The organism is Martelella mediterranea, assembly GCF_004342225.1.
Lineage (GTDB): Bacteria > Pseudomonadota > Alphaproteobacteria > Rhizobiales > Rhizobiaceae > Martelella > Martelella mediterranea_B.
This window is the reverse complement of sequence record NZ_SMAR01000002.1, coordinates 109,528-280,360: the sequence shown is the minus strand read 5'-3', so window position 1 is coordinate 280,360 and position 170,833 is coordinate 109,528. Positions and strand designations below refer to the sequence as shown.

Below are 170,833 nucleotides of genomic sequence, written 5' to 3'. Positions count from 1 at the left end.
TCTCTTTTCCAGCGAACCCGAAAGTCCACCAAAAGACAAAGCCGCTCGCCACGTTTCTCTTTCTTCAATATGCAATTGTCCAAATAACCGACACTCTTTAAAAGCGTCACAAATTCACCTTCGGCCAATCTGTTTTTAACCAGCCTACCCAAGCATTCCAGCCTGTCGGAGATTTTGTCTGAACCGTAGGCCGCTGAAGCGCCGCCCCGTCGTTCGGTGAGGCGGCTTATAGACCCCATTTCCGCAAACCGTCAACAACCAATTCCAAAAAAAATGACATTTTTGTTAAGTATCTGATTTTAAACATTTATTTCCAATACGCCGCCAAACCCAAATCATTAACACACATTAACCAATCAATCAGCCCAACAAAACAGCAATACAATGAAATGAATGAAAAATGGGCAGGGGTTTATTGGAGTCCCGTGATCTGTGGCAGAAAGGTTTTGAGGCCTGCCCTGTTGCGCTCAGCTGATGACCTTTATATCGCAAGTCAGAAAGTATGCTATTTGTCGAAACGAATGAGGCAGGCCATTATTGCAGCACCATGGATCTGACGTGACCACAAACACGAACCAAACGCCTCTCCCTGTTTCCGCCGTCCTGAACGCACTCACTCAAGCGCTGCAAACAGAAGGGCGTGCAGTGTTGTCCGCGCCGCCTGGGGCAGGCAAGACGACACTGGTTCCGCTTCATCTGCTTAGAGAAGACATCCGAGACGATCAGAAGATTATTGTTCTCGAACCTCGTCGGCTTGCCGCGCGTGCTGCTGCATTCAGGATGGCCTCACTTCTGGGAGAAGAGCCTGGCCAGACGGTTGGTTACCGGATGCGGCTCGACAGCAAGGTCTCAGCGGCAACCCGAATTGAGGTCGTCACCGAGGGTGTTTTCGCGCGAATGGCGCTGGACGACCCGGAACTGAATGGCGTTGGAACCATCATTTTCGACGAATTCCACGAACGCTCGCTTGATGCCGATTTCGGACTCGCGCTCGCACTTGATATCCGCGAAGGCTTTCGTGAGGACCTGCAGATCATCGTGATGTCGGCAACGCTGGACGTGAAGGGCATCAGCGCGCTTATGCAGAATGCCCCGGTCATCGAAAGTGAGGGGCGCGCATTTCCAGTCGACATCCGATATCAGAGCCGCAAACCACAAAGCCGGATTGAAGACAGCGTGGCAGATGCGGTTTCCTCAATGCTTAAAACGGAGGAAGGCTCGATTCTCGCCTTCCTGCCCGGACAGGCAGAAATCCGCCGCACCGTCCAGCAGCTTGAAGGGCGGATCGGTCAGCACGTCATACTGGCCCCGCTATACGGGAACCTTTCGCGCTCAGAACAGGACGCGGCGATCCGCCCTGCCCCTTCCGGTATGCGCAAGGTGGTGCTGGCGACCTCCATCGCGGAAACCTCGATCACGATCGACGGCGTCAACATCGTCATCGACAGCGGCCTCCAGCGTGTTCCGGTCTTTGAACCGGCAACCGGAATAACCCGGCTTGATACGATAAAGGTTTCCCCTGCTGCAGCCGATCAGCGCGCCGGACGCGCTGGCAGAACGGCGCCGGGTGTCGCGCTCAGACTGTGGCATGAGGGACAGACTGCCGCCCTGCCCGCTTTCCAGACACCTGAAATTCTGAACACTGATCTGACCGGTCTGGTGCTTGATCTGGCACATTGGGGGGTAACAGACCCTCGACAGATGACATTTGCAGACCCGCCGCCAACAGCGGCATATTCTGAGGCAAGGAAGCTCCTCACATCCCTCGGTGCGTTGGGAAATGATGGCCGGTTAACTGAGGAAGGTGCACGTATGCGCGCACTGCCTCTGCCGCCCCGGCTGGCAGCCATGGTGATCCGCTCCGCCACGAACGGGCACGCAGAAGATGCCGCACGAATGGCTGTTCTGCTGACGGAACAGGGGCTTGGCGGAACAGGCACGGACATCTCCGCCCGGCTGCGCAACTTCGGGGACGACCGGTCCAAGCGTGCCGGTGATGCACGCGGACTTGCAAAGCGTATTGCCCGGCTGGCAGGCGTAAATGCTGTAAAAGACGGGTTCTTTGATCCGGGTTCCGCCCTGCTTCATGCATTTCCGGATCGGATCGCCTTGCGCCGGGGCGGCGATGGACGATACCTGATGGCCAATGGCAGGGGCGCAGCGCTTCCCGACAGTGACGAGCTGATGCAGCACGAATTTCTGGTGATTGCCGATCTCACCGGTTCTGCTGCGCGCGGTCGCATTCTGGCGGCCTGCCCTGTCTCACGTGAAACAATTGAAACCGAATGCGCCGGTCTGATAAACGAAGACAATGAGTGTGTTTTCGATCGCAACAGCAAAAGCGTTCGTGCACGCACCGCACGCCGCCTCGGCGCTTTGGTGCTCCACGAAAGACCTCTGAAAAAGCCGGGCGGCGATGAAGCCGCTGCAGCCCTGAGCGAAGGCGTTCGGGAATTCGGTCTTGATCTGCTGACCTTCTCCAAAGACGGCGCGCATTTACGCGAACGAATGGGCTTTTTGCATCGTAAACTCGGAACACCCTGGCCGGATGTGAGCGATGAAGCCCTGATTGCAACGCTGGAGACATGGTTCACCCCGTTTCAAAACGGCGTTACAGCGATCAGTGGCATAACATCGGGCAGCCTCACTGAAGGACTGAAATCACTTATTCCCTATGCCCAGCTTGCAGATATGGACCGGCTGGCGCCAACACATTTCAAGGCTCCGACCGGAGACCGGGTGCCAATACGCTATGACAGCGATGAACCCGTGCTTTCCATCCGTGTACAGATGTTATACGGCCTGAAATCCCATCCGGTCATTGCCGGTCACGTGCCATTGACGCTGGAGCTGACGTCTCCGGCCGGTCGGCCGATCCAGACGACACGGGACCTTATGGGCTTTTGGACCGGTTCATGGAAAGATGTGCGTGCCGATATGCGGGGGCGCTACCCGAAGCACCTCTGGCCCGAAGATCCGGCCAACGCAGAGCCAACCCGGCGAGCCAAGCCGCGCGGCACCTGAAGGCAGCCCTTCAAGAGAGGACAGATGAAGCCGACCATACCCAATACGATGATGTCGGAAAGCCGGAGAAACTGGCGACTGCAGACACTGGTGCGACTGCGCTGGGTCGCTGTCGCGGGACAAACAGCCACGATATTTTATGTCGCCTTCGGTCTCGGCTTTCCGATGCCACTTTATCCGGTATTCGCGCTGATCGCAGCCCTCGCGCTCGGAAACCTGCTTCTCGTCCTGCGCTACCCGCCAACGCAAAGGATCAGTCCGTCCATTGCCGTTACCCTGATCGGCTTCGATATTCTGCAGCTTTCAGCGCTTCTGTTTCTCACCGGCGGCCTTGCCAATCCCTTTGCGCCGCTGATTTGTGTCCCTGTGATTATTTCGTTTACGGCGCTACCGCTTAAATATGCCTCGGCATTGATGGCTCTGGCGATCCTTGCCGTTTCAGCACTGGCACTGACGCCTTTTCCCCTGCCCTGGCACCCCGGGATTGTTCTGGCAATCGAGCCGGTGCTTAAACTCGGTATCTGGATTGCAATCATCTCCATGTTGAGCTTTGCGGCCTTTTACGCCCACCGGGTTTCTCTGGAAGCACAGCAGATCACAGATGCGTTGGCCGCAACCGAACTTGTGCTGCAGCGCGAACAACACCTTTCTCAGCTAGACGGGCTGGCAGCAGCGGCAGCCCATGAACTGGGCACACCCCTGGCAACGATTTCGGTGGTCGCCAAGGAAATGGCACAAACGCTGAGCGAAGATCCTGCCTATGGAGAAGATGTTCAGCTGCTTTTGAGCCAGAGCCAGCGCTGCCGTGATATTCTCGGTCGGCTGACCTCGCTTTCGAAACAGGATGAGGCGCATATGCGCCGCCTGCCTCTGTCTTCCCTGGTGGAAGAAGTGGTTGCTCCGCATCGACCCTTCATCAACGATCTGTCCATCAGCTTTGACGCAAGAAGCGAAACCGAACCGGTTGGCACCCGTAACCCGGCCATCCTTTATGGCCTTGGCAATCTGATCGAAAATGCCGTTGAGCATGCTGAAACACGAGTTTCGGTCACTGTGCGCTATGGCGAAAACCTTGTCGAAATCATCATTGAGGATGATGGCGAGGGCTATGCACCGGAAATCCTGCCGCGTATCGGCGAGCCCTTCGTTTCAGATCGCAACCGCGATCAGATGCGTGAACGTGCCGGCGGGCTGGGCCTCGGTCTGTTTATCGCCAAAACCCTGCTGGAACGCTCCGGTGCTTTCGTACGGTTTGAAAATACGGGTGGCGCGCGCATTACGGTGTCGTGGCCACGCTGGCGCATGGAAACACCTTTTGAAGCCGGTTCGCGCCCTTCCTGAGGCTTTACAGCATCGTGCTTTCCGGGAACAGCTGCAAGTGTAGCAGTTTCAGAAAACAGAATCCTCGCACCAAAAGACGCGCCCCTCTCCTGACTTTAAGAACTGACGACCACTCCTGAAGTGGCTGCAGTTTTGATCATTTCCAATTCATGTCATATCTTTAGCATCATGATCCATTATCGAAGTGGTCCTGTTATCGAAATGGCCCTTGCCCATCCCATGGATCAGGCAACCCAACAGATAAGAACGCTAAGCGCCCATGAAGACAGCACTTCGGAAAATTAATGATTTCATGGAGCAGGGAGAAATCTTCCTCGCAGTGTATGACGAAAATGACCGTCTGGCCTATGCCAACCAGAAATACCGGCAGGCGTTTTTTCTGGAGCCGGATGCATATCCCACCTGGGCTGAACTCATGCGCAGCAACTATCATGCCCGTCGTGGGACCGTAATCAATAGTCCAGACTTTGAGCTTTGGTTGAAAAGCACGCTCTCACGCCGTGGCAAGATACCATACAGGGCGTTTGAAACAGATATTCATGATGGTCGCTGGCTATTCATGACAGAAACGGTCGATGAAGACGGTTGGATGTTCTGTCTGGCGACCGACATAACCGACTTGCGCGCCTGACCGCGATCTCCGACTGGAGCGTGACATCGCTTTAAGGTCATCGCTGACAGACGAGTTGACCGGGATCGCCAATCGCCGTTTTGTCATAGCAAGGCTGGCTGCGATGATGCAGATGCCGCCTGCACCATCGCAGCCGAGCACGGGTTGTTTTGCGATTTTTGATGTCGACAATTTCAAACAGATCAACGACAGTTTTGGTCATCAAAGCGGCGACCAGTTGCTGGTGAGCTTTGCGCAGGAAATATCGAGGCTGGTGCGCCGTATTGACTGCTTCGGCAGGCTGGGCGGCGAGGAATTCGGGTTGGTCCTGCCTGGTGCAAACCCGGATGAAGCCAAGACCGTTGTCGAGCGTATGATGTCTCAGGTTCGTATGCTCTCACCGCTTCGGTCTCACCCCGCTCTACACATCACTTTTTCCGCCGGAATTTCTGCAGCGAAGCCGTATGAAACCTATGATGCACTTTATGGCCGCGCGGATGCTGCGCTTTATCAGGCGAAACGGCGCGGGAAAGACAGGCTTTGCCTTGCAGCATAAGCCATAACCATATGCACTCCATCCCAGGGACAAATATCCTGCTTTCGGCAGGAAAAAGGGCGGGTTTCGGGCCATATCTCCTCGCCAGCAGAAGGCGAAACCGACATTTAAGGGTTTACCCGCTATTGTCAGGGAGTCATAAGCGGCCCTAAATAGAGCAGAACAATACAACGAAAAACGGTTCAATTCCGTCGATAATGAGTTCGAGCATGACAATGAAGGGTGATGACGAAGCGCGGCAGGACATGCGCGCGGATGGGTCTGAAGCAGGGTCGGCTGCCGAACTCGGCCATGATCGATCGCTTCTGCTGGTCGATGACGATTCCGCTTTCCTCAAGCGCCTTGCCCGCGCAATGGAGGCGCGCGGCTTTCAGACTGAAACCGCTGAAAGCGTCGCTGAAGGTATTGCATGCGTTGAAACCCACGCCCCCAAATACGCCGTCGTTGACCTTCGCCTTGAAGATGGCAACGGCCTTGATGTGATTGACGCCATCCGCAATCTGCGCACCGATACACGCATCGTCGTGCTCACGGGTTACGGCAACATCGCCACGGCCGTCACGGCTGTCAAACTGGGTGCGCTGGATTATCTGGCCAAGCCAGCCGATGCCGATGATATTCTCCACGCGCTGACACAAAAGCCCGGCGAAAAGGTCGAACCGCCGGAAAACCCGATGTCGGCAGACCGTGTGCGTTGGGAACATATCCAGCGCGTTTATGAGATGTGCGATCGCAACGTCTCTGAAACCGCAAGGCGACTGAACATGCATCGCCGCACATTGCAGCGTATTCTCGCCAAACGGGCCCCGCGCTGAGACAAATATATCCACGTTGGCGGTTCAACTGCCTCTTGAGAAGACTGGCCCGCCCCGGAAACGCAAATCCGGCCCGTTCGCCTGTGCTCCTGCATTTTCGCGAATGTCAGAATATTTCACCTGAGCGAAAGACCCTCAGCGACTTTCTGCATCGTATTTTTCGAGCGCCAGTTCCGCTGCCGTCAAGCGCTTTGCTGCCGCCCGTGCAAACTGCAGGGTCAGGGCTTTGCGCCTTGCCGGTGGCAGGCGATGCTCCGGCGCTTCACGGATCAGCTCCGCGGAATAGCGGTCCGCCAGAAGCAGACCGCAGTCTTCCGGAAAGATATCCAGCGGCACTGCCGAATGCGTTGCAAAGAAAAGTCTGTCGCAAAAATTCCGATAGTCCGGCCATTTCTGATCGACGCGAAAATCCTCAATCGACGACTTGATTTCGATGATCCAGATTTCGCCCTTTTCGGAAACACTGAGAAGATCAGCACGTCGCCCATTTGCCAGCGACAGCTCTGCTACGGCGGCATGCCGCATGTGCTTCAAAAGGTGCTGAACACCGCGCCGGACAAGCAATGCATTTTCCGACTGCCGACCATCCAGCGTCGGGTTTTTCCCATGAAGGTCGATGATCGCCATAACCATATCCCTTATTCGATGTATTTTGACAACAATGCGGCAGCCATGTGTTCCTATGGTGGCAGGAAGACCGGCGCCGCACTTGCCTATCAGCAATTTGTTAACCATAAGGCGTTAACCAATGTTGTTATCACCTTTCATCGGAAACGTTGCGCCACGGGACGGCCTATGCACATTAAACACGCTCTTTTGGGACTTTCACTTGTTGGTCTTCTGGCCGCTGCCGGCTGCACCACGACAGATGGTATGTCATCAGGCCGTATGGCACCGGTTTCCGCCTATGCTGCCGTTAAAGACGAAGGCGTGGACCTGCCGCGCGTTCCGATCAATGAGGTTGATGATAAATATCGTCGACAGATCGTTGATTACAAGACCGACGAAAAACCTGGCACTATTGTTGTCGATACAAAAGAACGCCTGCTTTATTATGTGCTGGAAGATGGCAAAGCCGTTCGCTACGGTGTTGGCGTCGGGCGCGATGGCTTCCGCTGGTCCGGTACCGCCTATATTGGCCGCCGCGCCGAATGGCCGACCTGGTACCCGCCGGCGGCAATGGTCAAGCGTCAGCCCGAGCTGAAGGAATTTGCCGGTGGTATGGATGCGGGTATCATGAACCCGCTCGGTGCGCGCGCGCTCTATCTTTACCGAAACGGTAACGACACGCTCTACCGTATTCACGGTAACCCGAACTGGACCTCCATCGGCCAGTCTGTTTCCTCCGGCTGCATCCGGATGATCAACCAGGACATTATCGACCTTTATGCCCGCGTTGATCCGGACAAACGCACCAAGGTTGTCGTACTGCCGGGCTGATTTTCACCCTGCTTGTGTTTTTATAGGCGGTGCCTTCCGGGACCGCCTTTTTGCTTTGCTCACATTGTTTTCAGCCAGCCCGCGCTTGATTTTGACAAATCCTCAGATAGATAAACCGCAAACGGTCGCTTAGCGCCGAGACTTGCCTGAAAACCGAGAAGGGCCCGGCACATGCAAACCCCCTACTACCTGATCGACAAGAAGCGCCTGAGAGCGAATATGGAAAAGATCGCATGGCTCTGCGCCCATTCCGGCGCAAAGTCACTGCTCGCCCTGAAGTGCTTCGCCACCTGGTCGGTTTTCGATCTGATGAGCGAATATATGGACGGCACCACGTCGTCATCGCTTTACGAAGTGAAACTGGGGCACGAAAAGTTTCCCGGTGAAACGCATGCCTACTCTGTTGCTTATGCGGATCATGAAATCGAAGACGTTATCGCAAGCTGCGATAAAATCATCTTCAATTCTGTCAGTCAGCTCAAACGGTTTGAACAACAGTCTGCAGATACAATCCGAGGATTGCGCGTCAATCCGCAGGTATCGTCATCCGATTTTGATCTGGCCGATCCCGCACGCCCTTTCTCGCGGCTGGGCGAGCATGATCCGGCGACGATTGAGCCTGTGATGGACAAGGTTTCCGGTTTCATGTTCCACAATAACTGTGAGAACGATGATTTCGAAAAGTTCGATGAAATGCTGGGCGTGATCGAAGAGCGTTTCGGTCATCTGATCACCCGCTGCGACTGGATTTCTCTGGGTGGTGGCATTCATTTTACCGGCGACGACTATCCGCTTGAAAAGCTTGCCGGGCGGTTGAAAAAACTTTCTGAGACCTACGGCGTTCAGGTCTACCTGGAGCCGGGTGAAGCGGCCATCACCAAAACCACCACGCTGGAAGTGACCGTTCTCGACACGATGAACAACGGCAAGGATCTGGCCATCGTCGATTCATCGATCGAGGCGCATATGCTGGACCTGTTGATCTATCGCGAAAGTGCCAGACTTATACCGAATACCGGACCGCACAAGGTGATGATCTGTGGTAAATCCTGCCTCGCGGGCGACATTTTCGGAGAATTCTCTTTCGAAGAGCCGGTCAAGGTGGGCGACCGGCTGTCCGTTCAGGATGCGGCCGGTTACACAATGGTCAAGAAAAACTGGTTTAACGGCGTTAAGATGCCGTCAATTGCCATCAAAGAGGAAAATGGCGAGATCCGACCTGTTCGCCACTTTGACTACGAAGACTATAAAGCCAGTCTTTCATAGGCTTTTGACATCTCGCGGAGCGGTGCGCCGCTCCAACCCTTGATTTTGAGGCAGCAAAACCTGTCTAAAACCGGAGGCGTTGTTCCGATGAAGAAAAATGTGCTGATTATCGGCGCGGGCGGTGTAGCCCAGGTGGTTGCGCATAAATGCGCCCAGAACAATGATGTGCTGGGCGATATTCATATTGCCTCACGCACCAAGGCGAAATGCGATGCGATCATCGAAAGCGTTCTGGAAAAGAAGGCGATGAAGCAGGACGGCGTTCTGCTTGCCCATCAGCTTGATGCGCTCGACATTGCGTCAACCGTTGCGCTGATCAAACAGACAGGCATTGAAATCGTCATCAATGTCGGTACGGCATTTTTGAACATGTCGGTTCTGGAAGCCTGCCTTGAAACAGGCGCGGCCTATATCGACACAGCGATCCATGAAGAGCCGGACAAAATCTGCGAAACGCCGCCATGGTATGCCAACTACGAATGGAAGCGCAAAGACCGCTGCGCGGAAAAGGGTGTCACCGCTGTTCTGGGCGCCGGCTTTGATCCGGGCGTCGTCAACGCCTATGCCCGTCTTGCCAAGGACGATTATGTCGATGACATAACCGATATCGACATTGTCGATATCAATGCCGGAAATCATGGCAAGTATTTCGCCACGAACTTCGATCCGGAAATCAATTTCCGGGAATTCACCGGCACGGTCTATGCCTGGCAGAACAATGAGTGGACCGAGAACAAGATGTTCGAGATCGGCCACGAGTTCGACCTGCCCGTCGTCGGCAAACAGCAGGCTTACATGTCCGGCCATGACGAAATCCATTCGCTATCGAAAAACATGGGGTCGCCGAATGTCCGTTTCTGGATGGGTTTCGGTGAGCGTTACATCAATGTTTTCACGGTTCTGAAGAACCTCGGACTGCTTTCCGAACAGCCGGTTACAACGGCAGAGGGGCAGGAAGTGGTGCCGTTGAAGGTGGTGAAGGCCGTTCTGCCCGACCCGTCCTCTCTGGCACCGAACTACACCGGCAAGACCTGCATCGGTGATTTCGTCAAGGGCATGAAGGATGGCAAGCCAGCCGAAGTCTTCATCTATAATGTCTCGGATCACAAAGAGGCCTATAATGAAGTCGGTTCGCAGGGCATCTCGTTTACCGCCGGTGTGCCGCCAGTCGCGGCTGCCATGCTGGTTGCGTCCGGCGAATGGGATGTGAAGACAATGGCCAATGTCGAGGAACTGCCGCCCAAGCCGTTCCTGCATATTCTAAATCATATCGGCCTGCCGACGCGGATCAGGGATGAAAACGGCGACCGCGCCCTCGATTTTTCGAAATCGGTTTAGCGTTTCGAAACGCGAAAAGGGCCGGTGCGGGGCGTCTTAAACCGCCGCTCCGGCTTCAGCGTGCAAGGCCGAACTGGATTTCGATCTTGTGATAGCCGGCTTTGGCACCGTTCCATTTGTGATAGATTTCTCGGCTTTCGCCCGAAAAATCGTGGCGCGAAAACCGGATTTCCTCCACCAGCGGCGCATAGCCTTGCGTGAACAGACCCCGCATCGTGCCCTGATAGGTCCGTGTTGCCGCCATGATCGGTTCGAAGCGGACCAGCTCGAAACGGCCTGCATGGTTATAGCCCTCGGGCTTTTGGACCGGATAGCAAATCGTCCAGTCAAAACGCGTCTTGCCGTCCTGCGGCAGGTTTCGCGCGGTGAAAACCCAGGGCCCCGCCATGGCAAGCCCGCATTCCGCCGCCTCGCTTTCTATCTCCGGGGATAACACCGCAGCCGCCGCCTTCACATCACGGATGGCGAGCAATCGCTTTTCGGTCAGCGCCCAGAACGCATCAGTCTCAACGATCTTCATCACAACCGGCCTCTTTTGACATGCATGCTGGAACGCACTAACTGGTCAATCATCGGGAGCCAACGCTTTTTGTAGAATGCACTTGTTAAATTCGTCGGGAAAATAGCATTCTTTAGAAAAGTATTTCGCGCAATACGTTCCGGATCCTGTTCCTTCCGGATATTCATGATAATGATGTCGGCAAAACGCTGAAAAGAACGAAGCTCATGGCGCTAAAAGACAAACGCATTCTCCTGATCATCGCCGGTGGTATTGCCGCCTACAAAAGCCTCGATCTGGTCCGCAGGCTGAAGGAGCGCGGTGCGCAGGTCACACCTTTGATGACGAAAGCAGCGCAGGAATTCATCACACCGCTTTCCGTCGGTGCTCTTTCCGGTGGCCATGTTTTTACTGATCTTTTTTCCCGCACTGAAGAACAGGATGTCGGCCATATCCGGCTGGCGCGTGAAAACGATCTGATCGTGGTTGCACCGGCAACCGCCAATCTGATGGCCAAGGCGGCCAATGGCATCGCTGATGATCTGGCGAGCGCCGTGCTTCTGGCGCGCGACTGTCCGCTTCTGCTGGCCCCGGCGATGAACCCGAAGATGTGGTCGGCCGCCCCCACGCAACGCAATCTTGCAACACTTATGGCTGACGGTGTTAAGACCGTCGGACCGATGGCCGGCGAGATGGCGGAAAGCGGCGAAGCGGGTACAGGTCGCATGGCCGAACCGCTTGAAATTGTTGCTGCCATTGAAGGCGTCTTCGATGATCAGCCGAAGCCGCTTGCCGGAAGGCGCGCCATCGTCACCTCTGGTCCCACGCATGAGCCAATTGATCCGGTGCGTTACATTGCCAACCGCTCCTCCGGGCGCCAGGGTCATGCGATTGCCAGGGCCCTGGCAAAACTGGGAGCTGAGGTCACACTGGTTTCCGGGCCAGTGACGATTGCTGACCCCGACGGCGTAAAAACAGTGCATGTGGAAAGCGCACGCGAGATGCTGGCCGCCGTTGAGGCGGCCCTGCCAGCCGATATTGCCGTCATGGTGGCAGCTGTTGCCGACTGGCGGGTAGCCCAAAGCGCACCGCAGAAGATGAAGAAAAAGCCAGGCGAAGCACCGCCACCGCTGCCGCTTGAGGAAAATCCGGATATTCTGAAGACCATCGGCCATCATGCAAACCGGCCTCATCTGGTGATCGGCTTTGCCGCCGAAACACATGATGTGGTTGCTTATGCAAGCGACAAGCTGGCCCGCAAAGGAGCCGACCTGATTGTCGCGAACGATGTCTCGAAGGAAGGCGTCATGGGCGGAACGCGCAATCAGGTAACGCTGGTGACACGCGAGGGCACGGAAAGCTGGCCGGATATGGACAAGGATGCCGTGGCTAACCGGATTTCTGACTGGATTGCCGCCCAGTCCGGCAAAAAATAGCGATCAAAGCTGTTTCAGATCAGCGTCCGGTTTGTTCAAACTGCTGCAGCCGCGCCAGAACGGCATCGCAGACCGCCTCACCTTCCGCATTCAGCGCAGCGTCGATCGCCCGGGCGCGTTTACGCAATGAGCCAACCTCATCCAGAAGCCCGAGAATGACAGGCACCGCTTCCTCATTCACCGCCATATCCTCTGTCAGCTCGACAATCAGATTCAGCCGTGCAACATCCGTCTCATCAAAGACTGGCCCGGCCTCCCCGCGATAGGGCCGAACCCACGCCTGACGCACGCAAACCTCCAACCGATCCGCACTCAGGCGCTCAATCCTTGTCAGCACCTCGGTTTTGGTCATCATCATCAGCGGTTGCCTCCCTTCCAGTCAGCGCGCGGATCATAGGAATAACGGCTTCGCCAATCGCGAATGGCGTCTTCCAATGCCTTATCCGGTGTTTCCGGCATGACAATTTTCAGCCGCACAAGAAGATCACCGGCACCATGACCTCCGGATTTTGGTGCGCCCTTGCCTTTCAGCCGCATCACCCGGCCGGAACTGGAATTCTGCGGAACTTTCAGGTTCACACGGCCATCAATCGTTGGCACCGAAACCGTTGCGCCCAGTACCGCTTCATCAATGGACACCGGCAGATCCATCTTGATGTCATCGCCATCGCGCTCAAAAACGGGATCGGGCGTAATGTCGACGCGCACATAAGCGTCCCCAGCAGGCCCGCCATTGCGCCCGGCTTCCCCCTTGCCGGAAAGCCGCAGAGATTTGCCATCCTCAATGCCCGCGGGAATGGAAATCGAAATTCGCCCACCCTCCGGCAGGCCGACGGTTTTCTTTGCGCCTTTCAGCGCTTCCATCAAACTGACCTGTAAATGAAAATGCCGGTCCTTGCCGCGCACCTTCATCTGCGCACCGCCGCGACCAAAGCCCCCGGCCCGACCGCCGAAAGCCTGTGAAAAGAAACTTCCAAGGTCATCAAAATCACCGTCAAATGCATAACGGCCTGACGGATCTGCATCCGCATAAGACCGGTAATACTGCCGTTCCGGCGTTTCCTGCTGGTTGGCATCAATCTCACCTGCATCAAAACGACGGCGCTTTTCGGGGTCTCCCAAAAGATCATAAGCCGCTGTAACTGCGCTGAATTGCTCTGCCTTGGCCTTGTCGCCGGGGTTTAGATCCGGATGGAGTTTCTTGGCAAGTTGCCGATATGCTTTCTTGATATCGGCCTCAGAGGCATTCTTTGCCACGCCAAGCACCGCATAGGGATCCTTGATATCGCTTTGCGCCATTGTTCACCTTATCCTGAAAGCCGGGCGAAATACCCTGTCTGAAGAAGATATGGGCGCACCGCGCCATGCTGTCCAGATGATACCGGCAGAGACCTCTGAAATTCTCTTGCAAATATTCTATAATATCGTATATACAAACATACGTATATTAAAGTGAGGAGTTTCCAATGTCTCTGGATCGTATGGTTTTAGCCTTTGCGGGCATCATGGTGCTGATTTCGGTTCTGCTGACCGCTTTTGTCAGTATCTACTGGCTATGGCTGACAGCATTTATCGGCGCCAATCTTCTGCAGTCAGCGTTTACCGGTTTCTGCCCTGCAGCCATCATCTTCAAAAAGCTCGGCATCAAACCCGGCAACGCATTTTAAGCACCAAGGGGCCTGATATGTCGATCTCTTCCATCTGGCGCGGTGCGACCGCGCTCGGTCTGTTGCTGGCAGCGACAGCCGCTTCAGCCGACACACTGAAAATCGAACCCGTTACCGTGCCTGAATGGAAAGCCGTTTACGGCGAGGTCGAAGCCCGCAACACCGTTCCGGCCCGTGCACGCATCGGCGGAACACTGGAAAGCCTGACGGTTACAGAAGGCGATACAGTGCATGAAGGTGATGTGATAGCCACCGTCGAAGACGATAAGTTGAACTATCAGATCAGTGCCTATGAAGCGCAGCTGAAAGGGCTTGAGGCTTCGCTGAAGAATGCGCAGTCCGAGCTTGACCGCGGCGAACAGCTGAACCGCAAGGGCGCTCTCAGCAATCAGCAGCTTGAAACGCTGAAAACCCAGGTCGATGTCGTGACCAATAATATCGCATCGACCAAGGCCAGTATGGCGGTGGTCAGGCAGCAGCTGCAGGAAGGCGATGTCATTGCCCCTGCTTCGGGTCGTGTTCTGACGGTTCCCGTTGTTGCAGGCTCGGTCATTCAGCCCGGCGAAACCGTGGCAACAATTGGTTCCGGCGGGTTTTACCTGCGTCTGGCTGTGCCAGAACGCCATGCCGATATGCTCAGACAGGGCGCGACCATTGAGATCAGCCGTCCGACAGATGCGGCAACGACAACGGGCAGGCTGGTCAAGCTCTATCCACAGCTGGAAAACAATCGCGTGATTGCCGACGTCGAAGTTGACGGTTTGAAAACCGGTTATGTCAATCAGCGTTTTCTGGTTCGCGTTCCGATTGGAGAACGTCAGGCTCTGATGGTTCCCGAAACTGCTGTGTCCACCCGTCACGGACTTGATTTTGTCAGCATAGCGCTTGGCAATGGAGAAATGCGCGAAAAAACCGTGATCACCGGCAAACGCGAGACCCTTGACGGCAAGCCGATGGTTGAGGTCCTGACGGGACTGAACCCCGGCGATGAGGTGATAACCCCATGAAAAAGCATCCTCTGGGCATTGCCGGCGGGCTGACGAAAACCTTCATCGCATCGCCGCTGACACCGCTTTTCCTGCTCGCCGCTCTGGCACTTGGCATCGTCGCACTCTTCACTTTGCCACGTGAGGAAGAGCCGCAAATTTCCGTGCCCATGGTCGATATCATCGTTCAGGCCCCTGGTCTGAAAGCAGAGGATGCGGTCAAGCTTGTCTCCGAACCACTGGAAACGATCATCAAGGGCATCAACGATGTCGAGCATGTCTATTCCCAGACTTCCGACAATCAGGCCATGGTCACCGCCCGCTTCAAGGTTGGTACGCCCTCGGATTCAGCGGTTTTGCGTGTTCATGACAAGGTCATGGCCAACATGTCGGCGATCCCCGTCGGCATACCGGAACCATTGATCATTGGCCGTACAATTGACGATGTCGCGATTGTCGCCCTGACGCTGACGCCAAGCCCGGACAAGGGTGCTGGTGTTACCGCAAATGATCTCACCCGCGTTGCCCGGGAGCTGCAGACAGATCTCACCAAGATCGATGATGTTGGCCTCACCTACCTTGTCGGGGAAACCGGTGAGGCAATTCGCGTTGAGCCTGACCCGGAAAAACTCGCCCTTTATGGTGTCACACTGAAACAACTGACCGGCAAAGTAACCGCAGCAAACCGGGCTTTTTCCACCGGCACCGTGCGCAATGGTGGCATGCAGGTCGATGTGATGGCCGGGGAAACGCTGTCCACACCTGGCGAGATCGGCAACCTGCTTTTGACCACGGCAGATGGTCGCCCGGTTTATGTCCGCGATGTCGCCAGCACCAACTTCATCACAAACGATTCCGATGCCATCACATCTTCGGTCACACTGGCCGAAGATGGTTCGATGAACCGCGTTCCTGCGGTCACGCTTGCCATAGCCAAGCGTTCCGGTGCCAATGCGGTTGATGTTGCGCATCACATTCTCGGTCGGGTTGACCAGTTAAAAGGCACGATGATCCCGGATTCGATGACCATTTCGGTGACGCGCGATTATGGCGAAACCGCCAACGAAAAAGCCAATGAACTTCTGTTCCATCTGGCATTGGCAACGGTTTCGATCATCATTCTTGTCTGGCTGGCAATCGGTCTCAGGGAAGCCCTTGTCGTTGCCATCGTCATTCCGGTGACGATCCTGATGACGCTGTTTGCTGCCAATATTATGGGTTATACGCTGAACCGCGTTTCGCTGTTCGCGCTGATTTTCTCCATCGGCATTCTGGTGGACGATGCCATCGTCGTGATCGAGAATATCGCCCGTCACTGGGCCATGCCGGGAGATCGCTCGCGCGTTCAGGCGGCCATCGAAGCTGTGGCCGAGGTCGGCAACCCGACGATTGTCGCAACGCTGACCGTGGTGGCTGCACTTTTGCCGATGATGTTCGTGTCCGGCATGATGGGCCCCTATATGAGTCCGATCCCGGCGGTCGCTTCAGCGGCAATGATCTTTTCTTTCTTCGTTGCTGTCATGATAACGCCATGGCTGATGGTGAAGATCGCCGGAAATGCCAGGCTACATTCAGAAGATGCTCACGGCGGCGGCAGGCTTGGCCGCGCCTATGCAGCTATTGCCCGGCCGATTTTGAAAACCAAGCCACGTGCCTGGACTTTTATCGCCATCGTTCTGGTCGCGACCTTCGGTTCGCTCAGTCTGTTTTACACCGAGCATGTTACGGTCAAACTTCTGCCCTTCGACAACAAGTCGGAGCTGATGGTGACCATCGACCTGCCAGAAGGCAGTTCGGTTGAGCAGACGGATGCGGTTGCCCAGTCTGTGGCCGCCGTCGTGCTTCAGACACCGGAGGTCACATCGGTTCAGACCCATGCGGGCACTGCGGCACCGTTCAATTTCAACGGTCTGGTCCGCCATTACTATATGCGGGATTATCCGCAGATGGGCGACCTTCAGATCAATCTGACGCCGAAGGCTACGCGCGACCGTTCCAGCCACGACATTGCGCTGGATCTGAGACAGAAAATCCTTGCCCGGGTCGATGTTCCTGACGGAACCTCGCTCAAAGTGGTTGAGCCACCGCCAGGGCCGCCGGTCATGGCCACACTTCTGGCTGAAATTTACGGCCCCGATGCACAAACCCGGCGTGCGGTGGCCGGCAAGGTTCGTGAGGCATTTAATGCGGTTCCCTTCATCGTCGATGTGGATGACAGTTACGGCCAGCAGACAAAGCGACTGCGCGTGACCATCTCAGGCGACGATCTGGAATATTACGGTGTTTCGGAAGCGGACGTCTTCGATACATTGCAGGCGCTGAATGCCACGAAAACGGTTGGATATTCCCATCGCGGCGGGGGACGCCCGCCGATTGCAATCGAAATCGGCCGACAAAAGGGAGAAAAGGTTCTCGACGAAACATTTCTTTCTACCCCGGTTGCCTCGTCCGGTGCGGGAGATACGGCCTCGGTTGTCGAACTTGGCGACGTCGTGCATGTCTCGGAAGAAGACACATCTTACACGATCTTCCGCCACAACGGTCATTATGCCGATATGGTCACCGGTGAGCTGGCGGGAGACTTCGAGGCCCCGCTTTATGGCATGCTTGCGGTCAAAGACCAGATTGATGCAATGGACTGGGGCGACCTGCCAAAGCCAGAGATCAAACTCCACGGTCAGCCGGATGATGAATCCTCACCGGTGCTTTTGTGGGATGGCGAGTGGGAAGTGACCTGGGTAACCTTCCGCGATATGGGAGCTGCCTTCATGGTCGCACTGCTGGGTATCTATATTCTCGTCGTTGCCCAATTTGGCTCCTTCAAACTGCCACTGGTGATCCTGACACCGGTACCGTTGACCTTCATCGGGATCATGCTGGGGCACTGGGCTTTTCACGCACCGTTTACGGCCACATCAATGATCGGCTTCATCGCACTGGCCGGTATCATTGTGCGCAACTCGATCCTGCTGGTGGATTTCATCCGTCACATCCGCTCAGACGATGTACCGCTGACAGAGACGCTGATTGAAGCCGGTGCGATCCGCTTCAAGCCAATCCTTTTAACCGCGCTGGCTGCGATCATCGGCGCAGCCGTGATCCTTGCGGATCCGATCTTTCAGGGGCTGGCGATCTCGCTCCTGTTCGGACTGATCTCGTCAACACTGCTGACGGTTCTGATTATTCCGGCGATCTATCGTGTACTCAGGAGCTGACAGCGGGGACAATCAGCGTTCAGGGCTTTTCATACAAGACAGTAAAATGCGACTGTTGATAAAACCACTGTGATCGAAAAGCGAACTCAGGACCGGACATATGAAAATATTTCAGGCTGATACACCTTCGAAAAGCGACCGCCACGCCCGCATTTATGCTCTCTACGAACTTGCCTACACCCTGATCGACTTGCTGGCCGCAGTCTTCTTCATATTGGGATCGCTTTTCTTCTTTTTCGACAGCCTGATGTATGCCGGAACATGGCTGTTCTTCATCGGCTCCATCTTCTTTGCTGTGAAACCCGGACTCAGATTTGTCAGGGAGTATCACTATATGCTCATCGGCGATTATCAGGATATCATTGGCAAAAACCGGTGGGACAAAAAGAGTTCATAAAGCGCGCAAAGGTTGATAAAATTCAATCCACTACTCTATATAAGAAGCATTTGAATCATAGCCGGCACGCTCGAATAGTGTCTGCCGGCTTTGCCAGACCGGCCGACAGCGCGGTATCCTGATGATCTGGCGTGAATGAAACTGAATGGTGGTGGTTTGAAAAAGATAGACAGAATTCTGGAGTTTCTTGTCGTTGCCTACGAATATGGGGATGTGGTCAGCATTCAGTCTGCCTTTGAGCGTGTCATCGATGACTATGGAATCCCATATTACGGTCTGTTTGAATATTACGCCTTCAAAACAAAAGCTGAAGAGCGCTACCGGGTCGTTCTGAGCCGTTTTCCAGACAACTTTGTCGATCGTATCACGCAGGATTATGTGAAAATCGTCGACGGCGCATGGCCCTCAATGGCAATCAGCAGAGGCGCATTCTTCTGGGGCCGTCACCTGTACGAGTTCGTTGATAAATCCAGCGAACTTTACAAGGCTTTCGTAAGCCTTAATGCTGAAATGGACCGGTATAACATGCCGAATGGCATGACCCTCCCGGTCTTTGACCGGCGTGGCATGATTGGTGACCTCAAGCTCGCAAGCAGCAAAGAAATCGAGATAACCCCGCTCGAGACAACGCTGCTGGCAGCACTTGCCGATACTTTTTTGAAACGCATCCTGGAGATTTCTCAGAAAACGCCACCCTATGCTGCGATGCCGGAATACATGCCCCCCGTTTCAACGCGCGAGCGTGCGATTATGCAGGGGCTTGCCGATGGCAAAACCTCTGTTGAGATTGCGAAAGAGCTTGGTTTATCCAACCATACAGTGAACTGGTACGTAACCGGTTTGCAGGGAAAGTTTAACGCTCGAAATCGCCAGAATCTGATTACAGTTGCCATGCGGTTGGGACTAATTTCCTAGACCCAAAAATACCGTATCGGCGCAAGGCGGGTTTGCGCTTACCCCTGACTTTAGCTATGAATTTCCTAAAGCACTTTTTTGCTTATTCTCATGAGGGGGTCTTCCTTGTCCATTTCGAAAATTCTTGTCGCAAACCGTTCCGAAATCGCCATCCGCGTCTTTCGCGCTGCAAACGAACTCGACATCAAAACGGTCGCCATATGGGCGGAAGAGGACAAGCTTGCGCTTCATCGCTTCAAAGCCGATGAGAGCTACCAGGTCGGTCGCGGACCGCATCTCGACCACGATATGGGACCGATCGAAAGCTATCTTTCCATTGAGGAAGTGATCCGCGTCGCCAAGCTCTCCGGCGCCGATGCGATCCATCCCGGTTACGGGCTCCTGTCTGAAAGCCCTGAATTTGTGGACGCCTGCGAAGAAGCTGGCATCACTTTCATCGGCCCGAAGGCTGAAACCATGCGCCGCCTTGGCAACAAGGTTGCAGCGCGAAATCTTGCCATCGAAGTCGGTGTTCCGGTTGTGCCAGCCACAGACCCACTGCCCGATGACATGGCAGAGGTTGAAAGGATGGCCGACGAGATCGGATATCCGGTGATGCTGAAGGCATCCTGGGGCGGCGGCGGTCGCGGCATGCGCGCCATTCGCTCCAAGGACGACCTCGCACGCGAAGTGACAGAAGCCAAGCGCGAAGCCAAGGCGGCCTTCGGCAAGGACGAAGTCTACCTTGAAAAGCTGGTCGAACGCGCCCGCCACGTCGAAAGTCAGATCCTCGGTGATACGCATGGCAATGTCGTACATCTTTTTGAACGCGACTGTTCAATCCAGCGTCGGAACCAGAAAGTGGTCGAACGCGCGCCTGCGCCGTATCTGAACGAAGAGCAGCGCGCCGAGCTGGCCGAATACTCCCTGAAGATCGGCCGCGCCACCAATTACATCGGCGCCGGTACCGTTGAATATCTGATGGATGCCGATACCGGGAAGTTTTACTTCATCGAAGTCAACCCGCGCATTCAGGTTGAGCATACGGTGACTGAAACCGTCACCGGCATCGATATTGTCAAGGCGCAGATCCATATCCTCGACGGTTATAAAATCGGAACGGAAGAATCCGGCGTTCCCCCTCAGGAAGAAATCTACCTGCGCGGCCATGCCCTGCAGTGCCGCATCACCACAGAAGATCCGGAACACAATTTCATTCCCGATTATGGCCGCATCACCGCTTATCGCGGCGCAACCGGCTTCGGCATCCGTCTGGATGGCGGCACCGCTTTTTCTGGCGCTGTGATCACCCGTTTCTACGACCCGCTTCTGGAAAAGGTCACCGCCTGGGCGCCTTCACCGCAGGAAGCCGCACGCCGCATGGACCGTGCACTGCGCGAATTCCGTATTCGCGGTGTGGCCACCAACCTGACCTTCCTTGAAGCGATCATCACCCATCCGAAATTCATCGATTACAGCTACACAACGCGCTTCATCGATGAGACCCCGGAACTGTTTGATCAGGTCAAACGCCAGGACCGGGCAACACGCCTCCTCACCTATCTGGCCGATGTCACCGTCAACGGCCATCCGGAGGCCAAAGGCCGTCCGAAACCGTCCAATGAAATCGCACCGCCGGTTGTTCCGTACACTGAAGGCGACCCCAAGCCGGGCACCAAACAGCTGCTGGACGAAATGGGACCGGAGAAGTTCTCCAAGTGGATGCGCAATGAAACGCGCGTTCTGATGACGGACACGACCATGCGTGACGGCCATCAGTCACTGTTGGCAACCCGCATGCGCACGCACGATATTTCAACGATCGCCGGAACCTATGCCCGCGCTCTGCCGGAACTGTTCTCACTGGAGTGCTGGGGCGGTGCCACGTTCGACGTATCCATGCGCTTCCTCACCGAAGATCCGTGGGAACGGCTGGCAAAGGTGCGTGAGAATGCGCCGAACCTGCTGCTGCAGATGCTCTTCCGCGGTGCCAATGGCGTTGGCTACAAGAACTATCCGGACAATGTGGTGAAATACTTTGTCCGGCAGGCCGCTGCTGGTGGTATCGACCTCTTCCGCGTGTTCGACTGCCTGAACTGGGTGGAAAACATGCGCGTCTCGATGGACGCTGTATTGGAAGAAAACAAGCTCTGCGAAGCTACGATCTGCTATACCGGCGACATCATGAATGCCAAACGGCCTCAGTATGACCTGAAATATTATGTCGGTCTCGCCAAGGAGCTGGAAGCCGCAGGCGCTCACATCATCGCGGTAAAGGACATGGCCGGGCTGCTGAAGCCGGGCGCAGCACGGGTTCTGTTCAAGGCGCTGCGTGAGGAAACCAGCCTGCCGATCCACTTCCACACGCATGATACATCGGGCATTGCTGCTGCAACCGTTCTGGCTGCTGTTGATGCCGGTGTTGATGCCGTGGATGCGGCGATGGATGCGTTTTCCGGCAACACGTCTCAGCCCTGCCTTGGTTCGATTGTCGAAGCCCTGAAGGGCCACGAACGTGACCCCGGCCTCGACACCAACTTCATTCGCCGCATCTCATTCTACTGGGAGGCCGTGCGTCACCAGTACACGGCGTTTGAAAGCGACCTTAAGGGCCCGGCGTCGGAAGTTTATCTGCATGAAATGCCGGGCGGCCAGTTTACCAACCTCAAGGAGCAGGCCCGTTCTCTTGGTCTGGAAACCCGCTGGCATGAAGTCGCGCAGGCCTATGCCGACGCCAACCAGATGTTCGGCGATATCGTCAAGGTCACCCCGTCCTCAAAGGTGGTCGGCGATATGGCGCTGATGATGGTCAGCCAGGATCTTTCGGTCGCCGATGTAGAAAGCCCGGCCAAGGACATCTCCTTCCCGGATTCCGTCATCTCGATGCTGAAGGGTGATCTCGGACAGCCACCGGCTGGCTGGCCGGAGAAGCTGCAGAAGAAGGTGCTGAAAGGCGATGATGCCTATACGGTACGCCCCGGCTCGCTGCTCGACGATGCGGATCTGGAAGCCGAACGCAAGGAAGCCGCCGAGAAGATCGGCCGTGACCTCAATGACTTCGAACTGGCTTCCTATCTGATGTATCCGAAGGTCTTCGTCGATTATGTTATGGCGACCGACACTTATGGCCCGGTCTCGGTTCTGCCGACACCTTCCTATTTCTACGGCATTACCGAAGGCGAAGAGATCCACGCCGATATCGAGCGCGGCAAGACCCTTGTTATCCAGAATCAGGGCATTACCGGCGCTGACGAAAAGGGCATGGTCACCATCTTCTTCGAACTGAATGGCGCACCACGTTCGATCAAGGTGCCGGACCGCGCACATGGTGCTGCAGGTGGTGCAAACCCCAAGGTGGACCCGGCCAACCAGAACCATGTTGGTGCACCAATGCCGGGCGTCATCTCCACGGTTGCCGTCTCCAGCGGTCAGCAGGTTTCACAGGGCGATGTGCTGGTATCCATCGAAGCAATGAAGATGGAAACCGCGCTTCACGCTGACCGTGAAGGCGTGATCAAGGAAGTCCACGTCAAGGCTGGTGATCAGATCGATGCCAAGGATCTGCTGATCGTCTACGAAGACTGACAAGATCAGAGTTTACAAAAAATCTGGAAAACCCCGGTCATTCGGCCGGGGTTTTTATCTGGGCTTCGGGCGCTTGAATGAATTTGGGTGAAGGTCTGCTGGCACGCTGTCCAACCCACAGACTTGCGAGAACCAGAACCGCACCACCAATCTGAACCGGTGTCAAAGCCTCACCAAGAATGCCCCACCCTAGAAGAACGGCACTCAGTGGACTTAAAAAACCGAGAAGTGCTGCACGCGCGGGACCGATTCTGGCGATACCACGAAACCAGAGATAGTAGGTCAGCGCTGCACCGATAAGTCCCAGCCAGACAAGACCAGCGAACGCCTTCATATCCGGTAGTGGAAAACCCGGCTCCAGAACCAGCGCAAAAGGTGCAAGCACTATACCGCCTGCCGTCAGTTGCCAGGCTGTCAGTGTCAACGGTGAGACAGGCCATTGCCATTTTCTGGTCAGCACGGTGCCACATGCCATCGACAAAGCACCGCCGAGCGCCGCCGCAACGCCCAGCGGGTCGAGTGCGATCGCCGAAGAAATCAACAGCAGACCGACACCGGCCAGACCGCCAAGGGCTGCGGCCACACCGAGTGGGCGAACCGGCGTGCCGATAACAGCCCGCGCCAGAAACAGAACGATTAAAGGCTGTGTGGCGCCCAGAGTTGCCGCGACGCCGCCCGGGAGACGATAGGCAGCGACAAAAAGCAAAGCCCAGAACAAAGTGAAATTCAGCAGCGCGAGCAGAAACAGTTTCGGCAACCAGCGAACCTCCGGAAACCGGCGCAGAACAAGAATCAGAATGATGCCAGCCGGAAGCGCCCGCAAAAGGCTGATGGTGAGAGGATAGCCGTCTGGCAGCCATTGGGTGGTGACAATATAGGTGCTGCCCCAGATTGCAGGCGCAATTCCGGTTAACAGCAAATCGGGTGATTTTATCATAGGACTATCCTTTTATCTTGATATCAAGATATTTTTATAAATCTTGACGTCAAGGTATTTTCTGATAGCTTCAGGTGATGGATCATGTTGACAGAATTCTCGCCCAATGGCAGGCAGCGCGCCCGGACCTGGATGTCAGCCCCATGGGCATAATGGGCCGCCTCAAGCGCTTGCAGGTACATCTTGCCCGGCAGCTTGAGACAGTCTTTTCCCAACATGAGCTAAATGCGGCGAGCTTTGACGTTCTTGCAACCTTGAGGCGGTCGGGGCCGCCCTACGCGCTTTCCCCATCAGACCTGATGGACTGGACGATGGTTTCTTCCGGAACCATGACAAACCGGATCGACCGGCTGGCTCAGGCCGGGTTTGTGTCGCGCGAACGCAATCCCGAAGACCGGCGCGGTTTCGTTGTTGCATTAACGGACAAGGGTTTCGAGCTGATCAATAGAGCCGTCAGTGCCCATGTGGATAACCAGCACAAGCTGATCTCCGGCCTGAGTGATGAAGAGCGGGCGCAGCTCGATCACCTGCTTTCCCGCTGGCTTTCAGACTTCGAATAACCCCCTTCCCGACGCACAACTTCTGTGGCTGGCCAGTGGCGTGGTTTGAGCCATGAGAACCGGCGTTTTCGGTTGCATGCATATTTAAATTTGTTTATGCACGTTCTTGCACGATTTGGATTTTCAACATGAATGAACTTCTGGCGAGCGAGCGCCAAACTCAGATTCTGCAGCGTCTTAAAGCATCGGGCAAAGTCCTTGCTGCCGATCTCGCCGTGACATTTTCTGTTTCAGAAGACACCATTCGCAGAGATCTGCGAACACTGGCTGGGCGCGGTCTTTGTGAGCGGGTGTATGGTGGTGCATTAACCCTCTCTCCGTCGAGCGGAAATCTGGCGACCCGCCAGCAACAGAGTGCCCTTGAGAAGCAAAGGCTCGGACAACGCATCGCTGCGGAAATCAAAAGCGGCATGACGGTGTTTCTGGATGCTTCGAGTACGAATCTCGCCGCGGCAAAGGCTTTGCCGGATCTGCCCTGCACAATCATTACCAACGCACCGGCGATTGCGGCAGCCCTTGACGGACAGCCCTCTGTAACGGTCATCATGATTGGCGGGATCATTGACCGCACTGTCGGCGGTGCCATCGGTTCGCAGGCGGTTGAGGAGGTCGGTCGCTACCGGCCGGATCTCTGTATCCTCGGCGCCTGTGGTATTGATCCGGATGCCGGGCTCACATGTTTCAGCCAGGAAGACGCCATTCTCAAGCGCGCTGCGTCGGCAAATGCGAAGCGCAGAATCACGTCTTCAACGGTCGAAAAACTTCGCACTCGCGCTCCTTTCCTGATTGTTCCGCTTTCCGGACTTTCAGGGCTTGTGATCTCAGGAGAACCGGACACTGAATTCGAAACTGCACTGGCCCGAAATCGGGTAAGCCTTTTGAAGGCAGAGGAACGGAGGATACGCGATTGAACAAAACGCACATTGCCCATGTGGCACTCTGGACCCGTGACATTGAAAAACTCTGTGACTTTTACAAACGTTTCTTCAATGCCAGCGTCAGTGAACGCTATGAAAGCCACAGAAGACCCGGCTTCATATCCCGGTTTATGTATTTTTCGGGTGAAACGACAATCGAAGTCATGCAGGCCCCGTGGCTGGAAGCGGGCGAGAACGGGAAAGAGATAACCGGCTATGCCCATATCGCAATCGCTGTTGGCGAACGTAGCGCCGTTGATGCGTTGGCGAAAAAGGCAGAAGCCGGCGATTTTTTAAAGAGCCAGCCGCGACAAACCGGCGACGGTTTTTATGAAGCCATCATTGCCGACCCGGACGGCAACCTTATCGAAATTACTGTTTAGCGAAGCATTCATGACCCAAACAAACACAAGCCATCGCAGGCGCTACATGTCGAGGAACCGGCTGGCGATATCATTGCTGTTCATGATGAACGGCTTTTTTACAGGCTCATGGGCACCGAAAATTCCCGAATTTGCCGAACGGCTGAACCTGTCAGAAGGCGAGCTGGGGCTGATGATCCTCGTTTTCGGTCTCGGCTCCATCATCGCCATGCCGGCAACCGGCATTTTTCTCGCCCGTTTCGGCGCTGCCCGCGTGGTCAAAACCGCAGCCATGCTGTTTTTGCCGATGCTACTGGTCATCTCCGTCGTGCCGAACATTCCGCTGGCTGTGGTGGCTCTCTTCTGCTTTGGCGGATTGATGGCTGCCATGGACGTTTCAATGAATGGCAACACGGTTTCAGTCGAGAAATCAGAGCGCCGCGCGATCATGTCCTCCTGCCACGCCTTCTGGAGCCTTGGTGGCCTGTTTGGCGCCGGCATCGGCGGCTTTCTGATCGCCGAACTTGGCATTCTGGGCCATGCATTCACAGTCACCGTCATTGCCGCTGTCATGCTGGCGGTCTCATTTCCAAAACTTCTGCAGGACCCGCCTTCAGACGAAGCAGCAGCGCAGAAAATCCGTCTGCCGATGACGCCGCTTCCCTGGCTGATCGGCATTATGGCACTGTTTTCCATGATCCCTGAAGGTGCGGTGATGGATTGGAGCGCACTTTATCTCACCGGAGAACGCGGGGTTGATATCGCCTGGGCCGGTTTTGGCTTCGCTGCTTTTCAGCTGACGATGACGACAATGCGTTTTGCCGGAGACCATGTGCGGGACCGGTTTGGCGCTGTAAAAACACTGCGCTTCTGTGCCGCCATGTCAGTGACCGGCCTGCTGCTGGCAGGTCTTGCGCCGTCAACGGTTCTCATCATCATCGGTTTTGCGATCACCGGCATTGGGATTTCCAACATGATCCCCGTCGCATTTTCTGCCGCTGGCAATCTGCCCGGCATTGCGCCGGGCATCAGCCTTTCGGTCACGACCACACTTGGGTATTCCGGCATTCTGGTTGCCCCGTCGGCAATCGGGTTTCTTGCAGAACATACAGGTTTTTCGCCGATCTTTGCCGGTCTGGCCGGGCTTCACATCATTGTGTTTCTGATGGCACCACTTGCGCATTATGCCGATCAGGACCATGCCGGCTGACAGTTGACAAGCCAGCCTGTTTGATCCACCTGAAATAAAGATCAAAAATCTCTCTGGAGAGAAACATGTCTGCCCCCCGAAACTTCGATCCCCTGCCCCGCCGTGCCTCCGTTGCCGTGGATGTCGGTGGTGTGATCGTCGGCGGCGGCGCGCCGGTGGTGGTGCAGTCGATGACAAACACTGACACGGCTGATATTGACGCGACCGTTGCTCAGGTGGCAGCGCTTTCCAAAGCTGGCTCCGAGCTCGTACGCATCACCGTTGACCGTGATGAAGCCGCGGCAGCCGTGCCGAAAATCCGCGAGCGCCTGTTGCGCCTTGGCATGGATGTTCCACTGGTCGGCGACTTTCATTATATCGGCCACAAGCTTCTGGCCGACCACCCGGCCTGTGCCGAGGTGCTGGCGAAATACCGCATTAATCCCGGCAATGTCGGCTTCAAGGACAAGAAAGACAAGCAGTTCGCCGAAATCATTGAAATGGCGATCCGCTACGACAAACCTGTTCGCATCGGCGTAAACTGGGGGTCTCTGGATCAGGATCTTCTGACGAAACTGATGGATGAAAACGCGGAAAACGGCTCGCCGCTTTCTGCCCGTGATGTCACGCGTGAAGCCATTGTCCAATCAGCGTTGTTATCTGCAGAACTGGCAGAAGAAATCGGCCTGCCGCGCAACCGCATCATTCTTTCAGCCAAGGTATCTCAGGTTCAGGACCTGATTGCTGTTTATTCGATGCTGGCAGAGCGCTCCGACCATGCACTCCATCTGGGGCTGACGGAAGCAGGTATGGGCACCAAGGGTATCGTCGCCTCATCAGCCTCCATGGGGTATGTTCTCCAGCATGGCATCGGCGACACGATCCGTGTTTCGCTGACACCGGAACCGGGCGGCGATCGCACCCGTGAAGTGCAGGTAGCCCAGGAACTGCTTCAGGTGATGGGCTTTCGCCAGTTTGTGCCGGTTGTCGCGGCATGTCCGGGATGCGGCCGCACAACATCGACGGTGTTTCAGGAACTGGCCTCGAAAATTCAATCGGACATCCGCAAGAACATGCCGGTCTGGCGCGACAAATATCCGGGCGTTGAGGCGTTGAATGTTGCCGTGATGGGCTGCATCGTCAATGGTCCCGGTGAAAGCAAGCACGCGGATATCGGCATATCCCTGCCGGGGACAGGCGAAACACCGGCAGCCCCGGTTTTTATCGACGGCAAGAAAGCGAAGACACTGCGCGGCCCCAATATCGCCGCGGACTTTGAAAAAATGGTTGCCGATTATATCGAGCAGCGTTTTGGGTCGGGGCAGCTGGCGGCTGAATAACCGGCGCTACAGCATCGTGCTTTGTGCATCCGAATGGATGCACGGCGCTCTAGTTTTTCCGGTAAATACGTCCGCCGTTTTTCTTGCGTCCGGTATCCTCGACGCCGGGAAACGCTCCGGCGCGTACGGCGTTCAAGAATTCGCGACCGATTTTCACCTTGTCGCCGATATAAAGCCGGTTCCAGTCCTCTCCGTAAAGCTGAGGGAAGTGGAATTCGCCCGGCTCCATGCCCAGAAGCCGTTTTCCGATTTCGTCTTCATCAAGCATGTCAGAGCCGTGTCGTCAGGAGTTTGAAGCCTGCAAGGGTGAAGAGAACCGCCATCGTGCCTTCGATAGCGCGGCGTCCCTTGCGATAGGCCCGCACCGCGGCCCCGGCGGAGAACACGAGTGCGAGCGTGTTGAAAGTCAGAAAACCGATAATACCGGCGGCGCCGATGAACAGGGCGATCGTGCCCTGTCCCGCATCCTTCGGCAGGCCGATGGAGGCAAGCGAAACCCAGGCGAAGATCGCCTTCGGATTGGTCAGGTGGATCAGAAGACCGCGGCGGTAGAATGCGCCGAGGTTTGGCGTGCCGGTGAGTGCCGGTGCCATCTCGGGCGCGTCGCGCCGCATGGCCGCACGGAAACTCTTTACCGCAAGATAAAGCAGGTAGCACCCGCCGACGATTTTCAGCGCAACGAGGCCATAGGCAAGTTTCGTCACCACGGCGGCCATGCCGGTTCCCGCCAGCACCGCCCAGATCAGCGACCCGGTCAGCACGCCGTTTGCAAGCGCCAGCGCCTGCCGCCTGCCATGGCCCATGGCCGTGCCGGAGATCGCAAGCGTGGCCGGACCGGGACTGACCACGGCGATGAAATAGGCGCTCCAAGCGAGCACCAGCGATGCGAAAAGCGGCGACGCATCCATCATTTATATCCCGTTATTTCGTTGGCCGCTTGGCATTCTCGAACCGGTCCCAGATGCCGTCAAGCGCTTTTGCAAGCGCATCATAAACGCCTTCATCCTTCAGGTGTTTCAAAACCTGTTCATTGGTACCGCCCCTGGTGGCAGCTTCATGCGTCAGGCCTTCAAAGGAAAGCTCAGGCTTGGTTTTGGCCGTGGCGGCGAGTGCATAAAAGACTGCGCCAGAGAATTTGCGGGCCTGAGCGTCAGGCACATTCTTCGCCTTCAGAAACGCCTGGATCGTACCGTAATAATTGAAGGCACCGGCAAGCGTTGCCGTCGCCACGCAAAGCGCCTGATATTCTTCCGGCGTTTCAACGGCAACCGCCGTTCCCAACCGGTCGAAAAGCGCGACCAGCGCGTCATCCGGCGGGTAAATCGGCGTCGGGCCACCATGAAAAGCGACGGCGGGAAGCGGCGTTACCAGCGTGATTTTTTCGGCCGGCGCGACAAGCGGCTGAAGCCTCTCAACACCAAAGGTCGGCATGAAGCTCACAACGTGATGCGCTGTTCCAAAGGATAAGTCAGCCATAATGCCTTCTGCATCCAGCGGACGAAGGGCAAGGCAAACCGTATCCGCACCGTCGATCACCGCCTGATTGCTGCTGGCAATCTCGACATTGTCGAATTTCTCCGCCAGCTCGGCGGCTATCGCCTCATTGCGCGGCGAAACCAGAATATCGGGCTTGTCCGTTTCCAGCGTGCTCAGGCCCGTTACCACCGCCTTGGTAATCTCTCCCGTGCCGATAAAACCGATCATCATTGCCTCATCCTTTCATTTCAAAACTGATCCCAGCATAGAAAGGCAAAGACCGTTTGAAAATGCCGCAATGAAAGAAACTCCGGAAACAGACCGATACCATCAGCTGGCTTCACGCGCGCTTTTCAGCGCCTTGGTCCACCACAGGAGATCATCGAGCGTCGCCTTTGCAGCGTCATTCAGATAATCGTAATCAGAAAGCTGCTTTTCGCCTTTTCCGACGGCCATCATTTCCGGCATCGTGATTGCAACGCCACCGGAAAGCGGCGCCATTTGCAGCTGACTGGTGACCATGCGAACCTGCTCAACAGCGCGGGCTCCACCGACACCACCATATCCCAGAAAGGCAACCGGCTTACGGCTCCAAGCCTGATAGGCATAGTCGAGGGCGTTTTTCAAAACTGCGGTCATGCCGTGGTTATATTCAGCGACCGAGAACACAAAGCCATCGAATTCAGCCAGTTTTGCTTCCCATTTCTTTGCCACTTCATGTTCCGGCGGCTTGGCTGCCACAGGCGCTGTCTCATCGAAGAATGGCAGAGGATAGTCTCTGAGATCGACCACCTCGAACGCGGCTTCATCATAGGTTGCGGCAATGCCATGGAACCATTCAACTGCGGTATCAGCAAAACGCTCCGGTCTGGTGCTGCCCACAATGATCGCGATTTTAGGTGTCGACATATCTGCTCTCCTTTTGCTGAAGATTGCGCCGAAAGGTCAACTGACCGATGCGCGCAAGCGTTTCTTTAAAACGCATACAGCCGCAAAAGAGTTCCGGGCTCACAGGAATGCGTTTTCAGGTTGCGGGTAGGCAGGAGGCCACCGCCAGCTGGTGCTGCCGATGGCTCCTATCTATTTCACGTGAAACAGCACGAAACGGCGTCAGGCCGCTTCACGCCTGTTCTGGCGGTTTGCAATCAGGTCATCCACGACGCCGGGATCTGCGAGCGTCGATGTGTCACCCAGATTGTCAAAATCATCCTCCGCGATCTTCCGCAGAATACGTCGCATGATCTTACCGGAGCGGGTTTTCGGCAGGCCCGGCGCAAACTGGATTTTGTCCGGCGTTGCGATCGGCCCGATTTCCGCACGCACCCATTTGATAAGGTCCTGCCTCAAAGCCTCATCCGGATCATGCTCACTCATCAGTGTCACATAGCAATAAATGCCTTGCCCTTTCAGCGTATGCGGATATCCGACGACGGCAGCTTCAGAAACAAAGTGATGCGACACAAGCGCTGATTCGACTTCCGCTGTACCGAGACGATGACCGGAAACATTCAGCACGTCGTCGACACGGCCGGTAATCCAGTAGTAACCGTCCTCATCGCGCTTGCAACCATCCCCTGTGAAATATTTGCCCTTATAGGCGGAGAAATAGGTCTGCACGAAGCGCTGATGATCGCCGTAAACGGAACGCGCCTGCCCCGGCCAGCTGTCGGTAATCACCAGATTGCCGTCTGTTGCGCCGTCCAGCTGATTGCCGTCACTATCGAGAAGTTCGGGCTTGATACCGAAAAAGGGTCTGGTTGCCGAACCGGGTTTCAGATCAGTCGCACCGGGCAGAGGTGTAATCATCATGCCGCCGGTTTCGGTCTGCCACCAGGTGTCGACGATCGGGCAACGGGCCTCTCCGACAACATGATAGTACCATTCCCATGCTTCAGGATTGATCGGCTCACCCACCGAACCGAGAAGGCGAAGCGATTCCCGCGACGATTTCTGTACCAGTTCATCACCGGCCCCCATGAGAGCGCGGATCGCAGTCGGCGCGGTATAGAGAATATTGACCTTGTGCTTGTCAACGATTTCCCAAAAGCGGCCATAGTCCGGAAAGTTCGGTGTGCCTTCGAACATGACGGTTGTCGCACAATTGGCGAGCGGACCATAGACGATATAGGAGTGACCGGTCACCCAGCCGACATCGGCTGCACACCAGTAAACCTCTCCCTGCCGATAGTCGAAAACATATTCGTGGGTCATAGACGCCCAGACGAGGTAGCCCCCGGTCGTGTGCAGAACACCCTTGGGTTTGCCTGTCGAGCCGGAGGTATAGAGAATGAAAAGCGGATCCTCTGCCTTCATCTTCACCGGCGGGCAATCGCCTTTCACCGTGCGGATTTCCTCATGGTACCAGACATCACGGCCCGGCGCCCAGCCAACATGGCCACCGGTTCTGCGAACACATAAAACGTGGTTGACCAGAACATACTGCTTCGCGGCGATATCAATCGCCAGATCGACATTTTCCTTCAACTGGATTGGCTTGCCGCCGCGCACGCCCTGATCGCAGGTGATCACGAACGTACTTTCGCAATCGACAATGCGACCGGCCAGTGCTTCCGGCGAAAAACCCGCAAAGACAACGGAGTGAATAGCACCGATCCGCGCGCAGGCAAGCATCGCATAGGCCGCCTCCGGAACCATCGGCATATAGATCGTGACCCGGTCACCTTTCTTGACGCCGTACTTCTTCAGCACGTTCGCCATACGGCAAACCTGATCGTAAAGCTGGTTATAGGTGATCTTTTTATCGATGTAGGGGTTATCGCCTTCCCAGATGATGGCGGTTTCTTCCCCGTGGGTTTTCAGATGCCGGTCAATGCAGTTGTAGGATACATTGGTCTGGCCGTCTTCAAACCACTTGATCGAGACACGGCCCTTGAAAGAGGTGTTTTTGACCTTGGTGTAGGGCTTGAACCAGTCAATGCGGCGACCGTGCTTGTCCCAGAACAATTCCGGCTCATTGATGCTTTCCTGATACCACTGGTCATACTTGGCCTGATCAATCAATGCGCGGGCTTTAGCCGGCTTCAAAACCGGATATATTTTTGCTGACATGACCTCCTCCTGAGTTTATTCAGCTTCTCCTCCGTGCGACAATCTGTTTATCGTCAACAAGAATGCCTGTTATGGTCGAACCATAACAAGCTTAAACGCGTCTTCAATAAGACATTCGTCAATTCTCCTGCTTTGAATTGCATTTACGTCTCTTTCATTTTATATGGAGGCAATGTTTTCCCGGAAATAGTGGCAAAAAGACCCACGGACCGCGACACCGGCGCGGACGACGGAAGGAATTTACCCATGGCACAGAAGCTGCTAATGCCCAAAGCGACGGCCGTCTGGCTCGTAGACAACACAGCGCTGTCGTTCGATCAGATCGCCGAATTTTGCAAACTGCACCCGCTGGAAGTCAAAGCCATCGCCGATGGTGAATCCGCGCAGGGTATCAAAGGGCTGGACCCCATCTCAACCGGACAGCTCTCCCGCGAAGAAATTGCGCGCGGCGAAGGCAATCCGAACCACAAGCTGAAGATTTCCGAACCGAAAGTGCGGGTTCCTGAATCGAAACGCAAAGGGCCGCGTTATACCCCGGTTTCCAAGCGTCAGGATCGACCGAACGCGATTTTGTGGCTGGTGCGCAACCATCCGGAACTGAAAGATGCCCAGATTTCGCGCCTCGTTGGCACAACAAAATCCACCATCGAGCAGATCCGTGACCGCACACACTGGAATTCGGCCAATCTGACGCCAATGGACCCGGTCACGCTCGGCCTTTGCAGCCAGATCGACCTTGATCTTGAAGTGGAAAAATCTGCCAAGGATCGTCCGCTGCCGTCCGCTGAAGAAATGGATAATGCAACGCTGGCTTCCGCCCACGATATGGAAAGCCTCGGCAACTCTGTTTCGGAGAACTCGGAAGACAAGCAGATGTCTGCCGACGAAGTGTTCTCACGCTTTGCCTCGCTGAAGAGCGATGGTGACGAAAACAGCGACGAAGAGGATGACAGCAAGTCCTGATCGCTGTCGCAGTTCAACTTATTTACAGCATCGTGCTTTGTGCATCCGAATGGATGCACGGCGCTCCAAGGGGCCTTCAACGGCCCCTTTTATTTTGCCGCAATGCGAGCGTCACTGCGCTCATCAAAGCGCTCTCGGGCTGCACGGATGGTTTCCTTATTGTCCTGCGTCCACGCATAAAGCCTGCAATAGAAGGTTTTCAGCGACGCTCCGAGCTCTGTCAGGGAATATTCCACACCCACAGGCGCTGTATCGAGAATGCGCCGCTCGATCAGGCCGTTGCGCTCCAGTCGCCTGAGAGTATCTGTCAGGGCTTTTTGAGTGATGCCTTCAAGACGCCTTCGAATATCATTAAACCGCATCGGGCCATAAGACAGCGCAGACAGCGTCATAACCGACCATTTGCCGGAAATCTGATCAAGAATTTCGCGGCTCAGGCAACTGGATTGAAATTGCGGGCATGTTTTCGCGCGCGACACTGACTGATCCATAGGTATCCTCCAATATACCTAGTCTAGCACGATTGCCTTATTGACACTAGGTTTATATTTTATACCTATACATTCATCTTTAACCGGGAAAGGGAAATTTCAATGGCAGATCTTGTCACCGATACGCTTTTCAGACCCTTCAAATTTAAAAATCTCGAATTAAAAAACCGCATCGTCATGGCACCGATGACGCGCACATTTTCACCGAATGGCATTCCCGGCGATAATGTTGCGTCATATTATCGCCGCCGTGCCGAAAATCATGTTGGTCTGATCCTGTCTGAGGGCACTGTTGTTGACCGCCCGACCTCGAAAAACCATCCCTCCATCCCGGATTTTTATGGTGAAAAGGCTCTCGCCGGATGGAAAAGCGTCATCGACAATGTCCACGCTGTCGGTGGAAAGATGGGCCCGCAGATCTGGCACGTCGCCAACACGATTGCACATCCGGAATGGCCAAAGGGTGAAGACACCGAAAGCCCGTCCGGCTTTGTATCGGCTGGTGAGCCGCGCGGACGCGCCATGAGCGAAGAAGATATTGCCGATACAATTGCCGCTTTCGGCAAGGCCGCAGCCGATGCTGAACGTCTCGGATTTGATGTTGTCGAAATCCACGGTGCGCACGGATACCTGATCGACCAGTTTTTCTGGTCAGAGCTTAATAAACGCGGTGACAAATGGGGCGGTCCGGCGATTTCGGATCGCGTACGCTTTGCCGTCGAAGTCATCAAGTCCGTTCGCGCCTCTGTGAGCGACGACATGCCGGTTCTCATTCGCCTCAGCCAGTGGAAACAACAGGATTACACGGCAAAGATTGCCAATACGCCCGATGAAATGGCTGAATGGCTTGAACCACTTGTCGATGCCGGTGCGGATATTCTCCATTGTTCGCAGCGCCGCTTCTGGGAACCGGAATTTGCCAGTGTTGATGGTGAGGATGGTCTGAATTTTGCCGGCTGGGCCAAGAAGATCACCGGTGTCCCGACGGTTTCGGTCGGTTCTGTCGGCCTTGATGGCGCCGACTTCCTGGGCTCCTTCGGCGGCGCGGAAACCTCTGCTTCTGCGTCCGGCCTTCAGAAACTGATTTCACGCATGGAGAAGGACGAGTTCGATCTGATCGCTGTCGGACGTGCTCTCATCAAGGATCCGGAATGGGTGAAAAAGGTCGAAAACGGCCAGACCGACAAGCTCGAAGCGTTTTCGCGCGAAGCCTTGGCTGAGCTTTACTGAGCTACAGCATCGGCCCGAAAATTGGAATCGATTTTCGGAAAGCACGATGCGTAGATTCAATAGGTTAGAGCGCCAGAAACCAAAAGATGCGCGGCCAGAGCTGCGCATCTTTTGCCGTGATCGGACGGAATGAAGCTGATGTTCATGCGGGATAATCGCGGGCGCCGAAAATCGCAGACCCCACACGAACACTCGTTGCGCCGAAGGCGACGGCGATCTCATAATCGCCCGACATGCCCATTGAGAGCTTGGGAACGTTGTTTTCCTTTGCCAGATCAAACAACAGCGAGAAATGCGGCCCCGGATTTTCACCGACCGGTGGAATACACATGAGCCCCTCAATCTCAAGGCCCAGCTCCTCGCGGCATAATCTCAGAAATTCGGATGTTTCACGTGGATCAATACCCGCCTTTTGTGGCTCATTACCGGTATTGACCTGAACATAAAGCCGCGGTGCCCTGCCCTGCTTCTCAACTTCCTTTGCGAGAGCACGCGCAATCTTTTCACGGTCAATGGTTTCGATCACATCGAAAAGCCTGACCGCCTCTTCTGCCTTGTTGGACTGCAACGGGCCAATCAGTCTCAGTTCTATATCGGATGTTTCTGCCTTGAGCCCTGGCCATTTCTTCTGCGCTTCCTGAACCCGGTTTTCACCGAAAACCCGCTGGCCAGCATCAATTGCGGGACGGATGTGGTCAGCATCGAAGGTTTTTGAAACAGCAACGAGAGTCACTGTGTTCTCCGGGCGCCCGGCCTCATGCGCCGCAGAAGCGATATTTTCCAGAACATCTTTCAGATTATCGACAACACCCACCGCTCAGCACCTTCCAAATCGTCAAAAAAACGCGTTGCAATCAAACATCAAATCCTGAAGCATTCAATGGCGAAACCGGGACGCGCCATCCTAATTCTCTCTGAATATACCCGTTTGACCCCTGTTCGCCTTGACGCCCCGGCGCTTTCATGATGAAGCTCAGCCCCAAAAAAGAGCGATAATCAAGAGTACATCCGACATGGCCACAGAACGATACAATCCGCGTAAAGTCGAACCGCAATGGCAAAAGCAATGGGCTGAAAACGATGTCTTTCTGACCCGTAATGACGATCCGCGTGAAACCTATTATGTGCTGGAGATGTTCCCTTATCCATCAGGGCGCATTCACATCGGGCATGTCCGAAATTATGCGATGGGCGATGTCGTGGCGCGTTACAAACGGGCGTGCGGATATAACGTTCTGCATCCCATGGGCTGGGATGCCTTCGGCATGCCTGCTGAAAATGCCGCCATGCAGAATAAGGTCCACCCCAAGGACTGGACATATGACAATATCGCGACCATGCGGAACCAGCTGAAATCCATGGGTCTTTCGCTGGACTGGTCGCGGGAATTTGCCACCTGCGATGTTGAATATTATCACCGCCAGCAGCACCTGTTCCTCGATATGCTGGAAAAGGGGCTGGTTTACCGCAAGCAATCGAAGGTGAACTGGGACCCGGTCGACATGACGGTTCTGGCCAATGAGCAGGTGATTGACGGCCGTGGCTGGCGCTCCGGCGCTCTGGTGGAGAGCCGCGAGCTGACCCAGTGGTTCTTCAGGATTACCGATTTCGCACAGGATCTTCTGGACGCTCTCGACACGCTCGACAACTGGCCGGAAAAAGTGCGCCTGATGCAGAAAAACTGGATCGGCCGTTCCGAAGGCATGATGGTACGCTGGGACATCGCGAATGGTGCCGGAAAGGCTGGCAACCATGACGAGTTGACGGTTTATACAACGCGTCCCGACACGATTTTCGGCGCTTCGTTCATGGCGATTTCTGCAGACCACCCGCTGGCTAAGGAAGCCTCGAAACACGATGACAGGGTTGCCGCATTCTGCGAGGAAACCCGCCATGCCGGCACCTCACTGGCGGCCCTCGAAACCGCGGAAAAGAAGGGTGTCGACACCGGCATCACCGTACGTCATCCGTTTGATCCCGACTGGGAGCTGCCGGTTTATGTCGCAAACTTTGTCCTGATGGATTACGGCACGGGCGCCATCTTCGGCTGTCCTTCCGGCGATCAGCGCGACCTCGACTTTGCCCGCAAATATGGCTTGCCGGTTACGCCGGTTGTAATGCCGAAAGATGGCGATGCGACCACTTTCGAAATCGGTGACGAAGCCTTTACCGATGACGGCGTGATGATCAATTCACGCTTTCTCAATGGCATGAGCACTGATGAAGCCTTTGAAACCATTGCGAAAAAACTTGAAGCCGATCTGGCCGGCGATGCGCCACGGGGCGAACGTAAGGTCAATTTCCGCCTGCGGGACTGGGGTATTTCACGCCAGCGCTACTGGGGCTGCCCGATCCCGGTTATCCATTGCGATGACTGCGGTGTTGTCCCGGTTCCAAAGGAAGACCTGCCGGTTAAACTGCCCGACGATATTGATTTCGAAAAACCGGGTAATCCGCTGGACCGTCACAATGCCTGGCGGCAGGTGCCCTGCCCCTGCTGCGGCAAGGCAGCACGGCGCGAAACCGATACGATGGACACCTTCGTCGATTCCAGCTGGTACTACACGCGCTTCACCGCACCATGGGAAGATAATCCCACAGATCCGGCCGTCGCTGACCGCTGGCTGCCGGTCGATCAGTATATCGGCGGAATTGAACATGCCATTCTGCACTTGCTTTATTCGCGTTTCTTCACCCGTGCGATGAAAGAAACAGGACATGTCAGCCATGACGAGCCATTCAAGGGCCTGTTTACGCAGGGCATGGTGGTTCATGAAACCTATCGTCTGGGCGAAGGCACAAAGGTCCGCTGGGTTTCGCCGAGTGAAATCGACATTATCGAGGATGAGAACGGACGGCGGGCAACACTGATTGAAACCGGTGAACCGGTGGCCATCGGTTCGATCGAGAAAATGTCGAAGTCGAAGAAGAACGTCATCGACCCCGATGATATTCTGTCGACCTACGGCGCCGACACAGCACGCTTCTTTGTCCTGTCGGATTCCCCGCCGGATCGCGATGTTGTCTGGACCGAATCCGGTGTTCAGGGCACGTTCCGCTTCGTTCAGCGGATCTGGCGCCTGATTTCCGAGGCAGCGCCCGCGCTTGCAAATGTCGCGGCGGCCAAGGGCAAGGAAGGCAAGGCACTGGAGGTTTCCCGTGCTGCCCATAAAACACTCAAAGCCATCGGCGAAGATCTGGATGGGCTGGCATTCAACAAGGCGATTGCCCGCATCTATGAACTGGTCAATGTTCTGGCTGCGCCGCTGAGCGATATCGCTGCAGGCAAGGCTGATGATGAGCTTTGCGCCGCCACCAAGGAAGCAAGCCTGTTTCTCACCCATTGCTTTGCACCCATGATGCCGCATCTGGCAGAAGAATGCTGGAAGGTTCTGGGTCAGGACGGTATGATCTCCATGGCTGGCTGGCCCGCCTTTGATGATGGCCTGACAGCTGATAACGAGGTCATGCTTCCGGTTCAGATCAATGGCAAGAAGCGGGCTGAGCTGACCGTTGCCCGTGATGCCGATCAGGACAGCATTAAATCTGCCGTTCTGGCGCTCGATGCAGTGCAAAAGGCTCTGGATGGCAAGGAACCGAAGAAAATAATCGTTGTGCCGCAAAGGATCGTGAACGTTGTTGTCTGACCGTCTGCTTCGCGCCGCCGCGTTCTCACTGATGGCACTTGCCGCAACAGTGACGCTGTCTTCCTGCCAGGTTCGCCCGCTCTATGGCGGAGTGGAAGGCCAGGCCCTGAATGCGAAAATGCATCAGCTTGCCTTTAACACCCCAACCACGACAGCTGCACAGAACGTGCTCAATGAGCTGATTTTTCTGACCGGCGGCGGACAGGGTGAAAGCCTTGATCCGAAATACGATGTTTCGATCACAGCTGTCGCGTCCACTTCGGAATTTTTCCAGGACGATACCTCCAATACATCCAGTTCGGCGAAAACGGTTGTGAGGGCGGATTACTCGATGCGCCGGCGTTCTGATAGCAAGCTTCTGGCCAGCGGGCGTCAGCGCGGCACAGCACAGCTCGATTTTCCACGACAGGAATTCGCCAAGATGCGCGCCATTCGCGATGCTGAACAGCGCGCTGCACGGCAAGCCGCCGAGCAAATCTACAATCAGCTGGCAATTGCTCTTAACGATGAACCACCGGAAAAGCTTCCGGCCGCACCTGTTGAATCAGCAAAGTAGACACACATCGCTGGACGTAAATAAGCCGTTGAAACCCGAACCCGCAGCGTGGCCTGCGGGTTTCGTTTTTTATGCCAGTGCACTAGTTTATGCAGCAGATGCAGCTGATGGGATGACGCGCAAACAGGGCTTTCAAGCACGAAGGCACGTTTTAAAGCGATTATGATCCAGGTGCAGTTTTGTTTGACAATGTCCGGTTAAGGTACCGCCTGAATGACGGAAGTTAAATCGCATCAGTTCGACGAGTTTCTCCGCCGCGATGCCAAACGGCTTCGGGTTTTTCTGGTCTACGGACCAGATCGCGGCCTCGTCAGCGAGCGGGCGACGGCGCTGGCTAGGCAGACGGGTATCGACCTCTCCGACCCTTTCTCCATCATGAAACTTGACTCAGCGGATCTGGAAGGCGGTGCAGGACGTATTCTCGATGAAGTGAATGCAATCGGCCTGTTTGGCGGCGAGCGGCTTGTGTGGGTGCGTGCAAGCGGCAATGACAAGGCGCTGACAGACACTTTGAAGGCTTTGTCAGCATCTCCGCCGCAAAATGCATTTCTGATCATTGAGGCTGGCGAACTGCGCAAGGGCACGGCCATGCGTAAAGCCGCCGAAGGCTCCCGCGACATTGCAGCCATCCCCTGTTACGCCGATGATGCACGGGCACTGAATGCCCTGATTGATGAAGCTCTTTCAAAGGCAGAGCTGCGCATGACGCCACCTGCCCGCCAGCTGCTGCTATCTCTTCTGGGTGGAGACCGGCTGGCAACCCGCAATGAAATCGACAAGCTTGTTCTTTTCGGACGCGGCATGGATATCATCGACGAAGATCATGTTGCGGCTATTATTGGTGACGCCAGCGCAACCTCTGCTGATGATGCAGTCGATGCTGTCTTGAAGGGCGATATTGCGGCTCTCAGACGGGCCATGGCGAAAGTCGCACAATCCAAGACGCCAATTTTCCTGATCCTCAATGGCTGTCTGAGACAATTTCAGCTGATTGATCTGATGCGGGCGCAGATGGAAAGTGAACGGCAGTCCGTCAGCCAGGTGATGCAAACCTATGGGCGACAGATTTTCTTTCGTCGCAAGCCTGTGTTTGAAAAGGCGCTTAATTCCTGGACCGGATCGGCCTGCGAGCAAGCACTACGCTCACTGCAATCCGCTTTGCTGAAATCCAGACAGAACCCGGCTCTGGAAGAGAGTATCGCAACCCAGACGCTTCTTTCTCTGACAGTGCGCTCGGCACGCGGAAACCGAAGATAAACTTGGCCGGAAATAAATGTCGGCACATCTTTCATGTGACGCCTCACTGAAAACCCGGCCTCGCTCTTCCTGCCTATTGAGATACCTCACCCACGTCAGATGTCTTGATCCGGCTGATGAATATTCTGCGTGCAATGCACGTGCTCCCTGAATGAACGACCTTTTCAGCGGGATTTTTTTGTTTGTCGAAGGCCACTTCGTTATATCTGTGGAAAGCCTTTGCCACTTCCTAAAAGCGCTTAAAACAGAACACAGCGTCAGCTACTCTTTACCTGATGCCACACTGAGAAAGGCCGGATCGGCGTCATAAATTGCTGTCAATTAGTAATAAAATTGTATCATATTAATTCGACATGATACAATTTTTTCATTTGAAACAGGCTCACACGCTACGATCAAGCCGCCTGCAGACGTCATCCAGTTGATCGAGCGATGAGTAGGCAATTCTGATCTGCCCGCCATTGGCTTTATGATCAATCGTCACCGACAGACCAAGCCGATCGGACAGCGATTTCTCAAGCGCCAGCGTATCAGCATCCTTCTGGTTGGCAGTTGAACGCCCGCGTTTTGCGGCTCCACCCTCCATCGCCTTCTGAGCCAGCTTTTCTGCATCGCGAACGGAGAGTCCCTTGTCGACAATAATCTGAGCAAGTGAATCAGGATCCGGCGTAGAAATCAGTGCGCGCGCGTGGCCCGCCGAAAGCGCACCTTCCGCAAGCATCCGCCTTGCACCATCAGGAAGCTTAAGGAGGCGCAAACTATTCGCCACATGACTGCGGCTTTTACCGATAATCTCACCAAGATCATTTTGCGTATAGCCGTGTTCAGCCATGAGCAGCTCATAGCCGTTTGCCTCCTCAAGCGGATTGAGGTCGGCCCGCTGAACATTCTCGACAATGGCGATCTCGAGAGCGGTTCGGTCATCCACATCACGGATCAGAACCGGTATTTCGGCAAGTCCTGCAAGCTGTGCGGCCCGCCACCGCCGTTCACCGGCAATAATCTCAAATCTTTTTTCAGCTGTCGTGCGCACAACAACAGGCTGGACGATGCCATGCTGACGGACAGAAGCAGCAAGATCTCTCAGATCTTCCTCTTCAAAATGCCGGCGCGGATTTCGAGGATTTCGAACCACAAACTCAATCGGAACAGTTCGGTCAGGACTGACAGATACAGTTTCAACATCGACAGGATCGACTTTATCGATATCGCCGATCAAAGCAGCAAGACCACGTCCGAGACGACGCTTAGAAGAATCTTCACTCATTGTTTTCACCCTGAAATCCGGAAAAGCGGCCTGTTCCAAACAGGTTTTTATATCAAGAAAGCCGTCTGCTAAGCAGCGATTGCCGCCCGCTCACGCTGTATGAGCTCAGATGCAAGCTGGATATAGGCCTGACTGCCATGGCACTTAAGATCATAAAGAATAACAGGCTTCCCGAAGGACGGAGCCTCGGAAACACGAACATTACGGGGGATCAGTGTTTTATAGACCTTATCCCCCATGTATTCGCGAACATCGCTGACAACCTGCTGGGCTAGGTTGTTACGCGAGTCATACATAGTCAGCACGACACCCTGAATTTCAAGCTTCGGGTTAACACTCGAGCGAACTTCTGCGACCGTATCCAGCAACTGGCTCAGTCCTTCCAGAGCGAAAAACTCGCACTGAAGCGGAACGAGAACAGCCTGCGCAGCCGACATGGCATTCATCGTGAGAAGATTGAAAGACGGGGGGCAATCGCAGAAGACATAGCGATATTTACGCACATCGGGATGCGAAAGCGCATCACGGAGCTTGAACACGCGGCGGGGATCTGACGCAATCTCCAGTTCGAAACCAAGCAGATCCAGCGTCGAGGGAACCAGATCAAGGTTCGGAACTGCTGTCGGCACAGCCGCCTCCGAAGCACTTTTTTCGCCAACGAGCAAATCATAGGTCGATGTACGCCGCTGATCTCGGTCGACACCCAAGCCAGTTGAAGCATTGCCCTGCGGATCAAGATCTATAATCAGAACTTTTTCACCAATCGCAGCCAGCGCGGTCGCGAGATTGATGGCCGTCGTCGTCTTGCCGACACCACCCTTTTGATTGGCGATTGTTATGACACGCGTATGATCCATGCTTAAATCCGCCCTATTGGCGCATCTTCGGCCAGTTTTCTTAGCACTCAAGCCGATGCGCAAAAAGCAACCATCGATAATCTTCTGGCCGGGAACGGGAAGTGTTTCTGATCGTTCAACCGGCTGAAACACGCGCAAGGTGGGCAATTTCAAGCATTACAGCGCCCTGCTCCACCTTGCTTGCGTGTTTTACCAGATCAAATTGCCACTGACCACGCGCTTCGTCGATTTCACGCTGGTAATCCCGGCCTTTGTGGAAATATGCACGGAAATTGCTATCTTTGGCGAACCAGGGCTCTGCAAACCCAAGCAGGAGATCGAGACTGGCAAGAGCGCGGGCCGACATAGCGTCAGCTTGCGCAATAACCTCAGGAGCGGTTTCAGCGCGGATTGCATGGACTGAGGCACGCGCACCGGTTTCACGAATAGCCGAACGCAGGAACGAAGCTTTCTTGTTATTGCTTTCCACAAGATGCACCCAACCGCTGTCTGTTTCAGCGAGAAAAATCGCGGTAATCACGCCGGGGAATCCACCGCCACTTCCGATATCAATCCAGGTTTTGGGTTCCGGTGCCATCTGAAACAGCTGTGCGCTGTCAGCGATATGGCGGTCCCAGAGTTTCTGACGTGTCGAGGGAGCCACAAGATTAATGGACCGGGCCCACTTGTCGAAGTGGTCGGCAAATCGCTCAAGACGGTCCTGTGTTTCACGTGAAACGTTCTGCCCGTTAATTTTCATGTGCTGCCCTACTGGTTATTGCCAATCCACGAAAGCCTGTCAGGCTGCCATTCCAGCCATTTTGAGGCGGACAAGCAGCAATGAAATTGCTGCAGGTGTCATACCATCAACGCGACTGGCCTGAGCAATTGTGGCTGGTCGTGCCTTTTCAAGCTTACCCTTAAGCTCATTCGATAATCCAGCGAGCGACGCATAATCAAAATTGTCAGGGATCAGGCGGCTCTCGTCTTTCTGCATCTGTGCAATATCGGAAGCCTGACGGTCAAGATAAACGGCATAAGCAGCTTCGATCTCAACGGCCTTTATGACTTGAGGGTCATGATCCCAAAGTTCCGGCCAGATTGCCGACATCGTCTCCACGGATTGATCCGGATAGGAAAGCAGGTCATAGGCCGTCCGGCGCTGACCGTCCTGATTCAATTTCAATCCGAACTTCGCAGCCTCGTTTGGCGTCAGAGACTTTTCTTTCAGTTCTTGTCGGGCGATATCCAGGGCATCAGAAAAAGCTTCAAACCTCTGACGCCGCTCAGCAGAAGCAACGCCCAGAGCGATAGCCATTGGCGTCAGACGCTGGTCCGCATTATCGGCGCGCAATGTCAGACGATATTCCGCGCGAGACGTGAACATGCGATATGGCTCGGCAACACCACGGGTCGTCAGGTCATCAATCATTACGCCAATGTAGGAATCCGTGCGTGAAAAAATTACAGGTTCTGAGTTTCCTGCCAGTCGCGCGGCATTCAGGCCGGCAACAAGTCCCTGCGCCCCTGCTTCTTCATAGCCGGTGGTGCCATTGATCTGCCCTGCCATAAAAAGCCCGGAAAGCTTCTTCACTTCCAGCCCACCGGTTAATTCTCGCGGATCGATATGATCATATTCGATTGCATAACCTGGCTGAAGAATACGAACTTTCTCAAGCCCGGGGATAGCATGAATGAAGGCTTTCTGAACTTCCTCCGGCAAAGACGTCGAAATCCCGTTCGGGTAGACGGTATTGTCGTCGAGACCTTCAGGTTCGAGAAAAATCTGATGCCCGTCACGATCGCCGAAACGCATGATCTTATCTTCAATCGAAGGACAATAGCGAGGCCCTACTCCCTCAATCTGTCCCGAATACATTGCAGATAAACCAATATTATCGCGAATGATCTGATGAGCTTCCGGTGTGGTTCGGGTAATACCACAGTCAATCTGAGGATTGACGATCCTGTCTGTCATAAAAGAAAATGGTACAGGATCGGCATCGGCAGATTGCCGGTCGAGGGAAGCCCAGTCGATGGTTGAAGAATCGAGGCGCGCGGGTGTGCCTGTCTTGAGCCGTCCAAGAGCGAGACCAAGGCGGTCAAGCGAGCCGGATAAGCCGACTGATGGTTCTTCGCCCACCCGGCCAGCTGGTATCTTTCGGTTTCCGATATGAATAAGCCCGCGCAAGAAAGTCCCGGTCGTCAATACAGCGGCACCACAGGAAAACCTGCGCCCATCTTTGGTCACAACAGCTGATACGCATCCCTGGTCTGTTTCCAGGTCAAAAACATCACCTTCGATGATATCGAGATTTTCTGTCTCTCGAAGGGCAATCTGCATCGCTTGTCGATAGAGCTTGCGGTCTGCCTGGCTGCGTGGCCCCCGGACAGCCGGACCTTTGCGCCGGTTCAGCATCCGATACTGGATGGCCGCGGCATCAGCAACGCGACCCATCAGGCCGTCCAGGGCATCAATCTCGCGCACAAGATGCCCCTTCCCCAGACCACCAATGGCGGGATTGCATGACATAACGCCAATTTTATCTGCGCTGTGCGTGATAAGCGCTGTTCTGGCGCCGGCACGGGCCGCCATACTTGCTGCTTCACAACCGGCATGGCCACCGCCAATGACGATGACATCATACTGATAAGACATGAAATTGCTCCGGTTCTCAGGCTCTACGGGCAACCGCCTGGAGCCATCTGTCCTGTTGGCTCTGGTTTTGCCGTCTTGTCAGGGTGAAGTCAAGTTTGTTTCACGTGAAACACTGTTGAGGCTTATTTGAATTACTTACCGACGCAGAATGCCGAAAAGATGACATCCAGCAAATCCTCGACATCAACATGTCCTGTAATCCGCCCCAAAGCCTGAGCCGCGTTTCGCAACGCTTCCGCCGGGATTTCCGGGGAAACATCTTTCATGGCAAGTGCTTCCTCGAGCGATCGCAACGCTTCACGCAGATAATTCACCTGCCGTTCGCGCGTTGGAAGTGACATTGAAGCCGCTGAAAAACGGGAGGACAGACGTTCGCCAATCGCATTGATGAGGGTTTCAATCCCCTCCCCTGTTGTCGCTGAAATCAGAAGATCATAGCTATGCTCATGATCCTCACTACGGATAACACGATCAAGCTTCGTCCCGATCCTAAGACAATCGACACCATCTGGAAGACGTTCTTCTTCACTGGAGCCAGCATCAATATCGGAAAGCAATAGAATGAGATCAGCATTCTCGAACAGTGCTCGGGCGCGCCGGACGCCCTCCCGTTCCACCGCATCCAGCGTCTCGCGCAAACCAGCAGTATCATAAAGCCGGACGGCAAAACCATTCACATCGAGATTGACTTCAATAACATCGCGGGTCGTACCGGCGATCTCCGTGACAATGGCAATATCACGGCGCGCCAAAGCATTCATAAGACTGGATTTTCCGGCATTTGGCGGACCGGCGATAACAATCCGGTAACCATCACGAATGATTTCTCCCATGCGACTGCCTTCAAGGTGTTGTCGCAGCTCAGAAGCGGTTTTCTCAACACTTTGCCAGATCGTTCGCGAAACGGAGCCTGGTATGTCGTCCTCATCGGAAAAATCGAGTTCTGCCTCAATCATCGCGCGCGCATGGGTCAAAGTTTCAGACCAGCCTTCATAAAGGCTGGAGAGATGGCCTGAGGCTTGTTCAATCGCCAGCCGTCTCTGCATCTCCGTCTCGGCTGAGATTATATCAGAAAGGCCCTCAGCCTCGACAAGATCAAGCTTACCGTTCTCGAAAGCGCGCCGAGTAAACTCACCAGCCTCGGCATGGCGGGTGTTTTTAAACTTTGAAAGGCAATCCAGCATGGCCTGAACGGTTGCCCGGCCACCATGAAGATGAAATTCAATACAATCCTCTCCGGTAAAAGATGCCGGTGCGGCAAAAAACAGAACAAGCGATTGATCTATTTCGCCACCTTCCGCCGCGCGAAGGGTCATCAGTTTTGTCTGCCGCGGCGTTGGCACGCTACCGGCGACTGCCTCACAGATTGAGCGTGCCTGATCGCCCGATATCCTGACAACTGCAACACCGGATGGCAGCGCGCCGCTTGAAAGTGCATAGATTGTATCGCTGTCCTGCATAGATTTTATGCCTTTTTCAGTTGCCGGTCCCAGAGAGGAACACACAACCGCGTTTTATCGAAACCTGCATAAAAGAAAAGCGGCGGGCGTTTTCCGCCACACCGCTTTTCTCTTCGCATAAAAACTCAGACATCAATGATGATCAGGTATTCATCGTTTCGAAGAACTCACCATTTGTCTTTGTCTGTTTCAGCTTGTCGATAAGGAATTCAATACCGTCCGTCGTGCCCATCGGTGCCAGAATACGGCGCAGAACGAAGATCTTCTGCAGATCCTGACGCGGCACAAGAAGATCTTCCTTACGGGTTCCGGATTTCAGAATATCCATTGCCGGGAAGATACGCTTGTCAGCGACCTTGCGGTCAAGAACGATCTCGGAGTTACCCGTGCCCTTGAACTCTTCAAAGATCACTTCGTCCATGCGGCTGCCGGTATCGATCAGTGCAGTTGCAATGATTGTCAGCGAACCGCCCTCTTCAATGTTACGGGCAGCACCAAAGAACCGCTTCGGTCGCTGCAACGCATTGGCATCGACACCACCTGTCAGAACCTTACCGGAAGACGGAACAACGGTATTGTAGGCGCGACCAAGGCGGGTAATCGAGTCAAGAAGAATAACAACATCGCGGCCGTGTTCGACCAGCCGTTTTGCCTTCTCAATCACCATTTCAGCAACCTGAACATGGCGCGCTGCTGGTTCGTCAAAGGTGGAGGAAACCACTTCACCCTTCACTGAGCGCTGCATATCGGTCACTTCTTCCGGGCGTTCGTCAATCAGAAGAACGATGAGGAAACATTCCGGATGATTGGCAGTGATCGAATGCGCGATATTCTGCAGCAGAACCGTTTTACCGGTACGTGGCGGCGCAACAATCAAACCGCGCTGGCCTTTACCAAGCGGTGCAACGAGATCGATCACACGCGATGACAGATCTTTTGTTGTCGGATTTTCCAGCTCCATGTTGAAGCGTTCATCCGGATAAAGCGGCGTAAGATTATCAAAGTGAACCTTATGCCGGATTTTTTCCGGGTCGTCGGAATTGATCGTATTGACCTTCAGAAGTGCGAAATAGCGTTCGCCTTCCTTGGGGCCACGGATCGGGCCTTCAACCGTATCACCGGTTTTCAGAGCAAACCGGCGTATCTGTGAGGGCGAGATATAAATATCATCGGGTCCAGGCAGATAATTGGCATTGGCAGAACGCAGGAAGCCGAAACCGTCCTGCAGAACCTCAACAACGCCCTCTCCGATAATCTCCACGTCTTGTGTCGCAAGAACCTTGAGGATGGCGAACATCAGCTCCTGCTTGCGCAGCGTGCTAGCACCTTCCACTTCGAGCGACTCCGCAAATGCGAGAAGATCGGTTGGCGTTTTGTTTTTCAGTTCCTGAAGCTTCATTTGAGACATGAAGGAAAAAACCGTCATTTTGATAAAGGTGGGATCGAGGCAGCTTGCGGGGATAGAGCAGGGCCAGATCGAATGGCTCAGGGGTATGCTACGCAATGCCTTTTTGGATGAGTTGGTGCAACGATACTGATTTGCTGCGCGCAATACAAGAGCAAACCGCACATTTACGTCAAGAAAAGAAGATCACAAGCCTTTTCTTTAGTCATCAAAATGGCTTCAGGATCACCATAATCACCGCGATAATCATTAAAACCGTCGGGATTTCATTCACGATGCGCCAGTGCCGGGCTGTGGTTTTACGACCATCCCGGGCGAAATCCTTGATGGCCTTGCTGTAGTAACCATGCACGCCAGACATCAGCACTATGGCCAGAAGTTTCACGTGCAACCAACCATCTGCAAGCCAGCCACCGTCAAAGACAAGATAGAGGCCGAAAATCCAGGTCAGGATCATGGCCGGGTTCATGATCACCTTCATCAACCGCGTTTCCATAACCTTGAATGTTTCCGATTTTTCAGATCCCGGTTCACTGTCAGCATGATAAACAAACAGGCGCGGCATATAAAACATGCCGGCCATCCAGGCGATAACAGCCATCACATGGATCGCCTTGGCCCAGAGATAAAAGTTCGGTCTGTCAAAAGCGAAAAGCCCGAGACAGATAAACAGGAAGATCAGAAGCGCCGTTAAAGCGCGGCTTGATGACTTCTTGCCCGCATTCTCTGATATCTCATTGTTTTTATTCACGCATTCCTCCCGTTACCCCCCACGAACGGTGTTAACCAGATCCGTTACATGTTCGGGGTCAGCCTCTGGTGTAATTCCATGGCCCAGATTGAAAATCAACGGCCCGTTTCCTAACACATCAAGGATTGCCTGCGCACGGTCGCGCATTGCCGTACCACCGGCCACAACAGATAAAGGATCCAGATTGCCCTGCACTGCCCCATCTTTCTGAAGCTCTGAAGCAAATTCAAGCGGAACGGTCCAGTCGAGGCCAATGGCATCAGCTTTGGTAATCTGACGATAGGTTTTAAGCTGCAACCCGGCACCTTTGGCAAAGGCAATCACTTTCGCATCAGGCCGCACCGTACGAACCCTTTCAATGATCCGTGCAACAGGTTTTGCAGCAAAATCGTAAAAGTCCTGTTCGCCCAGGATGCCAGCCCAGCTGTCAAAGATCTGAACCGTGTCGGCGCCAGCTTCGAGCTGCCTGATCAGATATTCAGCGGAAAGGTCAGCAAGGATATCAAGAAGAATTAGGAATTCTTTCCTGTAGCGATAGGCAAAAAGGCGAGCTGGTGCCTGATCCGGCGTTCCGCGGCCAGCAATCATATAGGTGGCAACCGTCCACGGAGCGCCGCAGAAGCCGATCAGTGTCGTTTCACGGGGCAGAGCTTCACGGATGCGCTGGATCGCCTCCAGCACCGGTTTTAGCGTCTCAGTGACAGGTTTATCAGCAAGAGCCTCAATTTCTGAGGCTGATATAGGCTCCATTCGTGGCCCTTCGCCTTTTTCAAAGCGAACACCACGTTTCAGCGCATCCGGAAGGATGAGAATATCGGAAAACAGGATGGCTGCATCAAAGCGATAACGGCGTATCGGTTGCAGCGTCACTTCTGTTGCAAGATCCGGTGTATAGCAGAGATTTAGAAATCCCCCTGCCTTTTCCCGGACAGCGCGATATTCGGGCAGATATCGCCCGGCCTGACGCATCAGCCAGATCGGTGGCGGAGATACGGTCTCACCTTCGAGAACCCGCATGAGCTTTCGTTTTTGCATATCCCCAGCCTTCCCAAATAATGAATCTGTTGATTGTTGGATTCCTTTTATTTCTTAGAGTCTGTGAGGATCAAGGATTAAAGGCTCTTCCATGTTTGTGAGTCTTTTCCCCGTTTTCGACTCCTGAATGCAGTCTTGGATCTGAACCGGATTGCTGGTTTTATGGAAAAGTGGGAAAAGCAGTTTTGATTCAGATAATTGCCATCGCAGACGCGGCTGTTCAAGCTGTGGAAAACCCTCTCACAAGGTCTGAAACGGTAGTACTTATCCCCACTGTCCACAAATCTTGTTCATGCGCTTCCACGAAAATGGGATTGTGGATAAACCGGTGACCTATACACAGGCTCATTGGATGGTCTCGTTTTGCCGCCCGGCTATCCAGCTTTATGCACAGGAGGCAAAGAATATCGTGGGAAACCGCAAAAACTTCTTTCACCTGCATATGATCTCTGATTCGACGGGGGAAACACTGATTTCTGCCGGACGTGCAGCGGCGGCGCAGTTTGGCGGTTATGAGCCGATTGAGCACGTCTATCCGCTGATCCGGAACCGCAAACAGCTGCTTTCAGTGTTGCGCGCGATCGACGAGGCACCAGGTATCGTGCTTTACACCGTCGTGAACGAAGAGCTTGGTGCGCTCATTGATGAGATGTGCCGCGACATGGATGTACCGTGCGTGAATGTACTGGAGCCGGTGGTTGGACTTTTCCAGACCTATCTTGGCACGACGTCGCGCCGGCGGGTTGGTGCGCAGCACAGCCTGGATGAAGACTATTTCGCGCGTATTGAAGCTCTGAATTTCACCATGGAACATGATGACGGCCAGATGCCGGAGAGCTACGATGAGGCCGATGTTGTTATCATTGGCATCAGCCGCACATCCAAAAGCCCCACCAGCGTTTACCTTGCCAATCGTGGGATCAAAACCGCCAATATTCCAATTGTGCCGGGAACGCCTTTACCGGAAAGTTTATACCGTTCGGAGAAGCCGTTGATCGTCTGCCTGATCGCCTCACCTGCCAGAATTTCTCAGGTTCGCGCGTTTCGCGAGTTTGGCAGCGGTGCGGATGAGGGGAAGAATGAGTATATCGACCGCGCCTCAATAGCCGAGGAACTGAAATATGCCCGCGCGCTGGCAGTACAGAATGACTGGCCGGTGATTGATGTCACGCGGCGTTCGATTGAGGAAACCGCCGCCGCGATCCTTGCCCTTAAATATCACGTCAAGTAATCAGGTGACTTGAAACCCCGCCGCATCAAGGAGGATGGGATGCAGGATAATGTCAGAGCGCCGGCCCAGCTTATTCTGGCATCGACCAGCCCGTCACGGCGTGCACTGTTGAACAATGCCAGGCTCGATTTTTCCAGCATTCGACCGCATGTCGATGAGCGGGCGGTTGAAACGCCTTATGTGAAAACCGGCGCTTCACCGGAATTTCTGGCCGGGCTTTTGTCGAGAGCGAAGGCGCTGGATGTAGCAAACCGTATTCCCGGTGTTTATGTCATCGGCGGTGATCAGGTCATGGCATTTGAAGGGGCCGCCTATTCAAAGCCGGAAAGCCGGCACGAAGCCAAAGCGCATCTTTCACGTTTGTCCGGCAAGACCCATTATCTCCACAGCGCTTTTGCCATCGCCCGCGATGATGTGGTGCTTTTTGAAGATTGCCAGACCGCAAAGCTGACCATGCGGACACTCAGTGAGCCGGAGATTGAGGCTTATCTCTCCCGCATTTCTGATGAAGCACTTTTTTCATCCGGTGTTTATCAGCTCGAAGGTTTAGGGGTTCAGCTGTTCTCGAAAATCGAAGGTGACTATTTCACCATACTGGGCATGCCGATGCTTTCGCTTCTGTCAGCGCTCAGAACTTTGGGAGTGAGACCATGAATGTTCCACGTGAAACGAACAAACGCCGCGCCTGCATTATCGGCCATCCGGTTTCCCATTCCCGCTCTCCGATGGTCCATTGCTATTGGCTGAAGGCCTATGGTTTGTCTGGCGAATATGTGCGCAAGGATGTTGCTCCTGAAGACATGCCGGCCTTTATGGACGATCTTCGCTCCGGTGCGGCAGGCTTTATCGGTGGAAATGTCACCATGCCGAACAAGGCAGCCGCGTTTGAACTGGCAGACCGGCCCGATGAGCTTGCCAAAGCGCTGGGCGCTGCCAACACACTGTGGGTTGAAGACGGGCTGATTTATGCCAGCAATACAGACGGGATTGGCTTCACCGGCAATCTCGATGCCTCACATCCCGGCTGGGACAAGGTGGAAAAAGCAGTAGTTCTGGGCGCCGGTGGTGGTGCTCGTTCGATTGTTCTGGCGCTTAAAAATCGTGGGATCGCGGAGATTTGCATTCTCAATCGCACGATCGGGAAAGCTGAAGAACTGGCCAGCTGGTTTGGCGAAGGTGTTTCGGCGCACAAAATGGACGGGCTTGCCGGGGGGCTTGAAGGGGCTGGGCTTTTCGTCAACACAACCTCGCTGGGCATGAAAGGATCGCCGGTGCCTGAATTTGATTTCAGCGCGATGAAGACCGGCAGTCTGGTGGCGGATATTGTCTATGTTCCGCTTGAAACATCGATCCTCAAACAGGCGAAGGAACAGGGTTTCAAAACGGCAGAAGGCCTCGGTATGCTGTTGCATCAGGCCGTGCCCGGCTTTGAAAAATGGTTTGGAAAAAAGCCCGTGGTGGATGACGCCCTCAGGGCAGAAATCATCGCGGACCTGGAGGCAAACGGTTGATTGTCATCGGTTTGACAGGGTCCATCGGCATGGGCAAGTCGACGACGGCGCAGTTTTTTTCAGAACATGGTGTGCCTGTTCACAATGCCGATCAGGCCGTTCACGCTCTTTATCGGGGCAAGGCTGTCGATCCCGTCGAAGCGGCTTTTCCCGGCGTGTCGCGCGATGGGGTGATTGACCGGATGCGTCTTGGCAAAGCGTTGGCGGGAAAACCTGAGAACTTCCAAAAGCTTGAGGCGATTGTTCATCCCTTGGTTTTTGAAGCTCGTCAGGCGTTTTTGAAGAAGGCCGAGGCCGATGGGGCCGAGATGGCACTTCTTGATATTCCACTGTTGTTTGAGACCGGTGGGGATCGCGATGTCGATTGTGTCGTCGTTGCCAGCTGCGATGCGGCGACGCAGCGTCAGCGTGTGCTGGAGCGCCGTGGCATGACAGTGGAAAAGTTCGAAAACATCCTCAAAAGGCAAATGCCTGATAGCGAAAAGCGGGCACGGGCTGATTATACTGTCGATACGGGTCAAGGCTTTGATGGTGCGCGGCGGGCTGTTGATGCGATCATTGCCGACATCAGAACCAAAGGAAAAAAGCAGCGATGAAGGGTATTCGCGATATCATCTTCGATACCGAAACCACAGGTATGGACAATAAGGAAGACCGCATTATCGAGATCGGGGCGGTTGAGCTCATCGATCATTTCCCGACGGGGAAAACCTTCCATGTATATATCAATGCCGACGGTCAGCCGGTTCATCCCGAAGCACTGAGGGTGCATGGTATCAGCGATGAATTTCTGGCGGATAAGCCGAAATTTTCTGCAATCGCCGATGAAATGCTGGCCTTCTTCGAGGGCGCCCGCTGGATCGCGCATAACGCGACCTTCGATATGGGGTTCATCAATGCCGAGCTGGCGCGGCTTGGAAAACCTTCAATTTCTGATGATATTGTTGTCGACACACTGGCACTGGCACGGCGCAAGCATCCGATGGGGCCGAATAATCTGGATGCGCTGTGTAAGCGCTATGCCATTGATAATGCACACCGCACCAAACACGGGGCGCTTCTCGATGCCGAGCTTCTTGCGGAAGTCTACATCGAGATGTCCGGTGGCCGGCAGGCGGCCTTAAGGCTGGTGAACAAGGGTGATGATGATGGCTATGATGCGGATGGCAATATTCGCAAGCTGGCACCGCTTGTCCGCCCGCGCCCGCTCGCTTCGCGCATTCATCCTGAAGAGGTGGAGGCACACCAGAAGATGCTGGAAGAAATCGGCGAAAAGGCTTTATGGCACAAGGTGTCAGGCCAATAATCCTGGAGTGCCGAGCATCCATTCGGATGCACAAAGCACGATGCTGTAGCAGGGCTTTCTTGTACTTGGCGACACAAAAAACCCGGCTTTAAGGCCGGGTTTTGCATGTGAATAAACCGCTGGCAGCAAGGCTGATCAGTTGGTTGTCTGCTGAACCTTGGAGCGGGCCTGTTCTTCGGCCATACGCTTCTGGAACATCTGAGCAAAGTCGATCGGGTCAACCAAAAGCGGCGGGAAGCCACCATTGCGGGTCGCATCTGCAACAATCTGGCGTGCGAACGGGAAGAGCAGACGCGGGCATTCGATGAACAGCATCGGCAGCATGTGCTCTTTCGGGAAGTTGGCAACGCGGAAGACACCGCCGTAAACCAGTTCGCACAGGAACAGCGATTTCTCGCCGGATTTACCTTCGGCTTTCAGCGACAGGGTAACGTCGTAAGTGTCTTCGCCGATCGGGTTGGCGTTCACATTGACATTGATGCTGATTTCCGGCTGGCCGTCACGCTTCTGAAGCGATGCCGGTGCGCCCGGATTTTCAAAGGAAAGATCCTTTATGTACTGAGTGAGAATGCTCAGCGACGGGCTTTCCTGCTTGCTTGCGCCGTTTTCCTCTGCCATTTCACGTCCTTTCGAGTGGTCAGTTTGGGATGCCAGTTAGCATCTTGCACGGAAAGGCACAACCCTGCGGGCCTGAACGCAAGCCCCTGAAATGCGGGGCAAAGCGTCGGTTCAGCGGTTTCGGCTGAGGGTATGTCCAGGGGATTTGTATTTCGCTAGTTGTGCCGTTTGTCGTCGTGATCCGGTTTGTCACCGGAGCCGTCATTGGATTTGTCTTTCCATGGCGAATTCGGGTCAGGCTCGGATGACGAAAAATCAGATGAGTCCAGATCGACAACCTTTGGTCCCTCGCCCGGGCGTCGTGGCTGCGGTCCGCCACGCCCACGGCCGGGGCCAGCTCCGCCGGAGCGGAAATAGACAGTCCGCTCAGAAACACTCATCACGTTTCTGCTCATATATTTCCAGACAAGGTCGCGGATCGGTGGAATGAAGAGCAGAAAGCCGAGGATGTCCGTAACGAATCCGGGTATGAGCAGCAGAATACCTGCGATCACGATCATGGCACCATGAATGAGGTCGCGTCCTGGATCCTCGTTATCATTTACGTCGGTATTCAGGCGCTGCAATACACCAAAACCCTGAATGCGCAGAAGCGCTGCGCCAATCATGGCAGTGAGAATGATCAGGCCGAGCGTCGGAAGCACGCCGATAGCCCGACCGACGATGATGAACCCTGCGATTTCCACAAACGGAAAAAGAAAAATGGCGATCAGTAGGGGCAAGAGATGTTAATCCTGTTTCCGGCGTTCGTGATTTTAGCCATACGGACGAATGCAAGCACTCAATTTCAGTGTTACATTTGAATCATGGCCCTGTGAAGTCTATATGGGGCTTAGAGATTTTAGAGCAAACGGCGGTTGAGACAAAATGGGCACAAGTGATCTGATTACCCTGTTCTTTCTGGTTGCTGCGGTGGTGATCTTCTTCCAGCTTCGCAGCGTGCTGGGCCGTCGTACAGGCAGTGAAAAGCCGCGTTACGAGCAGTCGCAGGCGCGCTCGCGTGCTGAAACGGTGGATGCCGCGACCAAGGAAGGTAACGTGATTACTCTTCCTGGTGCCGAGAAAGAGCATAAAGCTGCACGTCTGGCAGCAGTCGACCGTGTTTCGCCTGAGGGCAGCGCGCTGAACAACGGCTTGCGCGAAATTGTTGAAAACGATGCACAGTTTGAGCCGGAAGAATTCCTGAAAGGCGCACAGTCTGCCTATGAGATGATCGTCATGTCTTTTGCCGATGGCGATCGTCGCACCTTGAAAAATCTTCTGTCGAAAGAGGTTTTCGAAGGCTTCAATGCCGCCATGAGCGAGCGTGAATCCAAAGGCGAGACGGTCAAGGCGAGCTTTGTCGGCATCGAGAAAGCCGATTTTACCGAAGCTGAAGTGGAAAAGAATGAAGCCCGTATCACCCTGAGAATCGTGAGCCAGATGATTTCTGCGACCTATAGCAAGGACGGGGAACTGGTTGATGGTGATCCTGATGAAATCGCAGAAGTGCGGGATCTGTGGACATTTGCCCGTGACATGCGGGCGCGTGATCCGAACTGGAAACTGATCGCCACCGCTTCAGAATAGGATACAGAAGCGGGCAACGATTTGACAGCTGAGGCGGCGGCCTGGAGAAATTGGCCGCCCTCTTTTTGCATAATGACCGGAGAGCGTTGAAAAATGAGCCGCCGGAAGCTCTCCTCAGAAGAACGGGAACTCTGGAATAAGGTCGCGCGTACGGCACGCCCCCTGCCCGGCAAAAAACTTGAAAAGCCTGCCGCTGTGGAAGAAAGCTTTTCAGATTTGATCAATGATATGTCCAGTCCGCAAAAAAAGCGAACGACACGCGAAACCACTGTTTCGCCGCTTGCACTGCCCAAGAAACAACAGCAAAATCAACAGAAGCATCATCCGCTGGAACGTCCGGTAAAACGCAAGATCGCGCGTGGACGTATTTCCATCGATGCAAAGATAGATCTTCATGGCTTGTTCCAGGATGAGGCGCATGCGCTTTTATATGCGTTTCTGACCCGCTCACATTCCAGAGGACACAGACATGTGCTGGTGATCACGGGTAAGGGAACGTCGCTTGGCAGCGAGGGCGTTCTAAAGCGCTCGGTTCCATTGTGGTTCTCGCTGCCGGAGTTCCGGCCACTGATCTCATCTTATGAGACAGCGGCCCGTCACCACGGTGGCGAGGGAGCGCTTTATGTCCGGCTGGCGCGAAAGAACAGGCCGCAGTAGAGGGAGTGGACAATGACGCCGTTCGGAGAGGCCCTTCGCCAGCTCAGAGCGGAACGGGGCGTCTCCCAGAAGCAGATGGCAGATGCCATCGGCGTTTCGGCCGCCTATCTTTCTGCTTTGGAGCATGGCCGCCGCGGCAAACCGAGTTTCGATTTTCTGCAGCGTGTCGCCGGGTACTTCCACATCATCTGGGATGATGCAGAGGCATTGTTTGATATCGCCGATCTTTCAGATCCGCGTGTCATCGTCGATACCGCAGGACTTCCCGCTGCGCATACGAAATTTGCCAACCGGCTCGCGCGTCATATCGGTATGCTTGATACCGAAACGATTGAAGAGCTTCAGGCCATTATCGACAAGCAGGTGAAACGCTGACACTGCGTTCTTCCGCGAAAGTCTGGTTGCTTCAAAAAAATGTCATCTGCGGGTTTCGATTTGAGGGAAGTCAAAGCAGCAAAGGGCCTTTTTGCTAACCTGAAATTGCATTCAGGATCCCGGAGTGCTTCTGGCCAAAGAGGTTCTTTGCATCCGGCTTAGCGGGCGCTCGGGATCCTGAATGCTGAAGCTGATACCCCCAAAAAGGGGTGAAGGTTTCACCGCCCGAATGAAATCCGCATTTGCTCCATGGAGACCGCAATGGGCCATCAGAGTGTCCCGGCAACGGCAACCCGCGTACAGCCCGGCGATAACGAAAACCAGATCGTTCGTGACAGCTATCTTTATCTGCACTGGAACGGCATTCTCACTCACGATAAGGCTGAGACGGAAATGGCTACATTTGCCAGTGCTGCCCTTCTGGAACCGGATCATAAGTGGAAACGGAAATTCGGGCTCGCGCGCTGAAATAAAAGCCGCGCGTAACCCCGGCCACCTGAAAAACCCCGCTTCCGACAGAAGGCGCCGAAAAGGCTGACGGCTGCCTCTGACAGAAGTGGGGTGGTGGCTGCATCCTATCCCGGGTAGAGGGCCTTTGCTCCGTGGCAAAGGCCCTCTGGTTTACGACCAGCTTCTCATCAGGCAATGCCTGGAATTTGCAGGCTGCGTTGATTTGGCTCCATCGGGCTTGGCTTATCCCGGAGTGGAGCAAAACGGCTTTCCTGCCAGACACGCGCATTGAACGCGATGATGAAACCCGCGCGGACTTGTCGGCTTCTCCGCTGGCAGAAGCTTTTGACGGCAAATACAAAAAAATGCCTCCAGATGTCGAAATTGATACGTCAGACCGACAGGAAACCAGCATATCCGGAGTATTTTCCTGCGGCGATGCCGCATGCTCTCAATACGCGGTAACACCTGCGATCGCCGAAGAAGCTTGGGCCGAGCTGTAAGGTAAAAAACTGAACTTCACCGGGCTTTAAAACCGGGCCTTTGGAAGGCGGTCTGTCAGACCGGTCGTTCTGCTATGGGCTTATCAACGAATTCGCTGTAAAAGGCGGGTCCGTGATTTGAGTGCGCGCGGGTTTTGACCTAGACTGCAGGCTTATGAATGCGGTGATTCGCAAGCGTTTTTTCGCGCCGCGCTCCTGAAAAGTTTGGAAAGACCGTTAATGACCGAAACACCTGAAACCGCAAGCGTCGACTTGCCCGAATACGGTGCCGATTCCATCAAGGTTCTCAAGGGCCTGGATGCTGTGCGTAAACGTCCGGGCATGTATATCGGCGACACGGACGACGGATCCGGCCTGCATCATATGATTTATGAGGCCGTGGATAACGCGATTGACGAAGCATTGGCCGGTCATGCCGATCTTGTCACCGTTCAGCTGAATGCTGATGGTTCCTGCACTGTCATCGATAACGGTCGCGGTATTCCCACTGATATCCATCAGGGTGAAGGTGTTTCGGCTGCTGAAGTGATTATGACGCAGCTTCATGCCGGCGGTAAATTCGACCAGAACTCCTACAAGGTTTCCGGCGGTTTGCACGGCGTTGGCGTTTCGGTGGTCAATGCACTGGCAACCTGGCTGAAGCTCAGGATCCGCCGGAATGGCGAAATCCATGAAATGACCTTTTCGCACGGTGTGCCGGATGCCCCTTTGGCACAGACGGGCTCCTACACTCCGGATGCATCTGCAACGGGCACATATGAAGGGCGTTCGGGCACAGAGCTGACCTTCCTGCCAAGCCCGGAAACCTTTTCAAAAACCGAGTTTGATTATGCAACGCTGGAAAAGCGCCTGCACGAACTGGCCTTTCTGAACTCCGGTGTGCGCATTCTGCTGATCGATAATCGCGGTGCTGAGCCGGTCTCGAAGGAGCTGCATTATGAAGGCGGTCTGGCCGCTTTTGTGGCTTATCTCGATCAGTCGAAAAAGCCGCTGGTCAGCAACCCGATTGCCATTTCATCCGAGAAGGATGGCATTACGGTTGAGGTCGCGATGTGGTGGAATGACAGCTATCATGAAAATGTGCTGTGCTTTACCAATAATATCCCGCAGCGTGATGGCGGCACACATATGGCTGGTTTCCGTGGCGCATTGACACGCCAGATGGTTGCTTATGCCGATTCATCCGGTATCCTGAAGAAAGAGAAGGTTTCTCTCACCGGCGATGACTGCCGGGAAGGCCTGACGGCCGTTCTTTCCGTGAAGGTTCCTGATCCGAAATTCTCTTCGCAGACAAAAGACAAGCTTGTTTCCTCCGAAGTGCGTCCTGTGGTGGAAAGCTGCGTTAATGAGACACTCGGGCAGTGGCTGGAAGAACATCCGAATGAAGCCAAGGTGCTGGTGACCAAGGTGGCCGAAGCTGCTGCTGCCCGTGAGGCGGCACGCCGCGCACGTGAATTGACACGACGCAAGGGCGCGCTTGATATCGCCTCCCTGCCCGGCAAGCTGGCTGACTGTTCAAACCGTGATCCGGCCCGCTCCGAACTGATCCTGGTGGAGGGGGACTCCGCTGGTGGATCGGCCAAACAGGGACGTTCGCGTGAGACACAGGCAATCCTGCCGCTGCGCGGCAAGATCCTGAATGTTGAAAAGGCCCGGTTCGACAAGATGCTGTCGAGCCAGGAAATCGGCACGATGATCACCGCGCTTGGCACCGGCATCGGCAAGGATGAATTTAACGCAGACAAGCTGCGTTATCACAAGATCATCATCATGACCGATGCTGACGTCGATGGCGCCCACATCCGTACACTTCTTTTGACATTCTTCTTCCGGCAGATGCCTGAGCTGATCGAACGCGGGCACCTCTATATTGCGCAGCCGCCGCTTTATAAGGTCTCGCGCGGCAAGTCGGTTCAGTATCTCAAACATGAGCAGGCTCTGGAAGATTATCTGATTGATCAGGGTCTTGAAGACGCCGGACTGCGGCTGCACAGCGGTGAAGTGCGCGCCGGTGAGGATCTGCGCCGTGCCGTTCTTGACTCCGTGCGGATGCGTAACCTGATGGAAGGGCTGCATTCCCGTTATGATCGGGATGTGGTCGAGCAGGCGGCGGTGGCCGGCGCATTGAATGCCGAACGTATCTCGAACCCCGATGAAGCCGAGCGCCTGGCGCAGGATGTCGCCCGTCGTCTGGATATGATTGCCGAAGAAACCGAGCGTGGCTGGCAGGGCTTAGTCCGCGACGACGGCGGGTTGCGGCTTGAGCGCACCGTTCGTGGCGTGAAGGAAGTGGCAACGCTTGATATGGGGCTGATTGGCTCGACCGACGCCCGCTATATCGATCAGATGCAGCCACGCCTGCATGAGATCTATGAGCATCCGCCACTTCTGACCCGCAAGAATGGCGATAAGTGGGTTTATGGTCCACGCGCGCTTCTGGAAGCTGTCTTCGAAGCCGGTCGCAAGGGCCTGACAATGCAGCGCTATAAAGGTCTTGGTGAAATGAATGCCGAGCAGCTATGGGAAACCACGATGGACCCGAATGTCCGTTCATTGCTGCAGGTAAAAGTTGCCGATGCAACGAGCGCCGATGGTCTGTTCTCGCGTCTGATGGGCGATGAAGTGGAGCCGCGTCGCGACTTCATTCAGGATAACGCTCTTTCTGTTGCAAACCTCGACATCTGACGACGGCTGATTTGTATTATTCGTTCCGGGAAGGCGGTGCCAAAGGCACCGCCTTCTTTTCGTTCAGCCTTTGAAATGACCTTCAAAAACCACTTCCGACAATGGCTTGCGGCTGCTGGGGGCCTCGCGTTCCTGCAATGCTTCGGGCAGGTCTTCCTTGCGGCCATATTTGCCGATCGCGAAAGCCATCTCCACGGTGTAGTCGGCCGGAACGCCGAATTTTTCCGCGATTTTGTCCTTGTGGATGCCGCCCATGCCGTGGGTATCGTAGCCCAGCATCTTGGCCTGAAGAGAAGCTGCCATCCAGGCAGAACCGCTGTCAAAGGCATGACCGGCATTGTCAGCCCAGCCGCCATCGCGGTTCAGTCGTTTGGTATGTGACACCATGAACACCAGCGCGGCAGCATTTCCTGCCCAAACCTGGTTGGCTTCCATCAGCAGTGCCACAGCCTCGTCCCATCCGTCTTTGTCCCGTAAGACGTAAATAAACCGCCAGGGCTGCACGTTCAGAGCAGATGGTGCCCAGCGCGAAGCGTCCAGCACGGTCAGCAGATCCTCCACAGGCATTGGCTTGCCGTCAAAAGCGCGTGGACCCCAGCGATCCAGAAAGATCGGGTTGATCGGATATTCGGACTGTCTGTGATTGGATTCAGTCATCAGCGTTGGCTTTCTGAAACAAGTTGAAAAGAAAATCTCTTCTACGGATTACATCGGTAGGCAGAGGCGGTCAAAACCTCACTCTGGTCAGGCATATTCGAAAATCACTGAAAAGTCCCGGCGAAGTCGAGTGCCCTTTTCTGATGGTTTAGTATGCTCCTTACTAAAAATTTTATTGAATAAAATGATGACAATCACCACCTTGAAATCAAGTGAAGCGCGTAATCGGGTTTAGATCCGGAGGAAATTGTCAATGAACGAGACAGCATGGCTGCGTCCGGCGTGGACGCCTCTGACGATTGCCCTGATGGTGATCGGTTTTATTGTTTACTGGCCGGTTGGGCTGGTCATGCTCGCCTATATCATCTGGGGCGACAGAATTAACGTGCCGCGCAGTGGTGGAATGCGTCAGAGAGCTGAAAAGGCTTTTGGTCAGTGCCGCCGCAGTGCACGCCGGGCTGAAAGCACCATGTCATCGTCTGGCAATGCTGCCTTTGATGAATGGCGGCGCAACGAGATGGATCGTATTGAAGCCGAGCGGCGAAAGCTTGATGAGATGCGGGCAGACTTTGATAATTATATGCGTGAACTGAAAAAGGCACGGGACCGCGAAGAGTTTGAGCGCTTCATGCGTGAGCATGGGACCAAAATGGACCGCAATCGCGAGGAACCTTCGCCTTCGATATGAGTTTATAGAGTAAATGACCTCTTAATTAAACCGGCGCTTCAGTCCCTGCGAAGCGCCGGTTTTTTGTGTATCAGTCCATCGCAACGCCTCAGAAAGGCATTTGCTTCTCGCGCTGAAGCGGCTAAAAACCGGGCAGTGAATGAAGATGGATGATGACTGCCAATGGCGATCAGGCATGCGGCGATGAAAGCGACAGCAGAAACGGTTGAGCTTGGCGGACGTCACCTGCCGCTGGCCGTGAAAACGCACCCGCGCGCGCGTCGCATGACCTTGAAGATTGAGCCCGGTGGGCGGGCGCTTAGCCTCACCGTGCCACCAGGTCTCCCTCGTCATGAGATCGATGGTTTTTTACGTCGTCATCATGACTGGCTTCTGGACAAGATCTCTCGCTTCCCTGAAGGTGGCGACACAGTGGTTAAGATCGGTGCCACCGTTCCGGTTCTCGGGCTTGATCATCGGATTATCCATAGCGGCAATCTGCGGGGACTAACAAAAGCCACACCGGGCCAGAATGAACGTGATCCCAGCGTTTTATGCGTCAGCGGTCCGGAAGACCGCGCCGGAATGCGGGTGGCAGATTATCTGAAGACTGTCGCAAAACGGGAAATTGGCGTGCGGGTGGCGGTTCATGCCGCTGCAAGCGGTAAAAAAGTGGCGTCCATAGCTTTCAAGGATACCAAAACCCGTTGGGGTTCCTGCTCCTCAAAGGGCAACCTGAATTTTTCATGGCGGATTGCGATGGCACCGCCTGAAATCGTTGACTATCTTGCTGCCCATGAGGTTGCCCATCTGACAGAAATGAACCACGGGCCGCGCTTTTGGGCGCTTTGCAGAAAGCTTTGTCCCCACACCGAAAGCGCGCGTGCCTGGCTGAAGGAAAACGGCACGGTTTTGCACGCTGTGCGGTTCGAGTGAATTTCAGCATTTTGTGCAGGAATTTTTACGCAGCACGGATCGATATGTTATGAAACACCTATGAAAAGACCTGAAATCAAGATCTGTGGCCTGAAGAACGAAGCAGCAATCGACCAGGTGATTGCGCGCGGCGCTGACTATGTCGGTTTCATATTCTTCGGTAAAAGCCCGCGCCATGTGGAAACCGATGAGGCCGCACGGCTGATCGAGCATGTTGGCGGACGTGCGAAAACAGTCGCCGTCACCGTTAATGCCGATAATGATTATCTGGAAGAAATCGTATTCGGTGCAAAGCCGGATATGCTGCAATTACATGGCAAGGAAAGCGTGGAAAGGGTGCTGACGGTCAAGGCGCTGTTTGCGAAACCGGTGATCAAGTCCTTTTCAATCCGCACGGCTGAAGATCTCGTAGTCACAGAAGCTTATGAAGGTGTTGCTGATCGTGTGCTTTTTGATGCCAAGCCGCCGGAAGGCGCTGTCCTGCCTGGCGGAAACGGCATCACCTTTGATTGGCGCTTGCTCGCAGGGATGAGGGATTCTATTCCTTATTTTCTGTCGGGTGGTCTGAATGCTGAGAATGTCGGTGAAGCCATTGTCAAAACCGGTGCTCCGGGGCTCGATATATCTTCGGGCGTGGAAATTGCACCAGGCGTGAAGGACCCAGGCCGGATCGATGCCTTTTTTGATGCTGTAGCACATGCCTTGGAAAGCCAGACGGCTTAAGGGAGAATGAAGTTGAACGAGACGCTGAAACCCAATTCTTTCAAATCCGGTCCGGATGAAAACGGCCTGTTCGGTATCTTCGGTGGGCGCTTTGTCGCCGAAACACTGATGCCGCTTATTCTTGAGCTTCAGGAAGAGTGGGAAAAGGCGAAAGATGACCCGGAATTCCGTGCAGAACTGACCGCCCTTGGCAAGCATTATACCGGGCGCCCGAGCCCGCTATATTACGCCGAGCGTCTGAGTGAGCATCTCGGTGGCGCGAAAATCTATTTCAAGCGCGAAGAGCTGAACCACACAGGGTCGCACAAGATAAACAACTGTCTTGGCCAGATCCTTCTGGCAAAACGTATGGGGAAGACACGTATCATTGCTGAAACGGGCGCTGGTCAGCACGGTGTTGCATCGGCAACCGTTGCTGCCCGTTTCGGGCTTCCTTGCGTGGTTTATATGGGCGCGACCGATGTGGAGCGTCAGGCACCGAACGTCTTCCGCATGAAGCTTCTGGGGGCAGAGGTAAAACCCGTCACCGCTGGGCATGGTACGCTGAAGGATGCCATGAACGAGGCGCTGCGTGACTGGGTGACGAATGTCGAAGATACCTACTATCTGATTGGCACTGCGGCCGGTCCCCATCCCTATCCCGAGCTTGTTCGCGACTTTCAGTCGGTAATCGGGACCGAAGCAAAGGAACAGATCATGGAAGCCGAAGGCCGCCTGCCGGATCTGGTGGTTGCGGCCGTCGGAGGCGGATCGAATGCGATTGGCATTTTCCACCCGTTCCTTGATGATCCTGAAGTGAAAATTGTTGGTGTGGAAGCCGGTGGTCGCGGTCTGGATGGTGAAGAACATTGTGCATCGCTGACGGCGGGTGCACCCGGTGTGCTGCATGGCAACCGCACCTATCTGCTGCAGAATGAAGACGGGCAGATCAAGGAAGGACACTCGGTCTCCGCCGGGCTGGATTATCCCGGTATCGGCCCGGAGCATTCATGGCTCAATGATATTGGCCGCGTTGAATATGTGCCGATTATGGACAATGAGGCGCTGGAAGCGTTTCAGCTGATGACCCGCCTGGAAGGCATCATTCCAGCCCTTGAAACCAGCCATGCCATTGCCGAGATCATCAAACGCGCACCGCAAATGGGCAAGGACCAGATCATTATTGCCAATCTTTCCGGCCGTGGTGACAAGGATGTGCACACCGTCGGCAAGATTCTCGGCATGGAGATGTAATCCATGAACGAGGCCCGCGCGGCGACCATTGAGGATATGTCGGAACTTGCCGAAGCGCTGTTCGATATTATCGAAGAAGAAAATGCAGAAACACCGGATCTGCGCCACGCTGTTGTGGAGGCATTGGCGCATCAAAACCTCTTCAATATCGAGATGCTCTCCGCCCTCTCCATCCTTTCAGAAGGCGGTCGACCGGAAGCTGAACTCGACAGTATGCTTCTGAATATGAAGTCGGTGCACAAGTCTCTGGTCAGGGCCATTACCGCATGGTCGGAAGAAGACGAACAGTAATGATCGCGGGACGCCACGGAGTAAGACGATGACCGAACGTATGGAAAAACGCTTTTCTGATCTGAAGGCCGAGGGGCGGCCGGCGCTGATCACCTATTTCATGGGCGGCGACCCTGATTTTGAAACCTCACTGGAAATCATGAAGGCTTTGCCAAAGGCGGGTGCCGATGTGATCGAGCTGGGCATGCCGTTTTCCGATCCGATGGCAGATGGCCCTGCCATCCAGATGGCAGGTTTACGCGCGCTGAAAGCCGGGCAAACATTGAACAGGACACTGGAACTGGCCCGTGAATTCCGAAAGGAAGATGCCGATACGCCGATCGTGATGATGGGCTACTATAACCCGATCTACATCCACGGCGTCGATGCCTTTATTCAGGATGCACTTGATGCCGGGATTGACGGGCTGATCATCGTTGATCTGCCGCCGGAAATGGATACGGAACTGTGCATACCGGCACTGGCAAAGGGCTTGAACTTTATCCGGCTTGCCACACCGACAACGGATGAAAAGCGCCTGCCGACCGTTCTCAATAACACATCCGGCTTTGTCTATTATGTCTCAATGACCGGCGTAACCGGCTCGGCGCTTCCGGATCCTTCAAAGGTTGGTGCCGCCGTTTCGCGCATCAAGGCGCATACAGACCTTCCCGTTTGCGTTGGCTTTGGTGTGAAAACCGCAGAACATGCCCGCCTCATTGGCGCTGCTGCCGATGGCGTTGTTGTCGGCACAGCCGTCGTCAATCAGATTGCGGGCAGTCTGGATCAGGATAATCAGGCCACCAAGGACACGGTTGATGCCGTTTCGACCTTTGTGAAGGGCCTTTCCAGCGGCGTTCGCAGCGCCCGCCTTGCGGCAGCCGAGTAAATCTGGCAAACGGCAAGGCAATATTACTCAGGAGGTTCATCTGGTGAACTGGATTACGAACTATGTGCGGCCGCGGATCAATTCCATGTTTGGCCGCCGTGAGGTTCCCGAGAATTTGTGGATCAAATGCCCGGAAACCGGTGCAATGGTGTTTCACACCGATCTGGAAGAAAACAAGTGGGTGATCCCGTCATCCGGCTTTCACATGAAAATGCCGGCGCGTGCGCGATTGAAAGACCTGTTTGATGATGGTGCGTTCGAAGAGCTGCCACAGCCGAAGGTGGCGCAGGACCCGCTGAAATTCCGGGATTCCAAAAAATATGCTGACCGGCTCAAGGAAAACCGCGCCAAGGCCGATCAGGAAGATACAATCATAGCCGGTGTTGGTACGCTTGACGGGCTGAAGCTGGTCGCGGTTGTCCACGAGTTCAAGTTTCTCGGCGGTTCGCTTGGCATGGCAGCCGGTGAGGCGATCATTCAGGCGTTCGAACGGGCACTGAAAGAAAATAGCCCTCTGGTGATATTCCCGGCTTCCGGTGGAGCGCGCATGCAGGAAGGCATTTTGTCCCTCATGCAGATGCCGCGTGTGACGGTTATGGTCGAGATGATGCGCGAAGCAGGCCTGCCCTATATCGTGGTTTTGACCAACCCGACGACCGGTGGTGTTTCCGCTTCTTATGCGATGCTTGGCGATATCCAGATTGCCGAGCCGGGCGCCGAGATCGGCTTTGCCGGTCGCCGCGTGATTGAACAGACCATCCGCGAGCAATTGCCGGAAGGTTTTCAGACGGCTGAATACCTGCTGGATCACGGCATGGTTGATATGGTCGTTGATCGCCACGAGATCCCCGGCACGCTTTCTCGTCTCCTGAAAATCATGACCGGCGCACCGGCTGCTCCTGCCAGCGCCATGCTGGAACCGCCGCATGGCGAAGAAGCCGATCATGATGATGCGGATGACACAGAAGCCGCGGACGAAGCGGGACAGAACTGACAGGCTTTTTGGGCCTCGTAACCGCACCGGCCTGGAAAACTGCCGGTGCGCAGACAAATTGAAACCGCGCATCAGAAAGCGGGCCTATTATGGACAATCAATCCTTCGGCGCAGCCGAGCAGGTGATCGAGCACCTGATGCAATTGCATCCAAAAGGCTTCGATCTTTCGCTCGATCGTATCCGCATACTTCTGGAGAAATTCGGCAATCCGCACAAGAGCCTGCCACCGGTCATTCACATTGCCGGAACCAATGGCAAGGGTTCGACGAGCGCATTCTGTCGTGCTTTGCTGGAAGCCTCCGGGCTTTCGGTTCATGTTCATTCATCGCCGCATCTGGTGCGCTGGCATGAGCGGTTTCGCATCGGAGGTCCCGGCGGTACGAGCGGCTATGTTGACGATACGCTGCTGGCTGAGACGCTTCGGCGGGTGGAAGCTGTCAATGACGGTGCAAAGGCCACTGTTTTTGAGCTTCTGACCGCAGCCACCTTCGTGCTGTTTGCAGATATTCCGGCGGATGTCGTGATCCTCGAAGTCGGGCTGGGCGGTCGCTATGATGCCACGAATGTGATCGACAATCCGGCGGTTTCCGTGATCATGCCGATCTCGCTGGATCATCAGGCGTATCTCGGCGATCGTGTAGAGCTGATCGCGGCGGAAAAGGCCGGGATCATGAAACCGGGCAGTCCTGTTGTGATCGGGCATCAGGAATTTGAAGCCGCGGAAGAGGTTCTGATCGCGACCGCCGACAGGCTTGGCTGTCCGCTGCACATTTACGGGCAGGATTTTACCGCACACGAAGAACATGGCCGGCTGGTCTATCAGGACGGCGACGGGCTGATGGATCTGCCCCTGCCGCTTCTGCCGGGCCGGCACCAGCATGCAAATGCCGCGGCAGCCATTGCCGCTGTGAAGGCTGCAGGTTTCGTGCTGGAAGATATGGCGGTCGAACGGGCTATGCAGTCGGTTTTCTGGCCGGCACGGCTTCAGCGGCTTTATGAGGGTGTTCTCGTTGATGCCGCACCTCAGGGTTCAGAGCTTTGGCTCGATGGCGGGCATAATCCCGGAGCTGGTGAAGTGATCGCTGAAGCTCTGGCAAGTTTTGAGGAAAAGGAGCCGCGCCCGCTCTATCTGATCATCGGCATGATCAATACCAAAGATCCCTTCGGTTTCTTTGAGCATTTTGCAGGTCTTGCGCACTATGTTTACTGCGCGCCGATCAAAGGTACCGATGCCTTTATTGATCCCGTTGCGCTGGCGTCATCTGCGGCTGATGCTGGTCTTGCTGCAGAGCCGGTGTCGTCCATCGGTGAAGCGCTGGAGGCGATTTATGACCGGGCTGATCCAAATCAGCCGCCACCACGTATACTGATTGGCGGTTCGCTCTATTTTGCGGGCAATGCACTGGCTGAAAACGGCACACCACCGGCATGATGTGCGGTGGTTCCATTGTCAGGGTTCGACAAAGGGCGGGAAATTCCCGCCCTCATTTTTTGTCAGGTCACTCTTCTTCATACTGCTGATGATGAAACTGGCTGAGCCAGGTCTCGGTCAGGGGGGCGCCGTCTTTGACGAGGTAGGCTCTGACCTCAGAGGTATCGATTGTGTCATCGAATTTGAGGTCGAAGCTCAGGCGCCAGTCATCCGTTCCGACAATCGGCATGGCATAGGCATTGATAAGTTCTGCGCCATTGCCGACTGAAACTTCCGGCTTGACGCCATCGTCTGTTGTCAGGCCTTTCACAGCGCTGCCGGAGAAGTCCACGACAACCTTCACCTGATCACTCGGGCGCGGTTGCCCCGGCACGCCGCCCCGGCCAACACGGCTGGCCGTCGTGTGCGCCAGCGCAGCTGTTTCCGGTGCAGTTTCGGCCCAGTAGAGCCTGTAGGAAAAGTCGCGTTCATCACCGGCTTCCGGCAGGTCTTCCGGCATCCAGTAGGCGACGATATTGTCGTAGATCTCATCGTCCGTCGGCAGCTCGACGAGCTGAACGGCCCCCTTGCCCCAGTCGCCTTCCGGTTCGATCCAGGCTGACGGGCGCTTGTTATAAAACACGCCATCATCCTGATAGTGGTCGAACTTTCGGTCCCGCTGGATCAGGCCAAATCCGCGTGGGTTTTCATCATAAAAGCTTGAGGTGACCACCCGGTTTGGATTGTTGAGCGGTCTCCAGATCTGTTCGCCACTGCCGGTCAGAATCTGAAGGCCGTCGGAGTCATGTACTTCCGGCCGCCAGTCAAAGGCGGCGTTTCGATGCTTTTCGGAGTACCAGTACATTGATGTCAGCGGTGCAATCCCAAGCCGCTCAACGCTGTCGCGGAAGAACAGCCGGCTCTTGATATTCAGAACCTGGCCCTTGCCATCCTCGTTCTCGGCTTCGATACGATACGCCCCAGCGACGCTCGGACTATCAAGCAATGCGTAGATCACGATGTTTTCGCCGGGCATTTCACCCTGCTGTAGATAGAACGATGTGAAGCGTGGAAACTCTTCCGGTTCGGACATGCCGGTGTTTAGCGCAAGCGCACGGGCGGAAAGTCCATATTGGCGGTCCGGGCCATCGGTCCTGAAATAGCTGGCCCCCAGAAATGAGATCCAGTCGGTTTTAATATCCGGCCGCATCACCCGAAAGCCGGCAAAGCCAGCCTGATCTTCAACAGCCTTTGCGGGGCTGTCTTCCGGCATGTCGAAATAATCGGGGGTGTAGAGAACCTCCCGGGATTCACCATCTTTCACCAGATTGATGGTCACCGGCTCTTTGAAGTATTTGCCCTGATGGAAAAACTGAACCGGGGCCTCAGGTCCCACATCAACCGTATGATCTTTGCGGAACACGATCTTCCAGTGAGCATCATAGTCGATCTTGTCAAAAAGCTCGGGGTTCTTCACCGGATAAGGCTTGAAAGGTTCAGCGGCCATCTTCTCGGCCTTTTCGGCCAGAATATCGAACGAAAACGGCTGCGCCTCGCCAAGTTCGGGTTTGAAGTCCTGCGCATGGGCCGGCGTTGTGAAAGGCGACAGAGTGGAAAGGGCAGCGGTGAACAGTGCAGCGGTGAACAGTGCAGCGCCAAGAAGCGGTCGCGGCATCAAAGACGGTGTCAGGCGAAAGTTCATCAGGTGTCCAGTTCAGAGCGGTTTTTCAGGATTTGGACCCTAACGATTAACAGGCGTTTGGGTTCCCAATAAGACAAATAAAAAGCCTGCACTCATCGAGCACAGGCTTTCTGAAAGAACAGCTGATTTTAAAACTCAGCCAGCAACGCCGGAAATCCAGCTTGAAAGCGCAGACTTCGGTGAGGCGCCAACCTTCACATCAGCCACTTCGCCGCCCTTGAACATGGCCAGCATCGGGATTGATCGAACACCGTACTGAACAGCAAGATCCGGGTTATCGTCGACATTGACCTTGGCGATCTTGATCTTGCCGTCCATTTCGTCAGCAATCTCTTCCAGGCTCGGTCCGATCATACGGCACGGGCCGCACCATTCTGCCCAAAAATCGACGACGACAGGTGTTTCCGATTCCAGAACTTCCTGCTTGAAGTTGGCAGTGGTGACTTTAACAGTCGTCATAATGCGCTCCTTGGCAAGGTCGAAGACAAAAGGCTCAGCCCTTTCTTCGAACGTCAAATAATTGGCCTTCATGTGAGCATGTCTGACACAAAAATCAATGGCAGAGGCGCTACTTTGTCGAAAGCGCACCCAAAGCCGCCGCAAGCTGATCGGCCGAAAGCGTCAGAGCTGTTGCACTTTCCGTGTAGACCAGCATGCAAAGAACCGTCTTATCCGGATAAAGCGGCTGAAGGATTTCCCGATAAACGGCCATCTGGGCTGCATGATCGGATGGAATTCCGGCGGCTTCCTCCGGAGGATTACCGTTGGTCTTGAAGTCGACCAGAAGCACGGTGTCTTCAAGCACAGCCAGCCGATCCAGCCGTCCGGAAACCGAATACTGGTTTCCGGCAAGATTGAGCGTTCCCGAAATCGATACCTCGGCTCGACTGGAAAGAGAAAAGGCCGGTGCCAGGTTTTTATCGTTCAACACCGCCATAACGCTGTCGAACAACCGGTTCTGTTCGCTTTCAGGCAGATGGTGGCCTGCCCGCGTCAGATAGCGGCGACACGCATCCGCGCGGCCCTCAGCGTCAACGCCTGGCAGGAGTTGCAGCAGCCGGTGCACCAGACGGCCGCGCTCAAGCGCCAAATTAACCGAGCGCTCGGAAAATAGCGGCGACACGGTCATTGGCGCCAGATCATCAACCTCAAGCCCGGCCTTTGATGGGCTCAATGGTGGTTTCGGTCGCTCTGCTTCCTTAAACGGCTTTGTCAGAGCGTCTGGCAGAACGGGCTTTTCAGAAACTGCCCGCGCTTCCTGTTCCGCTTTTTCAAAGCGGCGCGGCGGAATATGCTCCTGCCATAAAAGTCCGGCCCATTCGCTGTTGTCATCGCCCTGAACCGTTGTCTCCTGACAACGCGCCTTGTCATCGGAGGCCAGTGCATTCCAGACAAGATGATGCCAGCAGTCTTCAACATCTCTCTTGCCGCGATATCCTGTCACGATCAGCCGGTCCGCGGCGCGCGTCATCGCCACGTATAACAGCCTGCGATATTCTTCTTTCGCTTCGGATTCGCGCCTTTCGATATCGTCGATGACCATCCGGTCTGCGCCCGATTTAGAACCGTGCCAGAGGGGCACCGGAAGCGGCCCTTTTCCGGGTATGGTGCGAAAACCGGAAAGATTGCGGGTATCAAAAGGCTTGCCGCCACTATCAACGAGAAAGACCACAGGGGCTTCCAGACCTTTAGAGGCATGCACCGTCATGATCCGAACTTCGTTGCGCCCCTTGTCCTGTTCGCGTTTAATCTCAAGCCCGCCCTCTTCCAAAACGTCGAGAAAGCTTTGCAGCCCCGGCAATCCGGTATCCTCATGCGCTTTGGCGGCATTGAGGAATTCATCGAGGATATCGCTGGCCTCGCTGCCAAGCCTTGAGAGAAAGACTCGTCTGCCACCCTCACGCGCCAGAATGCCGGCAAAAAAATCAAAGGCCGTGCGGCGGCGGGCAGCGTTGATCACCCGTTCCAGCTTTTCTTCAGCGCTGGCGAAGGCCTCATCACCGGCCTTTGCCAGCCGGCGCAGTGCCGACCAAACGTGTTCGCCCGGCTTGCGGCGGGCAGCGACGGCAAACAGGTCATCTTCGCTAAACTGAAAAAGCGGGCTCTTCAAAATCGCTGCAAGGGAAAGATCGTCTTCCGGCAAGACCGCAAAACGGCCAAGCGCAATCAGGTCTTTGACTGCAATATGGTCGGCGAGCCTCAGCCGGTCGGCACCAGCAACCGGAACATCATGCGGGGCTTTCAGGGCACGAGTCAGAGCATTGACGAAGGCATCACGTTTCCTGACCAGAACCAGTATGTCACCGGCTCTGATTGCCCGCTCTTTTCCGTCTTCTATCAGCGTTTCATGACCGATCATTTCTGCAATGCGCCGGGCAATACGGCGCGCCAGAATGGCCGAGGGGGCCGATTCCGGCGTTGCGTCAAACGGTGCAGTCCAGTCCTCGGTGTCCTCGGTCTCAGCGGGGATGACCATTTCCCATGCTTCCACCTGACCCGGATGGCCGATCCGGTTGGAAATATGGACAGGCTCGTCACCATCGGCAGAAAGGCCCTTGCGATTTTCAGGAAGCGCGAAAACCTGATCGACAGCTGAAAGCACGGATGCAGTGGAACGGAATGACAGCGGCAGGCCGATCCGCGAAAACTCCGCGTCAATTCCGGCAACGCGGGAGGCCATAACCCGGCCTTCCTCGGCAAACCGCTCCGGCCGCGCTCCCTGAAACGAGTAGATCGATTGTTTCTCATCGCCAACAGCGAACATCGTGCGAAGGCCCGGTCGCGCACCGGCGCCGGAAAAGAAGTCTTCACTGAGCGCCCGCACGACATCCCATTGCAAAGGAGCCGTGTCCTGCGCTTCGTCCACCAGAATGTGGTCGATCCCCTGATCAAGCTTGTAGTGGATCCACTCGCTCGAATCTGCGCGTGTCAGCAGTGCAGCTGTGCGGGCAATCAGGTCTTCAAAATCCAGCTTGCCGCGCCGCTTTTTCAGTTCCTCATACCGGGTATCCAGTCTGTCAGCCAGGGTAAGAGCCGAAAGCGTCTTCAGGAAGATTTCGTATCGGGTGATCCGGTCGCGGATTTCTGCGATATGAACAGCAGCATTCATGACCGGGTCTATCAGCTGCGGCGCGCCTGACTTCAGGGATCTGAAAATCAGCGTTCGCTCGGCTTTTGGTGCGCCCTGACTTGTAAGAAAGGCGGACTGAAGTGCTGAAAACCGATCGGAAGTTTCTTTGGACTCTGCCGCCTCCTGCAGCCTGTCAGCAAATTCTCCTGAACGCTTTCCGCCATCCTGCCGGGCGATATCGATGAGAAGAGATACATCCCCGCCTGATAGTTCGGGAAGGGGCCAGGCCTTGGCGGCAATGGTTTCTTCGCTATCTGAAGTGTCAAATTCATAAGCCTGCTTAAGCCTTGCTTCAATGCCGCCATTGCGTCGCGCATCTTCCAGAAACGGCCGAATGGCATGACGGGCATAAATGATCTCGCTCAGCAGCTTCTCAAGCCCGCTGTCATCGGCAATATCTAAAACGGTCTGGAATGCGACAGAAAGTGCCCGATCCTCGCGGCTGGCCGTTGCCAGAAAAAGCTGGCGGCGCGCGTCGGCCAGAAGCGTTGCCGCCGCCGTATCGTCAAGAACCGAGAAATGACCGGCAACATTGGCCTCAAGCGGAAAGCGGTGCAGCAGAGATTCACAGAAGGCGTGAATCGTCTGGATTTTCAGACCGCCGGGCGTTTCCAGCGCATGTGCGAACAGTCGCCGGGCCATGGCGATTTTCAGCGCATCCGGCTCGCCGCCCTCAATTGCGGCAATCTCTGCGGAAAGCTCAGCCTGCGGCAGAACCGCCCATTCTGCCAGTCGCTTGAAAACGCGGTTCGACATTTCTGAGGCTGCGGCCTTGGTATATGTCAGGCACAAAATGGCCGATGGCCGTGCACCGGAGAGAAGCAGGCGGATCACCCGCTGGGTCAGAACATGCGTCTTGCCGGAGCCGGCATTGGCCGAAACCCAGACGGTGCGGGCCGGATCGGAGGCGATACGTTGTCGTCCTGTGGTCCAGGACAGCCATTCTTCCGCACTGGCATCCGGTGCCGGGCTTGTCTCCTTTTCAAGTGTCATCGCCACCTTCGCCATCGTCTTCAGCTGTTGCCCATTCGGCGACGCGCGCCAGATGGTCATACTCACCGCCATAATCGCGTTCGCTCACCGGGATGATCCTTGAAGCAAACGGTCTCTGCCCGTTTTTGAGCGCGATCACAAATTTGGTGAATTCGCGCAGTGCGTCGGTTGCCAGTCCGTCAGCCGTGATTTCAGGTTCACTTTTTGTGGCAGCTTTTTCCAGCATCTCCCGGCCGAAACGTTTTCCGGGCCGAAGGCGCACATATTGGAGGCTGCGTGTTTCCATCGCCGGGACACCCTTGAACGCTCCGGCAGCAAGGGCTGCGGCTTCCAGTGGCAACTGCGGATCAATCAGCGTGCGGGCGATGTTGACAGAAGGCGATGAGCCGGTTTTGTAATCAATGATTTCAGCCCGCCCGTTGTCCAGAATATCGATCCGGTCTGCAATGCCGGTCAGGCGCACACCGGCAAGCGGAATATCAAAGCCCGCACCTGCTTCTGTCAGCGTTTTGTCTATCGCGACACTGGTCCGGCGACTGGCTTCAAATTTCAGAAATTCCTCGGCCACCGAACGCAGGCGCGGCACCCAGCTTAACGCAAGATGCGGCGGCAACTCGGCCTCCAGAAGCAATGCACTCAGAATATCTTCCATCGCCTGTCTGCCCTCATCCGTTTCCGGGTCAGCGCCGGAATTGACGAATTTTTCGGCCAGTGCGTGGTAGAGAATGCCGCGTTCCTTCATGCCGGGATCAGCATTAAACGGTTCCAGAGGATCCAGCTTCAGAATTTTCTGGGCATAGATGGCGTATGGATCGCGTCTGAGTCGGCCGATTTCGGAAAAGGAATAGCGCTCCGGCTGAAGGTCTGCAGGCGGATAAGGCTCCGGTCTGCCTGGAATGGGCTGCTTTTCTGCTTCATCCAGTTGAGCCGCCCACCGCAGATAAGGTTCGCCACGGGCTTTGAGATCCCGGCTCAGCCGGTCACCACCAAAGGCTGTCAGTCTTTGTAGCCAGCGGCTGGCAACCGTTGGTGCCGATCCCTGTCTCAGCGCGCGTGAAAAGATCAGGTTCGGCGAGCCTGCCGCCATCCAGAGATCATGTGCCAGCTGACCGGTGCGTTTTTCCGGCGGCTCCAGTCCAATCTCTGCCTTCATACCGCGTGACAGAAAAGGGTTATTCTTCGGCTGCGTCGGCCAGACCCCTTCATTCATACCACCGATAACAATCGTGTCGGCATCCTGAAGCCTTGCTTCCACCGCACCGAAGATAAAAACGCGCGGGTTTCCCATGGAGCGTGGTTTGACAGCTTCAGAGGCTGACAGGGCAGCAATGATATCAATCCACTGCGGTCCATCCGCTTCAATCGGGCTCGTAGAGCCGATGGTCTCTGCCAGCACATTGGCAAGCCGCTCACCGGCTTCTCCGCTCCAAAGCGCCGAAAGGTCGCCGGTTTCATCCGCTGCGACGCTTTCCAGTGCCTTGCCTGTGCGCGCCGCCCAGTCAGAGAGCAGAATGAATTCTGTAATCGCGGGTTGGTCGGGGCCGCGTGGCACCAGTGTTTCGGTTAATGGCGAAAGCGCAGCATCAATCCTGGCCGCCAGATCAAGCGCGGATTCAGCGGCATCTTTTGGCAAAGCGATGCGCCAGCGCGGTGGGTGGCGATCATTTTTTTGCCGTTCCAGAGCATCAGAAACAAACCCAGAAAGCGCGCCGGGCTCGACCGGCTTTGTGCCGCCACGCAGTGCAATCAGTTCGAAAGCGGCGGCTGCAGCCCGCATTCGTCTGGCGGAAAGTCCAAAACGCGCCAGAGGATGCTTGAGCAGTGCCGCCAGCGTTCCGGGTTCGCCTGGTTTCAGCACCGTTTCCAGCATCAGCGTCAAAAGCGTCCCCTGTCCTGTGGCAGCCAGTGGCGTGCCTGCGGAATCATCAGCCTCAATTGAAAATCGCCTGAGTTCCGCTGTTACCCTGCGGGCGAGGTCGCGATCCGGCGTAATCAGTGCAGCGCGGGCGGGCCGCCCGTCATCCGCTGGCTTTTCAAGTGCGAGGCGAAGCGCTGTGGTAATGGCAACGGCTTCCTGCCGCTCATTGGCTGCCTCAATCAGAGCGGTCTTCGCAAACCCGGCTTCCAGGTCTCCGGGCGAGAATTGTTCACGCCAGCTTTCCCAGCGGTCTGTGGCCTCCGCGGTTGCGAAAGCTGCAGCGAGAACCTGCTCGCGGATTGCCATGGACGCCGGTGCCGGTTTTAAAGTCTCGAAATCTTCGCGGGAAAGTCCAAGCCGCCTGATCAGGCACGCCATTTCATATTGCGGATGGCTGCGGCTGGAAGGATCGGGCATCGACCGGTCGGCATCCGGAGCGGTTAAACCCTGCCAGTCATCATCTGCCATCGACTGATCCAGTCCGGGCAGAACGATGACGCCTTCCGGAAGCTGTGCGACAGTGGCGATCAGATCGGCAATCGCAGGAACGGAACCGGTGGAACCGGCAATGATGATTGGCTTCCCGCCGCTGCGGGCTTTAAGCCGTTGTGCCTCTGCCGCCAGCAAACCATTGCGATGGGCAACAGCCGAGGAACGTCCGAGCTCTTCCAGCCGACCGGGCCAGTAGAGCGCGGCAATCTTCAAAAATTCGGCCGTAAGCTGCCACCAGATCGCGTAATTTTCCTGTTCCAGTTCAGAAAGCCGGTTCCAGTCTGTCTTTTCGGTCTCCATCGCGTCGATCAGTTCGGCAAGGTCACGCGCAAGCCAAACGGCATCAGCCGGGCTTGCCGGTGCCACCAGTGCTGCACCGTCATGGACGGCGGAAAGCTCGTCTGAAAGGCGGTTGCGCCACGGCAGGATCAATCCGGCAAGTTCCAGCAGGCGCGGAACCGGTTCGATTGGCGGCAGGGCCTCAGACGTCTCAGAAAGTGCTTCTGTGAGGAAGCTTTCATCTTCATCGGTTTCGCCAAGTGCACGAATTTCCGGCAGGATCGCCGCTTCACCGCCCAGAAGGGCGGCAAATTCTGCACGCAGGACACGTACGGAGCGCCGCGTAGGCAGCAGGATCGTCACATCGGCAAGCGCCAGCGGGTTGTTCCGGTCATAACGGAAGTTTTCGCTCAGATGGCCGTTGATCAGGCTTTCGGCAAGTGCTGTGAGAAACGGCGTTCCAGGTGGCAGTGTCCAGAACCGTGCATTTGTACGCCCTGCCATTTTCGTGAATTCCGTTCTGCCTGATTGTGTAACTGCGGTGAGTTTAGATGGCGCTTCTGGCCCACGCAAGCCACGCTCACAGCGCTGGCTGAAGCTCTTTGATACGGTCTTGCGGCCCGTCAAGGCTCAGCCGGCGGCCTTCGCCTTCTTCACGAAAAGACAGCAGGATGGCATTGGATGGAAGGAAACCTTCGCCCTGCTCCGGCCACTCTATCAGGCTGATTCCTTCATCCAGTGCCTCATCCAGTCCGAGTTCGACCAGCTCACTGGAATCGCCAAGACGGTAGAGGTCGAAATGAAAAACCGGCGTTTCTGCCTCATAAACCTGTACAAGCGTGAATGTGGGGCTTGGAACCTCCATCTCCGGATCGTCGAGCCGGGCACGGATGACGGCGCGGGCAAAGGTGGATTTGCCCATGCCCAGATCACCGGAAAGCAAAACACAGTCGCCGGATTTAAGAAGCGGCGCGATTTTGGCTGCAAAAGCAATCGTGGCGTCTTCATTCGCAAGAAAAAGGCTTTGCTGTTTTGCAGGCGCCTGCATCATTCCGCCGCGATGATTTCAGGGCCGTCGCGTTCTTCTGTCGCATCGGGAATACGGCAGGAAACCGTTGTGCCGGCGCCTGGTTCTGAATCGATAAAGACTTTACCATTATGAAGCCTGACAAAGCTTTCAACGATGGCCAGCCCCAGCCCTGCACCGGCATATTGTGCCTGACGTTCGCCGGACTCAAAGCGTGAGAAGACGTTGCCGAGTTGCTCTTCGGAAATTCCCGGACCGTTGTCGGTAACGGTGAACACGAAATCGCTGTTTTCGCGCCAGCATGAGAGTGCAATCACCGAACTGCGCGGGGCGTATTTGATCGCATTACCAAGGATCTTCAGAAGAACCTGCTTTAAGCGCTGGAAGTCTGCGGTGATCTGCCCGAGCGATGGCGGCGCGGTGATTTCCAGCGTAATTCCGGCTTCCTGCAGGCGGCTCGAAATATCATCGGCAACGGAATCGATCAGATCATCAAGTGACATCGTATCGTGATCAAGCTGCAGAATACCGGCATCTGCCGATTTCAGGTCGATCATGTCGTTGACGATCGTCATCAACACCGATGACGAATTTGCAATATGGTCGACGTAATTGCTCTGGCGCTTTGTCAGCGGGCCGATTTCCGGTGATTTCAGCAGTTCGGCAAAGCCCATGATGCTGGTCAGCGGTGTGCGTAATTCGTGGCTGACATGCTCGAGGAAAGCGTTCTTCAGCTCTTCTGCCTTGCGCAGAGCGTCGTTCTTGTCCGTCAGAGCCCGTTCCACATGCACTGAATCGGTTTTGTTGACGAAGGTCAGCATCGTCTGCGCATTGGGCAAAGGCGTTACGGCATAATCGAGCACGAGACCCGAACGGAGGTCCAGCCGTCCCTGATGGGATTCGCGTTTGTCGTCGAAGCTGGTGATCATGCGGGCAAAAAGACGCCAGCCATCCGAACCGTCGTAATCTTTTTCGCAGTGTTTCATCAGTGCGCGAATGTGAGTGCCTGCTTCTGCGTTTTTCTCATCAATCTGCCAGAGGTGCTGGAATGCAGGGTTGGCAAGCTTGAGGCGCCCATCCGGTCCGAACACCGCGACGCCCTCGGAAAGATGGTCGATGGTTTCGCCCTGCACCTTAACAAGTGTGTTGTAGCGCGTCTTGAGCGCCACTTGTTCGGTATGATTTTCAAAGACCCAGGTCGCGCCGCCGCGCGGGTTGGCGGAGGCAAACACGCTTAAGGTCTCGCCGCTTGGCAGGTACCAGAGATCAGAATAGGGCTCGACGGAACGATAGACGCTGAGCGCTTTGTCCTTCCATTCCTTCCACTGATAGGGCTCGGGAAGCTTGCTGTCTGCGCGCAGTCGCTCGAACATTTCTGCGTTGTCCGGCTTGCTTTCCAGAAAGCCGATATCGAGTTTCCAGAGTTTTTCAAACGCCTCGTTATAAAATTCCAGCCGCTTGTCTGCATCGAAGATGGCGACAGCAGTATTGAGATGATTGAGGGTCTCGGCGTGACCTTCAACGGTTTGCCGAAGTGTCGCTTCCGCAGCTTCAAGCGCTGAAACATCACGGGCTATACCGGCTGAGCCCTCACCAAAGGGAACTTCGCTGATCTCGAAAAATGTGCGTTCGCCATCGATAACGACCGGGTGGCGCCCGTCAAAACGTTTCTTGTCACGCAGTGCCGCATCCAGCTTTGCCTGTGTCGGCGTATTCAGAAGCATGCGGTTTTGCAAAATCGTATCTTCTGCCGTTTCACCCTCGACAGCCTTTACATAGGCCCGGTTTGCCCAGACCAGCTGCCCCTCGCCGTTTCTGATCCAGGCAGGCATTTCTGTCACATCGAGCAGTTGTTCGAAGCGTGACAGCGTTTCGTTGACCTGCTTGTGTTCAATCTTCAGCTCGGCCAGCTCCGCGCGAACGGATTCCAGAGCGCCAAAGCGGACATGTGCCCTGCCGCCGGTGGTTGAACCGAGAACTTCCAGAACATAGCCGGATCTGGTCTCCACCAGCATTTCAAAGGCTTTTGCTGTTTTACGCAGCCGGGTAACTGCAGTTTCAAGCTGGCGGCGGCTGCCAGGTGAAAGCCACTCGGAAAATTTCAGGAAGGCGTCATCGTCTTCAGGTGCCCCCGCCTCTTCGGGAAGCGACCCTAAGAATTCCGGCGCGCTTTTCGGCCCTTCCCAGAAGATGATCCGGCGATTTTTTTCTGCATTGAGCGCTTTCAGGTTGGCAATGCGTTCATGGGCTGCGTCGCGCTCTTCCCGCAGAGCACGGTTTTCTGCTTCGGAGCGGCCACGCAGACGCACAAACCAGAGCGTTGCGAGCACCGTTGCGGCCAGAATACCCGAAAAGGCTGACAGGACGGCAACATCCCGGCTGGAAAGCGCAGGTGCGACGTTTTCGCTTGTCTGGGCCAGAGCGTGAGCGCATGTAAAGGAAAGCGCGGTGCTGGCCGTCAGCACGCGCTTTGCCATGCGTTTCACGTGAAAACGCTGTCTCATCGGGCCCCCGTTTTCTGCGCCGCCCCGGCAAAGCTCCATCATCGTCTTCCGCATCGTTGTTTCGGGCTGGCCACGCGCCTGATATGCCGCATTGAAAGCGCCTGCCGCCCGTAAAGGCATTTCAGATTCTGAAAAGATCCGACCGGTTTCCGGCGAATCGCGCCCTTTAAAACATAGACGCTTGGTGAATCCGCGAAAAGACTCCTGCGGAAATAAAGCGGCCGCGCCCTGTTTTATAAGGACGCGGCCAGATTAATCCGGTTATGCTTACTGCTTGGTTAATAGCGATAGTGTTCCGGCTTGAACGGGCCTTCCGGTGTCACGCCGATATAGGACGCCTGTTCTTCGGAAAGCACGGTCAGCTTGGCGCCCAGCTTGTCGAGGTGCAGGCGGGCAACCTTCTCATCAAGATGCTTTGGCAGAACATGCACGCCCTTTTCATACTTTTCATGGTGCTGGAAGATTTCCATCTGCGCCAGAACCTGATTGGTAAAGGAGGCGGACATCACGAAAGATGGATGGCCCGTGGCATTGCCGAGGTTCAGAAGGCGGCCTTCCGAAAGCAGGATGATGCGCTTTCCATCCGGAAAGCCAATCATGTCGACCTGCGGCTTGATATTGGTCCATGTGTAGTTGCGCAGCGATGCGACTTCGATTTCGTTATCGAAGTGCCCGATATTGCCGACAATGGCCATATCCTTCATCTCGCGCATATGCTCGATGCGGATGATGTCCTTGTTTCCTGTCGTGGTGACGAAGATATCGGCGGTCGAGACGACGTCTTCCAGGAGCACAACCTCAAAACCGTCCATTGCTGCCTGAAGCGCGCAGATCGGATCGGCTTCTGTCACCTTCACGCGGGCGCCAGCACCCGAAAGCGAGGCGGCCGAGCCCTTACCGACATCGCCATAACCGCAGACAACGGCGACCTTGCCGGCCATCATCACGTCGGTGGCGCGGCGAATGCCGTCGACCAGCGATTCCTTACAGCCATATTTGTTGTCGAACTTCGACTTGGTGACGGAGTCGTTGACGTTGATCGCCGGGAACGGCAGCTCTCCGGCGCGGGCAAGCTGGTAAAGCCGGTTGACGCCGGTCGTGGTTTCCTCTGTTACGCCCAGAAGCGCATCGCGCTGTTTGGTGAAGAAGCCGGGCGTCTCCGTCATGCGCTTTTTGATCTGCGCGAACAGCACTTCCTCTTCCTCAGAGCCAGGCTTTGAAAGCACATCTTCGCCGGCTTCGGCGCGGGCGCCGATCAGGATATACATGGTCGCGTCGCCGCCATCATCGAGGATCATGTTGGAATGGCCACCGTCGGTCCACTGGAAAATCCGGTCGGTATAGGACCAGTATTCTTCAAGGCTTTCGCCTTTGACGGCGAAAACGGGCGTGCCGGTGGCCGCGATGGCTGCGGCTGCATGGTCCTGCGTGGAAAAGATGTTGCAGGAGGCCCAGCGAACGTCGGCGCCCAGTGCTTTCAGCGTTTCAATCAAAACGCCGGTCTGGATTGTCATGTGCAGCGAGCCGGAGATGCGGGCGCCCTTCAGCGGCTGGCTTTCGCCAAATTCCGCGCGCGCGGCCATCAGGCCCGGCATTTCAGTTTCGGCGATGTCCAGTTCCTTGCGGCCATAGTCGGCCAGTGCAATATCGGCAACAATGAAATCTTCTGTGGCGCTCATTGAAAAACTCCCGAGGCGTGCAGATCAAAAGTGCGGGCTCTGCTCCACCGTTTCCGGGGAGCCAAGAGGGCACCTGGTTCTTTCAGTTTGGTTTGTAAGTAACAGCCACAGATGACGCTGGCAAGAAAGACATAAAGATTTCTTTATGTGAAATTTTGCCCGTCCGGCTCGAACGCTGTCCCCGGCGCATATAAAGCCGTCGGCAAACCGGAGATTACAGCCGAGGCGGTAATACATGCTTGAAGAAACCCAATTGTTCGTTGCAAACTTTATCTAAACAATTAAAGAAATATGTATTTCAAATTGTGTGTACCGGAGGTTGTTTTATGGCAACAAGCAGTGGAATGCCCTTGTTTTATCAAAAGCCGCAGGTGCTGCATTTTGACGCCCATAAAGATATGGGTGTGGTCTCTTCGACAGACTATTCCTTCGCTGCAAACGCAACGGCTATTCCGCTGTCTGTCAGTGAGTTTATGCCAGTGATCCGGCATTATCCGATCGTGTTTATTGATGCAGAAGGGGCGGTGCCTATTGCCATTACCGGGATTAAACAAGGCCAGAACCTGATGGTGGGGGCTGATGGCGCGTGGGAGAAAAACACGTATATTCCGGCCTATATTCGCCGCTATCCCTTTATTCTTGTTCAGGCGCCCGACGATAAGGACAGGCGCATTCTGGCCTTTGAAACGACGAGCGGCCGGGTCAAGCCTCTGTCGGAAGCACCGGAGGCAACCCCGCTTTTTAAGGCAGATGGTCAGCCTTCCGAAGCGATCCAGCCGATGATGCAGCTTTGTGAGCTATATCACCAGCACCGGGCACATGACGCCGATTTTCTGCAGGCGGTGATGGCTGCGGACATTCTGGTCTCCCGCCATGCAGATTTCGAATTTCCCGACAAAAGCCATTACCGCCTTGATGGTTTTCAGGTGGTTGACCCGGAGCGCTACCGAGCGCTTCCCGTTAAAACTATACGGGAGTGGAATAAAAATGGTTGGACGGATGCGATTGCCCTGCATCTGGCTTCTGCTCAGAACTGGGGCCTGCTCCTGGAGCGTAACCACCAGCGTCCGACGGTAAACTGATATAAAAAGGGTATGCCGCTAAAAACGGCATACCCTGAACTGTCGTCAATGAGAGACGGATCAGTCACGTTCGGCTGTCCACCCCTGATATTCATCGACATTGTCAGCCGTGATCAGAACCGGCTCAATCAGAACGGTGGCTTCTTCGATATCTTCGCCCTGGAAGAATTTGTAACCGAGCTGAAGGGCCTCACCGGCCATGACATAGGGATCCTGAGAAGCGGATGCCTTCAAGAGAGAATCCGGGTTTTTCAGTGACTTTTCGGTGTCGGGAGCACCATCCACACCAGTGATTATGATGTCCGTCCGGCCAAGCTGTTTGGCGGCAAGCTGAGCGCCGAGCGCCATCGGGTCATTGGCCCCGAAAACAGCATCCAGATCATCAAAGCGGGTCAGAAGACCCTGCATCACGTCCATGCCACCCTGACGGGCACCACCGCCATTCTGGTCGTTGGAAACGATATTGATACCGTCATTTTCTTCAAAAACTTCCATGCAACCGTCGAAGCGGTCATTGAGGGAAGATGAAGACGGACCTTTAATGATGGCGACATTACCCTCACCGCTCAGCGCATCGACGATATACTGGCAGGCTTTCTGTCCGGCTGCGATATTGTCGGTCATCACAGTCACGTCAGCACCGGGAGCTGAAACGTCAAAGGCTGCAACCGTGATACCGGCGTTTTTGGCGCGCATGACAGCAGGTGCAATGGCCGTATCGTCCACGGCGTTCAGCATGATGATGTCAACGCCCTTGGCGATGAAGTTGTCGATCTGGCTGACCTGTTTGTTGAGGTCGTAGTCAGCGGAAACCGAAGTGATTTCAACATCCGGGTTGATCTCGCGAGCCCTGTCTTCGATACCCTTGATCGTGGCAACGAAGAACGGGTTGCCGAGAAGACCTACTGAAATACCGATGCTTTCCAGCTCCTGATCCTGTGCGCTGGCGGGCATCGCACCGGCGGTCATCGCCAGTGCTGCTGCTGCGCCCAGAAGGGTTTTCTTAAATGTACGCATAAATAGCTCCTCCGCGTTTTGCGTCTCTAGTGGATTACCTTGAATTGCAGGTTTGTCAGGTCGAGCCGCTGCTTCTGCCGCGGAAGCGGTCAAGCGTCACAGCTGCGATAATGACAAGACCCTTGATGATGAACTGCCAGATATCCGACGTACCTGTCAGAATGAGGCCGTTCGAAAGGACAGCGATAATCAGCGCACCGATCAGCGTGCCCCAGATTGACCCGACGCCGCCAACGAAACTGGTCCCACCCAGAATAACGGCAGCAATCGCGTCGAGTTCGTATGATTGTCCAAGCTGCAAGCCATTGGCGGCATAAAGCCGCGCTGCCGACATCACACCGCCCAATCCGGCCATTAGACCGGATAAACCGTAAACAAACAGCAGCACTACCGGCACTTTAATGCCGGTAAGCCGTGCGGCTTCCTGGTTGCCGCCGACAGCATAAATCCAGGTGCCGAGCACCGTTCGGCGCAGAATAAACCAGGAAACAAGAATGACCGATAAGGCAATGATCGCCAGGATAGGAATACCGAAAACAGAGCCGTTTCCGATTACCGCAAAGGGTAATTCTGCGTTGAAGACCGTCGTGTCATCGCCCATGAGTCTCGCCACACCGCGCACGGCTGTCAGCGAGCCTAACGTTACAATAAATGGCGGAAGCTGCAGAAAGGCGACCAGTGCACCGTTCGCCAGCCCGAAAGCCAGCCCCAGTGCCAGCCCGCCGGGAATGCCAAGCCAGCCGAGTTCAGGCATCAGCGAGAAAATAACCGCTGCCATGGCTGACGCAGCCAGAATAGATCCCACGGAAAGGTCGATACCCCCGGTCAGGATAACAAATGTCATGCCTGCCGCCAGAACGATGTTGATCGATGCCTGCTGCATCACAATGGAAAGGTTGTTGACGCCCAGAAACTTTCCCGTCAGCAACTGAAATCCGATCGCCAGCAGAATCAGAACCGGCAACATGCCGAGTGTCTTGACCAGGTTACCAAACTGCTGGGATTTGCGTGATTGCGCTCTGTTCGACGCCTCACTCATGTGTTTGTTCCTCCTTCGCCTGTTCCCGTGGCGGTGTTTCAGGCGGCCGACCGGGTTCCGGTTGAAAGCCGCATAATTGCTTCCTGATCGATGGGTTGTCCGGGACCGGATGTGACTTCTCCGGCAATTGCGCCTTCGCGCATCACGAGCGCACGATCGGCAACGTTGATGATTTCCGGCAATTCACTGGAGATCATCACCACTGCCATGCCCTGACGGGCCATCATATCGATCAGACGATAGATTTCGGATTTTGCGCCGACATCGACGCCACGCGTGGGTTCATCAAGAATGATCACCTTCGGACTGACCTCCAGAAGGCGGCCCAGAAGCACTTTCTGCTGGTTGCCCCCGGAAAGCGAGCCGACATTGACGAAGGGTGACTGCGTACGGATGGAAAGCCTTTCGACCTCGTTTTCCGCGCGTTCCCGCGCTGTTTGGAAATTGCGGATTCCTGCGGTGCCGCTGTCGCCCGCCATGACGCAGATGTTGATGTTGTCGGCAATCGTCATATCCAGAAACAGTCCCAGTTTCTTCCGGTCTTCTGTCAGATAAACAATGCCCTTCTTAAGCGCGACACTCGGGCTTTGCGGCGTTACGTCCTTTCCATTGAGAAAAACCTTGCCGCTGGTTGCTTTGTCTGCACCGTAGATCAGGCGTGCGAGTTCGGTGCGGCCAGAACCCACCAGCCCTGAAACCCCCAGAACTTCGCCTTTTCGTACAGTGAACGAGCAGTTCTTCACCTTGTGGCCATCGCTCATGTTCTGCACTTCGAGCACAATGTCCTCATCATCATGCTCGACATGCTCCTTTTTGTAGAATGAGGACAGCTCGCGGCCGACCATCATGGAGATGAGGCGGTCGGCGTTCAGTTCTTCGCGCTGAAGCGTGCCGATATAGCTGCCGTCGCGCAGAACCGAACACCGATCGGCGAGGCGGTAGATTTCCTCCATTCGGTGGCTGATGTAGATAATGGCAATGTTTTCGGCTTTCAGGCCAGCAATCACGTCGAAAAGCCGATCGGTCTCCCGACTCGTCAGAGATGTTGTCGGCTCGTCCATGACGATGATCCGCGCGTTGGCGGACAGCGCGCGGGCAATCTCAACAAGCTGTCGCTCACCGAGCGAAAGATCGCTTACGGGTGTCGACGGCTTGAAGTCGACGCCGAGACGGTCGAGGATCGGCTGGGTTGCCGTGCGCATCTGTCCGCGGTTGACGATGCCGTGGCTGGCCCGCTCGTTGCCGAGGAAAATATTCTCAGCAACGGTCAGATTTGGTGCCAGAGAAAGCTCCTGATAAATAACAGCGACGCCCATCGACTTGGCTGCCTTGGGCTTTCCGTGCGGAACGGTCTCGCCGCCAACTTTGATTGAGCCACCCCGATCCGGCGTATAGGCACCGGACAGGATCTTCATAAGGGTGGATTTGCCGGCACCATTTTCCCCCATCAGGGCATGCACTTCTCCGCCATAGGCGGTGATTGCGACCCCTGAGAGTGCCTTCATCGGCCCGAAGGTTTTTGAAATCCCCTGCATTTCCAGAACAGGTTCAGCTTTGGCACTGCTCATGGCGTGGCATCTCCCTTTTGTTCGGCGATGATGTATTGAATCCCTTCCTCTTCAAGCATCCGGGCATTGGCATCGCTGAGGCCGTCATCGGTCACCAGTCTGCGGATCTGGGTAAATGGAAGAGAAAGTGTGGAGGGCCTCTCGGAAAACTTCCGGCTGTCGACCAGTACGATGGTTTCGTTGGCATAAGCTGCCATCTCGCGTGTCAGCTGAACCAGCAGCGGATTGCTTTCCAGAAGCCCTTCACGATTGATGCCGAGTGCTCCGGCGAAAAACTGAGAGGCGTAGAAGGCACGCTCATCTGAAAACCGGTCATAGATGATGCCGGGTTCACGATGAAGGTCGCCACCGCCCATGGTCAGCTGACACTGGCCAAACTCTGCCAGGTAGGCGGCCAGCGGCATGGAATGCGTGAAAATGCGCAGGTTGCGGTTTGCGACAGCAACACCGAAATGAAAGCAGGTGGAGCCGCCATGAACGATGATTGCCGTTCCGTCACGTACAAGGCCAGCTGCGGAACGCGCAATGGCGCGCTTGGCATCGACGGCAATGTCTCGATTTTCCATGAATGGAAGTGGAACAGCGCGGCGTGCCGCATGCAGGCGCTCTGAAGCAATACCACCGTGCACACGCTGACCAAAACCGGCCTTTTCCAGCTTGTCTATGTCACGGCGAATCGTGGCGGCGGACACGCCGGTCTCATCCGTCAGCTCTGTGACGGACAGAAACGGACGTTCTGCCAGCAAAGAAATAATTTTTTCATGTCTGTATAATTCGGCCACTCCGTCCTCCCAGCGGAATTGCACGTACTATTTTGCATATGATTGATCGTTCATGCAAGTTTGAAAACCGAAATGGCTTATATCTGCGATATAACGATCATATGATGATCGGAAATGATCAATTTCTTTCAATCCCTTTCATATCTATCGTCTTGGTCCTGATTTCATGAAGCGGGTTTACAAACATTGAACGAGCGATGTCAGGCGCACCTTCAGAAAAAAACACCTTTGCTATCGCCAGACGTATTTCGTGCCCTATCTGACTGATTTTACTGAAATGCGCCGATAAGGGTTGAAGCTGAAGCCGGATCGGACAAAGTTAGATATCAGACACTGGACTTCTGACTATTCGCGGAAGCCTGTGACATGTTTGCACGCGCACCGCCTGATGATCCGGACTGAGTGAACAGTCTTCAGGGCGAACAGGAAACGGCTCTTTGAGGATATGAGAGAGAGCTGGCAAGAGAGGGACAAGTTCCATGAACCGAATTTTCAAACTGACAGGCGCTCTGGCGATCGCCGCCTTTGCCGCAGCTTCGACCGCTGTTGCGGCGCCCGTCGTCGTTTCATCGAAGATCGATACCGAGGGTGGTGTGCTTGGCAACATCATCCTTCAGGCACTGAAAGCCAACGATATTCCGACTGAAAACAAGATCCAGCTCGGTGGAACACCGATCGTGCGTCAGGCGATAACGCAAGGACAGATCGACATCTATCCGGAATATACCGGCAATGCCGCCTTCTTCTTCAACAAGACGGACCTTCCCGTCTGGAATAAGCCTGAAGCGGGGTATGAGGAAGCCAAGAAGCTCGACTATGATGCCAACAAGATTGTCTGGCTCACCCCGGCCGATGCCAACAACACCTGGGCCATCGCCGTGCGCAAGGACGTTGCCGATCCGGAAAATCTCTCGACGATGAGTGATTTCGGCGCTTATGTTGCCGATGGCGGCACGATCAAGTTGGCAGCCTCTTCGGAGTTTGTGACCTCTCCGGCAGCACTTCCCGCTTTTGAAAAGGCTTATGGTTTCGACCTTTCGTCCGGTCAGCTGATCCAGCTTTCCGGCGGTGATACGGCGGCCACCATTGCGGCGGCGGCCAAAAAGACGTCCGGCGCAAATGCTGCAATGGTTTATGGTACTGATGGTGGTATTGCGCCTTCCGGTCTGAAGGTGATGACAGACGACAAGGGCGTTCAGCCGGTTTATCTGCCGACACCGATCATCCGCGAAGTGCGGCTGGAAGAATATCCCGAGATCGCCGACATTCTCGAACCGATCTTTGAAGGCCTGACGCTTGAAACGCTTCAGAACCTCAATGGCCGCGTTCAGGTGGGTGGTGAGCCTGCCGATGCGGTGGCGAAGGACTATCTCATGAAGAATGGTTTTTTGAAATAAGAGGCGGGCAATCTCCGCGATCCCCCGGATATTTATTATCTACCATCCGGGGGTCTTCAAGTGCGCGGAACTTGAGACAGGAGAGCGTGCTGCTTACACTTTACAAGCAAGGCATGGCGCTTGTGACGCCGCCATGCACCCCTCGACCAGAGCCGAGCCCGACCGATAGCCAAAAGGCACGCCATGTCAGCGATCAGTGCTTCAACAACAGCGCAAAAGAGCCTCACGGCCTTCGACAAACTCGGGATGATTCTTGCGCTGATTATTCTGGCAGGCCTGTTTCTTCAGCCTTTCAGCCAGTTTGCTGCCAATCGGATCGTTGAGGCTACGCCGAAGATGATCTGGTCCGCCCTGCCCGGATGGCAGGGTGTGTGTCTGATGGCCACAATCATCGCTGCGATCGTGGTTATGGTCCTGCGTTCCCCTGTTAATCTGCGGCTTGGCGTCAGCGTTGCCATGATGGCTGTCCTGGCACTTATGGTCGGGCGTTCGGGCTATTTTCTGATGCCGGATGATAATCCTTATGCGCGTGTTTCAGCCGGTGGCGGCTTCTGGATCATGCTGTTCGGCTTTTCCATCGCCATGGCGGACGCCATTGTGCGCAAGCAGCTCGCACCGATGAAGCGTATGGCATTTCTGGCCATCGGTATGGCGGCAATCGGCCTCCTGCTTTGGTCCGGTGCCTGGGACCAACTTTCAATTCTGAAAGAATATGCCAACCGCTCCGATGCATTCTGGCGTGAGGGGCGCACGCATCTTCTTTTGACATTCGGTTCTGTTGGTGCCGCTACAGTGACGGGCATTCCAATCGGCATCTTGTGCTATCGTGTGCCGAAAGTGCGGGCAACAATCCTCAACATCCTGAACGTTTTACAGACGATCCCTTCCATTGCGATGTTCGGGTTGCTGATTGCGCCGCTTGCCTGGATCGGGCGAAATATCCCGGGGGCGGCCGAACTCGGCATTGCCGGTATTGGCTTTGCACCGGCGATTGTGGCGCTCTATGCCTATTCGCTTCTGCCTGTCGTTTCGAACACTGTTGCCGGGCTCGATAGCGTGCCGCCGGATGCGCGCGATGCTGCACGCGGGATGGGTATGACTGTCCGGCAGCTTCTGCTGCAGATTGAGCTGCCGCTGGCTTTCCCGGTTATCCTCACCGGTATTCGCATCGTCCTGGTGCAGAATATCGGCCTTGCCGTGATTGCCGGACTGATCGGCGGCGGGGGATATGGCACCTTCGTATTTCAGGGTATCGCACAAACGGCAACCGATCTTGTTCTTCTTGGAGCCATGCCGGTTGTCGGCATGGCGTTTGCCGCGGCCATCATTCTCGATGCGCTTGTTGAAATCAGCCAGACCCATGGCAAAAAAGGAGCGTCGGCATGATTGAGATTGATGCCATCTCCAAAATCTACGGCGATCAGAACGCCGTCGAAAATGTGTCACTGACAATTGAAAGCGGTGAACTGGCAGCTATTGTCGGCACGTCAGGTTCTGGCAAGACAACCCTGATGCGGATGATCAACCGCCTTGTGGAGCCAAGCGCGGGCACGATCCGCATTGACGGCCGCGACAATCGCGATCTGCCGGATTATGAACTAAGACGCGGTATCGGCTACGCCATTCAGGGACATGGCCTTTTTCCGCACCGGACTGTGGCGGAAAATATCGCGACGGTGCCAAAACTGCTTGGGTGGGATAAAAAGCGCAGGCATGATCGCGTGGATGAGTTGTTGAGCCTGTTTCATCTTGAGCCGGGGCAATATCGGGATCGTATGCCGTTTGAGCTTTCGGGGGGAGAACAGCAGCGGATCGGTGTTGCCCGGGCGCTGGCGGCTGAACCGCACCTTCTTCTGATGGATGAGCCTTTCGGTGCGCTTGATCCGATCATCCGGGCCAAGGCGCAGGAAGATCTGCTCGACATTCAGCGGCGCTTCTCTACCACGATTGTGCTTGTGACCCATGATATGGATGAAGCCATCATGCTGGGGCACAAAATCGCCGTGATGAGTGACGGCAAGCTTCTGCAATATGCCCCCCCTGCCGAAATCATCACCAATCCTGCCAGCGACTTCGTCAATGTGCTTCTTGGCACCGGTGACAAGGCTTTTCGTATGCTGTCGCTGGAAGCGTGTGAAAATCTGGTTGAACAAGGCGTAGCGGATGGAAATCCGGTTTCGTGTACGGCCAGCCTGAAAGATGCGCTGGCCGAAACGCTCTGGTCCGGTCGTGATGCAGTCCCGGTGGAGAAAGATGGTGTCGTCATCGGTCGGGTCACGCGTGAGGCGCTTATCCGGCATGCTGCGGAGCCGCGCTCATGAAAATTTCAGCAGCGATCAGGATTGGATTGCTGATACTGCTTGTGGCCTTTATTCTCTGGCCGCAGGCCTTCGCTCCGCTTTTCAGGCCCTTTGCACAGAACGGCGCGCCAGCGATCTACACGCAGACAAGCCTGCTTTCTCTGACATTGAGCCATCTGGCGATTGTCGCCGCAGCAACGGTTGCAGCCACGCTCTTTTCCGTCAGCCTCGCAATCCTTGTCACGCGTCCTTCGGGTAGCGAGTTTCTTCCGCTCTCACGGTCAATTGCCAATATCGGGCAGACCTTTCCGCCTGTCGCGGTTCTGGCTCTGGCAGTACCGGTGTTTGGCTTCGGACCAATCCCGACCCTGATCGCGCTGTTTCTTTATGGCCTTCTGCCGATCTTCGAAAACGCTCTGACCGGTCTCACAAATCTGCCGGGTAATGTCTCCGAAGCGGCGCGGGGTGCCGGTATGACCGAGGCGCAAAAGCTGGTTCAGGTTGAATTTCCCCTCGCCTTCCCCGTCATTCTTGCCGGCGTCAGACTGTCTGTTGTCATATCGCTGGCAACAGCCACTATCGGCTCCACGGTGGCTGCGAAAACGCTGGGCGAGGTCATTATTGCCGGGTTATTGTCCAACAACACGGCCTTCGTGCTTCAAGGCGGGCTGGTGGTGGGCGTTCTGGCGCTTTTGATCCATGATGCGTTTGTCATGCTGGAGCGTGCGGTGGCGCGCAAAACCGGCCGCCTTCAGCCGCAGGGCTGAGTGCAAAAGCCGCCTAACCAGTGTTGCGTTCTTTAAGAGCGGCATCCAGGCGTTGCCGGTCTACACCGGTTTCGCGAAAATTCTGAATGACCGGCGGCCCAGCCCCAAGCGCCGTCAGTTCATTTTTCAGAAGGCCCAGTTCCATTTCACTCATCAGATCCTGATGCACCGTTGTCCTGATTTCATGCGCAACACCGCTTGCAAGCACATGGCGCAGGCTGGCAAAGGCGCGTTTTCCGCTTTTTGGTGTGGCTGTCATCCGGTCATAGGCACCAAAGGGCGCCTTGAAGTCGAGACCGATCCAGTCGATCAGTGGCAGAACCGCATTCAGTTGCTCGGGATATGGTCCGGCAGAGTGAAGCCCAATCTGAAAGCCCATGCTGCGCACGGCCTCAATGGCCGGACGCAGGGCTTTTTGCAGTGTCGGCTCGCCGCCGGAAAAGACAACGCCATCCAGAAGCCCGCGACGGTTTTTGAGAAAATCGAGAATCTCGGAAAAATCGAAATCCGTTTCTGCATCGGCCTCGCAAAGCGCAGGGTTATGGCAATAGGGGCATCGCCATGGGCATCCCTGACAGAATACCGTGGCGACGATCTTGCCAGGCCAGTCGCATAGCGAGAACGGTTCGAAACCGCCAACCCTCAGGTCAGCGGCGCTGACCTGTTTCTGCGTCATTAGACGCCTCCTTGAAATAAAGACGCTCGGCAAACTCACCCTTCTTACCTCGGTTGAAAGACGAAACCGGACGGTGATAACCCATCACACGGGTCCAGATTTCGCAGGGCTGACGTTCTTCATCGGTAAGCGTGATCTGCGCATCAGCGGGCCGGGTTTTCTCAAGAACGGACATTTCGGTTCCTTTCGGGGACTATTCTAGCATTCGACACAGGATTGACGTTTGCGTTCGATCAGTTCCGCATCGCATTTCGGGCAGAACTGATGCTCACCCTCAATGTAGCCGTGTTTCGGGCAGATCGAGAATGTGGGCGTGACGGTGATGTAGGGCAGGCGGAAATTTTCCAGAGAGCGGCGCACGAGGTTTTTGCAGGCCTCACCGGACGAAAGCCGCGATCCCATATAAAGGTGCAAAACCGTGCCGCCGGTGTATTTCTTCTGCAAGGCCTCCTGCCGCGAAAGGGCTTCGAAGGGATCATCGGTGAAACCGGCGGGCAACTGGCTGGAATTGGTGTAATAGGCCTGTTCTTCCGTACCGGCCTGGATGATGCCGGGGAAACGCTTCTGGTCCTCACGCGCAAAACGGTGCGCCGTGCCTTCAGCGGGTGTGGCTTCCAGATTGTAGAGGTGACCGGTTTCTTCCTGATAGGAGACGATCTTTTCGCGCACATGGTCGAGCAGTCTCAGCGCCAGTGCATAGCCTTCCTCAGTGGTGATGTCCTCGCGGTTATCGGTGAAATTGCGGATCATTTCATTGATGCCGTTCACCCCAAGCGTGGAGAAGTGATTGCGCAGTGTACCGAGATAGCGCTTGGTATAGGGGAAAAGCCCCTCATCGATCAGACGCTGGATCACCTTGCGCTTGATTTCGAGGCTGTCGCGGCCAAGATCAAGCAACTCGTCAAGACGGGCCAGAAGACCGGCCTCATCGCCCTTGTGGGTAAAGCCGAGACGGGCGCAGTTGATGCTGACGACGCCGAGCGAACCGGTCTGCTCGGCCGAGCCGAACAGGCCGTTGCCGCGCTTCAGGAGTTCGGTCAGGTCGAGCTGCAGCCGGCAGCACATCGAGCGCACCATGTTGGGTGACAGCTCGGAGTTCAGGAAATTCTGGAAATAGGGCAGGCCGTATTTCGCCGTCATGTCGAACAGCCGCGTGGCGTTTTCGCTTTCCCAGGGGAAATCCGGCGTGATGTTGTAGGTCGGGATCGGGAAGGTGAACACCCGGCCCTTGGCATCGCCCTTGGTCATGATCTCCATATAGGCACGGTTGATCATGTCCATTTCGACCTGCAGCTCGCCATAGGCAAACGGCATTTCCTCACCGCCGATGATCGGGCGCTCGTCCTTCAGGTCGTCCGGGCAGACCCAGTCGAAGGTGAGGTTGGTAAACGGCGTCTGCGTGCCCCAGCGAGAGGGGACGTTCAGATTGTAGATCAGTTCCTGAATGGACTGTAGCACATCCTCATAGGAAAGGCCGTCCTTGCGGATGAAGGGGGCCATATAGGTGTCGAAGGAGGAAAACGCCTGGGCGCCGGCCCATTCATTCTGCAGCGTGCCAAGGAAATTGACGATCTGGCCGACGGCCGACGACATGTGTTTCGGCGGATCGGCCTCGACCTTGCCCGGCACGCCGTTCAGCCCTTCGGTCAGAAGCGTTCGAAGCGACCAGCCGGCGCAATAGCCCGACAGCATGTCGAGGTCGTGAATATGAAGATCACCGGCGCGGTGTGCCTCTCCGATGGCGCGGTCATAAACGTGGGAAAGCCAGTAATTGGCAACCACCTTTCCCGAAACATTGAGGATCAGCCCGCCAAGCGAATAGCCCTGATTGGCATTGGCGTTGACCCGCCAGTCGGAACGATCGAGATATTCATCGATTGAGGAAATGACATCGACGGCAACCTTGCCGGTTTCACGCAGCTTGGCGTGTTTTTCGCGATAGACGATATAGGCACGCGCGGTTTCGAAATAATCACCGGAAATGAGAACCTGTTCAACAACGTCCTGAATGCGTTCGATTTCGAGCGCCTCGCCGGATACTGAGTGGCGCAGCACTTTCATGACCTGTTCGGCCAGCCGATAGGCTTCCTGTGCGCTGAAAGCGCCTGTCGCTTCGCCAGCTTTGAGGATCGCGCGCTCAATTTTACCGGCGTCGAAAGGCTTTTTGTGGCCATCGCGTTTAACCACATAGCCCGGGTTTGACCCCTTCAGCAAAGATGCAGCAGCGTTCGTTTCAGTCATTGTCAGGCCCCCGAAATGGAATTCAGCCCGAAGTGAAACTATACCATATATAGTTCGTCATTGATCATAGTTATCAATATGTCGCGTTTTCAGGCTGTTTAAGCCATGCCTGATTCGGAGGCGATGCGCCTTGAAGTTTGTCAGAGTGCGTGATCATTCCTGTGTCATGCACAGGCTTTACGAAACGGAACCTTGCTTCCGCTTCTGATTCACGGGCAGAAGCAAGCTTCATTCGCGCCGGCTTTCTGACCTCACGAAAAGCAACAGAACGGCTAAAATATTTGTAGAAATATGGTCTGTTTGGGGGGGTATGTCTGAAACAAGATGTGCTAGTTTCTGATTGGATTGGGCGGTCAGAGCCTTGAAAGGACCGCTGAGAGAGGGATTGTGCTGAATATCGTAGTGCCAATGGCCGGTCGCGGGAGCCGGTTCGCAAATGCTGGCTACAAAGACCCGAAGCCGTTGATCCGTGTTCATGGAAAGCCCATGATCGAAGTCGTTGTTGACAATCTTCGGCCACAGACACCGCATCGCTTCATATTCATCTGTCAAAATCAGCATATAGCTGACTATGGGCTTGAACCGAAGCTTCGCGCTCTTGCGGAAAATGTCGAGATTGTCGGGATCGACGGCATTACCGAAGGACAGGCCTGCTCGGTTTTAGAGGCAGAGCATTTCATCGATAATGATGAACCTGTCATGACCGCCAATTCGGATCAGTATATTGATTTCGACATTAACGACTATCTCGATTTCATGGAAAAGGGTGGCTTTGACGGACTGGTTATGACCATGAAAGCCGATGATCCGAAATGGTCTTTTGTGCGCGAGGAAAATGGCAAAGTCGTCGAAACCGCCGAGAAGAGAGTCATATCCAACGATGCTGCGGTTGGTATTTTCAATTTCCGGCGCGGCCGGGATCTGGTCCGCGCCTCAAAGGCCATGATTGCTGACGATCTCCGGGTCAATGGTGAATTCTATATCTGTCCGGTCTACAACTATCTGATCCGCGATGGCCTTAAGGTCGGCCACTACGGTATTGGTGAGGAGTATAACGGCATGTATGGCCTCGGCATTCCTTCCGATCTCGATTTCTTTTTGTCCCACCCTGTCTCCGAAAAGGTGCGCTGATGGAAATCCTCTCGCATCGCGGCTTCTGGAAAACCGCAGATGAGAAGAACGGTATGGTGGCCTTTGCGCGCTCATTCGAACTCGGTATGGGAACCGAGACGGATTTGCGCGATCATAACGGTGATATCGTTATCGCGCATGATATGCCAACCGGTGAGGTCATCCTGTTTTCCGAAGTGCTGGAACTGATGGCGGGGCGTAATCTGACGCTGGCGCTCAACATCAAAGCCGACGGGCTGAGTGCGGCTGTGAAAGAGCTGTTGGCACACTATGGACACACGAATTATTTTGTTTTCGATATGTCGACGCCTGACCTTGTCCGTCAGGTCGCAGATGGACTGAAAGCCTTTACAGGCTTGAGTGATCTGCAGCCTCACCCACCGCTCCTTGAAAAATGCGAAGGTGTGTGGCTGGATTGCTTTCGGTCGGACTGGTATGGACCGGGAATAATTGATGGACTGATCGATCAGGGCAAACGCGTGTGCCTTGTTTCCGCCGACCTGCATCGGCGCAACTGTGATATGCAATGGCGTATCATAAAAATGACGAGAAGTTTCAGTAGTCGCGACCTTATGTTATGCACCGACGATCCGCTCGGTGCGCAAGCTTTTTTCGAGGATCGGCAATGACGATCAAGGCTGTCATCTTTGATATGGACGGTGTTCTGATTGATGCCAAGGACTGGCATTACGACGCCCTGAACCGGGCGTTGGGCCTGTTTGGTTTTACAATCGAACGTTATGAGCATGCGACAGCCTACGACGGCCTGCCAACGCGCACGAAGCTGAAGCGGCTTTCCGTTGAAAAGAAGTTGCCGGATTATCTCCATACTTTCATCAACGAGATGAAGCAGCGTTATACGATGGAAATCATCTATGAGCGTTGTCGCCCGCGTTTCGAGCATGAGTATGCGTTGTCGAGATTACGGATGGAAGGTTACAGGCTCGGGGTCGCCTCAAACTCAATGCGCGATACCGTGACCTTGATGATGGAAAAGGCAAGCCTCACTGCTTATCTCGATTTTATGCTGAGCAACCAGGATGTTAAGGCATCGAAGCCTGATCCGGAAATATATCTGACCGCTATAGAAAAGCTCGGCCTTAAGCCAACCGAGTGTCTCATTGTTGAAGACAACCAGAATGGCATCAAAGCTGCGCGCGCCGCCGGGGGGCATCTTCTCGTGGTCAAGGATGTTGATGAAGTTACCTATGACAATATCAAGCAGCGTATTGCCGAAATTGAAGGCGCAGTTAAGTCAGCGGGGTCGGCGGCATGAAAATCGTTGTGCTCATGGGCGGTGGAAACCTTGATATTAAAGGTGAGTTGTACCCGCTTTATCTTGCCGAATTCAACGAAGAGATCATTCTGGAGCGGCAGATTGCCGGCTTCAGCTCGCTGGTGCCCTCAAGTATGATTTTTTGCGTCCGGCAGGCCGATATACGTGACTTCAGTATTGATGATGTCATTCAGCAAAGTGCCGAGAATGCGACATGTGTTGAGGTTCCCGGCGCGACTGCGGGGTCGGTCTGCACGGCTTTGCTCGCGGCGGAACACATCGACACGGATGAGGAGATCGTTCTCGTGGCGGCTGATGAGTTGATCGACGCCGATTTTGGAGAGATCGTTCAGGGCTTTCGCGACAAGACGTGTGATGCCGGTGTTGTCGCATTTCGTTCTGTCCATCCGCGTTATTCTTTTGCACTGGTCTCAGAAGACGGGATGGTGCGTGAAGTGGCTGAAAAACGGCCGGTGAGCCGCCATGCACTGGCAAGTTTCTACTATTTCCGCCGTGGCCGTGATTTCGTGAGCTGTGCCCAGAGCGTGGTGCGTAAGGACCGCAAGATCAACAATGCTTTTTATCTCAGCCAGACCGTGAATGAGATGATCCTGCGTCAGAAGAAGGTGTGTATCGATTTCATTGAAAACGAGCAGTTTCATCCACTGAAGACCGAGATGCAGCTTGCTCAGTATATTTCACTTCTGCAGGAACAAAGAGAGGCATGGCTGCATTGAAAACAGCACATCTGGATAGCATGGTGAAAGGCTGGTTCATCGGTGATTTTGAGCCAAGTCTCTGCCGCACGGAAGATGTGGAAGTGGCGGTGAAGCGTTACAATCGCGGCGATCGCGAGGCCCGTCATTTTCATAAGATCGCGACTGAGTACACTGTGATCATATCCGGGCGTGTGCGAATGAATGGCGTTGAATATGGCGAAGGCGATATCGTTGTGATGGAGCCGGGCGAGGCAACCGATTTTGAGTGTCTTGAGGATGGGACTGTAAACGCTGTTGTTAAGAAGCCGGGCGCAAAAAATGATAAGTATGAGGCTTGAAGTATATTAAAATTATCTGATTAAACGTGTATAAACATACCATTCAGTGTAAGCGAATATCGTGTATTAAAATTAGGTCAGACTAAAAGAATTCTCTTTTTCATAACTTTAAGTCTGGATGATTGTTTCTAGAGTGTAGGCATCGGGATGGAAGCCAAGGATATCACATTTCTGCTGCAGGGCGCGGTCGATAAAAAGATTGTCCGTGAGATACTCGCAGATCTGCGCAGGCATTTTGATGGCGCACGGGTTATCCTGTCGACGTGGCACGGCATGGATACCGAAGGTCTTGATTGTGATGAAGTTGTCCGGTCTGACGATCCCGGCTTCTTTTATTATTCGGACAGGCCCGGCGATAAAATGAACAATGTGAACCGGCAAATAGTCGGCACGTGCGCCGGTCTGGAACGTGTTGAAACGCCTTACTGCTTTCGTATGCGCACGGATTTCAGACTGGATGGAAACCGGTTCTTGCAGTATTTCGGTGCCTTTCCGCATGCAGAAGATCAGTATCGCTTCTTTTCAGAGAAGCTTCTGGCGGCCAGCTATTTCTCACGCAATCCGCGTTCGCGCACGCGGTTCCCGTTCCATCCGTCAGACCTTGCGTTCTTCGGCCGAACCGATGATATCCGTCTCCTCTTTAATGTCCCGCTGATGCCGGAAGAGGAAGCATGCTGGGACCGGGACAATAAGCGCTACAACCGGTATACGCCGGAGCAATATATTTTCATCAATGCGCTCAGGCAGGCCGGACGCAGTGTTCCTTGTGCGTATTTCAATGATGACAATGAACGTGCAATTGCAGAGACCGAGCGCTATTTCGCGTCGAATTTCGTATTCCTGACCTTTGAACAGTTTAATCTTGTCCCGTCAAAACCGACCTTCTTTATGAAGGTGCATCCGAATTCCTTCATGACGTGCTACACGCATAACGAGTGGCTCGGGCTTTACAAGAAGCATGTGGACGCCAGCATCCGCGTTCCGGATCACGATCCGGAGCGCGAACGCATCGAGGTGTTTTATAAGCCCTACAGGCTCTGTCGGCTTGTTGGGAACATCATTTCATTTCCGTTTCGCAGCAAAATGCGGCGGCGCGCAATCCGGTGCGGTGTGCTGGAATTCTTTCTGATGCCGCGCTGATACGCTTTCTTCCTCTGTCGCTTTGAAACAAGTAAGCTGGCCCGGGCGTTTTTTAATGACGTTCATGAGCTTCGCCTCATGGCAGTCTTTGACGGGGATACAGTCCAGCAGAGCCTGCCCAGACACCTCTTTTTTTAACCGGTGCGTTCGCGAGGCTGGCAGGTGGCTGTCCAGATGGCCATATGTCTTCAAAGCTTTCGAAAACGAATTTTAAAGGAGACAGTGTATGAAAATCGATTTGAGTAACAAAACAGCTCTGGTCACCGGCTCCACGATGGGAATCGGCTTTGCAGCAGCAAAGCAGCTGGCTGAAGCCGGAGCAAATGTCATTGTAAACGGGCGCAAGGACGAAGCGACCGAAAAAGCGGCAGTGGCCATTGGTGAAAAGGCGCGCGGTATAGCTGCCGATCTGGGAACGGCTGAGGGCTGCGAAAAGTTGCTGGAACAAGCTGGTGAGGTGGACATACTCGTCAACAATGCCGGAATCTTTGTGCCATCGGATTTTTTTGAAACTGGTGATGATGCCTGGGAGCATCATTGGCAAGTCAATGTCATGAGTGCGGTTCGCCTTTCGCGCGCGCTGGCGCCCAAAATGGTTGAGAAAGGGTGGGGCCGTATCGTGATGCTCGGCTCGGAATCTTCCTTCAATATCCCACAGGACATGGTGCATTATGGCGTGACGAAGTCTGCAGATGTCTCTCTGGCGCGCGGCCTCGCCAAGCGGCTTGCAGGCACCGGCGTCACTGTCAATTCTGTTTTGCCGGGGCCGACGCTGTCTGATGGTTTCCGTGAGATGATCTCGGATGAAGTTAAGAAGTCGGGCCGGCCGGAGGAAGAGGTGGCCGCTGAATTCGTGATGGCTGAGCGGCCGACGTCGATCATCCAGCGCGCGGCTACGGTTGAAGAGGTTGCCAATCTCATTGTCTATACGTGTTCGCCGCAGGCTTCGGCGACATCGGGCGCGTCTTTGCGTGTTGACGGTGGGATTATCGACACGCTTTGAGGCCTTTTTGTCATGTGACCGGATAGCATGGCTTACAGCATCGGCCTGAAAATCGGAATCGATTTTCGGGCCGATGCGTAGATTCAATAGGTTAGAGCGCCGTGCATCCGAATGGATGCACGGCGCTCTAGATCAGGCTTGTTTCCGGGTTAAGCGCCGTGACCACATCCTGTGGCCGGACGCTTCCGGCAGCCGCGCCGTCTCTTGCTGTCACGCGCATGATCGTCCCCTGCCCCAAAGCCTCCATCATGTCGGAAAGCTTTGTATCAAGGCCCACGGTGGGGGCGTCAGCGGGGGCCTCGGTTTCGCTCATCACATCTGCCGCGCGTAACACGCCAAGCGGGTTCACGTGGGCCACGAAATCCGCGACATAAGCATCTGCCGGTTTGCGTACGATCTGCGAAGGCGTGCCGCACTGAACGATCCGTCCGCCTTCCATGATGGCAATCCGGTCCCCGATCTTGAACGCCTCATCAAGGTCGTGGCTGACAAAGATGATTGTGCGCTTCAGATTGTGCTGAAGCTCAAGCAATTCATCCTGAAGCCGGTTGCGGATTAGTGGATCAAGCGCGGAAAACGGCTCGTCCATCAGAAGGATCGGGGCTTCGGTGGCGAAGGCGCGGGCAAGGCCGACGCGCTGCTGCATGCCGCCGGACAGTTCGCCGACCAGCTGATCGCCCCAGTCCTGAAGGCCGACAAGCTCAAGCTGCGCCTTTGCGCGATCGGTGCGTTCTTTCTGGCTGAGGCCGGCAAATTCCAGCCCGAGCGCTACATTATCAAGCACATTGCGCCATGGCAGAAGGCCGAATTGCTGAAACACCATGGAAACGCGGTTCAGGCGGATCTGACGCAGTGTCTTGTTATCGGCAGTGGTCACATCCGTCATCTGCGTTCCGTCGTTCACCAGAACACGGCCGCGGCAGACCGGATTTAGCTGATTGACGGCTCTCAAAAGTGTTGATTTGCCGGATCCGGACAAGCCCATCAACACGAGAAGCTCGCCTTCGGCAACGGTGAGAGAACAATTATGGACGCCCAGAACCTGTCCGGTTTCGTCCTGCACTTCAGCGCGGTCTTTACCCGCATCCATCAGCGGCAGTGCGGTTTCGGGTTTGTCTCCGAAAACGATGTTCACATCGTCAAAAACAACAGCATCGGTCATCCGTTCTGCCTCCTGATCTTCAATACACGGTCAAGAATGATGGCGACGACAACAATAACGAAGCCGCTTTCAAAGCCGAGCGCAGGGTTGACCTGATTGAGAGCACGAACCACGGGAACACCAAGGCCATCGGCGCCGACAAGGGCGGCAACCACAACCATGGACAGCGACAGCATGATGGTCTGATTGAGGCCTGCCATGATCTGCGGCAGCGCATGGTGAAGCTCAACCTTGGTCAGCTTTTGCCATGGCGTGCCGCCAAAGGCGTCTGCGGCCTCCAGAAGCGGCTGCGGAACCGATGAAATGCCGAGATAGGTCAGGCGGATCGGCGCTGGCACCACGAAAATCACGGTGGCCAGAAGACCCGGCACCATGCCGATGCCGAAGAAGACAATGGCCGGGATCAGGTATACGAAGGGCGGCAGCGTCTGCATCAGGTCGAGAATGGGCTGAAGCACCTGATAAAGACGAGGCCGGTGGGCTGTGAGAATCCCGATTGGAACGCCAACCACCATGCAGATCATGCAGGATGAAATCACCAGAGCGAGGCTCTCGGTGGTCTCTTCGAAATAGCCCTGATTGATGATGAAAAGAAAGCCGAAGAACACGAAAAGCGTGATTTTCCAGTTGCGCTGCAGCCACCAGGCAACAGCGGTAATCACAAGTGTCAGCACAATGGGACCGGGCGCCTGCATGATCCAGAGCAGCTTGTCGATGAGCCAGCTCATCACATCGGCGAGGCCATCAAAAAACCAGCCGCCGTGAAGTTGCAGCCAGTCGAAGATATCCTGCGCCCATGCGCCAAGTGGGATTTTATATTCAGTCAGCCAGTCCAAGGCAAACTCCTCTCAGATACATTCCGGCGGAAGCAGGTTCAGGTTCCGGCCTGGCGAAACCTTGTCGTAGCTGGTGACAGCACGCGCCAGCACCGCACATTTCAAAGCATATAGCGGTTATATCGCCGGTCATTTTCGCAGAAGAAGAAAACCCGGAAAAGAAAATCTCTTCCGGGTCTCAGTAGCTTAAAGACCAAGAGAGGCCTTGACTGCCGGCAGGCCAGGTTCACCGGATGTGGTTGTGACACCATCAAGCCAGCCGTTCAGAACGTCCGGATTTTTCTCAAGCCATGCTGCCGTTGCATCGGCTTCATTTTCACCGTCACTCAGGATCGCGCCCATGATCTCGTTTTCCATCGGCAGCGAGAACTTCAGGTTTTCAAGCAGCTTGCCGACATTGGGGCATTCCTCTGTGAAGCCCTTACGCGTGACTGTCCGCACGATTCCTTCACCGCCGAAAAAGTCTTCACCGCCGGTCAGATATTTCAGGTCGTAGCTTGCGTTCATCGGATGCGGTTCCCAGCCGAGGAAGACAATCGGTTCATCTTTGCGGTATTTGCGGCCAACCATGGCCAGCATGCCCTGTTCCGAGCTTTCGACGACCTCGAAATCCTTCAGTCCGTGCTTGTTTTCCTCGATCAGCGAAACGAGGTAGGCATTGCCTTCATTACCCGGCTCAATGCCATAGATCTTGTGGTCCAGCTCATCGCCGAACTTGGCGATATCGCCATAGGTCTTCAGGCCTTTTTCGTAGGTATAAGTCGGAACGGCAAGCGTATATTTGGTGCCTTCGAGATTGGTGGCGACCACGTCGATCTCGCCATCTTCAATGTAGGATGTGATGGCCGAGGTCTGTGCAGGCATCCAGTTGCCGAGAAAAACGTCGACATCGTCGCTTTTCAGCGAAGCGAAGGTCACCGGAACGGAAAGAACCTTCACATCAACATCGTAGCCAAGGCCTTCAAGGAGGTGCTTGGCGGTCGCGGTTGTGGTGGTGATGTCGGTCCAGCCGACGTCGGAAAAGCTGACGCTGTCGCAAGCTGTTTCCTGAGCCTTAGCAACGCCAGCGGAAAGAGCCGTCGCGGCGGCAACCGCAGCAAAGGTGACACGGAAGTGATGGGGCATGTTGGCATGTCCTTTCAGGTGTGTTTGCTGGTAATCTTTTTTGATTGATCGATCAATCAATATAACATATGCTAAGTTCTGTAAACGGCGAAGCGCATCTGGCTGCATATTTCTTCGCCACGCCATCAAATTGAGCAGTTTTTCAGCGGGTTTTTGTCGATGCCGAAAGTCGGAATGGAGACCATCCGCCGCGACGCACTTGTGCGCGCTGCAATTGCAGAAGTCGGTCAGGTTGGAATGACAGACGTAACGGTCGCTAAGATCGCCCGTCGTGCCGGCGTTTCTGCGGCTCTGGCACATCACTATTTCGGCTCCAAGGATCAGATCCTGTTTGCTGCCATGCGCCGTATCCTCGAAGAGTTCGGCCGCTCCGTCAAGGAGCGGTATCATGCTACGTCAACACCGGAAGACCGTCTGAAAGTGATCATCGAGGCGAGTTTTGGTCCGGATCAGTTTGACCCGGCTGTGATCGCTGCATGGCTGGCCTTTTATGTGCAGGCCCAGCGCGGCGGTACGGCCAGCCGCCTTCTGTCGATTTACGAAAGTCGCCTGCATTCCAATCTTGTTTTTGCCTTGAAGCAGCTGGTTTCGCCGGCGGCGGCGGAACGCATTGCCACAGGCATTGGTGCAATGATTGACGGCTTTTATCTGCGCGCAGCGTTGAAGGATTTTTCCGCCAATCGCTTAAGCGCCATTTCCATGACGATGGAATATCTCGATCTCATACTGGCAAAGGAGAAAGCACAGTGAGCAAACGGCCGAACATTCTCGTTCTGATGGTCGATCAGCTTAATGGCACCCTGTTTCCCGACGGGCCTGCCGATTTTCTGCATACGCCGAACCTTAGAAAACTTGCCGCCCGCTCCACCCGGTTCAAGAATACCTATACCGGATCGCCGCTGTGCGCGCCGGGTCGGGCGAGCTTCATGAGCGGGCAATTGCCGCGCCGCACCCGCGTTTACGACAATGCCGCCGAGTTTTCCTCCGATATCCCCACCTACGCGCATCATCTGCGGCGTGCGGGCTACCAGACAACACTGTCCGGCAAGATGCATTTTGTCGGCCCTGACCAGCTGCATGGTTTTGAGGAACGTTTGACGACCGACGTCTATCCGGCTGATTTCGGCTGGACGCCGGACTATCGCAAGCCCGGCGAGCGGATTGACTGGTGGTACCACAATATGGGCTCTGTCACCGGCGCGGGGGTTGGTGAGATCTCCAATCAGCTCGAATTCGATGATGAAGTGGCCTACGAAGCGACCCGTAAGATTTATGATCTGGGCCGCCGTCAGGATGACCGGCCATTCATGCTGACAGTGTCATTCACCCATCCGCATGATCCATATGTGGCGCGGAAGAAGTACTGGGATCTTTACGAGGATTGTGCGCAACTGGAACCCGAAATTCCTGCCTTCAGTTATGAAGAGCAGGACAATCACTCCAAGCGCATCTTTGATGCGAATGACTGGCGCAGCTTCGAAATTACGCAGCAGAACATCCGCGATTCCCGCCGGGCCTATTTTGCCAATATTTCCTATCTCGATGACAAGATCGGTGAAATTCTTGAAGCGCTGGATAGTGTTGGGCTGAGCGATGATACGATCATCCTGTTCCTGTCCGATCACGGGGATATGCTGGGCGAGCGCGGCCTCTGGTTCAAGATGAGCCTGTTTGAAGGCTCTGCCCGTGTGCCGCTGATGGTCGCCGCACCGGCTATGAAACCGGGACTTGTTGAAACCCCGGTTTCCACGCTGGATGTGAACCCGACGCTGGCCGAACTGGCGGGGGTCGATATTTCCGAAATCGCGCCATGGACTGATGGTGAAAGCCTTCTGCCGATTGCTGAAGGGGAAAGCCGGAAAATGCCGGTCCGCATCGAATATGCCGCTGAAGCATCGGAAGCGCCGCTGGTTTCCGTCCGTGAAGACCGCTTCAAATATAACCATTGCGAGCTGGATCCGCCGCAGCTTTTCGATCTGGAAACCGATCCGCATGAACTGAACAATCTGGCTGAAGACCCTGCGCACGTTGAAACGGCCAAGGCCTTCGCTGAAAAGGTGAATACGCTTTGGGATATGAGTGGCTTCGATGCCGAGGTCCGGCAAAGCCAGGCCCGGCGGCTGCTCGTTTATGAGGCACTTCGCAATGGCAATTATTACCCCTGGGATTTCCAGCCGCTGAAGAAGGCCTCCGAGCGCTACATGCGCAATCACATGGACTTGAATATCGTGGAAGCCAGCCAGCGCTGGCCGCGTGGAGACTGACACATGAAAGCACAGCCGACCGCCAGCCATTTCATCAATGGCGAATATGTTGAAGATACTGCAGGCAAGGTGATCGAATGCGTTTATGCCGCTGATGGTAGTGTAATCGCCCGGCTTCACGGGGCGACGCCTGCCATCATCGATCGGGCCTTCACAGCGGCGCTTGAGGCTCAGAAAGTATGGGCTTCGTGGTTGCCGGTGGAGCGTGCAAGGGTTTTGCGTCGCGCGGCCGATATCATCCGCGAACGCAACGAAGATTTGTCAGAGCTGGAAACACTGGATACCGGCAAGGCCATTCAGGAAACGCTGGTGGCGGATGCAACCTCCGGCGCCGATGCGCTTGAGTGGTTTTCGGCGCAGGCCCACAGCCTGTCCGGAGAAAGTGTGCCGCTGGGGACTGATTTTGCCTATACGGTGCGCGAGCCGCTTGGCGTCTGTGTCGGCATTGGTGCCTGGAACTATCCGACCCAGATTGCCTGCTGGAAGGCGGCTCCGGCACTGGCCTGCGGCAATGCCATGATCTTCAAACCCTCCGAGCTGACGCCGCTTTGCGCATTGAAGCTGGCCGAGATCTTCATCGAGGCAGGCGCTCCGAAGGGGCTTTTCAATGTGGTTCAGGGCTATGGCGATGTCGGTGCTGCACTATCCACCCATAAGGACTGCGCCAAGGTCTCGCTCACCGGTTCTGTGCCGACGGGTGGCAAGGTCTATGCCTCGGCTGCTGCGGGGATGCGTCATGTGACCATGGAGCTTGGCGGAAAATCGCCGATGATTGTCTTTGACGATGCCGATCTGGAAGATGCAATCGGCGGCGCGATGCTCGGGAATTTTTATTCCACCGGACAGATTTGCTCCAATGGCACGCGGGTTTTCGTTCAGCGCGGTCTTTATGGCCGTTTTCTGCAGCGTCTGGCGGAGCGAACAGCGACCATTCGCATCGGTGATCCGCTTGACCCGGAAACCCATCTTGGTCCGCTTGTTTCTAAAGCACAGCGGGAAAAAGTTTTGTCCTATATCGATAAGGGAAAGGCAGAAGGCGCGCGTCTGGTGCTTGGCGGCGACGTTCCCTCCGGTACGCTTTTCGACAAGGGTTTCTATGTCACGCCAACTGTTTTCGCTGATGTCACCGACGACATGACGATTGCGCGCGAGGAGATCTTCGGTCCGGTGATGGCGGTCCTGCCCTTTGATGATGAAGACGAAGTGGTCTCACGCGCCAATGCCACGCCGTTCGGCCTGGCTGCGGGTGTCTTTACGCAGGATATCACGCGCGCGCACCGGGTTGCGGCCAGCCTTCAGGCCGGAATCTGCTGGATCAACACCTACAATCTCACGCCTGTGGAAATACCCTTCGGTGGCGTCAAGCAATCGGGACTTGGCAGGGAAAATGGCAAGGCCGCTATGGCGTTCTATTCGCAGCTGAAAACCATCCATGTTGCGCTTGGCAAGGTCGATAGCCCGTATTGAGAAATGAAAATAAGATGATGGAAGCAGATTTTGTGATTGTCGGCTCCGGTTCAGCGGGTTCGGCCATGGCCGCCCGCCTGTCGGAGGATGGAAAGCATTCGGTTCTGGTGCTGGAATTTGGTGGAAGCGATGCCGGACCGTTTATTCAGATGCCTGGTGCTTTGTCTTATCCGATGAATATGCCGATTTACGACTGGGGCTTTCAGTCTGAACCTGAGCCACATCTCGGCAATCGAAGGCTGGCTACACCGCGCGGCAAGGTGCTCGGTGGTTCTTCCTCCATCAACGGCATGGTCTATGTGCGCGGTCATGCGCGTGACTACGATCACTGGGCGGAAAGCGGAGCGACCGGTTGGTCCTATGCCGATGTCCTGCCCTATTTCAAGCGTATGGAACACTGGCATGACAGCGGCCATGGCGGCGACCCGGACTGGCGCGGGAAGGGTGGACCGCTGCATGTGACCCGTGGCAAGCGGGATAACCCGCTGTTTCATGCTTTCGTGGAGGCGGGCAAACAGGCCGGTTTTGAGCCGACAGCAGACTATAACGGTGAGAAGCAGGAAGGGTTCGGACCGATGGAGCAGACCGTCTGGAAAGGGCGGCGCTGGTCTGCGGCCAATGCCTATCTGAAACCGGCGCTGAAGAGGCAGAACCTCGATCTTGTGCGTTGCATGGCGCAGAGGGTTATTATTGAAGATGGCCGTGCAACCGGCGTTGAGATTGTCCGTGGTGGTAAAACCGAGGTGGTGAAGGCACGGCGCGAGGTTATTCTGGCGGCTTCATCCATCAACACGCCGAAACTCCTGATGTTGTCGGGCATTGGTCCGGCAACAGAGCTGAGAGAGCATGGCATTGAAGTCGTTGCCGACCGGCCCGGCGTGGGTAAAAACCTGCAGGATCACCTGGAGGTCTATATTCAGCAGGCGAGCATCAAGCCGATCACGCTGTACAAGTACTGGAACCTCTTCGGCAAAGCCTATGTCGGTGCGCAGTGGCTGTTCACCAAAACGGGCGTTGGTGCTTCGAACCAGTTTGAGAGCGCGGCCTTCCTGCGCTCAGCACCGGGTGTCGATTATCCGGATATCCAGTATCATTTCCTGCCCATTGCCGTGCGCTATGATGGCAAGGCAGCGGCAGAGGGCCATGGGTTTCAGGCTCATGTCGGGCCGATGCGTTCGCCGTCACGCGGAGAAGTGACGCTCAGGAGTGCTGATCCCAATGAAGCGCCAAAGATCGTGTTCAACTATATGAGCCACGAAAAGGACTGGGCCGACTTCCGCCATTGTGTTCGGCTGACGCGCGAAATTTTCAGCCAGAAGGCGTTTGACCCATATCGGGGCAAGGAGATTCAGCCCGGAGACGACGTTCAGAGTGACGCGGCAATCGACGATTTTATTCGTGAACATGCCGAAAGTGCCTATCATCCCTGTGGTACCGCGAAGATGGGCCGCGCCAGCGATCCGATGGCAGTTGTCGACCCTGAATGCCGGGTGATTGGCGTCGGGGGTTTAAGGGTCGCCGACAGCTCGATTTTCCCGCGCATCACCAATGGTAACCTCAACGGCCCGTCAATTCTGGTGGGTGAAAAGGCCAGTGATCATATCCTCGGTCGTCAGCCGCTGGCGCCGGAAAATGCCGAGCCATGGATCAATCCACGCTGGGAAACCTCGGACCGGTAGCCGCTGGCAACGGTGCGCGGCTACCGGTTTTCATAAAAACACTGATGCTTTTCTGTTTCGCTCCAACCTTTTGAATCTACGCATCGTGCTTTCCAAAATCGATTCCGAGTTTCGGGCCGATGCTGTAAACCCCGGCCAAAGGCCGGGGTGAAGGTGGTTCTGGTAACAGCTTCCCCTTCTCCGTCATGCCGGGTCTGATCCCCGCATCCTTGCGCGGCATAAGGGGCCTGAACAGTCTTTGTTTGAAACCGTTTACACCTTCACATATTTGCGCCAGTCATGCTGTTCCCTGAAGCCCAGGACCTCGCGGATTTTACGGTTCGAGATCGGGGCCTCATGTGCGCCCATTTCGCGCGTGACCGGTGTATCCGGCGCGTATTTCGCCAGAAAGGCTTCGGTTGGTTCAAGTGCGGTGATCGTATCGTTTGCGGCATTGAAAACCTCAAAGCCGAGGCCATCCTTCTGAATGCACAGATCCACAATCTGGCCGAGATCGCGCGCATCGATATAGCTCCAGGCATTGCGTTTGCGCGATGGCGGATCGGCCAGAAAACCGGGGAAATTGGCATAATCTTCCGGCGAAATCACATTGGCGATCCGAAGTGCATAAATGTCGGCATTAAAACGCATCGCGAAGGCACGGGCGGTTTTCTCATTGCAGACCTTTGACAGGCCATAACTGTCCATCGGGTCAACGTCATAGTCTTCCTCGAGCGGGAAGGTATGGAAATCCTTGTCACCCTCGGCAAAGCAAACACCGTAGGTGGTCTCGCTGGACGCGATGATGACCTTGCGCACGCCAAGCTTCATGGCGGCTTCGATGACGTTATAGGTTGAAACGACATTGGTCTGATAGGTGACGTTGTCGGGCGTAATCATGATTCGTGGAATTGCGGCGAAATGCACGACGGCATCCGGCGCTGTCGGTAATCCGCCGCCTTCGTAGCGATCCAGCCCGAAATGCATCGAAAGAGCATTGAAGACCTGTCCCTGATCCGTCAGATCGGTCACCAGCGTATTGACGTCGGGCTGATCGAGCGGTTTGAGATCGAGATTTAAGATGTCATAGCCCTTTTCGGCCAGATATGGAATGACGTCGCGGCCAGCCTTGCCGCTGCCGCCGGTGAACACGATACGTCCGGTCATGGTTTCCTCTTGATCATCTGAGTTGCGCGGCAGTGCGGTCGCGCTGCCTCCTACGGGATCGGAGCGATGTTGCAGCGTTCTCGATTTTCAGTCAAACCGTAACGACGCAAAGACAGGCAGATGACAGAAGCAGCGCTTGCGGGTTATCGTCACAGATCAGTTTCGGCAAAGAGGGCAGACTTAAGATTATGGCACGCAAACCGGCAAGCGGATCCCGTCTGGACGATGCAGCTCGCGCTGGCTGGCTTTACTATGTGGCAGGCCGTACGCAGGATGAGATTGCTGCATCCATGGGCATTTCACGCCAGAGCGCCCAGCGCCTCGTCTCACTTGCAATGTCCGAGCGATTGGTCAAGGTGCGCCTTGATCACCCGATTGCCGAATGTATGGCGCTTTGCGAACGCCTTACACAGAAGTACGATCTGAAACAGGTGGAGGTTTTGCCGTCGGATCCGCAATCCGATTCCGCGACGGTGGGTATTGCCGGTCAGGGCGCGCAGGAAATCGAGCGCTGGCTGAAGCGCGAGGAACCGCTGGTGCTGGCGATCGGAACCGGGCGGACCCTGCGTGCTGCCGTCGAACAATTGTCGCCGATAGAATGCCCCCGCCACCGCATTGTCTCACTCACAGGCAACATCAATCCCGATGGATCCGCGGCTTATTACAACGTGATCTTCCTGATGGCGGACGCGATCAAGGCGCCGCATTTTCCGATGCCGCTGCCGGTTCTGGTGTCCTCTGGTGAAGAGCGCGCATTGCTGCATGCCCAGCCTCTTGTCCAGCCTGCCCGCGAACTTGGCCGAAAAGCGGATATTGCCTTTGTCGGCATCGGCGAAATCGGGGAAACTGCACCGCTGTTGCTCGATGGCTTTCTCACGGCCAGTGAGATGGAGGAGCTGACCGCCGCCGGAGCCGCTGGCGAGATCTGTGGCTGGATTTTTGATGATAATGGCGCGTTGCTGGATCATCCGGCCAATGCCCGTGTTGCCAGCATCCCGCTGCCATCCCGAGAAAATGCGACTGTCTTTGCGCTTGCCTGCGGAAACCGCAAGCACCGTGCCATCCGCGCGGCTCTTAAAGGTGGTCACATCAACGCGCTGATCACCGATGAGAATGCTGCGCGCTTCCTTCTGAAAGACTGAAGTCAGGTTCTCTCCTTGAGGCCGTTTTTGCCCAAAGCCGGCCCTTCTTCTCCATAGCGTTCTGCGCGACAAAATTTTCCGTCGTCAATTCGACTGATAAAACAGACGCTTCGGGTATATGCTCAAAAAATGAGCATTCGCCCACTTGACAGATGATAGGTTTATATTGAGTAATTGCCCACATATTGATCTTATGCTCATTTCTGAGGGAGGAAAGAATGAGAGTTCATACAATGCTTCTCGGTGCGTGCTCGGTGCTTGCTTTTACTGGCATAGCCTCGGCCGAAACGCTGACAATTGCGACCGTCAACAATGGTGACATGATCCGCATGCAGCAGCTGACAGATGATTTCAAAAAACAAAATCCCGATATCGATCTGGAATGGGTGACGCTGGAAGAAAATGTGCTGCGCCAGCGCGTGACCACGGATATCGCCACAAATGGCGGCCAGTATGACGTTCTGACCATCGGCAATTATGAGGTTCCGATCTGGGCAAAACAGAACTGGCTGATGCCGCTTGATGATATGCCGGAAGGCTATGACAAAGCGGACCTTCTTCCCGCCATTGCCGGCGGACTTTCCACCGACGGCACGCTCTACGCTGCGCCGTTTTACGGCGAAAGCGCGATGGTGATGTATCGCAAGGATCTTGCTGAAAAGGCCGGCGTGACAATCTCTGATCAGTCGACATGGGATGAGATCAAGAAAGCCGCCGCAGCCATGACCGATAAGGATGCCGGTATTTACGGTATCTGCCTTCGCGGCAAGGCCGGATGGGGTGAAAACATGGCCTTTCTCGGTGCCATGTCAAACTCTTACGGGGCACGCTGGTTTGATATGAACTGGGAGCCGCAGTTTGACAGTCCGGAGTGGAAAGCCACGCTGACCGATTATCTTGATCTGATGGAAAATTACGGCCCGCCCGGCGCTTCTTCCAACGGCTTCAATGAAAATCTGGCGCTTTTCCAGCAGGGCAAATGCGGCATGTGGATTGACGCTACGGTCGCTGCCTCCTTTGTGACCGACCCGGACGAATCCACGGTCGCCGACAAGGTTGGCTTTGCGCTGTTCCCTGAAAAGGGTGACATCGGCAATCGCGGCAACTGGCTGTGGTCCTGGAACCTGGCCATTCCGGCTTCCACCACGAAGGGCGATGCAGCAAAGGCATTTGTCGCCTGGGCAACCTCGAAACATTACACCGATCTGGTCGCAGAGAAAGAAGGCTGGCGCGCTGCACCGCCCGGCACCCGGAAGTCGCTTTATGATAACCCGGATTACCAGAAGGCAGCACCCTTTGCCGAGATGACGCTGGAATCGATCAATGCGGTCAATACCAAAAAGCCTTCGGTTCAGGAGATCCCCTATACCGGCGCGCAGTTTGTATCCATTCCCGAGTTTCAGGGAATTGGCACAGCAGTTGGCCAGCAGTTTTCCGCAGCAGTTGCCGGCAGTTCCTCGGCTGAACAGGCGCTTTCCAATGCCCAGCAGCTGACAAAGCGCGAAATGATGAAAGCCGGCTACATCAAGTAAGCAAGCCGTTTTCCTCCTGTGGCCGGACTTTTAAACGTCCGGCCCACTCCCCCCGGAGCCTTTTCATCCCGTTTCCGGTCTGGTGCTCATTCAAAAAGCGCTGGCCGGATGGGGTTTCACTATCCGGCCTTGCTGAGGAAACGCCTGCGGAGATTATCACCATGGCGACGACCCATACCCGCAATGCGGCCCGGCTGATGATGGCGCCTTCCGTCATCATGCTCCTTCTGTGGATGCTGGTGCCGCTTTCGATGACGCTCTATTTCTCGTTCCTGCGCTACAATCTGCTGATGCCGGGCACGGAAAGTTTTGCCGGTTTCATGAACTATCGGTTCTTTTTAACCGATCCGGCGTTTTTTCAGGCCATCGGCAACACCCTGATCCTCGTTGGCGGTGTGCTGTTCGCCACAGTTGTTGGCGGCATAGGACTTGCGCTTTTGCTGGATCAGCCAATGTTCGGCCAGGGCATTGTGCGCATCCTTGTGATTGCGCCCTTCTTCGTCATGCCGACTGTCTCGGCTCTGGTGTGGAAAAACATGCTGATGAACCCGGTCAACGGGCTTTTTGCATGGGTTGCGAACACGCTCGGCTTTCAGCCAATCGATTTTCTGTCTTCGTTTCCGCTGTCTTCCATTAGTGTGATTATTGCGTGGGAGTGGCTACCCTTTGCCACGCTTATTTTGCTGACCTCACTGCAATCGCTTTCCGAAGAGCAGCGCGAGGCCGCAGAAATGGACGGGGCCAATGCCTTTGCCCGTCTGATTTACATCATTCTGCCGCATATGGCGCGGGCAATCACGGTCGTTATCCTGATCGAGACAATCTTCCTGCTTTCTGTCTTTGCGGAAATTCTCGTGACCACCAATGGCGGCCCCGGCACGCAAAGCACCAATCTGACCTACCTCGTCTATATGCAGGCGCTCCTGCAGTTTGATGTCGGTGGCGCATCTGCGGGCGGCATTGTCGCAGTCATCCTCGCCAATATTGTCGCCATCTTCCTGATCCGGATGATCGGCAAGAACCTGGAGGACTGATCATGGCACGTCAGGTTTCAACACAGAAAAAGGTCGCTTACACAGCGCTTGCCTGGATCATCGGCCTCATCATTTTTTTTCCGATCCTCTGGACGGTTCTGACCAGTTTCAAAACCGAAGGTGAGGCGATTGCCACGCCGCCAAGCTTCCTGTTTTTCCACTGGACACTGGAAAACTATGTCGAAGTGCAGGCGCGTTCGGACTATTTCCATCATTTCTGGAATTCGGTGGCGATTTCTTTCGGCTCGACGCTCTTCGGGCTGATTGTCTCGGTTCCGGCGGCCTGGGCCATGGCATTTTCGCCGACAAAACGCACCAAGGACGTTCTTCTCTGGATGCTGTCGACGAAAATGCTGCCCGCCGTTGGCGTACTGGTCCCGATCTATATCATCTTCCGCGATTTCGGCCTTCTGGATACCCGCATCGGTCTGATTGTCGTGATGATGCTGATCAACCTGCCGATCATGGTGTGGATGCTCTACACCTACTTCAAGGAAATCCCCGGCGAGATCCTTGAGGCCGCGCGCATGGATGGTGCAACGCTGGGTAAGGAGCTGATTTATGTTCTGACCCCCATGGCCATTCCCGGCATCGCTTCGACGCTTCTTTTAAACGTCATCCTGTCATGGAACGAGGCCTTCTGGACCCTTAACCTGACAGCTTCCAAAGCCGCACCGCTGACGGCCTTCATCGCTTCATATTCGAGCCCGGAAGGGCTGTTCTACGCCAAGCTTTCCGCAGCCTCCACCATGGCCATCGCCCCAATCGTTATTCTGGGCTGGTTCAGCCAGAAGCAGCTGGTGCGCGGCCTCACCTTCGGCGCGGTTAAATAAGGACAAGACCAATGGGCAGCATCAGACTTGAAAAGGTGACCAAAGCCTTCGGCGATCATGTGGTCATTCCCTCTATCGACCTTGAAATCAACAATGGTGAGTTCGTCGTCTTCGTCGGACCGTCCGGTTGTGGCAAATCCACGCTTTTACGGCTCATCGCCGGACTGGAGGATGTATCGGGCGGTCGTATCCTGATCGATGGCGATGACGCGACAGAAAAACCTCCGGCCAAGCGTGGCCTTGCCATGGTGTTTCAGTCCTATGCGCTTTACCCGCATATGAGTGTGCGGGCCAATATCGGTTTTCCGCTGAAAATGGCGGGCGCGGACAAGGCCGAAGTCAACAAAAAGGTGGAAGATGCGGCCAGTATCCTCAACCTGACAGACTATCTGGAACGCAAGCCGCGTGCGCTCTCCGGCGGACAGCGCCAGCGCGTCGCCATTGGGCGCGCCATTGTCCGGTCACCGGAATGCTTCCTGTTCGACGAACCGCTTTCCAATCTGGATGCGGCACTCAGGGTCAACATGCGGCTGGAAATCTCGGAGCTGCATCAGCAGCTAGGCGCCACCTCGATTTATGTGACCCACGATCAGGTGGAAGCCATGACCATGGCAGACAAGATCGTGGTGCTCAGGGCGGGCAATATCGAGCAGGTGGGATCTCCTCTGGAGCTATACCGCAGCCCGGCCAATCTCTTCGTTGCCGGCTTTATTGGCTCGCCCAAGATGAACTTTATCGAGGGCAAAATCGCCGCCGGGCACAATGCCCACACGATTGGTATCCGCCCCGAACACCTTTCACTTTCAACCGAAAGCGGTGAATGGGAGGGCAAGGTCGCCGTCGCTGAGCATCTGGGCTCTGACACGTTTTTGCATGTCGATGTACCGGGTCTTGGACACATGACCACCCGCACCGATGGCGAAGTGCCGGTGCGCTATGGCGACAAGGTTTTCATCACCCCCGATACCGAGCGGCTTTACCGCTTCGATGATCAGGGGCTCGCAATTCAGGCCGAAACATCATGACCGAGAAACTTACACTCAACACGCTGGCGAACCATGCGCCAAAAGCCGGAATCCCGACCTATCAGCGCAGCGACCTGAAGCCCGGTATCGTCCATTTCGGCGTCGGTAATTTCCACCGTGCGCATCAGGCGGTCTATTTGCATGATTTGTTCAATCAGGGGCGTGACCATGACTGGGCCATCATCGGCGCAGGTGTGATGGCAACTGATGCGAAAATGCGCGAGGTGCTGGCAGAACAGGATTTTCTGACAACGGTGGTGGAGCAGGAAGCTGAACATTCTGGCGCGACCATTACCGGCGCGATGGTCGATATGATCGCTCCGCCGGATTTCGACACCATGATCGAGCGGCTGGCCGATCCTATGACCCGGATTGTGTCTCTGACCGTTACAGAAGGCGGCTATTTCATCGATCCGGCGACCGGGAGGTTTGATGCCAGCCATCCGGCCATTGTCGCGGATGGTGAAAATCCGGCACGGCCGAAAACGGCGTTCGGCCTCATCATTGCAGGGCTTAAAAAGCGGCGGGCGGCGGGTGTTCCGCCTTTCACCGTCATGTGCTGTGATAATATTCCGCATAACGGTTTGGTAACAAAGGCAACGGTTTGCGGACTTGCCGCGCTGTCTGATGCGGATTTTTCGCAGTGGATCAACGATAACGTCGCCTTCCCCAACGGCATGGTGGATCGTATCACGCCTGCGACCGGCGAGCGTGAACGCAGGATTGTACGGGAAGATTATGGCGTAGAAGATAACGGGCCGGTCTTCTGCGAGGGCTTCCGGCAGTGGGTGCTGGAAGACCATTTTCCGCTTGGCCGACCGGCTCTGGAGGATGTGGGGGTCACCTTTGTTGATGACGTCAGCCCCTATGAGGTGATGAAGCTTCGAATTCTGAACGGCGGCCATGCGGCGATTGCCTATCCGGGCGAACTGCTCGACATTCACTATGTGCACGAGGCGATGGAAAACCCGCTGATTGCCGGTTTCCTGGAGAAGCTTGAGAAAGAGGAAATCATTTCCATAGTACCCCCAGTGCCAGATACCGTACTTGAGGACTACTATGATCTGATTGCCCGGCGCTTCGCAAATCCCAAAATCGGCGACACGATCGCGCGGCTGGCGCTCGATGGCTCCAACCGTCAGCCAAAATTCGTTCTGCCTTCAACACGCGCCCGGCTGGACAATGGCGACGATGTTGTCGGACTGGCGCTTGTTTCTGCGCTTTGGTGCCGTTATTTTCAGGGCAAGTCCGACAGTGGTCGCGACATTGCGTTTAACGATGAGAACGCCGACCGGCTGCATAAGGCGGCACTGGCTTCAAGAGAAGACCCGCTTACCTTTCTGCAGGAGCGGGATATTTTTGGCGATCTGGCTGACAATCCGGTGTTTGCCGGGCGTTTCAAAAATGCACTGGAAAGCCTGCAGAATCTCGGGGCGATGAAGACCCTGAAACGCTATATAGACGGAGACTTGCAATAAACAGAATAAAGGTGCCCCGTTATGTCTTCAAAACCGCTCGTGATTTTCGATTGTGACGGGGTTCTGGTCGACAGTGAGCCGATATCGCTTGGAACATTGCGCGAGGTTCTGGCCGAAGATGGTCTGCTGCTGAGTGAAGACGATACACGAAGGCGGTTCCTGGGCCGGTCGATTGCCAAAATGGTAAAAGTGATTGAGCAGGAATATGGCCTGAGCATTGGTGATGATCTTGAGGAGCGTATGCGTGCCAGGCTGTATGCGCGGTTTCGGGCAGAGCTTAAACCCACACAGGGAGTTGTGTCTGCCTGGGACGCGCTGAAAGCTGCGGGTTTCAGCTGGTGCGTTGCATCATCGTCCAAGCCGGAAAGGATCCGGCTTTCGCTGGAAGTCACCGGTCTTCTGCCGCGCTTCTGCCCGCCGCTATATTCGGCAACCATGGTGAAGAACGGCAAGCCTGCGCCGGACCTCTTTCTTTATGCGGCCGAAAACATGGGGCGTAACCCTGAAGACTGCATTGTCATTGAAGATAGCCCTGCCGGAATTGAAGCCGCGAAAGCTGCTGGCATGAAGGCTTTCGCCTATCTTGGTGGCAGCCACGCTCTTGCTGCAGACCATCGGCAGGAAATTGCCAGGCTTGAACCTGACCTCATGTTTGACGCGATGGACGAACTCGTCCAACGTATCAGAGAAGCTGGTGAGGAGCAGGGGTAGGATTGAAGCCATGCGCGATCATGTGGTTGCGGTCGATGTCGGCACGGCAAGTGTTCGCGCCGGTGTGTTCGACCGGCAGGGGCTGCTCGTTGCCCGCTGCACAGAGGCGCTGCGGCTGAAGCGTCCTGCCCCGCACGAAGGCGTTTATGCCTCTGCAGATATCTGGCAGGCGGCAGCGCTAGCTGTTCGCGCCGCGCTTAAAACTGCCGCAATTGCACCGGATGCGGTTGCAGGTCTTGCTTTCGGGGCAACCTGTTCGCTCGTTTTACTGGATCGAAACGGCCAGCCCCTGCCGCTTTTTGCTGATGACAGCGCTTCGTTTGATACGATCGGGTGGTTTGATCATCGCGCACGCGCCGAAGCTGAAGAGATCACCGCAACCGGGCATCCCGCCGTTTTGCATTCCGGAGGCACGGTTTCTCCGGAAATGCAGATCCCGAAGCTCTTATGGCTGAAGCGCAACCGTCCTGATTTCTGGGCAAGGTGCGGTTATTGTTTTGACCTTGCTGACTTTCTGACCTTCCGGGCCACCGGAAGCGCTGTCCGCTCGTTATCAACGCTGACATCCAAGTGGTTCTTCAATATTGCTGAGGCGCAGGGCTTTCCGGCCGACCTTTTGTCGGCCATCAGCCTTGAGGATCTCGAAGAGAAAACCGGCATTAACCGAAAACCGGTTCATCCCGGCCAGGCGATCGGAAATCTGACAGCGGACGCAGCCGGCATCTTTGGACTTGATGAAGGTGTTGTGGTGGCTGCCGGTATGATTGATGCCTATGCAGGCGCTCTTGGTGCCATGCCCTCGCCTTTGCAAAAGCTGGAAGGTGACCTTGCGCTGATTGGCGGAACATCAAGCTGCATCGTCGGTTATGCCGAAGAACCGCAATTTGCCAGAAGCCTCTGGGGGCCATACCGGTCAGCACTCTACCCGGATTGCTGGCTGTTCGAAGCCGGTCAATCTGCAACGGGCGGCCTGCTGAATCATCTTCTTGAGTTTCACAGCGCCGGCGGCACAGCCACAGAAGCGCTTCATGCCGATGTGATTGAGCGGATCGTGGCACTGATTGCCGAAAACGGTCCGGGCTTTGCTGATGGTATTGATATTTTGCCGGACTTTCATGGCAACCGCTCGCCATTTGCCGACCCTGACCTGACGGGGATGATCTCGGGCCTGACACTGGATCGCTCGTTTGACGGGCTTTGCCGTTTATACTGGCGGGCCCTGGTGGCAATTGCCCTTTCTCTTCGGCAGATACTGGATATGCTGGATGAAAACGGCATCCCATCAAAACGGCTGTTTCTGGCTGGCGGCCATACCCGCAACCCGCTGCTGACGCGCCTTTATGCCGATGTCACCGGACGACAGCTGATTGCCGCCGCCTCTGAAGATGCGGTATTGCTTGGTTCGGCCATCAATGCAGCCACAGCTTCGGGTGCATTTGCGACACTCTCATCTGCAGCCGTGGCGATGCAGGGGCAGACAGAGCCCGTTTTGCCTGACAGAACGGTCTCAGGGGATTTTGACCGGCAATATGAGCGACTGAAACTGTTGCAGGAAACGCGGGAGCGATTGAAAACCATAGTGTGAAGGCCTAATCGTGAAGCCGGAAAACGATCAGGAGCCATGAAAGCATGAGCGAAATCACCCGAGCCTGGGCAGCACGGCATATGCCGCGCGTTGCCCGTGCTGTTAACGCCCTGCCCGATATGTCCGGCATCCGGCTGGCAATGAGCATGCATCTCGACATGAAAATGTTGCCGCTGGTCGAAGGTCTGGCCCGCCGCGGCGCAGACCTGTTCATCACCACCTGTAATCCTGCAACGGTCCGCAACGATGTTGTGGCGGCAATGCGCGCATGTGGCGCGCAGGTGGCGGCTGAAAAAGATATGCCAGAGGCCGACTGGCAGAGAGCCATTGCTGCCGGGTTGGACTGGAGCCCCACGCATCTTTGCGAAATGGGTTCGGATTATACCCACTACCTCCTGAAAAACGATCTTCCCATGCCGGATATCAAAGCTGGTCTGGAGGCGACTGGCTCCGGTATTAACCGCTTACAGGGTAATTTGCCGCCATGGCCGATTTTCAACTGGGATGACCTTCCGGTGAAGGAGGGGCTTCATAACCGTCACATGGTCGGTCTGACGACATGGAATGCCTTCTTCTCACGCACGCTTTTAAGTCTTCATGAGAAAAACGTTCTGGTTGTGGGCTATGGCTCCGTCGGTCAGGGGCTTGCCGCCAGTGCAAAGGCCTTTGGCGGCACGGTCATGGTGGCAGAAATCGACCCGGCTCGCCGTTTGCAGGCACGCTATGATGGCTGGCAGACCGGCACAGTGGCGGCGCTTGCGCCGGAAGCTGACGTAATTGTCACCGGCACGGGCGGCCACCATGTTGTGCCCTTCTCTGTAATCACCGCGCTGAAAGATGGCTGTATCCTGCTGAATTCCGGTCACCGGATCGATGAGATCGAGCTGGGGCCCCTCAGTAACCTGCCATCGGAACAATCCCTGCCTGCCATAACGACCTATCAGCTTCCCTCGGGCGCAGAAATCCATCTGTTCGTTGGCGGTGCCATGGCCAATCTGACCGGTGGCGAGGGCGATAGTCTGAATGCCTTCGATATGACGCTTGCTGTAATGGCCGAGGGCATCGGCCACATCGTCGGTGAAGGTGAAAAAGCACAGGCGGGTGTCTATCTTTTGCCCAGATCCGTCTGGGAGCGGGCGTGCCCCGAGGCGGATTAACAAAAATCAGATTAATAGCGGGCAAGAGGTGCTTTTGCTTCCGGGTAAAGCACCTCAACACCTTCCGACTCAATCAATGTCGCAAGCTCACCTTCCGGTGGCCCGTCAAGAACCAGAAGGTCGACATCGCCAAGGCGTCCGCGCTGGGCTGGCGCTGGCCGGCAGAACTTGGTCCTGTCGGCAACGAGGATCGATTTCCGGCAACTGGTGCGGATCGCTTCGCGGGCCATGGCTTCAGACTGGTCAAAGTCGACGAGGACCCCATCCGGCTCAATCCCGGCGACGCCATAGATACCGAAATCAGCGCGATAACCGGAAAACATCTCCTCCACATCATGCCCGAGAAAATCCCGGTCGGGCAGTCGCACCATGCCACCTGGAAGAAAGATCCTGTTGGATGCATTGCCGCTTAACGCCATGGCAACATTGAGGTTGTTCGTTACCACCGTCAGATCGTCATGATCGGAAAGTGCTGCTGCCACCAGCTCGGGCGTGGTGCCGATCGAAAACATCAGCGAGGCGCGGTTGGGAATCAGGCTTGCCACCAGTGTTCCGATTTTTCGCTTTGCCTCGGGGCGGGCAAGGCGGCGCGTATCATAGGGAAGGTTGATCCCGGCACTGATGCGTTCGACGCCGCCATGACTGCGCCGCAACTGATTGGCGCGGCACAACGCATTCACATCGCGGCGAATGGTCTGCGGTGTTACGCCGAAGTGTTCTGCAAGGCTTTCAATGGTCATTGAGCCATGCTCGCCGACCATGGCAATGATTTTCGTTTGTCGTGGAGATATGTTCATTTGAGCTGCAAAAACCCGTTGATCGGCGGAGCCGCGAAAATCATGCCGCAGCATGACAGCGTTTTGAACAGGATATGACGTATCTGTGAAATATTCAGTTCTGCGAGAAAACAGGTGCGTGCCATGGCTTTCTTCTGTTCAAGTGACGTTCATCGAGACATTGATAAACCTTGGCACTATTGACAATGTAACTTTTGGTTGAGAAAATTTACGGGTTGTTAGGGAACGGGACGGAGCTCATGAGAAAAGTTCTATTGACGTCGTTGGGGGCGACATCGCTCGCGTTTCTGGCAGGGTGCGGCGGCGGTGGCGGCAGCAACGGCGTCGCCTCGAACGCAGTCGGTTACTATGCTGACACCAATTTCTATTCGGACCGTTTTGACGGCTCGGGCCGTTCCAAAGCAAACATCAGCCTCAATGACGATGACAGTGTGACTGTCCGAGTTGACGAGGGGCCTTACAGCGGTGATGAGGCAACCTTCTACTACGATTACGGAAGCGATCAGTATGTTGCCGATCTCGATGACGGTGCAAGAGCCTATATGGTTCTGGACAGCTTTGACGATCCGTCGATCAACGGCGATGAACCGGTTGTGGCATTGATCGAGGTTGATGGCGGCGGTACGAATTCGACTTTTTCGACCTATCGCGCAACCGAGGGCATGACCACCAATATGCCGCGCGCCGGCACAGCCCGCTATGAAGGTGGTCACTTTGGCATCGCCGCTATCCCTGGCGATGATGTCTATGATATTGAAGGCAGTTTCGCCGCGAATGTGGACTTTGGAAATGCATCCATGAACGGTGCCATGGCAACCAGCGTGGGTGATGTTACCTTTGATGGCTCCATCGATGGGCCAAATTTCAGCTCCAACAACGGCTCAATCGCTCTGAATGGAGACCGAAGCCTGATCGACCAGGGCGCATCCGGTGTTGATGGCGGGTTTTATGGCGACAATGCGAAAGGCATGGCCGGGACATATCTGATCAATGGCGACAATGGACTGGACGGCGCCGGTATGCTTGGTAATTTCGTCGGTGAGAGAACGCGCTGATAGTGCGCACGTTTGTCCCGTTTGTTCGAGGCCATCGCCAATCTGCGGGCGCACATGAAAACCGGTCTGTAAATTACTGACCGGTTCTTGGTCTTTTCTTCGCGTATTTGAGTGTTTCATGCGTCCAGCTGCCGGAAAATTTTCATTTTTGAAGTGCTTGTATGTTGCAGCGTTCTGCTTCGGATTTGCTGCGGGGGCCCCGGCTAAAGTGGCGGCGAACCCGTTTCCGCAGATCAAGGTTCTGATTGAATCCGGGCAGTATCAAGAGGCGATGGCGCTTTCCGCGCAGCTGTCCGGCGACCCGGCGTTATCGGCGCTGTCGCAACAGTTTACCCGTGCGCTGATCCTCAAGCACGAAGGCCGCCTTAAAGAGGCCGCCGTTCTCATGCGCGATATCCTCATTGAAGAGCCGAATTTTTCCCGCGTGCGGCAGGAACTGGCGCATACGTTGTCCCTGATGGGCGAGAAGAAGGCGGCGCTCTATCATTTTCAGATGCTGGCGGATACCGCGCCAAGTGAATCCCTGCGTTCGTTTTACGAGGATTTTATTGACCGCGTGAATATCGACCGGCCCTGGACGCTCGGTGGCTATATCGCAATTGCGCCGAGCACCAACATCTCGAATGCGACGGATCAGGATATGATTCAGGTTGGCGGCATTCCGCTGCGACCCGGCACGAAGGCGGAAAGTGGCGTCGGGCTGAATTACGGCCTCAACGGTACATACTCGTTTCAGTTGCAGGACGATCTGTCTCTGACATTTGGCGGCTCTGTGACTGGCCTTGCCTATGAGGCAGCAACCTATAACCAAACGCAGTTTGGCGGCTTTTCACAGCTCTCCTGGCGAATGGATCCGTGGATCTTCAGTGGTGGCCTCACAGGCGAATACGTGCTGATGGGCAATGAACCATATCGCACCGGCTTTGGTCCGGTGTTTTCTGTCCGCCGTTCCTTCGGTGCCTTCGGCGTGACATCTGCCAATGTTGCATTTCAATGGCTCGACTATACGAATATGGACGCTTATGACGGCTACAGCACCGGTTTCAGCATAAATCATCGTTACGCGCTGGATTCGGCAAGCAGTATCCGTGTTGGCGGTGGTTTTAGTTATGTTCATGCGAAGAAGGATCATAACTCCTACGCTGGATATAATCTGAATGCCAAATATGCGCGTGAATGGTCTGGCGGCATTCTGACTGACATCGAGATTGGCGGAACCCTGCGCGATTATGCCGGCGATTTTCCGCTGATGACAAAACCGCGTCTCGACCGGCGCATCGATGTCGCTGTTGGTGCGACATTCAGAAATTTCGCATTCAAGGGGTTCGCTCCGCGCCTGGAATATGCCTACGGCCAGAATTTTTCGAATGTCGATCTTTACGACTACAACAAAAGTACGTTTGCGGCATTTCTGACCAAGCAGTTCTGATCAGTCTTCAAACGCTTCGACGGTTTTGCGTTCTCCGATCATGAAAGCATCGGCCACATGGGCGAGTGGTGTGGTGTCAATGTCGCTTTCCCCTGCGGCGATCAGATGTGAAAAACGGTTATAAATTGCCGCATATTCACGCTGCGGCTCATCGATAAGGCATTGTCCGTTGATGACAAGCCGCTCCCCGCCTTTGTCCAGGATCAGCATGCCTTCAGCCGTTTCCGCAATCAGAGCCTTGTGGTCGGCTCCGGAATGCGACCAGTTGAAGTCGGCGCGTAAACCGGTGCCGTCTGTGCAGGTGAAATCCAGGCCTGCCGCAATAGGCGCAAAACGGTTTTCAGGGATATCAAGCCGGGCGGATTTCAGCGCGAAGGATTGCGGCAAAACTGCCTCTGCCAGTGCCAGCCCGTTCATACCGGTATCAAAAACACCCATTCCGCCGGGCTGCCATATCCATTGCTGATCGGGGTGCCAGATGCGCACATCTTCACACCAGGACAGGTGAAACCGCTGAACTGTCCTTCCGGAAAGCCAGATACGCGCCTTTTCAACGCCCGGTGCATGGCGTGAATGCCAGCTGGTGTAAAGGCTGACGTTGTTGGCTTCAGCCAGTCTTCCGAGCTGCGCGACCTCGCCGAGTGTGGCGCCCGGCGGCTTTTCCAGAAGCACATGCTTGCCCGCTGAAAGCGCTGCAGCAGCGGCATCGAAGCGCACCTGTGGCGGCAGACAGATCGAAACCGCATCGAAATCCGGCCCTGAATGCAACAATGTTTCAACGTCCTGAAAGCATGGCAGCCCGGCCGGGCCTTTGCCACGGCTGACAGCAGCCACAAGCGAAAAGGTGCCACTTTCCGCAATTGCCGGCGCATGTTCGTCGTGCGCGATTTTTCCAAACCCGATGATCGCAATTTTCATCGCGGATATGAGACCCTCGAAGGAAGCCTGGTCAGCAGTGGTTTTCTCAGGCGGTAAGACGTTCATGGTTATACTGCGTTTCAGAGCATGAAAAGTGTGTTGTTGGGCGGCCGGTGGCTTGTCAACGCTTCCGATGGTCAGGACGTTTCGGATGAGTCCCGTTCTTCGCCTTGCCGTTCAAGCTCCTCTTCGATCAGAGCCAGAACCCGCTTCACCGGTGGCGTCTGAACCACGGAGGCGCGCTGGATAATCGAGTAAGGACTGACATCAATGTGCTCACGAACCGGCAGTTTGCAGATATTGGCACCCAGCGACCCGCCTTTGTAGAGAAAATCGGCGACAGGCTTGGCCATCGGGGTCACAGCATCGGTCTCACTGATGATCGATAACGCTAGCAAGGGCGACGCGGTCACGAAGACATGCTCGGGCAGGGTGAACCGGTTTGCGAGCAGATGAGACTCGATTGATCGTCGCATGGGCGAGCCAACGGGTTGCAGAATCCAGTCATAGTCGAGGCAGTCGCCGATCGAAATGGTGTGGTGCTGGCCCAGTGGATGGTCCAGCCGCGCGACCATGGTGATTGGCTCAACACCGATCGGGCGCATGGTTACAGACTTCGCGTCCATTTCTTCCGGTAAGCGGCCAATATAGAAATCCAGATTGTACGAGAATAAAGCCTCTGCCAGCTTGTCAGAGGTATCAACCAGAACGGAAATTTCGATTCCCGGATAGCCAGCCCTGAGCTGCCTGATCACCGGCATGACAAGATCAAGCGAGGGACCGGTTACCGCGCCGACGCGCACAAGACCGCGTGCGCCCTCAACGATTTGCGCCAGTTCATCATGCGCGCCATCCAGTTGATTGAGCACGATCAGCGCCTGCCGTGCAAGAGCCTGCCCCGCCTCGGTGAGAACCACACCGCGCCCGTGGCGTTCATAGAGTTTGGCACCAACTGTGTATTCAAGCTCGGACAGCAGCCGAGATGCTGCTGACTGGGTCATGCCAAGCTGCGCTGCGGCAGATGAAATCTGCCCTTTCCGGTCAAGAAGCGAGATCAGTCTGAGCTGCGAAAACCGCAGGCCACGCCTGATGAATTCATCCTGTCCGACGCGCTCATTGCCCTTGTTCAGATCATTCATACCAATTCTGCTATATCAGAAAAACGATTATTCATTTGTCCAGTTGCGTTACAATTGCAACACTTTCGCTGTCAGAAGGACATGCTTTGGGTCAGTGTGGCCCGTTCCATGCGGTACCGCAAGAGCACAAAGCCTGTCAGACCTGCACAGGAGGAAATGCTGCAGGTTATCTCCGGGGGGAGACTTCGGACAATTCGAGGTCAGTGCGTTCCACCGTCTTATGTTTGCGGCGGAAGGCTGGCCATTGGGGAGACCGGCGCCTTTTGAAAAGGGTTGCCGGAAGACGATAGCGGCTTGCCGTTTGCCGGTGCCGCTTACGTTTGAAACAGGAGGAAATGTTTCATGAAAGTTCTACTCGCCGCAACAGTTGCAAGCCTGGCATTTGCCGCGGCCGCTTCGGCTCAGACCGTCGGCTTTTCGCAGATCGGTTCTGAATCGGGTTGGCGCGCAGCCGAAACCACGCTGACCAAACAGCAGGCTGAAGAACGCGGCATCGATCTGAAATTCTCTGACGCTCAGCAGAAGCAGGAAAACCAGATTGCTGCAATCCGCGCCTTTGTGGCGCAGGGCGTTGATGCCATTCTGCTGGCCCCCGTTGTTGCCACCGGCTGGGACAGTGCCCTGGAAGAAGCCAAGGAATCGGACATTCCTGTCATCCTGCTCGACCGCCAGATCGATGCTTCGGACGACCTTTATATGACCGCCGTCGGTGCGGACAGCGTACATGAAGGCGAAGTCGCTGGCGGATGGCTGGTTGACACGGTTGACGGCAAGGACTGCAACGTTGTCGAGCTTCAGGGTACGACGGGATCGTCCGTCGCGATTGAGCGCAAGGAAGGCTTTGAAAAGGCAATCGCCGATCATCCAAACGTCAAGATCATCCGCAGTCAGACTGGCGATTTTACCCGTTCTGGCGGCAAGGAAGTCATGGAAAGCTTCATTCAGGCTGAAAATGGCGGCGAAAACATTTGCGCCCTCTTCGCGCACAATGATGACATGGCGGTCGGCGCAATCCAGGCCATCAAGGAAGCTGGTCTGCAGCCCGGTAAGGACATTCTGACGGTATCAATTGATGGCGTTCCGGATTACTTCAAGGCGATGGCCAATGGTGAAGCCAATGCCACCGTGGAACTGACGCCGAACATGGCTGGTCCCGCCTTTGATGCACTGGAAGCCTATTGGGCTGATGGCACAATGCCACAGAAATTCATCCAGACGGATTCAAAAATCTATACTCAGGCTGATGATCCGGAAGGTGAATACGAACGTCGCAAGGGTCTTGGCTACTGATCCATCCTCCCGGACGCGGTCGGGGTGTTTTCACCCCGGCCGCATCACAAGACGGCGCTTAACCGCGCCGAAGGATTGCGCCAGGGTGCTAAAAAATGCTTCTCACCATTCAAAATCTTACAAAGACCTTCGTTGGTATGAAGGCGCTCGACCGCGTTGATTTCGAACTGGCAGCCGGTGAAGTACACGCGCTGCTCGGCGAAAACGGTGCGGGCAAGTCGACGCTGATCAAGTGTCTGACCGGCGCCTATACCCGTGACGAAGGCACGATAACACTGGAAGGCAAGCAGATTTCTCCGCGCTCGACATCGGAAGCGCAGGAACTGGGAATCGGTACGGTCTACCAGGAAGTGAACCTTCTGCCCAACCTGACGGTTGCCCAGAATCTGACCTTTGGCCGGGAAAAACGTCGTTTCGGCGTTATCGATGCACGCGCTCAAAAGCGCGACGCCGAGGCGATGCTGGAAGGTTACGGCCTCGATATCGATGTTTCCCGCGATCTAGGCTCCTATTCGGTTGCCATTCAGCAGATCATTGCCATTGCCCGGGCCGTGGCTCTTTCCGGCAAGGTTCTCATTCTTGATGAGCCGACCGCCAGTCTGGATACGCGTGAGGTGAAAATGCTGTTCGATGTCGTGCGCCAGCTGCGCGACAAGGGACTGGGCATTATTTTCGTTTCGCACTTTCTCGATCAGGTGTTTGAAATCACCGACCGGCTGACGGTATTGCGCAATGGCTGCAAGATCACAACCGAAGTGACCGCCGATCTGGACCGTGTGAAGCTGATCGAGCACATGCTTGGTCGTTCACTCGATGAAGAAGAAGAGGGAGGAACACGCCGTGCAACAGAAGGCCGTGTCAGCGCGGAACCGCTTCTGACCTTCGAAGGCGTTGGCCGCAAAAGCTATGTTGAACCTTTCGATCTTGAGGTTCACAAGGGCGAGGTCGTGGGCCTTGCCGGTCTTCTTGGTTCCGGTCGTACGGAAACAGCGGAGCTGATTTTCGGCGTGCATACAGCCCAGACGGGCACGATTTCCGATTCAAGCGGACCATTGAAGATCGGCAGTCCGCGTGATGCCATCGCCTGCGGGTTTGGCTTTGCGCCGGAGGATCGGAAGACGGACGGCATCATTGCCGATCTGTCGATCCGCGAGAATATCGCGCTTGCCCTTCAGGCGCGGCGTGGATGGGCGCGTCCTATTCCACGGTCCGAGCAGGATCGTCTTGCCGCCGATTATATCAAGAAACTCGATATCAGAACCTCAAGCCCGGAAAAGGCTGTGGGCGAGCTTTCCGGCGGCAATCAGCAGAAAGTTGTGCTGGCGCGCTGGCTGGTGATGAACCCGCGCTTCCTGATCCTCGATGAGCCGACCCGCGGTATTGATGTCGGCGCACATGCCGAAATTCTGCATCTTGTGCGCGATATCACGGCTGAAGGCATGTCGATCCTGGTCATTTCTTCCGAACTGGATGAGTTGATTGCTGTTTCTGACCGCGTGATCGTTGTGCGCGATCGTCGCCATGTGGCCGAGCTGACGGGTTCGGAAATTGCATCGGAGAATATCGTCAAGGCGATTGCCAGCTCCGAGAAGAAAAACAAAGAGGAGGCGGCCTGATGCCCGGAGGACTGAAACGGGTTATCCCGCAGCTGATCACGCTGGCTGTTCTGGTGGCGCTGGTCAGTATCTTTTTCCCGAGCTTTATGCAGATCGATTATTCCAATGGCCGCTTTGTTGGCCCGGTTATCGATGTGCTGAAGCGTGGAGCACCGGTGGCGCTGCTTGCCATCGGCATGACGCTTGTCGTTGCGACCAAGGGTATCGACCTTTCTGTCGGTACCGTGATTGCCATTACCGGTGCCGTTGCCGCGGCAACCATTGTCGCCGGATATGGCATGTTTGCGGCGATTTTCATGGCCCTTGCTGCCGGTCTGGCCGCCGGGCTTTTCAACGGTATTCTCGTTGCCTTTATCGGCATTCAGCCAATTGTGGCAACGTTGATCCTGATGATATCGGGGCGCGGCATCGCGCAACTGATCACGGAGGGTCGCATTCTGACCTTCAACCTGCCCGGCTTTGCTTTTCTTGGTTCGGGCGATGTGCTCGGTATCCCGGTCCCAACCTGGATCTGGATCATCACAGCAGCGCTGGTCATTCTCATCATGCGGCGCACAGCACTGGGCATGCTGGTGGAATCCATCGGCATTAATCGCCGGGCGAGTGCACTTGCCGGTATTAATGCACGTGTGCTGATGATCGCCGTCTACATGGCGTCGGGCCTTTGCGCTGCGCTGGCCGGTATCATCATCACCGCGGATATTCGCGGTGCGGATGCCAATAATGCCGGTTTGTGGCTGGAGCTTGATGCCGTTCTGGCAACAGTGATCGGCGGCAACTCGCTGATGGGCGGGCGGTTCTCGATCTCGGCTTCGGTGATTGGCGCGCTGATCATCCAGACCATCGATACCGGAATTTTGCTGGCGGGCTTCCCGTCGGAATACAACCTCGTCATCAAGGCAACACTTGTTGTTATCATCCTCGTCCTGCAATCACCCAATGTCACCGGAGACCTGAAATTCCTGAAGCAGAATCTGTTCGGTGGCGGAAAATCGGGTGAGGCTAAGCTGCGGGAGGCAAGCAAATGAAAAATCCGCGTCTCTATCCGCTTTACGCAACCATCGCGATCTTCATTCTGGCCTATGCGGTCTGTTACGTTCAGTTTCCGTTTATGCTGTCAACGCGTGTTGCCGGTAACCTCCTGACAGATAATGCCTATCTCGGCATTGTCGCAGTGGGGATGACGGTGGTGATCCTGTCTGGCGGGATTGATCTTTCGGTTGGTTCCGTCGTTGCTTTTGCCGGCGTTTTCATAGCCGTGATGCTGCGCGATACCGGTCTGCATCCGATGGTGGTCTTTGCCATGCTTCTGGTGCTGACGACCGCTTTCGGCGCAGCCATGGGATGGCTGATTTATACGCTCGGCATGCCCGCCTTCATTGTCACACTGGCCGGCATGTTTCTGGCGCGTGGGCTTGCTTATATGCTGACGATTGATTCAGTGCCGATCGACAACGCGTTTTTTGAAACCCTGCAGCGCGCTTACTGGCTGATGCCGGGAAAAGGACGGCTTACGCTGATTGGTGTCATCATGCTTGTGGCCTTTGTTATCGGTCATTTCGTGGCCCACAAGACCCGTTTCGGTGCAAGCGTTTTCGCCATTGGCGGTGGCGAGCAGACTGCAAAGCTTATGGGTGCAAAGGTTGGCCGCACGACGGTTATGATTTATGCCTTCTCCGGTTTTATGGCAGGTCTTTCGGGAATCGTGTTCGCGATTTACACGGGCTCGGGATATCCGCTGGCCACGGTCGGAACGGAGCTCACAGCAATTGCAACGGTTGTCATCGGCGGCACGCTTTTAACAGGCGGTGCAGGCTATGTTTTCGGCACGCTGTTCGGTGTCCTGACGATGGGTCTCATCCAGACATATATCGTTTTCGACGGTACGCTTTCCAGTTGGTGGACAAAAATGGCAATCGGCATTCTGCTGCTGTTGTTCATTCTGCTCCAGAAAGGCCTGTTGAAGCTGACCACTGCGCGAACGGCTGCGGCCTGACTAAATCCTTAGAATTCTGCACCGCATTCCAGAACTGCGGTGCAGCGTTCGAGACAAGAACAAGACTTAATCCAAGGTGAGGCACTCCATGTTTTCCATCGGCATTGACTACGGCACCAATTCGGTCCGCGCTCTCGTTGTCGGCTGCGATGACGGCTTTGAATACGGCACGCATGTCTTTAACTATCCCAGCGGCGATCAGGGCGTTCTGCTTGATCCGGCGGATCCGCTTCTGGCCCGCCAGAGTGCTGCAGATTACCTTGAAGGGCTGGAGGTCAGCATTCGCGGCGCTCTCGCCGAGGCTGCCAAACACGAGAAATTCGATGCCGCCAGGGTCATTGGTATCGGAGTGGATTCCACTGGTTCCAGCCCATTGCCGGTCGATGCCGAGAATGGCGCCCTTTCCATGGTACCGGAATTCAAGGACAATCTGAATGCCTATTGCTGGCTCTGGAAGGATCACACCAGCTGGCGCGAGGCTGAAAAGATCACGAAACTCGGAAAGGCCGAGCGGCCCGAATACCTCGCCATGGTCGGTGACACCTATTCGTCTGAATGGTGGTGGTCTAAGATCTGGCATTGCCTGAATGTTGCCCCTGAAGTGTTTGATGCGGCGGCCTCGTGGGTTGAGCTTGCCGACTGGATTCCCTCCGTTCTGGCCGGAGTCAAAAACCCGGCAGATGTGAAGCGCGGCGTGTGTGCTGCTGGACACAAGGGCCTTTATAATCCCAGATGGGGTGGACTTCCGGATAAGGAATTTCTCGGCAAGCTCGACCCCAAGATCGCGGATCTGAGGGACCGTCTTTATGATACGGCGCAGGATATCTCTGTCCCGGCTGGCGCGCTTTCAGCCGAATGGGCGGAAAAGCTGGGCCTGCCGGCAGGTATCAAGATCGCAACCGGTGCCTTTGATAACCATCTGGGTTCGATTGGTTGCGGCATTGAAGAAGGCATGCTGATCAAGGTAATCGGCACCTCGACCTGTGACTGTGCCATCGTTGATCTGTCGAAATCCGACACAATCCCCGGTGTTTGCGGAATTGTTGAGGGTTCCATTCTGCCGGGCTTTTTCGGAATTGAAGCTGGCCAGTCTGCGGTTGGCGATATCTTCAAGTGGTGGGTTGAGCGCGTTTGCGAAGGCGATGCCGCCCTTCACAGCAAGCTGACCGCGGAAGCTTCGGCGCTTAAACCCGGTCAAAGCGGCCTTCTGGCGCTGGACTGGAACAATGGCAACCGGACGATCCTTGTGGATCAGCGCCTCACCGGCCTGATCATGGGACAGACGCTTTATACCACGCGTTCCGAAATTTACCGGGCGCTGGTGGAAGCGACCGCTTTTGGCGCAAGGGCGATTGTTGAGCGCATGACGGATTATGGCGTTCCGATCAACAAGGTCGTTTGTGCCGGGGGGATTGCCGAAAAGAACCCGATGCTGATGCAGATCTATGCCGATGTGATGAACCGTACCATGCTCGTCACCCGCTCGGCGCAAACCTGTGCATTGGGGGCCGCCATAGCTGCTGCGTCTGTTGGTGGCGCACATGAAACGATTGGCGAAACCACCAAGGCGATGACGGGACTGAAGGATATTCGCTACGAGCCCAATCCGGAAAATGTGAAGGTCTATGAGGAACTCTATGGCCTTTACCTGACGCTTCACGACGGCTTTGGCGGCATCACGCGGGATGCCGACATGTCGCGCGTGATGAAAGAACTGATTGATATCCGCGAAGCTGTGCTGCGTTAAGACGAGCAAGCTTTGCACAAACGGAAGCGGCGACCGTGATGACGCGAAGATCCGGTCGTTCGCATCCGGAAAGACCTGAATAAAGTTGCCTGGAAGGATTTGAACAATGATTGGCCTGAAGCCTCTTAAAATCTGGTTTGTCTGCGGTTCGCAGCATCTTTACGGTCCCGAAGCGCTGGCGGAAGTCGATGCGCAGTTTCGCGCCATTTCCGATGCGCTTTCGAAAGAAGGCGGTTTTCCGCTCGAAATCGTGCCGCAGCCTGTCGTCAAAAGCCCGTCGGAAGCGACTGAGCTTTGCGTGCGTGCGAATTCCGATCCTGAATGCGGTGGTCTGATCCTGTGGATGCACACATTCTCGCCGTCGAAAATGTGGATCCGCGGTCTGTCGCAGCTGGTCAAGCCGTTCATGCATCTGCACACCCAGTATGCCCGCGACCTGCCGTGGGATACCATCGACATGGATTACATGAACCTCAACCAGTCTGCTCATGGCGACCGTGAGGCCGGGTTTATCCATACGCGTCTGCGCCTTGGTCGCAAGGTCGTTGCCGGGCACTGGACCGACAAGGACGTTCACGCACGCATCGATGCGTGGATGCGTGCAGCCCGCGCCTGGGACGACTGGCAGGGTGGCCGTTTCTGCCGCTTCGGCGACAATATGCGTGAAGTTGCCGTCACCGAAGGCGACAAGGTGGCCGCTGAAATGAAGCTTGGCTTCTCTGTGAATGGCTACGGAATTATGGATCTCGTTGATGTGATGAACGAGATTTCCGACAGCGATGTGGCCGCTCTCGCTGCTGAATATGAAAATCTGTACAATGTTCAGGATATCCTGAAAAAGGGTGGTGATCGCCACGCCTCGCTGCTCGAAGCGGCACGTCAGGAGCTGGGATTGAAGAAATTCCTCGAAGCTGGCGAATTCAAGGGCTTCACCGATACATTCGAAGACCTTCACAGCATGGAGACGCTGCCGGGCATGTCCGCACAACGGATGATGGCTGCAGGTTATGGCTTTGCCGGTGAGGGTGACTGGAAGACCGTCGCGCTGGTGCGTGCACTGAAGGTGATGGGGCACGGGCTTTCCGGTGCAACATCCTTCATGGAAGACTATACCTATCACATGGCACCCGGCCAGGAGCAGGTTCTCGGCTCTCATATGCTGGAAGTCTGCCCATCGATTGCCCGCGACAAGCCGTCGGTGGAAATTCACCCGCTGGGAATTGGCGGCAAGGCGGATCCGGTTCGGCTGGTCTTCAATTCCAAGCTTGGCCCGGCGCTGAATGCCTCGCTGATGGATATGGGCAACCGTTTCCGTCTTCTGGTCAATGAAGTGACATCGGTGGAACATCCCGATCTGCCGAACCTGCCGGTTGCGCGGGCGGTCTGGGAATGCAAACCGGACTTCAAGACCGCACTTTCAGCCTGGATTCTGGCTGGCGGCGCTCACCACACGGCCTATTCCAATGATGTAACCACCGAAATGCTGGAAGATTTCGCCACCATGGCCGGTATCGAGCTGGCTGTGATCGACGATGATACGCGCCTTGATCGCTTCAAGCAGGATCTGCGCAACAATGAAATCTACTGGCACCTCGGACTGGGTATCAAGGCTTAAAGGGAGCATTTCGCGATGATGTACAAGGACATCAGAGAACAGGTCTACGAGGCCAATCTGGCCTTGCCGCGTCAGGGCCTGATCAATCTGACGTTCGGCAATGCCAGTGCTGCTGACCGTGATAAGGGTGTCTTCGCCATCAAGCCAAGTGGTGTGGATTATGACGATCTGACACCTGAAAGCATGGTGATCGTCGATTTCGAGGGCAAAATCGTGGAGGGCAATCTTCGGCCCTCCTCCGATACGCCGACGCATCGCTGCCTGCTTCTGGCGTTTGAAGAGATCGGCGGTGTTGTGCACACACACTCGACCCGTGCCACAGCCTTTGCACAGGCCGGAAAGCCGATCCCGAATTTCGGGACAACCCACGCCGATTATTTCTACGGTGAAATCCCGGTGACTCGGAAAATGACGCCGGAAGAAATTTCAGGTGGGTATGAATGGGAAACCGGCAATGTGATCCTGGAACGGTTCAGTGGACTGAATCCGCTTGATTTTCCCGGCGTTCTGGTTAATCGGCATGCTCCGTTTACCTGGGGTAAAACGGTTGCCAAAGCGGTTGAAGTGGCTGTTGCCGTAGAGTGCATTGCGCATATGGCATGGATGTCGATGCAGCTTAATCCGGGACTTCAGGCGATTGAGCGGGAACTGCTGGACAAGCACTTTCTTCGAAAGCACGGGGCTACAGCCTATTACGGCCAGCCTGAAGAGTGACACAGTGGAACCCGGCGTATAGAGCGCCGTGCATCCATTCGGACGCACCAAGAACGCTCTAACCTATTGAATCTACGCATCGGCCCGAAAATCGATTCCGATTTTCGGGCCGATGCGTAGCCGGTTTTCTTTTTTGTCTGTGCCCAAATGTCTGCGTCCAGGGATCTGTGTCAGAAAAAAGCAGAGCAATCTGGCATGAGAAAAGGGCCCGGACCATGCGTTTGTCGCATGACAGTCGGGCAACAGAAATTCGATGAGATGAATCCAGATAAAAAACAACGCCCACCGGGGGAGGAGGATCCGGTGGGCGTCATTGGGTAGGGTTGACGATTGGGAGGAGGAGTATCGTCTGCCCTGTTCGAAGCGCGCCGGGAGGAGGAGAGCGCGACTTCGAAAACTTTTGTACCGACTATTTAGTGTCGGAGAGATCTGTTTTAAAGAGCAGCCCTGCGTGCGACGCTGCGAATATCTTCGCGCTCGATACCGAGATCGTGCAGTTCGCGGTTGCTCATACGACCAAGCTCGGTAACCGTCTGACGGTATTTGAGCCAGTTGTTAAAAGAACGTGTCATGCTCATGTCAGGTCTCCTTCTTGGTTTAGGTCTTAAGAAGTCTTTCATCCGGGAGCGTTTATCCGCTCCGTTCGTCTTGTTGACCTACATATACTCAGATCAGATCGTGTGAGGCAGGGGGATTTGGACAATGCCCCTATGCATGGAATGCAAAGCTCGGGAAAGGTTGCAAAAATATTCATATAAAACAAATAGATAAATCCGGATATCATGTCCTCCATGACATCCGGATTCAGCCAAAAAAGTCAGAATTTTCGAAAATTCAAAGCGTTTCGAACAGTTCGACGATCTCCATTTGCGGAACCAGAACCAGACCTTTGTCCGTGATACGGATTTCCGGGATGACCGAAAGCGGAATCAGGTTGAAGCCCATATAAGGGATCGCGCAGCCTGCTTTCGCCCATTCGGCTTTCAGTGCCTTGACCTCTTCGGCAACGGCATGAACCCGTTTGTCAGACAGAAGACCGGCAATCGGCAGCTCCACCATCGCGGTCACTTTGCCCTCGTCGACGACGCAGACACCACCTTGCGTTTTCTCCAGCGCACGCAATGCCACCTGCATGTCTGCCTCATTGGTGCCAGCGATGATGATGTTGTGGCTGTCATGGCCAACGGAGGAGGCCACAGCACCCTTTTTCAGATTGAAATTGGACAGCAGGCCATGGGCAACATTGCCCGCAGATTTTTCGTGGCGCTCGATGACCGAGACAAAGCAGAGACCGTGTTTGTCGAAATGCTCTTGCCAGTCGTTTTCCGGTGTCAGATCGATCGTCTCGTGGACGAGTGTGATGCCGGGCATCTCGGTGCGGATGCAGTGCGCTTTGACAGAGACGGTAGGCAGGGCCGGTGTCAGCTTCACCGCGTCAGGCAGTTTCACTGTATGGTAGGCGGCTTCCGGATAGCGATATGGCTTCTCAAGGGCTGCGTCGAGGATCGGTGTCACCTTGCTGTTTTCGACGACGAGCTCACCGCCATACCATGTGTTCACCGGCTTCAGGTCATCATCAAGCAGCACAAGATCGGCGCGGCGCCCGCCGCCAAGACCGCCGATTTCGTCACCCAGGCCAAAGCGGGTCGCGCCATGGAGCGAGCCCATAGACCAGGCCTGTTCCGGGCTCATGCCCGCCTTGATGGCCTGTCGTGTGACCCAGTCCTGACCGAAGATCAGCAGGTCGTCGGCATCGCGGTCATCCGTGCATACGGCAACGCGTTTGTGGGAAGCGCCAAGCTCGGTAATCGCTTTGATCGCCTCTGGCAGCGAATGCCACGGTGTGGTCGGTGGCCCGCCGCGCAGGAACAGCCAGACGCCGGCTTCCATCAGATCATTGGCAATCTCGTGATCGATGGCCTCATGGGTGTCTGTTACTCCTCCGGCCGCATAGGCGGCAACGAATTCACGACCATAGACATGGCCAGAGACCGGGCGACCGCGCTTCAGCGATTCTGCAATAATGGCGTGTGAACGTTCATCGCTCATGGCCACCGGCACGAAGTCCATCTTCTCACCCAGTGCCAGGGCCTCCGGCCATCTGTCGAAGATTTCCGCGATTTTCTCCGGCGTGAGATCGCCGCCGGCTGTCTCCATCTCCGGTGAAGTCGCCGGAACGGTGGAGGGCACAGTCAGAAAAATCGAAAGCGGGGCCTGCCGGGCATCTTCCAGCATGGCTTCCACACCGGCGACATCCATGACATTGCCAATTTCATGGCTGTCGCAAAAGATGGTCGTTGTGCCGTTCAAAAGCGCTGCCTCTGCATAGGCGCAGGCCGTCACCATGCTGCTTTCGATATGGATATGCGGATCAACCAGGCCCGGCGCAATAATGCCGCCCTTTGCGTCATAACGCTTCGCGGCTGAACCCTGATAACGGCCTGCCGGGTGCATGGCGGCAATCCGGCCACCGCTGATCCAGAATTCGCGGTTATCCAGCGTGCGCTCGGAATAGGTGGAAAGCGCTCTTGCGCCGGTAATGACAAGATCCGGTTCGGCGCGGCCAGAGGCGACATCGGCCAGTCGCCGCGTCATGGAGGACAGTGGGGAAACAGAAAAACGGGTGAGTGTGCTCATGAAAAGCCTGTCAGATGATCGTGATGGGAAGATAACAAGGAGCCGCACAGCCGGTGCAGACAAACTCACGGATTCAAAAAGGGGAAACTAGCGCTGGTTCGGCGTACCGTCCAGCATTTCATCAATTGCCAAATGTCGGTTCGCGACAGTTACGTTTCCCGACGCGCTTTGGCGATTGCTTCTTCCAGCAACGATTTGTTCAAAACGCCGGGATAGATGGTCTTGCCAATGACGAAAGATGGCGTGCCAACGAACTGGAAGGCTTCTGCCTGGTGGTAATTGCGATCGAGCAGATCCGAAATTTTCTTTTCGTTTCGAACCACGGCTGTCGTGAGCGAGCCCATATCAAGCCCTGCCCCGGTCAGGATACCTTCTATCTGCTCATGGCTTAGCCGGCCTTGCGAGCGCATCAATGCGTCAAGTGCGGTTTCATATTCGCCCAGTTCTGCAGCTGCTTGCATCGCTTGTGCGGCAAAGACGGAAACCGGACCGAAAATTGGCCAGTCTTTCATGACCAGCTTCACGCCGCCATCTCTGGCAACAACATCACGCATCATCGGATAATCGCGCTTGCAATAGCCACACTGAACATCAAAATATTCAACGACTGTGACATCTCCATCCGGATTTCCCAGAACCGGAGCAGCCGGGTCGTCAAATACCATTTCCGGTGATGGTTCGTGCGCAACGGCAGAAACGTTGGTGCCAAATGGCAGAAGTGTAAAACCTGCACTGGCGGCCATGCCCTTCAGCAGGGTGCGTCGGTTTGGCATCCTTGTCCTCCTTTTTATTGCCAGAATGTCTCAGACCCGCAGATGGGGAAAATCACTTCTGCGCGAGAGCGCAGAGCATCAGCCGTAAAGCCTGCCAACGTCAGGCAGGATTGAGCGCATTATCGCTTTTTGTTTCTTGTGTCAGCTGTTGCTAAAACGCACAATTGGCCGAAAGTTTTTCCAAAGCATGCTTTTGCGAAAGAAATAAAAATGCCTGTCCGCGCTGTCATTGGGTGGCAAGCTTTTTCGTATCCGTCACAAGGGTGGTATAAAACGCCTGCAAAGCAACCCATTATCCAAGAGTATTCAAGATCGTGCCACTTACCCATCTCCAGCGCCTTGAGGCTGAATCGATTCATATTTTGCGGGAAGTTGCCGCGACGTTTTCAAAGCCAGTGATGCTTTATTCGATTGGTAAGGATTCCTCGGTGATGATGCATCTGGCGATGAAGGCGTTTTATCCCGCCAAGCCGCCATTTCCGTTTCTGCATGTCGATACGACCTGGAAGTTTCAGGAGATGTATGCGTTTCGTGAGCGCATGACGCATGAACTGGGGATTGATCTTCTGGTGCATGTCAATCCGGAAGGCGTGGAAGGCAAGGTCAATCCGTTTGATCACGGGTCGAATACGCATACCCATATCTGGAAGACGGTTGGCTTAAGGCAGGCGCTTGAGAAGTATGGTTTTGATGCCGCCTTCGGTGGCGCGCGGCGGGATGAGGAGAAGTCCCGTGCGAAGGAGCGGATCTTTTCGTTTCGCAATGCCAGCCATGCCTGGGACCCGAAAAGCCAGCGCCCGGAAATGTGGAAGACCTATAACACCCGTGTCGGACCGGGTGAATCGATCCGGGTCTTTCCGCTTTCAAACTGGACCGAGCTTGATATCTGGCAGTATATTCTCAAAGAAAGCATCCCGATTGTGCCGCTTTATTATGCCGCCCGCCGTCCGGTGGTGGAAAAGGACGGTGCGCTGATCATGGTTGATGACGCGCGCATGCCGCTCGGGCCAGAGGATCGTGTAGAAGAAAAGATGGTCCGCTTTCGCACGCTCGGCTGTTATCCGCTGACGGGTGCGGTTGAATCGGAAGCGACCACGCTGGAAGGCATTGTGCGGGAAATGCTGACGTCGCGCACTTCTGAACGACAGGGCCGGATGATCGACAAGGACGAAGTCGGTTCGATGGAGAAGAAGAAGCGCGAGGGGTATTTCTGATGGACGCCACGATCGAAGATTTCAGCGGTGACATGATTGAATATCTCGCAGCACAGGAGCAAAAGTCGCTGCTTCGTTTTTTAACCTGTGGTTCGGTGGATGATGGCAAATCGACGCTGATCGGGCGGCTGCTTTATGACACAAAGCTGATTTTTGAAGACCAGTTGGCAGCCCTTGAAAGCGACAGTGCCAGACACGGCACAACGGGAACCGATATCGACTTTGCGCTTCTGGTCGACGGGCTGGAATCCGAACGCGAGCAGGGGATCACGATTGACGTGGCCTACCGCTTCTTTGCCACGGCAAAGCGGAAGTTCATCGTCGCCGATACGCCCGGTCATGAGGAATATACCCGCAATATGGCCACCGGCGCCTCGACGGCGGATCTGGCGGTGGTGCTGGTCGACAGCCGTCAGGGCATTCTGCCGCAGACGCGGCGCCATTCCTATATCGCCTCACTGCTGGGCATCCGTCACATCGTGGTTGCGATCAACAAGATCGACCTGATGAGCTATTCTGAAGACGTCTATGACAGGATCGTCGCTGACTATCTGGAATTCGCAAAGGATCTGGGCTTTGAGACCATTGTGCCGATCCCGATGTCGGCACGCTATGGCGACAATGTTACGATGCGTTCGGAGCATATGGACTGGTATAAAGGCCCGGTCCTGCTGGAGCATCTGGAAACTGTGCCGGTGGAAACGGATATGGCGGATAAGGCCTTCCGCATGCCGGTGCAGCTTGTGTCGCGGCCTGATCTGAACTTCCGCGGTTTTGCGGGCCAAGTGGCTTCCGGCCGGGTTGGCGTCGGGGATGAGGTCGTGGTTGCCAAATCGGGGCAGGCCTCGAAAGTGAGCCGGATCGTTACGATGGATGGCGACCTTGAACGGGCCGAAGCCGGACAGGCGGTGACTCTGGTTCTGGAAGACGAGATCGAGGTCTCGCGCGGCAATATTCTGGTTGCCCCTGAAGACCGGCCTGCTGTCGCCGATCAGTTTCAGGCCAGGGTAATCTGGTTTGATGCCGCACCGATGATCCCCGGTCGTTCCTATCTTCTGCGCACGGAAGCCGACAGCACGCCCGCCACGATCACCGCGCTGAAATATCAGGTTGATGTCAACAGCTTTGCCCATGAGGCGGCCAAGGCTCTGAATATGAACGAAGTCGGCGTCTGCAATCTTTCTACGCAGTCGCCGATTGTGTTCGATCCATATGGCGACAACCGCGTCACCGGTAATTTCGTGATCATCGACCGGCTGACGAACCGCACGGTGGGTGCGGGCATGATCGACTTTGCGCTGCGACGCTCGCAGAATGTCCACTGGCAGGCGATTGAGGTAAACAAGCAGGCCCATGCCGCGCTGAAAGCACAGAAACCGGCGGTGCTCTGGTTTACCGGGCTTTCCGGGTCCGGCAAATCCACCATTGCCAATACACTTGAGAAGATCCTCCATGCCAAGGGCAAGCACACCTATCTGCTGGATGGCGACAATATCCGCCACGGGCTGAACCGGGATCTTGGCTTTACGGCGGAAGACCGGGTGGAAAACATTCGCCGGATTGCCGAAGTGGCAAAACTCATGGCCGATGCCGGTCTGATCGTGCTGGTTTCGTTCATTTCGCCGTTCAGGTCGGAGCGGCGGCTGGCGCGTGAGATGATGGATGACGGCGAGTTCGTGGAGGTTTTCGTCGATACGCCGCTGGAAGTTTGTGCCGAACGGGATCCTAAAGGGCTTTATAAAAAGGCAATGGCAGGTGAGATTGCAAACTTCACCGGCATTTCATCGCCCTATGAGGTGCCAGAGAAGCCAGAGATGTGCCTTTTGACCGAGAATACACAGCCCGTTGATCTGGCAAGTATGATCGATGATTATCTGACCGCGCATTTTCAAAATGAAGACTGACGTGATGATGGAAAACATTCTGCTGCAAGCTGCGCTGGAAGCCGGCGAAAAGATCATGTCGGTGTTCAGAACCAATTTTGATGTTGATTATAAGAACGATGCCTCTCCGGTCACCGTAGCCGATCAGGCCGGCGAGGCGATTATTCTTGAGCATCTGCAGGAACATTGGCCGGATATTCCTGTGGTTGCGGAGGAAGCCGTTTCGGCAGGCGATGTGCCTGACATTTCCGGTGGCCGTTTTTTTCTGGTCGATCCGCTCGATGGCACGAAGGAATTCGTCAATCGCCGGGAAGATTTTACCGTCAATATCGCGCTGGTCGAAGCCGGTACACCCGTTGCAGGCATTGTCTATGCTCCGGCGAAGGGTGTTGCCTATCGCACGACCGAAGGCGGCGCTGAAAAGCTGACAATCATCGATGGAAAGGCCGTGCAAACGGCTTCAATCGCGTGTCGTGTGCGGCAAGGTGCGATGACGGCCGTTGCCAGCCGCTCATTCAACACGCCTGAAACGGATGCTTACCTGAAAGAAATCGGCGCGACACATATTGTCTCGGTCGGTTCCTCGCTGAAATTCTGCCTTCTGGCCGATGGTACAGCGGATGTCTACCCGCGCATGGGCCGCACTATGGAATGGGATACGGCAGCAGGCGATGCCGTTCTGCGCGCCGCCGGTGGCATGACCTATGATCCCGAAGGCCTGCCCTTCAGCTATGGCAAAACCGGTCAGCAACACGACAGTGACTTCGCCAACCCTCACTTCATCGCATGGGGCAAGGCGGAGATTGCAGCAGCCTTCAGCAACGCTATCTGACAATCGCCACGGATTTGATCTGGCGATGACCGCCTGGCTTTTTTGCAAGCCTACGATCGCTCTTCGCGCTTTGCATATTATTGACCAGCCTCACCGTTTTCGCTGGGGTGGGGGCGAGGCAAAGCGCTGGCATCTGCAGCGCGTTCGGCGCTGACCATTGATTCAGCTTGAAAGCCTGTTCGAATAAGCAAAAAAACACTGTCCGGACGGTTCGCGTTTACATCAAAACATCATAAAACGGTTAAAACTGTTGGTCCCGGAGCTCGATTGGCGCCGGTTGTAGCCTGACGAACTTGAAAACGCAGCAAAGAAAACGGGTCCCTCCATGACAGCAGCATTGCCGCAGATTCTCAAACTTAACGATGGCTGGACAGTTGAGCCGGAAAAAGGCGGAGCGCCGGTTGCGCTCAATGTTCCCGGCGACGTGCATTCTGCACTTCTGGCCGCGGGCCTGATTGAGGACCCCTACTGGCGCGACAATGAAACCAGTCTGGATTGGATTCACGAAACCATCTGGATTGCCCGCAAGCGCTTTCACCTCGGCGAGGTCGCTGACGGCCACTTCACACTGCGCTTTGAGAGTGTCGACTGCCTGGCTGAAATCCTCGTCAACGGGCAGAAGGCTGGCACATGCGAAAGCCAGTTTCTGCGTCATGATTTTGAGGTTGGTGATCATCTTGTGGCCGGCGAAAACACGCTGGAAGTGCGATTTCTCTCCAACACTCTGGAGGCCCGCAAACGCGCGGAAGGTTCCGAGATACCGACGCCCTATATGGAAGGAAACAGCCGCATCGGTCATTTGAACTATCTGCGCAAGACGCAGTGTCATGGCGGATGGGACTGGAACATCGCTCTTTCTCCATTGGGCTTTTATGGTGATATCGCACTGATCCGGAATGAGAATTTGCGGCTTGATGATCTTGCCGTCCGGCAACGCCATGAGGGCGGCGCTGTTGAGCTGGATGTTACATTTCATGTGTTTGCGTTTTCTGGCGGCTCGTCAGAGGCAAGCCTGACGATTGATGGCCAGACAGTTTCAGCAACGCTCAATGCGCTGCCCGGAGATAATCAGATCACACTGACAGCGCGTATTGAAAACCCGACGCTGTGGTGGCCTTCCGGACAGGGAGAACAGGTTTTCTATGAGCTGGATGCATCCATTGCCGGTCAGACGCGTGAATTTCGCATCGGCCTTAGAGATGTGAAGCTTTTGACGGATGCGGATACGATCGGCAACCGGTTTGCGTTTCAGGTCAACGGTCGTGAGATCTTTATGAAGGGGGCCAACTGGATACCGGGTGACGCATTGCCGGAACGCGCGACACCTGAACAGGTCAGAGATCTGCTTCAGTCGGCGGTTGATGCCAATATGAACATGATCCGCATCTGGGGCGGTGGTCAGTATGAAGCTGACTGGTTCTACGAGCTTTGTGATGAGCTTGGCCTGATGATCTGGCATGACTTCATGTTCGCCTGCAATCTTTATCCGGCCCATCAGCGTCATTGGCTGGATCTGGTGCGCAAAGAGGCACGACAGCAGCTGCGCCGTCTCTCGCGTTTTGCCAGTATTGCACTGTGGTGTGGCGATAACGAGCTTGTCGGGGCGTTGAAATGGTATCCGGAAACCCGGCGCGACCGGGATCGTTATCTCGCTATTTACGACCGGCTGAATCATGCTTTGGAAGAAGCTTTCGAAAATGAGGCAACCGGCGTCCCATTCTGGCCGTCCTCACCGTCCGTCGGCCGGCTGAATTTCGGTGATGGCTGGCACGAGGATCGTTCCGGCGACATGCATTTCTGGGATGTCTGGCACTCGGCGAAGGATTTCGAACACTATCGTTCGGTGCGTCCGCGGTTTTGTTCTGAGTTCGGCTTTCAGTCGTTTCCGTCCATGCGCGTGGTGAAAAGTTTCACGGATCCTGAAGACCGGAATGTCTCCTCGTCTGTGATGGATGTGCATCAGCGCAATGAAGGCGGAAACAGCCGTATCGTTGAGACGATAGCACGCTATTTCCGTTTCCCGGAGCGCTTCGATGACATGGTGTATCTCAGCCAGCTCAGTCAGGGACTGGCCATGAAGACAGCCATTGAATTCTGGCGCTCGAACAAGCCGCGCACGATGGGCACGCTGTACTGGCAGCTCAATGATACCTGGCCGGTTGCAAGCTGGGCCAGCCTTGAATATGGCGGCGGTTGGAAGACAACGCATTACCTCGCACGCCGTTTTTACGCCGACATTCTGGTGACTGCGCAGCCCGATGCTGAAACAGGTGAAATCGTGCTGCATGCGATATCGGATCTGGCCGAAAACCGGAATATCTCCGTGCGCATTCGCAGTGTCGATATCAACAGCAACAGCATTGAGGAGATTGGACGCCATGATGTTTTGACGACACCTTCAGATGTTGCTGCGGTGACCCGGATATCGGTTGAAGCTCTGCCGGAAAGCGTCTTTCTGGTTTTCGACTGGTATGACAGCGCTGGTCAGCTGCTTGGCGAGAACGAGTACCTGCCGCACCGTCCGAAACACTATCGGTTCGGCGATCCGGGGATTACCTCAGAGGTTATCGAGGAGGAGGGAGAACGCCGGATTATTCTAAAGGCCGAGCGCCCTGCACTCTTCGTGACCTATGATCACGGCGGCGATAGTGTCTATTCTGACAATTGCTTCACACTGCTGCCGGGCGAGCCGAAAGTTCTTAAAGTCATGCGTGAACGTCGCTCACATCTGAAAGGTGGTGATAAGCCGGAGATCCTGTTTCTGAAGGGGTAGGCGCGGCGGAATTGTCACAGCGGCGGAGCTCCTTTGCACCTGTACGATCAACAATTGCTTGCTCACGCAAGGCGATTGGCCTATCAGTCGCGTCAGATTGCGAAGATCAGGTGGCGAAGCGCAACGCCGTGCAATTGCTCAGTTTTTAAAGGCGCCCGAACAATCATGCTTATGCAGACCAAAACCGATAATGCCGGCTCACGTTTATTTGCGCGTATAGGTGCTTCACTGGCCGCGCGTTTTATCCCGATCGCCAATCGCAGCCTGCTATACCGGTTGCTTTCGGAAAATCTGAAGGCGCAGGCGCCCTGGTATGGTCTGGCGACGATTGCCATGCTGATCGTTGCCGGCATGACCTCGCTTTCCGCCTGGATCATGAAAGACATCGTGAATGAAACGGTGGTCTCGCAGAACATGCAGCGGGTGTTATCGCTGGCTGTTGGCGTTGCTGGCATTTTCATTGTCAAAGGGGTCGCAACTTATTTCCAGATGGTCATTCTGAGCAAGGCCGGAAACAGTATTATTGCCACGGCTCAGAAGACCATTTTTGATCGGATTTTGAAGCAGGATCTGAACTTTTTCATGAGGTTCCCGTCTTCTGAACTGGTCATGCGCCTGACCAACAACGCGCAGGCTGCAAGGACTGTGATGGACCTCGTGCTGACGTCTGCTGTGCGGGACCTGTTCTCGTTGATCGGCCTGATGGCGGTTATGGTCATTCAGCAGCCGATGCTGACAATTGTTTCAATTATCATCGGGCCGCTGGCGTTTTGGGGGATCCGGCATCTCACCCTCAAAGTGCGTGCGATCATGCAGCAGGAGCTCGCCTCGCTCGGTATGATCATCCAGAATGTTCAGGAAATGACCATTGGCGTTCGCATTATCAAGGCTTTCGGTCTTGAAGGTTACATGCGTGAGCGTATGGACAAATATGTGTCACAGGTTGAACAGCGTGCAAACTCTATTGCTCGGCTTTCTGCTGCAACCTCACCGATGATGGAAACCCTGTCCGGACTGGCGATTGCCGGTGTTATCGCTCTGAGCGGGTATTGGGTTGTCGATGGTGGCAAGACACCTGGCGAGTTGATGTCTTTCATCACAGCGCTTCTCCTGGCTTATGAGCCTGCAAAACGGCTGGCACGGATGCGCATTAATCTGGAAGCCGCAATGGTTGGCGTTCGGATGATGTATGAGCTTAAGGATCATCCAATCCGCCTCGAGGAAAAACCTGACGCACAACCGGTTCCTGCTGGTCACGGGGATATCGAGTTCGAGAATGTCGGATTTTCTTACGACCCCAAGAAACCGCTGTTTGAAAATCTCAATCTGTCGTTTCCGGCGGGTAAAACCACGGCCCTGGTTGGTGCCTCGGGTGGCGGCAAGTCGACGATCATCAATCTCGTCATGCGCCTGTTCGATCCGGAGCAGGGTTCAATTCGTGTGAACGGTCTTGATCTGCGTGAGATTTCGTTTGAATCGCTGCGCAATCACATGGCTTATGTCGGACAGGATACCTTTCTGTTTAACGGAACCATCCTTGAGAACATTGCTCTTGGACGTGAAGGCGCGACAGAAGAGGAAGTGATTGAGGCCGCAAAATCAGCCAACGCGCATGACTTCATCATGCATATGTCGAATGGCTATAATTCACCGGTTGGTGAAAATGGCGGGAATCTTTCCGGTGGTCAAAAACAGCGGATCGCGATTGCACGCGCAATGCTGCGCGATGCAGACATCCTAATTCTCGATGAGGCAACGAGCGCGCTCGACTCTCACGCAGAAGCGCAGGTGCAGGATGCGCTCAAACGCCTGACGGAAAACCGAACGACCATTGTCATTGCGCATCGTCTTGCGACGATTACTTCGGCTGACAACATCGTCGTGCTGGAGAACGGCAAGATCCTGGAGCAGGGACGTCAGGAAGAGCTGCTATCCCATGACGGTCCATACCGGCGTCTCTATGAGCTGCAGATCCTGCCGCAGCTTGAAGAGAACCAAAACTGATTACTGATACTGGTTGCTCTGGGCGTCCAGCGGGTCTCCAAAGGCTTTGCGTCTGCCGGTTCTTGAATGCCGGCCGAAAAGGGCTTCATTGCCGGACGGCGAAAAGGCAGCTGTTCCGTCAGCGGTTGAGCAAGCCGTGGGCGGCTGAAAAAGAAGAGGCGGTCGGTCATGAAGAAGGCGCTGATTACAGGCATAACAGGGCAGGATGGCTCTTACCTGACCGAGCTCCTGCTTGAGAAGGGCTACGAGGTGCACGGCATCAAGCGCCGGTCATCCCTGTTTAACACGCAGCGCATCGATCATCTCTATGAGGATCCTCACAGCGGTGCGGCTGGTATGAAGCTTCATTACGGCGACTTGTCGGATACCTCCAGTCTGACACGCCTGCTCAGCGACATAAAGCCGGATGAGGTTTATAATCTTGGTGCGCAGTCGCACGTCGCCGTGTCATTTGAGGCGCCGGAATATACCGCCGATGTTGATGCGGTCGGGACTTTGCGCCTTCTGGAAGCGGTCCGGTTTCTCGGGCTCGATAAGACGACGCGCTTTTATCAGGCTTCAACCTCCGAGCTATACGGGCTTGTGCAGGAAACGCCGCAGCGCGAGACGACACCGTTTCACCCACGTTCTCCCTATGCTGTTGCGAAGCTCTATGCCTACTGGATCACGGTGAACTATCGTGAGGCTTATGGGGTCTACGCCTGCAACGGCATCCTTTTCAATCATGAAAGCCCGCGCCGCGGTGAGACGTTTGTGACGCGCAAAATTACGCGTGGTCTTGCCAATATCGCGCTTGGGCTGGAAACCTGTCTGTTCATGGGCAATATCGATAGCATGCGCGATTGGGGACATGCAAAAGATTATGTCCGTATGCAGTGGATGATGCTTCAGCAGGATGAGCCGGAAGACTTTGTGATTGCCACTGGAAAACAGTACTCCGTTCGGGAATTTATCACCTGGGCTGCTGCGGATCTTGGAATTTCCATAGAGTTTTCCGGGAGCGGTGTGGAGGAAACCGGCATTGTTTCCGCAGTGGAAGGTGACCTCGCTCCGGATGTGAAACCAGGAGATGTCATTGTCCGCATCGATCCGCGTTACTTTCGGCCAGCTGAGGTGGATACCCTTCTGGGCGACCCGTCCAGAGCCAGAGAAAAACTCGGCTGGGTTCCGGAGATTACCGCGCGTGAGATGTGTGCTGAAATGGTTGCATCGGATTATAAAACCGCACAGCGTCATGCCTTGCTGAAGCAGCATGGATTGGACCTGCCGGTGAGTTTTGAGGGCTGATGCTCTTTCAGATAATGCGGATACAAAGCGTTTAAACGAGGTTCGGCGCTATGGGGTATGATCTTTCAGGAAAGCGGGTCTGGGTTGCCGGGCACCGCGGCATGGTTGGCTCTGCCATTGTCCGCAGACTTGAACGCGAATCCTGTAAGACCATTACCGCCGGGCGCGAGATTGTTGACCTGAGGCGCCAGGCCTCGGTTGAAGCTTTTGTCGCCGATGCGAGACCGGACGCTATTGTCATTGCGGCTGCAAGGGTCGGAGGGATCTGGGCCAACGATACCTACCCCGCTGATTTTTTGTACGATAACCTGATGATCGAGACGAATATCATCGAGGCTGCACACCGCAATGATGTCGGACGCCTTCTTTTTCTCGGATCGTCCTGCATCTATCCAAGAATGGCCCCTCAGCCGATCCGTGAAGATGCGCTGCTCACCGGCGCTCTTGAGCCCACGAATGAGTGGTATGCGATTGCGAAGATCGCGGGTATCAAGCTTGCGCAGGCTTATCGCAAGCAGCACGGACGTGACTATATTTCGGCAATGCCGACCAATCTTTATGGGCCCGGTGACAATTACGATCTGAACGCCAGCCACGTTATGCCCGCCCTTATCCGGAAAGCGCATGAGGCCAAAGAAGCCGGAGCGAAAGAAATCACGGTATGGGGAACCGGCAAGCCCTTGCGGGAATTCCTGCACGCGGATGACTGCGCCGATGCACTGACTTTTCTTCTGAAACATTATTCCGGCTATGACCATGTCAATGTCGGCTCGGGAAGCGAAATATCGATTCTGGAACTCACAAAACTCGTTTGCCGCGTCGTCGGTTTTAAGGGGCAGATTGTTCACGATCTTTCAAAGCCGGATGGAACACCGCGTAAACTGATGGATTCAGGGAAGCTGCGGTCCATGGGCTGGACTCCCGAAATAACCCTCGAAGATGGCATTGAAGATGCCTACCAGTCTTTCCTGAAGCACGATTACGCTCTTCGCCATTAGGCGTCTGCCGATCATTTGCCACACGGTCCGGCCCGAGATGGCAAAGGCTTCGGCACCACTACAACCTTAAATTGATTTTGTGTGATAAGGTTGATTTGCGTGGTTGTTCCGGCCATGTTAATTCAACAAAAGTTAAATTTTTGACGCACAGTACATCCGGGTAATACACGCCCGGATGCAGAAATTATCTGGATGAACGGGCGTAGTTCAACGCTCAGGATCGAGACCGGCCGGGGACCGGAATAGTATATGTTTTCAAAGATTATGGTGCCAGTCGACCTGGCACATGTCGACAAGCTGAACCGGGGCCTGTCAGTGGCTGCCGATATGTCAAAACACTTTGATGCGCCGGTTGTCTATGTTGGTGTGACTTCGTCTGCGCCGGGTTCTCTGGGGCACAATCCGCGCGAATACGCGGCGCGGCTCAAGGCTTTCTGTGAGGCCCAGGCTCGCGAGTATGGCATTTCTGCCGAAAGTTACGTTGTGATTTCTCACGATCCTGCTGTCGATATGAACCGGAACCTTGCTGACGCAATCACAGAAACCGGATGTGATCTCGTTGTTATGGCGACACATGTTCCCAGACTGGGAGATCATTTCATGCACTCACATGGCGGACAGGTGGCAACACACACCAGCGCTTCGATTTTCCTCGTGCGTGGCTGAGCCATAGAGAGGCCCTTGGGAACGCAAGGCACCGGGTCGTGCGGCAAAAGGGCGGTTGAATATAAGTTATCTGTTCAAAAAGGTGCGGGGGAAGACTGGCTTTTGCGTCGGTCAGTGCCATTTGAAACTGGAATTCAAACAGGAGAGAACATATGAGCGACACGGGTATTCCCGAGCCAGAAGGTGAAACGGAGGTTATCGACACCGATTACGAGATCGGTCAGGACAATATTACCACCAATATCGGTCCGTTCGGCCTTGATGTTCATAACCCGGTTTTTCTCGTTTCCGGACTCATGGTCGTCGCATTTGTTATGGGGACGCTGGCATTCCAGCAGGAAGCCGCCTCTCTGTTTAACGGCATGCGTGACTGGCTGACATCAACGTTCGACTGGTTCTTTCTTCTGGCCGGGAACATTTTCGTTCTTCTCGGCATATTTCTGATTTTCTCGCCCTACGGCAAAATCCGGCTAGGTGGTGAAGACGCAACGCCAGACTATTCTTACTCCGGCTGGTTTGCGATGCTGTTTGCCGCCGGTATGGGCATCGGGCTGATGTTTTATGGCGTGTCTGAGCCGATCTCGCATTATACCAGTTCCGTGGCGGCAAATGCAGGCGCTCCTGAAAGCTGGGCGCCTTTGGGAGGCGCACCGGGAAACGAGGCTGAGGCCCGTAGTCTGGCGATGGCCGCCACGATCTTCCATTGGGCGCTTCACCCGTGGGCGATTTATGCCGTCGTTGGCCTCGCGCTTGCGCTTTTTGCCTACAACAAGGGGCTGCCCTTGTCGGTCCGTTCGGTCTTTTATCCGATCTTCGGCGAGCGCGTGTGGGGCTGGACCGGCCATATCATCGATATTCTGGCTGTGCTCGCAACTTTGTTTGGTCTTGCCACCTCATTGGGTGTTGGCGCAGAACAGGCGGCTTCCGGGCTCAATCATATCTTCGGCATGCCGGTGAATGACTATTCCAAGGTGATTTTGATCCTCGCGATTACCGGGGTCGCGCTGATATCAGTCGTTGCGGGTATGGATTCGGGTGTTAAGCGCTTGTCAGAGATCAATATGGGGCTGGCTTTCCTTTTGATGATGTTCGTCGTTATCGTGGGTCCGACCTGGGCGATTATCAGCGGCTTTTTCTCCAATCTTTATGAGTATGGTCGCTATCTGCCGGAGCTTGCCAATCCCTTTGGGCGGACAGACAAAAACTTCCTGCACGGCTGGACGGCGTTTTACTGGGCATGGTGGATCTCCTGGTCGCCGTTTGTGGGCATGTTTATTGCGCGTGTGTCGCGCGGCCGTACTGTTCGTGAGTTCGTGACCTGTGTTCTGGTCATTCCTTCGGTTGTCTCCGTGATCTGGATGACGGTCTTTGGTGACACGGCTATCCGCGAAATCATCGTCAACAATTACGAAGCGCTGGCTCAGGCACCGCTTTCGCTGAAGCTCTTTGTGATGCTGGAAGCTCTTCCGCTTCAGGCGATCACATCCTTCATCGGGATCGTTCTGGTGATCGTATTCTTTGTGACATCGTCTGACTCCGGCTCAATCGTTATCGATACAATCACTGCTGGCGGTAAGGTCGATGCGCCGGTGCCGCAGCGTGTTTTCTGGGCAACGTTTGAGGGCCTTGTCGCAATCGCACTGCTTTTGGGGGGCGGACTGGCTGCCTTGCAGGCGATGGCTGTTTCAACCGGTTTCCCATTCACAATCATCCTGCTTCTGGCATGTTTCTCGATTGTGCAGGGATTGCGGAACGAACCGCGCAGCTAACAGATACAACATTACAGCATCGTGCATCCATTCGGATGCACGATGCTGTAAGTTCTTCAGCCGGTTGCCATCAGGTGGCCGGCTTTCTTGTTTCCAGTTGAAGTCTAATGATGCGGGTGTCTGGCGACATGCTATAGTGGTTCAATCTTTTACGGAAAAGTTGAACGAATATCCGGGCTGTGATTGACGCACCTTGAAATGTACGTACTAATAAGAGCATGAACAGACTTGCGATCGATATTGGCGGCACATTCACAGACATCGTTCTGGAAAGTGGTGGCCTCACCTCACTGAAAGTCCTGACGACGCCGCAGACACCTGAGGTCGCGGCGATGGAAGGTGCATCGGCTTTGCTTGATGCATCTGGCGTCTCTTTCAGCTCGCTTTCAACCGTTGTCCACGGAACGACACTGGCGACAAATGCGCTCATTGAAAGGCGCGGTGCCCGAACTGCGCTGATCACCACGGAAGGCTTTCGTGATGTGCTGGAGATGGCCTATGAACGCCGCTTCGATCAATATGATGTCGATATTGAACTTCCTGAGCCTTTGGTGCCACGAGAACTGCGGCTTCCGGTTAAAGAGCGTATGGACGCTTATGGCCAGCCGCTGACAGAGCCTGATGAGGCTGAGATTGATCGCATTGCGGACGTGTTGAAAAGGGAGAACGTCGAGGCGGTTGCTATCGGCTTTCTGCATTCAACTGCGAATGACGCGCACGAACGCCGCGTCGCAGACTGGCTTTCAAGACGTCTCGATCCTGAGGTGACGATCTGCCTCAGCAGCGAAGTGTCGCCGGAAATCCGTGAATATGAACGGTTCTCCACCGTTTGCGCCAATGCCTATGTCCGGCCTTTGATGTCCCGCTATCTGCACCGGTTCGACGACGCGCTTCGTTTGCGTGGCTTTTCCGGTGAATTTATGCTGATGCTGTCTGGTGGCGGGCTCACGACTGTGGAACAGGCGGCACGCATGCCGATCCGCCTGCTGGAATCAGGGCCGGCGGGTGGTGTCGCGCTTGGAGCGCGGGTTTCCCGCGAGCTTGAAATTGAGCACATGCTGGCGCTGGATATGGGCGGAACCACAGCCAAGATCTGTTTTCTCGATGCTGGAACGCCTGATACGGCACGACGCTTTGAGATTGCACGGGCCTGGCGCAACAAGAAAGGCAGTGGCCTGCCTGTGCGCATTCCGACCACAGAACTGGTGGAGATCGGGGCCGGTGGCGGATCCATCGCCCGGCGTGACAGGCTCGGGCGTCTTGCCGTCGGTCCGCAAAGTTCAGGCGCTGTGCCAGGTCCTGCCTGCTACGGTCTTGGCGGAAGCGATGCAACGATCACGGATGCCAACGTCGTTTTGGGCAAACTGTTGCCAGACGGGTTCGCGGGCGGACGACTGAACCTCCGTCGTGATCTGGCTGAAAATGCTGTCAGCAGAAATGTTGCCGAGCCATTGGGTATGAGTGGTCAAGGCTGGGCCGCCGCAGGCATTGTCGAGGTCGGCGAGGAGGCCATGGCCAATGCCGCACGCGTACACGCGATTGAGCGTGGCAAGGATGTTTCGCGATACACGCTGATGGCATCCGGTGGTGCCGGTCCGCTGCACGCCGTGCGTATCGCTGAAAAACTCGGCATCTCCAAGGTCGTTATTCCTGCATTTGCGGGCGTGGGCTCGGCCGTTGGTTTTTTAAGCGCCCCGATTGCCTATGAAGTGGCGCGCAGCGTTCTTGCCTCAACGGACCAGATTGATATCGCCCGGCTTTCAGCGCTGCAGGCGGAAATGGCCGACGAAGCGCTGGCAGTTGTTGCTCCGGCCCTTAAAGGAACCGGCACGGCCGAAATCGTGCTGGCGGCTGAGCTGCGCTACGAGGGGCAGGGGCATGCTTTGCGGGTTGCATTGCCGAAGCCTGTGGAAAGTGAAGCCGATGTTGCGGTGATGATGCAAGCTTTTGTCGAAACCTATCACGCCGTATATGGATCAGCTATGCGCGACAACGCCATTGAGCTGGTCGCTCTGACACTGACCGCAAAGGGGCCTGAGCAGCCAACAGCTGAGAGGCCCATGGCCGGAAAGCTTCATCCTGCGACAGTAAATGCGCGGGTGCCTCTGTTCGAAACATCAGCTGGCGGAATGGTTGAGGCGGGGCAGGTACTTCGGCACAATGCGGCTGCAGGCGCTTCGTTTGCAGGCCCGGCGCTCGTTTCTGAAGACCAGACGACAACCTATACGCCAACCGGCTGGCGTGGTGTTTTCCATCCATTTGGACATATCGTGCTCGAACGGGAGGCCAGCCAATGACGTTTCAGGGCAAGAGCGACCTTTCCGATGCCGATATCATCGCCATGAATGTGATGTGGAACCGGCTGATTTCTGTTTGTGAAGAGCAGGCGAACGCTTTGTTGCGCGTTGCTTTCGGCGCAATTGTGCGCGAGGCCGGCGATCTTTCCGCAGGCATATTCGATGCCGAAGGCCGGATGATGGCGCAGGCCGTCACGGGAACGCCGGGCCATGTGAACACAATGGCCAGATCGGTTCTGGCGATGCTGGCCTACGCGCCGCCCGAAACGCTGAAAGACGGCGATGTGCTGGTTACCAATGATCCGTGGCTGGGTGCAGGGCATGTGTTTGACTTTGTGGTGGTCACGCCGGTTTTTAAAGATCAGATGATCGTCGGCTATATCGCTTCCACCTGCCATGTCGTTGATATTGGCGGTCTCGGCTGGTCGGCAGAAGCCCGCTCGGTTTTTGAGGAAGGTGTGACCATACCGGTGACGAAGCTGCGCCGTGAAGGTGTCATCAATGATGAGCTTCTGGCACTTGTGGCGGCCAATTCGCGTGTTCCACGTGAAGCACGCGGCGATATTGTCTCGCTGATGAGCTGCAATGATGAGGGGCGCAAGCGGCTGGTCGCGCTGATGGACGAATATAACATGTCGTCGCTGGGATCACTGGCAGACTTTATTTTCGAAAGATCAGCGCGCGCCACTCACGCTGCGATTGCCGAGGTCCCACCCGGAGAATACTGCGCTGAGGCCGAGCTTGACGGATATGACAAGCCAATCCGGTTAAAAGCCCGGATGGTGGTGAAGGACGGAACAATCAGCGTTGACCTTTCCGGTTCATCGCCCGCTATCGACAAAGGTATCAACTGCCCGCTGAGCTATAGTCAGGCCTATGCGTCCTTCGGCATCAAGGTGGCCGTTGCGCCAGATGTGCCGAACAACCATGCCTCGCTTGAGCCAATCCGCATTGATGCTGAGCCCGGGCTTGTTGTCAGCGCCGAGCGGCCATGGCCTGTTACGGCGCGTCACGTTGTCGGGCAGGCTTTGCCGGATCTCATGCTGGGCTGTCTTGCCAAAGCGATGCCAGGGCGTATTCTGGCTGAAAGTGCCGGTGCTTTGTGGGTTCTGGCAATTTCCGCTGAAGGTGAGGGGGCTTTTGCCTCGTTGAATGTGGCGCTTGGCGGCATGGGCGCGCGCCCTGCCTCCGACGGACTTTCGACGACCGCATTTCCATCAGGTGTGGGCAGTGTTCCTGTTGAGATTGCAGAGACAGCAGCGCCGCTGATCTTTACACAGAAGGAATTTGCCCCTGACAGTGGTGGCGCAGGGACGTTTCGTGGTGGATTGGGGCAGAAAATCCGGGTCCGCTCAAGTCGCGGTCAGCGCCTGAACCTTTCGGCGGCGGCATTCGAGCGTCTTAAAAAAGGCGCTGCCGGGCGCGATGGCGGGCTTCCGGGAGCTCCGGGGCAGGCGTCGATTTCCGACGGAACCTCTATCACCAGCAAAGGGCTTTACGCGATTCCTGCTGGAGAAGAGCTGATTTTGCAAACGCCCGGTGGCGGTGGTTTCGGCCCGCCCGAAAAGCGCAGCGCCGAGAAGCTGGAACAGGATCTCAGGCGAGGCCTTGTCAGCAGCAAGGCTGCGGATCATCATGACATGAAAAACAAAGATAATAATTAGGGGGCAGGGGCGCAGCCTGTTCATCGCAAAGGAGAAACAGCGCATGAGGAAATGCAACGCACTGGTATTCGGCGCTATAACGGCGCTTTACGGATCAACGGCTCTGGCTGAGACAAGCTGGGACTTTACGACACCGTGGCCGGACTCCAATTTTCAGGCTCAGGCGGCCCGGGAGTTTGCCGAGGCCGTGGATGAAGCCACCGACGGTGCCGTCAAGATCAATGTTCTCAATGCCGGAGAAATCGGCGTCAGCGGCAGCCAGAGCATGTCGGCCGTTGAAACCGGTATTGTTCAGATGGCTGATTTCCTGCTGTTCCTGCAAGCTGGCGAGGAGCCACTTCTGTCGATCGATACATTGCCCTATCTGATCCAGGGACAGGATGAGATGGCGACTTTCCTTGAGGTTGCTGATCCCGTCTATCAGGAGATCGCCAAAGCGCATAATCAGAAGATTCTGTATTACGTCCCATGGCCTTCACCGGGGTTGTATTCGAAAGAGCCAATAACATCAGCTGCCGACCTTGATGGACAGCGCATCCGGGCGTTCAATCCGGCTAGTTTTGAGTTTCTGACCCGTCTTGGTGCAGCACCGCTGGAAATGCCATGGGGCGATGTCGTACCGGCACTGGCAGCCGGAACTATTGACGGCGTTGCCACGTCAACTTCGTCCGGTGTGGACGGCAAGCTCTGGGATTCGACGTCCTATTTCAATCCGTTGCAGTGGTCGACATCGACCGATGCCGTGACTGTGAGTCTTGATGCCTGGGATGCGCTTACGGACGATGAACAGCAGGCGATTATGGATGTCGCCGAAGCCATGGAGTCTGAATTCTGGGCGATGAGCGCGGCTGAAGATGACGGGAAAACCGACATTCTTATTGAAAACGGCATGACCGTGACAGAAGCCGATGCCAGCATGAAGCAGACCATGTCTGAAGCCGGTCAGGCAATGTGGGCGGATTTCGTGGAACGCGTGCCCGAAGCCGGACCAATCATCGAGCAGTACACCGAAGCTGCTGGCAAGTAACAAAATGCGGTGCGCCGGCTTCTGGCTGGCGTTCCGCTCCTAGCAAGAAGTGCAAGCATGATCCGCGCCTTTCTTTTATTCACGGACTGGACGGCCCGTATTTCAGAATTTGTGGCGACCGTCCTGCTCTACGCTTTCTGCGCGATGATGCTGGGCGAAGTGTTCAGCCGCGGCTTTCTTAACCAAAGTCTGGCGTTCTCGTGGGAGTATTCCGGGTTTGCGATGGCGGGCGTGTTTCTCCTCGGTCTTGGCCCCGCGCTCCGCCATGGCAAGCAGGTTCGCGTCACGCTTTTGTTGTCGCGCGGTGGTCCAGACTTTAGCCGCAGCATCGAGATTATTGCGACGGTTGTTGCCATTGTTCTGGCTGTTTTCATGCTTGAGGCATTCTGGACGACCTTTCTGACCTCGTTTGAGCGCGGGCTGAGGCAGCCGAGTTATATGAATACGCCGCTTGCGATCCCACAGTCACTGGCCGTTGCCGGAGCTGTGGAGTTTGTGCTCGCTCTGATGGCCCGGCTTGTGCGTCTGGTCATTCGTGAAGAGCCGGAGCTGCACGAAACCGGGGAGATTGCCGGTGATTGAAATCGCGCTTGTCACTGTCCTGCTATTTGCGGTTTTGCTTCTGGGGTCGGTCTGGGTCGGGCTTTCGCTGTTCGGTGTCGGCTACATTTTGTTGTCGGTCTACAAACCCAATATTCCGCTCGAAGCGTTTGCGGGAAAGCTGATGTGGCAGGCCGGGACAGCGCAGGAATTGCTGGCGCTGCCACTCTTCATTCTGATGAGCGACATACTGGTGACGGCAAGGCTCGGGCGTTCCCTGTTTTCCGGACTCGCACCGTGGGTTAGCCGTCTGCCCGGCGGTCTGGTGCATGTCAATGTTGCCGGATCCACGCTCTTTGCTGCCGTCTCCGGTTCGTCCGCTGCCACGACGGCGATTGTCGGAAGGGTGACGCTGCCCGAGCTTTTTGCCCGCGGCTATGACCGGAAATTGGCGATCGGATCGCTGGCAGGCGCAGGCACGCTTGGTTTTCTCATTCCGCCGTCCATCATCATGATCATCTATGGGGTGATCTCGGAGCAGAGCATTCTGAGGCTTTTTGTTGCCGGTATCGTGCCTGGATTGCTGCTTGCTGTGCTTTACAGCACCTATATCGCCGTCCATCACAGTCTTTCCGGCAGTCGTGAAACTGCAGGAAGTTTCAGCTGGGCTGAGCGCTGGCGCGGTCTCCGCGATATCGGGCCGATGGTGGCTTTGATTGCCGGTATCATGGGTGCCTTGTATCTGGGACTTGCCAGCCCGACCGAGCTGGCGTCTGTCGGTGTGCTGGGCGCGATCATTCTATCGGCTTTTCGTGGCGAACTGAATTTTAGAAATCTCGCCATTGCCGGAAAGAGCGCGGTGCGCACTAGCGCGATGATGGGGCTTATTCTTATGGGGGCTGCGCTTTTGAATGCATCTCTCGGCTTTCTCGGCTTGCCCCGCGCTGTCGCAGGGTGGATTGCGGCACTTGACCTGGCTCCGTTTGCGCTGATTGCCCTGCTTCTGGTTTTTTATGTGCTGATCGGCATGTTTCTGGATGGCACTTCAATCATTGTTATGACGCTGCCGATTACTCTACCATTGGTTACATCTTCTGGTTTTGATCCGATTTGGTTTGGCATTTTTGTTGTAGTTGCGGTAGAAATATCGCAAATAACGCCACCAATTGGTTTCAACCTGTTCGTCATTCAGGCGCAGACCGGTGAGAAAGTCGGAAACCTCGTCCGCGCGGTCTTTCCGTTTTTTCTCATTCTCGTCGGTTTTGCCCTGCTACTGGCGATATTCCCGGAGATTGCTCTCTGGTTGCCTGGAAAGATGAAATGAGTGCACCCCGTCACAAGCTTCTAACACGTTCTCTCCGCGACGAAATCGTATCAGGACGCTGGAAAGTCGGCGACCGGCTTCCGCCCGAAGTGGATTTCGCTGCCGAGCGGGGTGTGAGCCGGACGACATTGCGTCGGGCCTTGAGCGAGCTTGAATCCGAGGGGCTGGTGGCACGGCGCAAACGGGTCGGTACGATTGTCGCCTCTCAGGTTCCGCAGCAGCATTTTCGGATGGCGACCAATGGTATGCCTGAATTGATGCGCGTCACGCGTGAAACCGTTCTGGATATCTGGACCTCACGGCATATCGAAAATCACTCCGATCCGGCACTGGGCGGGCGCGAAAGTCCGACAGGCTACTGGCTCGAAGTCGTGGGCGTGCGGCGTATTCCGGGCCGTTTGAGGCCGTTCAACTGGACCAGGATGTTCGTATCCGGCCCTTATGCCGGTATAGAGCCTTCGCTTTCACGGCATAATGTCGGCTCCATTTATGCGTTGATTGAGGAGATGTTCAGCCGCCCGGTTGTCCGTGTATCGCAAAGCGTCAACGCCGTTGTCTGTCCGCCGATTGCCGCTGATGCCATCGGTCTGTCACCTGATGCGCCTGCTTTACAGATTGATGCCGATCTTTACAGCCATAATGACGAGTTGATCGAGATATCGCAGGCGATTTATGACCCGGCCCGGTTTCAGGTTCGCACAGACGTGCTTGTGAAATAGCGCATCAGTTACTGGTTCGTCGCTTCTGGTGCAAACAGTTGCTGTTTGTTGTTTTCGAATAACTTTGTTTCTGCACTAAGCTGCATATTCCCTTTTGCGCCGTAAAAGGCTAAGCCTTTGAATTCAGGGGTTAAGGGGCGTTTTTCGAACGGCCTCACAGGCGCGATGCCGACGATCAGGGGTGTACAATGAGTGAAGCGGCAAAAAGCTGTCTGATTCAGAAACTATCTCATTATGTCACGCTCGATCAGACTTCACTTGAAAATCTCGCCGAACTGGAACGTGATGAGCGTATATTTAAGCGTCAGGACGAAGTTTATCAGGGGGGAGAGCGCAATGCGAACCTCTACGTTGTCAAAAGAGGCTGGCTTTATAGCTATACCGACCTGATGGATGGCCGTCGCCAGATTGTTGAAATCCATCATCCGGGCGATATTGTCGGTTTTCCCGATATTGCGTTTCATGAAACGACAACCGTGTTGCGCGCCGCTGAGGATGTATGTCTTTGTCCGTTTCCGAAGGTCGCGCTCAAGAAGGTGTTTCGGGATGCGCAGCAGCTTTCGGCACTGCTGTTCACACTGTCGATCCGCAATCAGGTGATCCTGATTGATTTTCTGCGGGCCATGGGGCGGATGAGTGCGCGTGAGCGCATCGCCTATCTGGTGCTGGATATGCTGGCTCGCTTAAGAATTGCCAATAAGTCCGTGACAGATACGTTTAATCTCCCGCTCAATCAGACAGAGATTTCAGACATTCTCGGGCTGACCAATGTTTATGTCAGCAGGAGTTTCACCGCTCTTGAGAAGGAAGGGCTGATTGAGCGGTACAACGGCACAATCCGCATTCTGCAGGAGGCACGTCTTGCCGAAATGTGCGACTTCTTTGATCGCCATTCGGATCTCGATACCGCTTGGTTTCCCGCTTCCAATACCTGATGTCCTGCCGGGGCGGGCATAGACCCGCCGCCGGCAAAGAACGGCCTCTGTCGGTTTCAGTGTTCGCTGTCCTCCATGGCCGGTTCGTCAACCGGACCGGCGATAATCAGCGGTGTCAGCAGGTCGCCCCAACTCCCCTTGCCGCAATGGTGGCGGGCAGAGCGGATCAGTTCGACAGAAATGCCCGCGTCAACCGCCCGCATGACCGACTGGTTCAGCCGGTGCAGATCATTGGCAATCATGCGGATGGCTGCTTGCTGCTCTGTCGTCATCCGCGTTGTCTGTGCTTCGGCACGTTCCTTCACGTTGAGCTTCGGTGTCATGTCTTTTTCCTCCTCATTTTGAATGCAGGGCCGCTCCGCTCCTCTTCGAAACGGCTGCTGGTTCGGTTTATTCTGCAGCCTGGAACTGCGCGGATTCGGTGGATTCACCCATGGCCGTGGTTGAGCCGGTTCCGCCGGTAATCGCCATGGAGACAGCATCAAAATAGCCGGTGCCGACTTCGCGCTGGTGCTTGGTGGCGGTGTATCCGTTGGCTTCTGCGGCAAATTCAGCCTGCTGGAGCTCGGAATAGGCCGCCATCTGCCGGTCCTTATAGCCGCGGGCAAGCTCGAACATGCCGTGGTTTAGTTGATGGAAACCGGCCAGTGTTATGAACTGAAACTTGTAGCCCATCGCTCCCAGCTCGCGCTGGAATTTCGCGATCGTCGCCTCATCCAGATTTTGTCTCCAGTTGAAGGATGGAGAGCAATTATAGGCCAACAGCTTGTCCGGGTGATGCCTGCGAACACCTTCGGCAAATCTACGCGCCTGCTCCAGATCGGGTTTGGATGTCTCGCACCAGATGAGGTCGCAATAGGGCGCATAGGCAATAGCACGGGCAATGCAGGGTTCCAGGCCATTTCGAACCCGGTAAAAGCCTTCTGCTGTTCGGCCTGCATCATAATCGACAAATGGTCGGTCGCGCTCATCAATATCCGAGGTCAGGAGCTTGGCGGCCTCGGCATCTGTGCGGGCAATCACAAGCGATGGCACGCCCATGACATCGGCCGCCAGACGGGCGGCCGTCAGATTGCGGATATGGGCCGCTGTCGGAATCAGAACCTTGCCGCCCAGATGACCGCATTTCTTCTCCGATGCCAGTTGGTCTTCGAAATGGACACCTGCGGCACCCGCCTCAATATAGGCTTTCATGATCTCAAAAGCGTTGAGCGGCCCTCCGAAACCGGCCTCGGCATCGGCAACGATCGGCGCAAACCAGTCTTCGACGGAAAGGCCTTTTCCCTCGGAGGTTTCGATCTGGTCAGCCCGTTGCAGTGTCTTGTTGATGCGTTTGGCAAGTTCCGGCCCGGCATTGGCAGGATAAAGCGACTGGTCGGGATACATGGCTGAGGCCGTATTGGCATCGGCTGCAACCTGCCAGCCGGACAGATAAATGGCCTTCAGCCCCGCGCGCACCATCTGCATTGCCTGATTGCCGGACAATGCCCCCAGCGCGTTGACGAAATCCTCTTGATGGATGAGTTGCCAGAGCCTGTTTGCGCCCGCTTCTGCCAGTGTATACCGGATCGGCATGGAGCCACGCAGTCGCATGACATCATCGACGCTATAGCTGCGTTCAATACCATCAAAGCGGCCTTTTGGGGCGGAACCAACCAAAGTGTAAAAATCTGTCATTGTTTTGCTCCTCTCAAATCAGATCTCATGGTGTTCAGAATGAAGTCGGTCTGAAACACACATGATATGTGACAGTTTTTACTTATCTTAATGTTGTCTTTCCATAGAATTAGCAAATATCAGCTTGAAATTCGGGTTGTCTTGTTTTGAAATTGACTATTGGCATTTGTAAATTTGTGAATATTGTAAAAACTCAATTGTCATCAACGGGAGGAAAAAATGGCGCAAAACAAGATCTTTGCCGGGCCACGCCTGCGCCGTCTTCGCCGTGAGCGCGACCTCACGCAGACAGCTATGGCCGAAGCCCTTTCAATTTCGCCATCCTATCTCAATCTGATCGAGCGCAATCAGCGGCCGTTGACGGTGCAGCTCCTGCTCAAACTGGCAAGCGTTTATGACTTCGACGTCGCGGCCCTTCAGGGCGAAAGCGGTGGAACGATCAGCCAGTTGAAATCAGTCTTTTCCGATCCGCTTCTGGCGGGTGAGCTGCCGGGGGATCAGGAACTTGTGGAGGTGGCCGAGGCTGCGCCCAATGCGGCCATTGGGCTGATCCGGCTTTACCGTGCCTATTGCGAGCAGGCGGAAAGGCTGTCGGATCTCACCGCGCTTCTCGCCAGTGAGGGCAAGGAAACCGGGCATTCCGGCAAGCGGTTACCGCATGAAGAGGTGCGCGACAGTCTTTCGCGACGGCCATTCTTCTTTGATGCAATTGATGCTGCGGCGGAAGCGCTTCATGTAGAGCTGGCGCCGGGCGATGATGCGGGTGCTGCCTTGAAAACCTGGCTGAGGGAAAAGCATGGTATTGCCGTCAGAATTCTGCCACCGGGCGCGCTCGTCAATCTGGGCCGCCGGTTCGACCGGCATACGATGCGCCTTTTCATCTCGGCCCGTTTCTCGCCTTATGACCGTGTGCGGGAGATCGCCGTCGAGGTCGCCTTGCTGGCACTCTGGCAACCGATTGATAAAGCCGTTCATGACCTTGCATTGAGCAGCGACGAGGCGAGACGGCTCGCGCGCTTCGAGCTTGCGCATTATGCGGCGCTGGCACTGATCATGCCCTATGGGCCTTTTGTCGAAGCAGCAAGGCGTGTTCAGTATGACTGTGCGGCTCTTGCAGGGCGTTTCTCGGTCTCATTTGAGCAAGCCGCCATAAGGCTTGTCTCACTTCAGCGCCCCGAAAATTCCGGTCTGAAGTTTTTCGCGCTTGAGGTGGATCGGGCCGGGAACCTGTTGCGCCGTCTGGGAGCGGAGGGCTTTCCCCATGCCGGATTTCGAGGCGAGTGCCCGCGTCTCGGGGTTTATGATACTTTTTCCAGACCCGGCCGGCTGGCGATGGAAAAGGCTGAACTGTCCGATGGCAGCGCTTTCCTTCTGCTCTCGCGCACACTTGAAGCGCCGGAGCCCATCCTCAATGAACCGCCACGCCAGACCGCGCTTGTGCTCGGGCTCGACTGGTCCGCTGCTGAAAGCACAGTTTATGGCAAGACAATGGGCGCAGCACCCTCAACCGTGCCAATTGGCCCGGTTTGTCGTCTCTGTGAGCGGCCCGGCTGCATTTCCCGCGCGGCACCTCCTGTCACGCGGCCATTGGGGCTGGATGAGCAGGCCGCAGGACTTTCAACGTTTGATTTTCGCTGACAGCGTTGACGGCCTCTTCTTAGAGCGCTTCCGCCATTCATGGAAACGCGCAACCGCTCTATCTCTTTGTTATGACGCATTTTCGCGGACGTCAGATGTTTCCATCTGACTGCGAAATGCTCTAGTCGGAGCCGAACAGATCGCGCGTGAAGATTTTGTTTGTGACATCGCGAATGTCGTCGGTAATCCGGTTGGCGACAATGATGTCGGCTTCATTCTTGAAGGTCTCCAGATCATTGATGACCGGTGATCGAAAGAACTCAGGCTCTGTCAGAACGGGTTCATAAACGATGACCCTGATGCCCTTGGCCTTGATCCGTTTCATGATCCCCTGAACGGAAGAATCGCGGAAATTGTCAGAGCCGGATTTCATCACAAGCCTATAAATGCCGACGGTTTCCGGCTGCTTTGCAATGATCTGCTCTGCGATGAAATCCTTGCGCGTTGTGTTGGCGTCAACAATGGCGCGGATCAGGTTTTGCGGAACATCTGAGTAATTGGCGAGAAGCTGGCGCGTATCTTTGGGCAGGCAATATCCGCCGTAGCCGAAGGAGGGATTGTTGTAATGGCTGCCAATTCTGGGGTCGAGGCCGATGCCGTCGATAATCTGGCGTGTATCCATGCCATGGGCCATGGCATAGCTGTCCAGTTCGTTGAAATAGGCAACGCGCATGGCAAGATAGGTATTGGCGAAAAGCTTGATGGCCTCGGCCTCGGATGGGTTGGTGAACAGCACCGGCGCATCCTTGGTGATGGCGCCTTCCATCAAAAGGTCAGCAAAGGTTTGTGCACGTTCGGACCGGTCGCCAACGATGATACGTGAAGGATGCAGGTTATCGTAGAGCGCGCGCCCTTCGCGTAAGAACTCCGGTGAAAACAGGATCCGGACAGTGTCAAACTCATGCCGGACCCGTTCGATGAAGCCAACTGGGATGGTTGACTTGATCACGATGGTCGCTGCCGGATTGACCCCGCGAACCTCAGCGATCACGGATTCGACCGATGATGTGTCGAAATAGTTGGTCTCGGTATTGTAATTGGTGGGCGTCGCGACGATCACAAAGTCTGCGCCTTCAAAGGCTACGGTGGAATCTGTTGTCGCTGTCAGATCAAGAGCCCGGTTGGCAAGAAAGTCCTCGATCTCGGCGTCGACGATCGGACTTTTTCCGGCATTGACCGTGGCAATGCGGTCGGCATTCAGGTCAACGGCAACGACATGATGGTTTTGGGCAAGCAATACGGCGTTGGATAATCCGACATATCCGACCCCTGCGACGGCGATCTTCATAACAGCCCTCTTTAACGACAAACCTCAGCCCGAGTGAGACTTTTCACATCTCCGGTAACCCGACTCTATGAAGAGGGTTAGAACATGACCGTCATTTATGCAAAATCATTCTTATGTCAGGGGCGGCAAGCCAGCGTTTGGGGCGATGTTGTCGCGCTGGCTTGCCGTCCGTCCGTTCAGACCCGCCAGCTTTCAAGCTCCGAAGCTGTCTGCCAGAACATCCACTCATACTGGGATGCCCGCCTAAAGACATCGAGCATTTTCTGCCGTTCGGCGGGAGAAGCTGATGCGGCTGCCGCGTCGGTCAGTGCAATCACCGCCCGGGCACCGTCTGCAAAATTCTCATCGCCATAGGTATCGATCCATGCCTGATATGGATTGCCCGCAACCTTTGGCATTGCCTTCATGCGCTCACCGACATCGTAGTAAATCCAAAAGCAGGGCAAAATCGCCGAAAGGCCGATAGCATAAGATGAAGACTGGACCGTTGCCATGATGAAATTAACATAGGCAAAGCCGCTGGGCGACGCGGTTGCGCTTTCCAGATCCTGAAAAGACAAGCCGAAGCTTTCAAGAAAACCGGAATGAAGACCATGTTCCACCTGAAGCGCGCGCTGCGAGGATTCCAGAAAGCGCATCATCTGGGCGCTGTCCGGGGCTTTTGAAGCGACGATGGCCAGAGCCCGTGCATATTCTTTAAGATAAAGGGCGTCCTGCTGAATATAATTCAGAAAGACGTCCTTGCTTAGGGAGCCGTTGGCCAGCTCTTCCAGCAAAGGGAGGTCTTCAATCGCTTTTCGGACTGGGGCAATCAACGTCCATGCCTCTTCGGAAAAGGCGCGTGTTTCGCTGTTTGCTATTTTGGCTGATCCATGCATGGTTTGCGTCCTTATTCCGGCAGGTAGTCATTGGAAAAATACGGAGTGAAATCCGGTGCGTCCGAGATCGTGGCGCCGCTTTCATCCTGCAACACGCCTGCCTCTGTCAGATAGGCGCCCAGCGCGTTGAACCGTTTCGGGTCGATTGTGCCGATCGTGCCGTCTTCTGCGATCAGGTAGCGGCCGTCGACGAGCGCCTCCATTGAGCCATGAACCAGTGCAGCGTTGGTGAGGACCGATGGATTTGCCTCCATCAGAATATCGGCGGCTTTGTCCGGGTTTTCCGCGGCCCAGCGATAGCCTTCCAGTGTTGCTGCCAGAAAGCTTCTGGCCGTTTCCGGATTGTCATTGAGATAGGCATCAGAAGAGATAATCATCGTTGTCTGCTGGCCGGGAACACCATAGTCCGAATAGGTGAAAGAACGCTGCTCCTGTCCTTCCAGCGCGGCGTTGACGCCCTCCCAGGTGGCGATATCGAGTGTGAAATCAACCTGACCGTTGGCGAGTGCTTCATAGGCCGATGTGCCAAGCGTTACGGTTTCAAAGTCGCCGTCGCCGCCGTCATTGATGATCATGTCGCGGACGATTTTGTTCCAGATGCCGCCGAAGCCTGCAAAAACCTTGCCGTCGAGATCTTTTGGCGACTGAATGTCTTCCCGGTCAGCATTGAAAACCAGCCGCCCGGTCTCATGCTGGACGATGGCATAGACAGCTTTGATATCAGCGCCTGCTGTCCGCTGGGTGATGACGGCGATTGGACCGGCAATACCGAAACCGGCGATACCGTTCGAAACCAGCGTACCGGAAGACGTGTCGGAATAGGGAAGGATGTCAACATCCAGCCCGGCCTTGTCGTAAAAACCTTCGGCCTTTGCGACATAAAGACCGATATGGTTCGTGTTCGGCGTCCAGTCGAGCGCAACGGTGACGTTATCCGCAGCATGCGCGCCGCCGGTCAAGGTCATCACTGTCATCAGAATTGCGGCCTGTGTCAGGGCGTTTGAAAACCGTTTCATAGGGCTGTTCCTTTCCGTCATTTTCGTTGACAAGGAGGGTGTTCAGAATTTCACTTTCAACGGCGCGTGCTTCTGCGCTGGCCATATCCGCCAGACTGCGCGGGCGCGGCAAAGGCACGTCAAAGGTGCGGAGAACCTTTGCCGGGCGTGGGGACAGCACGTAAATCCTGTCGGAGAGGAACACAGCCTCACGCACATCATGGGTGATCAGAAGCGCCGTCCAGCGCTCCTTTTCCCACCGGGCTTCCAGAAAACGCTGCATTGATGTGCGGGTGAGGGCGTCAAGAGCCCCGAAGGGTTCGTCGAGAAGCAGCATGTCGCGTTGCTGAACGACGGTACGCATCAGTGCAGCGCGCTGGCGCATGCCACCTGAAAGGGCCTGCGGATAGTGCTGCTCAAAGCCTTTCAGCCCGAAGGTCTCGAATAGTGGCTCAACCTGTTTACGCGCATCGCGCCGCTTCATGCCCTGCACTTCAAGGCCCAGCGTCACATTGTCGATCAACCGGCGCCACGGCATCAGCGCATCGCGCTGAGGCATGAAGGCAAAATGGGTATTGGGAAAGGTGAGCGGCACGCCCCCGAAATTTATCGTGCCGCTCACCGCTCTGTCGGCGCCGGTCAAAATCTTGAAAAGGGTCGATTTTCCGGCACCCGACGGGCCTAAAACACTGACGAAACTCTGCGGTGCGACATCCAGAGACAGGCCGTCCAGCACCTGAAGGTCACCGAAGTTCTTCGAAACGTCGGATATGGATAACAGCGGATCAGTCATTGACGGGCCTCCAGCGAACAAACAGCCGCTCGATGAGGACTGTGAGCCCGAACAGTGTGAGCGTGAGGGCGGCCGAGATGAAGACGGCGGCCAGAACAAGATCGGGGCGGAAGGAATTCTTGGCATTCAGAATATAGATGCCGAGACCACGCGCTGCGCCTGCATATTCGGCAAAGATGGCACCAACGACAGCATAGGTGATTGAAATCCTGAAGCCGGCAAAGAAATAGGGAAGTGCCGCAGGCAGGCGCGCGCGGAAAAACACACCGAAGCGGCTGGCGCCCATGGAATAAAGCAGGTCTTCGATTTCCTGCTCACTGGCACCGTAGCCGCGCAGCCATGCGACCAGCATGGGGAAAAAAGTGACCAGTGCGACCAGCAGTATTTTTGGCATCAGCCCAAAGCCGAACCACAAAACCACCAGCGGAGCGATAGCGACCAGCGGTAGCGTCTGGCTGATAATGAAAAGAGGCACAAGCGCCTGACGCATCAGCCTGGAGAAATCGAGCACGACCGACAGAACGAAGGCGGCCATCAGCGAGAGTGCGAAGCCGAACAGCGTCGCTTTGATCGTCGGAATGGTGTTGCTGATCAAGGCTTCACGGTTGATCCAGGCCTGGTCTGCAATGCGCGAAGGGGCAGGCAAGGTGGTCGGGCGGATGCCGGAAACGCGCGCATATGTTTCCCAGATCAACAGCAGAGCGATGACAGCGATGGTTGCCGGAAGCGCACGGGACAGTTTGCGGCACCACAGGAAGTGGTGTCCGCCCGGAAGAGGCATGGACATGATTTTCTCCGGAGCGGACTACTTCTTGAGGCTGGGGCTGTTGGCCGAAATCGTAATGTCGAGCGCGACATGTCCGGCGGGTGAGCCAAAGCGAATGAATGCCTGATGCAAAGCTTCAAAAACAGCCGAACTGTCACCGGATAGCTTGGTACAGAAGTTCTTCGATTTCGCGAAAACGCCTGCCTGCTTCAGGAAGTCGATGCAACCATAAACCTCGTCCATGTGGATCGTGGCGCCGGGCACATAAAGTGAGAATTGCCCGTCGGCACGCAAGCCTGAAGCGGGCGTCTGCCGGACTTCTGTCATTGCCTGTTGCTGGCGTTCCTCCAGCGGCCCGAAGGTTCCGGCATCAAGCGGCCCGGCGCAGATCGGATCATCCGGCTCGCCGGGGCAGCCCCGGGAAACTGTGGCATGAAGCACGGCATGGTGGCCTGTTGCCGCCGCGCTGTCGAAAAGCGCGTGCATCGCGTCGAAAAGCGCCTCATGCGGGCCGACCATCAGTGTTGAAACATCATCCGTCTCAATTCTGAGCTTTTCTGCGAAAGGATCCATCGCCCTGACAGCATCAAGGATGACATCGACGAAACCGTCGGTCATGGGATAGAGAGAGACTTGTGCACCGGAAAACATGTTTGACCTCGCTCCGCTGGCATTACCCAGATCAGCTATAGGGTCAGAAGGTTTGCCACCTTCAATCTCAGCCCCGGCAATACGGAGCCCCCCTGTGAATGAGCCGGACGCTATCACCAGCTTCGGGCGCTTGCAAGGGCCTGTTCTTGTTTTTGTCGCGCTGCGGCATAACAGCCCGCTCTGGCCTCTGGTGCCGCAGGTTGCTTGCGCGAAAACCGGCTTTCTGGCAAAAGCTTGTGCTTTGTCAAGAATAGCAATCCGCAGACAGGTACTGCTAAGGAACGCCACAGAGGTGCGCTGCGTGACCGCACATTCTATCAGAGCCATATTGAAAGAACTGGCGGCTGCGCTGGCCATGGTGGCAGTGTGCGCGCTGGTGTTTTTGCATCAGCCGTTTTCTCCCGCTATGGCGGATGCAAGAACGGCAACTCTGGCTTTGTCTGAAATCGCGCCTGACTTGTGTAGTGGCGGAGCGGTGAGCGATGGTCCATCCAATCATGGAACCTGCCATGCCTGTCGCCAGAAGACTGTGCTTCTTCCCCCGCCGCCTGAAAAGGCTGGACCCGCTTATGCTGGCTTTGTGGCGTTTTTTATGACGCTTCAGCATGATGCGGTTCCCCATTCGGTTTTTTATTGTCAGTACCGTTCGCGTGCGCCACCTGTTTCCGTTTGATCCTGCACACGAAGAGGGCGCTTGCCCAAAGTCAACGAAAATCACGATATGATTGAACGGAGTATTCACCATGAATGCATTCGCGAAAGGCCTCGGCTTCTTGAGCCTTGCAACACTTTCATTCACTGTTCCCGCTTCCGCCGGAACGGTCATTGAACACGGAAATCTGGAATATGGTGGCACTGAAACCGCCCCGATGATGATCCTTGCGGCTTCGGTGAAAGCGAAAGACGTGGCATCGGAAAATGCGGTCAAGGCAGACGGCCTGGAAATCACCG

The 170,833-nt window shown here is 55.3% G+C and carries 153 protein-coding genes and 1 riboswitch (1 of these 154 cut by a window edge); of the genes, 97 read left to right on the top strand and 56 right to left on the bottom strand.

Annotation, left to right across the window (positions count from 1 at the left end; translation table 11 throughout):
• Positions 1–239, bottom strand: a 239-nt coding sequence (locus EDC90_RS21045; RefSeq protein ID WP_207903832.1) for a hypothetical protein, incomplete at its 3' end; no start/stop codon positions are given.
• Between the two features lie 319 nt (positions 240–558).
• Here EDC90_RS21045 and hrpB point away from each other — a divergent pair.
• From hrpB to EDC90_RS02760, 5 genes are all read left to right on the top strand, one after another.
• Entirely contained in the window at positions 559–3,024 is a 2,466-nt protein-coding gene (gene hrpB, locus EDC90_RS02775; RefSeq protein WP_132308298.1) for an ATP-dependent helicase HrpB, read from the top strand.
• Between the two features lie 24 nt (positions 3,025–3,048).
• A complete protein-coding gene (locus tag EDC90_RS02770; RefSeq protein WP_132308296.1) occupies positions 3,049–4,365 on the top strand; it encodes an ActS/PrrB/RegB family redox-sensitive histidine kinase in 1,317 nt (438 codons plus the stop codon).
• Between the two features lie 259 nt (positions 4,366–4,624).
• Positions 4,625–4,996, top strand: a complete 372-nt coding sequence (locus EDC90_RS21485) for a PAS-domain containing protein (protein ID WP_348633650.1) — start codon at positions 4,625–4,627, stop codon at positions 4,994–4,996.
• A 55-nt stretch (positions 4,997–5,051) separates the two neighbouring features.
• Positions 5,052–5,531 (top strand): GGDEF domain-containing protein, encoded by a 480-nt coding sequence (locus tag EDC90_RS21480; protein WP_348633649.1) that lies wholly within the window; start codon positions 5,052–5,054, stop codon positions 5,529–5,531.
• A 245-nt stretch (positions 5,532–5,776) separates the two neighbouring features.
• Positions 5,777–6,346, top strand: coding sequence for an ActR/PrrA/RegA family redox response regulator transcription factor (locus EDC90_RS02760; RefSeq protein ID WP_132308347.1), 570 nt, complete (start codon positions 5,777–5,779; stop codon positions 6,344–6,346).
• A 135-nt stretch (positions 6,347–6,481) separates the two neighbouring features.
• Here EDC90_RS02760 and EDC90_RS02755 read toward each other — a convergent pair whose 3' ends face one another.
• A complete protein-coding gene (locus EDC90_RS02755) occupies positions 6,482–6,973 on the bottom strand; it encodes an MmcB family DNA repair protein (RefSeq protein WP_132308294.1) in 492 nt (163 codons plus the stop codon).
• Positions 6,974–7,141: 168 nt separating this feature from the next.
• Between EDC90_RS02755 and EDC90_RS02750 the strand changes: the two genes are divergently transcribed.
• From EDC90_RS02750 to EDC90_RS02740, 3 genes are all read left to right on the top strand, one after another.
• Positions 7,142–7,786, top strand: a complete 645-nt coding sequence (locus tag EDC90_RS02750; protein WP_132308292.1) for a L,D-transpeptidase — start codon at positions 7,142–7,144, stop codon at positions 7,784–7,786.
• Between the two features lie 171 nt (positions 7,787–7,957).
• Entirely contained in the window at positions 7,958–9,052 is a 1,095-nt protein-coding gene (nspC, locus tag EDC90_RS02745; RefSeq protein ID WP_132308290.1) for a carboxynorspermidine decarboxylase, read from the top strand.
• Positions 9,053–9,139: 87 nt separating this feature from the next.
• Entirely contained in the window at positions 9,140–10,390 is a 1,251-nt protein-coding gene (locus EDC90_RS02740) for a saccharopine dehydrogenase family protein (protein ID WP_132308288.1), read from the top strand.
• A gap of 55 nt (positions 10,391–10,445) precedes the next feature.
• Here the strand turns inward: EDC90_RS02740 and EDC90_RS02735 are convergent, their stop codons facing one another.
• A complete protein-coding gene (locus tag EDC90_RS02735; protein WP_132308286.1) occupies positions 10,446–10,910 on the bottom strand; it encodes a hypothetical protein in 465 nt (154 codons plus the stop codon).
• A gap of 206 nt (positions 10,911–11,116) precedes the next feature.
• On the opposite strand from EDC90_RS02735, the gene coaBC reads away from it, so the two are divergent.
• On the top strand, positions 11,117–12,325 hold the full coding sequence (gene coaBC, locus EDC90_RS02730; RefSeq protein WP_132308284.1) for a bifunctional phosphopantothenoylcysteine decarboxylase/phosphopantothenate--cysteine ligase CoaBC: 1,209 nt from the start codon (positions 11,117–11,119) through the stop codon (positions 12,323–12,325).
• Positions 12,326–12,344: 19 nt separating this feature from the next.
• On the opposite strand, the gene EDC90_RS02725 is transcribed toward coaBC, so the two are convergent.
• On the bottom strand, positions 12,345–12,683 hold the full coding sequence (locus EDC90_RS02725; RefSeq protein WP_132308282.1) for a chaperone modulator CbpM: 339 nt from the start codon (positions 12,681–12,683) through the stop codon (positions 12,345–12,347).
• Positions 12,683–13,624, bottom strand: a complete 942-nt coding sequence (locus EDC90_RS02720) for a DnaJ C-terminal domain-containing protein (protein ID WP_132308280.1) — start codon at positions 13,622–13,624, stop codon at positions 12,683–12,685. Before EDC90_RS02720 ends, EDC90_RS02725 begins: the two co-directional genes overlap by 1 nt.
• Before the next feature lie 167 nt (positions 13,625–13,791).
• Between EDC90_RS02720 and EDC90_RS02715 the strand changes: the two genes are divergently transcribed.
• The 6 genes from EDC90_RS02715 to pyc all read left to right on the top strand — a co-directional run bounded on the left by EDC90_RS02715 (position 13,792) and on the right by pyc (position 23,069).
• Positions 13,792–13,992 carry a YgaP family membrane protein gene (locus tag EDC90_RS02715; RefSeq protein WP_132308278.1) on the top strand — a complete coding sequence of 67 codons (201 nt, stop codon included), beginning with the start codon at positions 13,792–13,794 and terminating at the stop codon, positions 13,990–13,992.
• Positions 13,993–14,009: 17 nt separating this feature from the next.
• A complete protein-coding gene (locus tag EDC90_RS02710) occupies positions 14,010–14,999 on the top strand; it encodes an efflux RND transporter periplasmic adaptor subunit (RefSeq protein ID WP_132308276.1) in 990 nt (329 codons plus the stop codon).
• Positions 14,996–18,193 carry an efflux RND transporter permease subunit gene (locus EDC90_RS02705; protein WP_132308274.1) on the top strand — a complete coding sequence of 1,066 codons (3,198 nt, stop codon included), beginning with the start codon at positions 14,996–14,998 and terminating at the stop codon, positions 18,191–18,193. Before EDC90_RS02710 ends, EDC90_RS02705 begins: the two co-directional genes overlap by 4 nt.
• A gap of 100 nt (positions 18,194–18,293) precedes the next feature.
• Positions 18,294–18,590, top strand: a complete 297-nt coding sequence (locus EDC90_RS02700) for a YrhK family protein (protein WP_132308272.1) — start codon at positions 18,294–18,296, stop codon at positions 18,588–18,590.
• 135 nt (positions 18,591–18,725) lie between these two features.
• Positions 18,726–19,505: a LuxR C-terminal-related transcriptional regulator gene (locus tag EDC90_RS02695; RefSeq protein ID WP_132308270.1), complete on the top strand. Its 780-nt coding sequence runs from the start codon at positions 18,726–18,728 to the stop codon at positions 19,503–19,505.
• A 105-nt stretch (positions 19,506–19,610) separates the two neighbouring features.
• Positions 19,611–23,069: a pyruvate carboxylase gene (gene pyc, locus EDC90_RS02690; protein ID WP_132308268.1), complete on the top strand. Its 3,459-nt coding sequence runs from the start codon at positions 19,611–19,613 to the stop codon at positions 23,067–23,069.
• 37 nt (positions 23,070–23,106) lie between these two features.
• Here the strand turns inward: pyc and EDC90_RS02685 are convergent, their stop codons facing one another.
• Positions 23,107–24,006, bottom strand: a complete 900-nt coding sequence (locus tag EDC90_RS02685) for an EamA family transporter (RefSeq protein WP_132308266.1) — start codon at positions 24,004–24,006, stop codon at positions 23,107–23,109.
• 77 nt (positions 24,007–24,083) lie between these two features.
• On the opposite strand from EDC90_RS02685, the gene EDC90_RS02680 reads away from it, so the two are divergent.
• The 5 genes from EDC90_RS02680 (at position 24,084) to ispG (ending at position 28,374) form a co-directional block, all read left to right on the top strand.
• The gene (locus EDC90_RS02680) at positions 24,084–24,566 is read left to right on the top strand and encodes a MarR family winged helix-turn-helix transcriptional regulator (RefSeq protein WP_132308264.1); all 483 of its coding nucleotides are present in this window, start codon (positions 24,084–24,086) and stop codon (positions 24,564–24,566) included.
• Between the two features lie 128 nt (positions 24,567–24,694).
• Positions 24,695–25,477, top strand: coding sequence for a DeoR/GlpR family DNA-binding transcription regulator (locus EDC90_RS02675; protein WP_132308262.1), 783 nt, complete (start codon positions 24,695–24,697; stop codon positions 25,475–25,477).
• Complete coding sequence (locus EDC90_RS02670) at positions 25,474–25,866, top strand: VOC family protein (RefSeq protein WP_132308260.1); 393 nt, start codon at positions 25,474–25,476, stop codon at positions 25,864–25,866. The genes EDC90_RS02675 and EDC90_RS02670 overlap by 4 nt, the downstream gene beginning before the upstream one ends.
• A gap of 10 nt (positions 25,867–25,876) precedes the next feature.
• Entirely contained in the window at positions 25,877–27,055 is a 1,179-nt protein-coding gene (locus tag EDC90_RS02665; protein WP_245510899.1) for an MFS transporter, read from the top strand.
• Positions 27,056–27,120: 65 nt separating this feature from the next.
• Positions 27,121–28,374 carry a flavodoxin-dependent (E)-4-hydroxy-3-methylbut-2-enyl-diphosphate synthase gene (gene ispG, locus EDC90_RS02660; protein WP_132308258.1) on the top strand — a complete coding sequence of 418 codons (1,254 nt, stop codon included), beginning with the start codon at positions 27,121–27,123 and terminating at the stop codon, positions 28,372–28,374.
• A gap of 49 nt (positions 28,375–28,423) precedes the next feature.
• Here the strand turns inward: ispG and EDC90_RS02655 are convergent, their stop codons facing one another.
• From EDC90_RS02655 to acs, 5 genes are all read right to left on the bottom strand, one after another.
• Positions 28,424–28,642 (bottom strand): DUF1413 domain-containing protein, encoded by a 219-nt coding sequence (locus EDC90_RS02655; protein WP_132308256.1) that lies wholly within the window; start codon positions 28,640–28,642, stop codon positions 28,424–28,426.
• Between the two features lies 1 nt (position 28,643).
• The gene (locus tag EDC90_RS02650) at positions 28,644–29,285 is read right to left on the bottom strand and encodes a LysE family translocator (RefSeq protein WP_132308254.1); all 642 of its coding nucleotides are present in this window, start codon (positions 29,283–29,285) and stop codon (positions 28,644–28,646) included.
• Between the two features lie 10 nt (positions 29,286–29,295).
• Complete coding sequence (locus EDC90_RS02645) at positions 29,296–30,081, bottom strand: NAD(P)-binding domain-containing protein (RefSeq protein ID WP_132308252.1); 786 nt, start codon at positions 30,079–30,081, stop codon at positions 29,296–29,298.
• A 99-nt stretch (positions 30,082–30,180) separates the two neighbouring features.
• The gene (locus EDC90_RS02640) at positions 30,181–30,759 is read right to left on the bottom strand and encodes an NADPH-dependent FMN reductase (protein ID WP_132308250.1); all 579 of its coding nucleotides are present in this window, start codon (positions 30,757–30,759) and stop codon (positions 30,181–30,183) included.
• 201 nt (positions 30,760–30,960) lie between these two features.
• The gene (gene acs / locus EDC90_RS02635) at positions 30,961–32,919 is read right to left on the bottom strand and encodes an acetate--CoA ligase (RefSeq protein ID WP_132308248.1); all 1,959 of its coding nucleotides are present in this window, start codon (positions 32,917–32,919) and stop codon (positions 30,961–30,963) included.
• 246 nt (positions 32,920–33,165) lie between these two features.
• On the opposite strand from acs, the gene EDC90_RS02630 reads away from it, so the two are divergent.
• The gene (locus EDC90_RS02630; RefSeq protein WP_132308246.1) at positions 33,166–33,882 is read left to right on the top strand and encodes a DUF1013 domain-containing protein; all 717 of its coding nucleotides are present in this window, start codon (positions 33,166–33,168) and stop codon (positions 33,880–33,882) included.
• A gap of 89 nt (positions 33,883–33,971) precedes the next feature.
• Here EDC90_RS02630 and EDC90_RS02625 read toward each other — a convergent pair whose 3' ends face one another.
• The gene (locus EDC90_RS02625; protein ID WP_132308244.1) at positions 33,972–34,373 is read right to left on the bottom strand and encodes a winged helix-turn-helix transcriptional regulator; all 402 of its coding nucleotides are present in this window, start codon (positions 34,371–34,373) and stop codon (positions 33,972–33,974) included.
• Between the two features lie 102 nt (positions 34,374–34,475).
• Between EDC90_RS02625 and EDC90_RS02620 the strand changes: the two genes are divergently transcribed.
• Positions 34,476–35,603 carry an NADH:flavin oxidoreductase gene (locus EDC90_RS02620; RefSeq protein WP_132308242.1) on the top strand — a complete coding sequence of 376 codons (1,128 nt, stop codon included), beginning with the start codon at positions 34,476–34,478 and terminating at the stop codon, positions 35,601–35,603.
• Positions 35,604–35,745: 142 nt separating this feature from the next.
• Here the strand turns inward: EDC90_RS02620 and EDC90_RS02615 are convergent, their stop codons facing one another.
• Positions 35,746–36,417 (bottom strand): YggS family pyridoxal phosphate-dependent enzyme, encoded by a 672-nt coding sequence (locus tag EDC90_RS02615; RefSeq protein ID WP_132308240.1) that lies wholly within the window; start codon positions 36,415–36,417, stop codon positions 35,746–35,748.
• Positions 36,418–36,616: 199 nt separating this feature from the next.
• Here EDC90_RS02615 and leuS point away from each other — a divergent pair, with 199 nt between their 5' ends.
• The 3 genes from leuS (at position 36,617) to holA (ending at position 41,063) form a co-directional block, all read left to right on the top strand.
• Entirely contained in the window at positions 36,617–39,250 is a 2,634-nt protein-coding gene (gene leuS, locus EDC90_RS02610) for a leucine--tRNA ligase (protein ID WP_132308238.1), read from the top strand.
• Positions 39,243–39,806, top strand: coding sequence for an LPS assembly lipoprotein LptE (lptE, locus tag EDC90_RS02605; RefSeq protein WP_132308236.1), 564 nt, complete (start codon positions 39,243–39,245; stop codon positions 39,804–39,806). Before leuS ends, lptE begins: the two co-directional genes overlap by 8 nt.
• A 213-nt stretch (positions 39,807–40,019) precedes the next feature.
• The gene (gene holA, locus EDC90_RS02600) at positions 40,020–41,063 is read left to right on the top strand and encodes a DNA polymerase III subunit delta (protein ID WP_132308234.1); all 1,044 of its coding nucleotides are present in this window, start codon (positions 40,020–40,022) and stop codon (positions 41,061–41,063) included.
• Between the two features lie 382 nt (positions 41,064–41,445).
• Here holA and EDC90_RS02595 read toward each other — a convergent pair whose 3' ends face one another.
• The 8 genes from EDC90_RS02595 to hemE all read right to left on the bottom strand — a co-directional run bounded on the left by EDC90_RS02595 (position 41,446) and on the right by hemE (position 50,476).
• Entirely contained in the window at positions 41,446–42,330 is an 885-nt protein-coding gene (locus tag EDC90_RS02595) for a ParB/RepB/Spo0J family partition protein (RefSeq protein ID WP_132308232.1), read from the bottom strand.
• Positions 42,331–42,398: 68 nt separating this feature from the next.
• Positions 42,399–43,187: a ParA family protein gene (locus tag EDC90_RS02590; protein ID WP_132308230.1), complete on the bottom strand. Its 789-nt coding sequence runs from the start codon at positions 43,185–43,187 to the stop codon at positions 42,399–42,401.
• Between the two features lie 115 nt (positions 43,188–43,302).
• The gene (gene rsmG, locus EDC90_RS02585; RefSeq protein ID WP_132308228.1) at positions 43,303–43,926 is read right to left on the bottom strand and encodes a 16S rRNA (guanine(527)-N(7))-methyltransferase RsmG; all 624 of its coding nucleotides are present in this window, start codon (positions 43,924–43,926) and stop codon (positions 43,303–43,305) included.
• Between the two features lie 39 nt (positions 43,927–43,965).
• Positions 43,966–45,825, bottom strand: a complete 1,860-nt coding sequence (gene mnmG / locus EDC90_RS02580) for a tRNA uridine-5-carboxymethylaminomethyl(34) synthesis enzyme MnmG (protein ID WP_132308226.1) — start codon at positions 45,823–45,825, stop codon at positions 43,966–43,968.
• A gap of 131 nt (positions 45,826–45,956) precedes the next feature.
• A complete protein-coding gene (gene mnmE / locus EDC90_RS02575) occupies positions 45,957–47,285 on the bottom strand; it encodes a tRNA uridine-5-carboxymethylaminomethyl(34) synthesis GTPase MnmE (RefSeq protein ID WP_132308224.1) in 1,329 nt (442 codons plus the stop codon).
• Positions 47,286–47,427: 142 nt separating this feature from the next.
• Complete coding sequence (rho, locus tag EDC90_RS02570) at positions 47,428–48,693, bottom strand: transcription termination factor Rho (protein ID WP_132308222.1); 1,266 nt, start codon at positions 48,691–48,693, stop codon at positions 47,428–47,430.
• 205 nt (positions 48,694–48,898) lie between these two features.
• The gene (gene hemJ / locus EDC90_RS02565) at positions 48,899–49,441 is read right to left on the bottom strand and encodes a protoporphyrinogen oxidase HemJ (RefSeq protein ID WP_245510898.1); all 543 of its coding nucleotides are present in this window, start codon (positions 49,439–49,441) and stop codon (positions 48,899–48,901) included.
• Positions 49,442–49,453: 12 nt separating this feature from the next.
• Positions 49,454–50,476 carry a uroporphyrinogen decarboxylase gene (gene hemE / locus EDC90_RS02560; protein ID WP_132308220.1) on the bottom strand — a complete coding sequence of 341 codons (1,023 nt, stop codon included), beginning with the start codon at positions 50,474–50,476 and terminating at the stop codon, positions 49,454–49,456.
• Between the two features lie 409 nt (positions 50,477–50,885).
• Between hemE and EDC90_RS02555 the strand changes: the two genes are divergently transcribed.
• Genes EDC90_RS02555 through dnaQ form a run of 5 tightly spaced genes read left to right on the top strand, consistent with a single transcriptional unit; the run spans position 50,886 to position 54,524 of the window.
• Positions 50,886–51,707 carry a pyruvate, water dikinase regulatory protein gene (locus EDC90_RS02555; protein ID WP_132308340.1) on the top strand — a complete coding sequence of 274 codons (822 nt, stop codon included), beginning with the start codon at positions 50,886–50,888 and terminating at the stop codon, positions 51,705–51,707.
• 39 nt (positions 51,708–51,746) lie between these two features.
• The gene (locus EDC90_RS02550) at positions 51,747–52,361 is read left to right on the top strand and encodes a Maf family nucleotide pyrophosphatase (protein WP_132308218.1); all 615 of its coding nucleotides are present in this window, start codon (positions 51,747–51,749) and stop codon (positions 52,359–52,361) included.
• On the top strand, positions 52,358–53,218 hold the full coding sequence (locus EDC90_RS02545; protein WP_132308216.1) for a shikimate dehydrogenase: 861 nt from the start codon (positions 52,358–52,360) through the stop codon (positions 53,216–53,218). The genes EDC90_RS02550 and EDC90_RS02545 overlap by 4 nt, the downstream gene beginning before the upstream one ends.
• Positions 53,215–53,814, top strand: coding sequence for a dephospho-CoA kinase (gene coaE, locus EDC90_RS02540; RefSeq protein WP_132308214.1), 600 nt, complete (start codon positions 53,215–53,217; stop codon positions 53,812–53,814). The genes EDC90_RS02545 and coaE overlap by 4 nt, the downstream gene beginning before the upstream one ends.
• Before the next feature lie 5 nt (positions 53,815–53,819).
• Complete coding sequence (dnaQ, locus tag EDC90_RS02535; protein ID WP_132308338.1) at positions 53,820–54,524, top strand: DNA polymerase III subunit epsilon; 705 nt, start codon at positions 53,820–53,822, stop codon at positions 54,522–54,524.
• Positions 54,525–54,659: 135 nt separating this feature from the next.
• Here dnaQ and secB read toward each other — a convergent pair whose 3' ends face one another.
• Both secB and EDC90_RS02525 read right to left on the bottom strand, forming a co-directional pair.
• On the bottom strand, positions 54,660–55,142 hold the full coding sequence (secB, locus tag EDC90_RS02530) for a protein-export chaperone SecB (protein WP_132308212.1): 483 nt from the start codon (positions 55,140–55,142) through the stop codon (positions 54,660–54,662).
• Positions 55,143–55,297: 155 nt separating this feature from the next.
• The gene (locus EDC90_RS02525; protein WP_132308210.1) at positions 55,298–55,864 is read right to left on the bottom strand and encodes an FxsA family protein; all 567 of its coding nucleotides are present in this window, start codon (positions 55,862–55,864) and stop codon (positions 55,298–55,300) included.
• A gap of 145 nt (positions 55,865–56,009) precedes the next feature.
• Here EDC90_RS02525 and EDC90_RS02520 point away from each other — a divergent pair, with 145 nt between their 5' ends.
• The 6 genes from EDC90_RS02520 to gyrB all read left to right on the top strand — a co-directional run bounded on the left by EDC90_RS02520 (position 56,010) and on the right by gyrB (position 61,381).
• The gene (locus EDC90_RS02520) at positions 56,010–56,711 is read left to right on the top strand and encodes a Tim44/TimA family putative adaptor protein (RefSeq protein ID WP_132308208.1); all 702 of its coding nucleotides are present in this window, start codon (positions 56,010–56,012) and stop codon (positions 56,709–56,711) included.
• 93 nt (positions 56,712–56,804) lie between these two features.
• Positions 56,805–57,368: a Smr/MutS family protein gene (locus tag EDC90_RS02515; RefSeq protein ID WP_132308206.1), complete on the top strand. Its 564-nt coding sequence runs from the start codon at positions 56,805–56,807 to the stop codon at positions 57,366–57,368.
• A gap of 12 nt (positions 57,369–57,380) precedes the next feature.
• Positions 57,381–57,743 carry a helix-turn-helix domain-containing protein gene (locus tag EDC90_RS02510; protein WP_132308204.1) on the top strand — a complete coding sequence of 121 codons (363 nt, stop codon included), beginning with the start codon at positions 57,381–57,383 and terminating at the stop codon, positions 57,741–57,743.
• A 261-nt stretch (positions 57,744–58,004) separates the two neighbouring features.
• Entirely contained in the window at positions 58,005–58,211 is a 207-nt protein-coding gene (locus EDC90_RS02505; RefSeq protein ID WP_132308202.1) for a hypothetical protein, read from the top strand.
• A gap of 134 nt (positions 58,212–58,345) precedes the next feature.
• Positions 58,346–58,696 carry a hypothetical protein gene (locus tag EDC90_RS02500; protein ID WP_132308200.1) on the top strand — a complete coding sequence of 117 codons (351 nt, stop codon included), beginning with the start codon at positions 58,346–58,348 and terminating at the stop codon, positions 58,694–58,696.
• Between the two features lie 219 nt (positions 58,697–58,915).
• Entirely contained in the window at positions 58,916–61,381 is a 2,466-nt protein-coding gene (gyrB, locus tag EDC90_RS02495; protein ID WP_132308198.1) for a DNA topoisomerase (ATP-hydrolyzing) subunit B, read from the top strand.
• Positions 61,382–61,444: 63 nt separating this feature from the next.
• On the opposite strand, the gene EDC90_RS02490 is transcribed toward gyrB, so the two are convergent.
• Positions 61,445–62,038 (bottom strand): nitroreductase family protein, encoded by a 594-nt coding sequence (locus EDC90_RS02490; RefSeq protein WP_132308196.1) that lies wholly within the window; start codon positions 62,036–62,038, stop codon positions 61,445–61,447.
• Between the two features lie 253 nt (positions 62,039–62,291).
• On the opposite strand from EDC90_RS02490, the gene EDC90_RS02485 reads away from it, so the two are divergent.
• The 8 genes from EDC90_RS02485 (at position 62,292) to EDC90_RS02450 (ending at position 69,183) form a co-directional block, all read left to right on the top strand.
• On the top strand, positions 62,292–62,726 hold the full coding sequence (locus tag EDC90_RS02485; protein ID WP_132308194.1) for a DUF2852 domain-containing protein: 435 nt from the start codon (positions 62,292–62,294) through the stop codon (positions 62,724–62,726).
• 162 nt (positions 62,727–62,888) lie between these two features.
• Positions 62,889–63,641: a M48 family metallopeptidase gene (locus EDC90_RS02480; protein WP_132308192.1), complete on the top strand. Its 753-nt coding sequence runs from the start codon at positions 62,889–62,891 to the stop codon at positions 63,639–63,641.
• A gap of 60 nt (positions 63,642–63,701) precedes the next feature.
• Positions 63,702–64,364: a phosphoribosylanthranilate isomerase gene (locus EDC90_RS02475; protein WP_132308190.1), complete on the top strand. Its 663-nt coding sequence runs from the start codon at positions 63,702–63,704 to the stop codon at positions 64,362–64,364.
• Between the two features lie 6 nt (positions 64,365–64,370).
• On the top strand, positions 64,371–65,597 hold the full coding sequence (gene trpB / locus EDC90_RS02470; protein ID WP_432419977.1) for a tryptophan synthase subunit beta: 1,227 nt from the start codon (positions 64,371–64,373) through the stop codon (positions 65,595–65,597).
• A gap of 3 nt (positions 65,598–65,600) precedes the next feature.
• Entirely contained in the window at positions 65,601–65,888 is a 288-nt protein-coding gene (locus EDC90_RS02465; RefSeq protein ID WP_132308186.1) for a hypothetical protein, read from the top strand.
• Positions 65,889–65,916: 28 nt separating this feature from the next.
• Positions 65,917–66,756, top strand: coding sequence for a tryptophan synthase subunit alpha (gene trpA / locus EDC90_RS02460; RefSeq protein ID WP_132308184.1), 840 nt, complete (start codon positions 65,917–65,919; stop codon positions 66,754–66,756).
• A 43-nt stretch (positions 66,757–66,799) separates the two neighbouring features.
• Entirely contained in the window at positions 66,800–67,750 is a 951-nt protein-coding gene (accD, locus tag EDC90_RS02455) for an acetyl-CoA carboxylase, carboxyltransferase subunit beta (protein WP_132308182.1), read from the top strand.
• Positions 67,751–67,839: 89 nt separating this feature from the next.
• A complete protein-coding gene (locus EDC90_RS02450; protein WP_132308180.1) occupies positions 67,840–69,183 on the top strand; it encodes a bifunctional folylpolyglutamate synthase/dihydrofolate synthase in 1,344 nt (447 codons plus the stop codon).
• Between the two features lie 67 nt (positions 69,184–69,250).
• On the opposite strand, the gene EDC90_RS02445 is transcribed toward EDC90_RS02450, so the two are convergent.
• From EDC90_RS02445 to ahcY, 7 genes are all read right to left on the bottom strand, one after another.
• A complete protein-coding gene (locus EDC90_RS02445) occupies positions 69,251–70,864 on the bottom strand; it encodes a glucan biosynthesis protein (RefSeq protein WP_207903830.1) in 1,614 nt (537 codons plus the stop codon).
• A 135-nt stretch (positions 70,865–70,999) separates the two neighbouring features.
• A complete protein-coding gene (trxA, locus tag EDC90_RS02440; RefSeq protein WP_132308178.1) occupies positions 71,000–71,323 on the bottom strand; it encodes a thioredoxin in 324 nt (107 codons plus the stop codon).
• Between the two features lie 109 nt (positions 71,324–71,432).
• Positions 71,433–74,987, bottom strand: a complete 3,555-nt coding sequence (gene addA / locus EDC90_RS02435; RefSeq protein ID WP_132308334.1) for a double-strand break repair helicase AddA — start codon at positions 74,985–74,987, stop codon at positions 71,433–71,435.
• Entirely contained in the window at positions 74,977–78,180 is a 3,204-nt protein-coding gene (addB, locus tag EDC90_RS02430; protein WP_132308176.1) for a double-strand break repair protein AddB, read from the bottom strand. The genes addA and addB overlap by 11 nt, the downstream gene beginning before the upstream one ends.
• A 76-nt stretch (positions 78,181–78,256) precedes the next feature.
• On the bottom strand, positions 78,257–78,727 hold the full coding sequence (gene tsaE, locus EDC90_RS02425; protein ID WP_245510897.1) for a tRNA (adenosine(37)-N6)-threonylcarbamoyltransferase complex ATPase subunit type 1 TsaE: 471 nt from the start codon (positions 78,725–78,727) through the stop codon (positions 78,257–78,259).
• Entirely contained in the window at positions 78,724–81,207 is a 2,484-nt protein-coding gene (locus tag EDC90_RS02420) for a PAS domain-containing sensor histidine kinase (protein ID WP_132308172.1), read from the bottom strand. Before EDC90_RS02420 ends, tsaE begins: the two co-directional genes overlap by 4 nt.
• A gap of 278 nt (positions 81,208–81,485) precedes the next feature.
• The gene (gene ahcY / locus EDC90_RS02415) at positions 81,486–82,886 is read right to left on the bottom strand and encodes an adenosylhomocysteinase (protein WP_132308170.1); all 1,401 of its coding nucleotides are present in this window, start codon (positions 82,884–82,886) and stop codon (positions 81,486–81,488) included.
• 239 nt (positions 82,887–83,125) lie between these two features.
• Between ahcY and EDC90_RS02410 the strand changes: the two genes are divergently transcribed.
• On the top strand, positions 83,126–83,968 hold the full coding sequence (locus tag EDC90_RS02410) for a SapC family protein (protein ID WP_245510896.1): 843 nt from the start codon (positions 83,126–83,128) through the stop codon (positions 83,966–83,968).
• A 60-nt stretch (positions 83,969–84,028) separates the two neighbouring features.
• On the opposite strand, the gene EDC90_RS02405 is transcribed toward EDC90_RS02410, so the two are convergent.
• From EDC90_RS02405 to EDC90_RS02390, 4 genes are read right to left on the bottom strand one after another with little or no spacing between them, the layout of a single operon-like run.
• Complete coding sequence (locus EDC90_RS02405) at positions 84,029–84,985, bottom strand: ABC transporter substrate-binding protein (RefSeq protein WP_132308168.1); 957 nt, start codon at positions 84,983–84,985, stop codon at positions 84,029–84,031.
• 55 nt (positions 84,986–85,040) lie between these two features.
• Entirely contained in the window at positions 85,041–86,024 is a 984-nt protein-coding gene (locus tag EDC90_RS02400; RefSeq protein ID WP_132308166.1) for an ABC transporter permease subunit, read from the bottom strand.
• Between the two features lie 38 nt (positions 86,025–86,062).
• Positions 86,063–87,592 (bottom strand): sugar ABC transporter ATP-binding protein, encoded by a 1,530-nt coding sequence (locus EDC90_RS02395; RefSeq protein WP_132308164.1) that lies wholly within the window; start codon positions 87,590–87,592, stop codon positions 86,063–86,065.
• Positions 87,589–88,374: a DeoR/GlpR family DNA-binding transcription regulator gene (locus EDC90_RS02390; RefSeq protein ID WP_132308162.1), complete on the bottom strand. Its 786-nt coding sequence runs from the start codon at positions 88,372–88,374 to the stop codon at positions 87,589–87,591. Before EDC90_RS02390 ends, EDC90_RS02395 begins: the two co-directional genes overlap by 4 nt.
• Before the next feature lie 479 nt (positions 88,375–88,853).
• Here EDC90_RS02390 and osmF point away from each other — a divergent pair, with 479 nt between their 5' ends.
• From osmF to EDC90_RS02370, 4 genes are all read left to right on the top strand, one after another.
• Positions 88,854–89,771, top strand: coding sequence for a glycine betaine ABC transporter substrate-binding protein OsmF (osmF, locus tag EDC90_RS02385; protein WP_132308160.1), 918 nt, complete (start codon positions 88,854–88,856; stop codon positions 89,769–89,771).
• Between the two features lie 183 nt (positions 89,772–89,954).
• Positions 89,955–91,157, top strand: a complete 1,203-nt coding sequence (locus EDC90_RS02380) for an ABC transporter permease (protein WP_132308158.1) — start codon at positions 89,955–89,957, stop codon at positions 91,155–91,157.
• The gene (locus tag EDC90_RS02375) at positions 91,154–92,092 is read left to right on the top strand and encodes an ABC transporter ATP-binding protein (RefSeq protein ID WP_132308156.1); all 939 of its coding nucleotides are present in this window, start codon (positions 91,154–91,156) and stop codon (positions 92,090–92,092) included. Before EDC90_RS02380 ends, EDC90_RS02375 begins: the two co-directional genes overlap by 4 nt.
• On the top strand, positions 92,089–92,838 hold the full coding sequence (locus EDC90_RS02370; RefSeq protein ID WP_132308154.1) for an ABC transporter permease: 750 nt from the start codon (positions 92,089–92,091) through the stop codon (positions 92,836–92,838). The genes EDC90_RS02375 and EDC90_RS02370 overlap by 4 nt, the downstream gene beginning before the upstream one ends.
• A 13-nt stretch (positions 92,839–92,851) precedes the next feature.
• On the opposite strand, the gene EDC90_RS02365 is transcribed toward EDC90_RS02370, so the two are convergent.
• From EDC90_RS02365 to EDC90_RS02355, 3 genes are read right to left on the bottom strand one after another with little or no spacing between them, the layout of a single operon-like run.
• A complete protein-coding gene (locus tag EDC90_RS02365; RefSeq protein ID WP_132308152.1) occupies positions 92,852–93,514 on the bottom strand; it encodes an anaerobic ribonucleoside-triphosphate reductase activating protein in 663 nt (220 codons plus the stop codon).
• Positions 93,486–93,689: an anaerobic ribonucleoside-triphosphate reductase gene (nrdD, locus tag EDC90_RS02360; protein ID WP_132308150.1), complete on the bottom strand. Its 204-nt coding sequence runs from the start codon at positions 93,687–93,689 to the stop codon at positions 93,486–93,488. Before nrdD ends, EDC90_RS02365 begins: the two co-directional genes overlap by 29 nt.
• Positions 93,690–93,712: 23 nt before the next feature.
• Positions 93,713–95,755, bottom strand: coding sequence for a ribonucleoside triphosphate reductase (locus EDC90_RS02355; RefSeq protein ID WP_132308148.1), 2,043 nt, complete (start codon positions 95,753–95,755; stop codon positions 93,713–93,715).
• Positions 95,756–96,142: 387 nt separating this feature from the next.
• Between EDC90_RS02355 and EDC90_RS02350 the strand changes: the two genes are divergently transcribed.
• From EDC90_RS02350 to EDC90_RS02320, 7 genes are all read left to right on the top strand, one after another.
• Positions 96,143–96,886: a glycosyltransferase family 2 protein gene (locus EDC90_RS02350; RefSeq protein WP_165972711.1), complete on the top strand. Its 744-nt coding sequence runs from the start codon at positions 96,143–96,145 to the stop codon at positions 96,884–96,886.
• Complete coding sequence (locus EDC90_RS02345) at positions 96,886–97,515, top strand: phosphodiesterase (protein ID WP_132308146.1); 630 nt, start codon at positions 96,886–96,888, stop codon at positions 97,513–97,515. The genes EDC90_RS02350 and EDC90_RS02345 overlap by 1 nt, the downstream gene beginning before the upstream one ends.
• Positions 97,512–98,162, top strand: a complete 651-nt coding sequence (locus tag EDC90_RS02340; protein WP_132308144.1) for an HAD family hydrolase — start codon at positions 97,512–97,514, stop codon at positions 98,160–98,162. The genes EDC90_RS02345 and EDC90_RS02340 overlap by 4 nt, the downstream gene beginning before the upstream one ends.
• Positions 98,159–98,899, top strand: coding sequence for a glycosyltransferase family 2 protein (locus EDC90_RS02335; protein ID WP_132308142.1), 741 nt, complete (start codon positions 98,159–98,161; stop codon positions 98,897–98,899). The genes EDC90_RS02340 and EDC90_RS02335 overlap by 4 nt, the downstream gene beginning before the upstream one ends.
• The gene (locus EDC90_RS02330; protein WP_245510895.1) at positions 98,887–99,219 is read left to right on the top strand and encodes a hypothetical protein; all 333 of its coding nucleotides are present in this window, start codon (positions 98,887–98,889) and stop codon (positions 99,217–99,219) included. Before EDC90_RS02335 ends, EDC90_RS02330 begins: the two co-directional genes overlap by 13 nt.
• Before the next feature lie 147 nt (positions 99,220–99,366).
• Positions 99,367–100,359, top strand: coding sequence for a WavE lipopolysaccharide synthesis family protein (locus EDC90_RS02325; protein WP_132308140.1), 993 nt, complete (start codon positions 99,367–99,369; stop codon positions 100,357–100,359).
• A gap of 226 nt (positions 100,360–100,585) precedes the next feature.
• On the top strand, positions 100,586–101,362 hold the full coding sequence (locus EDC90_RS02320; protein WP_132308138.1) for an SDR family NAD(P)-dependent oxidoreductase: 777 nt from the start codon (positions 100,586–100,588) through the stop codon (positions 101,360–101,362).
• A 127-nt stretch (positions 101,363–101,489) separates the two neighbouring features.
• On the opposite strand, the gene choV is transcribed toward EDC90_RS02320, so the two are convergent.
• The 3 genes from choV to choX form a co-directional block, all read right to left on the bottom strand.
• The gene (gene choV, locus EDC90_RS02315; protein WP_132308136.1) at positions 101,490–102,524 is read right to left on the bottom strand and encodes a choline ABC transporter ATP-binding protein; all 1,035 of its coding nucleotides are present in this window, start codon (positions 102,522–102,524) and stop codon (positions 101,490–101,492) included.
• Positions 102,521–103,360 (bottom strand): choline ABC transporter permease subunit, encoded by an 840-nt coding sequence (gene choW / locus EDC90_RS02310; RefSeq protein ID WP_132308134.1) that lies wholly within the window; start codon positions 103,358–103,360, stop codon positions 102,521–102,523. The genes choV and choW overlap by 4 nt, the downstream gene beginning before the upstream one ends.
• Before the next feature lie 186 nt (positions 103,361–103,546).
• Positions 103,547–104,485, bottom strand: a complete 939-nt coding sequence (gene choX / locus EDC90_RS02305) for a choline ABC transporter substrate-binding protein (RefSeq protein WP_132308132.1) — start codon at positions 104,483–104,485, stop codon at positions 103,547–103,549.
• A gap of 159 nt (positions 104,486–104,644) precedes the next feature.
• Between choX and betI the strand changes: the two genes are divergently transcribed.
• From betI to betA, 4 genes are read left to right on the top strand one after another with little or no spacing between them, the layout of a single operon-like run.
• A complete protein-coding gene (betI, locus tag EDC90_RS02300) occupies positions 104,645–105,235 on the top strand; it encodes a transcriptional regulator BetI (RefSeq protein ID WP_132308130.1) in 591 nt (196 codons plus the stop codon).
• Positions 105,232–106,749 (top strand): choline-sulfatase, encoded by a 1,518-nt coding sequence (gene betC, locus EDC90_RS02295; protein ID WP_132308128.1) that lies wholly within the window; start codon positions 105,232–105,234, stop codon positions 106,747–106,749. Before betI ends, betC begins: the two co-directional genes overlap by 4 nt.
• 3 nt (positions 106,750–106,752) lie before the next feature.
• A complete protein-coding gene (gene betB, locus EDC90_RS02290) occupies positions 106,753–108,216 on the top strand; it encodes a betaine-aldehyde dehydrogenase (RefSeq protein WP_132308126.1) in 1,464 nt (487 codons plus the stop codon).
• A gap of 17 nt (positions 108,217–108,233) precedes the next feature.
• Entirely contained in the window at positions 108,234–109,895 is a 1,662-nt protein-coding gene (gene betA / locus EDC90_RS02285; protein WP_132308325.1) for a choline dehydrogenase, read from the top strand.
• Positions 109,896–110,147: 252 nt separating this feature from the next.
• On the opposite strand, the gene EDC90_RS02280 is transcribed toward betA, so the two are convergent.
• Positions 110,148–111,041, bottom strand: coding sequence for an NAD-dependent epimerase/dehydratase family protein (locus EDC90_RS02280; protein WP_132308124.1), 894 nt, complete (start codon positions 111,039–111,041; stop codon positions 110,148–110,150).
• Positions 111,042–111,229: 188 nt separating this feature from the next.
• Here EDC90_RS02280 and EDC90_RS02275 point away from each other — a divergent pair, with 188 nt between their 5' ends.
• The 9 genes from EDC90_RS02275 (at position 111,230) to EDC90_RS02235 (ending at position 121,538) form a co-directional block, all read left to right on the top strand.
• Positions 111,230–112,183: a sugar-binding transcriptional regulator gene (locus EDC90_RS02275; protein ID WP_132308122.1), complete on the top strand. Its 954-nt coding sequence runs from the start codon at positions 111,230–111,232 to the stop codon at positions 112,181–112,183.
• Between the two features lie 218 nt (positions 112,184–112,401).
• Positions 112,402–113,715 (top strand): ABC transporter substrate-binding protein, encoded by a 1,314-nt coding sequence (locus EDC90_RS02270; RefSeq protein ID WP_132308119.1) that lies wholly within the window; start codon positions 112,402–112,404, stop codon positions 113,713–113,715.
• Positions 113,716–113,876: 161 nt separating this feature from the next.
• On the top strand, positions 113,877–114,749 hold the full coding sequence (locus EDC90_RS02265) for a carbohydrate ABC transporter permease (protein ID WP_132308117.1): 873 nt from the start codon (positions 113,877–113,879) through the stop codon (positions 114,747–114,749).
• 2 nt (positions 114,750–114,751) lie between these two features.
• Positions 114,752–115,582 carry a carbohydrate ABC transporter permease gene (locus tag EDC90_RS02260; protein WP_132308115.1) on the top strand — a complete coding sequence of 277 codons (831 nt, stop codon included), beginning with the start codon at positions 114,752–114,754 and terminating at the stop codon, positions 115,580–115,582.
• Between the two features lie 11 nt (positions 115,583–115,593).
• On the top strand, positions 115,594–116,607 hold the full coding sequence (locus EDC90_RS02255) for an ABC transporter ATP-binding protein (RefSeq protein ID WP_132308113.1): 1,014 nt from the start codon (positions 115,594–115,596) through the stop codon (positions 116,605–116,607).
• Complete coding sequence (locus EDC90_RS02250; RefSeq protein WP_132308110.1) at positions 116,604–118,085, top strand: mannitol dehydrogenase family protein; 1,482 nt, start codon at positions 116,604–116,606, stop codon at positions 118,083–118,085. The genes EDC90_RS02255 and EDC90_RS02250 overlap by 4 nt, the downstream gene beginning before the upstream one ends.
• Positions 118,086–118,106: 21 nt before the next feature.
• The gene (locus EDC90_RS02245) at positions 118,107–118,796 is read left to right on the top strand and encodes an HAD family hydrolase (RefSeq protein WP_132308107.1); all 690 of its coding nucleotides are present in this window, start codon (positions 118,107–118,109) and stop codon (positions 118,794–118,796) included.
• 10 nt (positions 118,797–118,806) lie between these two features.
• Entirely contained in the window at positions 118,807–120,381 is a 1,575-nt protein-coding gene (locus EDC90_RS02240; protein WP_132308104.1) for an FGGY family pentulose kinase, read from the top strand.
• Positions 120,382–120,425: 44 nt separating this feature from the next.
• Positions 120,426–121,538 (top strand): adenosylhomocysteinase, encoded by a 1,113-nt coding sequence (locus EDC90_RS02235; RefSeq protein WP_132308100.1) that lies wholly within the window; start codon positions 120,426–120,428, stop codon positions 121,536–121,538.
• A gap of 11 nt (positions 121,539–121,549) precedes the next feature.
• On the opposite strand, the gene EDC90_RS02230 is transcribed toward EDC90_RS02235, so the two are convergent.
• Positions 121,550–122,335: a DeoR/GlpR family DNA-binding transcription regulator gene (locus EDC90_RS02230; RefSeq protein ID WP_132308098.1), complete on the bottom strand. Its 786-nt coding sequence runs from the start codon at positions 122,333–122,335 to the stop codon at positions 121,550–121,552.
• A gap of 239 nt (positions 122,336–122,574) precedes the next feature.
• Between EDC90_RS02230 and EDC90_RS02225 the strand changes: the two genes are divergently transcribed.
• Together EDC90_RS02225 and EDC90_RS02220 are read left to right on the top strand one after the other, a co-directional pair.
• Positions 122,575–123,390: a transferrin-binding protein-like solute binding protein gene (locus EDC90_RS02225; protein ID WP_132308096.1), complete on the top strand. Its 816-nt coding sequence runs from the start codon at positions 122,575–122,577 to the stop codon at positions 123,388–123,390.
• A 208-nt stretch (positions 123,391–123,598) separates the two neighbouring features.
• Positions 123,599–124,819: a porin family protein gene (locus tag EDC90_RS02220; RefSeq protein WP_165972710.1), complete on the top strand. Its 1,221-nt coding sequence runs from the start codon at positions 123,599–123,601 to the stop codon at positions 124,817–124,819.
• Here EDC90_RS02220 and EDC90_RS02215 read toward each other — a convergent pair whose 3' ends face one another.
• Together EDC90_RS02215 and EDC90_RS02210 are read right to left on the bottom strand one after the other, a co-directional pair.
• The gene (locus EDC90_RS02215; protein WP_245510894.1) at positions 124,820–125,803 is read right to left on the bottom strand and encodes a Gfo/Idh/MocA family protein; all 984 of its coding nucleotides are present in this window, start codon (positions 125,801–125,803) and stop codon (positions 124,820–124,822) included.
• Between the two features lie 71 nt (positions 125,804–125,874).
• On the bottom strand, positions 125,875–126,876 hold the full coding sequence (locus tag EDC90_RS02210) for a LysR family transcriptional regulator (protein WP_132308092.1): 1,002 nt from the start codon (positions 126,874–126,876) through the stop codon (positions 125,875–125,877).
• 342 nt (positions 126,877–127,218) lie between these two features.
• Between EDC90_RS02210 and ytfQ the strand changes: the two genes are divergently transcribed.
• The 7 genes from ytfQ to araD all read left to right on the top strand — a co-directional run bounded on the left by ytfQ (position 127,219) and on the right by araD (position 135,854).
• The gene (gene ytfQ, locus EDC90_RS02205) at positions 127,219–128,166 is read left to right on the top strand and encodes a galactofuranose ABC transporter, galactofuranose-binding protein YtfQ (RefSeq protein WP_132308090.1); all 948 of its coding nucleotides are present in this window, start codon (positions 127,219–127,221) and stop codon (positions 128,164–128,166) included.
• A 95-nt stretch (positions 128,167–128,261) separates the two neighbouring features.
• Positions 128,262–129,782, top strand: coding sequence for a sugar ABC transporter ATP-binding protein (locus EDC90_RS02200; RefSeq protein WP_132308088.1), 1,521 nt, complete (start codon positions 128,262–128,264; stop codon positions 129,780–129,782).
• The gene (locus EDC90_RS02195) at positions 129,782–130,810 is read left to right on the top strand and encodes an ABC transporter permease (RefSeq protein WP_132308086.1); all 1,029 of its coding nucleotides are present in this window, start codon (positions 129,782–129,784) and stop codon (positions 130,808–130,810) included. Before EDC90_RS02200 ends, EDC90_RS02195 begins: the two co-directional genes overlap by 1 nt.
• Positions 130,807–131,778 (top strand): galactofuranose ABC transporter, permease protein YjfF, encoded by a 972-nt coding sequence (gene yjfF, locus EDC90_RS02190; protein ID WP_132308084.1) that lies wholly within the window; start codon positions 130,807–130,809, stop codon positions 131,776–131,778. The genes EDC90_RS02195 and yjfF overlap by 4 nt, the downstream gene beginning before the upstream one ends.
• A gap of 88 nt (positions 131,779–131,866) precedes the next feature.
• Positions 131,867–133,525, top strand: coding sequence for a ribulokinase (locus EDC90_RS02185; protein WP_132308082.1), 1,659 nt, complete (start codon positions 131,867–131,869; stop codon positions 133,523–133,525).
• Positions 133,526–133,631: 106 nt separating this feature from the next.
• Positions 133,632–135,140: an L-arabinose isomerase gene (araA, locus tag EDC90_RS02180; protein WP_132308080.1), complete on the top strand. Its 1,509-nt coding sequence runs from the start codon at positions 133,632–133,634 to the stop codon at positions 135,138–135,140.
• A gap of 15 nt (positions 135,141–135,155) precedes the next feature.
• A complete protein-coding gene (araD, locus tag EDC90_RS02175) occupies positions 135,156–135,854 on the top strand; it encodes an L-ribulose-5-phosphate 4-epimerase AraD (protein WP_348633646.1) in 699 nt (232 codons plus the stop codon).
• A 434-nt stretch (positions 135,855–136,288) separates the two neighbouring features.
• Here araD and EDC90_RS02170 read toward each other — a convergent pair whose 3' ends face one another.
• From EDC90_RS02170 to EDC90_RS02160, 3 genes are all read right to left on the bottom strand, one after another.
• A complete protein-coding gene (locus EDC90_RS02170; RefSeq protein ID WP_132308078.1) occupies positions 136,289–136,432 on the bottom strand; it encodes a DUF1127 domain-containing protein in 144 nt (47 codons plus the stop codon).
• Between the two features lie 256 nt (positions 136,433–136,688).
• Entirely contained in the window at positions 136,689–138,491 is a 1,803-nt protein-coding gene (locus EDC90_RS02165) for an adenine deaminase C-terminal domain-containing protein (RefSeq protein WP_132308076.1), read from the bottom strand.
• Positions 138,492–138,640: 149 nt separating this feature from the next.
• The gene (locus EDC90_RS02160) at positions 138,641–139,264 is read right to left on the bottom strand and encodes a DsbA family protein (protein WP_132308074.1); all 624 of its coding nucleotides are present in this window, start codon (positions 139,262–139,264) and stop codon (positions 138,641–138,643) included.
• A gap of 311 nt (positions 139,265–139,575) precedes the next feature.
• Here EDC90_RS02160 and cysD point away from each other — a divergent pair, with 311 nt between their 5' ends.
• The 16 genes from cysD (at position 139,576) to EDC90_RS02080 (ending at position 161,196) form a co-directional block, all read left to right on the top strand.
• The gene (gene cysD / locus EDC90_RS02155; RefSeq protein WP_132308072.1) at positions 139,576–140,478 is read left to right on the top strand and encodes a sulfate adenylyltransferase subunit CysD; all 903 of its coding nucleotides are present in this window, start codon (positions 139,576–139,578) and stop codon (positions 140,476–140,478) included.
• A gap of 32 nt (positions 140,479–140,510) precedes the next feature.
• Positions 140,511–142,382, top strand: a complete 1,872-nt coding sequence (gene cysN / locus EDC90_RS02150) for a sulfate adenylyltransferase subunit CysN (protein WP_432419979.1) — start codon at positions 140,511–140,513, stop codon at positions 142,380–142,382.
• Between the two features lie 4 nt (positions 142,383–142,386).
• Positions 142,387–143,193, top strand: a complete 807-nt coding sequence (gene cysQ, locus EDC90_RS02145) for a 3'(2'),5'-bisphosphate nucleotidase CysQ (protein ID WP_132308068.1) — start codon at positions 142,387–142,389, stop codon at positions 143,191–143,193.
• Positions 143,194–143,518: 325 nt separating this feature from the next.
• Positions 143,519–145,966, top strand: coding sequence for a beta-mannosidase (locus tag EDC90_RS02140; RefSeq protein WP_132308066.1), 2,448 nt, complete (start codon positions 143,519–143,521; stop codon positions 145,964–145,966).
• 171 nt (positions 145,967–146,137) lie between these two features.
• Complete coding sequence (locus EDC90_RS02135) at positions 146,138–147,970, top strand: ABC transporter ATP-binding protein (RefSeq protein WP_132308318.1); 1,833 nt, start codon at positions 146,138–146,140, stop codon at positions 147,968–147,970.
• Positions 147,971–148,138: 168 nt separating this feature from the next.
• Entirely contained in the window at positions 148,139–149,257 is a 1,119-nt protein-coding gene (gene gmd / locus EDC90_RS02130; RefSeq protein WP_132308064.1) for a GDP-mannose 4,6-dehydratase, read from the top strand.
• A 50-nt stretch (positions 149,258–149,307) separates the two neighbouring features.
• The gene (gene fcl / locus EDC90_RS02125) at positions 149,308–150,255 is read left to right on the top strand and encodes a GDP-L-fucose synthase (protein ID WP_132308062.1); all 948 of its coding nucleotides are present in this window, start codon (positions 149,308–149,310) and stop codon (positions 150,253–150,255) included.
• A gap of 249 nt (positions 150,256–150,504) precedes the next feature.
• Positions 150,505–150,921 carry a universal stress protein gene (locus tag EDC90_RS02120; protein ID WP_165972708.1) on the top strand — a complete coding sequence of 139 codons (417 nt, stop codon included), beginning with the start codon at positions 150,505–150,507 and terminating at the stop codon, positions 150,919–150,921.
• 152 nt (positions 150,922–151,073) lie between these two features.
• Positions 151,074–152,690, top strand: coding sequence for a BCCT family transporter (locus tag EDC90_RS02115; protein ID WP_132308060.1), 1,617 nt, complete (start codon positions 151,074–151,076; stop codon positions 152,688–152,690).
• A 218-nt stretch (positions 152,691–152,908) separates the two neighbouring features.
• Complete coding sequence (locus tag EDC90_RS02110) at positions 152,909–154,987, top strand: hydantoinase/oxoprolinase family protein (RefSeq protein ID WP_132308058.1); 2,079 nt, start codon at positions 152,909–152,911, stop codon at positions 154,985–154,987.
• Entirely contained in the window at positions 154,984–156,651 is a 1,668-nt protein-coding gene (locus EDC90_RS02105; RefSeq protein WP_132308056.1) for a hydantoinase B/oxoprolinase family protein, read from the top strand. Before EDC90_RS02110 ends, EDC90_RS02105 begins: the two co-directional genes overlap by 4 nt.
• Positions 156,652–156,694: 43 nt before the next feature.
• The gene (locus EDC90_RS02100; protein ID WP_132308054.1) at positions 156,695–157,678 is read left to right on the top strand and encodes a TRAP transporter substrate-binding protein; all 984 of its coding nucleotides are present in this window, start codon (positions 156,695–156,697) and stop codon (positions 157,676–157,678) included.
• A 57-nt stretch (positions 157,679–157,735) separates the two neighbouring features.
• The gene (locus EDC90_RS02095; RefSeq protein ID WP_132308052.1) at positions 157,736–158,260 is read left to right on the top strand and encodes a TRAP transporter small permease subunit; all 525 of its coding nucleotides are present in this window, start codon (positions 157,736–157,738) and stop codon (positions 158,258–158,260) included.
• Positions 158,253–159,542: a TRAP transporter large permease gene (locus EDC90_RS02090; protein WP_132308050.1), complete on the top strand. Its 1,290-nt coding sequence runs from the start codon at positions 158,253–158,255 to the stop codon at positions 159,540–159,542. Before EDC90_RS02095 ends, EDC90_RS02090 begins: the two co-directional genes overlap by 8 nt.
• The gene (locus tag EDC90_RS02085) at positions 159,539–160,261 is read left to right on the top strand and encodes a GntR family transcriptional regulator (protein WP_132308049.1); all 723 of its coding nucleotides are present in this window, start codon (positions 159,539–159,541) and stop codon (positions 160,259–160,261) included. The genes EDC90_RS02090 and EDC90_RS02085 overlap by 4 nt, the downstream gene beginning before the upstream one ends.
• 188 nt (positions 160,262–160,449) lie before the next feature.
• Positions 160,450–161,196, top strand: coding sequence for a Crp/Fnr family transcriptional regulator (locus EDC90_RS02080; RefSeq protein ID WP_132308047.1), 747 nt, complete (start codon positions 160,450–160,452; stop codon positions 161,194–161,196).
• A gap of 56 nt (positions 161,197–161,252) precedes the next feature.
• Here EDC90_RS02080 and EDC90_RS02075 read toward each other — a convergent pair whose 3' ends face one another.
• Complete coding sequence (locus tag EDC90_RS02075; protein WP_132308045.1) at positions 161,253–161,519, bottom strand: SMc00767 family acetate metabolism repressor; 267 nt, start codon at positions 161,517–161,519, stop codon at positions 161,253–161,255.
• 67 nt (positions 161,520–161,586) lie between these two features.
• Positions 161,587–162,873 carry an isocitrate lyase gene (gene aceA, locus EDC90_RS02070; RefSeq protein WP_132308043.1) on the bottom strand — a complete coding sequence of 429 codons (1,287 nt, stop codon included), beginning with the start codon at positions 162,871–162,873 and terminating at the stop codon, positions 161,587–161,589.
• Between the two features lie 219 nt (positions 162,874–163,092).
• Between aceA and EDC90_RS02065 the strand changes: the two genes are divergently transcribed.
• Positions 163,093–164,511: a helix-turn-helix domain-containing protein gene (locus tag EDC90_RS02065; protein WP_132308041.1), complete on the top strand. Its 1,419-nt coding sequence runs from the start codon at positions 163,093–163,095 to the stop codon at positions 164,509–164,511.
• Between the two features lie 121 nt (positions 164,512–164,632).
• Here EDC90_RS02065 and EDC90_RS02060 read toward each other — a convergent pair whose 3' ends face one another.
• The 6 genes from EDC90_RS02060 to EDC90_RS02035 all read right to left on the bottom strand — a co-directional run bounded on the left by EDC90_RS02060 (position 164,633) and on the right by EDC90_RS02035 (position 169,882).
• Complete coding sequence (locus EDC90_RS02060; RefSeq protein ID WP_132308039.1) at positions 164,633–165,799, bottom strand: nucleotide sugar dehydrogenase; 1,167 nt, start codon at positions 165,797–165,799, stop codon at positions 164,633–164,635.
• Between the two features lie 176 nt (positions 165,800–165,975).
• Positions 165,976–166,677 (bottom strand): thiaminase II, encoded by a 702-nt coding sequence (tenA, locus tag EDC90_RS02055; protein ID WP_132308037.1) that lies wholly within the window; start codon positions 166,675–166,677, stop codon positions 165,976–165,978.
• An 11-nt stretch (positions 166,678–166,688) separates the two neighbouring features.
• Positions 166,689–167,693 carry an ABC transporter substrate-binding protein gene (locus EDC90_RS02050; RefSeq protein ID WP_132308035.1) on the bottom strand — a complete coding sequence of 335 codons (1,005 nt, stop codon included), beginning with the start codon at positions 167,691–167,693 and terminating at the stop codon, positions 166,689–166,691.
• Complete coding sequence (locus EDC90_RS02045; RefSeq protein WP_132308033.1) at positions 167,608–168,465, bottom strand: ABC transporter ATP-binding protein; 858 nt, start codon at positions 168,463–168,465, stop codon at positions 167,608–167,610. Before EDC90_RS02045 ends, EDC90_RS02050 begins: the two co-directional genes overlap by 86 nt.
• The gene (locus EDC90_RS02040; RefSeq protein WP_132308031.1) at positions 168,458–169,252 is read right to left on the bottom strand and encodes an ABC transporter permease; all 795 of its coding nucleotides are present in this window, start codon (positions 169,250–169,252) and stop codon (positions 168,458–168,460) included. The genes EDC90_RS02045 and EDC90_RS02040 overlap by 8 nt, the downstream gene beginning before the upstream one ends.
• A gap of 18 nt (positions 169,253–169,270) precedes the next feature.
• Complete coding sequence (locus tag EDC90_RS02035) at positions 169,271–169,882, bottom strand: YkoF family thiamine/hydroxymethylpyrimidine-binding protein (protein WP_132308029.1); 612 nt, start codon at positions 169,880–169,882, stop codon at positions 169,271–169,273.
• Positions 169,873–169,986, bottom strand: a riboswitch (TPP riboswitch). It overlaps the preceding gene by 10 nt.
• A 197-nt stretch (positions 169,987–170,183) precedes the next feature.
• On the opposite strand from EDC90_RS02035, the gene EDC90_RS02030 reads away from it, so the two are divergent.
• Positions 170,184–170,555 carry a hypothetical protein gene (locus EDC90_RS02030; RefSeq protein WP_132308027.1) on the top strand — a complete coding sequence of 124 codons (372 nt, stop codon included), beginning with the start codon at positions 170,184–170,186 and terminating at the stop codon, positions 170,553–170,555.
• A 70-nt stretch (positions 170,556–170,625) separates the two neighbouring features.
• Positions 170,626–170,833, top strand: the 5' portion of a protein-coding gene (locus EDC90_RS02025; protein ID WP_132308025.1) for a copper chaperone PCu(A)C. Its footprint extends 410 nt past the window's final position; 208 of the gene's 618 nt are visible here — the first part of the coding sequence; it begins with the start codon at positions 170,626–170,628; its stop codon lies off the right edge, out of view.

What these genes read in the sequence shown, in the direction of transcription:
- EDC90_RS02770 (WP_132308296.1), top strand. Translation starts at nt 3,049, where the DNA reads ATGAAGCCGACCATACCCAATACGATGATGTCGGAAAGCCGGAGAAAC.
- EDC90_RS21485 (WP_348633650.1), top strand. Translation starts at nt 4,625, where the DNA reads ATGAAGACAGCACTTCGGAAAATTAATGATTTCATGGAGCAGGGAGAA.
- EDC90_RS02760 (WP_132308347.1), top strand. Translation starts at nt 5,777, where the DNA reads ATGCGCGCGGATGGGTCTGAAGCAGGGTCGGCTGCCGAACTCGGCCAT.
- EDC90_RS02755 (WP_132308294.1), bottom strand. Translation starts at nt 6,973, where the DNA reads ATGGCGATCATCGACCTTCATGGGAAAAACCCGACGCTGGATGGTCGG.
- EDC90_RS02750 (WP_132308292.1), top strand. Translation starts at nt 7,142, where the DNA reads ATGCACATTAAACACGCTCTTTTGGGACTTTCACTTGTTGGTCTTCTG.
- nspC (WP_132308290.1), top strand. Translation starts at nt 7,958, where the DNA reads ATGCAAACCCCCTACTACCTGATCGACAAGAAGCGCCTGAGAGCGAAT.
- EDC90_RS02740 (WP_132308288.1), top strand. Translation starts at nt 9,140, where the DNA reads ATGAAGAAAAATGTGCTGATTATCGGCGCGGGCGGTGTAGCCCAGGTG.
- EDC90_RS02735 (WP_132308286.1), bottom strand. Translation starts at nt 10,910, where the DNA reads ATGAAGATCGTTGAGACTGATGCGTTCTGGGCGCTGACCGAAAAGCGA.
- coaBC (WP_132308284.1), top strand. Translation starts at nt 11,117, where the DNA reads ATGGCGCTAAAAGACAAACGCATTCTCCTGATCATCGCCGGTGGTATT.
- EDC90_RS02725 (WP_132308282.1), bottom strand. Translation starts at nt 12,683, where the DNA reads ATGATGATGACCAAAACCGAGGTGCTGACAAGGATTGAGCGCCTGAGT.
- EDC90_RS02720 (WP_132308280.1), bottom strand. Translation starts at nt 13,624, where the DNA reads ATGGCGCAAAGCGATATCAAGGATCCCTATGCGGTGCTTGGCGTGGCA.
- EDC90_RS02715 (WP_132308278.1), top strand. Translation starts at nt 13,792, where the DNA reads ATGTCTCTGGATCGTATGGTTTTAGCCTTTGCGGGCATCATGGTGCTG.
- EDC90_RS02710 (WP_132308276.1), top strand. Translation starts at nt 14,010, where the DNA reads ATGTCGATCTCTTCCATCTGGCGCGGTGCGACCGCGCTCGGTCTGTTG.
- EDC90_RS02705 (WP_132308274.1), top strand. Translation starts at nt 14,996, where the DNA reads ATGAAAAAGCATCCTCTGGGCATTGCCGGCGGGCTGACGAAAACCTTC.
- EDC90_RS02700 (WP_132308272.1), top strand. Translation starts at nt 18,294, where the DNA reads ATGAAAATATTTCAGGCTGATACACCTTCGAAAAGCGACCGCCACGCC.
- EDC90_RS02695 (WP_132308270.1), top strand. Translation starts at nt 18,726, where the DNA reads ATGAAACTGAATGGTGGTGGTTTGAAAAAGATAGACAGAATTCTGGAG.
- EDC90_RS02685 (WP_132308266.1), bottom strand. Translation starts at nt 24,006, where the DNA reads ATGATAAAATCACCCGATTTGCTGTTAACCGGAATTGCGCCTGCAATC.
- EDC90_RS02680 (WP_132308264.1), top strand. Translation starts at nt 24,084, where the DNA reads ATGGATCATGTTGACAGAATTCTCGCCCAATGGCAGGCAGCGCGCCCG.
- EDC90_RS02675 (WP_132308262.1), top strand. Translation starts at nt 24,695, where the DNA reads ATGAATGAACTTCTGGCGAGCGAGCGCCAAACTCAGATTCTGCAGCGT.
- EDC90_RS02665 (WP_245510899.1), top strand. Translation starts at nt 25,877, where the DNA reads ATGACCCAAACAAACACAAGCCATCGCAGGCGCTACATGTCGAGGAAC.
- ispG (WP_132308258.1), top strand. Translation starts at nt 27,121, where the DNA reads ATGTCTGCCCCCCGAAACTTCGATCCCCTGCCCCGCCGTGCCTCCGTT.
- EDC90_RS02655 (WP_132308256.1), bottom strand. Translation starts at nt 28,642, where the DNA reads ATGCTTGATGAAGACGAAATCGGAAAACGGCTTCTGGGCATGGAGCCG.
- EDC90_RS02650 (WP_132308254.1), bottom strand. Translation starts at nt 29,285, where the DNA reads ATGATGGATGCGTCGCCGCTTTTCGCATCGCTGGTGCTCGCTTGGAGC.
- EDC90_RS02645 (WP_132308252.1), bottom strand. Translation starts at nt 30,081, where the DNA reads ATGATGATCGGTTTTATCGGCACGGGAGAGATTACCAAGGCGGTGGTA.
- EDC90_RS02640 (WP_132308250.1), bottom strand. Translation starts at nt 30,759, where the DNA reads ATGTCGACACCTAAAATCGCGATCATTGTGGGCAGCACCAGACCGGAG.
- acs (WP_132308248.1), bottom strand. Translation starts at nt 32,919, where the DNA reads ATGTCAGCAAAAATATATCCGGTTTTGAAGCCGGCTAAAGCCCGCGCA.
- EDC90_RS02630 (WP_132308246.1), top strand. Translation starts at nt 33,166, where the DNA reads ATGGCACAGAAGCTGCTAATGCCCAAAGCGACGGCCGTCTGGCTCGTA.
- EDC90_RS02625 (WP_132308244.1), bottom strand. Translation starts at nt 34,373, where the DNA reads ATGGATCAGTCAGTGTCGCGCGCGAAAACATGCCCGCAATTTCAATCC.
- EDC90_RS02620 (WP_132308242.1), top strand. Translation starts at nt 34,476, where the DNA reads ATGGCAGATCTTGTCACCGATACGCTTTTCAGACCCTTCAAATTTAAA.
- leuS (WP_132308238.1), top strand. Translation starts at nt 36,617, where the DNA reads ATGGCCACAGAACGATACAATCCGCGTAAAGTCGAACCGCAATGGCAA.
- holA (WP_132308234.1), top strand. Translation starts at nt 40,020, where the DNA reads ATGACGGAAGTTAAATCGCATCAGTTCGACGAGTTTCTCCGCCGCGAT.
- EDC90_RS02595 (WP_132308232.1), bottom strand. Translation starts at nt 42,330, where the DNA reads ATGAGTGAAGATTCTTCTAAGCGTCGTCTCGGACGTGGTCTTGCTGCT.
- EDC90_RS02590 (WP_132308230.1), bottom strand. Translation starts at nt 43,187, where the DNA reads ATGGATCATACGCGTGTCATAACAATCGCCAATCAAAAGGGTGGTGTC.
- rsmG (WP_132308228.1), bottom strand. Translation starts at nt 43,926, where the DNA reads ATGAAAATTAACGGGCAGAACGTTTCACGTGAAACACAGGACCGTCTT.
- mnmG (WP_132308226.1), bottom strand. Translation starts at nt 45,825, where the DNA reads ATGTCTTATCAGTATGATGTCATCGTCATTGGCGGTGGCCATGCCGGT.
- mnmE (WP_132308224.1), bottom strand. Translation starts at nt 47,285, where the DNA reads ATGCAGGACAGCGATACAATCTATGCACTTTCAAGCGGCGCGCTGCCA.
- rho (WP_132308222.1), bottom strand. Translation starts at nt 48,693, where the DNA reads ATGTCTCAAATGAAGCTTCAGGAACTGAAAAACAAAACGCCAACCGAT.
- hemE (WP_132308220.1), bottom strand. Translation starts at nt 50,476, where the DNA reads ATGCAAAAACGAAAGCTCATGCGGGTTCTCGAAGGTGAGACCGTATCT.
- EDC90_RS02550 (WP_132308218.1), top strand. Translation starts at nt 51,747, where the DNA reads ATGCAGGATAATGTCAGAGCGCCGGCCCAGCTTATTCTGGCATCGACC.
- EDC90_RS02545 (WP_132308216.1), top strand. Translation starts at nt 52,358, where the DNA reads ATGAATGTTCCACGTGAAACGAACAAACGCCGCGCCTGCATTATCGGC.
- secB (WP_132308212.1), bottom strand. Translation starts at nt 55,142, where the DNA reads ATGGCAGAGGAAAACGGCGCAAGCAAGCAGGAAAGCCCGTCGCTGAGC.
- EDC90_RS02520 (WP_132308208.1), top strand. Translation starts at nt 56,010, where the DNA reads ATGGGCACAAGTGATCTGATTACCCTGTTCTTTCTGGTTGCTGCGGTG.
- EDC90_RS02515 (WP_132308206.1), top strand. Translation starts at nt 56,805, where the DNA reads ATGAGCCGCCGGAAGCTCTCCTCAGAAGAACGGGAACTCTGGAATAAG.
- EDC90_RS02510 (WP_132308204.1), top strand. Translation starts at nt 57,381, where the DNA reads ATGACGCCGTTCGGAGAGGCCCTTCGCCAGCTCAGAGCGGAACGGGGC.
- EDC90_RS02505 (WP_132308202.1), top strand. Translation starts at nt 58,005, where the DNA reads ATGGGCCATCAGAGTGTCCCGGCAACGGCAACCCGCGTACAGCCCGGC.
- gyrB (WP_132308198.1), top strand. Translation starts at nt 58,916, where the DNA reads ATGACCGAAACACCTGAAACCGCAAGCGTCGACTTGCCCGAATACGGT.
- EDC90_RS02490 (WP_132308196.1), bottom strand. Translation starts at nt 62,038, where the DNA reads ATGACTGAATCCAATCACAGACAGTCCGAATATCCGATCAACCCGATC.
- EDC90_RS02485 (WP_132308194.1), top strand. Translation starts at nt 62,292, where the DNA reads ATGAACGAGACAGCATGGCTGCGTCCGGCGTGGACGCCTCTGACGATT.
- EDC90_RS02480 (WP_132308192.1), top strand. Translation starts at nt 62,889, where the DNA reads ATGGCGATCAGGCATGCGGCGATGAAAGCGACAGCAGAAACGGTTGAG.
- EDC90_RS02475 (WP_132308190.1), top strand. Translation starts at nt 63,702, where the DNA reads ATGAAAAGACCTGAAATCAAGATCTGTGGCCTGAAGAACGAAGCAGCA.
- trpB (WP_432419977.1), top strand. Translation starts at nt 64,371, where the DNA reads ATGAAGTTGAACGAGACGCTGAAACCCAATTCTTTCAAATCCGGTCCG.
- EDC90_RS02465 (WP_132308186.1), top strand. Translation starts at nt 65,601, where the DNA reads ATGAACGAGGCCCGCGCGGCGACCATTGAGGATATGTCGGAACTTGCC.
- trpA (WP_132308184.1), top strand. Translation starts at nt 65,917, where the DNA reads ATGACCGAACGTATGGAAAAACGCTTTTCTGATCTGAAGGCCGAGGGG.
- EDC90_RS02450 (WP_132308180.1), top strand. Translation starts at nt 67,840, where the DNA reads ATGGACAATCAATCCTTCGGCGCAGCCGAGCAGGTGATCGAGCACCTG.
- EDC90_RS02445 (WP_207903830.1), bottom strand. Translation starts at nt 70,864, where the DNA reads ATGAACTTTCGCCTGACACCGTCTTTGATGCCGCGACCGCTTCTTGGC.
- trxA (WP_132308178.1), bottom strand. Translation starts at nt 71,323, where the DNA reads ATGACGACTGTTAAAGTCACCACTGCCAACTTCAAGCAGGAAGTTCTG.
- addA (WP_132308334.1), bottom strand. Translation starts at nt 74,987, where the DNA reads ATGACACTTGAAAAGGAGACAAGCCCGGCACCGGATGCCAGTGCGGAA.
- addB (WP_132308176.1), bottom strand. Translation starts at nt 78,180, where the DNA reads ATGGCAGGGCGTACAAATGCACGGTTCTGGACACTGCCACCTGGAACG.
- tsaE (WP_245510897.1), bottom strand. Translation starts at nt 78,727, where the DNA reads ATGATGCAGGCGCCTGCAAAACAGCAAAGCCTTTTTCTTGCGAATGAA.
- EDC90_RS02420 (WP_132308172.1), bottom strand. Translation starts at nt 81,207, where the DNA reads ATGAGACAGCGTTTTCACGTGAAACGCATGGCAAAGCGCGTGCTGACG.
- ahcY (WP_132308170.1), bottom strand. Translation starts at nt 82,886, where the DNA reads ATGAGCGCCACAGAAGATTTCATTGTTGCCGATATTGCACTGGCCGAC.
- EDC90_RS02405 (WP_132308168.1), bottom strand. Translation starts at nt 84,985, where the DNA reads ATGCGTACATTTAAGAAAACCCTTCTGGGCGCAGCAGCAGCACTGGCG.
- EDC90_RS02400 (WP_132308166.1), bottom strand. Translation starts at nt 86,024, where the DNA reads ATGAGTGAGGCGTCGAACAGAGCGCAATCACGCAAATCCCAGCAGTTT.
- EDC90_RS02395 (WP_132308164.1), bottom strand. Translation starts at nt 87,592, where the DNA reads ATGAGCAGTGCCAAAGCTGAACCTGTTCTGGAAATGCAGGGGATTTCA.
- osmF (WP_132308160.1), top strand. Translation starts at nt 88,854, where the DNA reads ATGAACCGAATTTTCAAACTGACAGGCGCTCTGGCGATCGCCGCCTTT.
- EDC90_RS02380 (WP_132308158.1), top strand. Translation starts at nt 89,955, where the DNA reads ATGTCAGCGATCAGTGCTTCAACAACAGCGCAAAAGAGCCTCACGGCC.
- EDC90_RS02375 (WP_132308156.1), top strand. Translation starts at nt 91,154, where the DNA reads ATGATTGAGATTGATGCCATCTCCAAAATCTACGGCGATCAGAACGCC.
- EDC90_RS02370 (WP_132308154.1), top strand. Translation starts at nt 92,089, where the DNA reads ATGAAAATTTCAGCAGCGATCAGGATTGGATTGCTGATACTGCTTGTG.
- EDC90_RS02365 (WP_132308152.1), bottom strand. Translation starts at nt 93,514, where the DNA reads ATGACGCAGAAACAGGTCAGCGCCGCTGACCTGAGGGTTGGCGGTTTC.
- nrdD (WP_132308150.1), bottom strand. Translation starts at nt 93,689, where the DNA reads ATGTCCGTTCTTGAGAAAACCCGGCCCGCTGATGCGCAGATCACGCTT.
- EDC90_RS02355 (WP_132308148.1), bottom strand. Translation starts at nt 95,755, where the DNA reads ATGACTGAAACGAACGCTGCTGCATCTTTGCTGAAGGGGTCAAACCCG.
- EDC90_RS02345 (WP_132308146.1), top strand. Translation starts at nt 96,886, where the DNA reads ATGGAAATCCTCTCGCATCGCGGCTTCTGGAAAACCGCAGATGAGAAG.
- EDC90_RS02340 (WP_132308144.1), top strand. Translation starts at nt 97,512, where the DNA reads ATGACGATCAAGGCTGTCATCTTTGATATGGACGGTGTTCTGATTGAT.
- EDC90_RS02335 (WP_132308142.1), top strand. Translation starts at nt 98,159, where the DNA reads ATGAAAATCGTTGTGCTCATGGGCGGTGGAAACCTTGATATTAAAGGT.
- EDC90_RS02330 (WP_245510895.1), top strand. Translation starts at nt 98,887, where the DNA reads ATGGCTGCATTGAAAACAGCACATCTGGATAGCATGGTGAAAGGCTGG.
- EDC90_RS02325 (WP_132308140.1), top strand. Translation starts at nt 99,367, where the DNA reads ATGGAAGCCAAGGATATCACATTTCTGCTGCAGGGCGCGGTCGATAAA.
- EDC90_RS02320 (WP_132308138.1), top strand. Translation starts at nt 100,586, where the DNA reads ATGAAAATCGATTTGAGTAACAAAACAGCTCTGGTCACCGGCTCCACG.
- choV (WP_132308136.1), bottom strand. Translation starts at nt 102,524, where the DNA reads ATGACCGATGCTGTTGTTTTTGACGATGTGAACATCGTTTTCGGAGAC.
- choX (WP_132308132.1), bottom strand. Translation starts at nt 104,485, where the DNA reads ATGCCCCATCACTTCCGTGTCACCTTTGCTGCGGTTGCCGCCGCGACG.
- betI (WP_132308130.1), top strand. Translation starts at nt 104,645, where the DNA reads ATGCCGAAAGTCGGAATGGAGACCATCCGCCGCGACGCACTTGTGCGC.
- betB (WP_132308126.1), top strand. Translation starts at nt 106,753, where the DNA reads ATGAAAGCACAGCCGACCGCCAGCCATTTCATCAATGGCGAATATGTT.
- betA (WP_132308325.1), top strand. Translation starts at nt 108,234, where the DNA reads ATGGAAGCAGATTTTGTGATTGTCGGCTCCGGTTCAGCGGGTTCGGCC.
- EDC90_RS02280 (WP_132308124.1), bottom strand. Translation starts at nt 111,041, where the DNA reads ATGACCGGACGTATCGTGTTCACCGGCGGCAGCGGCAAGGCTGGCCGC.
- EDC90_RS02275 (WP_132308122.1), top strand. Translation starts at nt 111,230, where the DNA reads ATGGCACGCAAACCGGCAAGCGGATCCCGTCTGGACGATGCAGCTCGC.
- EDC90_RS02270 (WP_132308119.1), top strand. Translation starts at nt 112,402, where the DNA reads ATGAGAGTTCATACAATGCTTCTCGGTGCGTGCTCGGTGCTTGCTTTT.
- EDC90_RS02265 (WP_132308117.1), top strand. Translation starts at nt 113,877, where the DNA reads ATGGCGACGACCCATACCCGCAATGCGGCCCGGCTGATGATGGCGCCT.
- EDC90_RS02260 (WP_132308115.1), top strand. Translation starts at nt 114,752, where the DNA reads ATGGCACGTCAGGTTTCAACACAGAAAAAGGTCGCTTACACAGCGCTT.
- EDC90_RS02255 (WP_132308113.1), top strand. Translation starts at nt 115,594, where the DNA reads ATGGGCAGCATCAGACTTGAAAAGGTGACCAAAGCCTTCGGCGATCAT.
- EDC90_RS02250 (WP_132308110.1), top strand. Translation starts at nt 116,604, where the DNA reads ATGACCGAGAAACTTACACTCAACACGCTGGCGAACCATGCGCCAAAA.
- EDC90_RS02245 (WP_132308107.1), top strand. Translation starts at nt 118,107, where the DNA reads ATGTCTTCAAAACCGCTCGTGATTTTCGATTGTGACGGGGTTCTGGTC.
- EDC90_RS02240 (WP_132308104.1), top strand. Translation starts at nt 118,807, where the DNA reads ATGCGCGATCATGTGGTTGCGGTCGATGTCGGCACGGCAAGTGTTCGC.
- EDC90_RS02235 (WP_132308100.1), top strand. Translation starts at nt 120,426, where the DNA reads ATGAGCGAAATCACCCGAGCCTGGGCAGCACGGCATATGCCGCGCGTT.
- EDC90_RS02230 (WP_132308098.1), bottom strand. Translation starts at nt 122,335, where the DNA reads ATGAACATATCTCCACGACAAACGAAAATCATTGCCATGGTCGGCGAG.
- EDC90_RS02225 (WP_132308096.1), top strand. Translation starts at nt 122,575, where the DNA reads ATGAGAAAAGTTCTATTGACGTCGTTGGGGGCGACATCGCTCGCGTTT.
- EDC90_RS02215 (WP_245510894.1), bottom strand. Translation starts at nt 125,803, where the DNA reads ATGAACGTCTTACCGCCTGAGAAAACCACTGCTGACCAGGCTTCCTTC.
- EDC90_RS02210 (WP_132308092.1), bottom strand. Translation starts at nt 126,876, where the DNA reads ATGAATGATCTGAACAAGGGCAATGAGCGCGTCGGACAGGATGAATTC.
- ytfQ (WP_132308090.1), top strand. Translation starts at nt 127,219, where the DNA reads ATGAAAGTTCTACTCGCCGCAACAGTTGCAAGCCTGGCATTTGCCGCG.
- EDC90_RS02200 (WP_132308088.1), top strand. Translation starts at nt 128,262, where the DNA reads ATGCTTCTCACCATTCAAAATCTTACAAAGACCTTCGTTGGTATGAAG.
- EDC90_RS02195 (WP_132308086.1), top strand. Translation starts at nt 129,782, where the DNA reads ATGCCCGGAGGACTGAAACGGGTTATCCCGCAGCTGATCACGCTGGCT.
- yjfF (WP_132308084.1), top strand. Translation starts at nt 130,807, where the DNA reads ATGAAAAATCCGCGTCTCTATCCGCTTTACGCAACCATCGCGATCTTC.
- EDC90_RS02185 (WP_132308082.1), top strand. Translation starts at nt 131,867, where the DNA reads ATGTTTTCCATCGGCATTGACTACGGCACCAATTCGGTCCGCGCTCTC.
- araA (WP_132308080.1), top strand. Translation starts at nt 133,632, where the DNA reads ATGATTGGCCTGAAGCCTCTTAAAATCTGGTTTGTCTGCGGTTCGCAG.
- araD (WP_348633646.1), top strand. Translation starts at nt 135,156, where the DNA reads ATGATGTACAAGGACATCAGAGAACAGGTCTACGAGGCCAATCTGGCC.
- EDC90_RS02170 (WP_132308078.1), bottom strand. Translation starts at nt 136,432, where the DNA reads ATGAGCATGACACGTTCTTTTAACAACTGGCTCAAATACCGTCAGACG.
- EDC90_RS02165 (WP_132308076.1), bottom strand. Translation starts at nt 138,491, where the DNA reads ATGAGCACACTCACCCGTTTTTCTGTTTCCCCACTGTCCTCCATGACG.
- EDC90_RS02160 (WP_132308074.1), bottom strand. Translation starts at nt 139,264, where the DNA reads ATGCCAAACCGACGCACCCTGCTGAAGGGCATGGCCGCCAGTGCAGGT.
- cysN (WP_432419979.1), top strand. Translation starts at nt 140,511, where the DNA reads ATGATTGAATATCTCGCAGCACAGGAGCAAAAGTCGCTGCTTCGTTTT.
- cysQ (WP_132308068.1), top strand. Translation starts at nt 142,387, where the DNA reads ATGATGGAAAACATTCTGCTGCAAGCTGCGCTGGAAGCCGGCGAAAAG.
- EDC90_RS02140 (WP_132308066.1), top strand. Translation starts at nt 143,519, where the DNA reads ATGACAGCAGCATTGCCGCAGATTCTCAAACTTAACGATGGCTGGACA.
- EDC90_RS02135 (WP_132308318.1), top strand. Translation starts at nt 146,138, where the DNA reads ATGCAGACCAAAACCGATAATGCCGGCTCACGTTTATTTGCGCGTATA.
- gmd (WP_132308064.1), top strand. Translation starts at nt 148,139, where the DNA reads ATGAAGAAGGCGCTGATTACAGGCATAACAGGGCAGGATGGCTCTTAC.
- fcl (WP_132308062.1), top strand. Translation starts at nt 149,308, where the DNA reads ATGGGGTATGATCTTTCAGGAAAGCGGGTCTGGGTTGCCGGGCACCGC.
- EDC90_RS02120 (WP_165972708.1), top strand. Translation starts at nt 150,505, where the DNA reads ATGTTTTCAAAGATTATGGTGCCAGTCGACCTGGCACATGTCGACAAG.
- EDC90_RS02115 (WP_132308060.1), top strand. Translation starts at nt 151,074, where the DNA reads ATGAGCGACACGGGTATTCCCGAGCCAGAAGGTGAAACGGAGGTTATC.
- EDC90_RS02110 (WP_132308058.1), top strand. Translation starts at nt 152,909, where the DNA reads ATGAACAGACTTGCGATCGATATTGGCGGCACATTCACAGACATCGTT.
- EDC90_RS02105 (WP_132308056.1), top strand. Translation starts at nt 154,984, where the DNA reads ATGACGTTTCAGGGCAAGAGCGACCTTTCCGATGCCGATATCATCGCC.
- EDC90_RS02100 (WP_132308054.1), top strand. Translation starts at nt 156,695, where the DNA reads ATGAGGAAATGCAACGCACTGGTATTCGGCGCTATAACGGCGCTTTAC.
- EDC90_RS02095 (WP_132308052.1), top strand. Translation starts at nt 157,736, where the DNA reads ATGATCCGCGCCTTTCTTTTATTCACGGACTGGACGGCCCGTATTTCA.
- EDC90_RS02085 (WP_132308049.1), top strand. Translation starts at nt 159,539, where the DNA reads ATGAGTGCACCCCGTCACAAGCTTCTAACACGTTCTCTCCGCGACGAA.
- EDC90_RS02080 (WP_132308047.1), top strand. Translation starts at nt 160,450, where the DNA reads ATGAGTGAAGCGGCAAAAAGCTGTCTGATTCAGAAACTATCTCATTAT.
- EDC90_RS02075 (WP_132308045.1), bottom strand. Translation starts at nt 161,519, where the DNA reads ATGACACCGAAGCTCAACGTGAAGGAACGTGCCGAAGCACAGACAACG.
- aceA (WP_132308043.1), bottom strand. Translation starts at nt 162,873, where the DNA reads ATGACAGATTTTTACACTTTGGTTGGTTCCGCCCCAAAAGGCCGCTTT.
- EDC90_RS02065 (WP_132308041.1), top strand. Translation starts at nt 163,093, where the DNA reads ATGGCGCAAAACAAGATCTTTGCCGGGCCACGCCTGCGCCGTCTTCGC.
- EDC90_RS02060 (WP_132308039.1), bottom strand. Translation starts at nt 165,799, where the DNA reads ATGAAGATCGCCGTCGCAGGGGTCGGATATGTCGGATTATCCAACGCC.
- tenA (WP_132308037.1), bottom strand. Translation starts at nt 166,677, where the DNA reads ATGCATGGATCAGCCAAAATAGCAAACAGCGAAACACGCGCCTTTTCC.
- EDC90_RS02050 (WP_132308035.1), bottom strand. Translation starts at nt 167,693, where the DNA reads ATGAAACGGTTTTCAAACGCCCTGACACAGGCCGCAATTCTGATGACA.
- EDC90_RS02045 (WP_132308033.1), bottom strand. Translation starts at nt 168,465, where the DNA reads ATGACTGATCCGCTGTTATCCATATCCGACGTTTCGAAGAACTTCGGT.
- EDC90_RS02040 (WP_132308031.1), bottom strand. Translation starts at nt 169,252, where the DNA reads ATGTCCATGCCTCTTCCGGGCGGACACCACTTCCTGTGGTGCCGCAAA.
- EDC90_RS02035 (WP_132308029.1), bottom strand. Translation starts at nt 169,882, where the DNA reads ATGTTTTCCGGTGCACAAGTCTCTCTCTATCCCATGACCGACGGTTTC.